This window comes from Spongiibacter thalassae, from assembly GCF_012272835.1.
Classification (GTDB): Bacteria; Pseudomonadota; Gammaproteobacteria; order Pseudomonadales; family Spongiibacteraceae; genus Spongiibacter; species Spongiibacter thalassae.
This window is the reverse complement of record NZ_JAAWWK010000001.1, coordinates 692,058-922,743: the sequence shown is the minus strand read 5'-3', so window position 1 is coordinate 922,743 and position 230,686 is coordinate 692,058. Positions and strand designations below refer to the sequence as shown.

181 protein-coding genes (2 of these 181 only partly in view) are annotated in these 230,686 nt (G+C 54.9%); 49 read left to right on the top strand and 132 right to left on the bottom strand.

All coding sequences use genetic code 11. The features are described 5' to 3' along the window. The 5 genes from HCU74_RS03795 to HCU74_RS03775 form a co-directional block, all read left to right on the top strand. On the top strand, nt 1-1,113 hold the end of the coding sequence (locus HCU74_RS03795; protein WP_168449057.1) for a TonB-dependent receptor. Its footprint begins 1,212 nt before the window's first position; only the last 1,113 of its 2,325 coding nucleotides appear in the window; the start codon falls outside the window, past its left edge; the stop codon is at nt 1,111-1,113. A 50-nt stretch (nt 1,114-1,163) separates the two neighbouring features. Further along, entirely contained in the window at nt 1,164-2,387 is a 1,224-nt protein-coding gene (locus HCU74_RS03790) for a Vgb family protein (protein WP_168449056.1), read from the top strand. 57 nt (nt 2,388-2,444) lie between these two features. Continuing rightward, nucleotides 2,445-4,055: a carboxylesterase/lipase family protein gene (locus HCU74_RS03785; RefSeq protein ID WP_168449055.1), complete on the top strand. Its 1,611-nt coding sequence runs from the start codon at nt 2,445-2,447 to the stop codon at nt 4,053-4,055. Continuing rightward, a complete protein-coding gene (locus HCU74_RS03780) occupies nt 4,052-4,453 on the top strand; it encodes a hypothetical protein (RefSeq protein ID WP_168449054.1) in 402 nt (133 codons plus the stop codon). The genes HCU74_RS03785 and HCU74_RS03780 overlap by 4 nt, the downstream gene beginning before the upstream one ends. Nucleotides 4,454-4,633: 180 nt before the next feature. Further along, on the top strand, nt 4,634-5,020 hold the full coding sequence (locus tag HCU74_RS03775; RefSeq protein WP_168449053.1) for an AP2 domain-containing protein: 387 nt from the start codon (nt 4,634-4,636) through the stop codon (nt 5,018-5,020). 104 nt (nt 5,021-5,124) lie between these two features. Here the strand turns inward: HCU74_RS03775 and HCU74_RS03770 are convergent, their stop codons facing one another. The 11 genes from HCU74_RS03770 to HCU74_RS03720 all read right to left on the bottom strand — a co-directional run bounded on the left by HCU74_RS03770 (nt 5,125) and on the right by HCU74_RS03720 (nt 21,722). Beyond that, entirely contained in the window at nt 5,125-6,048 is a 924-nt protein-coding gene (locus tag HCU74_RS03770; RefSeq protein ID WP_168449052.1) for a LysR family transcriptional regulator, read from the bottom strand. Nucleotides 6,049-6,140: 92 nt separating this feature from the next. Then, a complete protein-coding gene (locus tag HCU74_RS03765) occupies nt 6,141-7,679 on the bottom strand; it encodes an alpha/beta hydrolase domain-containing protein (protein ID WP_345889649.1) in 1,539 nt (512 codons plus the stop codon). Nucleotides 7,680-7,743: 64 nt separating this feature from the next. After that, entirely contained in the window at nt 7,744-9,297 is a 1,554-nt protein-coding gene (locus HCU74_RS03760) for an alpha/beta hydrolase domain-containing protein (protein WP_282596011.1), read from the bottom strand. A gap of 76 nt (nt 9,298-9,373) precedes the next feature. Beyond that, on the bottom strand, nt 9,374-10,702 hold the full coding sequence (locus HCU74_RS03755; RefSeq protein WP_210425090.1) for an aldehyde dehydrogenase family protein: 1,329 nt from the start codon (nt 10,700-10,702) through the stop codon (nt 9,374-9,376). A 77-nt stretch (nt 10,703-10,779) separates the two neighbouring features. Next, the gene (locus tag HCU74_RS03750; RefSeq protein WP_168449048.1) at nt 10,780-11,892 is read right to left on the bottom strand and encodes an NAD(P)-dependent alcohol dehydrogenase; all 1,113 of its coding nucleotides are present in this window, start codon (nt 11,890-11,892) and stop codon (nt 10,780-10,782) included. 63 nt (nt 11,893-11,955) lie between these two features. Beyond that, nucleotides 11,956-14,361 (bottom strand): TonB-dependent receptor, encoded by a 2,406-nt coding sequence (locus tag HCU74_RS03745; RefSeq protein WP_168449047.1) that lies wholly within the window; start codon nt 14,359-14,361, stop codon nt 11,956-11,958. Nucleotides 14,362-14,643: 282 nt separating this feature from the next. Continuing rightward, a complete protein-coding gene (locus tag HCU74_RS03740; protein WP_168449046.1) occupies nt 14,644-15,750 on the bottom strand; it encodes an amidohydrolase family protein in 1,107 nt (368 codons plus the stop codon). 83 nt (nt 15,751-15,833) lie between these two features. After that, nucleotides 15,834-18,257 carry a CaiB/BaiF CoA transferase family protein gene (locus HCU74_RS03735; protein ID WP_168449045.1) on the bottom strand — a complete coding sequence of 808 codons (2,424 nt, stop codon included), beginning with the start codon at nt 18,255-18,257 and terminating at the stop codon, nt 15,834-15,836. Between the two features lie 49 nt (nt 18,258-18,306). After that, the gene (locus HCU74_RS03730) at nt 18,307-19,425 is read right to left on the bottom strand and encodes an acyl-CoA dehydrogenase family protein (protein ID WP_168449044.1); all 1,119 of its coding nucleotides are present in this window, start codon (nt 19,423-19,425) and stop codon (nt 18,307-18,309) included. A 10-nt stretch (nt 19,426-19,435) separates the two neighbouring features. Next, entirely contained in the window at nt 19,436-20,608 is a 1,173-nt protein-coding gene (locus HCU74_RS03725) for an acyl-CoA dehydrogenase family protein (protein WP_168449043.1), read from the bottom strand. 1 nt (nt 20,609) lies between these two features. Beyond that, nucleotides 20,610-21,722, bottom strand: coding sequence for a nitronate monooxygenase (locus HCU74_RS03720; protein ID WP_168449042.1), 1,113 nt, complete (start codon nt 21,720-21,722; stop codon nt 20,610-20,612). Nucleotides 21,723-21,740: 18 nt separating this feature from the next. Here HCU74_RS03720 and HCU74_RS03715 point away from each other — a divergent pair, with 18 nt between their 5' ends. Then, on the top strand, nt 21,741-22,850 hold the full coding sequence (locus tag HCU74_RS03715) for an AraC family transcriptional regulator ligand-binding domain-containing protein (protein WP_168449041.1): 1,110 nt from the start codon (nt 21,741-21,743) through the stop codon (nt 22,848-22,850). Between the two features lie 26 nt (nt 22,851-22,876). Here the strand turns inward: HCU74_RS03715 and HCU74_RS03710 are convergent, their stop codons facing one another. The 3 genes from HCU74_RS03710 to HCU74_RS03700 form a co-directional block, all read right to left on the bottom strand. Beyond that, entirely contained in the window at nt 22,877-25,306 is a 2,430-nt protein-coding gene (locus tag HCU74_RS03710) for a TonB-dependent receptor (protein WP_168449040.1), read from the bottom strand. Nucleotides 25,307-25,402: 96 nt separating this feature from the next. Then, nucleotides 25,403-25,987: a nuclear transport factor 2 family protein gene (locus tag HCU74_RS03705; protein ID WP_168449039.1), complete on the bottom strand. Its 585-nt coding sequence runs from the start codon at nt 25,985-25,987 to the stop codon at nt 25,403-25,405. A gap of 151 nt (nt 25,988-26,138) precedes the next feature. Further along, nucleotides 26,139-26,666 (bottom strand): nuclear transport factor 2 family protein, encoded by a 528-nt coding sequence (locus tag HCU74_RS03700; protein ID WP_168449038.1) that lies wholly within the window; start codon nt 26,664-26,666, stop codon nt 26,139-26,141. A gap of 280 nt (nt 26,667-26,946) precedes the next feature. Here HCU74_RS03700 and HCU74_RS03695 point away from each other — a divergent pair, with 280 nt between their 5' ends. Further along, on the top strand, nt 26,947-27,888 hold the full coding sequence (locus tag HCU74_RS03695; RefSeq protein ID WP_168449037.1) for a LysR family transcriptional regulator: 942 nt from the start codon (nt 26,947-26,949) through the stop codon (nt 27,886-27,888). Between the two features lie 327 nt (nt 27,889-28,215). Here HCU74_RS03695 and HCU74_RS03690 read toward each other — a convergent pair whose 3' ends face one another. Both HCU74_RS03690 and HCU74_RS03685 read right to left on the bottom strand, forming a co-directional pair. Then, the gene (locus HCU74_RS03690) at nt 28,216-29,424 is read right to left on the bottom strand and encodes an acyl-CoA dehydrogenase family protein (RefSeq protein ID WP_168449036.1); all 1,209 of its coding nucleotides are present in this window, start codon (nt 29,422-29,424) and stop codon (nt 28,216-28,218) included. A gap of 39 nt (nt 29,425-29,463) precedes the next feature. Then, entirely contained in the window at nt 29,464-30,534 is a 1,071-nt protein-coding gene (locus HCU74_RS03685) for an acyl-CoA dehydrogenase family protein (protein WP_168449035.1), read from the bottom strand. Nucleotides 30,535-30,705: 171 nt separating this feature from the next. On the opposite strand from HCU74_RS03685, the gene HCU74_RS03680 reads away from it, so the two are divergent. From HCU74_RS03680 to HCU74_RS03660, 5 genes are all read left to right on the top strand, one after another. Beyond that, nucleotides 30,706-31,482, top strand: a complete 777-nt coding sequence (locus HCU74_RS03680; protein WP_168449034.1) for an enoyl-CoA hydratase-related protein — start codon at nt 30,706-30,708, stop codon at nt 31,480-31,482. Nucleotides 31,483-31,538: 56 nt separating this feature from the next. Further along, a complete protein-coding gene (locus tag HCU74_RS03675) occupies nt 31,539-33,128 on the top strand; it encodes an MFS transporter (protein ID WP_168449033.1) in 1,590 nt (529 codons plus the stop codon). A gap of 91 nt (nt 33,129-33,219) precedes the next feature. Then, complete coding sequence (locus HCU74_RS03670) at nt 33,220-33,678, top strand: styrene oxide isomerase (protein WP_168449032.1); 459 nt, start codon at nt 33,220-33,222, stop codon at nt 33,676-33,678. Beyond that, nucleotides 33,675-34,694: an NADP-dependent oxidoreductase gene (locus HCU74_RS03665; protein ID WP_168449031.1), complete on the top strand. Its 1,020-nt coding sequence runs from the start codon at nt 33,675-33,677 to the stop codon at nt 34,692-34,694. The genes HCU74_RS03670 and HCU74_RS03665 overlap by 4 nt, the downstream gene beginning before the upstream one ends. A gap of 248 nt (nt 34,695-34,942) precedes the next feature. Next, nucleotides 34,943-35,878: an alpha/beta hydrolase gene (locus tag HCU74_RS03660; protein WP_168449030.1), complete on the top strand. Its 936-nt coding sequence runs from the start codon at nt 34,943-34,945 to the stop codon at nt 35,876-35,878. 199 nt (nt 35,879-36,077) lie between these two features. Here the strand turns inward: HCU74_RS03660 and HCU74_RS03655 are convergent, their stop codons facing one another. From HCU74_RS03655 to HCU74_RS03595, 14 genes are all read right to left on the bottom strand, one after another. Continuing rightward, nucleotides 36,078-36,383, bottom strand: coding sequence for a hypothetical protein (locus tag HCU74_RS03655; protein ID WP_168449029.1), 306 nt, complete (start codon nt 36,381-36,383; stop codon nt 36,078-36,080). 108 nt (nt 36,384-36,491) lie between these two features. Beyond that, the gene (locus HCU74_RS03650) at nt 36,492-36,893 is read right to left on the bottom strand and encodes a GFA family protein (protein ID WP_168449028.1); all 402 of its coding nucleotides are present in this window, start codon (nt 36,891-36,893) and stop codon (nt 36,492-36,494) included. A gap of 70 nt (nt 36,894-36,963) precedes the next feature. Continuing rightward, entirely contained in the window at nt 36,964-37,626 is a 663-nt protein-coding gene (locus HCU74_RS03645) for a hypothetical protein (protein WP_345889648.1), read from the bottom strand. Between the two features lie 26 nt (nt 37,627-37,652). Next, the gene (locus HCU74_RS20160) at nt 37,653-37,781 is read right to left on the bottom strand and encodes a hypothetical protein (protein ID WP_282595987.1); all 129 of its coding nucleotides are present in this window, start codon (nt 37,779-37,781) and stop codon (nt 37,653-37,655) included. Nucleotides 37,782-37,785: 4 nt separating this feature from the next. Then, nucleotides 37,786-38,394, bottom strand: a complete 609-nt coding sequence (locus tag HCU74_RS03640) for a hypothetical protein (protein WP_168449026.1) — start codon at nt 38,392-38,394, stop codon at nt 37,786-37,788. 149 nt (nt 38,395-38,543) lie between these two features. After that, nucleotides 38,544-38,906 (bottom strand): hypothetical protein, encoded by a 363-nt coding sequence (locus tag HCU74_RS03635; protein WP_168449025.1) that lies wholly within the window; start codon nt 38,904-38,906, stop codon nt 38,544-38,546. Nucleotides 38,907-39,381: 475 nt separating this feature from the next. Further along, nucleotides 39,382-39,873 (bottom strand): hypothetical protein, encoded by a 492-nt coding sequence (locus tag HCU74_RS03630; RefSeq protein WP_168449024.1) that lies wholly within the window; start codon nt 39,871-39,873, stop codon nt 39,382-39,384. 291 nt (nt 39,874-40,164) lie between these two features. After that, entirely contained in the window at nt 40,165-41,742 is a 1,578-nt protein-coding gene (locus HCU74_RS03625; RefSeq protein WP_168449023.1) for an AMP-binding protein, read from the bottom strand. A gap of 89 nt (nt 41,743-41,831) precedes the next feature. Next, nucleotides 41,832-44,138, bottom strand: a complete 2,307-nt coding sequence (locus HCU74_RS03620) for a TonB-dependent receptor (protein WP_168449022.1) — start codon at nt 44,136-44,138, stop codon at nt 41,832-41,834. Between the two features lie 256 nt (nt 44,139-44,394). Further along, nucleotides 44,395-44,634 carry a formate dehydrogenase subunit delta gene (locus HCU74_RS03615; RefSeq protein WP_168449021.1) on the bottom strand — a complete coding sequence of 80 codons (240 nt, stop codon included), beginning with the start codon at nt 44,632-44,634 and terminating at the stop codon, nt 44,395-44,397. 7 nt (nt 44,635-44,641) lie between these two features. Then, nucleotides 44,642-45,469 (bottom strand): formate dehydrogenase accessory sulfurtransferase FdhD, encoded by an 828-nt coding sequence (fdhD, locus tag HCU74_RS03610; RefSeq protein WP_168449020.1) that lies wholly within the window; start codon nt 45,467-45,469, stop codon nt 44,642-44,644. Then, nucleotides 45,456-48,413 (bottom strand): formate dehydrogenase subunit alpha, encoded by a 2,958-nt coding sequence (gene fdhF / locus HCU74_RS03605; protein ID WP_168449019.1) that lies wholly within the window; start codon nt 48,411-48,413, stop codon nt 45,456-45,458. Before fdhF ends, fdhD begins: the two co-directional genes overlap by 14 nt. Nucleotide 48,414: 1 nt before the next feature. Further along, entirely contained in the window at nt 48,415-49,968 is a 1,554-nt protein-coding gene (locus HCU74_RS03600; protein ID WP_168449018.1) for a formate dehydrogenase beta subunit, read from the bottom strand. Beyond that, nucleotides 49,968-50,504, bottom strand: a complete 537-nt coding sequence (locus HCU74_RS03595) for a formate dehydrogenase subunit gamma (protein ID WP_168449017.1) — start codon at nt 50,502-50,504, stop codon at nt 49,968-49,970. Before HCU74_RS03595 ends, HCU74_RS03600 begins: the two co-directional genes overlap by 1 nt. On the opposite strand from HCU74_RS03595, the gene HCU74_RS03590 reads away from it, so the two are divergent. Beyond that, complete coding sequence (locus HCU74_RS03590) at nt 50,495-51,730, top strand: substrate-binding domain-containing protein (RefSeq protein WP_246864400.1); 1,236 nt, start codon at nt 50,495-50,497, stop codon at nt 51,728-51,730. The two genes, HCU74_RS03595 and HCU74_RS03590, sit on opposite strands and share 10 nt — an antisense overlap. On the opposite strand, the gene HCU74_RS03585 is transcribed toward HCU74_RS03590, so the two are convergent. The 13 genes from HCU74_RS03585 to HCU74_RS03525 all read right to left on the bottom strand — a co-directional run bounded on the left by HCU74_RS03585 (nt 51,699) and on the right by HCU74_RS03525 (nt 67,941). Further along, nucleotides 51,699-52,856 (bottom strand): sulfotransferase, encoded by a 1,158-nt coding sequence (locus tag HCU74_RS03585; RefSeq protein WP_168449016.1) that lies wholly within the window; start codon nt 52,854-52,856, stop codon nt 51,699-51,701. The two genes, HCU74_RS03590 and HCU74_RS03585, sit on opposite strands and share 32 nt — an antisense overlap. Then, the gene (locus HCU74_RS03580) at nt 52,849-53,958 is read right to left on the bottom strand and encodes a DUF1214 domain-containing protein (RefSeq protein WP_168449015.1); all 1,110 of its coding nucleotides are present in this window, start codon (nt 53,956-53,958) and stop codon (nt 52,849-52,851) included. Before HCU74_RS03580 ends, HCU74_RS03585 begins: the two co-directional genes overlap by 8 nt. A gap of 30 nt (nt 53,959-53,988) precedes the next feature. Then, on the bottom strand, nt 53,989-56,424 hold the full coding sequence (locus HCU74_RS03575) for a TonB-dependent receptor domain-containing protein (protein ID WP_168449014.1): 2,436 nt from the start codon (nt 56,422-56,424) through the stop codon (nt 53,989-53,991). Between the two features lie 99 nt (nt 56,425-56,523). After that, nucleotides 56,524-57,504 carry a hypothetical protein gene (locus tag HCU74_RS03570; protein ID WP_168449013.1) on the bottom strand — a complete coding sequence of 327 codons (981 nt, stop codon included), beginning with the start codon at nt 57,502-57,504 and terminating at the stop codon, nt 56,524-56,526. Nucleotides 57,505-57,692: 188 nt separating this feature from the next. Beyond that, entirely contained in the window at nt 57,693-59,816 is a 2,124-nt protein-coding gene (locus tag HCU74_RS03565; RefSeq protein ID WP_168449012.1) for a tannase/feruloyl esterase family alpha/beta hydrolase, read from the bottom strand. A gap of 406 nt (nt 59,817-60,222) precedes the next feature. Continuing rightward, the gene (locus HCU74_RS03560) at nt 60,223-61,026 is read right to left on the bottom strand and encodes an enoyl-CoA hydratase/isomerase family protein (RefSeq protein WP_168449011.1); all 804 of its coding nucleotides are present in this window, start codon (nt 61,024-61,026) and stop codon (nt 60,223-60,225) included. 1 nt (nt 61,027) lies between these two features. Further along, entirely contained in the window at nt 61,028-61,990 is a 963-nt protein-coding gene (locus HCU74_RS03555) for a VOC family protein (protein WP_168449010.1), read from the bottom strand. A gap of 18 nt (nt 61,991-62,008) precedes the next feature. Then, nucleotides 62,009-62,851, bottom strand: coding sequence for an SDR family oxidoreductase (locus tag HCU74_RS03550; protein WP_168449009.1), 843 nt, complete (start codon nt 62,849-62,851; stop codon nt 62,009-62,011). Nucleotides 62,852-62,888: 37 nt separating this feature from the next. Beyond that, complete coding sequence (locus HCU74_RS03545) at nt 62,889-64,061, bottom strand: acetyl-CoA C-acyltransferase (protein ID WP_168449008.1); 1,173 nt, start codon at nt 64,059-64,061, stop codon at nt 62,889-62,891. Then, nucleotides 64,058-64,963, bottom strand: a complete 906-nt coding sequence (locus HCU74_RS03540) for a 3-hydroxyacyl-CoA dehydrogenase (RefSeq protein ID WP_168449007.1) — start codon at nt 64,961-64,963, stop codon at nt 64,058-64,060. Before HCU74_RS03540 ends, HCU74_RS03545 begins: the two co-directional genes overlap by 4 nt. Before the next feature lie 33 nt (nt 64,964-64,996). After that, nucleotides 64,997-65,860 carry a fumarylacetoacetate hydrolase family protein gene (locus tag HCU74_RS03535; RefSeq protein WP_168449006.1) on the bottom strand — a complete coding sequence of 288 codons (864 nt, stop codon included), beginning with the start codon at nt 65,858-65,860 and terminating at the stop codon, nt 64,997-64,999. A 2-nt stretch (nt 65,861-65,862) separates the two neighbouring features. After that, nucleotides 65,863-66,945 carry an amidohydrolase family protein gene (locus HCU74_RS03530; protein WP_168449005.1) on the bottom strand — a complete coding sequence of 361 codons (1,083 nt, stop codon included), beginning with the start codon at nt 66,943-66,945 and terminating at the stop codon, nt 65,863-65,865. A gap of 195 nt (nt 66,946-67,140) precedes the next feature. Further along, entirely contained in the window at nt 67,141-67,941 is an 801-nt protein-coding gene (locus tag HCU74_RS03525; protein ID WP_168449004.1) for an SDR family NAD(P)-dependent oxidoreductase, read from the bottom strand. 84 nt (nt 67,942-68,025) lie between these two features. Here HCU74_RS03525 and HCU74_RS03520 point away from each other — a divergent pair, with 84 nt between their 5' ends. Further along, the gene (locus tag HCU74_RS03520) at nt 68,026-68,775 is read left to right on the top strand and encodes a DUF2889 domain-containing protein (protein WP_168449003.1); all 750 of its coding nucleotides are present in this window, start codon (nt 68,026-68,028) and stop codon (nt 68,773-68,775) included. A 268-nt stretch (nt 68,776-69,043) separates the two neighbouring features. Here HCU74_RS03520 and HCU74_RS03515 read toward each other — a convergent pair whose 3' ends face one another. From HCU74_RS03515 to HCU74_RS20275, 3 genes are read right to left on the bottom strand one after another with little or no spacing between them, the layout of a single operon-like run. Further along, nucleotides 69,044-69,604: an aromatic-ring-hydroxylating dioxygenase subunit beta gene (locus HCU74_RS03515; protein ID WP_168449002.1), complete on the bottom strand. Its 561-nt coding sequence runs from the start codon at nt 69,602-69,604 to the stop codon at nt 69,044-69,046. Between the two features lie 41 nt (nt 69,605-69,645). Beyond that, entirely contained in the window at nt 69,646-71,034 is a 1,389-nt protein-coding gene (locus tag HCU74_RS03510; RefSeq protein ID WP_168449001.1) for an aromatic ring-hydroxylating dioxygenase subunit alpha, read from the bottom strand. A gap of 59 nt (nt 71,035-71,093) precedes the next feature. Beyond that, nucleotides 71,094-72,083: a fumarylacetoacetate hydrolase family protein gene (locus HCU74_RS20275; protein WP_168449000.1), complete on the bottom strand. Its 990-nt coding sequence runs from the start codon at nt 72,081-72,083 to the stop codon at nt 71,094-71,096. 239 nt (nt 72,084-72,322) lie between these two features. Here HCU74_RS20275 and HCU74_RS03500 point away from each other — a divergent pair, with 239 nt between their 5' ends. Genes HCU74_RS03500 through HCU74_RS03490 form a run of 3 tightly spaced genes read left to right on the top strand, consistent with a single transcriptional unit; the run spans nt 72,323 to nt 74,778 of the window. Then, nucleotides 72,323-72,721, top strand: coding sequence for a Zn-ribbon domain-containing OB-fold protein (locus tag HCU74_RS03500; protein WP_168448999.1), 399 nt, complete (start codon nt 72,323-72,325; stop codon nt 72,719-72,721). Beyond that, nucleotides 72,718-73,911, top strand: coding sequence for a thiolase family protein (locus tag HCU74_RS03495; protein ID WP_168448998.1), 1,194 nt, complete (start codon nt 72,718-72,720; stop codon nt 73,909-73,911). Before HCU74_RS03500 ends, HCU74_RS03495 begins: the two co-directional genes overlap by 4 nt. 45 nt (nt 73,912-73,956) lie before the next feature. After that, nucleotides 73,957-74,778: an SDR family NAD(P)-dependent oxidoreductase gene (locus HCU74_RS03490; protein ID WP_168448997.1), complete on the top strand. Its 822-nt coding sequence runs from the start codon at nt 73,957-73,959 to the stop codon at nt 74,776-74,778. A 77-nt stretch (nt 74,779-74,855) separates the two neighbouring features. Here the strand turns inward: HCU74_RS03490 and HCU74_RS03485 are convergent, their stop codons facing one another. Then, complete coding sequence (locus HCU74_RS03485) at nt 74,856-76,211, bottom strand: phosphotransferase (RefSeq protein WP_168448996.1); 1,356 nt, start codon at nt 76,209-76,211, stop codon at nt 74,856-74,858. A 132-nt stretch (nt 76,212-76,343) separates the two neighbouring features. Then, entirely contained in the window at nt 76,344-78,809 is a 2,466-nt protein-coding gene (locus tag HCU74_RS03480; RefSeq protein ID WP_168448995.1) for a TonB-dependent receptor, read from the bottom strand. Nucleotides 78,810-79,146: 337 nt separating this feature from the next. On the opposite strand from HCU74_RS03480, the gene HCU74_RS03475 reads away from it, so the two are divergent. From HCU74_RS03475 to HCU74_RS03460, 4 genes are all read left to right on the top strand, one after another. Further along, entirely contained in the window at nt 79,147-79,377 is a 231-nt protein-coding gene (locus HCU74_RS03475) for a ferredoxin (protein ID WP_168448994.1), read from the top strand. Between the two features lie 46 nt (nt 79,378-79,423). Then, a complete protein-coding gene (locus HCU74_RS03470) occupies nt 79,424-80,179 on the top strand; it encodes an SDR family NAD(P)-dependent oxidoreductase (RefSeq protein ID WP_168448993.1) in 756 nt (251 codons plus the stop codon). A gap of 34 nt (nt 80,180-80,213) precedes the next feature. After that, nucleotides 80,214-81,146 carry a VOC family protein gene (locus HCU74_RS03465; protein ID WP_168448992.1) on the top strand — a complete coding sequence of 311 codons (933 nt, stop codon included), beginning with the start codon at nt 80,214-80,216 and terminating at the stop codon, nt 81,144-81,146. A 61-nt stretch (nt 81,147-81,207) separates the two neighbouring features. Then, nucleotides 81,208-82,140, top strand: a complete 933-nt coding sequence (locus tag HCU74_RS03460) for a LysR family transcriptional regulator (RefSeq protein WP_168448991.1) — start codon at nt 81,208-81,210, stop codon at nt 82,138-82,140. Nucleotides 82,141-82,188: 48 nt separating this feature from the next. Here the strand turns inward: HCU74_RS03460 and HCU74_RS20270 are convergent, their stop codons facing one another. From HCU74_RS20270 to HCU74_RS03420, 8 genes are all read right to left on the bottom strand, one after another. Then, a complete protein-coding gene (locus HCU74_RS20270) occupies nt 82,189-83,223 on the bottom strand; it encodes an acyl-CoA dehydrogenase family protein (RefSeq protein ID WP_168448990.1) in 1,035 nt (344 codons plus the stop codon). A gap of 17 nt (nt 83,224-83,240) precedes the next feature. Then, the gene (locus HCU74_RS03450) at nt 83,241-84,386 is read right to left on the bottom strand and encodes an acyl-CoA dehydrogenase family protein (protein WP_168448989.1); all 1,146 of its coding nucleotides are present in this window, start codon (nt 84,384-84,386) and stop codon (nt 83,241-83,243) included. A 96-nt stretch (nt 84,387-84,482) separates the two neighbouring features. Continuing rightward, a complete protein-coding gene (locus tag HCU74_RS03445; protein WP_168448988.1) occupies nt 84,483-85,790 on the bottom strand; it encodes an amidohydrolase family protein in 1,308 nt (435 codons plus the stop codon). Between the two features lie 136 nt (nt 85,791-85,926). Further along, nucleotides 85,927-87,204 (bottom strand): cytochrome P450, encoded by a 1,278-nt coding sequence (locus HCU74_RS20265; RefSeq protein WP_210425088.1) that lies wholly within the window; start codon nt 87,202-87,204, stop codon nt 85,927-85,929. After that, the gene (locus tag HCU74_RS03435) at nt 87,197-88,414 is read right to left on the bottom strand and encodes an MFS transporter (RefSeq protein ID WP_168448987.1); all 1,218 of its coding nucleotides are present in this window, start codon (nt 88,412-88,414) and stop codon (nt 87,197-87,199) included. Before HCU74_RS03435 ends, HCU74_RS20265 begins: the two co-directional genes overlap by 8 nt. A gap of 10 nt (nt 88,415-88,424) precedes the next feature. Beyond that, nucleotides 88,425-88,940, bottom strand: a complete 516-nt coding sequence (locus HCU74_RS03430; protein ID WP_168448986.1) for a carboxymuconolactone decarboxylase family protein — start codon at nt 88,938-88,940, stop codon at nt 88,425-88,427. A gap of 172 nt (nt 88,941-89,112) precedes the next feature. After that, nucleotides 89,113-90,591 (bottom strand): aldehyde dehydrogenase family protein, encoded by a 1,479-nt coding sequence (locus HCU74_RS03425; RefSeq protein WP_168448985.1) that lies wholly within the window; start codon nt 90,589-90,591, stop codon nt 89,113-89,115. Between the two features lie 56 nt (nt 90,592-90,647). Next, nucleotides 90,648-91,460, bottom strand: coding sequence for an SDR family oxidoreductase (locus HCU74_RS03420; RefSeq protein WP_168448984.1), 813 nt, complete (start codon nt 91,458-91,460; stop codon nt 90,648-90,650). A gap of 604 nt (nt 91,461-92,064) precedes the next feature. Between HCU74_RS03420 and HCU74_RS03415 the strand changes: the two genes are divergently transcribed. Next, entirely contained in the window at nt 92,065-94,386 is a 2,322-nt protein-coding gene (locus tag HCU74_RS03415; protein WP_168448983.1) for a TonB-dependent receptor, read from the top strand. 231 nt (nt 94,387-94,617) lie between these two features. On the opposite strand, the gene HCU74_RS03410 is transcribed toward HCU74_RS03415, so the two are convergent. The 3 genes from HCU74_RS03410 to HCU74_RS03400 all read right to left on the bottom strand — a co-directional run bounded on the left by HCU74_RS03410 (nt 94,618) and on the right by HCU74_RS03400 (nt 97,416). Continuing rightward, complete coding sequence (locus HCU74_RS03410; protein ID WP_168448982.1) at nt 94,618-94,983, bottom strand: nuclear transport factor 2 family protein; 366 nt, start codon at nt 94,981-94,983, stop codon at nt 94,618-94,620. Between the two features lie 55 nt (nt 94,984-95,038). Continuing rightward, nucleotides 95,039-96,073, bottom strand: a complete 1,035-nt coding sequence (locus HCU74_RS03405) for a hypothetical protein (protein ID WP_168448981.1) — start codon at nt 96,071-96,073, stop codon at nt 95,039-95,041. 62 nt (nt 96,074-96,135) lie between these two features. Then, on the bottom strand, nt 96,136-97,416 hold the full coding sequence (locus tag HCU74_RS03400; RefSeq protein ID WP_168448980.1) for a cytochrome P450: 1,281 nt from the start codon (nt 97,414-97,416) through the stop codon (nt 96,136-96,138). 185 nt (nt 97,417-97,601) lie between these two features. On the opposite strand from HCU74_RS03400, the gene HCU74_RS03395 reads away from it, so the two are divergent. Beyond that, on the top strand, nt 97,602-98,264 hold the full coding sequence (locus HCU74_RS03395; RefSeq protein WP_168448979.1) for a TetR/AcrR family transcriptional regulator: 663 nt from the start codon (nt 97,602-97,604) through the stop codon (nt 98,262-98,264). On the opposite strand, the gene HCU74_RS03390 is transcribed toward HCU74_RS03395, so the two are convergent. Together HCU74_RS03390 and HCU74_RS03385 are read right to left on the bottom strand one after the other, a co-directional pair. Further along, complete coding sequence (locus tag HCU74_RS03390; RefSeq protein WP_168448978.1) at nt 98,245-99,819, bottom strand: phytoene desaturase family protein; 1,575 nt, start codon at nt 99,817-99,819, stop codon at nt 98,245-98,247. The genes HCU74_RS03395 and HCU74_RS03390 overlap by 20 nt on opposite strands. Before the next feature lie 172 nt (nt 99,820-99,991). Further along, nucleotides 99,992-100,594 (bottom strand): TetR/AcrR family transcriptional regulator, encoded by a 603-nt coding sequence (locus HCU74_RS03385; RefSeq protein WP_210425087.1) that lies wholly within the window; start codon nt 100,592-100,594, stop codon nt 99,992-99,994. Nucleotides 100,595-100,783: 189 nt separating this feature from the next. On the opposite strand from HCU74_RS03385, the gene HCU74_RS03380 reads away from it, so the two are divergent. Then, a complete protein-coding gene (locus HCU74_RS03380) occupies nt 100,784-101,707 on the top strand; it encodes a quinone oxidoreductase family protein (RefSeq protein WP_168448976.1) in 924 nt (307 codons plus the stop codon). 94 nt (nt 101,708-101,801) lie between these two features. Here the strand turns inward: HCU74_RS03380 and HCU74_RS03375 are convergent, their stop codons facing one another. Together HCU74_RS03375 and HCU74_RS03370 are read right to left on the bottom strand one after the other, a co-directional pair. Beyond that, entirely contained in the window at nt 101,802-103,265 is a 1,464-nt protein-coding gene (locus HCU74_RS03375) for a M20 family peptidase (RefSeq protein WP_168448975.1), read from the bottom strand. Between the two features lie 27 nt (nt 103,266-103,292). Then, nucleotides 103,293-105,827 (bottom strand): TonB-dependent receptor, encoded by a 2,535-nt coding sequence (locus tag HCU74_RS03370; RefSeq protein ID WP_168448974.1) that lies wholly within the window; start codon nt 105,825-105,827, stop codon nt 103,293-103,295. An 832-nt stretch (nt 105,828-106,659) separates the two neighbouring features. On the opposite strand from HCU74_RS03370, the gene HCU74_RS03365 reads away from it, so the two are divergent. Together HCU74_RS03365 and HCU74_RS03360 are read left to right on the top strand one after the other, a co-directional pair. Next, nucleotides 106,660-107,886, top strand: coding sequence for an acyl-CoA dehydrogenase family protein (locus HCU74_RS03365; RefSeq protein WP_168448973.1), 1,227 nt, complete (start codon nt 106,660-106,662; stop codon nt 107,884-107,886). A 27-nt stretch (nt 107,887-107,913) separates the two neighbouring features. Further along, nucleotides 107,914-108,261 carry a nuclear transport factor 2 family protein gene (locus HCU74_RS03360; protein WP_168448972.1) on the top strand — a complete coding sequence of 116 codons (348 nt, stop codon included), beginning with the start codon at nt 107,914-107,916 and terminating at the stop codon, nt 108,259-108,261. Between the two features lie 58 nt (nt 108,262-108,319). Here the strand turns inward: HCU74_RS03360 and HCU74_RS03355 are convergent, their stop codons facing one another. The 3 genes from HCU74_RS03355 to HCU74_RS03345 are packed head-to-tail and all read right to left on the bottom strand — an operon-like array spanning nt 108,320 to nt 112,925. Further along, on the bottom strand, nt 108,320-109,921 hold the full coding sequence (locus tag HCU74_RS03355) for a tannase/feruloyl esterase family alpha/beta hydrolase (RefSeq protein ID WP_168448971.1): 1,602 nt from the start codon (nt 109,919-109,921) through the stop codon (nt 108,320-108,322). A gap of 52 nt (nt 109,922-109,973) precedes the next feature. Then, nucleotides 109,974-111,206, bottom strand: coding sequence for an MFS transporter (locus HCU74_RS03350; RefSeq protein ID WP_168448970.1), 1,233 nt, complete (start codon nt 111,204-111,206; stop codon nt 109,974-109,976). A gap of 42 nt (nt 111,207-111,248) precedes the next feature. Beyond that, nucleotides 111,249-112,925 carry an FAD-dependent oxidoreductase gene (locus tag HCU74_RS03345; RefSeq protein ID WP_168448969.1) on the bottom strand — a complete coding sequence of 559 codons (1,677 nt, stop codon included), beginning with the start codon at nt 112,923-112,925 and terminating at the stop codon, nt 111,249-111,251. Between the two features lie 198 nt (nt 112,926-113,123). Here HCU74_RS03345 and HCU74_RS03340 point away from each other — a divergent pair, with 198 nt between their 5' ends. Continuing rightward, nucleotides 113,124-114,212 (top strand): NAD(P)H-dependent amine dehydrogenase family protein, encoded by a 1,089-nt coding sequence (locus tag HCU74_RS03340; protein WP_168448968.1) that lies wholly within the window; start codon nt 113,124-113,126, stop codon nt 114,210-114,212. 54 nt (nt 114,213-114,266) lie between these two features. Here HCU74_RS03340 and HCU74_RS03335 read toward each other — a convergent pair whose 3' ends face one another. The 4 genes from HCU74_RS03335 to HCU74_RS03320 all read right to left on the bottom strand — a co-directional run bounded on the left by HCU74_RS03335 (nt 114,267) and on the right by HCU74_RS03320 (nt 118,707). Next, complete coding sequence (locus tag HCU74_RS03335; RefSeq protein ID WP_168448967.1) at nt 114,267-114,638, bottom strand: hypothetical protein; 372 nt, start codon at nt 114,636-114,638, stop codon at nt 114,267-114,269. A 20-nt stretch (nt 114,639-114,658) separates the two neighbouring features. Next, complete coding sequence (locus tag HCU74_RS03330) at nt 114,659-115,174, bottom strand: hypothetical protein (protein WP_168448966.1); 516 nt, start codon at nt 115,172-115,174, stop codon at nt 114,659-114,661. Nucleotides 115,175-115,205: 31 nt separating this feature from the next. Then, nucleotides 115,206-116,219: a hypothetical protein gene (locus HCU74_RS03325; RefSeq protein WP_168448965.1), complete on the bottom strand. Its 1,014-nt coding sequence runs from the start codon at nt 116,217-116,219 to the stop codon at nt 115,206-115,208. 187 nt (nt 116,220-116,406) lie between these two features. Continuing rightward, entirely contained in the window at nt 116,407-118,707 is a 2,301-nt protein-coding gene (locus HCU74_RS03320) for a TonB-dependent receptor (protein ID WP_210425086.1), read from the bottom strand. A 764-nt stretch (nt 118,708-119,471) separates the two neighbouring features. Between HCU74_RS03320 and HCU74_RS03315 the strand changes: the two genes are divergently transcribed. Continuing rightward, on the top strand, nt 119,472-120,158 hold the full coding sequence (locus HCU74_RS03315; RefSeq protein WP_168448963.1) for a TetR family transcriptional regulator: 687 nt from the start codon (nt 119,472-119,474) through the stop codon (nt 120,156-120,158). 117 nt (nt 120,159-120,275) lie between these two features. On the opposite strand, the gene HCU74_RS03310 is transcribed toward HCU74_RS03315, so the two are convergent. The 10 genes from HCU74_RS03310 to HCU74_RS03265 form a co-directional block, all read right to left on the bottom strand. After that, the gene (locus tag HCU74_RS03310) at nt 120,276-120,701 is read right to left on the bottom strand and encodes a nuclear transport factor 2 family protein (RefSeq protein ID WP_168448962.1); all 426 of its coding nucleotides are present in this window, start codon (nt 120,699-120,701) and stop codon (nt 120,276-120,278) included. 58 nt (nt 120,702-120,759) lie between these two features. After that, the gene (locus HCU74_RS03305) at nt 120,760-121,563 is read right to left on the bottom strand and encodes an SDR family NAD(P)-dependent oxidoreductase (protein ID WP_168448961.1); all 804 of its coding nucleotides are present in this window, start codon (nt 121,561-121,563) and stop codon (nt 120,760-120,762) included. 23 nt (nt 121,564-121,586) lie between these two features. After that, nucleotides 121,587-123,245 (bottom strand): carboxylesterase/lipase family protein, encoded by a 1,659-nt coding sequence (locus HCU74_RS03300; RefSeq protein WP_168448960.1) that lies wholly within the window; start codon nt 123,243-123,245, stop codon nt 121,587-121,589. A gap of 67 nt (nt 123,246-123,312) precedes the next feature. Further along, nucleotides 123,313-125,742: a TonB-dependent receptor domain-containing protein gene (locus tag HCU74_RS03295; protein ID WP_168448959.1), complete on the bottom strand. Its 2,430-nt coding sequence runs from the start codon at nt 125,740-125,742 to the stop codon at nt 123,313-123,315. Nucleotides 125,743-126,055: 313 nt separating this feature from the next. Then, nucleotides 126,056-128,155, bottom strand: a complete 2,100-nt coding sequence (locus HCU74_RS03290) for a tannase/feruloyl esterase family alpha/beta hydrolase (RefSeq protein WP_168448958.1) — start codon at nt 128,153-128,155, stop codon at nt 126,056-126,058. 270 nt (nt 128,156-128,425) lie between these two features. Then, complete coding sequence (locus HCU74_RS03285; protein WP_168448957.1) at nt 128,426-130,288, bottom strand: CocE/NonD family hydrolase; 1,863 nt, start codon at nt 130,286-130,288, stop codon at nt 128,426-128,428. A gap of 536 nt (nt 130,289-130,824) precedes the next feature. After that, nucleotides 130,825-131,466 carry a TetR/AcrR family transcriptional regulator gene (locus tag HCU74_RS03280; protein ID WP_168448956.1) on the bottom strand — a complete coding sequence of 214 codons (642 nt, stop codon included), beginning with the start codon at nt 131,464-131,466 and terminating at the stop codon, nt 130,825-130,827. A 360-nt stretch (nt 131,467-131,826) separates the two neighbouring features. Then, nucleotides 131,827-133,425: a GMC family oxidoreductase gene (locus HCU74_RS03275; protein WP_168448955.1), complete on the bottom strand. Its 1,599-nt coding sequence runs from the start codon at nt 133,423-133,425 to the stop codon at nt 131,827-131,829. 106 nt (nt 133,426-133,531) lie between these two features. Continuing rightward, a complete protein-coding gene (locus tag HCU74_RS03270) occupies nt 133,532-134,890 on the bottom strand; it encodes an alpha/beta hydrolase domain-containing protein (RefSeq protein ID WP_168448954.1) in 1,359 nt (452 codons plus the stop codon). 393 nt (nt 134,891-135,283) lie between these two features. Beyond that, entirely contained in the window at nt 135,284-137,710 is a 2,427-nt protein-coding gene (locus HCU74_RS03265; protein ID WP_168448953.1) for a TonB-dependent receptor, read from the bottom strand. Between the two features lie 445 nt (nt 137,711-138,155). On the opposite strand from HCU74_RS03265, the gene HCU74_RS03260 reads away from it, so the two are divergent. Together HCU74_RS03260 and HCU74_RS03255 are read left to right on the top strand one after the other, a co-directional pair. Then, a complete protein-coding gene (locus HCU74_RS03260) occupies nt 138,156-138,749 on the top strand; it encodes a TetR family transcriptional regulator (RefSeq protein ID WP_168448952.1) in 594 nt (197 codons plus the stop codon). Between the two features lie 367 nt (nt 138,750-139,116). Continuing rightward, on the top strand, nt 139,117-139,533 hold the full coding sequence (locus HCU74_RS03255) for a carboxylesterase family protein (RefSeq protein WP_282595986.1): 417 nt from the start codon (nt 139,117-139,119) through the stop codon (nt 139,531-139,533). 57 nt (nt 139,534-139,590) lie between these two features. Here the strand turns inward: HCU74_RS03255 and HCU74_RS03250 are convergent, their stop codons facing one another. The 15 genes from HCU74_RS03250 to HCU74_RS20400 all read right to left on the bottom strand — a co-directional run bounded on the left by HCU74_RS03250 (nt 139,591) and on the right by HCU74_RS20400 (nt 160,991). Beyond that, nucleotides 139,591-139,992, bottom strand: a complete 402-nt coding sequence (locus tag HCU74_RS03250; RefSeq protein WP_168448950.1) for a MaoC family dehydratase — start codon at nt 139,990-139,992, stop codon at nt 139,591-139,593. Nucleotides 139,993-140,107: 115 nt separating this feature from the next. Next, nucleotides 140,108-140,866: an acetoacetyl-CoA reductase gene (gene phbB / locus HCU74_RS03245; RefSeq protein WP_210425085.1), complete on the bottom strand. Its 759-nt coding sequence runs from the start codon at nt 140,864-140,866 to the stop codon at nt 140,108-140,110. A gap of 72 nt (nt 140,867-140,938) precedes the next feature. Continuing rightward, nucleotides 140,939-142,678: a PHA/PHB synthase family protein gene (locus tag HCU74_RS03240; protein ID WP_210425084.1), complete on the bottom strand. Its 1,740-nt coding sequence runs from the start codon at nt 142,676-142,678 to the stop codon at nt 140,939-140,941. A 410-nt stretch (nt 142,679-143,088) separates the two neighbouring features. Then, entirely contained in the window at nt 143,089-144,297 is a 1,209-nt protein-coding gene (locus HCU74_RS03235) for an oxidoreductase family protein (RefSeq protein ID WP_168448949.1), read from the bottom strand. Nucleotides 144,298-144,425: 128 nt separating this feature from the next. Beyond that, a complete protein-coding gene (locus HCU74_RS03230) occupies nt 144,426-147,947 on the bottom strand; it encodes an indolepyruvate ferredoxin oxidoreductase family protein (protein ID WP_168448948.1) in 3,522 nt (1,173 codons plus the stop codon). 158 nt (nt 147,948-148,105) lie between these two features. Next, nucleotides 148,106-149,470, bottom strand: coding sequence for an MFS transporter (locus tag HCU74_RS03225; protein ID WP_168448947.1), 1,365 nt, complete (start codon nt 149,468-149,470; stop codon nt 148,106-148,108). A gap of 26 nt (nt 149,471-149,496) precedes the next feature. Further along, nucleotides 149,497-150,762: a multidrug effflux MFS transporter gene (locus HCU74_RS03220; protein WP_210425083.1), complete on the bottom strand. Its 1,266-nt coding sequence runs from the start codon at nt 150,760-150,762 to the stop codon at nt 149,497-149,499. After that, entirely contained in the window at nt 150,759-151,892 is a 1,134-nt protein-coding gene (locus HCU74_RS03215) for an acyl-CoA dehydrogenase family protein (RefSeq protein ID WP_168448946.1), read from the bottom strand. The genes HCU74_RS03220 and HCU74_RS03215 overlap by 4 nt, the downstream gene beginning before the upstream one ends. Nucleotides 151,893-151,955: 63 nt before the next feature. Beyond that, nucleotides 151,956-152,756, bottom strand: a complete 801-nt coding sequence (locus tag HCU74_RS03210; RefSeq protein WP_168448945.1) for a crotonase/enoyl-CoA hydratase family protein — start codon at nt 152,754-152,756, stop codon at nt 151,956-151,958. 217 nt (nt 152,757-152,973) lie between these two features. Further along, nucleotides 152,974-154,017: a hypothetical protein gene (locus tag HCU74_RS03205; RefSeq protein ID WP_210425082.1), complete on the bottom strand. Its 1,044-nt coding sequence runs from the start codon at nt 154,015-154,017 to the stop codon at nt 152,974-152,976. Then, the gene (locus HCU74_RS03200) at nt 154,017-155,012 is read right to left on the bottom strand and encodes a Rieske (2Fe-2S) protein (RefSeq protein ID WP_168448944.1); all 996 of its coding nucleotides are present in this window, start codon (nt 155,010-155,012) and stop codon (nt 154,017-154,019) included. Before HCU74_RS03200 ends, HCU74_RS03205 begins: the two co-directional genes overlap by 1 nt. An 80-nt stretch (nt 155,013-155,092) precedes the next feature. Then, nucleotides 155,093-156,727, bottom strand: coding sequence for an ATP-dependent acyl-CoA ligase (locus HCU74_RS03195; RefSeq protein ID WP_168448943.1), 1,635 nt, complete (start codon nt 156,725-156,727; stop codon nt 155,093-155,095). A gap of 272 nt (nt 156,728-156,999) precedes the next feature. After that, nucleotides 157,000-159,333, bottom strand: a complete 2,334-nt coding sequence (locus tag HCU74_RS03190) for a TonB-dependent receptor (RefSeq protein ID WP_168448942.1) — start codon at nt 159,331-159,333, stop codon at nt 157,000-157,002. Between the two features lie 128 nt (nt 159,334-159,461). After that, complete coding sequence (locus tag HCU74_RS03185; RefSeq protein ID WP_168448941.1) at nt 159,462-160,688, bottom strand: cytochrome P450; 1,227 nt, start codon at nt 160,686-160,688, stop codon at nt 159,462-159,464. 93 nt (nt 160,689-160,781) lie between these two features. Beyond that, entirely contained in the window at nt 160,782-160,991 is a 210-nt protein-coding gene (locus HCU74_RS20400) for a ferredoxin (protein ID WP_168448940.1), read from the bottom strand. 360 nt (nt 160,992-161,351) lie between these two features. Here HCU74_RS20400 and HCU74_RS03175 point away from each other — a divergent pair, with 360 nt between their 5' ends. The 3 genes from HCU74_RS03175 to HCU74_RS03165 all read left to right on the top strand — a co-directional run bounded on the left by HCU74_RS03175 (nt 161,352) and on the right by HCU74_RS03165 (nt 165,344). Continuing rightward, on the top strand, nt 161,352-162,794 hold the full coding sequence (locus HCU74_RS03175) for a GntR family transcriptional regulator (RefSeq protein WP_168448939.1): 1,443 nt from the start codon (nt 161,352-161,354) through the stop codon (nt 162,792-162,794). Between the two features lie 308 nt (nt 162,795-163,102). Further along, nucleotides 163,103-163,933: an SDR family NAD(P)-dependent oxidoreductase gene (locus HCU74_RS03170; protein WP_168448938.1), complete on the top strand. Its 831-nt coding sequence runs from the start codon at nt 163,103-163,105 to the stop codon at nt 163,931-163,933. A 337-nt stretch (nt 163,934-164,270) separates the two neighbouring features. After that, on the top strand, nt 164,271-165,344 hold the full coding sequence (locus tag HCU74_RS03165) for a lipocalin family protein (RefSeq protein ID WP_168448937.1): 1,074 nt from the start codon (nt 164,271-164,273) through the stop codon (nt 165,342-165,344). A 161-nt stretch (nt 165,345-165,505) separates the two neighbouring features. Here the strand turns inward: HCU74_RS03165 and HCU74_RS03160 are convergent, their stop codons facing one another. Then, nucleotides 165,506-166,609, bottom strand: a complete 1,104-nt coding sequence (locus tag HCU74_RS03160; RefSeq protein ID WP_168448936.1) for an NAD(P)H-dependent amine dehydrogenase family protein — start codon at nt 166,607-166,609, stop codon at nt 165,506-165,508. Nucleotides 166,610-166,746: 137 nt separating this feature from the next. Here HCU74_RS03160 and HCU74_RS03155 point away from each other — a divergent pair, with 137 nt between their 5' ends. Then, a complete protein-coding gene (locus HCU74_RS03155; protein WP_168448935.1) occupies nt 166,747-167,670 on the top strand; it encodes a LysR family transcriptional regulator in 924 nt (307 codons plus the stop codon). Between the two features lie 4 nt (nt 167,671-167,674). Here HCU74_RS03155 and HCU74_RS03150 read toward each other — a convergent pair whose 3' ends face one another. The 3 genes from HCU74_RS03150 to HCU74_RS03140 form a co-directional block, all read right to left on the bottom strand. Further along, the gene (locus HCU74_RS03150; RefSeq protein ID WP_168448934.1) at nt 167,675-168,973 is read right to left on the bottom strand and encodes an OmpP1/FadL family transporter; all 1,299 of its coding nucleotides are present in this window, start codon (nt 168,971-168,973) and stop codon (nt 167,675-167,677) included. Between the two features lie 147 nt (nt 168,974-169,120). Then, entirely contained in the window at nt 169,121-170,608 is a 1,488-nt protein-coding gene (locus HCU74_RS03145; protein ID WP_168448933.1) for a DUF3336 domain-containing protein, read from the bottom strand. A 27-nt stretch (nt 170,609-170,635) separates the two neighbouring features. Next, the gene (locus HCU74_RS03140; RefSeq protein WP_168448932.1) at nt 170,636-171,865 is read right to left on the bottom strand and encodes an alpha/beta hydrolase; all 1,230 of its coding nucleotides are present in this window, start codon (nt 171,863-171,865) and stop codon (nt 170,636-170,638) included. A gap of 303 nt (nt 171,866-172,168) precedes the next feature. Between HCU74_RS03140 and HCU74_RS03135 the strand changes: the two genes are divergently transcribed. The 7 genes from HCU74_RS03135 to HCU74_RS03105 all read left to right on the top strand — a co-directional run bounded on the left by HCU74_RS03135 (nt 172,169) and on the right by HCU74_RS03105 (nt 181,143). Continuing rightward, nucleotides 172,169-173,476 (top strand): amidohydrolase family protein, encoded by a 1,308-nt coding sequence (locus tag HCU74_RS03135; protein ID WP_168448931.1) that lies wholly within the window; start codon nt 172,169-172,171, stop codon nt 173,474-173,476. Between the two features lie 101 nt (nt 173,477-173,577). Then, a complete protein-coding gene (locus HCU74_RS03130; RefSeq protein ID WP_168448930.1) occupies nt 173,578-174,441 on the top strand; it encodes an SDR family NAD(P)-dependent oxidoreductase in 864 nt (287 codons plus the stop codon). A 78-nt stretch (nt 174,442-174,519) separates the two neighbouring features. After that, nucleotides 174,520-175,701 carry a lipid-transfer protein gene (locus HCU74_RS03125; RefSeq protein ID WP_168448929.1) on the top strand — a complete coding sequence of 394 codons (1,182 nt, stop codon included), beginning with the start codon at nt 174,520-174,522 and terminating at the stop codon, nt 175,699-175,701. Nucleotides 175,702-175,726: 25 nt separating this feature from the next. Continuing rightward, complete coding sequence (locus HCU74_RS03120; protein WP_168448928.1) at nt 175,727-176,413, top strand: SDR family NAD(P)-dependent oxidoreductase; 687 nt, start codon at nt 175,727-175,729, stop codon at nt 176,411-176,413. 34 nt (nt 176,414-176,447) lie between these two features. After that, nucleotides 176,448-178,031 carry a GMC family oxidoreductase gene (locus tag HCU74_RS03115; protein ID WP_168448927.1) on the top strand — a complete coding sequence of 528 codons (1,584 nt, stop codon included), beginning with the start codon at nt 176,448-176,450 and terminating at the stop codon, nt 178,029-178,031. Between the two features lie 30 nt (nt 178,032-178,061). Beyond that, a complete protein-coding gene (locus HCU74_RS03110; RefSeq protein WP_168448926.1) occupies nt 178,062-180,389 on the top strand; it encodes a TonB-dependent receptor in 2,328 nt (775 codons plus the stop codon). Between the two features lie 49 nt (nt 180,390-180,438). Next, nucleotides 180,439-181,143 carry a hypothetical protein gene (locus tag HCU74_RS03105; protein ID WP_168448925.1) on the top strand — a complete coding sequence of 235 codons (705 nt, stop codon included), beginning with the start codon at nt 180,439-180,441 and terminating at the stop codon, nt 181,141-181,143. 72 nt (nt 181,144-181,215) lie between these two features. Here HCU74_RS03105 and HCU74_RS03100 read toward each other — a convergent pair whose 3' ends face one another. The 5 genes from HCU74_RS03100 to HCU74_RS03080 all read right to left on the bottom strand — a co-directional run bounded on the left by HCU74_RS03100 (nt 181,216) and on the right by HCU74_RS03080 (nt 187,259). Continuing rightward, a complete protein-coding gene (locus HCU74_RS03100; protein WP_168448924.1) occupies nt 181,216-182,814 on the bottom strand; it encodes an aldehyde dehydrogenase family protein in 1,599 nt (532 codons plus the stop codon). Between the two features lie 129 nt (nt 182,815-182,943). Next, the gene (locus tag HCU74_RS03095; protein WP_168448923.1) at nt 182,944-184,341 is read right to left on the bottom strand and encodes a WS/DGAT/MGAT family O-acyltransferase; all 1,398 of its coding nucleotides are present in this window, start codon (nt 184,339-184,341) and stop codon (nt 182,944-182,946) included. 51 nt (nt 184,342-184,392) lie between these two features. After that, nucleotides 184,393-185,217: an alpha/beta fold hydrolase gene (locus tag HCU74_RS03090; RefSeq protein ID WP_168448922.1), complete on the bottom strand. Its 825-nt coding sequence runs from the start codon at nt 185,215-185,217 to the stop codon at nt 184,393-184,395. A gap of 50 nt (nt 185,218-185,267) precedes the next feature. Next, nucleotides 185,268-186,059, bottom strand: a complete 792-nt coding sequence (locus HCU74_RS03085; RefSeq protein WP_168448921.1) for an enoyl-CoA hydratase/isomerase family protein — start codon at nt 186,057-186,059, stop codon at nt 185,268-185,270. A gap of 12 nt (nt 186,060-186,071) precedes the next feature. After that, nucleotides 186,072-187,259: an acetyl-CoA C-acyltransferase gene (locus tag HCU74_RS03080; RefSeq protein WP_168448920.1), complete on the bottom strand. Its 1,188-nt coding sequence runs from the start codon at nt 187,257-187,259 to the stop codon at nt 186,072-186,074. Nucleotides 187,260-187,500: 241 nt separating this feature from the next. On the opposite strand from HCU74_RS03080, the gene HCU74_RS03075 reads away from it, so the two are divergent. The 3 genes from HCU74_RS03075 to HCU74_RS03065 all read left to right on the top strand — a co-directional run bounded on the left by HCU74_RS03075 (nt 187,501) and on the right by HCU74_RS03065 (nt 190,200). Next, the gene (locus tag HCU74_RS03075; protein ID WP_168448919.1) at nt 187,501-188,361 is read left to right on the top strand and encodes an alpha/beta fold hydrolase; all 861 of its coding nucleotides are present in this window, start codon (nt 187,501-187,503) and stop codon (nt 188,359-188,361) included. Then, complete coding sequence (locus tag HCU74_RS03070; RefSeq protein ID WP_168448918.1) at nt 188,358-189,110, top strand: alpha/beta fold hydrolase; 753 nt, start codon at nt 188,358-188,360, stop codon at nt 189,108-189,110. The genes HCU74_RS03075 and HCU74_RS03070 overlap by 4 nt, the downstream gene beginning before the upstream one ends. A gap of 199 nt (nt 189,111-189,309) precedes the next feature. Continuing rightward, on the top strand, nt 189,310-190,200 hold the full coding sequence (locus HCU74_RS03065) for an FAS1-like dehydratase domain-containing protein (RefSeq protein ID WP_168448917.1): 891 nt from the start codon (nt 189,310-189,312) through the stop codon (nt 190,198-190,200). A gap of 198 nt (nt 190,201-190,398) precedes the next feature. On the opposite strand, the gene HCU74_RS03060 is transcribed toward HCU74_RS03065, so the two are convergent. The 8 genes from HCU74_RS03060 to HCU74_RS03025 form a co-directional block, all read right to left on the bottom strand. Further along, nucleotides 190,399-191,616, bottom strand: coding sequence for an amidohydrolase family protein (locus tag HCU74_RS03060; RefSeq protein WP_168448916.1), 1,218 nt, complete (start codon nt 191,614-191,616; stop codon nt 190,399-190,401). 62 nt (nt 191,617-191,678) lie between these two features. Continuing rightward, nucleotides 191,679-192,902 carry an acyl-CoA dehydrogenase family protein gene (locus tag HCU74_RS03055; protein ID WP_168448915.1) on the bottom strand — a complete coding sequence of 408 codons (1,224 nt, stop codon included), beginning with the start codon at nt 192,900-192,902 and terminating at the stop codon, nt 191,679-191,681. Then, nucleotides 192,895-194,100, bottom strand: coding sequence for an acyl-CoA dehydrogenase family protein (locus tag HCU74_RS03050; protein ID WP_168448914.1), 1,206 nt, complete (start codon nt 194,098-194,100; stop codon nt 192,895-192,897). Before HCU74_RS03050 ends, HCU74_RS03055 begins: the two co-directional genes overlap by 8 nt. Before the next feature lie 120 nt (nt 194,101-194,220). Further along, a complete protein-coding gene (locus tag HCU74_RS03045; protein WP_168448913.1) occupies nt 194,221-195,081 on the bottom strand; it encodes a MaoC/PaaZ C-terminal domain-containing protein in 861 nt (286 codons plus the stop codon). 49 nt (nt 195,082-195,130) lie between these two features. Continuing rightward, nucleotides 195,131-195,925, bottom strand: a complete 795-nt coding sequence (locus HCU74_RS03040) for an enoyl-CoA hydratase/isomerase family protein (protein WP_168448912.1) — start codon at nt 195,923-195,925, stop codon at nt 195,131-195,133. Nucleotides 195,926-195,990: 65 nt separating this feature from the next. Continuing rightward, nucleotides 195,991-196,788 (bottom strand): enoyl-CoA hydratase/isomerase family protein, encoded by a 798-nt coding sequence (locus HCU74_RS03035; protein ID WP_168448911.1) that lies wholly within the window; start codon nt 196,786-196,788, stop codon nt 195,991-195,993. Nucleotides 196,789-196,812: 24 nt separating this feature from the next. Continuing rightward, nucleotides 196,813-197,970 (bottom strand): thiolase, encoded by a 1,158-nt coding sequence (locus HCU74_RS03030; protein WP_168448910.1) that lies wholly within the window; start codon nt 197,968-197,970, stop codon nt 196,813-196,815. 24 nt (nt 197,971-197,994) lie between these two features. Continuing rightward, entirely contained in the window at nt 197,995-200,220 is a 2,226-nt protein-coding gene (locus HCU74_RS03025) for an acyl-CoA dehydrogenase family protein (RefSeq protein ID WP_168448909.1), read from the bottom strand. A 128-nt stretch (nt 200,221-200,348) separates the two neighbouring features. Between HCU74_RS03025 and HCU74_RS03020 the strand changes: the two genes are divergently transcribed. From HCU74_RS03020 to HCU74_RS03005, 4 genes are all read left to right on the top strand, one after another. Further along, on the top strand, nt 200,349-201,896 hold the full coding sequence (locus HCU74_RS03020) for a long-chain-fatty-acid--CoA ligase (RefSeq protein ID WP_168448908.1): 1,548 nt from the start codon (nt 200,349-200,351) through the stop codon (nt 201,894-201,896). Nucleotides 201,897-201,907: 11 nt separating this feature from the next. Next, nucleotides 201,908-202,519: a cysteine hydrolase family protein gene (locus tag HCU74_RS03015; RefSeq protein ID WP_168448907.1), complete on the top strand. Its 612-nt coding sequence runs from the start codon at nt 201,908-201,910 to the stop codon at nt 202,517-202,519. Nucleotides 202,520-202,643: 124 nt separating this feature from the next. Then, nucleotides 202,644-204,335: a cytochrome P450 gene (locus HCU74_RS20260; protein WP_168448906.1), complete on the top strand. Its 1,692-nt coding sequence runs from the start codon at nt 202,644-202,646 to the stop codon at nt 204,333-204,335. Continuing rightward, nucleotides 204,335-204,964, top strand: coding sequence for a TetR/AcrR family transcriptional regulator (locus HCU74_RS03005; RefSeq protein WP_168448905.1), 630 nt, complete (start codon nt 204,335-204,337; stop codon nt 204,962-204,964). Before HCU74_RS20260 ends, HCU74_RS03005 begins: the two co-directional genes overlap by 1 nt. Before the next feature lie 19 nt (nt 204,965-204,983). On the opposite strand, the gene HCU74_RS03000 is transcribed toward HCU74_RS03005, so the two are convergent. The 14 genes from HCU74_RS03000 to HCU74_RS02935 form a co-directional block, all read right to left on the bottom strand. Then, nucleotides 204,984-207,311 (bottom strand): TonB-dependent receptor, encoded by a 2,328-nt coding sequence (locus HCU74_RS03000; RefSeq protein WP_168448904.1) that lies wholly within the window; start codon nt 207,309-207,311, stop codon nt 204,984-204,986. A 190-nt stretch (nt 207,312-207,501) separates the two neighbouring features. Then, nucleotides 207,502-208,590 (bottom strand): phosphotransferase, encoded by a 1,089-nt coding sequence (locus HCU74_RS02995; RefSeq protein ID WP_168448903.1) that lies wholly within the window; start codon nt 208,588-208,590, stop codon nt 207,502-207,504. 15 nt (nt 208,591-208,605) lie between these two features. Then, nucleotides 208,606-209,730, bottom strand: a complete 1,125-nt coding sequence (locus HCU74_RS02990) for a phosphotransferase (RefSeq protein WP_168448902.1) — start codon at nt 209,728-209,730, stop codon at nt 208,606-208,608. A 57-nt stretch (nt 209,731-209,787) separates the two neighbouring features. Continuing rightward, complete coding sequence (locus HCU74_RS02985; RefSeq protein WP_168448901.1) at nt 209,788-210,813, bottom strand: 6-phosphofructokinase; 1,026 nt, start codon at nt 210,811-210,813, stop codon at nt 209,788-209,790. 63 nt (nt 210,814-210,876) lie between these two features. Further along, nucleotides 210,877-211,842 carry an NAD-dependent epimerase/dehydratase family protein gene (locus HCU74_RS02980; RefSeq protein WP_168448900.1) on the bottom strand — a complete coding sequence of 322 codons (966 nt, stop codon included), beginning with the start codon at nt 211,840-211,842 and terminating at the stop codon, nt 210,877-210,879. Between the two features lie 108 nt (nt 211,843-211,950). Next, on the bottom strand, nt 211,951-213,402 hold the full coding sequence (locus tag HCU74_RS02975; protein WP_168448899.1) for a cytochrome P450: 1,452 nt from the start codon (nt 213,400-213,402) through the stop codon (nt 211,951-211,953). 434 nt (nt 213,403-213,836) lie between these two features. Then, on the bottom strand, nt 213,837-214,625 hold the full coding sequence (locus HCU74_RS02970; protein ID WP_168448898.1) for an SDR family NAD(P)-dependent oxidoreductase: 789 nt from the start codon (nt 214,623-214,625) through the stop codon (nt 213,837-213,839). 73 nt (nt 214,626-214,698) lie between these two features. Further along, nucleotides 214,699-215,892: an amidohydrolase family protein gene (locus tag HCU74_RS02965; RefSeq protein ID WP_168448897.1), complete on the bottom strand. Its 1,194-nt coding sequence runs from the start codon at nt 215,890-215,892 to the stop codon at nt 214,699-214,701. Nucleotides 215,893-215,914: 22 nt separating this feature from the next. Further along, on the bottom strand, nt 215,915-217,021 hold the full coding sequence (locus HCU74_RS02960) for an acyl-CoA dehydrogenase family protein (RefSeq protein ID WP_168448896.1): 1,107 nt from the start codon (nt 217,019-217,021) through the stop codon (nt 215,915-215,917). Between the two features lie 21 nt (nt 217,022-217,042). Beyond that, a complete protein-coding gene (locus tag HCU74_RS02955; RefSeq protein WP_168448895.1) occupies nt 217,043-218,254 on the bottom strand; it encodes an acyl-CoA dehydrogenase family protein in 1,212 nt (403 codons plus the stop codon). 70 nt (nt 218,255-218,324) lie between these two features. Continuing rightward, nucleotides 218,325-219,785 carry an ANL family adenylate-forming protein gene (locus tag HCU74_RS02950; protein ID WP_168448894.1) on the bottom strand — a complete coding sequence of 487 codons (1,461 nt, stop codon included), beginning with the start codon at nt 219,783-219,785 and terminating at the stop codon, nt 218,325-218,327. Nucleotides 219,786-219,871: 86 nt separating this feature from the next. Then, the gene (locus HCU74_RS02945; RefSeq protein ID WP_168448893.1) at nt 219,872-220,108 is read right to left on the bottom strand and encodes a lipoyl domain-containing protein; all 237 of its coding nucleotides are present in this window, start codon (nt 220,106-220,108) and stop codon (nt 219,872-219,874) included. A gap of 47 nt (nt 220,109-220,155) precedes the next feature. Next, complete coding sequence (locus HCU74_RS02940; protein ID WP_168448892.1) at nt 220,156-221,148, bottom strand: alpha-ketoacid dehydrogenase subunit beta; 993 nt, start codon at nt 221,146-221,148, stop codon at nt 220,156-220,158. An 11-nt stretch (nt 221,149-221,159) separates the two neighbouring features. Continuing rightward, nucleotides 221,160-222,140 (bottom strand): thiamine pyrophosphate-dependent dehydrogenase E1 component subunit alpha, encoded by a 981-nt coding sequence (locus HCU74_RS02935; RefSeq protein ID WP_168448891.1) that lies wholly within the window; start codon nt 222,138-222,140, stop codon nt 221,160-221,162. Between the two features lie 31 nt (nt 222,141-222,171). On the opposite strand from HCU74_RS02935, the gene HCU74_RS02930 reads away from it, so the two are divergent. After that, nucleotides 222,172-222,825, top strand: a complete 654-nt coding sequence (locus HCU74_RS02930; RefSeq protein WP_210425081.1) for a TetR family transcriptional regulator — start codon at nt 222,172-222,174, stop codon at nt 222,823-222,825. Here HCU74_RS02930 and HCU74_RS02925 read toward each other — a convergent pair. The 6 genes from HCU74_RS02925 to HCU74_RS02900 all read right to left on the bottom strand — a co-directional run. Continuing rightward, nucleotides 222,805-224,496 carry an FAD-binding protein gene (locus HCU74_RS02925; protein ID WP_246864398.1) on the bottom strand — a complete coding sequence of 564 codons (1,692 nt, stop codon included), beginning with the start codon at nt 224,494-224,496 and terminating at the stop codon, nt 222,805-222,807. The two genes, HCU74_RS02930 and HCU74_RS02925, sit on opposite strands and share 21 nt — an antisense overlap. Before the next feature lie 5 nt (nt 224,497-224,501). Continuing rightward, nucleotides 224,502-225,848 (bottom strand): aromatic ring-hydroxylating oxygenase subunit alpha, encoded by a 1,347-nt coding sequence (locus HCU74_RS02920; protein ID WP_168448888.1) that lies wholly within the window; start codon nt 225,846-225,848, stop codon nt 224,502-224,504. Nucleotides 225,849-226,114: 266 nt separating this feature from the next. Further along, the gene (locus HCU74_RS02915) at nt 226,115-226,375 is read right to left on the bottom strand and encodes a hypothetical protein (RefSeq protein ID WP_168448887.1); all 261 of its coding nucleotides are present in this window, start codon (nt 226,373-226,375) and stop codon (nt 226,115-226,117) included. After that, entirely contained in the window at nt 226,376-228,736 is a 2,361-nt protein-coding gene (locus HCU74_RS02910; RefSeq protein ID WP_168448886.1) for a TonB-dependent receptor domain-containing protein, read from the bottom strand. It abuts the gene before it with no gap. Between the two features lie 210 nt (nt 228,737-228,946). Beyond that, complete coding sequence (locus tag HCU74_RS02905; RefSeq protein ID WP_168448885.1) at nt 228,947-229,711, bottom strand: hypothetical protein; 765 nt, start codon at nt 229,709-229,711, stop codon at nt 228,947-228,949. Between the two features lie 173 nt (nt 229,712-229,884). Next, a protein-coding gene (locus HCU74_RS02900) for a TonB-dependent receptor (RefSeq protein ID WP_168448884.1) crosses the window boundary here: on the bottom strand, nt 229,885-230,686 show its 3' end. 1,637 nt of this gene lie beyond the right edge of the window; only the last 802 of its 2,439 coding nucleotides appear in the window; its start codon lies off the right edge, out of view; its stop codon occupies nt 229,885-229,887.

The following is a 230,686-nucleotide window of genomic DNA, read 5'->3' as shown; positions in this document are numbered from 1 at the left end:
CTGAGAGATTCATACGCGCAATTACTCGCGGCGGAACCAGCACTTGGTGATATTTATCAACCGGAAGTCAACGACCCCATCGACGAGGACAGTGCGGAGATCGTTCACTACATTGCGCCTGATATATCCAAGGCAATTTACGGGCAGATAACCTATCACGCGACTTCGGAACTATCTTTAACCGGTGGTATACGCTATACCCAGGATAAGGCAAAAGGCCGCTTTTCATCATACAGCGGCGGAGATTGCGCCCTGGATGAGTCGGACGAAAGTGTAGACCAGGAAAATTGCGTACAGACAATTTCCGACGAATTTAGCGCGATCACTTACAATTTATCTGCCGACTATTCGTTCAACCCCGATGTGATCGTCTACGCCACTACACGTAAAGGCTACACCAGCGGGGGATTTAACTTCGATGCGGAAGAAGAGTTTCGCTCATACAGGCCTGAGCATCTATACGATATAGAGATGGGCTTAAAAGGCACTTGGGAACCCTTCGGTATACCAGTACGGTCGAATATCGCGACCTTCTACTCCAAGTATGAAGATATTTTACGTGGTGTTACCGTTGAAACGTCAAATGGTCGTCCTCACAAGATCGTACTGAATGCCGCAGAAGCAACGCTGTATGGCGGTCAAATCGAACTGTCGGTACGCCCCACTTCATCACTTTCTTTCACGGCAAACTATGGCTACTTGCAAAGCAAGTACGATGAATTCGTTAACCCTGTTGTGGGAGACGCATCGGGCAACTCTTTTGCGCAAGCGCCAGAACACACCTTCAGCCTGATTACCGGATACGCGGTAAACACTTCGGCAGGCTTCCTATCCGCCAGCGTTAACTACGAGTACGTAAGCTCCACGTATTCGGACGACAACAACGAAGGAATTGAGGAGGCAGAGTTACCCGCCTATGACATCTGGGGGGCTCGTCTTGACTGGAAAGGAATTTTCGGCTCCGGCTTCGACGCTGCTGTCTACGGCAAGAACTTGTCTGACAAATTATACCGCTTGAATACCCAGGTAGCCGCGCCGCTCGGTACGGTAACCAATGTGTATGGTGACCCCAGAACCTATGGTGTTGAACTCAAGTACAATTTTGGCGATTAATTCAGTCGCATTCCGAAACATATCGCTATGAGCGCGTTCGGTTACCAGCAATGGAAATCGAACGCCATAGCAGAATCAGGTATCAACAATATTTCATCTTGCTTAGCCGGATGGATAAAGAGGCGAAAATGACTAACGAATTATACAAACCACGTCGTCGCACCGTTATTACAGCAGGAATAGGTTTGCTCGCTGTAGCATTAGCAGGGTGTAAAAAGGGTATATCCACCTCCTCAGGAACAAGCACTGCAATAGCCGAAGGGGCACCTGGACTCGGTTACAAGATTACGAGAATTCCAGTCCCAGGCGGCAAAATCGGCGATATTCTGGGAAGCGCACCGGTCGGGCTGGGAATCTCGCCAGACGACACTGTCTGGTTTACTACGATAAAAGGTTTCACCGTTGGGCGAGTGACCAACGATGATAAAGTAGAACAATTTGCCGTCGAAGAGCCGTGCTCTCCACATCGATTAGCGGCCGGTCCCGACGGAAATATGTGGTTTACAAACTTCGCAGGAAACAGCGTCGGACGTATCACACCAGCCGGCAAAATTACCGAGTTTGACATTCCCTCAACGCCCAATGTGCCGATAGAAGAAATCAAGAAAAAGGCAGGGCGGTTTGGCTCGTCCTGGTTTAGCGACGATAACCTTCCCCATCCGAGCAACGCGCCGTTTGGAATCTGTGCTGGCCCTGACGGCGCAATGTGGTTTACGGAATTTCTCAGCAACCGTATTGGACGTATCACGATGGACGGGAAAATTACTGATTGGGACGTACCCACTCCGGTAAGTGGACCGAATGGCATCGTTACCGGACCCGATGGAAATTTGTGGTTTTGCGAGAATTTCGGCAACAAGATAGGGCGTATGACCACTGCGGGCGAATTCGCCGAGTTCGTAGTACCGGAGGAAGGCGAGACGCCGTCCCACTTAACCGTAGGTCCAGACAACGCACTTTGGTTCTGTATGCCGATGACCGACAAGATCGGTAGAATTTCTTTGGACGGAAAGATAACGACCTTCTCAATTGCTGAAGGCCCTGACGCAAGGCACCCGCGGGAAATCACCGCAGGACCCGACGGCGCCTTGTGGTTCAGTGAGTTCCGCAATGGCACGATTGGCCGCATCACTACCGACGGTAAAGTCTCTCATTTCGGTGAACGCCACTCGCGCAGAATGCCTTTTGTACTCCAATTCGATAGTAAAGGCGTACTTTGGTGGACCGAAACCGTCGGTTCCAATATCGCAAGAATGGAAATCGTCAAATCCTAGCATGTGGACTTCAGTGAACCCCAACGACCAGTACTTTAGGAAAACTGAGTTCTGACTATGAAATCGATGAGACTAATCCTATCTACATGGCTCAGCGCGGTGACAGTAGCGGCCTTGCCGCTCGTTACCGCTGCGGGCACTTCAACGGTCACCGTTCAACAGGGCACGCTGGAAGGCATTGCCTCCGAACATAGAGAATTTCGCGGTATTCCCTATGGCGCTCCGCCAGTCGGAAACCTGCGTTTCGCTCCACCGAAAGCCGCAAGCAAATGGGCTGGCACACGCGACGCCAGCAAATTCGGCGCGTCTTGCCCCCAGGCCGGTGGCTTTGGCGGCGGCGGCAGTACCGACGAAGACTGCCTCACACTAAACGTCTACACACCACTCACCGGGCGCGATCTACCCGTAATGGTCTGGATACATGGAGGCGGTTTAACAACTGGATCGAGCGAATCCTATGATTTAAGCCAGATAGTTAAAAAAGGTAATGTCGTTGCAGTAAGCCTGAATTATCGCCTTGGATACTTCGGATTTCTGGCTACGCCCTCACTTGCCAAGGAAGGGAAAGGCCGCAGCGGCAACTACGGATTACAAGACCAGCAACTTGCCTTAAAGTGGGTTAAAGAAAATATCGCGCATTTTGGCGGTGACCCGCGCAACGTCACAATTTTCGGCGAATCCGCCGGCGGACGCTCGGTATGCGGCCATCTATTGTCACCTGAGTCGAAAGACCTTTTCCATAAAGCAATAATCCAGAGCGGCCCATGCCTCAGTTCAATACTCACTCCGGACGAGAGCTATCGTCTCGCAAATGATTTCGCGAAACGAGCCGGATGCGACAGTCATAAAGCAGACGAGCAACTTTCATGTTTGCGATCCAAGTCCGTAAAAACCTTAATCAAAGCTCAGGGTTCAGCGAATATTATTAGCAGTCGTAACAGCCCACGGTTTAACGCGGACGGAAAAACGCTACCTCGCTTTCATAATGCAGTGTATGAACCAAAGATTGTTAATAAAGTGCCGGTATTAAAAGGTGCCAACCAGTTCGAGGGGAAATTTCTCGCGTTTATCATGTACGACATCAGAAAGAAGACGCTTACCGAGGAGCTGTACAAAGCGGAGCTCGAAACGAAATTCGGAGCAGATAAAGCTGATGCCGTCTTCTCGCGATACCATCCCGCTAAATATTCTACTCGGACAGAAGCTTTGGCAGCGGTGTATGGCGATTCATCCTACAGCTGCCCTACCTACAGAGATATTCAACAGCTTGCAGAGCAGAATGTACCTGTCTATGCCTATGAATTTCGTGAGCCGAACCCTCCATCTATATTTCCGATGTCCCTGGGGCCAACCCATGCAACAGAACTCACATTCGTTTTCCAATCTTCAAGCGGAAAAGTTCCCGCGGGCCGCTTAACGCCTGAGCAGTTAACACTTTCTGACACGATGATTTCCTACTGGGTAAACTTTGCTCGGAGTAGTGACCCAAACAGTGATTCACTACCGAAATGGCAGCCCTATAACATCCGTTCCCAAAACTACTTTTCTCTTAGCACCGACTCGTCTGGATTGAAGCACTTCAATACATTTAACGAAGACCATATGTGCGATTTTTGGCTGGAGTTGAAGAAAAAAACGACCATTAATACAGCAGGATATAAAAAATGAGACCTACGTTCACCCGCCCGAATTCCCGACCGAAAAAATCCACGGCCACATATGCGCTTTTCGCAGCGTTGATGTGTACAACGATGGATGCGTATACCGACACAATAGAGGGAAAATGGAATCTCGTAAAAAAATCAATAATGGGAAGTTCTGCGATGACGCTTCACGTTCACGCCGACAATACTGGAAAAATATCAACCGAAAGCATGGGAGATGCTGACATTAAAAATCTCGCTACCGACGGAAGCCGCGTAACATTTTCCACAACCTTGTCTGTAATGGGACAGGATATCGATGCAGATTTCGACGGGGTAATTAAAGGCAACTCATTAACTGGAAAGATCAACACGGATTACGGATCGTCAGAGGTGTCGGGGAACCGCGAGACAAATGACTAATGCCAGCGAGTGTTACTCCCAAGGTATTCACAACATCCTCCACGAGCCAGATAACGAGGTGATTTTAAAACGTAAGTTATGAAAAAACGGAACGAAATGTATGGCATTTCACGGATAGATAACGATAGTAGCCGATCACATTCCTGGCGGGTTAGTTTGAAGCGGCGAAATAAGAAAATCGTGAAAAATTTTGCTGACAAGAAGCACGGCGGAATAGAGGAGTCGCTGAACTCTGCGAAAGCCTATCGAGATAACATTATTCGGGAAAATCCCGCTATTTCGAGAAAGGAATTTTGCCGAAAGCTCAGACAGCACAACACGTCTGGAATACCTGGGGTATACAGGTATGCCAAACGCTATACACTCAAAAATGGCGTCGAAAAGGCCCATTGGTATTGGGAGGCCCAGTGGCCTGGCGAAAAGCCCGGCAGCTTTGAAAAGCAAACATTTTCGATACTGCAATACGGCGAAGACAAAGCCAGAGAGCTGGCGATTGACGCTCGAAGGAAAGGCGTCAGTAGGCTAAAAGGCGTGTTTTGGGCGTCAGAGCGCCCTCAATATGCTTAGGTTAGCTTATATACTGAAAGATAATTCAAGCGACGCCCTGCCCTACCACCACGAAGACCGCATTTTTTTGACATAAACTACTGGAGATGAAATGCCGCAACGAGCTACGAAATAAGAGTATCAGACATTTCTTCTAGTAACTTAATCGCTAATTCCGCAGCTGGAGAAAGCTCTCGCGTCGCGAAGCGAATCACGTCAATTTTCACGCGGGCATCGGCCAAACAAGACAAATTTCCCGTCATGTTTAGCGCTATAAAAACTTCACGATCTTCTGCACTTAACGCTAGCTGCGGCGCGATCATAATTGCATTATTGCGCTTGGCTAAGGATTTGAGTAGATGTATATCGTTGCAGGCCACCGCGAAATTGAAATCCGACGTTAGCGGTAACCCCAGGCGTAACTTCAATCCCTTTACCTGCCCGGCCGATGCTACAGTACCGATAATCGGATAATGTAATAGTTCGCGGGCATTACAGATTACCTTGCCTTCCAGCGGATGCCCTCGTCGAATGTAGAAAGATAGCTTAAGATCAAATATCGGGTACGAAATGAATTCCTTTTCCAGCGTTAATCTCTCTGCGTTAGCAAGGAAGAATTCAATTTCTTCCGCTTTCAACTGGCTTAGCAGGTTCTCTGGGCCAGTCACTTCCGCCCTGATTCTAACGCCTTTTTCTTCATCCATAATTTTTTGGATAAGCCGCTCCAGAAGCGCTGCTTCCGGGTACGGCCCCATACCGAATGCAAGCTCCCCCCCCATTCCCTTTTTTGCTAGCGACATGTCATAGTCCATGTCGCTAGCATGTTGCAGAAGGCCATTAGCGCGATCCAAAAACCTTTTACCTAGTGCGGTGATAACCACACCGGTTTGCGCCCGTTCGAAGATCGCGAACTCCATCTCCTCCTCAAGTTTCGCGATACTTCGGCTCAAAGCTGGTTGTGTGATACAGAGTCGCAGGGCTGCTTTCTTATAGTTTCCTTCCTCTGCTAAAACAGCGGCATGTTCAAGCTTACGTAGATTAATTTTCATGTTGAATTCCACGAAATGTTGATAACTCGCCGCGTTGTAGAGTGCCTCGCATAAAGACGGCAATGAACTTCGATGCCCCGGACAATTCGTTGTTAATCGTAGTAAGACTGAGCATTCACCTCAGGACAACTCGTCAATTCCCCACCCACTACCGGGAATGCACAGGCACGTCGCATCATATCCTCTGCGTCTTCCCTTAACAAAACTCCATCCTCAACGGCCTTGTTAACGGCGGCACTAAGTTTGGATATATAATCGTCCTCGCTTTCGTACAGCGTCATATTCTTTGCGAGGGAAAACGGTATTGATTTGCCAAACAAACTACATGTCACACCAATATAAGTAGCGACGGGCACGTCCATAAAGGGCAGGCGCATACCACCCAATGCATTACCGTGTTCATCAAGATTATACGAACCAGGATGCGCTGAGAAAGTATTGCCTACAGTCGCTGTGGGATTAAAATCAATCGGCGGTGCGGTAGGAGGCTTGAGGCCTGTGGTGATCCATTGAGTTAAGGCATGCAATGCCGTATTAAATATATACCGCTTTTGATAGGCATTACCTTCAGGGAGACATGCTGTGCTTCCGGCGCCCTCTACCACCCCCTCTTGCCCCCAGTTGCCTGCCGTTTCCCTCAACTCCTCGGCGCTAACAGAGGGCTCGGCACCAAGGTTGTTTGCACCTGAGAATTCCACTTCGAAAAGGGACTGCCATTTGTCTTCATGGGGAGCGCCTGGCGTCATCCATATTTCCAGATTTTCGGAAGACGTTGATTCTACCGGTCGCGCCGCGTACTCTGACCACAGTTGAATGTTTGGAACACGTGGCAGGCATTGCGTTCCAATTCTTGCGTCGTCATCGCCGATAAAGCCATCGACAACCTGCGCCGCTGTATCCGCTCCATTACATAAATACCCAGACAGTCGTCCAGCAGATTGCGACTGACCTACCGCAATCACATACTCAATATCTGGGTAATTATCCAGCAATTCCACATTGGTAGTTTGCCTAACAGCCTGAATGACCTGCGAAAAAATATCGAAGCTATAGTCATCTCCTGGGTGTTCCAGCGACTCGTAGCGCTCCGCATTCCACGACTTTAATGACGTAGGAGAACACACGCCGGTATCGAATTTTTGGCCACATATGCCAGCCTCCTGAGCGCTCACAGTGATATACATATACCCATGTTTGAATGCAAACGGATGCGCCCAGATTAAATCCAGTGGTATGTCAAACTGCGCACTGACATTCGTCCATTCAACAATAGCAATGCCGTTAAAATCCTCCGGATTTTTAGGGCGGTAGACCATAAATCGGGTACTGTATTTCTGAACTCCAGTATTCGAAGAGGTTTCCGTTGTTGATACGGGCAGTGCTGTAGATTGGAATTCGTATGGAATTGCTTCACCCGATACAAAGAACTCAAATTCCTCGTAGTCGAATTCATCCAACGGCCAAATCCATGAATTAAATGCCCTGCCCGTTATCGGCCCTACTACTGTGGTAGATATTGCGTCACTACCTGCGTTGGTTGCCGATACCTTCCGAGGCGGTGAACTGGACCCTCCACATCCGTAACTAGCGACAACGAATAGAATAAGACATGCATACACGGAGATTTTCATTATTGTACCTCCATTAAAATTTCAAGTGATGTTCAACGCATCATGTTATTCATTACGGTCTGATCTAGTCGTAATAGGAGGCTGCATTCACCTCAGGACAACTCGTTAATTCACCACCCACTACGGGGAATGCACAGGCACGTCGCATCATATCCTCGGCGTCTTCCCGCAGCAGAAATCCATTGCTTACAGCGCTATTAACCGATTCGTTGAATTTTTCAATATAATCGTCTTCGCTGTTGTACAAGGTGCTATTTGTTGCCAACGAAAATGGGAATGATTGCCCGAATAGAAAGCAGGTTGAACCAAGATAAGTCGCTACTGGAACGTCCATAACCGGCAGTCGAAGCCCACCTAGCGCATTGCCATGTTGATCGGTTTGAAATACCGGTGGTGTTACACCAGCGGGAACACTGCCTTCAACTGGCGCGGTGTCATTGTTGAATAGCAGCGGCGGTGCTGTTGGTGCTTTCAACCCTGTCGTCATCCACACCGTTAAGGCGTGAAAAGCCGCGTCTACGACATACCGGCGAGGGTATGCATTCCCCTCGGGTAGACACGCTGCACTTCCCGCGCCCGCCACCGGCCCTTCTTGCCCCCAGTTCCCGGCGGATTCTCGAATCTCCTCTGCACTTACTGACGGTTCTGCACCGAAATTGTTTTTCGCCGTAAACTCGGATTGAAATACTGCCTGCCATTTGTCCTCATGCGGCGCTCCCGCCACCATCCAGATCTCATGATTAGGCTTGGACGTTACTTCAACAGGAATCGCACTGTCTTCCGTCCACATTTGTATAGTGGGCACTCTGGGTCTACAGGTAATTTCCACACCGGTATCGGCGTCGCTAAACACGGCGTCGACGACCCTGGCATCGGCATCTGCGCCATTGCACAGATACTGGTTCATACGCATACCCGATTGTGACTGTCCGGCTGCAATCACTTTACTGACATCTGCGTAGGCGTCGAGCGAGGTGTTACCGTTGTTCTGGCGCAGGGACTGAATAATCTGCGAGAACATATCGAAACTATAGTCGTCACCAGGATGCTCCAGCGAACCGTACCGCTCGGCATTCCACGACTTCAGCGAGGTCGCTGAGCACTGCCCGGTATTAGTCGAGTCACCACAGATACCGGCCTCCTGCGCACTGACCGTCACATACATGTAGCCTTTTTTGAACACGTAGGGGTGTGACCACACCAAATCAAGGGGAATATCAAACTGTGCGGTGACATTTGACCACTCTACGATAGCGATACCGTTGAAGTCAGCGGGATTTTTTGGCCGGTAGACCATAAATCGGGTTTTATAATCCTGACTCTCGCCTTCAGCACCATAGGGCAGCGCACTGCCAGTAATAAAGAACTCAAGTTCCTCGTAATCGTATTCATCCAATGACCAAGGCCAGGCATTGAATGCCACCCCATCAACAGGTCCCTCGATCCGGGTAGTAGCGGGATTATTATCGCCCCCTCCCGGACTAGCAGTGGAAGCTGGCCCGCGAGGACTGGTACTCGAACCGTTGCATCCAACAAGCAGGGATACAACTACCACACACAAGCATTGCACACTCTTCTTTCTACGATTTTTTATCGCATTGCCAAACAGAGCAATCATTTTCATTATTTTTTACTCTTTAATGTACTGGTCTCTCACATGGAGTGCTGAGACTCAGTAGCTGTAACGATTAAGTTCAGGCCTCAAATACCGACCTGGCATTTGACAGTTCCCTGAAGCCGTATACGCCCTTGCAGCGCCCGATTCCGCTCTGGTTAACGCCGCCAAAGGGCAGATTCTTTTCCATGTAGTGGAGCATCATGCTATTGACGGTGACCCCACCGGAGGAGGTGTTTTCCAGTACGTCTTCGACAAATTCTTCGCTGTCGCTGAAGATATACATTGCCAGCGGCTTGCCGGTGGCATCAATTTGCCGATAGATATCTTCGCGATTTTTATAGGTGAGAATCGGCAATAAGGGCCCGAAGATTTCGTCCTGCATAATAGTGCTATCCAGCGGCACATTAATGAGCAGTGTGGGGTGAATGGTCAGGTCTTCCTCGTCGAGCTGTCCGCCCTTGACCACTGAAGCGCCTCGCGCCACGGCGTCGTCGAGATGGCCTTTAACCCGTTGGAAATTACGCGCATCAACCATCCGCGACAGCTCTGACTTGTTCAATTCGCCGTCGACATAAAACATTTTATCGACCACCGCCGAAGCGATCTGAACAAACACTTCCAGCATCTCCTCCGGCACCCAAACATGGTCCACTGACAAGCACAGTTGCCCGGCATTGCGGAATCGCCCACCGACGGCCATACCCGCAACCGTCATTGGGTCGCATCCCTGATCGACGATCATCGGGCATTTGCCGCCCAACTCCAGAGTCACTGTGGTGAGGTTTTTCGCCGCTGCTGCCATAATATGCTTGCCCACAGCGGGACTACCGGTGAAAAAAATATGATCAACGGGCAATTCAAGCAGTGCGTTGGCCAAGGGAACGCCCCCTTCCACTACCGCCACATCCTGCTCGTCGAATACGCTGCGAATAATCTCCGCAGACAGGGCGCTCACCGTCGGCTGCATTTCATTGGGCTTAACAATGCAGGTATTGCCCGCAGCGATTATCTGAACCAGCGGCGCAAACACCAGCGAGAAGGGGAAATTCCACGGCCCAAACAGCAGACATACACCACGGGGTTCGTAGCGAATATAAGTTTTCTTTCCACCCAGTTGCGGACTGGCGGGTACGACTTCCGGCTTCATCCATTCGTGCAGACCGTCAATCGCGGTATCGATCTCGCCCAGAACTGACTGAATTTCGTAGTGATTAATGCCCAGACGCTGTTTGCGCAAATCCTGAAATAGTGCGTCGTCAATTTCGTCAACCCGATCGACAATGACCTGACGCAGCGCCTTGAGTTTGGCAATACGTTGATCCGCATTGGTGTTTTTAACCGCCTGGCGATTGTCCCGCTGGCAGGCGAATATCCGTTGAATACCTTCAATATCGATATGATCCATATGGTCGCCCATGACTATCTTCCCTTAGAGATTATTTTTTGACGCAGTTACGATGCCTGTGCTTTTCTTTCGAGTGATCAAGCCTCAGGTAATTTCAATACCGGCTTGATACAACTGCCATCTTCGGCGTCGTGAATGGCTTGATTGATGTCCTCGAAATCGTAGAACTTGACCATTTTTTCGATAGGGAACTTACCCGCGCGCCAATAGGCAATCAGCTTTGGCACAAAGACCTCCGGCACGCCATTTACCCCGGCCATAATCGAACCGCGGATAGACTGACATCTACTTTGCAGAATGGTCGGGTTAAAAGTCACCGACGCTTCCGCCCCGGCGATACCCACCAGCGCCGCAACACCCTTAAAGCCCAACGCATCAATCGCTTGGGTCATCACTGCAGGAATGCCGCTGGCATCAACAGAGTAGCTCGCGCCGCCACCGGTAATTTGCTGAATCCGTTCGATGACATTTTCTTCGCCGGCATTCACCACGTGGGTAGCTCCGAGTTCCTGTGCAAGTGCCAGCCGCGAGGGAACAACGTCCACGGCGATAATTTGGCTGCAACCGGATATCTTCGCCGCCATCACCGCAGACAGACCAACAGCGCCGGCGCCAAAGATCGCAATCGACGTACCGGCGCGCACTTCCAGGGTGTTAAACACGGCTGCGGCCCCGGTTTGAAATCCGCAACCCAGCGGGGCCATCAGAGCCAACGGCAAATCCGAGTCGATTTTAATAATGCTGCGCTCGGTGGTGAGCGCATAACTGGCAAAGGAAGACTGCCCGAAGAAGCGTCCGAATACCGGCTTGCTATGCTGACTGTGGCTGCAACTACCGTCAGCGCAATAGCCACCAGACATATTGATATCGCGAAAACTTGTGCAGTAAGAGGGCTGTCCTTCAACGCAATTTTCACACACACCGCAGGAGGCGGTGGTCATCAGTACCGAGTCGCCGACCGCGACTTTTTTGATATTGGCACCCACTTTTTCCACAATGCCCGCACCTTCGTGGCCAAGCACCGCAGGCCAGGGTAAGGGCGCGTTATTCAGCACTGTCATATCGGTATGACAAATACCACTGGCCACAACCCGGACTAAAATATCGTTGGGGCCGGGCTCGACCAGATCGATCTCTTCAATCGAGAGGGGGCTCTTGTTGGCGTGGGCCAATGCTGCCTGGATTTTCATAGTAACCTTTCCTTTATTCTTGGTTTTGCTACGGGCAAGCCCCACGCGGGTAGCCCGTGACTGTTAGAAATCGTAGCGAATATCCAGCCCGAAAGTACGGGGCTCGCCGAGTGGCGCGTTGGCCAATGCCACGTTATTTCCGGTGCTGGCGCCCAGGCCCGCTGTCGTACCGGCGTCAACCTGCACCAGCTGAGCCGTGGTAGCGTACTCCTTGTCTTCAAGGTTTCGTCCCCACACCGCTACGTTTACGCCGTAGTCATGCATGGCAAAGGAGACCCGGGCACCCAGCAAAGTCACACTTTGGGCGGTGGCAGCGTCGAATTTATCGATATCGTCCTGACCATTCACTGCGTTAGACAAGGACTTTGAGCGACTGGTGACATTCACATCGAACATCAATTCACCACCTTCCAGTGGCACCAAGTAGTTCAGGCGTGCTGATCCTTCCAGCTCCGGCGCAGATGGCAGGATAAAACTGCCTTCTTCAAACTCCCAGGTGAGATAGGCACCGGTCACGGCCAGCATCAACGAAGGCGAAATGACCCATTCGACATCCATTTCCACGCCGTCGAGATCGGCCTCGGCGGCGTTATACACTTGGGTTGCCAAACGAACATCACTACCCGACACAACCTGGGTAAGAATGGTCTGCTGAATATCCTCATAGAAGGTATGGTAGTAGGCCGCATTCACCCGCAGACTATTATCCAGCCAGGTGGATTTGAGGCCGAGTTCAATGTCGGTCGCGGTTTCAGGATCGAAGGGCTTGGCCGAATCTTCGGTACCGCCCCGTGCGTTCTGTCCACCGGAACGACTGGAGCTGGCGTTTTTCAGATACAGCATTGCATCATCAGTCAAGCGCCAATCTACCGAGGCCGTCCATGAAATGAAGTTGTAGGTGTCGCTGCCCTGCCAGGTACAGTTCTCGAAATTGGCATTGGGTGGTGGGCTGTTTCTATCCATGCCACAGTTGTTACTGGTGCCATCCGGGTTGCTACGATCGGGACCGACATCTCCGGTTGCCAAACGCGCATAATAATTGGTGACCAGCAGGCTTTTTTCATCTTCAGTCGCCCGAACGCCCAAGGTCGCACTCAGCTCTTCGCTAAGCATCAATGTACCCGACACAAAGGCAGACTGGCTTTTGTTAACCGCATCCCCTCGGTTAAGGTTGTACAGGTTGCCGCCTGCGTTGCTGAGAATACCGCCGGCCTTGCTTTCATCGAAGCCGGTTTCTTCAAAGAAATACAGTCCGGCGATCCAGTCCAGCCCACCGTCAAAGGCCAGGCCACCCAGCTGCGCCTCGACAGACTCCTGCTCAGCGAACTGTTCAAACAAACCTTCAAAAGTAGCCAATGGCACACTGGTGCCATCAATATCACTGTTAAACGCGGTGTCTGTTTCGCGGTAGCCGTAGACCAGCTTCGCCTGGATCGAATCGGTAATGTCATATTCGACGGTGAATGCCGACGTAATCGTGTCTGAATAGGAAATATTGATCGCGTTAAGCTCAGCGTCATAGTAGCCCTGATTATCGCGACGCCCCAATGGCAGAAAAGCAGGGGTTGTTGAGGCGTCACCGGCCCAGGGGTCTTCCTGGGAAAGATTGCGCGAAGGCGAAGTCAGAATCGAGGAGTTATCCTCGTAGCTGAACAACAAGCGCAGTGAATCTGTAGCTTCAAGGGTCACACCCAGGCGAATTAAATCATTGTCGCGGGTGCCGACTTCCTCTACGGAATCTACATTCTGGTTATAGTCGTTAAGGATATTCAGCGGCTGCGGCAACGCCGCACTGTCGTCCCGCTTGTATACCACGACCCTGCCATGGCCATCGTTTTTCTGGTCTATCTGTCCAGCCAGGCGAATCGCCAGTTTCTCGCTAATCAGCGGCAAATTGATTGCACCACCATAGCGACGGGTGTCGTAATTGCCATGAGTCGCCGACAGAAAGCCTTCCACCTCGCCGAAGGGATCGGCCTTGGCAGTATTCAGCTTTATCGCGCCACCGGTGGTATTGCGCCCGTATAAGGTGCCCTGCGGCCCCTTCAGCACCTCGACCTGAGTGAGGTCAAACATACTGTTGGTGGTGCCATAGGCCCGCGCCAGATAAACATCGTCGATATACCAGCCCACCGAGGGGTCAAGGGTAATCAAACTGTCGGTCTGTACCTGACCACGCAGGGTCACCTTGGAGGTGCTACCCCCCTGTGCCGGAGTTTGCTCAATATACAAACCCGGCGTGAAGCTGCCCAGCTCACTGGTTTGGCTCAGGTTCAGCGCCACCAGATCATCCGCCGACATACTGGTCACCGCGACCGGCACGTCCTGCAGGGTTTCTTCCTTTTTACGCGCCGTAACTATGACCTCTTCGAGTGCAAATCCGGCAGCACTTGCCTGCGACGTCAGCGTAGATAGCGGTATCAGGGAAGCGATAGCCAAACACAGGGCTTTGGGCTGAAAGGGTTTCATGGTGGCTCCGAGTAATCACTTTATTATGGATTGCAGGCATAAAATCCCCGCACATGATGTCATACGTATTAATTATACATATGATTAATACGTATTCAACACTATTTCACGGTATTCGTTTTGTGCTGCAGGGCTTTCACCACATGCGCTCGGATATCGTGACATCGGCCGGTATCACCCTTTGCCCTTTGCAGTAAACCGGCTCCAATCTCATAAATTAACTGCAGGGGCAAATCACTGTCACCGCCCCACTAGCGCAGGCGGTGCCAGTATTTTGGGCTGCTAGGCTGGCAATGCGTCATTTTTCAAACGGAACAGTTTCGCCGCGTTAAGGCCGAGAATCGCGGCCTTGTCTTCGTCGGAAATATCCACACCGTCAAAAATACTGGCGATCACCTTCTGGGAATGGGGGAAGGTGCCTTCCATATGGGGGTAATCAGAGGCCCATAACAGCGCTTGAACACCGGTGATTTCCCGCGACAGCACACAGGCTTTGTCGTGCTGGAAGGAGCAATAGACCTGATCCCGCACAATTTCAGAGGGACGGCGGCCCAGTTTGGGACGCACAAAGAAACTGTGGGCGTCGAACACTTCGTCCATACGCTCGGAAAGGGCCGCCAACCAGGATGCTCCGGTTTCGATACAAGCCACTTTCGCGTCGGGGTTGCGGTCGAGAATGCCACTGGCCACCAGGTAGTAGATCGCTTCCTGGGCGTCGCACATCAGGCGCGTGTAGTTAATCACTGCACCACCCGCGCCACGTTCGGGGGCAAAGTCTTCCAACCCCGTACCCGCGTGCAGAATAATCACTACGCCACGCTCGCCGGCTTTGGCAAATACCGGTTCCCACACCGGGTCGTTGTACTTGGGCACGCCCTCCGGAGTCACCACAGGCAACATGGCCGCGGTGTAACCGATGTCGGCGATGCGATCAATTTCCTTTACCGCTTCGCTTACATCGCGGCAGGGCAAAATTGCCGACGGTACAAAGCGGTCCAGGTTGTTGCTGAAGTGGCTGTGGCACCAGTTGTTATAGATGCGGCAGCTTTCCGCTTCGATATCGGCTTCTTCGATAAAGTAGATAATCAAACCCAACGACGGAAAGATCAGTTCGGCATCCACACCGTCGCGCTGCATATCTTCAATGCGGCGGTCGATATGGTGCGAGCCGCTGCGCTTTTCACCGGGTTCATGCATACCGGTTTCGTTGGCACGCTCGCCGCCCATCTTGATGCGGTGAACAATTTTGTCACCGACCTTGCTGCACACGAACCCGTCGATTGGCGTCATGGTAATGGCACGGTGCATCATGCTTTCCGGCAGAGCGCTGGTAAAAATATCCAGCGGCTCGGTCACGTGGGCATCAGCGCTAAAAATAAACGGTTTCATAGTAAGTCCTCTCAGTGTTGCGGTACGCCATTCCTGTAGGGGTGGACGCACCTGTTTCATTCACAGTGCGGCAAGGATCGCGCTCATTGTTGAATAAATTCGTTGTCTTTCATCACTTCCAGCACGCCGTCGGCGACCAGTTGTTCGATTTTCTGTGGATCGAAACCGAGCAAACTCGCCGCCAGTTCACGGGTATGCTGCCCCTGAAACGGCGCGGGGCGAATTTCCGGCTCGGGCAGATCGCTGAACCCCACCGGGCCATTTTCGGTTTGCAACTCGGTTGGGAAGCCCGGCTGTTCAAAACGGCGGAAGAAGCGACGGGCATGCAAATGGGGGTTATCGTCGAAGTCGCTGAGACGGTGCATTTTGCCCGCCTTCACCCCTGCCGCTTGCAGGGTTTCCATCACCACCACAGGGTCCAGGGTGGCCGTCCACTCCGCTACGGCAGCTTCAAGGATGTCGCGGGCGGCAATACGGCCTTCGCCGTTGGCATAGCGCGGGTCTTCAGCCAGATCACTACGCCCCATCGCGTCGCACAGCCCTTGCCATGCAGCGTCGTTGTCAACCTCGATCACGCACCACATATCGTCGCCAGCGCAGGGGAAGACACCGCCGGGGCTGCTGAACTCCAGCACATTGCCACGGGCCACCATCGTGCCCGGTTGCAGAGACTCTCGCAGTAGCGGTGTTGCCAATACGTTCAACAGGGTTTCTGCCTGGGACACCGCAATGCGTCCACCCCGGCCGGTACGCTCGCGTCGAATCAGCGCCGCCATAATGGCCACGCCGGCCACTCTCGCGGCGAAGTGATCGGGCACAATGGTGATGCCATCGCTGTAGCTGTTGTCCAGCTCGGGATAGCGCCACAGTCCGGTGAGTCCCGATGAGGCCCGTACCAGCGGCCCATAGCCCATGCTTTTTGCCAACGGGCCGGTATTGCCCAGGGCGCTGCTTTCTACCGTAATGATTCGGGGGTTGATCGCGCTGAGCTCGTCGTAGCCAATGCCCAGAGACTCCATCGTGCCGGGTTTGAAGTTGGACAAAACGATGTCGGCGTCTTTTGCCAGAGTGTGAAAAATGGCAATCCCTTCCGGGCTGCGCAGGTTGAGGCCAAAGGATTTTTTGTTGCGCGAGCCCTGACAGAAGGACTGGCTGATAGCCGTTCCAGCAGCGGAGGTTTGGCGCAAACCATCGGGAAACGCCGTGTTCTCTACTTTGATCACCTCGGCACCCTGATCCGCCAGAATCCGCCCGGTTTCGGCACCGGCAACAATCACCCCGAGATCCAGCACTCGAAGTCCTGCCAGAGGTCGGCGATCCACCGGCGCAGTTGCCTGAGGCGGCTTTTTCGCGGCCAACTCAGACAGCAAGTCATTGTCCTGACCGAGAGCTGGCGCCGCAGATCGCAAGCCAATGCGCTGACCGTCGATCTCGACATAGCCACTCGGGACTTTGCCCTTGTCGCCAGCGACGGTCAGGTCGGTAAACGCGCCCCTGGCATTGAAGTGAGGGTCGTCCAACACCTGCTGGGCGGTGGCGACGGCGGCAATAGGCACACCTCGCTTTTGACCTTCGGCAACCAATTCCTTGCCGGACTTGTCGGCAAACAGCTTGGCGATCAGTCCGTTGATGTCCTTAATCGCCTTGAACCGCTCACCGATATTGGCGTATTTCGGATCGGTAAAGGGGTGGTCGTCACCCAGCCAGCCGCACATGCCCTGCCACTGCCGGGGGTTGAGTACGCAGATACGCACATGGCCGTCGGCACAGGGGAAAATAGGGTATAAAAAGCCCACTGGTGGACGGCCATAGGGCGCCAGCTCATTCGCCGACCGCCCTGCTGCCGCACTCCCGGTCACACCGAGGCCGGGGTCAATAATCTGCGCGGTCGCTTCAAGAATAGAAAAATCCATGGTGTTGCCCGCACCGGTGTGCAGCTTTTGCCAATGCCCAAGCAGGGCGACCCAGGCGGCCTGGATCGCGGTGGTTTCCAGCGCCAGCTCCCCCGGTGGCAACAGCGGCCGATTACCGGCGATGCCGGACCGCGCCAACACGGCCCCCATCGCCAGATGCACCGCGTTGCTGGCCTGGTAATCCCGATAGGGGCCGGTCTGGCCAAAGTCACTGATTGACAGCACCACCAGATCGGGACGGCGTTGACGCAATGTGGCGGCGTCCAAACCCAGATCGGCTAACTCGCCGGGGCGAGTGGTTTCCACCAGAATATCGGCGCTATCGACAAGCTTCAGAAAGTCAGCCTTGCCTGAGTCAGAGCGCAAATCCAGCGCAATGCTTTTCTTGTTGGCATTATGGCTGGTGAAATACAGGCTCTCACCTTCGTGCAGCGGTGCCCTCTGGCGGGAAGCCATGCCCGCCAGAGGCTCGACCAAAATGACCTCAGCGCCCAGGTCGGCCAGCACTCTGCCACACATTTCCGCCTTGCCGTCGGCCAGATCAATGACTCTCAGTCCGGCGAGAGGCAGTTCAGTGGAAGTGAATTCATTCATAGCTAGTTTCTCGCTTACGTCCCGGTTAATCGGAATCTGGTTATCGTAATCAGGCGACGCGCTGGGCAGCGATGCCCTCACCCAGTGCTGCCAACACACTGCTTTGGCCACCCAGGTCCATTTCAATCTGGCGTGCTTGCAAGCAATAACGGTACAAGGGGTAATCCCGATCGACCCCGGTACCACCGTGAACATGCTGACAACGATGACTCACCCGGTGCAGGGCCTCGGTCGTCCAATAGGCCGCCACCAGACTCGCCCCTTCAACGCTGCCCTGACTGTTTTGTCCCAGTTGCGCGGAGACCTGTTCGCTGGCGGTGCGCAGGCACTCTTTGTCGATATAGCAGTCAGCAAGTTGGTGCGCCACCGCCTGAAAGCTGCCCAATGCGCGGCCAAATTGCTTACGCTGACTGCAATGCTCGCTGGCCAGAGCCAACATGCCCTCGCACAGGCCTGTAGCCACCGCCGCCGACGCCGCACGCTGATAGATCGCAGCGGCCGACAACACTTGAGCCACCTGCTCACCCGAGACGATTTTTACCGCTTTGACGCGGTCGAGAGTCATGCTGGCAAGGGCCTCGCCACTAGTGGTCAACTGACGCCGACGCGTTACCCCGGCGTCATCACAGGAGAACAAATAAATGCCCTGTTCCTCTCCCTGTTTGGCAACTGTCCAGCAATGGCTAGCCTGAAGCCCTGCGGGCACCCGGCTTTTTTCGCCACTCAGGTAATAATGGTCGCCTTCAGCCTCGACCACGGCCTGCGCAATGCCATTGCCCGATATTCCCGACTCAGCCAGGGCGCAGGTCAATATTCCCGCGCCCGAACTCAGGGCCGCCAGCGCCTCGTGTACAGCAGGCTGCTCAATATAGGGCAGCAAGGGTAAGCTGGCAGTGGCCAGAGCCGAAATGCCGGGCACCGGGGCCACATGGGCACCGAGCTGTTCCAGCACCACAGCCAGGGTTTCAAGGTCCTGGGCCATGCCCCCCACCGACTCGGGTAAGGCCAGCCCCAGCAAACCAGCCTCGGCAAGCTGCTGCCACAACTCTGCATCAAAATAGTCATTGGCTTCGGCGTTGCGCAAGCGTGGCTGAGTGCAGTAGTCGGCCAGTATCTTTTTGGCGAGTTGTTGAATTTCCTGCTGAAATTCACTCAAACTAAAATCCATGATGTTCTCCTTATGCCCCGCGCGGCAGCCCAAGGCCCGCCGCGGCAACAATGCTGCGCTGCAATTCATTGGCACCACCACCGAAGGTGTGCACCGTACCCTTGCGATACCAAAGCTCCATCAGCCCGTTAAGCACCGCGTCGCCGTCGCGCAAATTAGCCAGCGGCGCGAGGATTTCTGCCATCAAGCGGCCCAATTCGATATACAGCTCTGAGCCGTATACCTTGGTTGCAGAGGCCTCCACCATTCCGGTGCCGCCCTGTTCCATAATCCACGCGCTTTTGAGGCAGAGCATTTTCAACGCTTCAAGGCGAGCGTGCGCCACCGCCAGATTGCGCTGCACCCAGGGTGTGTCGAGCAGCTCGCGATAGTCGTCGTTGCCACGCAACAGCCCCAGGGTTTTGTCGTAAAGCTTGGCAACGTGGCCATAGCCCACCAGCGACAAACGCTCCACATTGAGCTGCCCGGTAATCAGCGGCCAGCCGCCGTTGACCTCACCCACCCGGTAGCAGTCCGGTATACGCACATCCTGATAATAGGTGGTGGTAGTCAACACCCCCATCGTGTGGATCAAGGTGCAGGAGTAGCCTTCACTGTCGGTGGGCACCAGAAAGATTGTCAGCCCCTTGTGGCGTTTGCTTGGGTCGGGGTCTGTGCGCGCCGCCAGCCAGATGTAGTTGGCAAAATTGGCGCAGCTGGTCCAGATTTTTTGTCCGTTAATCACCCAGTCATCACCGTCGCGCTCTGCGCGAGTGCGTAGGGAGGCAAGATCGCTACCAGCGGAAGGCTCTGAATAGCCGATGGCCAGATAGGCTTCGCCGTTAAGAATCTCAGAAACAACCTTATCGCGAATTTCCGGCTGGGCGTATTTGGCGAATACCGGGCCAATGGAATTGGCCGACAGAGCGGGCCAGGGGAAGCCTGCACGCTTGGCTTCATCGACCAGCAAGTACTGCTCCACCGGGTCGGCGCCCTCGCCACCCAGTTCCTTTGGCCAGGAATAGCGAATCCAGCCATCGGCACCCAGCTGACGCATTTTCTGCCAGTACACCGGGCCACCACCGTGGCTGACGTCCGGCTGGGCGAGTTCGGCCTTAAACTCCGGGGTCATCATCTGACTCGCCATATACTCACGAACACGCTGGCGGAAGGCCTCCTGCTCAGCACTCAAATCAATATTCATATTAGTCCTCCATCAATGCCGACAGGCTGTGGGCCGCATCGACAAACTCGTCCAGCATATCCATTACCACCTGGCGCACAGAGGTTTCGTGGGTCATATCCCCAACCACCTGCCCCACCGGGTAACTCATGTAATTTTCGACACCGCCGCGCTCGATGCGCATGCGCATTTCTACCGTGGCGATTGTCTGCAAGGGCATGGGCAGCGGCTTTGGCGCGCCGGGGCGCAGCCACATATCGCTGAATTCACTGCGCAGCATTCGGCAGGGTTTTCCGGTCATCGCCCGCGACTGCACGGCATCGTCGGCCCTGGCGGCAAACAGGCGCTGTTTAAGCACTGGCGAAAGTTCACTTTGTGCCGTACCCAGCCATACCGACCCGGTCCACACACCCGCCGCGCCCATTGCCAGCGCTGCCGCCATCTGCGACCCACGGGCAATGCCCCCCGCTGCTAACACTGGCATCGGCGCTACCGCGTCAATCACCTGGGGCCACAGCACCATCGAACTGATACTGCCGGTGTGACCGCCGGCCTCACTGCCCTGGGCAACGACGAAATCGACTCCCGCCTCCACCTGAGCCAATGCGTGTTCAGCTTTGCCGACCAAACTGGCAACGCGAATGCCCTGTTGTTGAATACGACTGACGGTTTCCCGGGGAGGCGTGCCCAGTGCGTTAACCACCAGCGCGATCGGGTGGCTCAACGCCACCTCCAGCAATTCCGCCGCCTGCTCAGGTGTCATCCGCACCTTGGCGAGCTGCGCCGCGCGCAAGGCATGGGCCTCACTCTCGGGTAATGGCGGGATATTGCCCTCTGTGCATTCCCGGTCGAGAAAGCCCTTGAACTCAGCGGGAATCAAACTATTCAGATCAACGTCGCCGACCGCGCGCTTTTCGTAGGTATTCGGAATCAACAAGTCGACGCCGTAGGGTTTGCCGTCAACATGGGCGTCTATCCAGGCCAACTCTTCTTCAAGCCACTCCGGCGGAAAGCCACTGGCTCCCAGAACGCCCATACCACCGGCCCTGGACACCTCGGCGACCACGTCGCGGCAGTGGGAAAAGGCAAAAATAGGTAGCTCTATACCGAGCATATTGGTGACTGCAGTTCTCATTAAATTATTATTGCCCACGTGGGTTATACTCTTGGCTTACTATCTCGCGACCAAGGCTTTTCAGGAAGGACAACTATTCGCAATCCGAGTCACAAAAAAACGCAGGGCCTCGACCGCGCCCTGCCCCCCCACGACGGCTTCAACTATCGACTGGCGGTGCTCAGGCTGCTTAATGGCCCCAAAAATCGCGGCATGGATGTCGCTGATTTGCTGTGCGCCAATGGCATAAGTGCCCAAATGTTGGCCGAGGGCGGCGAGGTGCCCCGCAGCCACTACATCCACTTGCTGGCCACCCTGCAACGGGAGATGCGCGACGAATTTTTCGGCTTGAGAGCTACCCCGGTGAAACCCGGCGTGACCTCAATGATGGTCGAGATCGCGCTGGGCAGCGAAACCCTTGGCGCCGCCATGGAGCTCAGCCTGCGTTTTATGCGGCTGACCTGCGATGATATGAAAATGTCGCTGCTCGACGAGGGCGACGACATCGCGCTGGTGTTAACAGGCCGGGACGAACAGCTCGACCCGGGCGATTTCCTCGCCGACTACTGGCTGAACTACCTGCACCGCATTTTCAGCTGGATGATCGACCAACTGATTCCCGTCAAAGGGGTAGAACTGGCCTTTGACGCCCCACCAGTGACTGACCGTCTGATCTCCCAGCTGCGCAACGACTGGACCTGCAATGCCCCTCGCAACGCGGTGACATTCAGTCGCAAATATCTGGCCATGCCTATTTTACGCAGTCGCACCGAGTGGTTGGCCCTGCGCCAATTGGCCTCGGAAGACGGCGTCGTCGAGTGGCCAGAGGAACAAGTACAGGTATCGTCAAAGGTGCGCTCGCTGATATTCAACGCGATTCGCCAGGGGGAGCCACCGCCCAGCCTCAGCACCGTTACCCAAAGCCTGCACCTGACCGCCGCCACCCTGCATCGCCACCTGAACAGCGAGGGCACCAGTTTTCAGCGGATTCTCAACGATGTGCGCTGTGACACCGCCATCGACAAGCTGCGCTTTCAGAAACTCCCCGTCGCCGAGGTGGCGGAACAACTGGGCTTTTCCGAGCCCCGCTCCTTCAGCCGAGCGTTTAAGCAATGGACAGGGGCCAGTCCGTCGGACTACCAAAATTAGTCAGCATGACACTGGCCCACTGGCGGCTAAAAGCTGTACATCGCCTTCACCCCCCAGTAGAACCGCCCTTGACGAGGGGTAAAGTCAGCGGACCTACCCAATGTGTTTTCACCGGCGGTTTTACCCGCTGCGAAGTAGGTATCCAGTAGGTTTTTACCAAACATTGACACGCTGTACTTATTCTCAAGTTCGGTAATGCCCACAGACATATCCAGCAGGCCGTAGGCTTCCTGAACGGTTAGCGGGTTGGCATCGACTCGATATTGCACCTCGTCGCGCCAGTTGTAGCTCATCGAAATAAAGCCATTTACGGAATCAGTTAAACGGGGCACGACGTAGCGTGATGAAATCGTGTAGGCGAGGTCCGGGGTACCGATCGACGAGTTGCCATCGGTGCTTTGGGACTCAAACTCACCATCGTCATCTGTGTCGATATTGCAACCCTCGGCCTCGGTTTGTCGGTCGTAACAGCCATCAATCTGATCTCTGGTAGCCGTATCAAGCACAGTCACCGAAGCGTTGAAACTCAGGTTTTCAGTGGCAACAAATGCCATGGTCAGCTCAAGCCCGGTACTATCAATGCTACCAATATTTTGCGGGCGTGCCGCCAGCTCGCCGGGGGGCACCAAAGATACCATCACGTCCTGGTTTTCCTGTCTGAATATCGCGGCATTGGTGGTTAACCGTCCATCCATAAAGCTGGTTTTCAACCCGACTTCCAGTGAAACCGACGTCGTCGGCTCTAAATATTCGCTACCTGCCATTGATGTCGGGCCGGCATCAACCCCTGTTCCAATAAAACCGCGAGACAGCGTGGTATAAATGTTGGTGTCACTATTAGCAAACCAGGACGCCCCTATACGTCCAGCCCATTCGTTTACAACCTCACTGCTATCGATAGAGGTGATCTGATCTACCGCTATAACATTAAAGATAGCCTTGTCAGGCTCTACCGAAAAGAACGGCTCCGACCCGGGAGTTATCGCCTGGCGGGCACTTTGCACGAGACCAACCTTGTCGCGATGCAATCTGAACCCGGCAAATACATCAATATTACTGGCAAGATGATAGGTAAGGTCAGAAAAAACAGAAACCTCCTGTCTAGTCAACTCGGAGTCACCAGCCAGGCCTATCGCAAGGTAACCACTAGCTCCCCCGGTTACCATTGGCAGCACCGATTCAATAACAGCCTCGTCCACTCCCAGACCCATACTCGGCGCATCAACCAAAGAATCTGCGCGTACCAACAAACTCAGGTGAGCGGGAGACAACTGCGTAAAATCACGGTAAAACACCCCTGATATCAAATCAAAACTCTCAGTGGTTTTCTGCAAACGGAATTCCTGCGCCCAGTAATGCGTATCGATTTTACCGGTTTTGTCACCAATGGTACTGATATTGGAATCCGGGATGTAGACAAAGGGCATGTCGAGCTTATTGGTTGCGCTGGCCGGCGAAGCGTCCAGGTCAAGGGTTGTAACGTTACTTAAGTTACGATAACTCGACACGGAGGTTAGCAATAAGCTGTCGGAAAGCTCCCAGTTTGCCTCAAAGGTCAGGCCCCAATTCTTTAAGGTACCGTAAGTATCCTGGTTCTGATTGATGGTATAAGGGTCGTTATAAACCCGGTCGCCCCCTACCGCCGCATCGCGCTGAGGCCCGTCAGAGACCGTGGTCGCAAGCCCCGTAAAGGATTCAAATTCGCGAAAATCTCCAGTCAACAGACCATCAAAACCTTCACCCCCTTCAAAGGCCAGTTTGGCGACAAAGCCGTATTCATCAACGCCACCAACTTTTTCCGAACCTGGGAACAAATTAGTAACGTGGCCTTCACGATCTTTATTGTACGCAAAAATTCTTCCGCCAAAATTATCACCGAGGGGACCGCCAGCTATCACCCGCACAATATATTCGTCGTCGTTGCTGATATCGACGTCTACTCGCGCGATGCTCTCATCGTCCGGACGATTGCGAACGATATTAATCAACCCCCCGACGGCATTACCACCAAACAGAGTGCCTTGGGGGCCTTTTAACACTTCAATACGCTGTATATCAGCAAGTTCCATGGCAAACTCAGAACCCATCGCCAGCGGAACCCCATCGATAACGAGTGACACAGGAGGCTGAATACCCGACCCTAGCACCAGACTGCTAAAACCACGCATACCCAGATCCAGTGATGTCGGACTGAGGCCAGCAGACAGGGTAAGCGAGGGCTCGTTAAGGGCCAGATCGTCCAGCCGCTCGATTTTCATTTCTGCCATTTTCTCGCCGCTGTAGACATTGATCGAGATGGGCACGTCCTGAATTGACTGTGCTCTTTTTTGAGCCGTAACCACAACCTCTTCTACTACCAGCTTCTTTTCTTCACTGGCATTTGTCAGGGTAGTAACGAGAACACAAACAAATGGAAAGATAGTATTTATAATTCGACCGCGCGTAACATCAATCATGACGACTGCCTTTTTATCTTAACTATATTTTTTTAATTATTTTTTATTCGAGCCTCAACGATATTTACATATCTTCAAGACTCGATAATTAAAATTTTACTTATGCTTACTACGTTGCTTTTTGGCCATTTCCATCATCCACGGCGGAATGGGGTTTTCTTTTGTAGGACCTTGAAGACCTAGCTGAACCTGATAAGGAAGCGCGGTATCGTAGTAGCTAAAAACTTCAACAACTTTTGAATTTTTGAACTTTATTCTATGTAAGAATCTAAAGTTCATTTTCTGATCTTTCGCCTGCTTAACAATGGTGCTGCCAAGCTTTTCGCCTCGGAACCAACCTTCAACAAAGGCCGTATCACCAGACACATAGATCTTATCAACTTCTTGACGCAAATTTAAAAAGGCCTCTTCATCAGCCTCCAGTGTGCGTAACAGAAACTCAGCGCCTGCAGAGCGATCTGGCTGTATATAGGCCATTTCCGGATAAACCACGACGACTTCGGGATCAATCATTGCATTGTGGGTTTCAAAATCCTTATTGGAATAGGATTCCATCCACTTTTTGGCCAAGGCCTCTACATCCATTTTACCCCCTGCCATTGCGCTGTGAGAAAACACCACAGAAAGCATCAGGCCCAAAAAGCCACTCTTTAAAAATCGAGCATTGAACAGATTCATCATCAGATATATTCCTCTTATATTATCGATTCCGCCGCGAAGCCATATTACTTAAAGCATAGTTCGTAGCGGGCTTTCTTACCATTTACAGCGTTAATAACACTCAGATCAGGCAAACTTTAACCAAGCTGTTAGATTAAGCACAAGATGTGCCCTACTGGGCGTGTTTGTTCTTCTTCTCGGCCATCGCCATCATCCAGGGTGGAATCGGGCTTTCTTTGCTGGGACCAACAAGTCCCAACTGGATCTGATAGGGCAAGGCGGTATCGTAATAACTGAATACTTCCTTGATCTTTCCATCCTCCACCCGAACGCGGTGCAGGAATCGAAAACGCATGTCCTCAGCCTTGGCCTGGACAACAATGGTGCCGCCTAATTCACTCCCCCTGAACCACCCTTCTACAAACGCGGTGTCACCAACGACATAAACCCTGTCTACGTCTTGCCGAAGGTTGATAAATGCCTCCTCATCGGCTTCAAGTGTTTTAACCAGAAAGTCTTTGCCAGCTGTGTAGTCCGGCGACATAAAGGCCATTTCCGGGTACGACACCACGGCCTCGGGGTGAATCATTGCATTATGCTTTTCAAACTCTTTATCCGAGTAGGACTGAAACCATGAGCGTATCAACGCCTCCATTTCGGTCGAGTTTAGTTCGGGGGCAGAAATTGGCCTATCTGACATAAGGTCACCATTTTATTATTTGCGTTCAAGCACGAGGCCCACCAGATGAGTATCAAGGCTGCCAGTGCTTCCTTATAATGTGCTGATAGTATCCAATCCAACCCGCAAAACAGTCCAATGATTTATATCTTTCCCTGCTATTACTTTAGGTTATACTGAATATATGCACGTTTTTCGTGGCACGCTATGTGGATTTAATCTCGCCACTGCTGGGCAGTAATAATGTGCGGACCGCTGCAACCTCGGCTTATACACCGCTAATTTACGGAGACAATGATCCATGCCCATAGATCTACGTAAACTCCAGCACGTATGCATTCTCGCTAGCGAAAGAAATTTCACCAAAGCGGCGGACAAGCTCTGCATCACCCAACCCGCACTCAGTAGAAGTATTACAAAGCTCGAAGAAGAACTCGGGCTCCAGCTATTCAATCGAAACCCCGGGGATATTGCCCTTACCCCAGCGGGCAAATCCCTGGTCGAGCGAGCGAAATTGCTGCTGGAAAACGCGCAACACCTCCATTCTGACATGGCGCTTATCCGCGACGGTCTATCCGGTAACCTTGCTATTGGCATGGCCCCTTACCCCGCCGTTGTCTTTCTATCCAGCCTAACCAACAATGTTTTGCACGAACAGCCAGGTGTCAAAATTCAAGTGGAAGTCGCGAGCAGGGATCGGCTGTTAGCGCAATTGAATGCAGAAAACATCGAGTTTTTCGTCGCGGGTTCAAGTCTGCTATCGGTTAATGAGCAATATTTGGTAGAACCTCTGATAAAAATGAGGCTTTCACTATTTGTTAGAAAAGGACATCCAATATTAAAGTCGAAGGTGAGCAGCGCTAGAGAACTACTCCATTATCCATTTATCGGTGCCTTAATTAACCGCACCAATGCCAATAATTTTAAAGTCGCCATGGGCCTGCCGGAATCTGCCGATTTCAAACTAACCGTTGCCTGCGATGATTTTTCAGTATTGAAACCCTTAGCACTGTCCAGCGACGCAATTCTGATTGCGCCGCATCGGGCACTAGGCAAGGATCTGGAGAATGGAAATCTCAAAGAAGTCGGAGTATGCGGTGATCTTAGCATTCTCGCCAACGCTGCGATTGAAATATGCTTGGTGAGATTTGCGAATCGCGTACTGTCACCCGCAGCCCAAGCTGCAATAGCCTTTTTGAAGAATTTCGCAACACAATCCTCAACCCAACCCAATCGTATTTAACGCAAGCCGCTCCCCTTCGATCAGAGCGAATAGTCGAGTTAATCAAAGAGGTTCTTCTCGTCGATACCACCAAGCGCTGGTAGCCACCAGTTTGAGCTACTGATTAATGACAAAGACTAAGAAACTTGACCGCGTGTCAGTCGCCCTGCTAAAGGGAGTGATTGTGATCTCTGCGGACACCGGCAACACTATCGCTACTCGCAAAATGAGTAAGTAGACCACCGTGCCCTGAGCAAAGTCGACAAAAGGATTTCTCGTGCCGACTTACTGGCATCGCAGATCCACCAGAGCTAAACGTAGCTGACGCCAAGACCGAAGCTAAACAGCCTACTTACCCGCTGGTAGCTCGGCAAAGGCAACGTTTTTATCCACCCGAATATCTCCGGGCAGCCCCAACACCCGCTCGGCGATCTGGTTGCGCAGAATTTCATCGGTGCCACCGGCAATACGCAGTGCCGAGGCCCAAATGTAGCCGTACTGGAATTTACTGGCGGTGTCGCCACCCTCGCTCCAGAACGCTTGATCCAGACCTTGAATATCCCCGGCCATCGCGGAGATGTCCTGCAGCATATTGGCGTAAACCAACTTGCCCATATTCGACATCGCACTGGGGGTTTCGCCCCTGGATACACTAGTCAGAAGCCGTGCACGGAAGTTTTTCAGTCCCAGATCGGTCGCCACATGGCGCGCCACGTCCAGATGATAGGGTGCCGCGTCGTCGCCGGCGCCGCGCACTACATCGAGCAGTTCCTCGACACTGGGCAGCCCCTTGGATTCACCACCGACATTGAGGCGCTCGTTCATAAGAGTGGTCATGACTACTTTCCAGCCGCCGTTGACCTCTCCCAAACGATAACGGTCGGGAATGCGCACATCAGTAAGAAAGACTTCGTTAAATTCCGATTCACCGGAAATCTGTTTGATCGGGCGAACATCAATTCCCGGCGACTTCATATCCAACAGAAAATAGGTCAAACCCTTGTGTTTGGGTACGGTGGGATCGGTGCGCACCACCAGCACGCCCCAATCAGCGGTATGGGCCCAGGAGGTCCACACCTTCTGACCGTTGACCACCCAGTCGTCGCCGTCGCGAACGGCCTTGGTGCGTAACCCCGCCAGGTCGGAACCCGCCGAAGGTTCGGAAAACATCTGACACCACAGCAGCTCGCCCATCAGGGTTTTATAGGCAAATTGCTCAATTTGCTCAGCGGTGCCGTGGGTATAAATCGTCGGCACAGCCAACTGTGAGCCGATGGTGACAAAGGGCCCTACCGGTACGTGGTAGTGGCCCTCTTCTTCGGCGAAAATCACTTCCTGCATCGCAGTGCCACCCATGCCACCCTGTTCCTTTGGCAGGGAGATGGCCGCATAACCGGCCTTGGCCTTTTTCTTTTGCCAGTCGCGCCCCAGCTCCGCAAAGCGGCTGTCACCGGGGGACAGCCCCAGGGGTTGGCGGTATTCACCCGCATTGTCGTTAAGCCAGTCGCGCACTTCCTGACGGAATACGGCTTCTTCGGGGGTATCGTTAAAATCCATGGTGAACTCCTGATTATTGTCCTGAAGCGCCGGGGCGCGTTACGCCGCCGCCAGTAATTTATTTGACCAGTGGGCGATATTGCCGCCGCGCATGGCCAACAAACGCGCCCGCTTGTAGAAGAAGTGGCAATTGGCTTCCCAGGTGTAGCCAATACCGCCGTGCAGATGGAGGTTTTCTTCCGCCGCGAAATTGTAAGCCTCAATGGCGCTGACCCGCGCCGCAGCCGCCGCCAGCGGCAGCTTGTCGCCGCCCACCGACATCGCCCAGGCGCCGTAGTAGGCATTTGAACGGGCCAACTCGATTTTTATCATCATATCGGCCAGGCGATGTTTCACCGCCTGATACCCCCCCACCTGACGACCAAAGGTGAAGCGTTCCAACACATAATCCCGAGCCATAAAGCAGGCTACTTCTGAGCCACCGACCTGTTCAAAGGCGGTGAGCACCGCCGCTTGGTCGGCAACCACTTGGGCGATTTCCCGAGCTGCACCGCCGTTAGCCAGTACCTGTGCCGGTGCCTCTGTCAACATCACCTTTTGGTAGCTGGCCAGTTCGTCTACGCCCTCGGGCAGGGCCTCGGTTTGCACGCCGTCTGCCGACATGGCCACCAATACCAGGCGCTCATCACCGCCCTGCTCAGCGGCGGCAATCAAATAATTGGCGCTGGAGGCGTAGGCCACCGCAGGCAGTTTTCCGCTCACAGTGCCGTTGTCATTGACGCTCAAGCCCTTGCTGTCGAGGTCTACTGCGATAATCGCCTCGCCCAGCGCGATACTTCCCAGCAATTCCGTCGACTCAGCAACCGCACAGCGCCGTAGCACTTCGGCACCCAGGCATACAGTGCTGAAAAAGGGTGTGGGGGCCAGTACTCGCCCGAGTTCCTCCATCAGAACACACAGCTCCAGTGCGCCCATCCCCAGACCGCCCTGCTCTTCAGGAATACTGATAGCGGGCCAGCCCAGCTCTACCATTTGCGACCAAAGCGCCTTGTCGTAGGCCTCACCGCTCTCAATGTGCCGACGCAGGCGCTCGGCGTCGCAGGCTTCAGAAAGGAACTTTCGCGAGTGCTCGGCAAGCATCCGCTGGTCTTCAGAAAAATCGAAATTCATATTCGCTCCACTCGGCCTCTCTGTGCGGCCCGGACGACCGGGCATTATTGTTAGCGTATCGCGGCTGAATGGCTCGAACTTGCCACGACAAATAAGTACATATAATATCAATCATATATATGTTTGTGAAGACAAGCGAATAACACACAACCATGACCACGAGACAAAAATATGAATGAACCACACCTGTTGTTTGAGCGCCTTACCCCGCATATCGCCAAAATCACTCTCAACCGACCCGACAAGCACAACGCTATCAGCGGAGAAATCGCCAGCGGCCTGCAACAGGCCATTCGCACCGTTGAAGAAGACCCACTACTGAGAGTAGCCATTCTTACCGCCAAGGGAAAAAGTTTTTGCGCAGGTGCTGACCTGGCCGAAGTCAGCGCCGGTCGCGGGCACGCGCTGGTGACAGAAACTGGCGGATTTGCCGGCTTCGTTCACGAGCCACGCACCAAACCCTGGATCGCCGCCGTCGAAGGTCGCGCTCTGGGAGGCGGCTTCGAACTGCTGCTCGCCTGCGATCTCGCGGTAGTGGGAGAAAACGCAGAGCTGGGTCTACCGGAAGTAAAACGGGGGCTGATCGCGGCGGCGGGCGGTGCATTCCGTGTGGCCCGCTCTCTGCCCCGTGCCATTGCCATTGAAGTCGCCGTGACCGGGCGCGCCCTCAGCCCCGAGCGCGCCCTGCACTTTGGCCTGGTTAACGACGTCACCAAGGCCGGGGAAGTAGAACAGCGCGCCCTCGCCCTCGCAGAGGAAATCGCCGGCAACGCGCCCATTTCGGTATTGGAAAGCCTCGCCCTGTGTAAAGCGGCGGCGGAATGCGACGAAGAAGAGCTGTGGGCCAGAACCAAAACTGCCGCCAAAGTGATAACCCAATCCAACGACGCCAAGGAAGGCACTCGCGCCTTTCTCGAAAAGCGCGCACCGAACTGGCAGGGGAAATAGCACTTTCAGCAGAGAGACCGCTTTGCCACACAATACCTGAATATAATGAGTAAACCATGATCAGTACCAGCGACACGAACGATACGACAACCGGGGAAAAGCCAGGCTCTCCGTGGGGAATATTTCTGGTACTGATGGTCGGCAGTTTTATTGCCATCGAAGCCGCCACCTTCCAGGCTCCCGCCATGCCGACTATTGGCAAGCACTTTGGTATTTCAGAAGACGCCACCGCATTACTGGTATTACTCTACTATCTAGGACTCGTGGTATTCAGCCCCATATTTGGCCGAGTGGCCGATAGTTACGGTCGCAAAAAAGTCATCTGCCTCGGCCTTAGTGGCTTTATCATTTCCGAGTGCGCCGCCGCATTAGCGCAGTCGTTTCCATTTTTGGTCGCGGCGCGCTTTATTCAGGGATTGTCCGTCGCCTGCATTTTGCCGGTGGTACTGTCCTATGTTGCCTATCTCTTTCCGCAGGAGAAACGCGGCTTGCCCTTGGGCGTCCTGGTATTTTCCATGTCGCTAGGTGCCACCACGGGCGCCCTGCTGGGCGGTGTACTAATAGACGCCTTTGGGTGGCGTTCCATTTACTGGACCAGCGCGGCGATGGGAGCACTGGGACTGCTACTTATTTTTTGGCGGGTGCCGGAAACTCCTCCGGCCAAGCAACGCTACCACCTTGACTGGCCCGGCGCAGTATTACTATTACTGACAGTCGGCACGCTGCTATCGGTGCCCACATGGATGAGTAATAATGGCATATTCAGTCATCAAGCGATGATGAGCCTGGCCTTGGGACTATGCTTACTCGCTATTCTCTGGCGATTTGAAAAACGTGCTAATAGCCCGGTTTTTGACACACAGATTATGGGGAATAAAGACTTTCTCCTGCCCTGCTTAATCTACCTATTATTTTTGGTGTGTCACGGAGGCGCCGTCTATTCGCTGGTATTTTTTATCAGCGGTCGACCCGACGGCAACGCCTCACAGGCCGGCCTGATGAATATGTGCCTGTTTGCAGCGAGTATGCTGGCAGGGCTTGCCAGTGGAAAACTTGCCGACCGACTTGACGAGCGAAGATTAATTATTGGCGTAGTCATGATGATGCTGGGCAACCTGCTGGTCTACGCCCTGTTCCTGGATCTCAGCACTCCCTTCTGGATCGTTCTGGTACTCGCCATCATGCTAGGCGCATCGCAAGGCATGAAGGGACCGGTAATAATGAAATTGGCTTTAAGCAATGTGCCGCCGGAAAAGATTAGCGCGGGTAGCGGACTACTGACAATGATGCGCGACTTCGGCACCCCCGCAGGCGTGTCGATCGGCCTGGCCATTTTCAGCAGCACCCGCCAAAGCACAACACTATCGTCGCTGGAAGACCAGGCAACAAGCATCGGGCTAAATAGTCCAGAGGCACTTGGCGCGCTGAAAACCGCGTTTGCAAATTCGAGTGCGGCGGACCTCCCCAGCCTGCAAACGGCATTGGCATCACAAAACACCAGCTTCGAGCAGCTATTGTCTGTGGCAAAGTTAGATGGGCTGGCCAGCACCTTACCCGCAGTAGGCGGTATTTTAATAGCGGTGATCAGCCTTGCGCTGATTCTCGCCATATCACTTTCCAAGTCCGTGAAAAGGCCAGCCGTATAGTAGTTGCGACAACGCCTTTGTAGCCAATACTGCGCGAGGACGCTCTGTTTAGCTGACGACACGACTACGACCGACAGCGAGGAATTTTCCAATGTCACCACAACACTACCGACTACTTATTCTGAATGCCGCCTTTATCCTGCTGTTAGCATTGCTGACCGGCTTTGGCTACGGGCAGCACGTGGTCGCCAACATCAGTGGAACAGCGCCCGCCATCCCCGGCGATTTACGCGGCTGGCGCATGGCGCATCTGGAGTGCTTGCTCAATAGCATACTGATTCTTGCTGTTGCCGCCGCGACACGACCATTGGCCTTCGGCCGGGGTGTAAGCGCCATATTGTTTTGGGGTTTGTTAATCTGCGGGTGGACCAACGCCATCGCCTCGACCCTAAGCCCAATCACCGGGGGACGCGGCGCCAGCTTTACCGGTCTGGATTGGAACAGCCTTAACTACCTGTTATTTATCGCGGGCGTCATCGCTATTTTTATCAGTGTTATCGCCCTGATCGCTGGCTGCCTGCGCGCACCGAACAAGGAACCCAATCAATGAACAATCGCGCTGTGCAGGTCAATCGTCTCCCGGAACCCGGCCCGTTGGCCGCCGACACCTTCACCATTGTCGAACAGCCCCTGCCGCCATTGAACGACGGCGACTTGCTGATGCGGGTGATCTACCTGTCCATTGACGCCGGTAGCCGCGGCCAGCTCGATGACCGCGGCGACTATGTCATCAAAACGGCCCCCGGACAGGTTATGTCCGGCTCCGGCGCGGTCGGTCAGGTGCTTGAAAGCCGACACCCGCGGTGGAAGGCCGGCGACTACCTGGCCACAACGGTGTCGCGGTGGAGCAGCGTGGTACGTCTGAAGGGGGACACGCCCTTGCTGACCCGCATCGACCCCAAGGTCGCCCCGCTGGAAGCCTACCTGGGCATTCTAGGCATGGTGGGCTTTACCGCCTGGGTCGGCATGACAAACATCGCCAGGGCTAGTGCCAAGGATTGCGTGCTCGTATCTGCGGCGGCAGGAGCCACTGGCTCGGCGGCGGGACAGTTTGCCAAAGCCAGCGGCGCCCGGGTAATCGGCATTGCAGGCGGCTCAGCGAAATGCCAATGGGTGGAGCAGGAACTGGGGTTTGACCAGTGCATCGACTACAAATCCGAAGACATCGCAGCAGCCATAGCCAAACACTGCCCCACAGGGATAGACGTGTACTACGACAATGTCGGCGGCACCATTCAACAAGCCGCCTTTGACGCTATGAACACCCACGGCAGACTTGTGCTGTGCGGCATGGTCGGCCAGTACAGCGGCGAGGGCGAAGCCCCCGGCCCCAACCTGATGGCTGCCATTATCAAGCGCCTGACCCTGACCGGCTTTTTGGCCAATGACCATATCGCCCTGTTCCCCGAGTTTCAGGCCATCGCTCTGGACTTATACCAGCAAGGTAAACTGAAACACCAAGCCACCGTGACCAAGGGCATAGAGAACATCCACGAGGCGATCAACTCACTGACCAGCGGTAAAAACACCGGCAAGCAACTCTGTCAGATTGGCGAAGTGGACTGACCATTCGCCAATACCTCAACACGACGGCTGTTACCCATGCCCCAAAAAAGGATGGGGCTTATAAGGTGCCTCCAGTGCGGCAATTTCCTCCGGCTGATCTTACCGTCACAGCGAAAGTCTCCTCCGACAGCAAAAACTGATCGATCTTTACTGGTGCAAACCCATCGGCCAAACCACCAAGCCGATCCAGACTGAAATTCTGTATAATATATAGCTAATAAGAACACCGCAGAATAACGAGGATCGCAATGGACCCCAATAAAATACACCCCGACCTTCGCGATGCCGTGGCCAAATTCCCGCCCTTGCCGCTACGCAACCGGTTTATGCTCTATTTGATGAGTATCGCTTCGCCTCTAATGGGTAAAGCGATGACGGTGCCCGGAGTTAAAATCACCACGCGACGGGCCAACGGGGTCAAAGTTCGCGTATACCAACCCGAGAATAACGGCAACGCTAGCGGTGCCGGCTTACTGTGGATACACGGCGGAGGCCTGGTCATCGGCTCGCCCAAACTGAATGATCGCGAATGTACGGATTACGTTAAAAAGTATGGAATGAGCGTTGTGTCTGTGGACTACCGCCTGGCACCCCGCCATCGCTACCCCGCCGCGATCGACGACTGCTTTACCGTCTGGAACTGGTTTCAGGAAAACGCTTCCACACTCAATGTGATCCCTGAGCGGATAATCATTGCGGGACAGAGTGCTGGCGGCGGCTTAACTGCGGCACTCGCTCAACGGGTGCACGACCAGGGCAAAACACCCCCATTAGCCCAGTTGCTGTACTACCCCATGCTGGATGACCGCACTGCCACTCGGCGAGAGCTCGACGCGATAAAACACCCAATCTGGAATAATTCTCTTAACCAGGTGGGCTGGTCAGCCTATTTGGGCGATGACTTTGGTGGGCCAGCTGTACCCAGTTATGGCGCACCCGCACGGCGCGAAGACCTCACTGGCCTGCCGCCCACCTGGATAGGAGTTGGCGGCATCGACCTCTTCCTTGAAGAGAATATCGAATACGCTGAGCGATTGAAGTCCGCGGGCGTGCAATGCCAATTGGACGTGGTGGATATGGCTCCGCATGGGTTTGATGCCCTATTCGCCGACACCTCGCTTCGCCGTGAATTTATCGCCAAAATTGATGAGTTTGTCGCCAGAATACTGTCCGAGAGTAAATAGCGCCTCGGCGCCTCACCTCAGTACATGGTTGCAAAGAACGTCAAAAATACATTAGGCCAAACCATATTTTCAACAGCCTGGCCATACAGCTCCGTCAGTGGCCTTTGCGCTGAGGAAAGGCCAGGGGAGAGATCATGGGCAGCCACATATAAAGGCTCACCACTACCATGGACGCGGCCTTTGTAACCCCCGGATAAATTCAGAGATTTTGAGCAGAAAACACCGTATTGAAGTACAACACACCCCGCTTCACTAAAATCACAACCTCCATCCCCACGCTGCAATCATCCAGTTTGGCGATAATATAATCACCCTTCTCCGAGCGAATCGTCGCATGTAACAGTGAATTGGCGGTTTTTTCACCAAGCACCTCGCACCGTTGCACCTCTCCCGTCATCGTACTGAGTATTTCGCCTTTCCTGGTATAGGAAAGGGAGGCATAAAATACCAACACCACAAAGGCGCCGACGAACCAAAAAACCATAGTACTTTTACTGGACTTCATGCTTTGCTTTGATCTCGGGATATAAGAAAAACAGCGGACGTAAGGTCTCCCAGATAGCACCAGGGACCAGGCTCGCCCACCGCAAGTCTACAAACCCGTGATGATAGCTCAGTCTGGCAGACCATTGAAGCTGGCTATGCTGTCTGCAGACTTCGCCCAGGCGGCGGCACTGGCGGTGAATATATGCGCTGTGGGTAGCGTCGGCACCTCGGTGTCTAAACAGCCTGCCGGAACCACCAACAAACCCGCAAGTTGAGTGCTCGGCAATGCGGAGCCACAAACCTTGCAAAAACATTTATTATGGCGACTGCCTGGCAGCATAAAGCAGCTCACCGAATCCCCCCCGGCAAGCCAGCTCAACGTAGCGGAATGAGAAAACAAATTCGCCGCATAAGCCGACCCGGTATCCTTTTGACAATGACGGCAATGGCAGAGGTAAAAGCTGTCGAAGCTGCCCTCCACCTTGAATTCCACTGCGCCACACAGACACGCCCCCTTGTGAACTGTCAAAGCAGTCTCCTTTATGATCTACAGCGCCTGTAGTATAAGCGCGACAGCCCTTTGCAGGACTACTCCGGTATTATCTGGCACATACGACTCGGCGTCTGAAAGCAATCATAACCAATAGCAGCAAACAGCCAATACTCACCGACAAAGGGAATAACATCGTTGCCGCAGAGTAGGTTTCCAAGGCCAGCAAAGCAAAGATATTCCTCGCGATAAATAATGCGAAAAATACGACGTTTTCATTATGGGGGAAATAATAGGCCTTCCGCATTGTTGGCCCAAAGCCCAGAAGGTCGACCACAGTAAGTACAATTACCGCCCATAAAGGGTCAGAGGTGAAATACCAAAATGGCAATGATGCAAGGGCCGCCAGGAAAAACAACCAATCGATGGTGGTTATCGATAGGTCAGCGTGCTTTACAATAGCCAGTATGGCGATAAATATAGTAACGCCACCGGAAATACCCATCGGCCACGCGCCAAGTCCCCCTTTTGCCTCCAGCTGAGCGAAAAACACGATGAACGTGGTCGTGCCCCATATCATCCAAGAGAAGACATGCGGCTTGGTGACCCCGGCTAGAATAGAACGTATATAAGGAACAAAGGCGATAAAGGTGAGCGCAATGGCCACGCTACTGAAAAATAACTTTACGCTCCAGTCCATAAAATATATTTCCACAAATGGCGACTGATGGGGCGCATCAAGGATTGCGTTCAGCTCTGGCTCTGCACTCACCTATCCACTGCACAACCCGCGGAAATTCACTTGCTGAGCTCGGCGATTTTTTCCTGATCGAGATATTTCTCAAAGCCCGATATGGAGCCGGAAACATTTTTATCGGCCATTAGCCGCCGCCCCTCCTCCGGCGAGAAATTCAATACGACGCGCAAGTATTTAATTCGCTAATGAAAGTGTTTCGACACTGGCATTGAAAAACCCATCGGCTTTCATATCAGCAAGCACTTTTTTGTACATATTTTTCCTAACTTCTGGAATAACAGAGAAATTTTTCACTGGAAAGACGAACATCATAGGCAACCATTGCACTATAGTGGCGGTATCAGAGAGGGTGTATTCCTTCTTAAGGCCATCTTTTCGCTCGACCTTAGCCACCACATTGAATTGATCTGTTGCCCAAGACGGTATGATATAAAAGGTGGCACCGGTAATAGCCGCAGGTATCAAGGCCGCGGGATTCCCTTTATTAATAATGGTTACATCGATATTAATATCGGCAGAATCGTCTTTTTTAGCAATTCTAGAGAAGTAATTTGAAGACTCAAGCACGGAGAAAAGTTCGCCCTCCATAATACTTTGTGCGGCGCCAGGCAGCTCACTTTGCGAAAACACTCCACCTATTGCCGTAGACGAATATGAAAGATTAGGCTTTTTATAGCCATTTTCATCATAGGGGATTAAGTTTGTTTTCGGCACCATTCCCCCATCAAACACAGCACAACCTGAGATTGCCAACACCAACACAACCGCAAGAATTCTAACCATATTACTAACTCCGCATTCCAGCTTAAAATTGCTAAACACTTAATTCCATTTACTACAACAGCATTTAAGCGCACTTATTCATATACGCACGATAAAATTTAATTTTAAAAACGGCCGAAGGGAATGATTTCCACACTTTGTCGAGCACGCTATTTATCCCAAGTAACAGCAAGCCCAGTGCAATGCTTGGAAACCCAACAATTGTTCAAATAAGGTGTCGATTTACAAGAGACATTTATGACAGCATCTGCCTCTAAACTGAATGCTTTGAAAAGAAGACCTTCAATAGCGTTGCTTTCGTCTCCTGTGATTCTCACCCAGCCACCACCCTGACCGGAACAGTCTGCGACTTCCACTTCCCCTACTTTAGTATAGGAACTTGGAACAACTTCATTAGCTCTATAGATTTCTATTTTTTTGGCCTGAACTTGTTCGTCATAACTTAATTTAGGGGGGCTAGCGACACAACCAACCATAAGCACTGCGACCGTTAGTAATACGACTTCCTTCATAAGCAACTTCCTTAAGTTTCGATAACCGCCCACAGTTGAACTTCTGCCCTAGCGCTTGAGTAACCGACAACCTGCGCTTCTTAGGCAATCTTTAAATCAACTTAAAATATCAGGTTTTTTTGAAGGCAACCCCTTCCAACCAAGCCTCCCAAACACAACTGCCTGGCTCTCAGATCCATTTTTCAAATAGCTGTGCGATTTTTTCGGAGAAACCGAGAATATACGATTTACTGCCAGGTAAATATTCCCTATCTCACTCGCCACTATTCTATGTGTTTGAGGCGTCTTCTATACATGTTCGCATGTACATGAAAATCAGGTGAAAAAATAAGCAAGGGGCAAGGCGAAGTTTCTTGCGGCGCTCGCCTACGCGCTTTATCCCTAACTCAATCTTCCCCGTTAGCCACTCTGGCTCGTTGTGATAACTCGCCTGAGTGACTTACGGGCACAACCTAATCGCCCTTACATATTGGCACTACTCTATCGGCACCAAACGCGCCCGCTGCTCGTCGGTAAGTGTGTCGATGGTTGCCAGTGTCAAGTCTTGCGCGGGACCAGTGCTGGCAGTCTTCTGGTCTATGGCGATATCAACGCGGTCTGGCAGGTTAAACATTGCGCCTGTTGCAGGGTCTACAATCAACATTCCCAACACGCCGCCAAAGATAATGTTGCCCCAGTACCAGCCGTCAACGCTGCTGGTTAAAGTAAAGGTTTTGGGAGTAAACCCTTCTTTGTTTAACACGATGGTATAAGTTTCACCCTTAAAGTAGCCCGCGGAGGATTTTAATGTGACCGATGCAGGGGTCATGCCGCTGTGTACCTTCATGCCACTGCGGTTAGTAACCACGAAGTCGGCACCGTCCGGGTTGCTGTTAATTGCCACAGCGTAATCCGATTTACTGATAATACTGGAACAGGCAGATAGCATTGCGGCGGCTAGAATAACGGGTACAACGTGTTTTCTCATGACAACTTCCTTTTAAATGGCTCCTGTGGAGCGTGTGATAGATCAATTATTGAGTAGATGCGCAAATCGAGAATGCGGCTGATTACCTAGTGGCATTGACTAAAACATAGCTCGAACCCCATCGTGCACGATGGACTTCCGCAAGAGTCAAGCTTACTGCGATTGAAGATGAAAGGTAGAGGTACTACTGAGGAATCCCTGACAATAGTCCTTGCCGTCCAGTGGCAATACGCTGTCTACTATGGGGAATATAACGGTTTACACAGGAAAATCCAGTATAAATCGCTGCTGCTAGTCCTCTGCTGATTCCAACAGGGCGACGCACTCCCTCTCTATGGGCTTTTCAGACACGGTCTTTGGAATTTCCTCCAGGAACTGGAATATTTCGGGTACATCATTTTTCTCCAGGTGGCGCTGGCAGTATTCCTGCAGCTGCGCCTCACTGCTACTGTCGAATTTATCCATTACCACGGCGGCGACCAGAGTTTTCTCACCGGAGACGTTTTTGGGCATGACCACGCCGTAGACAAAGGCGTCGGTCACTGCCGGAAACTGGATAAGTACCGACTCCACCAAGGCTGTGTTTACAAAGTCGCCATTGCGACGCACGCCGCCACCGGATCGGCTGTGAAAGTAGAACCAGCCGTCTTCGTCGCGGTGCCCGAGGTCGCCCATATGCAGCCAGCCGCCGGTGACTTTGGCCTGGGCTGCCTGCGCATTTTTGTAGTAATCAACGTGTACTGCCGCGCCGTCTTTTCGGCGAAAACAAATCTCCCCGACTTCTCCGGCCTGGCATATTCGACCTTCGCTGTTGAGGATTTGGGCCTCCCAATCGGGCGATGGTTTACCGATACTGCCAACAGGGCCAGTGCCTGGATTGACCAGACCTCCCCCTTCGGTAGCGCCGTAGACTTCCACCAATTTAACCCCAAACCGTTTTTCAAAATCCTGCCAAATTGCAGCCGGCATTCCCGAGCTAATCACCAGGCGCATGGGGTTGTCGGCATCGCTCGGCTGCTCTGGCACCGCGTATATTTCCGGGATCATGCCGCCCAGCAAGCTGAATACGCTGCAATTGAATTCCCGACAGATGTCCCACAGGCGGCTTTTGCTGAATTTGCGACTGATAACCAGCGGGATTCCCAGTTCAAGGCTGTTGCGCAGGAAGTTTTGTGCATTGATGTGGGTGAGCGACAAGCCGGTGTAGAGCACATCGTCATTCGTCACCCCGAGGTTTTTCAGTGCCCCTGCCTGCGCCATATACTTTGCATGGCTGATCACCACAGCCTTGGGTTTGCCGGTGGTTCCCGAGGTAAACATCATGAACATAGGGGAGTCGGCCGCAACAGGCTGTGCGGCGGGAATGGGTAATAATGCGCTCAGTGCCTGGTGGTAGTCTTCAATCTTTACTCGGCCCCGGGCCCCGGTTTTCAGGGTCTGGCCCGAACTGTTTACACATAGCAGCCACTCGATGCCAGTCTGCGCCAGCACTTCGGTAATCTGATCCAGGGAATAGTCTGCACATAGCAGCCCAGTGCACTCGGTGTGCGTCAGCATGAACTCCAGCTTGACCCCACGCGCTCGGGGATCAATGGGTACAAAGGCGCGGTTGAGTATTCCGCAGGCCAGCATCGCTTCGACAAACTCGGGATGGTTGTTCATCATCAAGGCGATATTGCCTGAGCTGTCGGTGCTGCGCTGGGCTATCGCCGCCGCGAGGGTACTCGCATTACGTAGCAACTCCCGATAGCAGCGCACTTCACTCACCAGCACGCCATTTTCATCGGTGTGCACAAAGCGCAATACTGGCGCGTCCGGGAGTCGTTCAGCTCCGATTCTTACACTGTCGATTAAGGTGTTGCCGCCCATTCCCACGATGACATTTGTCCTTCTTCCAGCCGAAAAAAAGCCAGCGGGAGAGCTGGCTAAGCAAAGTACCTGGCTTACGTCAGTCCAGCTTAAAAACTGTAGGTGACGTCGACACCGAAGGTGCGGGGCTCGCCCATTGGCCGGTTGGCCAGCGCGAGGGAACCCGGGAAGAACAGATTAAGCCCTGACGTAGTGTATTCCTTGTCTTCGAGGTTGCGAGCCCAAAACGAGACGTTAAGGTTGGTGTCTTTCACATCCAATTGGGCGCGAGCACCAAACAGTGTCAGGCTTTCAGACGTCGCCGCCGGGAAGGCGTCGATACCACTCTGGCCACTGGATATATTACCCAGCAATTTTGAACGCGAAGATACATTCAGGTCGAAGGTCCAGTCGCCGTGGTTGGTCGGCAAGAAATAGTTCAGGCGAGCAGTGCCTTCAAACTCAGGCGCTGAGGGCAGAATGGGGGTAGGCCCACTTGCCGGCTTATCGAACTCCCAGTCGAGGTAGCCAGCGGTTACTGTCAGCATCCAATTTGGCGAAATCACCCACTGGGCGTCTGCTTCAATACCATCTATATCCGCATCGCCGGCGTTAACCACTTGGGTGATCAAGCCCGAAGGCGTGGAAACCAGGTTGGTTTGCTGGGTGTCCTGATAAAAGGTGTGGTAGTAAGCGGCGTTCAACTTCAGCGAGTTGTCGAACAGCTGGCTTTTTATACCCAACTCGATGTCGGTGGCGGTCTCTTCAGAGAATGGCTGGCTGGTATCGGCATCCAGACCTCGAGCGTTCTGACCACCGGAGCGACTGGAACTGGCCGCCTTGGCATAGGTCATCACCTCTTCGTTCACCTGCCAATCTACCGATGCCGTCCAGGAGACAAATTCATAGGACTCGCTGTCTGACCAGGTACATTGATCGAAGTCGGCGTTTGGCGGTGGGTTGTTTGAGTCTATTCGGCAGGCCGAAGAAGACGGGCCGGGGTTGGAAGGCACACCAAGGGGCACCGAATAACTCTGTGCGAAGAAGGCTTTTTCATCCTCGGTGTAACGCACACCCAGGGTTGCATTCACGGCGTCGGTTAAAGCAAAAGTGCCCGACACAAAGGCCGATTGGCTCTTGTTTTCCGCTGCGCCGTAACTGTAGTTGTAATCCACACCATTCTGGTAGGTCGACAAACCACCACTGCGAGACAGGTCGAAGCCGTCCTCTTCGAAATAGTAGACACCCGCTATCCAGTCGAGGAAGCCGTCCATCGCCAGGCCGCTGAACTGCCACTCAATTGAGTCCTGGCTCGCCACCTGCTCAAACGGGAAACTGAATTGGGATACCGGCACGCCGGTTCCATCGATGTCGCTCATATACGCGGTATCAACATCGCGGTTACCGTACACCAACTTGGTCTGGACGTTTTCGCTCAGATCATAAACCAGCGCGAGGGCGATGGTGTCTGATTCAGCGTCGGAATAGTTGCCATAGTTTGCCGCCGAGTCGTAGTAGTCGGTAGAGCTACGGGTAAGCGGGAAGTAACGTGGCGGCGTGGGCTCATCGCCGGTAAAGCCCGGTTGTTGCGAGAAGTTACGCGACGCCATGGTCACATAAGATGAGTTGCGCTCCATAGACAGGGTCGCGCTGAGGCGCTCGGTGGGATCGTAGGTCACGCCGATTCGGTAGACGTCGTTGTCACGGGTACCCACTTCTTCTTTTTCACCAGTGGGTGACTGGGTAAAGCGGTCGTAAATCGTTAGCTCGCCGAAGCCGTCCTGACGCTCGTCTTTTTGCGCCGCCAGGCGCACCGCCAGCACATTGGCGACAAGCGGAATATTGATGGCACCGCCCACTTTGTAGCTGTCGTAATTACCCACCCCGGCAGTGGCGTAGCCGCTCAGCTCACCGTTCGGGTCGGCTTTTTCGGTAAGAATTTTGATGGCACCACCGGTGGTATTACGGCCATAAAGGGTACCCTGTGGCCCCTTCAATACTTCTACCCGGCTTACATCAAACAGGCTGTTGGCGGTGCCATAGGCACGGGCCAGGTAAACATCGTCGATATACCAGCCCACTGAGGGGTCCAGGGTAATCAGGTTGTCTGTTTGCACCTGACCACGAATGGTCACCTTGGCGATACTGCCCCCCTGGGCGGGCGCCGGCTCGATATGTACACCCGGCGAAAAGCTGCCCAGATCCTGAGTATCGCTCAGATTAAGGGCTTTCAAGTCATCACTGGACATGCTGGTAACGGCTACCGGCACGTCCTGCAAAGTTTCTTCTTTCTTCCGGGCGGTAACCAGCACCTCTTCGAGGGCAAAACCCTGCGCATAAACCGGCGTCGAAATGGCAACGCTGCCCCCCAGGGCTAAAGCAATTGCGGATGCGATATTTGTTAACTTGGCTTTCATGGCTATCTCCGAGAAGGAAGCGACTCATCGTTATGTTTATGGGTGATACCTTAAACTCTCGATAATTATACTTATCATTGCAATCATTACAATGATTTAACAAAAAAAGCAGGATAAGTATTTTTACCTAGTGCAACAGCGACCCACACAACACGGGAGAGCGGAGACAAGCACAGGAGAATATATAGACGAGGTAACTCAGACCTACCAATGGCAGGCCTGAGTTACGTAAGGGAGAACTGCGGGTGGAAAGGCTCTAGCCGATCAGGTCTATCGCTTGTCGGGCAACGTCGCTTAAGCCCTGGCCACCGGCGAGAACATACTGCTTGAGCTGGGTTTTCATCGACCCAGCCCAGAAACGCCGCAGATGGTGGGCCACCTGTTGCGCCGCGTCGCTGTCGCTACTGGCGCCGTGGCGCAGGTTTTCAGCAATGCTGTTTGCCATACGCACCAGGTGCTCGGCGCTGTCGAGGGTGTTAGTAGTCACATTGGTCATAGCGGTACTACTCTTGTTCGGGCCGATGGTAAACCACATGACGCCCGTTGCGGGCAAAACCAATCAGCAGCTGTCCAGCCGCCCTCGCCTGTTCGATGGCCATAGAGGTCGGCGCCGACACCGCTACCAAAGCACCAATACCCAGTGCGCAGCTTTTATGCACCATTTCATAACTGGCGCGACTGGACACCAGCACAAAGCCACTGTGTAGCGGTTCTGCGGCGGCAATCAAGGCCCCCAGCAACTTATCCAGGGCATTGTGACGACCGACATCCTCCCGGGTCAGACGGATATTACCGTCAAGGTCGCACCAGGCCGCACCGTGGCTGGCACCGGTCTGGGCCTGCAGAGGTTGAAAATGTTGCAGCGCACCCAATGCCCGCTGAACGGCGCGATCGCTAACCGGCGGCGCCTTCACCTCGCGCACGGGCCTAATCGCGGCCTCCAGTGACTCGGTGCCACACAAGCCGCAGCCAGTGCGCCCGGTCAGGTTGCGACGACGCTCCTTCAATGCCGCGAGGCGCGAGGTAGCTATGCGCATTTCCACCGACAAGCCGTGCTCAACCGCCTTTACCTCACAGTCGTACAGTTGCGAAGGCTCACTGAGCACTCCCTCGCTCATACTGAAGCCCAGCGCAAAGTCTTCCAGATTCTCTGGCGTCGCCATCATTACCGCGTGACTGATGCCGTTGTAGACCATTGCTATCGGCATTTCGACCGCCACGTAATCTTCATGCAGCGATGGGTCACCCTGCCCGCTGCGCCGCACATCAACGCGGGTTTGCCAGCTGCCCTTGGCGAAACGCTCGTCTGTCATCAGGTCAACTGCCAGCATGCTCGGTTCCTTTTTGTTTACCGGCCCCGGAACCGGTTCCGGTTTTAGCCTCATCCTGGTTTTCGACAGGGGCATCGTTGTTGCGGCGCGAGGGTTTGCGGTAAAGCTCCCGCTGTTGCCGGTCGAAGCTGCGATACTGACGCTGCCACTCCGAGGGCTGGCTGACTTTTTCAACCTGCACCGCTGTCACCTTGTACTCTGGACAATTTGTTGCCCAGTCGGAGTTGTCGGTGGTAATCACGTTGGCACCACTGCCAGGGTGATGAAAGGTGGTATACACCACCCCCGGCAACATGCGGTCACTGACGCGCGCACGCAGCACCGTTTGGCCAGCGCGGCTGGAAATCCCCAGCCAGTCGCCGTCGCGAATCCCCCGCAATTCGGCGTCGCTTGGGTGAACTTCCAGCACATCTTCTGCGTGCCAGTGCTGGTTTTCCGTACGGCGAGTCTGGGCGCCCACGTTGTACTGGGAAAGTATCCTGCCAGTGGTTAACAACAGCGGAAAACGCCGATTGGTCTTCTCGCTGGTGGCGATATATTCCGTTATCGCGAAGTTGCCCCGACCTATGGGGAAGTCCACGCTGTGCATGGTTGGCGTACCCTCGGGACTGGCGTCGTTGCAGGGCCATTGTATGCTGCCCAGACGATCCAGCTTGTCGTAACTGACGCCGCTGAAGCTGGGTGTCAAGCGGGCGATCTCATCCATAATTTCACTGGGGTGAGCGTAGTCCATGGGGTAACCCAGCGCATTGGACAGGGCCATGGTCACCTCCCAGTCTTCTTTCCCGGCGATGGCGGGCATCACCTTGCGCACCCGATTAATACGGCGCTCGGCGTTGGTGAAGGTGCCGTTTTTCTCCAGAAAGGTCGAACCGGGCAGGAGCACATGGGCGAACTTGGCGGTCTCGTTAAGGAAGATATCCTGAACAATCAGGCATTCCAGCGAGCGCAGTGCCGACTCCACATGCTGGGTATTGGGGTCTGACTGGGCAATATCCTCACCCTGCACATAAAGCGCCTTGAACTGCCCCGCCACCGCAGCGTCGAACATATTGGGAATACGCAGCCCCGGCTCATTGCCAATGCTCACGCCCCACTCACTTTCAAAACGCGCCCGCGCCGCGTCGTCAGCCACGTGCTGATAGCCCGGCAACTCGTGGGGGAAGGAACCCATATCGCAGGAACCCTGCACATTGTTCTGGCCGCGCAAGGGGTTTACCCCAACCCCTTCCCGACCAATGTTACCGGTGGCCATCGCCAGATTGGCAATACCCATTACCATTGTTGAACCCTGGCTGTGCTCGGTCACCCCCAGACCGTAATAAATAGCACCGTTGCCCGCCCGGGCATAGGCCCGCGCCGCCTCGCGAATTGCGCCGGCATCGACTCCGGTTATTTCGGCGATGGCTTCCGGCGCATGGCGGGGGTCGCTGATAAAGTTGCGCCAGCGCTGGTAAGCCTGCTGATCGCAACGCGTGTCAATAAAGCCGCTGTCTTCCAACCCTTCCGTGACCACCACATGGGCCAGCGCATTCACCATTGCCACATTGGTGCCGGGGCGCAGTGGCAGGTGACGGGCCGAGGTGATGTGCGGAGTTTTCAGCAGGTCGATGCGGCGCGGGTCGATCACAATCAGCTCCGCGCCCTGACGCAAACGCCTGCGCAACTGCGAGGCGAAAACCGGGTGGGCGTCAGTCGGGTTTGCCCCGATCACCACAATGCAGTCGGCCTTCATTACCGAATCAAAGGTCTGGGTGCCCGCCGACTCACCCAGGGTGGTTTTCAAACCATAGCCCGTGGGGGAGTGGCAAACTCGAGCGCAGGTGTCGGTATTATTGTTACCAAACCCCGCCCGCACGAGCTTTTGCACCAGATAGGTTTCTTCATTGGTACAGCGTGAGGAGGTAATTCCCCCGATGCTATCGCGACCGTATTGCTGCTGAATGGTTTTCAAACGGCCTGCGGCGAAATTGATGGCCTCGTCCCAACTGACTTCCCGCCAGGGTTGATCGAGGGTTTCGCGAATCATCGGCGCGCGCACCCGGTCTTTATGGGTGGCATAGCCAAAGGCAAAACGTCCCTTCACACAGGAATGGCCGTGGTTGGCATCGCCGCCCTTGTACGGCACCATGCGCACCACTTCACTGCCCTTCATTTCAGCCTTGAAGGAGCAACCCACACCGCAGTAGGCGCAGGTGGTGACCACACTGTGCTCCGGCTGCCCCTGCTCAATCACACTCTTTTCCATCAGGGTAGAGGTAGGACAGGCCTGCACGCAGGCACCGCAGGATACACAGTCGGACTCCATAAAGGTGTCGCCGGCACCCGCCGCCACCTTGGAGTCAAAGCCCCGCCCTTCAATTGTCAGGGCAAAGGTGCCCTGCACTTCTTCACAGGCACGGACACAGCGCGAGCAGACGATGCACTTGCTGGGATCAAAACTGAAATAGGGATTGGAATGATCCTTCTCGCTGTGCAGATGGTTGTCACCGTCGAAGCCATAGCGCACTTCCCGCAGGCCCACAGCCCCAGCCATATCCTGTAATTCACAGTCGCCATTGGCCGGGCAGGTGAGGCAATCCAGCGGATGGTCAGAGATATACAATTCCATGATATTGCGCCGGAGTTTGGCGATGGCCGCGTTCTGGGTTGTCACTGACATCCCCTCGCTTACCGGCGTAGTGCAGGAGGCCGGGTAGCCTTTGCGCCCGTCGATTTGAACCGCGCACAGGCGACAGGAACCGAAGGCCTCCAGGTTGTCCGAGGCGCACAGCTTGGGAATGGCAATGCCCCCCAGCGCCGCCGCACGCAATACCGAGGTACCTTCGGGCACCGTGATCGACTGGCCGTCGATGGACAGGGTGACGCGCGTTTCTGATAACACCGGGGGCGTGCCCAGATCCCGTTCAAAAGCCTCTGCCCGCGGATCAAAATATTGCAACATCTCAACGCTCCCTTTCAGCCGATGACTGAAGATCCTCAGCGAAATAATTCATCACGCTCTGCACCGGAAAGGGGGTCATCCCCCCCATCGCACAGAGCGAGCCATCAACCATTGTGGTGCACAAATCCTCGAGCAAGGCGAGGTTGTCGACCACTGATTGGCCACGACGAATCCTGTCGATAACCTCTACGCCACGGGTTGAACCAATGCGACAGGGGGTACATTTTCCGCAGGACTCAACCGCACAGAACTCCATGGAAAATCGCGCCTGCTGACCCATATCAACGGTGTCGTCAAACATCACTACGCCGCCGTGACCCAGCACCGCACCGATTTCGGCAAAGGCCTCGTAATCCAGCGGAGTATCCCACTGGGACTCTGGAAGGTAGGCCCCCAGCGGACCGCCGACCTGCACCGCCTTCAACGACCTGCCGGTATAGGTGCCGCCGCCAAAGGTCTCCATCAATTCCCTCAGGGTGATACCAAAGGCCAGCTCTACCAGTCCGCCACGGCGAACATTACCGGCCAACTGAATCGGCAAGGTGCCCCGCGAGCGCCCAATGCCCACCTCGGCATAGGCCTTGGCACCGCGATGGAGAATAAATGGCACCGCCGCCAGAGAAAGCACATTGTTTACCACGGTAGGTTGGCCGAACAGGCCCTCAAGGGCTGGCAAGGGAGGCTTGGCACGTACCATTCCACGCTTGCCTTCCAGACTCTCCAGCAGCGCGGTTTCCTCACCGCAAATATAAGCGCCCGCGCCGAGCCGCACTTCCAGCTCAAAGGCCCGACCACTGCCGCAGACATCGCTACCGAGATACCCCGCCGCCCGGGCACGGGCAATCGCTTCGTTCATTGTGTGATGGGCCAAGGGATATTCCGAGCGTAAATAGACATAACCCTGTGTCGCGCCGACGGCCAGGCCCGCGATAATCATCCCCTCGATCAGCATATAGGGATCGCATTCCATCACCAGTCGATCGGCAAAGGTGCCGGAGTCGCCCTCGTCGGCGTTGCAAACAATGTATTTTTGCCTGGCTTCGGCGGCAGCCACCGTTTGCCATTTAATCCCGGTCGGGAAAGCCGCCCCGCCCCGTCCGCGCAGACCAGAGGCGGTCACTTCCTCGACGATCTCGGCGCCCTCCCGGCACAATGCCTGGGCCAGCCCCTTGAAACCATCGAGGAACAGATAGTGCTCCAGCGACAGGGGGTCACCCAGACCAATGCGGGCAAAGGTCAGCCGCTGCTGGGCCTTCAGCCAGGGGATGTCGTCGGTCAACCCCTGGCACAGCGGGTGGCTTGGCTCGCCGTCGAACAGCCCCGCCGCAACCAGCTCGTTTACCGCCTCCGGCGTCACCGGCCCATAGGCAACTCGGCCCTCAGCGGTGTCTACCTCAACCAGAGGCTCCAACCAGAACAGACCACGGCTGCCATTGCGTACCAGCTCAACCTCCACTGCGCAGTCGACCGCGGCATCGGCAATGGCGGCGGCTACCTCATCGGCGCCCAGAGAGCACGCGGTGGTATCGCTGGGAACAAAGATACGCAGCGCCATCACAACACCTCCACCGGTCGGGTTTGCAGTGAGTCCAGCAGAGCGTCAAAGCGCGCCGCTGACACCCGCCCAAGAATTTTGTCACCGACCCGCAGTGACGGCCCACAACTGCAATTACCCAGGCAATAGACCGGTTCCAATGTGACCTGGCCGTCGGCCGTGGTTTGGTGATAGTCCACCCCCAGGCGCTGTTTGATATGCCCCTCCAATGCCCGCGCGCCCAACGCCTGACAAGCCTCGGCGCGGCACACCTGCACCACGTGGTCACCGGGCGCGGTGGTGCGAAAGTGGTGGTAAAAACTGATCACCCCGTGCACCTCGGCCCGGGTTTGGTTGAGGGCATCAGCGATCATCGGCACCGCATCATCAACGGGGATATAGCCCAGCTCGTCCTGTATGGCGTGCAGGATAGGCAGCAGCGCCCCGGGCAGCTGACGGCCTTCGGCGATCACCTTTTCCATGACGGCGATATGGGCAGTGGACTCAACCCCCGCTACAGAACCTGCGGGAGAAGGGGAATGAGAAGATGACGACACTGGACGACTCCAAGCCTGCCCACCAAATATGCAATAAAGTGCATATTAATGAGCTATTCGTTGTTAGAAGTATTGATCTAGACTACCATCTGGCCCTGTTTTTCAAAATATGCAATTATTTGCCTATGAAGCATCTTCACCTATCCCCCGCCTGGTTTTTCACCGACGGCAGTGGCGAGCAACTCGACCCTCGACTGTTCGCCCTGCTACGCGGCATTCACCAACAGAACAAGCTCACCGCCGCCGCCGAGGGCTGCGGCATGTCTTACCGACATGCGTGGAATTTGCTGCAGCACTGGGAAGCCTTTTTCGGCGCGGCGTTGATCGACAAACAACGGGGGCGAGGCTCGCGACTATCGTTACTTGGAGAAAAACTGCTGTGGGCGGAACAGCGGGTGGCTGCGCGGCTGGAGCCGCAACTGGAAAGCCTGAGCTCTGAAATCAACCTGGAAATCGCCCACCTGCTAGAGGGCAACAAACCGGTATTGCGCCTCCATGCCAGCCACGGCTATGCGGTGGCCTTGCTGCCCCGCTTTATGGACGAGCTGCCCCTAGACCTGCAATATTGCAGCCCCGCCGACTCGCTGGCAGCACTGGCGCGCAACGCCTGCGACCTCGCCGGATTCCATCTGCCTATCGGCACCGGCACGGGTCTCTACCGGGAATACCGCAAGCGCCTGCAACCCCGCAACCACCGTATTATTCAGTTTATTACTCGATGCCAGGGCTTGATGCTGCGCCCGGGCAATCCCCTGGGCATCAGTGGGCTCCACGACCTCATCGACAAAGACCTGCGTTTTATCAATCGCCAAACCAGTTCGGGTACACGGGCCCTGCTTGACGCCCTGCTGAAAGAGCAGCAGTTGTCGAATAAAGCCATTAACGGCTATGAGCAGGAAGAATTCACCCATTCAGCGGTGGCGGCTTACATCGCCGCCGACATGGCCGATGTCGGCTTTGGCGTTGAAGCCGCCGCACGGCAGTTCGGCCTGGACTTTATTCCGCTGGCGCAGGAGCGCTACGTCATGGCCTGCCATCGGCAACTGCTTAAAGACCCGAAGTTTCTGCGCTTTCTCGACATTATCGCCGGCCAGCCTTTCCGCAACGCGGTGAGCGGGCTACCGGGCTACACCTCGAACGACAGCGGGCAGATCAATACCATCGACGAGGTGTTCGGTCGCAACTCCCGGGTGACTACAGGTCAAAATACGCACAGTACTCGGTGAACATCTCCCTCACCTGCTCCACCGTCAGACCGAACTTTTCCAGCGAATAGTGGTATTTGCCGTGGCGGTCACCCTTGAAGTCCGGCGACGCCATGCGCTCCTTAAGGCGTTGCTGATAGGCCTGAGAAAAAGGGATGCCATGCTCCTCAAAAATACCCCCAAGGGTATTGATCGGGTCGGCAATCATTTTTCGGAACGGAATATGATGTACCTGGCTGGAATGGAATTCGGGGAGTTTCATATAGCGCTCGACACCGGCTTTCAAGCTGTCCAACCGCGCCTGGGGATCAAACTTATAGCTGCCGTCATTGAAGGGGCCGTATTGCAGCTCCAGCAATTCAAACAGCGACGCCACGTATTGTTCCGGTGGACGGTGCAACCAGAAGCAAATGGCGTCGGGATAGGTTTTCAGCAGGCTGGGCATCAGGTGCTGGTGAAGCACACCTTTGCCCACCCAACGCTCCGTAGGCCTCTGCCACTGTAATTGCTTCAACATATTGCGATGGAAGGCCAGCGCCGCATCAGGGTCTGCGGGTATTCCCGGCTGGGGCAGAGACGGCACTTTTAAATAGTGTAGCGGATAGATCATATTGAAATCGTGGGAGTACAGAAACTCATCCTCGGCCTCGCTATCACCCAGTCGATCAAAATAGGGGTGGGCCTGCAGCAGGCCGGGGGAGCGCCGCAACACGTAATCAACAAACGCCTTCGCCCGCTGGTCCGCGGCGTCCCTGGAATAGGTCGCTGAGCCCCGTGGTGGCGTAGGCGTAATGACATCCCGAAAATCAGGTGTGCGACAGCCGTCGCCAAGGGCCAGCACCGACTGGGTAAAGGTGGTTCCCGCGCGGGCATTACCAATCACGAAAAAAGGCTGCTCAATCGTCTGGTCGAGAATGCCGGGATGTTCCGCCCAGTCGCGGGCAATATTCAGTCGATTGAGCACCAATGCTTTAAACTGCTGCACCGCATCGTCGTAATATATCTCGCGAATACCACCGTAGTTATTAAACTGACTCACCGCCCAGCGCATGCGGCCTTCCAACTCAGGGTCAAGGTATTCGCTCAACCCGGCCTGCCGGGCATTGCGGGTGATAATATCGTCTTCATCAAGGTATTTTTTATCCATTATTGTCGCTCCTGTGGGTGATGATCCCGGTGCCGCTAATCCGCTCTACCGTGGGTTGCAGCGGTGCGTCGTCGCTCCACACCCGCAGCATCATGTGTCCGCGATGGTGTCCGGTGGTATCAAGAATATTGCTGCTGTGGTTGGGGCTTTCCCCCCCGATGAAAAGGGTGGCACTGCCGTCGGGATTCAATGTGCAGATTTCGCTATTGGTGTGGACGACGTAATTTTCATAGTCCAACGACTCCAGCCAGTAGTTGTACAGCGCAAAGTTCCACAGGCGCAGATTGGCATAATGAGGGATATGCACCCGCAACACCTCTCCCGCTTCCAGCTTCCATGCAGCGATAAAGAAATGGGCGCTGGGGTCGCCCCCAACCGACGCCACAAACTCCTTTGAAACCGGCGGCAGCACATTCACCGCGGTGTCGGAAAAGTTTTTCGACCACCCCGCCATCAGCCGCGCGGTTTTTCCGTAGAACTGCTCGGCACTGGCCAGTCGCGCTGACATTTCCCGGTCGCTGGTGCGCGGCGCGGCGGCCGTGCTGTCCAATTTTTCGACCTTCGCCACAAGGGGCTGCTCGGTTTTGCGGTCGCGAAAAGTCTGCCGTAAATGCAGCTGATTGGCGCCGTCACCCAGCGGCAACCAGTTCGTTGCTCTTTCCGGGCCGCCCACATAAAGCACGAAACGCCCTTTTTCATCGACGGCAATATCATCCTGATCGAGGCGCGCCAATAGTACTTTTTCCGACCCCGGCCCGGTGCGAAATACGGTAAAGGCAAACTGCCAGATACTGCCCCGCTCGGCGACCACCCGGTAGCAGGATGTGTCACGAATCAGGCAGGAGGAATACAGATTGTCGGGGTTATCGCCACCAAAACCGCTGCGGTTATCACAAACCGCGAACAACTCCGGTGTTTCAACATCGGCGTATTCCACAAAACGATTGATGCTGACCTTCAGCAGTCGAGTCAGGTAACGCAGCCCCTCCCCCCGTTCGAAACTGTCGGCGGTCTCGGCAGATTCCAGCACCGACACCCCGGTCGCCTTGATCGAGTCGCAAAATACTTCCCAGTTTGTTGTCAGTGTTTTCAGCTCACTCATTTGCCACCCTCTGCCCGATACATTGAAAGCCTAGAATCGCTTGACCAAACGCAGGCCGAGATAGCGCTGCGCTTCACGCCCGCTGCTCACCGCCACACGGCCGGCAATGTTCACCAATTGCTTTTTGTCGGCGGAGAAATAATCGTCAAGCAGGTTTTTACCGAACAACGACAGTTCGAAGGTTTCGTCGGTGTTGGTAATGCCGATTACCCCATCGAGCAGGCCGTAGGCCTCCTGCACGGTGAGCGGATCGCCATCCAACTGAAACTGGATTTCGTCGCGCCAGCTCCAGCCCATCATCCCGAACAGGGAGTAGGACTTCCAAAGGGTGTCGCCGTCGTAACGCAAGGAGAGGCTGTAGGCCAGATCCGGGGTGCCCACCGAGGGATAGCCATCGACATCCTGCATTTCTGCCACGCCGTCTTCATCCTGGTCGATATTGCAGCCCTGCTCGCTGGTCTGCTCGAAATAGCATTTCTCCAGCAGCCCGCCGCGACGGGTATCCAGCGCTGTGAGCGAGGCATTCACCGACAAATAGCGATTGATCTGAAACGCGGTAGACAGTTCTATGCCCTGGCTTTCCAGCTCACCGGCGTTTCGCGCCCTCGCGGTGAGGCCACCGGGTGGAATAACCGCGATCTGGATATTCTTGCTGTCCTGATGAAACAGCGCCGCGTTAACGCTCAAACGGTTGTTCAGCCAACTGGATTTTATTCCGACTTCCATCGAGACAGAGGCAGTGGGGTCAAGGAAGGGGCTCGCGGGGTCAACCGCCGCACTCATATCGGCGCCCACGCCGACAAAGCCCCGCGACAGGGTCGAATACAGATTGACGCTTTCCGTGGGGAACCAGGACATTCCCAATCGCCCCGCCCAGGTCACCGAGGATTTGTCGTCCTCAACCAGAATCGTTTGGTCCACCGCATTCACCAGAAACTCGCCGCTGTCTCCGTTTACCCTGAAGAAAGGCTCTCTTGCCGGGGTCAGAATCTGCCGGGAGTTGTTGTACAGATCGAGGTTCGAGCGGTGATAACGATAGCCACCGAAAACCTCAAATTCCTCGCCAAGCCTTAAAGTGAGATCGCCAAAAGCCGCCGCTTCCGTGCGTTCCACCACGGCGTCAGAAATAATCGCGATTGCGATATATTCTCCGGTCGACGGCACGCCCACGCCCACACCAAGGTCAGGAAGCCCCGCCGCCGAACCGGCGATAAAACTGTCCTTCGCCAGCAGGGAAATATCGTTGGGCGAACGCTGATAAAAGTCCCGGTAATACAGTCCGGCTACCCACTGTGATTTTTCCGACGAGTGGTGGAAGCGCAGCTCGTGGGTGGTGTACTCGCTATCGATCACCGCCGACGGCCCCTCGGCATGGGGGGTATACCCCAGATTGGACATGCGCAGGCTGACCACAGGCAAGGCCATAGGGTCTGCCGCTCGCGCCGGCGACGAGTCCACTTCAATCAGCGTTTGATTGTTCATTTCCCGGTAACTGAGGATGTATGCCAGACTGTTTTGCTCGTTAAGCTGGTAATCAAACTCGGCAGAAATGCCCTTGATTTCAAAGGTTGCGATCGGGTCAGCGTTTTGGTTAATCAGAAACGGATCGGCGAACACATGTTCCCCGCCGACGGCGGCGGCACGCTCGGGAACGTCATTCACCGTGGTAATCAATGCGGTATAGCTGACGAAATCCCGGTAGTCGGCGGTGAGTATAAGACTCAGGTCGTCGGAAAAATCGAAGTTGAATTTACCCACCAGACCCACCGACTCCTCTCCCCCGGCATTCTCGGCACCGGCGTAGAGGTTTTTCACATGGCCGTCGCGGTCTTTGTAATAGGCGGAAATCCGTGCGCCAATGCTGTCACTGAGCGGACCGCTCACCATCGCCCGGTAGAGCTGCTCATCGTCGTCACTGATCTGCAAATCGAGCGATGCCTCAAACTCTTTACTCGCTGATTTGCGCACCACATTGATCAAACCCCCCACAGAGTTACCACCAAACAACGTTCCCTGCGGCCCTTTCAGCACCTCGACCCGTTCGACATCGGCCATTTCCAGGGCGTATTCGGTATCCATGGCCAGTGCTACGCCGTCTACGACCACGGCCACGGCCGACTGTATACCGAGTCCCGACACCAGGCTGCTAAAGCCCCGCATTCCCAAGCGCACCTGATTCGGCCCGCCCCCGGCACGAAAAGACAGTGACGGCTCCTGAATTTGCAAGTCGGTAATGCGATCGAGCTTCATTCGCTCCAGTAATTCGCCGTTGTATACGTTGATCGAAATCGGGACATCCTGCAGTGACTGGGTGCGTTTTTGAGCCGTCACCAGCACTTCTTCCAGCTTTATTTCGGTTGAGGTCGCTTCCTGCGCGATACCCCATTGGCTCCCGACAGCTAACGCGGCAACCAATGCGAACCGGGGGAAATCAGCGACATTTTTTATTGTTATCTTTCTGCTCACAGCACAACTCCATTAGGCATCGACGGCAACTGACCCCAGCCAGCTGCCTGTTCAGTAGTCTGTGCGGAGCATTGCACTCCGCACGGCAGAGCGACATCGCTACAGCGGAGGCAAAGCCACCTTGGCACCGTTCATTGCCATACCCACCACGATCTTCCGGGTATCGCCAACCCGCTGGATATAGCCTTCCCCCTGCTGCATCGGTGAATTCACAATACCCCGGTCGATGCCACAGCGTTCAGCTGCACGCCACTCCCACTGCTGATCCTTAAAGGTAAAGCGCGCAATCCCGGGATAACCGTCTTCGTCGGCCTGCCCCTGAACGGAAAAGTCAGTGCTCATCAACAGCGGGCCATCCTGATTGGCAATCATGGCAAATTTCCAGTTGCCCTCGGCAATACAGATCTGGCCCACTTCCATGGTGCCGTCATCGTATTCATTGCCAAAGAACACCCAGGACAGGGCCTTGGCCGCAAAGGTATGAAAGTAACTGGAGCCGGGTGCAGAGTACGTGGTGTTGATATCGTAGAAGCCCTCGACCTTCTCGCCGAGGATGGTTCCGGAAGCACGCTGCATATGGTAAATGTGCAGATCACTCCCGCTGGGGTTAGGGGTCAGCCACTGTAGTGCACAGTTGCCGACATACTTGCCCTCCAGCGACAGCAGGTCACCCCCCTCGTTCCAGGTGCTGCCTTCTTTGGTCACCGTCGCGCTGAACAGCTTGTCGGTACGCGCCGGGGGAATCGCCCAACTCTGAATGGAAAAGCTATTGTCGGCCTTGTTAAAAAAGGTCATGCCGCTGAAGGCATCGCGAAACTCCAGCACTTCCTCCATTCTGGCTCGACCGCCGCGATTGGAAAACACGGTGATCTCGGTAGCGCCCAGCACACCCACCCGGCGGGTCATCACGGTATACGCTTCGCCTTTTTCGTTGCGGAAGGTACCGTAAAAGCCGTGGTGTACAAACACACAGCCGCCACCATAATTGTTTTCCGGATGGAATGCCTCGGGTGAGATTTCACAAGCCGACACCAGTGGCACAGCGCCAAAATCAGCGCGGGGATACACGGGAATACTCATACTTTTTCTCCTTATTTTTGCACGATGATGTGTGGATATCCGTTTGGGACGGGTAGTAACCACGGGTGGCAGCGTCGGCAATACCAAGGCGAATGGCCTTGGTATTGCTACACATCTTTCGGCGATCAATTTTGTTTGTTATGTCAAACGCCGTAAGCGAAGCGGGAATCAGCCCACTCCGACCGTCTTTAATTCGGGGTGACGACAACCCTCGCCTGAGCCAGATTCGCTGCCCGCGCACGGGTTGCGGAGCAGTCCCCCTTTCGGTGCGAATGCACCAGGGCGGTAACAAACCAGGTGCCAGGTTGTTCAAAGCGATGACGTACTGTCAGGCTCACCGCGGACTGGCTGCCGTCGATATCCTTGTGGCTAAAGGGGTAGCTCCCGGAACCATCAAAGTCCCACTGCACGCTGACAATCTTGCCGGCACCCTCGGCCAGCGCGGCTTTAACCGTCAGCTCCACTTCCTCGCCACAGCGGATTTCGATTCGATCCCCTCCGCCAGCGGTAACCTTCACTACCGGCTGAATGCCGCCCCGCTCCTCGGCGGTGTCCGGCAAAATAATGCGGCCGTCCAGGTGTTCGTATTTCGTGGCCAATGGATAGTGATCGTTCTCCACCCAATCCACCAGATCCGCCAGAGACTGCTCATAAATGCCGGTGAAATCGACCAGTCGCGTGGTACTGGCGCGGCGGGGTTCGGGGGGCACAATGGACGGCGGCCCGTGCTCGGCGTTTTCCGTCCAGCGAATACAGAACTTCTTCCGCGCTGCCTCGGCACCTTGAACACGCTCGACACCCTGTGCGTATAACAGGCCATTCGCCGGCCACAGAGAAGAGTCATGGGTGTGATGAATCCACAGTAATTTGCCCTCGTACTGGGCGGAATAGCAGTTGCCCATGAGGGGTGACATGGTTGGCACAAAATTCTGAGGATAGATCGGTTGGCCATCCACCCGCAGGCTGTCGAACTGCACATCCTCAAGCAGGTGGTGACGGGCGTAGTAGCAAAAGGCGAGAAAGGCGCGGTTATCTACCTGTACCCGGTCACCGACCTGCACACCAGTCAAACGCTTGGTGTTCGCTTCACCGCGTCCATCCAGGGTAAAGACATTGCCAGCAACACCGGAGGCATACATACTCCGCCCCGCTGCATCACCGCTGACAATGCGCACGCCGGTGCCAAGGCGATAGCCGCCATCAATCCCTTCCAGCTCCAGAGCGTAGGGCATGTCGTAGACGGGACCGGCACTGCCAATCATCGCTGCAAAAATGCGCATAGTCTGAAACTCCGCACCGGAGTATTCGGCTTTCTCGTTCAGGTCTCGAGCGGTAATGATGCGCTTTACCATGGCCTCGGTATTAATCAAATCACCGTTGACCAGTTCAGGCTTGTCAAACCCGATATAGCCGGGCTTTGACCAAAAATCGCTGAAGTACTCGGGATCTTCCTCCAGCAGTTGGTCGGCCAGAGAGGTCCACAACCAGATCTGCCCCATAGGCTCGAGAATCATGCTCTCATTGCCACGGGGGAAGCCGATTCGATAAAGCAAGGCGAGTTCTTCCGCCTCGTTTACCGACAGTCCGGCAAAGGGATTGCCGCTGCCGCCGGGCGACATGGCATCCGCCACCGCCATCAACTTTTCCCGGCCCAGCAGGCGCTGCACATTGAACATCTGCCCGAAGCCGATTGGCCCGCCGCTTTTTACCCGCTTGTTATTGCCATGTTCGGCGATTTCACCACCGCTGGTTGAGGGCATACAGCCATCGTACACATCGGGAGCGTTCTCCAGACACATCGGCGATCTGCGGCCACCACCACTTCCGCCGTAGATGTAGGCATAACGGGGCGCCGCACCGTAGACCTGCTCGGCAATAAACTTGGAAAAACGTGCCGACTCTGTGCTGGCCCGCCACCCGTATAGCGAGGGATCATCACCCGCACGGGGGTCGAGGGCATCGCCGATATGGCCTTGGTTGGACTCCACCATATAGCCGCCCAAACTTTCACTCAGCGCAATACGCTGGAACATTTCACCCAGTATGCCGCCGCCGAAAGACACCTCGTTGCCGCCATGACCGCCCTCCAGGGGTTGAAACATACGCCCGCGATAAGATTCGGCGCTGGGAAAGTAAAAGGCAAAACGGGTATCCGTATTTTCGAAGCCGCCGTGTACAAAGCGGTGTGGCGAGGGGCGTTCGCGGATCTCATCCTGATCTATGTAGGGCTTGCCAAAATAGTCATCGACAACAACGTAGCCCTCTGCGCTGATATCGGGGTTGCCATAAATTCTGTCGGTCACCGAAGTCATTGACCTCTCCTTGTTGGAATGGGTTTATTGTTATTGTTGCTGGGCGTCGTCACCGGAAACCCACGCTGTCTTCATAAGCACACTTAGTCCTATTAAGACCTATATGTCACACTATGACATATTCTGCGCGCAGACAAGCACCCCTCAACGGATATTTATTAAATTTAATTAATGTCTTGCGTCAGGGTCTGTTAACACAGATTGAAACATCGTCGTCGGGGCTTGCGGGCGGTATGTCCGATATGTGGCTTGGTGAAAAGCAGCACCAAAACAAGGAGAATTGCCGAAGGTTTTCACTCCAGCACCAGATACGGCGGCAGTAGACTCAGCAAAGCCCTGAGAGCCGTGGTGGGGGGAGCGACAACAGAGCTAAACCGCTACCGGAAAGCCCTGCGCCGCTGAGGAATCAACGCCCGGAGAAGTTCGGCGTGCGCTTTTCCTTAAACGCGACGGCGGCTTCTTTTGCGTCGTCAGATTGTTTAAGAAAGGCGAACAGATCCAGCTCCAGGTCAAAACCCTTGTGCAAATCCATATCTGCCGCGGCTTTAATGGCGCGTTTGGCATAGCGGGTAGCCAGCGGCGGCCGCTTTGCAATGCGCTCTGCCAGCGCAGTTGCTTCTTCCAACAATGATTCAGGGGCGCTCGCGACCCGAGTCACCAGACCGATTGACAGGGCCTCGTCCGCCTTCAGGCGATCGCCGGTCAACACCAGGTCCAGTGCCTTTGCTTCGCCAATCAGCCGTGGCAGGCGCTGTGTGCCGCCGCCGCCGGGAATCAGCCCCAGGGCAGTTTCCGGCAGACTCATCACCACATCCGGCGAGGCGAAGCGAATATCGCAGGCCAATGCCAGCTCCATCCCTCCACCCATACAGTAGCCGTGTATCGCTGCAATCACGGTGGTTTCAATGGTATCGAGCGACTCAATCCAGCGGTTGCGACCCATGCGCTGGCGCAGTTCCACCGCGCTTTCCGGCGGCCGCTGCTCCTTGATATCGGCCCCGGCACAAAAACCACGCTCACCTTCACCACGAATAATAATCGCCTGCACGTCGGGATCGGTATCAAAGTCGCGCAAGGCCTGGGGCACACCAAAGCGAATGTCGTCGTTAATGGCGTTGATCTGCGTCGGGCGGGTCAGCACGATGATGCCAATATTGCCCTGGCGCTCAGTGCGCACCGACGGGTTGATCGTCTGAGCTTCCACCGCCATATTAAGCCTCCTCAAACTCGATCAGCTGGCCACGCAGTTCTGCGGGGTCTACTCGCAGCAACGGTTTGCCACCCACCGACTCGGAGGACTCAATCCAGCTGAAGGTCACATTGCGTGCACGCAGATCCTCGGCCTTGGCTTCGAGGTTATTCACGGAAATGCGAATGTAGTAAAGGCCCGGGCCCCAGTTGTTCAGATACAGCCCTGCTTCACCGTCCCAGCGAGTGGGCTGGATAATATCGAGACTGGCACTGGATACCGCGCGGAAAGGCATACGGGCGCGGCGGTAGCCTTCGTCATTAAACTGCTCGATAGACTCTGGCTCCCAGTCCAAGTTAGTAGACAGGCGCCACAGTACATCGTCCAGGTCACGCACCAGGAAGCCACGGGCAGTGACCCGCACCATATCGGCGGGTTTGGGATCTCTGGGCAGCGTCGGGGTGTCGGCAAAAACCTCTGCAGGCATTTGCAGTGGCTCGGTACCCATCACTTCTATACACAGGCCGCCATCCACCTCCGGTGAGTAGCTGGGGTTTTCCGGTGTCGTACCCAGCCACAGGCGATCAAAGGGCATTTCCGGGGTGCGCTGGGCCATGCGGAAGGGCAATTTGCGGCGCATCAATTTGTCGATAAAGGCGCTGAACTTGTCCTGGGGCAGTGTAATAACCACTGCGTGGGTCATCATCGGGCGATGACGTCCCTGGTAGTCTTTGAGGCTTTCAAGAAAGTCATGGAACATCGGGTCGCCGGGGTTCGGCGCGTCAAGGTGCCACTGGGGCTCGATCCGCGTCGGCGACACTGCCAGCGACTTATGCACCCGTAGGAAATGGGCGATATAGGGATGGTTGTCAAAGGCCTGGCGCCAGTTGTCGTGCTTGTGGATGCCCAGTTTTTCATTTAGCAGTTCCGCCATGCCGTCCGGGTCTTCCAGCATCATGTCGGCGCTCATCAATAGGTCAAACATTGGTAACTCCCTATTCGGTTATTGGGTCTCGGCGCGGGCCTTGACCATGTCGGAAAAGTCTTTTTTCAGTGTGGGGTAATAGGCAATCTGGCCCTGCATTCCCCCGGCAATATCAATCGAGGCGGCGCTGATAAAACCGGCGTAGTCGCTGGCCAGAAACAGAGCCATGCCGGCGACGTCTTCGGGTTTGCCAAAGCGCCCTACGGGCACGACCTTCAACACCATTTCGTCGAATTCCTCGCGACTCACCCCCGGCCCGACTTCGGCAAAATGGCGATCCCACTGACCGGTATCAATCCAGCCCATGTTTAAGCTATTGACCAGAATATTGTCCTTGGCGAGGTTCATTCCGAGGCTTTTCGACAGCGCCACACAGGAGGCACGGTTGATGACCGAGGGAATCCCCTCCGGGGTGGGAATCGTTCCCGCCAGCGCATTGATTTCGATAATGCGGCCCCAGCGCTGACGGCGCATATGGGGCACAACGGCTTTGGTAAAGCGAAAATGCCCCATTTGCAGGATATTGGCGTGCTCGAGAATATCCTCGGGGGTCAGAGTATCGAGGTTGCCACCCTTGCCCTGCCCGGCGTTATTCACCAGCACATCCACGCCGCCCCAGGTGGTGGTGATCTCCGCCACAAATCCATCTACGGCGGTGGTGTCGGTCACGTCAACAGCCCGCGCGATGACCTCGGCGCCGAGGTCGCCAAGCACTTCGCCCGCCCGGGCAATCGCTTCGCAATTGCGTGCGCAAATGGCAACCCGCGCTCCCTCCCGGGCAAAGGCCGAAGCAATTGCCAGACCGATACCCCGTGAGGCACCGGTGACGATCACCCGTTTGTCACTCAGATCAATGTGCATGTTTTTGCCTTGCTGTTATTGTTATGGGTGGCGGCGTTTACAGCCGCTCAATAATGGTTGCTGTACCCATACCGCCGGCACAGCATATGGCCTGCAAGCCATAACGTGCACCGCGCCGTTCAAGTTCGTTCAGCATGGATGTCATAATACGCGCGCCGCTGGCCCCCAGTGGGTGGCCCAGTGCAATCGCACCACCGTTGACATTAAGTCGTTCCAAACCAATATCCATTTCCTGTGACCAAACCAGCGGCACTGAGGCAAAGGCTTCGTTGACCTCGAACAGGTCGATGTCTGACGCCGACAGCCCCGCCTTCGCCAGCGCCTTGCGGGTCGCCGCAATTGGCCCGGTTAACATCAGCGTGGGGTCAGAGCCCACGGTAACGCAGGTAACTATCCGTGCCCGAGGGCGCAGCCCATAGCGCTGGCAGGCCTCGGCTGAGGCCAGTAACAGCAGCGCGGCACCATCGGAAATCTGCGATGAGTTACCCGCCGTCAAACGTCCGTCTTCGCGAAAGCTCGGCTTTAATGTCGCCAGTTTTTCCATATTGCTGCCGGGGCGAATGGTTTCGTCAGCGAGCAATTCTGCTTTGTCTGATTCGGCATCGCAGTCTTTCAGTTCGGCTACGCTTACCGGAAGAATTTCATTGTTAAAGTAACCGGCACTTGCGGCCTGCGCGGCCCGCTGGTGACTGCGCACGGCAAACTCGTCGAGCTGGCCCCGCTCAAGAGACCACTTGTCTGCCAACCGTTCAGCCGCTTCACCTTGTCCGGTTAGCTCAAAGCGCTGCTCGATCTGCCAGCCAAAGGCCTCTCCGTAGATCTCGCGGTTGCCGCCCATGCGCACGCGGCTCATATTTTCCGCGCCGCCGGCGACAATCAGGTCGGCGTCACCGCCCCCGATCAAGCCCTTGGCCAAATGCACGGCGGCCTCACCGGAGCCACACTTGCGGTCGATGGTCAGCCCCGGCACCGACTCCGGCCAACCGGCGCTGAGCAGCGCTGTGCGGGCGATGTTGGCCGACTGTTCACCCACCTGGGTCACACAGCCAAAAATAACATCGTCTACCGATTCTGCGGCAATCGTCGGGTTGCGCTGCAACAGGCCCTTGAGCACGTGACCACCGAGATGATCGGCGCGAATTCCCGCCAAGGTGCCGGTATAGCGCCCCACTGGTGTACGCAGGGCATCGACTATAAAGGTCTCACTCACAGCAGACTGCCCTTCATGCCTGAGCCGGGAACACGTTTGCCCTCGGCGTCGTATTCGTAAACACCATGACCGGTTTTACGGCCATAGCGACCGGCCGCGACCATTTTGATAATTAACGGACAGGGGCGGAATTTTTCGCCGAGTGTCGAATGCAGGTATTTCAATACCGCCAAGCGGGTATCCCAGCCGGTCAGGTCGCCCAGTTCCAGCGGCCCCATCGGGTGGTTAAAACCCATGCGCAGGGCGGTGTCGATGTCCTCTGCACTGGCCGTGCCTTCCTGCAGCATCCACATCGCTTCGTTGCCGAGCATCGCCGACATACGGCTGGTGGTCAGGCCCGGGGATTCGTTCACCAGAATGGAGGTTTTTTTGATGCTGTCACACCAGGAGCGAGTAATAGCGACGGTTTCTTCATCTGTGGCCAAACCCAACACCAGCTCCACCAGCTTCATCTTGTGTACCGGATTGAAGAAGTGCATACCAATAGCGCGATTGGGCTTGTCGAGTACGCTGGCAATCTCGGTCACGCTGAGCGCGGAAGTATTGGTGGCGATAATGGCATCTTCATTGAGCACCGCCTCCGCCTCTTTTAATACCGCCTGCTTGACCGCCAGGTTTTCCGACACGGTTTCGATCAGCAGAGCTGCATCCTTTGGCGCGGCACTGACAGCACTGCCTGTGGTCAGCCTGGCCTTTGCTGCTGCTGCGTCTTCGGCGCTCATTTTGCCGAGCTTTACACCACCGTCGAGAATGCCGCCAATGGTCGCCACCGCCTTGTCCAGCGCCGCCTCATTGGTATCTACCAATAGGCACGGAAAACCATTACTGGCAAAGGCGTGGGCAATACCCGTGCCCATTAATCCCGACCCTACTACTACCACAGAACTGCGTTTACTAATCATTGTTTTCACCCACTGAATCTTTGCTTGTGTCGGTCAGGCTTTTTTCTCTGACACGCGATTGGCCAATGTGCCTATACCTTCAATCGTTGCTTCAACCAGCTCACCGGGGTTAAGGAATTTACCGGTGCCCTGCCCTACACCATCCGGCGAGCCGGTGAACAAAATGTCGCCGGCGGTAAAACTTGAGCGCGCCTGAACGAACTTGATCAGTTCGCCGACATCCCAGGTCATATCGCCGGTCGTGCCGTCCTGACGCAGATCGCCATCCACAGACAGTTTGAGTTGCACCACTGGACTCCCCGCCGGGAACTCATCCCGGGTGACAATCCACGGGCCAACACCGGTGGTTTTGTCCTGGCTCTTTGCAGCGAACAGATCCATACCGATACCCTTGGGGCCGCTATGCTGCAAGTCCCGGGCGCTGACATCGTTGCCCACGGTGTAACCCAACACACTGTCGAGGGGCTTTTCGATATCGATATCGGTGTCGCCGATCACCACCACCAGTTCAACTTCGTGATCCAGCTTGCTGGTCAGCGGCGGGTAACGCAGTTCGTCATTGGCTCCGATAAGGGCACCGTAGGCCTTCAGAAAGGCCACCGGCTGCGGCGGCGAAGACAGGCCGAAATCGGCGGCGAGGTGTTTGGCATAGTTTGCGCCAGCGACCACCACCCGATTCACCGGTTCTACGGGTGGTAACAGCCGTGCCGCAGAGAGCGGCACCGTTTCACCGGACAATGGCAGCAAGCTGTCATCGCAAGGGCCCGCGCTCATAGACCGGGTCAATGCGGGGCCCCATTCGCTGAACGCCCCGACAATCACATGGAGGGTGTCTGACTGGTCGTCGACCTTCGCCCAAAACACCTTGTTTTCTATTTCACAACGGGCCAGCTTCATCGTTAAACACTCCCGGCGGGCTTACCAATTTTAGCCGGGTCGAGGTGCAGCAGTTCGCAGGCATTCTTCCAGCGAATACGATCCAGATCCTCATCGGATAACCGCAGACCCTCGGTCAGGTCATGGCGCACCGCATCACTGCCACCAAAGTTCGAACCGTAGAGCACACGGTCTGCACCGATGATGTCGACCATCGCCTGACGCATGGGCAGTTCGTGCAGCTCAACATCAAAGTAGAAGTTTCTCAGATAGTCCAGGAAGGGCTTTTTGTTGTGGTAGGTATCCAGATTCGGGTTGGTCTGGGCGAATCGACCCAACTGGTATGGCACGAAACCACCACCGTGGGTGATATACACCTTCAATTTAGGGAAGCGATCCAGCACGCCGCCATTGATGAGATACCAGAAACACTTGCTCTCGTCGTAGTTCATACCAACAATCGCAGTGGTTTCGTAGCGATCTTTATTGGCGTCGGCACCCCAGGTCACGGATTGGTTATAGCCGTGTACAAATATTGGCAGGTCGAGGTCGCAAAGCGTCGCCCAGACGCAGTCCAGTTCCGGGGAGTCAAACTCCAGACCGCCAAAGTTGGAACCGCCAGCCACCAGGCCCTTGGCACCCAGTTCGGTGCACGCGCGACGAATTTCCTTGGCCGCTTCCTGGGGAACATTCAATGGCGCGTGAGCCCAGAACATCAGTCGATCCGGTGCGCCGGAACAGTAGTCTGCCAGCACGTCGTTAACCTTGCGCGCAAAGGGAACACTGAATTCAGGCTCGGCCCAGTACATGTAGCAATGGCTCGGCACCGACACCACCTGGGCGTTTTGGCCGGCCGCGTCCATTCCCGCCAAACGGGTTTTGGGATCGCGCCATTTTTCCATGTATTCCTGCACTTCCAGGGTTTTCCCCTCTGCATGGGCCTTGCGCAGTGCGGCTTTGCGCTCGGGCGCACCGAGGGTCAAAATCCATTCACCAACGCGCAATTTAATGTCGCCATCGTTTTGCAACTCAAATGCCGGACCCCAATGAGGGTGCTGGTTGTAATAGTCTGGATGGGGAGCATGGGCGTGAAGATCTATAAGCATTTGAAGAATTCCTCCGGGCGACAGTCACATAACCGTGCTATGGCCGCGCTATCTATCATTGTTATTTAAGACAGGTTGCCACCCGTCATTTCGATACTGCACAACAGAATATAAACACTAATAGCTTTTATGTCTAATATTTTGTTGTTTTTACCGCTTCGCAATACTTACCTTCAGCCCAGAGCCTTACCGGCCCTAGTATTCCCTCACCGGAACATTTTCCGGCCGCGAGTTATAACCCGGCAGGTGCAGGCCACCATCTACATGCAATGTTTCGCCCGTTACGTAACAGGAGAGATCACTGGCAAGGAACAACGCCGCAGGCCCGATATCGTGTTCCGGGTCGCCACAGCGACCCATTGGCCGCATCGCCGCCGCACGCTCGGCAAAACCCGGGTTTTCCTTGGCAAATTTATGGAAGGTCGCGCCCATTGCTGTGGGGGCAATGGCGTTAACGGTGATATTGAACCGGCCCCACTCTGCTGCGGCGCTGCGCGTCAGCCCGACCACCCCAGCTTTGGCGGTGTTGTAGTCCGCATGCAACCAGGCACCGACTTCGACATCGATGGAGCAGAAGTTAATGACCTTGCCGCCGCCGCGTTGTTTCATATGGGGCAACGCCGCTCGCATCGCCCACCAGGAGGCTTTTACCGTAGAGGTGAGTGTGCGCTCCAGCATCTCGTCGGTTTTGTCCTCCAGCAACACGTTAGCCGAGGGCACAAAGGCATTGTTCACCAGAATATCCAGACCGCCGAAGTGCTCAACAGCTGCCTCAACCGCCGCCTCCACCGATGCCTTGTCGGTGACATCCGTGGCGACAAACAAGCCCTTGCCACCGAGTTCGTTGACCTGCTCGGCGGTCGCCCGCCCGGTGGCCTCATCAATTTCCGCTACAATGACGCAGGCGCCTTCGCGGGCAAAACGACGGGCGATGCCCTGACCGATACCACCACCGGCCCCGGTAATCAGAGCCACTTTGTTTTCCAACATCGCCATATTGTTATCTCTCTTGATATATAATTTATAATTAGACACTTTGGATAATAATGTAACTTTTAGCGTTTGCCTACCGGAGTTCGAATGCCCAGTTTTCTACGACGCATTGAAATTGTAGTTCACCGCGACAACACCGCGACCCTCGTCAAGTCAGCGCTCGAGGATGACTACCATCACTTTCGCGTCGCACTGAATCTGCAGCAGAACCAGATACACCAGGTACTGAGCACTGGCCTGCGAACCCCCTATACCCTCTGCGCCCGCGCCGGAGACGAGCTGCAAACAATGCGGGGCCTGAGCGTGGCCCAGGTGATGGATACCCTGCCGCAACATGTCGACGCGCGCCTGCAATGCACCCATCAATTGGACATGGCAGTGCTCGCCATCGCGGCTGTCGCACGCGACGAACAAAAATGCAGCTTCAGGGTTGAAGTGCCCCGGCATATCGACAACTGCACCAGCGCAACACTGTGGCGCAATGGTGAAGAACTGCTGCACTGGCAGGTCGACAACAGTGTCATCACCGCCCCCGACCCATTCAGCGGCGTGTCGCTGCTCAAGGGTATGGCTTCCTGGGCCAGGCAGACCCTGGACAGTCAAACTGCCGAGGCCGCGCTGGTACTTCGCCGGGCAGCGATGATCTCACGGGGACGACTGCGCAACCTCGATGTTGAAACCCATGCCAAGCCACTGGGTAACTGCTTTGTACAACAGCCCGAGCGGGCCAGCTCTGCGCAGAGAAACGTGGGTTCTACAATGGACTTCAGCGAACGGCCTGAGGTGCTCTGCGCTACCGATATGGCTTGGCTGAATTCAGCACAATTCGATATCTGAAAACGGTTGAACGCGGGGCAAATCAGGCTCAGCACACTTACCGGCACGCCTGAGTATAAAAAAGGCGGTGCAGGCTGAGCCTCACCGCCTGGCGTCGCCCGCCGTGGCGGGCAACAGTGCTTTAGAGGAATATCGCCAGGTTGGGCGTACCCAGTAACACCTGGTCGAGAATGACATCGCGCTTGGCCAGCTTCCACACACCATCTTCCAAACGAACAATATCGCGACGCTCGCAGGGAATCAGATCGAAGTGGTCGTCATCAGTGCTTTAGAGGAATATCGCCAGGTTGGGCGTACCCAGTAACACCTGGTCGAGAATGACATCGCGCTTGGCCAGCTTCCACACACCATCTTCCAAACGAACAATATCGCGACGCTCGCAGGGAATCAGATCGAAGTGGTCGTCATCAAAGCGGTTACGGGTAATCAGCAAGTAGCTGACTGCCGCGTACTCCCCCTCGGTGCCGGTTGCAAACACCGCCAGATTGCTGACAAAACGGCGGGTGCGCGAGGCTGGGTCTTCCGCCCATGCACTGTTGCCGCTCAGCCGCATCGCTCGGCCCATCAGCGAGCGATAGTCCTCGTACATATGACGCATGGAATACAGCACCGAGGACTGGGAGTCCTTCACCAAACGGGTTTGGCGAATCGGCACATTGTATTGAATGTCTGTGGCGAGGGTTTCAGCCCACTCCATAAACTTCAGATTGTCCAGCAGCCGGGCTTCCTTGTGATAAAAGCCCAGCACTTTGTTGTAGATTTCGCTGCCAATGGCAAGTTCGTCGCCGCACTGCTCGAAAAAATCTACGGATGCGTTTTCACTAGTCATGATTTCACCTGTTTTCAATTCTTTTTAAAATTAGCGCAATCTCAATCTTCGGCAGTCATCAGGTCGTACCAGTACTTCCACCAGTGCCACTGAGTGTCATCCTTGGTAAAGCCTTCGTTGACGATACCCGGTCCCGGCCAACCCTCGGGCTTGCCGGTTTCGTACATCGCTTGGTATTTCATGGTAGAAAAGCGCCCCTGGGGACCTTTGGCGGTCAGGGTCATATGGGGCCAGGTGTCGGAATCGTCCTGCTCAACCATGCCCGAGGTGCCAAACAGCTGAATCGTCTGCATGACCATTTTTTCGCGAAGCTCTGGTGGCGTGTCTTTTTCGACGAAAATCCAGTTGGTGAATTCCAGCTTGTCCGGGCCTTTGGGCACGTAAGCGTGCAGGGTCATCGAGCCCACTACCGAGCCGTCGGCCTGGGGAATGTAGACATAACCGAACAGCACATTGGGGAACATACCGCCCACCTGCGGCGGCATCCACGCCATCACTTCCAGCTGCTCCGGCGACAGGTTGCGCTTGAGCTGCTCAAAGGCCTCGCCGGTCATTCCCGGTGGCGGCAATACACGCAGCTTCTCTTCTGTCGACAACTCTTCCGGGTCTTTGCCGGTCAGACGGCGGATCTTGCGGTTCAGGTCGATACAACGCAGGGCGTGACCGTGGGGCGAACTGACCTCGGCACCGAACATCTCAGGCGTCAGGTCGCCGCTTTCGCCATCGTCTTTTTTGTAGTTACCCACCTCGCCCAACCAACGGTGCAAGGTCAGGGTGTGGAAGCCATCGGCGGCAGATTGCTCACCCGCGGCCTTCCAGTTAGCCCGCACCACAAAGCGCTGCGGCGGCCCGGCCACTTCCATACCCTTGTCTGAACGGCAAAACAGCATGTCGTAATACCATTTGGCATCGCCCAGGAAGTCTTCAAAGGAGGGACCATCGATATTCCAGGTGGCAAAAATCAAACCACCGTAGAGCGTTACCCGCGCCTGTTTAAGGGCCAGCTCTTCCTTGGTGCTGATGGTGCCGTGCATACACTGGTCAGCAACCGGCGAACCGAGGAAATCGCCGTTTCCACGGAAGGCCCAGCCGTGATAAATGCATTTGTGGATTGACGCAGTACCGGCGTCCTGGGTGGTAATTTTCATCCCCCGGTGAGGGCAGACGTTGAGTGACACAAACACCTCGCCCTTGTGGCGGGCCACAATCACCGAGTCGTCACCCATAAAACGCTGCACAAAATCACCGTCGTTGGGAATCTCCGACTCGTGGCCCAGCAACAGCCAGGTTTTGCCGAAAATTTTCTCCTGCTCCCACTCGTAAATCTCCCGATCAGACAGTGTGCGCAGTTGCACTTCACGGCGATCCAGATCAATGAGGTCTGCAATCGTCGATCCGTCAGCCAATCTTCTATTATTGTTGCCGCTCATTGTTACTCTCCTTTTGAAACCATCAGTCGCTATTCAACATAACGAACGTTATTCTTTATTCATTCAGCCTTGATAATTTGGCTGGCCAATATGCCAATTTGCTCAATTTCCAGCTCAACCACATCGTTGGGCTTGAGGTAGCGAAGGTGCTCAAGACCACAGCCGTTACCGACGGTACCCGAACCCAGTACTTCTCCAGTGTAGAGGGTTTCGTCGCGGGAAATGTGCTCAATCAGATCTTCAAACTGCCAGCGCATATCCGCAGTGCTGCCCCGCCCCCATTCCTCGCCATTGACCCGGGCGACCATGGTCAGGTTATAGGGATCTTCTATTTCGTCAGCGGTGACCAGGCAAGGCCCCATCACGTTACCGGTGTCGAAATCCTTGCCCTTTGCGGGGCCCAGCTTGCCGGGCATTTCCCGCCCCTGGGCGTCCCGGGCACTCATATCGTTGAAGATAGTAAAGCCGGCGATATGGGCGCGGGCCTGATCCCGGCTAATATTCTTGCCACCCTTGCCAATGTAACAGGCCAACTCCAGTTCAAAGTCCATCAACCGGCTGTAGGAGGGCCAGATCACCGGCTCATCGGGGCCGATCACCGCAAAGCGGTTGGCCTTGTAATAGATTGGCTGGCGATTAAAGGTTTCCAGCACGCGATCGTCTTCACTGGTGTCCATGTCGCGCAGCGCGGCCTCCGGATCTGCCGCGCGGGATGCCTTGGCGCGACGGGCCGATTCGTAGCACTGTTGAAGGTGCAGTTCAAAACAGGAGCAATCGCGAATTTGCGGCGGCGGCTGAATCGGCGCCAACAATTTCACGTTGCTGCGCTGCAATACCGCAGCTGACGGCGCCTTGGCCACCAGGGCTTTCGCCTGATTCAGGGCGTCGTCGCCGGCTTCGAGCAAGGCAAGCACACTGGTAAAGGCCATATGCTCTTTCTGCGACACGGCCAGCGATGCGCCTTGCAGATCGACTACTGCCTGGTCATTGTCGATGAAGGCACCGGCACGGGGGCGACCATCGCTGTCGATAAAGGTTACTAAACGCACATAATACTCCTGAGTACAGGTCGGTATTTTCAGCGGTGTGCAATAACGACGGCAAAGGCCGTGAAATCGCGGGTTTTCATTGTTTTAACGCCTTGCTGAAAACGCCAGAAATCAGTTTTTATGAATTTATCTTGGAAAATACTAAACATATTTGTATATTCTGTCTACATACTTGATCCACGGATCATTTGACTATAAGTAAAAAAATCATCGTTAACCGCTGTACAAAGGCAAATCCTATGAGCAGAAAGCTCCCCGCACTCAACGACGACAACTGTCAATTTTGGCAAGGTGGCGAACATCAGCAGCTGCTGATCCACTTCTGCAACGACTGTAGCCAATACTTTCACCCCCCCGCCGCCATCTGCCAGCGTTGCAACGGCAGCCAGGTCGAAGCCAGGGCTGTCTCGGGAAGGGGTCATATTGTCAGCTATACCGTGAACTACCAGCCCTGGGCAAAAGACCTGGAGGTGCCCTACGTCATCGCCATTGTCGAGCTTGAAGAACAATCCGGGTTGCGGTTGGTCAGCAATATTGTGGGGACAGACCCCGACTCAGTCGCCATCGACCAGGCCGTTAAGGTCGGTTTTGTTCAGGTCGAGGACGTGTGGATTCCCCAGTTTGAGGTGGTGGTATGAAAACAACCCATTACGGCGAGAAGAATGTCGCTATTACCGGTGTAGGCCAATCCGAAGTCGGTCGGCCATCAACGAAAACTGCTATGCAGCTGACCTCCGACGCCTGCTTCAAGGCGCTGGCCGATGCCGGCTTGACCAAGGACGATATTGACGGTGTCGCCTGCTGGCCCGGAGACAACAATAACGGCGACGCCTTTTCTCCCATCGGCCCCAACGCGCTGATTTCTACCCTCGGTTTGAAGGTCAACTGGTTTGGCGCGGGCTACGAGGCCCCCGGCCCACTGGCCGGGGTTATTAATGGCGCCATGGCGATTGCCACCGGCCTGTGCGATCACGTGCTGGTGTTTCGCACAATCACCGAATCCAGCCGTCGTCAAACCGATAAAACCGCCTCGGCCTTGAACAATAAAACCGTGGGCCGCGATAGCAGCTTCTTCTGGCAGTGGTATACCCCCTTCAATGTTCGCTCAGCAATTAACCTTGCCGCAATGTACGCCCAGCGCCACTTCCATGAATATGGCACCACCGAAGAGCAATTGGCGCAAATCGCCCTCACCTGCCGCAGCAATGCCGAGCTGAACCCCAATGCCGTGTTCCGCACGCCATTGACGATGGACCAGTATCTGTCCTCACGAATGATTTCCTCGCCACTGCGCCTGTTTGACTGCGATGTCCACTGCGACAACTCAATTGCCATTATTTTGTCCCGCAAGGATATCGCCAAAGATCTGCGCAACCCGCCTATTCGCATAGACGCCATCGGCTCGGCGCTGAAACAGGCCTGGAGCTGGGATCAAATCGACCTGACGGGCATGGCGGCAATCGACGCGGCTGACATGATGTGGCAGCGCACCGACCTGCAACCCAAAGACATCGACAATGCCCAGCTTTACGATGGCTTTTCAATTTTTGCGCTGATTTGGATGGAGGCTCTGGGGCTGTGTCCACGGGGCGAAAGCGGTGCCTTTGTCGATGGCGGCACGCGGATATCCCGCAGCGGTGAAATGCCGATCAATACCAACGGTGGGCAACTCTCCGGGGGCAGAACTCACGGCCTGGGCTATGTGGTTGAAGCCTGCGAACAGCTCTGGGGACGCAGCGGCCCGCGGCAGCTTGCCAACCAGAATGTCGCCGTGACGGCGGCAGGGGGCGGCCCCCTCGCCAGCAGTCTGCTGCTGGTTAAAGACTGAGCCTGAATGCCTCGGTTTACACCACACAATAACAAGGAACAAACCATGCAAACTGACCAGCAATTCAAGGACAAGTACGGCCCTTGGGCATTAATTGTAGGCGCCTCCCACGGCACCGGCGCCGCCTGCGCCCACCAGCTTGCGGCCAAGGGGCTGAACTGCGTACTCATCGCACGCAATGCCAGCGCCATGGCCGAACTCGCTGAGCAACTGGCCGGCCAGTACGGTGTCGAAAGCAAAGTTATTGCCACTGACCTAAGCAGCCCGGACGGCCCTGCCGGAGTTTGCCAACAGCTCGACGGCCTGGATATCGGGCTGCTGGTCTACAACGCAGGCGCACCCGCCTACGCCAGCACCTTCCTCAACGCCCCCTTGCAGGACTGGCAAAACCTGCTGGCGCTGGGGGCATCCAGCCTGATGGAAATAAGCCACCACGTCGGTCAACAACTGGTAAATCGCGGCCGCGGCGGCATCTTGTTAATGGGGTCTCACGCCGCACTGGGTGGCAATAAGAAATACGCAATGTACACCGCCACCAAAGGTTTTATGCTGAACTTCGGTGAATCACTGTGGATGGAGCTGCAGGATAAAAATGTCGATGTGCTGAACTTTCTGATTATGGTGGTGGATACACCGACCCTGCGCAAGCAGATGCAGACATCCAATATCGACGGATGGGATCAGCCGACGATACCCGGTGTCTACCCGGCGGAAACTGTTGTCAGTATCGCTCTGCGCGAGCTACCCAATGGCCCCACCTTCGTCCACCCCGCCGACGAGGAAGAACAGGCGGGCCTCGGCGCCAGGCGACGGGAGGAACTGGTAGAGCGCTGGGCCCACACCGCCCCCTATGTTGGCGAAGACTAATACCTGAACAACGCGCACCTGAACACTGCCCCTGAAGTACGGCGGCGCCCCCTGCGGGTCACCGCCACCCCGGTAAATCAATCCAGAATATCATCCTGAATATGTTGGGCTGAAACACCAATAGCAATGTTTGCAGTGGCCTGCATCCGCCGAGCGAGCTGCCTTGAGAAGTACTGCAGTAAGGGGCCGTAATCCTCTGGTCCCGCCTGCTGCACATAGCCCTCCAGCTTCTCATCCAGCTCCCCGGGTGAGCCACATTCCCCGACAAAGGCTCGCGCCTCCTGTTCAGCCCACATATCCAGTTCGCCGCCACAGCGCTGCATCGCTTCGTTGTATTCCAGCAGGCGCTGATGAGCTGACACCGCAGCCTGTTGCAGGGGAGTATCCGCAGGGAGCTGCCGCCCGCTGTCGAGCAGCATGGTATTAAGTGCACTGGTTTTATTCTCTACCGTCGTGAGGGCTTGCGGCTCGGTTAAGGCCACACCCAGATTTTTTGACAGCGCGTTAATCAGGGTTTTGCGCAGGGCGATATCCCATTCCATATACACATCGTGGGGATCACCCGGTTTGGGGTTTTTGATCGCGCCGGCAAACTGCATACAGGCGACGGTGGCGAACACCGCGTGGTGATAGCGCACCACGGCGGTATCTACCGGCTCCCCGGACACGGCTTCGTAGTGGGCAATCAGCGATGAGATAGCGTCACCGGTTGGCTCATAGGAATGGCGCATCGCCATTGTCGCAATATCGGTCATGGCATCGCCGATCATGGCGAATTCGAAGTCGTAGAGTGCGGTAATCTGCCCCTCGCTGAACAGAAACTGTCCTGCATCAAAGGCGACAAAGCTGGCACGGGTACGCTGCTGAGGAACGTTATCACGCAACCACTTCAGCGAAAATTCGATCAGGGGTTCGGGGCTGACCTTGTTTTTTTGGTAGAGCGGCATATAGGCTTTCACGCCGGCCAATGCGATTTCTTCCGCCCCCTCTGGCGCTTCAATACCAATCTCCTCAAAGGGCGCCAGGGGCAGGCGATGCATTTTCACCAGCGATTCAATATATTGCCGGGCAACGCTGCGGCGTTCCTCGTCCGAGCGTGCGTTGATCACATCCCGCGTACCGGGGGACGCCTCCATAATAATCGCGACGGGATCGTCACACATCCCGTAGATCTCAGGGGCTGGAATCCCCTGCTCGCCGAGCACCCGTAAAATATCTGCCTCGCGCTTCAGTTCGGGAAAAGGCACCACATCGCTCTGGCGATCGCCGCGAACATACACCTTTTTCATACCAGCAGCGGTTTCAACATCGGCAAACCACGACGGACGCCAGCGCACCTGGCGTTCCATGGTCACCACTCGACCATCGAGTAATGCCTCTATTCGCGCGCGCAATTTTTCCTCCATCGCGGCGTAATCAATATCCTGTTCCATAGCAATTCCTTTAAGGCTGTGCGGTTCGCCGCCGTCCACTCGCTTCGCCTTTGTGCGAGTCAACACCGCCAACGAACCAAAAAAAACCGCCGGTTTTCGGCCGGCGGTTAAGCTTGGGGACTACACCATCACTTAAAAGTTGTAGCGCACGTCAACACCGAACAGACGTGGCGGACCAAACACAAAGGAATCCAGACCCAGTGCGCGACTGGAGATCGACGACGAAATCGCGTACTCCTCGTCGAACACATTATTAACAAACACCCCGACATCGACATTTGCCGCGGCGATGTTGTAGAGGTCCGCGCGCACATTCACCAGATCGTAGGCGGGAATATCGGTATCACCCTTGTCCGCCGCAGAAGTCTTGTAGTAATTCATGTTCAACGACAGCTCTTCAGCAGTTTTACCCATCGGGATGCTGTAGTTTACGTTGGCCTGAACCACCGAATTGGTGAAGTACAGGAAGGGAATCGCACTGCTGACCTTGGCGTCAATGTAGGCATTGGGCTGGTCGTAGATTTTGTCGATATCCGCGTCCTGAACGGTAGCGTTCACACTGACCGTCAGACTCTGGGTAAAGCGCGCCGTCACTTCCATATCGACGCCTTTAACACTGGTATCACCAATGTTAAACACAATCGCGCCGCCGGTAGGATCATTGCTGCTTGAGCAGTCACCATCTGGGTCAACCCCGGGCTGCGCCGAACCCGTGGGGGTACAGTTGCGCGCAGTTGTCACACCACCGGCAAGGTCAGCCTGGGCATTTTCGTACTTGCCATAGAAGTAAGACAGATTGGTCCGCACGGGAATCTCATTGATATTCCAGTCAGCTTTAACCCCCAGCTCCAGGTCATCGACCTCTTCCGGCTTAAAGGTCTGGTAGCTGGCCAGATCACCACTGAAGATGGGGCCGTTGGCGCCACCGGCACGGTAGCCGTGACGCAGGACACCATAGGCGAAGACGTCGTCAGTCGCCTGCCAATTCAAGCCCAGCGTCCAGGTCAGCGCTTCCGAGCTTTCAGTCACCACAGCCGAATTCACGATGACGTCGGTATCACCGCGACGACAGGCCGCCTCGTCAAAGTAGGTGGGATCAGAACCCAACCACTGGGGCTTGGTGTCGGAACCCAAACACAGTTCAAACTCGTCTTCGGTGTAGCGCACGCCAACTTCGACAGCAAGGGTTTCAGACAGATCGTATTCAGTACGGGCGAACAGCGCGCGGGATTCGTCGGTGAGGAAGAAATGCTGGGCACCACCGTTGGTATAGCCCACTTCCATTCCGGGAATCGAGGTTTCGTACTGGGTCTGCGCCACAGTTGTACCGTTGATCTGGCCGATTTCATCCGGCTCATTCTTCAAATAAAAGGCGCCCAGCAACCACTCCATGCGGCTGTCAAAGGCGGTGCCGCGCAGCTGCAGCTCGTTGCTCAATTGCTTGGTTTTGTCAATCAAACGCGCCTTCACGATAGAGGTACGCGAATCCTGGTAAGCCGGACCGAAGGCGAGCATCAGCCCCTGCTCCACTGCCGGGCTCTTATATAGCCCGAGACCGTCTATATTCGGCGCGTAATCCAGATCGGTTTCCTGATAACCAAACAGGTTCAACAGGCTGACGTTGTCATTGAAGTCAAACTCAGTGCGATTAACAATCGTGATACGGTCGTTGCGCTCATGCTGATCAAAGGCGGAATCGTTAACGAGGGGCCCAAGCGCTTTCAGGCGCTCCACATCGGCCTTGACCTCCTCCGCGATACCCAGCTGGTTCAGTGCAGATGGCTCATAAACGGTTTGCGGATGAATATTAAAACCGTCGTTGTCGCTGGAGAAGCTGTCGTAGATAAACGTGTTGCGCAGTGCGCCGTAGTCCGCCAGCAGTGAAATACGGAAGGACTCGGTATCAATGGCTTCGAGATCATCCCCCTCGCCGATATTCTTGACGTAGCCATCGCGTTTGTGGAAATCCGCTGCCACCCTTGCGGCAAGCTGATCTTTAATCAGAGGAATGTTCACCGCACCCTGCAAGCGGGTTTGCTTGTGACGTCCCAGCGTGCCATTAATGAAACCGGAAAACTCGTGCTCCGGCGCAGCGGGAGAATAGAGGATAGCGCCGCCAGTAGTATTGCGGCCAAAGAGGGTGCCCTGCGGCCCCTTCAATACCTGAATATTTGCCATATCGTACTGGGGCACCGCACTCCCCCAGGAAGGTTGCGGCACCTCGGCATAATAACTGACCACCGCGGGAGAAGTGGTGCCGATCAAACCCTTGGATTGTCCGCGGATAACATACAGCGGATTCTGCGGGCCGCCGCTACCACCAAGAAAAATACCGGGAACATTTTGTTGCAGGTCTGTGGTGCTGACAATGGTCGCCTCGCGAAGGCCATCGGTGTCAAGAACGTCGACCGTGACCGGTACATTCTGCGCGCCCTCTTCACTGCGACGAGCGCTAACCAACACCTCTTCGAGAGTCAGGCTCTCTTTTTTAGTTGTCTCCGCGGGTGATTGCGCATAGGCCAAGCCGGACGCTGCGAGAATGCCGGCGCTCAGGGCTGACGTATAGAACACCTTGGATCGCTTGGTTACGGATACCATTTTCTATCCTCTCTGGTTATTTTTTTTAGATGCAGTGACGGGACTCATCGCTCTTGTAGCATAGTTGACTGGCAACAATGTGCTAACGTTAGGAGCAACCAGTCGACATAAAACCTGGGGCACGCCGACGCAATTCAGTACGGACAATCCATTTATTATGTTTTCATCACCGAACCATCGAAACTGGCATGGCGCCAGCCTTCGATTGCCATACCCAAACATTCGGGCATGAGCTAATAGTGACATATTTTTAATTTGTGTGTAAAATAATTTCGGTGTTAAACAATAAAAAAGTGGCTGAAAAAGCAGCCAGGACCATTTCGGAGTAGAAAAAATCATGTCAAATGCCGCGAACATCAGTAAAAGTACGTACAAAATTACCGCAGACATTCCCAACTGCTGCGGTTACGGCCTGTGCGCGTCCATGTGCCCGGAAATCTACAAGCTAGACGATAACGGCATCGTTTATCTCGCCACCGATACCGTCTCCGGGGATCTCGTAGAATCTGCTATAGAAGGCGCAGAGTGCTGTCCGGCGGAAGTTCTCAAAGTCACCCTGATCGACTAGAAGAGATAAAATAGCTAAATCTGTTTAACTTAAAGGGCAAACAATAATGAAAAGCCTGCAAGACAAGGTTGTTTTAATCAGTGGCAGTGGCGGTGGCATCGGCTCGGAAGCCGCGCGCCGCTTCGCCGAGCAAGGGGCGGTTGTTTTCGGCTGCGACCTCTCTGCCGAAAATCAACAGGCCACCGTTGATGCCCTTGCCGCCGACGGACTCACCCTCCACGGCAGCGGCAGCGTCGATCTTGGCGATCCCGAACAGGCCGCTCAGTGGATCGACGATGCCGTAGCGAGATTTGGCCGCATAGACATACTGTTTAACAATGCGTCTGCGGCCCGGTTTGGCAACCTCGAAGACTATTCTGTAGACGACTGGTACTTCACCACCCGCAACGAGCTCGACAACGTGTTCTTTTCCACCAAGTTTGCCTGGCCCCATATCCCCCGCGGGGGAGTGATAATCAACATGGGTTCGACGGCGGCATGGCGGGGTACCACTGCGACAGGCAAAGTCGCCCACAGCGCCACCAAAGGTGCGATCGTGGCCATGACCAGACAGCTGGCCGCCGAGGGCGCTAAAAGGGGGATCAGGGCTGTGAGTATCAGCCCCGGTTTTATCAAGACTCCCGGCACAGCACCTTTTATTGCCAACACGGCGGTAAAGGAACAATTGCTCAGCGGCGTATTGCTCGATCGCCTCGGCGAGCCCTCGGACGTTATTTCGATGGCTCTCTATTTGGCCTCGGATCAGGCGTCATTTCTTACCGGCTCAGACTTTGTTGTTGACGGCGGCATGCTGGCGACCTGAGCGCATCTCACAATAATATCGTCAGGAGAGAATCATGGATTTAATTGGCATTGGCTACCTGGGCTTTGAAACCGCCAAAATGGACGAGTGGCGCCATTACGGTCCCGAGGTGATGGGTTTTCAGCTTGGCAAAAACCCGGAGTCCGACCCCGAGTCACTGTATTTCAAACTGGACGACCGTCGTCACCGCATCGCCCTTCACCCCGGCAAGATCGACCGCATCAGCTACATCGGCTGGGAAGCGCGGAATCGTCTGGCGTATCTCGACGCATTGAAACACCTGGAAAGCCACGGTATAGAATTTACCATTGGCGACGCCACCCTTTGTGAAACCCGCGGAGTGAAGGAATTGATTCGCTTCCGCGACCCGGTCGGCTATCAGTACGAAATCTTTTATGCCCAGAAGTGGAGCCCGCGCTCCTTCAACCCGGGTCGTCCCCACGGCGGTTTCGTCTGTGGCGATCGCGGTGCGGGCCACGTGGTATTGATGGCCCCCCAGGAAAGTCCGGAACTGGATCATTTCCTGCGCGAAGTGATGCAGTTCCAGTGGTACGGCTGGGGTGCGGGCAAGGGCAAAACCAGCTTCTGGCGCACGAAAAGCAACCACCAGACCAGTCATGACATTGCCTATGGCATCGCCCCTGGACGCATGGGGGTGCAGCACGTTGGCCTATTCGTAGAGAGCGTACGTGATGTTGGCGAAACCTACGACCTGGTAAAAAAGCATGAGATGCCAATGATGATGACCCTGGGTCAGCACACCCAGGATCCCCACATGTCGTTCTACCACTTTAACCCCTCCGGCTTTGCCTTCGAGACCATCACCGAGCTGGAGCCCTGGGAAGGCGACCCCTTTGAACTCAACCCTGAGTCGATGAGTACCTGGGGACATGAAATTGTCGGCCCTATAGTCGGCCCCAGCGTACAGGCCCCCGACGTGGTCTACCCGGAACTGTTCGGCAAGTAAGCCGCTACGGCGCTGCCGACTCGCGGCAGCGCCGATCACTCCTTCTCCGGGCGACTGAGCTATGATCGGTCTTCAGAATATATCGCTAAAACAACTGCGCTATTTTGCCGCCGCAGCGGAGAGCGGCCGGTTGTCGGTCGCCGCCACCCGCCTGCACGTGTCTCAATCGACCATTACCACCGCGATTCTCAATCTCGAGGAAACCCTGCAAACCCGCCTGTTTCTTCGCCAGGCCCAGGGCGTGACCCTCACCGCAGAGGGAAACCGTTTTTTCCTTCGTATTCGCCATATTCTCGACGCACTTGAAGATGCGGTTGCCGACCCGGTGAGCAATGCACAGGATCTGCGTGGCAGGATTCGTCTCGCGGCCTCCTATACGCTGCTCGGCTATTTTCTACCGTCGTTGATGGGGCGGTTCCGCACCCGCCACCCAATGGTGGAATTTGATCTGCTTGATCTTGATCGCGAGCAAATCGAGTCGTCGCTGGAACAGGGCAGCATCGACCTTGGATTGGTAATTCTGTCCAATAGCCAGCTGCGCGAGCACTTTCAGCACAGCGTGTTGATCCGCTCCCGTCGCCAACTGTGGGCCGCTGCAGGCCACCCGCTGCTCAATCAGGGCAGTGCCTCCCTTGCCGATATTCGCGAGCACCCCTATATCCAGATCACCGTCGATGAGGGCGAAGTTTCCACTGCGCGCTACTGGAAAACCGCCGCAGGACTGTCACCGGACATCGCATTTCGCACCAGTTCGATGGAGGCCCTGCGCGGGCTGATTGGTCATGGGTTTGGTGTCACCATACTTTCCGACATGGTATTTCGCCCCTGGTCACTGGAAGGTCGGCGCATCGACTGCGTCCCGGTACTCGATCCGGTGCCGCCAATGGAGGTTGGACTGATCTGGAAGGACGGGGGTCAGGACGAATGTATAGAAGTGTTCAAGCAGTTTTTGATCGACACCAGCGACAGCAACGAGCTGTCTCCACCGAACTGAAGCCTGTCAGTAACAGACCCGGCGGGCCTGTTACTGAATAGCGCGGCACTACACCGGCGACGGGAAGCCCCCTTCGACAACACCCGGCCAGAACTGCTCCGCCCCACTCTTGCATACCTTGTCGCCAAGGCGGCGGCACCAATACGTCGCCGAACCGAACTCACTGCGCCAGGACCACAAACGGCGAGTGGAAATATGCAGGGTGTACTCATGGGTGAAACCAATGGCACCGTGAACGCCATGGCTGACACTCGCCGCAACACCGGCGGCGTCCGCTGCGCAGATTTTCGCGGCAGTGATACTGTCTTCATGGAATTCCATCGCCGACCGCGCAAAAGCCACTTCGCAGGAAGCCTTGGCCATCGCCGCCTGTTCTGCCAACAAGGCCATTTGATGCTGCACCGCCTGAAACCGGCCAATGGGCTTGCCAAATTGCACCCGCTCGTTGGCGTAATCCTTGGCCAGTGTCAGCACCCGCATAATCGCGCCGGTAGTTTGCGCTGAGCGTATCAGCGCGCCGGTCAGTAACAACAGTTCGCTGGCCAGACCATCCAGAACAATCGTCTGCTCCGGCGTTGCACCGTCGAAAAACAGGGTGTCCCGTGCTTCGCCTGCGGTATTGGTCATTTCCTCACAACGACTTGCTGAGCCTGTCGCCAACACCACCAGGGACTGCCCCGCCGGAGCCAGTATCAGGTCAGCATGACGCCCCCAGGGGACATTGGCGACACTGCCACTGACGCCACCCGCATTCACCACCAGCTCATCACCCGCCGCAAAGCTGACGACGCCATTCAGCGGAGGCAAGCCCTTGCGGGCGAGTAGATAGTTGGCCAGCATGGTCTCCACTATGGGGAGGGGTGCGCTGAATTCACCACAGGTAATAATCAAACCGCAGACATCGGTAAGGCTGGCAGCGACGCCACCGTGGTCTTCCGCCACCAGCGCCAACGGCACACCGTTTTCTTCAAGGCTGTTCCACAGCGCTCGGGAAAACTCCCCACCTTCCGCTGCAATCACCTGTTCCGGCGACAATTGATCGGCCAATATGGCGCGAATGGTATTATCAAAAAGTTCTCTCACGGTGCTCTCTCCTTCCGCTATCGCAGCCCAAGACCACGGGCGATAATACCCCGCAGGATTTCACGCGTGCCGCCTCGCAATGAAAACGACGGCGCCTGTTGGGTGAGATAGGCCATCACCTGCGCCAAGTCGCTCCCCCCGGATTGAGTCGGCTCAACGTCGCAGAGCAACTGGGCAATTTCCGGCAGTTCCTGTTCAAATACCGCGCCAAGATCCTTGACGCAGGAGGCCGCAACAGACGGGTTTTCACCCTGATCCAGCAAATGCGTTACGGCGAGAGACATCTGTCGCAGGGTCATCAGCCGTGCGGTCAGCCGACCGACTTCTCGCTGTTGCAAGGCGTCAGCATTGGCACCGATTTCAGCAATCATGGCTTGCATCAAAATCAGACAGCTGAGAAAGCGCTCCGGGCCGCTGCGCTCCATCGCCAACTCTCCGGTCACCTGCGACCAGCCTTCGCCCTCTTTACCGAGCAGGGCTTCCGGCGGCAGTTGCACATTGTCGAAAAAGACTTCGTTGAAGTGCTCGCTGCCGGTGAGGTCCTTGATCGGCCTGACGGTGATACCAGGCAAGGTGAGATCGACGATAAATTGCGACATATCACCGTGGCGACTTTCCGACTCGCCCGAGCGAACCAGCGCGATCATATAGTGGGAGCGATGGGCGTTGGTGGTCCAGACTTTCTGGCCGTTAAGCAGCCAACCCTGGTCGTTTTTTTCCGCCTTGGACTTGATTGACGCCAGGTCTGAACCCGATCCCGGCTCGCTCATTCCAATACAGAAATAACACTCGCCGCGACAGATCGCCGGCAGAAATTGTTCACGCTGGGCTTCACTGCCGTGATGGAGAATCTGCAAACCGCTCTGCCGGTCGGAAAACCAGTGGGCAGATACCGGCGCTCCGGCGGCCAGCAATTCTTCGATAACAACGTAGCGGGAAAAGGCACTGGCCTCGGCCCCGCCATAGCGGCGCGGCAGGGCCATGCCCAACCAGCCGCGCTCACCGAGTTTGCGGCTGAAGTCTGCGTCGAAGCCCATCCATGAATCCGCGCGTTGGCGCAGCGACATATGGGCGGTGTGCTCGGCAACAAAGGCGCGTACCTCTGCGCGGAGCGCCTCGGCTTCAGCAGGAATGGGATGATAGCGAAATTGCTCGATAAACATGTTGATGACCACACAAGCTGTATAGAAACCCAAATACACGAAGGCCGGGTTTCACCCCGGCCCACGCAGCCTTTCAACGTTTTGTAGCAGGCAACCTTACAGGGCTGACTGCGCGTCAGCCGACGCGAACATGCTGTTGATATCGCCTGAGGTGACCGGCTTGTTCGGGTCACGTTTCGGCGCAGCGCCACCCATACCCAGCTCCGGTGCGGTGCTGACGTGGGTCGCTTGAGCGCGCAGCGCGCCTACTGTGCAATTCTCTTTGCCCAGAATTTCAAAGGGGTTGTAGGAGAATTCACGCATGGCGTTCAAATGCGAGATCTTGTTAATGGTTTCGTCTGGCAGGTGTTTCGCCTGCTCCCAGAAGATATCGGCGGAACGCGGCCAGGTGCAATCCGAGTGGGGGTAGTCACACTCCCAGGTCACCATATCGACGTTAATCTTGTCGAGGTTTTGCAGGCCGAAGGCATCTTCGATGTAACAGCAGATAATATGCTTGTTAAAGAAGTCGCTGGGATCCATTCCATTGAAGTTGGAATTGGTCCACGCCTGATGGTGGTGGTGGGTAAAGTTAGCGCGCTCAAGGAAGTAAGGAATCCAGCCGATACCACCTTCCGACAAGGCCATTTTCAGGTTGGGATATTTTTTCCACATCGGTGCCCACAGCCAATCCGCAGCGGAGTTGGCAATAGAAATCGGCATGGAGGTAATCCAGGCGTCAATGGGCGACTCGTCAGAGGCGTGAACCGCCTTGGCGCCGGTGCCGATGTGACAGCAGATCACCACATTGTTGTCTGAGCAGGCTTTCCAGATGGGGTCCCAGTGATCGTTGTGAATCGAGGGATAGCCGTGAACCGTCGGGTTGTCCGACAGGGTCAGCGCATGAACACCGCGCTTGGCCATGCGGTTGATTTCCACCGCAGCCGCCTGGGGATCCCACCAGGGAATAACCATCAACGGAATAAACCGCCCCGGCGCGGCATTACACCACTCCTCAACATGCCAGTCGTTGTAGGCCTGAATCGCCGCAAGGCTCACACCCTTGTCGGCCACATTCTGGAAACGCTGCCCGGCAAAACCGGGAAAGGTTGGGAAGCACAGTGAGCCGAGTACCCCATTGGCGTTCATATCATCAACGCGGGACTTGATGTCCCAGGTGCCCTTGCGCATATGGTCGTAGCCCAGCGGCTCCATACCGAATTCTTCCTTGGGGCGACCGACGACCGAATTCAGTCCCATGTATCCGGTCGCCTGCTCTTCGAATACCCATACATCACGACCGCTGCGCTGCTCTACGCGGGGCTCGCGGCCCTTGTATTTCTCCGGCATATGACGGCCGAAGCAGTTGGGGGGTTCGATAGTGTGATCGTCTACGCTAACCAGAATTACATCTTCAAATTTCATTATTGAAATCTCCTTGGACTATTCGTCTGCAGTGACGACGGAAGCGTCACTGCGACATCGGTGTTTATTGTCATTGTCTGGCAGTTATATTAAACACTTTTCTATTTTATGTCTAATAAATATTTTTTATTACGGCCTATTTATCCCATACCACATGCAAGCTGTCCGGCCCCCTCAACTGCGCACCGCGGATAACCGGTGCGGGGTAATCGGGGTCAAAGCGAATTCCCGGCATGTAGTCCAGCACCCCGTTAATAGCCACCGACAATTCGATTTTGGCGATAAACTGGCCGATACAAACATGGGGACCAAAGCCGAAACCGAAAGAGGGCTTGGACTTGCGGTCGATATCAAATTCGTCGGCCCGCTCAAACACCTCTTCGTCGCGATTGGCCGACGACACAATGCACTGCACCATCGATCCTTTGGGAATCGATACGCCGCGAATTTCCACATCTCTAGCCGCCTGACGCACCTTGAAGGTGGCCACCGGTTCGTAACGAACCGCCTCGTCGATCAGCGACGACACCAGGTTGCGGTCTTCACGCACCCGGGCCAGCAGCTCAGGCCGCTCCAGCAGCAGCGTCATTGCTGTGCCAAAGGTACGGGTGGTGGTCTCCCCGGCAGCGGGTAGCAAGGAGCGCACAAAGGTGGCAATTTCGTGGTCATCGAGAAGTTTGCCCTCGTACTCTGCCTCGATCAGGCGGCTGATCAGGTCACCGCCCAGCTCGCCCTTGGCTCGCACCTGGGCCACTCGTTCACGCACGGCTTTATACAGCGATTCAGATGCACTCAATGCCCGGGCCTTGGCCTCAGCGGCATCCTCTGGCTTGACCTGCGGCCCCGCCAGAATATCCAGTGCCCAGGAAGCGTACTGCTGAATGCTTTCGGGTTCATCATCGGGAAAGCCGATCAGCGAATAGATCAAGCGAACGGGAAAATGCAGCGCGAAGTCCATCAGATTGGCCTTGCCCTCAGGGGCCAGGGGCTTCATATACTCCTCGCGCACAATCGGCTCCATTTTGCTGCCGCGCCAGGTGTTGACGACCTTGGGCATAAACACCGGGTGTAACAAGGTGCGCATTTTCTTGTGCTGCTCGCCATCCATACCGGTCAGGATCAAACCGTCCATAAACGCGCCAAGTCCCGCTGCAATAAAGCCGCTGGTATAGGTGTCGGCGTCCCGCAGCACCGCCATCACGTCGTTATATTTAAACAGGGTGTAGGTCTTGCGCCCCGCTTCGTGGCCGGCGATGTTTGGCACTCCGAGATTGCCCATGAAATCCCCCTCAACTACCGGGGTTTGCGCACGCATCTGTTTATATATTTCGAACAGATCGACATCCTGGCCTTTGTAGTTGGCCGCCACTCCGCTAAAGGAGGTTTCCAGTTGACTCGATGATTTCTTATCCACGCGCTAAGCTCTCCACAGTAATCGTCTTACGACTCGATAATCGAATAGCGGTGATAACCCCGCCAAATAACAGTATGGCCATTAGCCAAAACATCGTGTTCACCCCGGCGTAGACCCCGAATAGTCCGTACATCAGTGGCAACACGGCAATCGCGGTTTGATTGAACATTGACCTCAAGGCCAGTGCCTGGCCGTGGCGCTCGGACGGCACCGCGTCGTGCAGCAGCACCATAATTGTAGGCTGTATTATGCCGACCACCATGCCAAAGGCCGCCGAGGCAAGCATCATTAACCAGGACAAGGGCAACAGCGGGTAACTGGCAAAGATCAGTGCCAGCACCAGCATTGCGATAACCGGCAAAAACGGGTGGGTAAAAAACCGGGTGACAAAGGGAAGCACCAGCCGGACTGCCAGGGTAGCAGCGCCGTAGGCCGCGAAGATGCTACCGATCTCCGTCGCGCTAAAGGCCTTCTCGTGGCCCAATATAGGCAGGGCAAATCCGTGCAGGTCCCAGCTCGCCACCACCAGCAAGTTCAGCACCATTACCTGACGCAGCGCTCCGCTTTTTAAAAGCGACAGCGATGACAGCGCGCCGTTCGGCTTCGCCCCCTCCTTGCCCACGGAACTAACTGCGCTGGCGCCAGAGGTCGCCAGCCACGCCAGCACAATCGACGCCAGCGGAAACAGCATCAGCGTGAAGTAGGCATTGCCATAACCCCAGCCATCAATTACCCGCCCCATCACTATCGGGCCAATCAAGCTGCCCAACGCGGGGGCCAGTGCCACGGTACTGAAAACTTTCAGCCGCTCTTCGCGGCTCATGGTTTCGCGGCTGGCAGCGCGCTGAACGGCGATCATTCCCAGCCCCGACCCCGTGCCACACAGGCCCGCCGCCAAACACATCAACTCTATCGACGACGATGACCACCACGCGCAAATCACTCCGGCCAGGGACAGCCCCGCCGCCAATAACGCGGGGCCACGAGGTCCCACCCTGTCGGTGTATGCACCAAAACGCAGGGCTGCCAGAGCGGGGAAAATCGCGAAACACGACACCAGAATCCCCAGGCTCAGCTTGCTCGCCCCCACACTCAGTGCGTTCAGTGGCAGCGCCAGCCGCATGCCGGCCATACATGCGTGCAAGCCGCACTGGCACACCACCAGTGCAAGTATTAAATGGGATATGCGGCGCTGCGGGGATGTCATCATTTCCACCGATTCACGCGCTTTTGGGGTAGGCATTCAGCGCGTAGGTGAGCTTGCCTCCGGCCAGCATCACCCCGCAATACATATGCAGCTCGGCAATTTCCGCCGCAGTAAAACAGCGCTGTAGAGCGATATAAAAAGTGTCGTCCAACTCCCGGTGGTCAACGGCCAATTTTTCTGCAAACTCTACGGCCAGCCGTTCCCGTTCGGTAAATGACGCCACATCTCCTTGCAAACAGGCGATGTCGGCTTCACTCACGGTGTCGGATTTGCGGGCCAGTTGGCAGGGTTGGCACTGGTTGATCGACGCAATCTTGAGCCGCGCCAGTTCCCGTTCCCGGGCGCTCAGCTGTGCGGTGTCCTGCAGGACCTGGAGCAACTTCAGCCACGCTGCAGCGGCTTCAGGACAATGGGCCCATACGCGAATCGGCAATGTGGTGCTTAACACTCCCGTGCTCAGCCCGCGCTCCAGAGCGTCCACAAACGCTGGAGATAAATCGGCATTGTCGATAGCAGTTAATCGGGGCATGTCGTCACCACTGTTATGTTTATATGGTGTAGATTATAGCGACAAACTACTATTATTGAACATTTATAGCAATAGTGTTTAGTAATATCACTGGTTTACCGTATCAGCGCCCGCGACCAAGCGCGGCAGCTTACGCCACCGCGCGCGAGCTGACAGGCCTTACCTTAGCCAGTTAGCCAGCGTGGAAACTGATCGAACGGGCCTCGGCGAACTCCAACAGACTATCGACGCCGTATTCGCGGCCAATGCCAGAGCGTTTGATACCGCCAAAGGGGGCGGCAGACAGCATGGTGTACGCCCCGCCATTAATGGCCACTGTGCCCGTACGTATCTGCCGGGCCATTTCATAGGCGCGACCGGCGTCCGCAGAAAATATTCCGCCGCCCAGGCCAAAACGGGAGTCGTTAGCCAGTGCGATAGCCTCTTCGTCGGTGTCGTAGCCAATGACGACCCCCACCGGACCAAAGATTTCTTCCTGCGCCAGGCGAGAGCGATTGTCTACGTCATCAAACAGTGTGGCTTCGTAGAAGAAGCCCTTTTCCAGTCCCGCCGGGCGCTTGCCACCCGCAACCAAACGCGCCCCTTCCGACACGCCGATATCAACGTATTTTTCTACCCGCTGACGGGCCTGCTCGCGGATCAGCGGCCCCATTGCCACGGTGGGATCACTGGTGTCGCCCACCTTCAGTCCTGCGGTCATCGCAGCCAACTGAGTGACAAATTCCTTGCGAATCCGGTTGTCCACCAAAATACGCGTTGTCAGCGCACAGCCCTGTCCACAGTGAGTGGTGAAATTACCCAGCGCGGTATACAGGGCCATCGGCATATCGGCATCGGCTCTCACAATCAGCGCAGACTTGCCCCCCAACTCGAGGTGCATTTTCTTCAAGCCCGGTGCACCCTGAGCCATAATCAGCGAGCCGACATTGTCGGAACCGGTAAAACTCACCATATCGATGCGCTCGTCACGGGTCAGGCTCTCGCCCGTCGCAACATCGCCGGTAATAATATTGAGCACCCCGGCGGGAAGGCCACAGGCCAGCGCCGCTTCGCCAAAAATCAACGCCTGGAACGGGGTAAAGGGCGACGGCTTAAGCACACAACTGTTGCCCATTAACAGCGCGTGAAAGACTTTGACCAAATTGAGGAAAAACGGAAAGTTATAGGGGGTAATCGCTGCCACAACCCCCATCGGCATATAGCTGGTTTCCGAGGTCGCCAGTATCTTTCCCTGAGGCATGGGCACAATCTCAATGGGCGTGAGCGAGGGCTCCACCCGCATCGCATCGACCATTAAGCGGCGCGCGTGTTTCATCGGAATATCGAATTGCATGGCATCGGCCAGCATTTGCGTGGAACCGGCCTCCTTCACAATCAGTTCAACCACCCGGGCCTTGTTATCCTGAAAGAAGTCATGCATTTTCTGCATCACGGCGACCCGTTCAGCCATGCTCATCTGCGGCCACGGCCCGCTATCAAAGGCCTGCCTGGCGCTGCTGATCGCGTCTTCAAGATTTTCGGTACTGCCCACCGGCGCAAGGGCGAGCACCTCCTCGGTAGCGGGGTTAATCACTTCGTCGGTAGCATTATTTGTCGGCGCCACCCATTCATTGTTGATAAACAACTTCGCCGGCACATTACATATCGTCATGGTCACACTCCTTATTGTTGTCGCGACCACAGGACAGGCCGCAAAAATCGCTAAAACTACAGTAAGCCGCTTAAGGCCGGGTCGTGGAAAGCGCCGCTGGCAACGGCACTAAGATGACCGCCATCAACCAGAATGCTAATACCATTAATACCACTCGCCGCATCGCTGGCCAGAAACATCATCGGCCCGGCGATTTGCTCAGGCGTCAGCGCATCGATACCCGCCGCTCGACGAAAATCGGTACCGAAACCCAGCCACTCGTCTGCGTTTGCCCGGGCCAGAGGCGTATCGGTTGGCCCCGGCATCACCGCATTAATCCGCACACCCTGCTTCATCAAGCGCAGCGAATGATTCGCCACATAGGCGTTTACGGCCTGTTTGCTGAACATATAGTTATTGTGGCTATCCTCCCGGCCCTCCATCCACTCCGCCGCGCTCTCCCAGGTGTCACAGGCAAGGAAATCCAGTAGCTCCGGCAGATTCTCCATCCACCCCATACCCGCCACCGAGGAGATCATCACCACCGAGCCACCGGCAGCAATGCCGTCATTGGCTACAAGAGTGTCAACAATGTGGCGCTGGCCAATAAAATTCACATAGATGATCGGTGGCCCACCGGCGATTCCGGCACAGGCAAACACCGTGTCCACCGGCCCATCGATCTCCGCCAGTGCCGCATCGACGCTTTCTCTTTCCGCCAGGTTAACCTTGATGCTCTGGTCCGCATCAAAATTGATCTCGGCAATATCCATCACAATAGTGTGGCCACCAAGGGCACGAAAGGCTCTGGCTACTGCCGCACCCATGCCGCTGGCCCCTCCAATAATCAAGGCCTTCTTACCTGCGCAGCTAAACGGATTTACAGTCATTACGTCATTCCCTTCTATTTATTCTAGTTACTGGTAACACGGCCTTAACGGCAAAGCTTCTCCAAAGTACTTGTTCTATACATTTAATTCAATAGTGTTGAATTAATTTTCATTTTCCCGCCTCACCGACCTAAAAAATTGTGGATACCCACATCTTACTGGGCGACGCCTTGCTACCGGAAGTCGTCCGACGCCTTGCTTTACCGGGCCGAAAAACGGCGCTGAATACCTTATATCACGACAGTTAGAGGCGAGCCGACCAAAAACGGCATGTACTCACATGCTGGAACACCAGGTCGAACTAATTTCGGTTTACACAAATATGAACAATATGTATATTAATGTCTATTATAGGTGGTAGCGGCCCGCCATGTTCCCCGGCTACGCAGTCACATTTTGCGGCGCCCCGTAGCAAAGGCCTGCATCCAATAACGATAATTAAAAGAGTCATTGCTCAAGGTAATCAGATCAACCGAAAAACTCGAAAAATGCAGCGACAAACACCATAATTCCACACCGTATATTAGTGTCTCCAGCAGCCAATTTCGGTCCGAAATACTGTTTTTAAGCTGTCGTTTCACCAACACCTTGCACGAGGTACATCATGCTAATAAGAAAAGCTCTCCGCCGCAGTCTGGTATTGGCCGCCGCTCTTGGTGGTCTGGCGTCAGGGGTCGCCGCGCAAACCCTATCCAGCGGTACATCCCCCGACTCCGGCACGCAGACCCGCTCTCGCGTTATCGAAGAGGTGCTGGTCACTGCTCGAAAAGAAGAGGAAAGCATTCAGGATGTCCCCGTTGCAGTCACCGCCCTGTCTGAGCAAAACCTGAAGAACACTTCTACTTTCAGCACCGTCGACCTGCAGTACCAGGTACCCAACATCACCACTCGAGAGCAAGGCGGCCAATCGACAGCGGCGGTGTTTCAAATCCGTGGCCAGGTGCAGAACGAGGTGATTGCCACCCTCGATACCTCGGTGGCCTTCTACGACGACGGCGTCTATATCGCCCGTCCCCACGGGGTGAACATCGCCTTTGTCGATATTGGCAGTGTGCAGGTCTTGCGTGGCCCTCAAGGCACGCTCTTCGGCCACAACACCACTGGCGGCGCGATTGTAGTCACCTCCAACGCTCCGGACGCCAGCGAATTCTCCGGGTCACTAAGCGCCTCTGCGGCATCCTTCGGCAGCGAGCAATATACCGCCGTACTCAACCTGCCGTTGATAAGCGACACACTGGCGCTGCGGCTGGCTGCGCAAACCCAGTCGACCAAGGGATATAGTGAAGACCTCACCGACGGCTACCAGCACGCCACCAAGAACCATGACTTTTTCCGTGCACGTCTGCGCTGGGACGCCACTGACAACCTGTCCTTTGACCTGAACGGCCAACACATAAAAATCGATCAACGCCAGAACGCTATTCTGCCACTGTTTACACTGCGCCCCAGCGATGCGAGTTTTATCGATGCGCTGGCCAACGGTGACGGCCTTCGCGCCGAGGCCTGCTGCCTGACCTTTGCGCTGGCCCCCGACTATTACGACTACGTACGCGGCAATAGCTACGACACAACCTACGACCCCGGGTTTCTGCCTGAAACCGGCATCGCCATCACCAGTCTGACTTTGACCAACGACTGGCAAACGCCCTGGTTCGATACCCAGTTTATCGCCAGCGTTCGTTCTTACGATGACCTGATAAACCGGCTCGATATCGACGGCACCCCCAACAAAATTGTCGACACCAAGCAAACCGGCCACGGAGAGCAAATCAGCTACGAGCTGCAATTTACCGGCCTGTCGCTGGATGACCGCCTGCAATGGGCCGCTGGGATCTATCACTTTGAAGAAGATGTGCTCGATCTCGGCGAGACCGACGCCTTTCTTTCAGTGCACGTGGTAAGCCGGGGTTATATCGAAAATCTCAGCCAGGGTATCTACGGCCAGGCCAGCTATAGCCTCGGCGAACATTGGGGTATCACGGCGGGCCTGCGCTACTCCACCGACGACAAGGATTTGCGCGTCGCCGCCGAGACTGCCGGCAATTGCTCCATTCCCGAGGAATATCGCGACCCCGGAGAAAGTTGCCTGGGCACCTTCGAGAAGAGCTTTTCCAAGGTGAATTACACCCTGGGAATCGATTACACCCCTAACGACAATGTGATGGTTTACGCCTCCCTCACCACCGGCTATCGGGCAGGCGGCCAGAACCTGCGAGGTACGACTCCCGAAACCCTGGCCCCCTTCGACCCGGAGAACGTCACTCAGGTGGAGTTGGGCATGAAGTCAGACTGGTTTGATCGTTTGCTTCGCGCCAATATCGCGGTTTTCCTTGCGGATTACACCGATATTCAGCGCACTCAATTTATTGCTGTCAACGGCGTTCCCGCCACAGTCACCAGTAACGCCGCTTCGGCAACCATCAGCGGCCTTGAAGCGGAACTGACAGCATTGCCTACCGATCGCCTGGAACTTGGCGCCTCGCTGGGCTTGCTGAGCGCGGAATACGACGAATTTCTGGGCTTTGATGGCACCGACAAAAGCGATGAAAAGTTCGATGACGTACCCGAAATGACCTACTCCCTGTCGGCGACCTACACAGTGGAATTTGTTGCCGGTGCACTCTGGATGTCGCGGCTGGACTACTCCTGGGCAGACGACATTCCCAGCCAACAGGGCAACCTGAAGTACTTCCGCGACCGGGGCTACGACCCGGAACCGATAACCACCTTTCCCGCCACCGGCAACCTGAATGCGAGAACCAGTTTGTCGCTGCCCTCCGGGCTGGAATTGTCGTTGTACGGACGCAACTTGACCGACGAGTTTCGCTATACCTCAGTAGTGCTTGGCCAAGGGCCTGACTTTGTATCGCGGATTGTGAGTGGCCCGGGGCGCAATTATGGCGTGGAACTGAGCTACGAATTCTAGTGACTGTTGATGATCCAGGGGCCGCGCCACGGTGCCCTGAGTCACGAAACTCGACAGCTTGCCGGGGAGCGAAAAACGCTTGGGAATGTATGAGGAAATAGCGGAATATTAGAGATAATGTACCCCGCCGAGGCGGGGTTTCCTGTCAGTCCGGCCTTGATCGGCGACGGCCTGTTTCAGCGCTGCTACGGGCAGGACTTCTGTTGACCCCGCTCCGTAGATGCAGGCCGTCTATCCCTGCGGTTTTTTAATAAAGTAACGCACGCTGACCGTTCCGTTATCCGCAAAGTGATATTGCTCAATCGTTTCTATCACGAGGTCGCTGCCCTTTACCTTGTTGCGGTTGTGGGCGACGGCCTCGTCACCAATAACAATCAGCGCCACCTCTTCGATGTCGATAGCAGCGCGTTGTTGCTCCCACATGCCCTCAAGAATCTGCATACCGTCACCACTGTGGGCGCCGACATACTCGATATGGAGGCCATTGGGCGCTATGCTTCGGTACGCGTTAAAGAAGCCTTCTCTGTCTCCCGCATTCCAGCACGCCACCTGAGTGTGCATAAATTTTTCAACCGTCTCTGGCGTCAAAGCTGCCATTGCGCTCTCCTGTGTGTTGGTCAAGTAAACCACCGCCGCCAAGGGCTGGCGGTGTTTATTTAAGGTCGCTGCCCCGTACATTCCGCGCCGAGCCGTTGCGTCGATCAGACTCACCCCAGGCGATCCAGTGATCCGGCTCGCGCTTGTCGCCCACGCGTCGCCAGCGTCCTTCCTGCTGGGCGGTAATAGGGAAGCCGCCCACGAAATCGATCATATCGCCACGGGGGTCGGGCAAGAATTCCCACTCCACCTTGCCGTCGATAACAATTTTAGCGGTGTCCAGAAAGTAGCTGCCGTCCTTGTGTACCGCCAGGCCTTCAATATCGGTGCTGCAATGCAGCTCGCCCTTATCGTTCTGGAAAATCGCATAACCCAGATTGTCGTGGCCCAGCATAAAGGACCCCATGTCCCAGCTGCCGTCTTTATAAATCGTGGCAAAGGTCCACCACAGTACGTGCATTTTGTTGTCGACAACAATGTCTTTGGAATAGTGAATGGCACCGCCCTCTGGCAACCAGACCTGATCCAGACAGATCACCCCTTTTACCGGACGCCCATTCAGGGTGCCGTGTACATCGTAGAGCTGCGACACATAGAAGGTGCCTAGTTCTTCACCGGGAATATAGAACTGGGTGCCGTTACCCAGCAACCGCCCCTCAAGATTCAGCAGGCCCTCTTCAAACCAGGAAAAGGCATCGCCAGAGGCGCTCAGATGCCAGGGCGCACCGTCCTCACCCTCAAGACTGGACCAGGTCACGGTGTCACCTTCCAGGCGGCGATCCGGAAACATGGTAGTGGCGCGAGTGGCCATCGTGTCCTGGTCAATGCGCAGGGTTTCGCCGTCAACCCGAGTGGACAAGAACAGAAACTTGGTGGGATTGGGCGTGCTACCCGGCGAATTCAGCGCGCGGGCAAGGGAGTACATATGGCCTTCGTCATCACGCAGAGTACCAAAGGGCATATGCTTGGTAAATTTCAAACCATAATGGTCGCGGGTGTCGGCGATTTTTTCACCGCTCACCTTTTGCGGTGCGACAAGGCACTGGTAAGCAAAGTCACCGCGATTGGGGATGTGCGAAAATTTGGGCATTGTTTGCTCCTGTCGTTATTGTTATGGAGCGGGCGCCGCAACAGGCCGCCCGCTCGGCATGATTAATCCCAGATAACGTGAACTTCCTTGGCTTCGCGCAACTGTGCGCCCTGAATCACCGGCGCAGGCTTATCGGGGTCGAGGCGAATGTTCGGCAGCAGATCCAATATCGCGTTCACCGCACAATTCAGCTCCAGCTTGGCCACAAATTGGCCGATACACATATGCGGGCCAAAGCCAAAGCCGAAGGACGGCTTCTGCCGGCGGTCGATATTGAATTCATCCGGGTTTTCAAACACCGACTCGTCGCGGTTGGCCGAGGTGACCATGCACTGCACAAAGGAGCCCTTTTCGATTTTCACCCCGTGCAATTCCACATCTTTGGCCACTTCGCGCACCTTAAAGGTCGCAACCGGCTCATAGCGGGTGGTTTCGTTTATCAACGGACTGACCAGCGAGCGGTCGTCGCGGACACGGTCGAGCAGCCCCGGGGTGTTAAACATCATCGCCAGCACAGTACTCAGGGTGCGGGTTGTGGTTTCCCCGGCGGCGGGTAACAACATGCGACAAAAGGTCACCACCTCGTGGTCGTTCAGCATCCTGCCTTCATGTTCGGCACGCAGCAGGCGGCCAATCAGATCGTCCCCTTCGCTGCCCCCGGCGCGGCGTTCAACAACGATTTCATTGATCGCGTCGTAGAGCGCCTTGCCAGCCTGATGAGCGGTCGCCCGGGCATCCTGCAATTTATCCGGGTCAATCTGATTGCCACCGACCATTGCCAGCGCCCATGCGGCATACTTGCGGTATTTTTCGGGATCATCCTCGGGGAAACCCATCAGGGCGTACATAATCCGGATCGGGAAGCCCAAACCGAACTCCATCAGATTGCCTTTTTTCTTGTCCACCAAGGGCCGAATAAAGTCGCGACGAATTACTTCGTCGATACGCTCACGCCACTTGTTGACGGTGGCGGGCATAAAAGTGGGTTGTAAGAGGGTACGCACATTGCGATGCTGCTCGCCGTCCATCGCCAGAATGGTCAAGCCGTCGAAGGCTTCACCAAAGCCCCGCGCGATAAAGCCGCTGGTGTAGGTATCGGCATCCCGCAGAATACTCATCACATCGTTGTAGCGAAACACCGCGTAGTTGGGGCGGCTGTCCTGATGGATACCTGCGTTGGTCGGCACCCCGAACTGGGCGATAAAATTACCCTCGTACACCGGAGCCTTGTCGCGCATTTGCTTACAGGCCTCGTGGATATCCACGTCGGTGCCTTTATAGAGGTCGGAAACCGCCGAATAGGCTGTTTCCAGGTTCATATCTTGAACGGAAGAGTCAGACATAACTTGAATCCAATTATTATTTAAAGCTCAGCCAGGACAATACCCCGGCACGAACACTGGCGGGTGCAAATCACCTTGGCCAATCAAACACCTATGAGTGTAGATAAAGTGGTAAACTTTTTCCGAAAATGTGTTTGACGCGCGGTCTAACCAGCGGCGCGTAGCGGTAAATCAGGAAGGAAGGCATGACCAACGCAAGGCAACAAAGCAAGGCAGCGACCATTGAGTTGATATTACGGGCGGCAAAGGCAGAGTTTGCCGAACACGGCCTGGAAAAGGCCAATGTGAAGAAAATCGCCGAGCGTGCCGGAGTTACCAAACAACTGGTCTACCATTACTACAACAGCAAGGAGCAGCTGTTCGCCTGTGTTCTGGATGTCAGTTCAGACAATACCATGACCGCCCTCACCGCCCTGGAATTCGATCACCTGCCGCCGGTGGAGGGGCTGCGAGTGTTGATAGAACACTTATTCGATGCCTACCAGCGAGACCCGGAAATGGCACAGCTTGCCACCGAAGGCATTCGCTTCCATGACAGCCACACTACCCCGGCCAACCGCTTTATTGACCTCGGCCCGCAGCTCACTGAAAAAATGACAAAACTGATTGATCGCGGCTGCGCCAGCGGTGAGTTTCGTTCAGACCTGAATCCGGAGCTGGTGTTTGTGACCACCTGCCTGATGGTGGCAGGAGCCTATACCAACCGCTATCTGATTGACTCACTGAGCACCATCAGCACACGCAATTGCGAAGACTTGCAGGTCTGGCGCCGCTTTACTGCCGATTTTGTGCTGGCGGCACTGATCGCACCGCCATCACCCGCAGACGTTAAGGCAGGTAACGCTTAACCCGCGCGGCTGCCAAACGGCCTGGCATACCATTCACTCCGCCGCCGGGATGGATTCCCGCCCCACCCAGAAACAAGCCTTCCACCGGTAGCCGGTCGCCACCAAGGCCGGCCGCAGGGCGCATGCCCCCTGAACGGGTGGTGCAGGTGTCGATATGAATCACACAGCCATTATGCAGATTCAGTCGTTTCTCCCAGTCCCGTGCGACCTCCATGCAGCGACCAATTTCCAGCTCCTTGAGCCCTTTCATATATACCGCCGCCCAATCAATAACCTGGTTGGCAACCTGCTCGCGGATAGCATCCCAGCCTTCTACAGGATCAAGCGGCATCGCTACCGGGTAGAGATAGGCCACATCCTGGCCTTTGGGGGCCTGACTGGGGTCCATCGCCGTGGGGGCGGTGATCCACATATACGGATGCTTCGACACCTGACCACGGCCAACGCATTTAAAGTTGTCGAGCACAGCCTCTTCGGTGCCAATCAGCAAGACACTTTTGCGCAAACTGAGACCGTCGCCCCGCTTTTCCTCCAGCTCGTGATAATTGACCTGACCACTGAGCGCCAGATCAATCTTGATGGGCGAACCACCATGGGCGTTCGCCGGCGCCAGCTGTACCTTGGTCAGGGCACCGCGGTCCATTTCTCCCTCGGTCACCATTTCAAAGGCTTGCTTGGGGTGGATAGATGCAACGACCGCAGCGGCGCTAATGGTTTTGCCACTCTTCAGGCGTATGCCACTGACTTTTTTGTTTTTCGATACGATTTCTGCAACTGGCTCATTCACCAGAATATCGCCCCCCAGCTCACGCAACCGTGAAGCCAGCGCGTCGCTGATGGTCTGCATACCACCCATAGCACGGCCCAGGCCGAACTTCTGGATAAAGCCCAACAGCACAAAGTAGATTCCGGTCGCCTCGTTGGTAATTGGCCCAGCAGCCCCCAGCAAGCAGCACAGTGCGGAGCGCACCACCGGATGTTCAAAGCGTTCCATAATTGTGGTGTAGGCAGGGCTGCTGACCAGCGCCATGATCTCATCTTTGCGGCCGCTGTTTTTCATCAACGCCAACAGTGAGGCCAATTTTGCCTTGAAGTTAAAGCTCGCAGGGTCAACGCGCATTTGCGGCAAAGCCATATCGACAAAGGCAAACACCACTGGCATCAGTTTTCGGTAAGCCTCGGCGTCCTTGGTGGAGTAACGCGCAATTTCATCGGCGGTTTTTTCGTAGTCACGGAAGAACACCAGGGTGTCCTTGTTGGGGTGCACGTAGACATAGCCGGGGTTCATTTCCTTTTGAACAAAGCCGTGACGCTCCAGCTCGAGTTCCTCAATCATCATCGGGTGCACCCGCAGAGACATCAGGTCGAGGGCACAGGGATTGATCGTGTGATTGGGGGCCTCGGGTATCAGTGGGCCCGAGGTGCACATGCCGCCAACCTGGGGCAATGCTTCGACTACCACAACTTTTTTACCCGCTTTGGCTAAATAACAGGCCGATGCCAGGCCATTGTGTCCGCCACCAACAATGGCAACGTCGTACGATGATTGATCCATGATATTTCCCTGGTTGCACAGCACCGCTGTCCACAGGGCCTGCTCAGCCCAGGTTGCGGTGCCAGATTTTGTTAAAATTATTCAAGGCAACGATTTAACCACGACAAGCGTCAATTAATTTAGTGGGAAGGTTTTACTCACAGTCAAACCAAAACCTTTACCATCCTGGAAGCTATGCTCGAAAGGCCAACACCAGGCGCTTGATTCTGTTCGGCAAGGCCTTGCGTGCCTGCTTGCTCGAAGGCACCAGTTGTTCGCTGAGGATGTAGCGAATGATGAGTTCACAGACCAACTCCCGATCAATCACCACCCCTGAGCGCTCCTCCCAGGCATCGAACACAATCGTCAAATCCGACTGAAAACGGGAAATCGAGTCATGGAATATGCGCAAGAACCAGCCCATTGCGTAGTCGGGGGCCACCATCAGCAGCTTTCGCGAGCGCCCCACCTGCAGATAGTTATCTAGATAGCGAATAAACGCGTCAAACCGCTCATCAGGGTCGTCATAGGGGCCAACTGCGTCGGCGAGAGCCTGGTGAAAACGGCTACGCTTATGGCGGGAAAACGCCTCAAGAAGTTCATCCTGGGAAGAGAAGTAGCGGTAAAATGTGCCTCTGGAGATACCGGCCTCATTGCACACATCCAGTATGGATACCCGCTCGACACCCGACTCAAGAATCACAACCTCTGCCGCCGCCAGAATTGCCTCAATGGTATTTTCAGACCGCTTGTTCCGCCTGCGGGCCACCGTTGTCGTTAAACTGCTCGCTGCCACACCTGCCTCTCGATTAGAACTATTGAACATCGACACAATATACACCAGCACAGAGGCAAAGTGTCTCGAAAGTGAATATATTGTAACACTTAATTGAACATTTTGATGTATTTTGTTTAACTATTGCCATATTTAAGAGCTCTTATCGGGCAATATATTTCGCCAAACAATAAAACTACGAGGTATTCCATGAAAGCGGCTGTTATTACCGAACGCGGCGCAACCCCACAAATACAGGAGTTTGCACCACCCCAGCCACAAGCGGGGGCGGTTCTGATTAATGTAGACACCGCCGGGCTCGGCGGCTGGGACGTATTGGGCGCCTATCGCCTTGGTGTTGAATATCCCTGTGTAATCCGTGGCGAAGGGGTCGGCCATACCACTGACGGCAAGCGAGTCTACTTTGGCGAGCGCTCCGTTCTGCCCTGGGGGGCCTGGGCAGAACAAACTCTGGTGCCGGAAGAAGAGGTATGGGAAGTTCCCGACGGCGTCGACGATCGCACAGCAATTGCTATGGGTATCGCGGCGACTGGCGCATTGGTGCCCCTGGAAGCTGCCAATATTCAAGCAGGTGAAAAAGTATTGATTCTCGGTGCCACCGGCACCCTTGGACAGATCGCCCTGCAACTGGCCCGCTATCTCGGCGCTGGCCACGTCAGTGCCGCGGCCAGGGACAAGTCCTCACTGGACAAGCTATTGGCCCGAGGCATCTGCGACAGTGTTGTCGCCCTCGGCACCGAGGATGACGCCGCAGCACTGAAAGCCGACGCGGGGGAAGGTTACGACGTGGTACTGGATCTGGTCTGCGGACAGCCGATGCTCAATGCCCTCAAGGCTACACGCTGGGGCGCACGGATTATGACAATTGGCACCGGAGCCGGGCGGGAAGTTCAACTGGACATGGCCCACCTGCTCTTCCGCACGCTTTCGGTCGTAGGCACCGGCCAGCGCCCCCCTGCGGATCGCGAACAAATCTGGCGCCGCCTGCTGACAATTTCGGCGGAGCAGAATATTGAAATCGACTACCTCGATTTTGACTTCGACGACGCAGCTACAGCTTGGGAAACTCAGGTAAACGGCCCCCACGCCAAAATTACCGCACGACTTCGTTAATCCCGCAAGGACCGCTCTGGACCAGCGCGACTCCTGCATGTACGGTGGCGACGCCGACATGACAGGAAGATGCGAGACGCTTACGCCGGTATGCCTAAAGCTCCCGGCTGCGCCTTATCAGCTGGTAATACACCTGCACCGCATCGCGGTAACTGTCTACGGCCACCCGCTCATTGGTGCCGTGAATGCCCGCGATTTCCTCCGGCCCCAGCTCTATACCAATAAAGCGGTAACTGTTCTCGGCAACACCCTCGAAATGACGGGCATCGGTGGCCGCGACAACCAAACGCGGCGTTACCACAACATTCGGGTTTACCTGACGAACAATGTCACTCAGTACGTTAAAGCCGGCGGAGTCCGGCGCGGCGACCGAGGAGGGATTGCTGCCAAAGCCACCGTAGGGACTCACACTGACTCGAGGGTCGTCGATAATGTCGATCACCCGCTGGGTGACCAGCTCAACAGTTTCACCGGGAATGATTCGAAAATTCACCACGGCACTGGCGGTGATCGGCAGCACGTTGTCCTGCACACTGCCCTCCAGCATCGTTACCGCTGTAGTGGTGCGAATGCCGGCGTTCAATGTGGGGGTCGCGCGAAGAATTCTGTCGAGCAGCGGCGCGAACAGCCATTCATTGGCAAACAGCACCCGTTGATACCAGGGAATTTCATCGCCGAGATAGCGGATCAGGTCAGCCATCATATCCAGCCTGGCCGGCATGGGATTGTTTTCAAGACGACTCACCGCCGCAGCGATAATACCTGCAGCGGTCTGCTGAGGCGGCATGGAGGAGTGCCCCCCGGTGCCTCTAGCGGTGAGCTTCAAGCTGACATAGCCCTTTTCTCCTGGCCCGATAAGCGCAATGGGGCGGCTCACTCCCGCCATCATCCCTCGGGCAATCACGCCGCCTTCATCCAGTAAGAAGGCGAGTTTTTCCCCACTGTCGGCAATATGCTGCGCCATCGCGACAGCGCCACGCCCCCCCACTTCTTCATCGTGGCCGAAAGCGAGGTAGATATCACGCGGTGGTGTAAACCCCTCCTTGAGCAGTCGCTCCACCGCCTCCAGAATCCCCATCACGCTGGCTTTGTCGTCTACCGCGCCCCGACCCCAAATATGGCCTTCGGCGATAACGCCGGCAAAGGGGGGATACGCCCACTCCTGCTCCGTACCTGGAATGACCGGCACCACATCCTGATGGGCGAGCAGCAGTATCGGAGCAGCATCGCGATTATCTCCCGCCCAGCGAAACAGCAGGCTGTCGCCGGCCATAACTTGATGAGGGATACGCTGGAATACCAGCGGAAAACGCTCCGTCAGAAAAGCGCGAAAATCCGCAAAGGCCTGCCGATCGACCTGCTGCGAATCCTTGTTGGATACTGTCGGATAACGAATAGCCTCCGCCAGTCCTTCGGCCAGATAGGCGCTGTCCCAACTCTCTTTGCTCAGGGGTTCAACCGCCCCCTGCTCCGGCGGCGTGAACTGGTAAGTGCGCCAGGCCAGCACCCCCAGCAATATCACCAGGGAGAGAGAAATCGTGCGTAAAAAAACCTTCATGGTATGGCCTGCCAACGTCACTGCGGTTTACTGGAATTTATAGCTGAATTCGACACCCATCTCTCTGGGTGTACCGGGTACCCGGTTGGCTACTCCGATAACACTCGTTACCGCGATCCCCCCGACAAAATAGGGGTCGTTTTTCAGATTATCGACATAGGCCGCCACACCCATGCGGTCGTTAATTTCCCAGCGCAGGCGCGCGTTATAAAGCTCGTACTGGCCAATGGTTGAGTTGTCGTATTCACCGCTGAGATAGTCAGTGCCAATAAAGATCCGGTCGGAGTAGTAGTATTGCAGCTGGGGCACAATCAGCCCGACAGGGGAATGCCAGTCATAGGCCAGCACCACACCGCGAACGTTCTGGGGAACCTGCGGGAAGGCCTCGTTGCTGCGATCGACAATGGCAAAGCCATCGGCGGTATTGGTGCCCAGGTCATACTCCACGAAGTCGCCGTCGGTATAGCCTGCATTGGCCGTAACGGAGAAATCCCCGAGCAGCGCGGTGAGTTCAAATTCGAAACCATCAACCACCGCTTCACCGGCATTACCGGTAAACTGGACCACCTCTGTTTGCGTCGAGCCCCGTTCATACAGCGCGACCTGCAGGTTGGTGTAATCCATCTGAAACACCGCCACATTGAAGCGCAGTCGCTGATCGAGGGCATCCAACTTAAAGCCCAGCTCCTTGTTAAGTACCACTTCTGGCTCAAACTGCTGAATATTTGACTCAGTCTGGGTCGAACGCACATCCAGACCGCCGGATTTAAAGCCCTTGCTTACCGTGGCATAGGCCATAAAGCTGTCCAGATTCAGCGCCTCTAACATCTCCTCCTGAGCAACGTAATTCACTGTGATATTCGGGGTGAATTCGGCGAAGGTCGTATCGCCTTTAAGGGCTGGAGCGTAGGTCAAGGGCACCTCGGGTGCCCGATAAGCGTAGTACTGCTGCAAGCTGACCGGAGAATAAATGCCGTCCATAGCGTGGGTAACCGGCTGGACGATTGCAGGGTTGCTACCAATCTGGGCATTCAGGCGATTGGCGTATTCCTCGTAGTCCGGCGTGCCCTGAATTTGCACCGTGCTGCGTTGTTCTTCGGTATAGCGTAATCCCAGTGTCAGCTGGGTGGACTCCGACATATCCCAGCTACCCTGGGCAAAAACGGCTGCGGTCTGGTTTTCGTAATCTGCCAGCGCTATCGCGTTAGCCTGCACTGGCAGCACCATCGCATCGGGCGGAGTCACTGGCAGGTTCACCGCAGCGTCAGAGCCGACAGCGACCAGACCATTATCACCCACCTCGGTGCCGTCGATGCTGTTATCGAGATTTTCCTGGGCAAAGAACACACCGAAGGTATAGGTCAGGTTGTCATTCCACGCCATGCCATTAAATTTGAATTCCTGGGTAAACTGATCCCGGGTCGCCCCGGCAATCGATTCCCCGGCCCCGCGAAGCACCTGATAGCCCGCATCAGGCCCCACTGCAACACCGCGAATTGCGGTGCCATCGGAGTCGCCGCTGATGCGGATATTGTCCTGCAAGGCGTAACTGGTGATACTTTCCACATCCAGTCCCCACAGGGCACCACGCAGGGTCAACGCGAGCATATGGTTGTCGATGGCATACACCGCATCTTCAGCGGTCTGGCTGACCTTGAAGTCCTCAGCCAGTGCCGAACTTTCGTTACACGCGGCCTCCAGATCCGGGCCGCCCTGCCCTCGGTAGTAGCCCTTGGTTAATATGGCGTCGCCGTTCTGGAAGGCACAGTTATAAGGCGAACCCCGCTCATCAATACGACTTAGAAAGCCAAATATATCGACTTCCCAATCATTGTCCGCATACCAGATCACCCTCGACGACAGGGCCATACGATCCTGATCAAACAGGGACTGGTCGGCGCTCACATTCTCGATTGAACCATCACTGCGTTTGACATTCAGTGCCAGGCGCATCGCCAGGGCGTCTGTCAGTGGAACATTGGCATCGAGTTTGAGGCTCTTGTCACCAAAATCCCCCGCACCAACTCTGGCACCAAATTCAAAGGTGTCGGTGAAGGGCTTTTTCGAATCCACTAATATCGCGCCACCGATATTATTCTTGCCAAACAATGTGCCCTGAGGCCCACGCAACACCTGAATACTGGCCACATCCACCGCGTCCAGCAGCTGAGCGTCAGAACGGGGTACGTATACCCCATTCAGGTACATTCCAACACCGGGGTCGAGCACCGGGTTGCCCGATCGCTGGCCGATGCCCCGAATAAATACCGCCGGAGCCTTGTAGTTGGTCTGGGAGAATTGCAAACTCGGCGCCAGCCGTTCGACATCCTCAATATCACTGATACCGAGATTGTCCAACATATCCGAACCAATCGCCGACACCGCGATCGGCGTATCCTGCAAACTTTCCTCCCGGCGCCGGGCCGTGACCACGACCTCCTCGAGCATGGCACTGCTGCTGCTCTGCGCAAAGACAGGCATCGTCGCCATGGACAAAAGGCTCAATGATGCAGCGGGAACCAACGCTGCGGCACGGACCGCTGCAAATGCAGGATTTTTCATATTGGGTTTCTCTCATAGCTATAGTTATCAAGGCCGCTGTTTATCGGCTTCGCGACATGCACTCACCCGAAAATCGGGGAAATACCCCTGCGGCGCCCCCCCCCCTTCACCAATACCCTCGAAGACGGCCGTCATGTTATCACCGAAAACACTATAACATAGGACAAAAACCCTGCGGGAGCGAGGCCCCCTCGCGAACTCCTCCCTGCGCCAACACCTTCGCGAGCAGGGCTCGCTCCCACCATTCACCCCCCCCCAACCCGGTGGGAGCGAGGCTCCCTCGCGCATTTCGCCCTGCGCCAACACCCTCGCGAGCAGGGCTCGCTCCTACCATTGAAACCACCCCCAACCCTGTGGGAGCGAGACTCCCTCGCGAATTCCACCCTGCGCCAACACCTTCGCGAGCAGGGCTCGCTCCTACCATTCAAACCACCCCCAACCCGATGGGAGCGAGGCTCCCTCGCGAATCCCACCCTGCTCAAACCCTTCGCGAGCAGGGCTCGCTCCTACCATTCAAACCACCCCCAACCCTGTGGGAGCGAGGCTCCCTCGTGAATCCCACCCTGCGCAAACCCTTCGCAAGCAGGGCTCGCTCCCACCACTCAAACCACCCCCAACCCTGTGGGAGCGAGGCTCCCTCGCGAATTCCACCCTGCGCCAACACCTTGGCGAGCAGGACTCGCTCCTACAACACGAGCAAACCGCCAGTGAGAGCGAGGCCCCTCGCGAAAGCCCCTGAATTGGTTTGGCCTCGGGTCAAACACCCTTTGTGAAATATTCCGCTATCAGTGCCATGATTATTCTCAATAACGCCAATAACGGAGTAGATAGCATGAATGACACCGAACTTAACGCCTGCAATAAGCCGCAAACACTGAATCCTATCGCCACAGCTGCCGCTCTAAAGCCCCTTCTTCTCGAAGAAGCCGGACACGCCGAGTCACAGGGCAAAATGTCCGCCAGAGTGTTTACCGCAATACAGGAAAGCGGCCTGTTCACAATGATGTTCCCAAAGCGTTTCGGCGGTGTCGGCAATACTCTGCTGACCCATCTGAAAACCGTCGCAGAGTTGGCCAAGGCCGATCCCGCCACAGCCTGGTCATTTGGTCTATTGTCCAGTGTATCGGCATCGGCGGCGTCGCTTCCCGTCCCGACCCGCGACCGAATATTTCAGCGTGGAAATGAATTGGTGTGCAGCGTAGCGGCCCGCACCGGCACCGCGACACCCTGTTCCGAAGGGTACGAAATTACCGGTAGCTGGCCCTATGCCTCTGGATGCATGCACGCTGACTGGGCGATGAACGGCATTAACATTCTCGACAATAACGGCAATGTGGTAGACGCCGGCTTTGCCATTATGCCGCTGAAAGACAGCGCGCAGGTGAACATCAAAAACACCTGGCAGGTCGCCGGTGTTTGTGCATCTGGAAGCAACACTGTTGTGGCCGAGAAGCTGGTTCTTCCACCCGAACTAATCCTTTCTTTCAGTAAATTGCGCAGCGGCACCAGCGATGACCCGGCTGTACGCGCCGCGCTGGAACCCCGCGACCTGTGGCCTGTTGAGCCCCTGTTTCCGCTTACGGTGCTCGCGCCGATGCTCGGCGGCGCACAGGGCTTGCAGGAGGCGGTAAATTCAACGATGGCCAAACGCAAAATCATCGGTTGGAAATACGACAGCCAGGCCGACGCCGAAATTCTTGCCGGTATTCTCGGTGAAGCAACAATGGAAATTGAGTCGGCATGGCTGCATATCGAGCGCACTGTCGCCCTTGTTGACGAGGTTTCTCCCCAACGCGCCCTAACGGGTTTTGAGAAGGCAAAAATGCAAGCTGACTGCGGGTATGCAATGAAACTGGTGCGCAGTGCCACAGAAAAACTGATGGATATCGCCGGCCCCGGCAGCTTCGCCCAAAGCAGTGCCATGCAGCGGCTGTGGCGGGACATCAATGTGGGCAGCCGCCACAACGCCTTGAACAGCCGCCTGTCGATGGCCTTGTACGGTCGCGCCCTACTCGGCGCCGAATCCAACCTTGAGCTGCTGCAGGACATCAGCCAATAGCCCGACAAATAATAGAGAGGTAGCACCATGTCCGACGACGATAAACTTGCGCATTTTCTCCACCACCAGATCGATTGCTGGAACAAGGGAGACAAGGAAGGCTTCCTGGCCAGCTATCGTGAAATTGCCCCCAAGGGCTTGTCAATCGAATATGTAGGTATGGCGGCGGGCGACCCGTGGCAGATGCTGGAGGGGATGTGGCAGGCCCAGGCGAGCGTAAAAATCGAAGTGCTTGAATGTATTCAGATCGGCAACCAATCCGCCAGCCACCACCGCAATGTGCTGGCAGATGGCAGCATCAGCAGTGAAACCATCGAGCTATACACCCTGAGCGAGGGACGGCTGGAGTCGAGAATTTTTATCCAGCGGCCCTGAGCATAGTATTCGACCCGCCAAAACACCGAGCGCCACCCACATGGCGGCGCTCGGTGGTTTATTGACACTGCCAGTTTTCAGCTTTGTAGATCGCCTTGGAAGCATTTTCCTGCCCGACATAAGTTGCTTGCTGGGGGTAGGGACACAACAAAAACTCTCTGGGCGGCGTACCCTTTGGCGGGTTATCGAGATAGCTGTAGGGATTCGGAAGCAATTTCGCAATTCCCTCAGCCTGGAAGACCTGCTCTTTGTCGCCACGGTGGGTGACCACAGCAGCCGGCGCGATGCCCTTTTCTACCCAATCGATCAGTGACTCCAACAACCTGTCCGGAACATCGACGGGGCCAGGACCACCAAAGCAGTGGTACAAACCAGGGGCAATATATAGTCGGGCGAATTGGTTCAGCGCCTCATCGCTGCCAGTCTGCGCACGTATCGCTTCGTAATAGTCGATTTGATCCCGAAAGGAGATTGCCGAGTCACCGGTGCCGTGCCAAAACACCACCTTGGCCCCGGCGTTCGCCACTTTACTGTAGTCTGCAGAGGCGCGAACACCGTAGCCGGTTCGAGCTACAGCGTTACGCCACGCTTTGATGTCCTCGGGGTCGCTAAAATCAAACTCGGCCATAAAGTCATAGTCCTCACCGAAATAGGCCTGGGAAAATGATTTGGCAATAGTGCCTGCACCAAACTCGAGAAAGCTTACCCAGCCGGTGGGGTGGGTCGCCACCAGCCCCGGGTAAAGTACTTCACCGCTCGGCAAGCGCGGCCCTTCCAGAATACTGTTAAGCACCTCAAGCTCCAGTCCAGTGAAACAGCTCTCTGCAGCTTGCCCCGGTTTGCACACCAATTGCGCCGGGTCGTAGTCACACTTGCGTGGGTCCCAGACCATTTGGTCTTCAACACCATCGGTGGCATCGCATTGCGCCTGTATAGACTTCTCCATTGTCAGCAGCTTTTCTTCGTCGAGCTCCTTCTCAGGTAGTTTGTCCAGCTGCTTGGCAATCCACATAAAATTAAGAATATTGGCGGTGTCGATTCCCGGCGCGCCGATCAACAGACCATCGTAGTCCTCAGGGTGGTAATTTGCCGCCATCACGCCCATGCGACCACCGCCGGAGCAACCGGAATGATAGCGGTACACTGAATCGGTGTTGTAATAGGCCTTGGTCATCGCCTGAGTTTGCACAGCCGACACATGGCCTCCGCGGTGAATATGGTCAATCGCCTGGGCTTCGTTGGCGAGAAAGCTCCAGTTGAGCATAAAAGCCTCATGCCCGGTGTCTGTGCCTGCAACGGCAAAACCAGCGGCCAACGGGTAGCCATAGGGAGACTCGGAAAGTATTGGCGTTCGGCCTGCACCTCCGCCCAGACCGATAAAGTAGTAACGACCGTTCCACACCTCCGGCTGCGGGAGTTGCAACCGGAAGTTAACGCGATTGGGGGTAGGCTCATTGGTGGTGACATAGCCTTTAACGTGGCAGTGCTGCACAGGGAACCAGTTCGCCTCAACTTTGGTGAGGGTCGTGTCTTCGGAAACTACTGCCGATAATTCATCCATACTGCAGCCGGGCTGCTCTTCCGTTAAGGAGTAGTCAAGCACGACAAAAGCCGCCACCACGCCAACAATACTGCGAAGAAATACTTTCTTTTTATTCATGATGTTACCGAAACCCTGTTATCCATAGTTTTAGCGCGCCAGTACACGCCGGTTAAGCGGGAACTTTCTCACCGCCGAATACCGGTGGCCGACCAAGACTGAGAAGCATGGCACCGCCCACAGAGGTCGCAAAGACACAATAAACAAGAATGTCGTCATAGCCGCCAGTGAGCTTGTACATGGTGGCAAATAACAGCGGCGCTCCCGCCGAAGCGATAGTAATCAACCCCTGATGAAACCCCATAAGCCGGCCGTATTCCTTCATGCCAAAGAACTTGGCCACCAGAAAGGCCGCGATATCAAATTCAGCGCCAGCGCCCACACCCACCAGCGCCACAGCCAGCATCATCAAGGGAATGCTGTCACTGCCCATGAGAAAGAGCATGCAGCCAACCGCCGGTAACATCAGGCTGGCCGCCGCAACGCCGGGAGGCCAGAAGCGATCGAGAAAAAAGCCGACTGTTAGCCGCCCTCCCACCAGTGATATTCCGAAAACACTGAATATCGCACCGGCCTCTGTCGCGGAGAACCCCATGTTCTGCAGCATGGGGATACTGTTGGTAATCATCCCCATCACCGCCGATACCACCAGCGCGATGGCGATGTTACATGTCCAGTATTTGCGGGCCACGATCCCCTCTTTGAACTCCACTCCCGATAGGGGTACAACATCGCCCTCAGCGCCGGCCTCGGGTTCAGTAGCCGTGGGAACTCGAAACCAGAACAGCGTCAGCGGAATCAGCAGAAAATTCAGTGCGGCCAACAGCCCGAACACCCCCTGCCAGCCCCACCGCTCAACACAAATTGCAATTGCCGAGGGAATGACCGCGGCTGTCAGACCCGTTCCTGACAGCCCAATTGCCAGAGCCAGGCCACGGTTCTCCACGTACCAGAGATTGATTAGCTGGGTCCAGGTGATAGCCAGCGCGCCCATACCGACAATGGGCAGCAAGCCAAACATGATATACAAGCTCCAGATCGAGCCACCCAATACCGGAATACAGGCGAGATAGCCCAGCCCCATCAAGGCCAGGGAGATCATCGTGGTGCGACGCACACCAAGCGCGAGGTTCACCCAGCCTACCGCCTGTAAACCAATTACCGCACCACCATAAAGAAAGGAGATGGCAATTTGCTGGCTGCCTCGATCCCAACCGAAGGCCTGCTCAAAGGGTATGACCAGCGCACCGAAGCCATACAGCAGCACAGCGTTAATGCTCACAGCAATACCGAACACGGCGAGAATCAAAATTTTCCAGCCCGAGCGGAATTCAGTCAAATTCATGGTTTTCTCTCTATTTTTATGCTGATACAGCGATATTAATGCTTACGTTTTCTGTGCCGCCGCACTGCGCGCCGCAATATAGCCGAAGGTCATCCCTAGCGTATTATTGGCGCCGTTGCCCGGGGCCCGCCCCCTCCATAGGGAATTCATATCCAGCCCCACCGCATATAAACCGGAAATCGGCCTGTCCCCTTTAGCCAACACCCTCGCCTCCGCGTCGACCCGCAGACCAACAGTGGTAGTGGAATCACCGGGAAACACCTTCACCGCATAAAACGGGGGCTGCAGAATCTTACCAAGACAGGGGTTAGGCCCGTGGGCAAGGTCGCCAAAGCCAAAATCAGACGGATTGTCACCGCGCTGAAAGTCCTCATCGTGCCCCTGCTCTGCAAAGTGATTAAAGCGTGTCACTGTTTGTACAAGCCCCTCACTGTTAACACTAATCGCCTCAGCCAATTGAGCCAAGGTATCAGCGGTTTGCAGATAACCCTCTTCCGTCATTTTTTTCAGGCCGATGCCACCCGGTCTTACCAGGCCAAGACCATACTTTTTTATAAACCGGTGATCGCAAATCAGATAGGCGGGGACAGACCCCGAGCGGTGCATCGCGTCGACAAAGTTGGTCACCGATTCGTTGCCGAAGCGCTCTCCGGCCTTGTTAATGGTGATGCATCCGGGCTTTCCCCGATCCAGAAACAGGTGAGGAAACTTTCGCAAATTTCCCGAGGGCTCACGGTGAACGGAGACTACCACCCACCCGGCGTTGCTGAGGTTTTCGCCATCGAAGTCTGCACCCAATTCCAGCGAACGGGTGATACCATCGCCGGTATTACCCTCAGGCACTATCGACACATGTTGGTCGGCAAAGGGTATATACCGCTTTCTCATTTCCGGGTTGGCTGAAAACCCACCGCTGGCGAGTATCACTCCGTGCCGGGCCACCACTTCTAACTGTGCGCCGTCCCGCTGCACGGTCACCCCTTTCACCGCCACGGCGTCGCTTTCCGTTTCGGTGAGCAATTCATGCATAGGCGCATTCGACCACATCTCGACACCGGCATCGACACAGGACTTAAGCAGACTCGCGGCCAGGGCATTGCCCATTGTCAGCCTTGTGCCTCTGGCATAGCGCAGCCGATCGAGGCCGAAGCGAAGCAGCAGTTGCACAATATGGGCGAAGGAACGCAGCGAACGTCGCGCATTGGCGATATGGGGCATATCGCTGATACCCACCATACAGCCACCCGGCGCATTGAATTCGGTCAATGGCGGACGCAGGCGCTGGAACCACGGCCCCAGCGTTCGGCCGTCAAAAACCAGCGGAGAGAGTAAGCGGCCACTGTCTTTAAAACCTCTGACGCCGGGGTGCCAGTCGGCGAATCCCGGTTGCAGGGTGAACTTCACCTCGCTGTTATCATCGAGAAAGCGCACCATTTCCGGCGCGTTATGCAAAAAGCTGTCGAGTAAATCCCGCCGCAACGCGCTGCCGACGACGTCGGTTACATAGCTCTCGGCCTCGGCAATGCTGTCTTCTATCCCCGCCGCCTTGGCCTGAGGACTGCAAGGCACCCAGATACCCCCGCCAGACAAGGCTGTTGTACCCCCAAAATATTCGGTTTTTTCCAGTAGCAACACGTCCAGCCCGCTGCGGGCCGCGACTAATGCCGCTGTCATGCCGGCTCCACCCGAGCCGACAACGATTACATCTTTCACCATCATCGTGTTGTGATCTCTATATTATTGTTGTGAGCGCGCGGCCTCACGTTATCACGAATGCAGGGCACCTTGGGCAGCCAGAGAAGATTGCATTTGACTCGCGGTACAACGAAATATTCACGATATTCCCCCCAACCGATCCCATCGCTATCAATACTTTCTACACTAGCCCGACGCCAATAATTTGAATAAGGAAATAACATGCGCGATCCCTATAAAGTCATTATCTGGGGCCCAGGCAGAATGGGCAGTATTTGTATTTGGGAGATGTCGCAATCCCCCGCCTTTGAGGTTGTCGGCGTCAAGGCCTATTCCCCCGCCAAGGAAGGCATCGATGCCGGAAAGCTGATCGGCATTGACCCCCTCGGCGTTATCGCAACCTGTGACGGCGACGCGCTGCTGCAGCTCGACTGCGACTGTGTGGTCTACACCGCCCACGACGAAGGCACCTTCCATACCGACGACGAAATACTCGCCATATTGCGCGCAGGTAAAAACGTGGTCACTCCCCTGCCCTATCAAAACGCCCAGCTATTCCGCGAGGAAAGTTTTATTCAACAGCTCAACGCCGCTTGTGAGGAAGGCCAGTCGACCTTCTATTCCGGTGGCATCGACCCCGACCTGATCCCCAATCGCGTGTTGCTGGCTCTGACGGGCGGCTGCGCTGACGTCAAAAGTATTCACCTCCATGAGAATTGGGACTGCAGTGAAGCCGCCCCCGGCCCTCTGCAATATATCGGCTTTGGCCAGCCCCCTGAACAGGCCCGAAAAATTGAAGTATCGCAAAACATGGCTGCCAACTTTATGCGTTCGATTGTCAAAACCGCAGAAAAGGTGCTGGGGGTACGCTATGACAGAATCGAGCAAAGCCATGATTATGTGCCGACGCCTGCCGATATTGACAAACCTTTTCCCATCAAAGCCGGCACCGTGGCACGTATCACCCACCGTATGCAGGGCTTCTGCGACAATATCGGCTCCGACCCCCTGTTCACTATTGAATACCATTGGTTGATCGGCGATACCATGCTACCCAAGGGAACCGCACCCGGTCAGTACTACGTGGCCACTATTGAAGGCCGCCCTTCAATGCGTATGACCCTCGACTTCTGTGTGTCCAACAATAGCGACGAGCGCTTTTTCAATATGGGCAATATGGAAGTTGAACCCAGCTATATCGCGACCATTATCCCCTGTGTGCAAGCAATTCCTCACGTCGTTAGTGCACCGCCCGGGCCGATGGACTCCTTCGACCCCAGCCTGAATTGGCGTCAGGATCCGCGCCGATAGCACTCGCAGGCAGGCAGGTACGATCAGACCGCGCCCACCTGCCAGTCATTACCCTTACACCGGATGATTCGCTCGGTAAAAATAGCGTATTTCCAGATTCCCCTTGTCGAAGCGATAGAACTCGATGCTCGGTGACGGTGGAATACCGGAGGCCTTATCCCGATGATTCAACACGTGTACTGCGGCCTCGTTGCCATTAATCAGCAGCTCCTGCACGTCGGTACGGGTTTTACCACCGTAGGCTTCACACATTTCGTCCAGCGCCTTCCATCCATCCAGCGGTGGAAGACCAACATACTCAATCGTGAGTTTGCCTGGCGCCACCGAGCGAAACAGCTCGATCATTTCGTCAAACTTCTGTTCGTTCCACAGGCGGTATTGGGCGCGTAAAAATCGCTCGATGCCTTCGGCTTGCAGGGTTTCCATACTCTCACTCCTCATCGTTATTATGAACCGGCGCTCACCGGTGCTGCGGCGTCTACCGTCGCCATACCAAAAATCACCGACGGAGGAATCACAATGCAAGCAAGCACTCCAGCCCAGGCACCTTTAAAAATACTGAAGGCCAGCAAATCTATATTGCTTAGACCGAACACCCACAACACTCCGACTGTAATAGGGAAGACAGTCAACAGTGCGACTATGCCAAGCAACAGGCCAAACAACAGGGCATTTCGCGGCAACCAGGCCGGCACCGTTATCGCCAGGGGCGCAAATTTGCCCTTGCGCACTTTACTGCGGTGCATCGCCACAAAAATGGCACCGATAATCCAGCACAGAAAAAAGGCGGTAATGGCGAGGTCGGCACCGTAGCCGTGCTCACCCCACATCGGTACGCGCTGGCTGGCGCCAAAGGCAAACCAAGCAATCGCGCCATTAATCACCAAATTTATCGCAAAATTAGTCACCATCTCCTTGCGCAGGTGGCGATTTAAATCGACTGGTAACGAAATACCCATCATTGTTCTATCCTTCTAATTATTAATAAAAAACCTAACCACGTGCGGGAAGACTGCCTTCGACATTCAGCATCCCCAACAGCCAACCGGTCGCCATACCGGCATACATGGCATTGCCCATTACCGCACGCCGCGCCAGATCTGCGTCCTTGTTTATCAACGCCGCGAAACAGGCCAAACTTACCGCCTCAAGGCCAAAATTCACCACGGTGCTCCAATGCAGGGTGTCGTCGAAATATTCGTCCGTCCACGCATCATTGGCGCCATCTCCCCAGGAAGTGTTACCAAACCCAACGCCGCCGGCCCAGATTTCCCGAAGGTCTTTCTGTCCGTCTTTACCCACGATAATTTGCTCGTAGGTTTCTGGCTGCGAGGTGACCGCAACCTCAAAGGCCGAGCGGAGTACACGCAGGTATTCCGGCGCAGGCAGCTCGTAGTCAACACGCATAAAGTCACGGGTGTTGATACGCACCATCGATGGCTGTGGGCGACGATGGGGACGCCGCTGGCCTATTGGCGCGTCCTCGGTTTTAATTACCTGACACCCTGCGTTATAGGCCGTGTTCCACAGTGCCCCGGCGTTCAGGTCTTCGTGGAGTAGATCATCGACATAGTCGAGGCATTTGTCATTGCCCTGGGCCATCACCGATAATCTCGAATTAAAGGTCGCCGCAAGGTTATCGAGAGTCTCCAGATACGGAGGCTCCAGTGCGATCCCGAGTCTCTCCATCGCCGGCGGCATTCCCCAGTTTTCCCGCAATTCCATACCACCCCAATATGACGAGGCATAGGCAGCCCATAAAAACCCGCCAAACTCACTATCACTGACCTCGGTTTTCATGATGCGGCGCGAAAGTTCATTGGTTATCCACGCGTTAAAGGCAATCCAATAAGACTGCGGCGAATTCAGCGCCGCTGATTCGGGCGCGAAGCCTTTAGTAAGTTCGTCGTAGAGCTTTGCAGAAGCTGGCGCCAAGCTAACCAGCGAATCTACGGCTGGCACACCCATGCCGTCCAAATAATTGTTCTGCTCTAAAATTGCATTCATCTTGCTGCCTCGTATTAGTCTTATCGTTAACAACGTTTTAGTCGTCACAATGACGACGGTAATAAATGACTATTGGGCAATCGCCCTATAATTTAGACACTATCTTCCTTTTTGTCACACTAAATTTGTATTGAATGAGCTTAAGTCGCGGTAAAACACCACCGGAATGCCTCTACCAGCTCCCCTCCTAAAACATGACTTTGAATCTTGCTCCCCAAAACAAACGGGCCTGGCGAGGCGTATTCACGGTGGACACACGGCCAAATTGATACCTGCGGTCAGATAAAAAAGGGGTATCAAACAGGTTTTTTGCGAACAAACTGGCTTCGTACCGACCCTGGGTATCCTCTATGCCCAGGACGGCATCCGCCAAGCCAAAAGCCCTCTGAATCGTCAACGGATCACCTTCAAGGGTGTACTGGACTTCATCCCGCCAATTCCAGTTAAGCAACAAGTATCCCCTGAGCGCGTTACTCACTAGCCGCTCGTAGCGGGCGGAAACGGTGTAGGACAGATCTGGTGTACCCACTGATTTACTGCCGGATACATCCTGATGATCGGGATTACCATTACCATCGCGGTCAATGTTGCAGCCCTGCTCGGGGCTCTGCTCAAAATAGCACTTCTCTAGTTGGCCACCGCCGCGCTCCGTATCCAGCGCCGTCAGCGAAGCATTTAGCGATAGCGCCTCCGTGGCTTGCAATGCTGCCGTCAACTCCAACCCCTGACTAACCAGGTCGCCGGCGTTTCGAGCTTGAGCCGTCGCACCAACTTCACCGGGTGGCCTTACCGCTACCTGAACGTCTTTATTCTGTTGGCGAAACACCGCCGCGTTCACCATTAGACGTTTATCAAACAGATAGGACTTCAAGCCAAACTCTGCTGACAGAGCCGTGGTAGGAAAGGCAAAGGGCTGTACCGAATCCGCCTGAGGCGCAACATCTGCTCCAATACCGATAAACCCCCTCGACAAGGTCGCATAGACGTTAAGCGCTTCCTTGGGAAACCAGGATGTACCGAGGCGCCCAGCCCATTCGTTTATTTCAATATCACGGGTAAAGTTACGCACTGAATCAGTAAGCGGAATGTTAAACTGTCCGTTATTGTTTTCCGAAGTAAAGTAGGGCTCCTCTGCGATAGTTAGCACGCGACGATCAAAGTGCTCTAGCTCCCCTTCCTCGTTATGTAAACGCAAGCCCGCAAACACATCGAAGTGATTACTAACATGCCAGGTAATATCGCTGTATAGCGCCAGCTCCTGACGGAACAGTTCAACATCCGACACTATAGCCAGAGCATAATAAGGTGCCTGTCCATTGGGGCCAGCAACTATCGCTGGAAAGGTAGTATCTGCAGAGCGGCTGGCCAGAAAATCGCCCCGTATCAATAATGCGATATCGTTCGGTATTCTCTGAGAAAAATCCCGGTAATGGCCACCAATCACCCAGTCATAGTCCTTATCGCTGAACGTCAGTCGTGACTCGTGGGTAAAATAAGAGACCGCAATATGGGCAGTGTGACCGTCGGCACTTGGTTCCTGGTTAAAATTGGACATAGTCAAGCCAACTAAATCCATATTCAGACGATTATTGGCCTGAGCCGGCGACGCGTCTATATCGAAAAGTGTGTCGTTAATGGTGTCCCGGTAACTGGTAATAGAAGTCAATAAACGACCTTCATCTATTTCCCAATTGAGCTCTGCGGTGACACCCCAGCTTTCGACACTGCCAAAAGACTCTTCGTTCTGGTTAATTTTGAATATATCGTCGATGACTTCCTGACCCACAGCCGCAGTACGTTCCGCACTGTCGCTGATGATCGTTACCGGCGCGGTATAGGTGATCAGTTCCCGGAAGTCACCGGTAAGAAGCAGGTCTACATTATCTACAGGTTTGAATAGTAATTTTGCAACGAAACCCTGTTCATCGTTACCACCGATATTTTTTCCACCGGGAAAGACGTTGACAATATGCCCCTCGCGTTTGCGACTGTAAGCGTACAAACGGCCATCAACATGGTCCGACAAGGGACCGTTAGCCATCGCGGTCAGCGACAACTCCTCATCGTCAGTGAGTTGCAGCTCCACAGATCCCTCAAATACATCCGTAGGCTGTCGCCTCACCAGATTAATCAAACCGCCTACAGCACTACCGCCGAAAAGCGTTCCCTGAGGGCCTTTCAACACCTCGACTCGCGATATATCTGACATATCCATCGTAAATTCGGTGTCCATCGCCAGGGGCACACCGTCAACAGCAAGAGCAACCGCAGGTTGTACGCCGGCACCCTCGACCAAACTGCTAAACCCGCGCATACCAAACAGCACCTGGTTCGGCCCGTTACCCTCACGAAGGGTCAGGGAGGGCTCCTGAAGCACAAGATCCGATACGGCATCGATCTTTAACTGAACCAATAGCTCACCATCAAAGACATTAATTGATATGGGCACATCCTGAATAGACTGCTCTCGCCTCTGCGCAGTGACCACTATTTCTTCTACTTTAGCACCTGTGGCTTTCTCCGCAGCCGACACATTGCAACAACAGAGAGTCAATGCTAAAACCTTAGCGGAATAAGCAAAGCGGAAAACTGCTTTTTGGGAAAACGTCATACTAATTATCTCTGTATTATTATTTTATTATTGCCCGAATAGCCTTACTTCTACCCACCCTGAACTCGATACCTACCCCGCCAGACTCCTTCACCATGTCTTCTCGCGCTTCAAGCTTATTAAAAAAGACGACCCACGCGGGGTAACACGTCTGGCCGTCAAGCGCGATCAAATCAGCTAAAAGGCAAAAAACTGGCTATTTCTCTTGAGCCGGCTTACATAAAATACTTATTAATCACATCGGAGCTTTTACACATTAGTTCGATCTTCGAACTACCCACCAACGCAAATTTACTTCCCTGACGCCTGTTTTAAGAAGCGAGCGATGATATTCCAACCCATATAATAAAAATCGTTTTATGTTCAATCTACATGGGCTTGGTCTTCACGCTTTTTGTAATAGTGAAAAATTATTCTTTTAAAAAAAGAGAACTCTAATACCTATATAAAACTATATTTACACATATGTAAATTATATTTTAATCATTTCCTTTGAGTTTGTTCAATTTTATAGATAGTCGTCATTGTTCAAAGGACACAAAGCCTTTAGCCATTGGCATAAGAAAATGCTATATTGTCAGGCTACGGGAACTGATAATTCCTTAATACAAACATTGCAGTAAGTGGAGTTTCAGAACTTGGTGGAAAGCGCAAAAATGGCAAGGAGCACAGGCGAAGCAAAAGCGGATTCAGGCTCTTCTCGCGGAAAAGGTCGCCCTTTTCAGCAGGACAGTGAGGACACACTGAGAGGGTTGTATCGCGTTGCTTACAAGCATTTTTTGATGCATGGAATTGAAGGCGCAAGTATTCAGGCGATTGCGAAGGAAGCCGGCGTCACCCGCCAGACTATTTATAATCGCTTCGGTTCAAAAGAGCAGCTTTTTCAAGCGGTGATTCGCGAGGGCGATTCACGTAAAACCGAAAGCTTTGTCAAGGATCCTCACCTTCAAAGCGATGATCCTGTTTTTCTATTTAACTATCTCGGCAATCTGCTGTACGAATTCTATACCGCCGAAGATAAACTACAGATATTTCAGGTACTGGATTCAGCACTGGCCAGGCACCCTGAAATCGCTTCGCGTCATACTCGTTCGGTGAACCAGGCTTACAAAATCGTCAAGAAGTATATCCAGCGCTGCAGCGCAGAGATCCCAAATGATATTGACGATAGTAACGGTGCCGTCCGCGATTTCTTCTCAATAATCTACGGCGCGGCCTTACCTGTTATTCAGGGCCGTGAAAAGGTACTGAAGGGCAGCAAAAGAAAGAATGAAATCAACGCCATTGTACTTCGCTATCTACGTGGCATTGGATTTACTGACCTTTAGCACGAGCGCGCCCGCATGATTCGCTGCAACAATAAACGTCAATAAAAAAGGCCACTGGGGAGTCGGTGGCCAGAGGGCATGTCACACCGCAAAATTTGAATTCGACATCGCTGAGACTTAGCTGTCTGCGACACCTACCGCTTTACGCCCGGACTTTTTCATCAGGTCAGCGGTATCCAGATATTCGCGCCATGAACAAATCAGTCCATCTTCGTCGAGTTCATAGACCGCTACCATGGAGTGTGGTTGTGGACGACCATTCACCATTGCATCATCAGCACGCTCTGTCATTACAATGCGCTCTGATGACACCATTTCGATAATATTGCACTTATTGTGGGTGACGTAGGTCATTTGCCGCAGGATTTCCGCACGCAGATTCTCGCGACCCTTGATAATCGGGCCACCCGGAACCCAGAGCTGCCACTCTGCGTCTTCTGACATCATTGATACAATTTTATCTACCTGTGGCCGTGACTCTGCGCTACCGTCGCCCCATAGATCACAAAATTCCTGAATAAATTCTTCCTGTTTTTTACCCATTTTTCACCTCTATTGTTATCGTTGACATTGGATTTTTAATCGCCAGTGAAGGCTAACCCTATACCAGATACTTGCGCACGACCGGCACCATCGGCGTGCCACAGGTCATACCTCCGTTTACCTGATAGAGCTGACCATTGACATAGGCGGACTCGTCAGATGCCAGAAACAACGCCATCTCCGCGATGTCTTCTGGCTTGCCCAATCTGGGCACATTCTGAATATCCATGAAAGCCGCTTTCATATCGTCGTTGGCCCACATTTCCATCGACTCAGTTTGAATAACACCCGGGAGAATCGCGTTGCAGCGTATTCCATCTTTACCGTAGGTCACCGCCAGCGATTGTACAAAATAGTTCACCGCTGCTTTTGAAGCACCATAAGTAAACTGTGATACTTCACCCGCTACTGAACTGGTAGATGACGTAAACAGAATTGATCCTTTACCCCGCTCCAGCATATACGGCAGGGCGTACTTACTTGCGAGCACACCTGAGAGTGCGTTAAATCGCATTTTTGTAAAGAATACTTCCGGGTCGAAGCTAAGGAAGTCGCGGTCACGAACCGACATTTCCCGACTGTTTATCACAGCATTATTAAATAACACATCGATACTGCCGTATTCCTTTACGGCGAGCTCAACCATCCCCTTGAGTTGCTCTTCCTCGCCAACGTCTACTTTCAACGGTGTGGCGCGACCGCCCTTTGCGACAATCTCTTCTGCGACCTTTGTCGCAGCATCTATATTGATATCGGTCACCAAAACTGCGGCGCCTTCATCTGCGAATCGCAGTGCCGATGCTCTGCCGATCCCGGCGCCAGCGCCGGTAATAACAGCGACTTTTTCCGCTAATCTACTCATAGCTATTTCCATCCCTGATTAATTTAATCGAATTTTTTATTGTTAAACGCATCGGTTATCGCAGCAGTACCTGCAGACTTTTCTGCAAGGATTTCCTGCCAGAATTTGCGAACGTCGCTATCGGGGTCTTTCTCTATACGTATTTCATTATCGTAGATCAAAACAGCGCGCTCTTTCAGGTTATATGCCGGCCACTCAGGTAGACCGAGGGTATTCGGGTGGCCGTTGCGGGCAAAGGCCGCAAAGGACTGGCTCATAGCCTTGGCCATATTTTCCTGGCTTTCGCCAACCCCCACCAGCCCTTCTGCGCTGTATACCGTATCAAACACAAAGGGTAACTCTACCGCGTGGGGGGAACGTAATTTCCCGCCAAGTACCGGGGTTTCCCAGTCAATTTTGTACATGTAGACAGGTGCCTTTCCAGCGCGCGCCTTACTCTCGGCGGCGAGAATGGTGTTGGTCGCAAACATTTGGTCGGTGACAATACTGCTCCACAGATGCATGGGCTTGTCATCTGGCCGCCGCTTACGATATAAGGAAATCGCCTGCTCGACTTTATCCTTGGGTACTACCATCGAAACCCGCGCTCGCAACTGCTCATCGGTCATGGTTTCCCATGTAGGGTCACTCAGGAAGACATTGGTGGCCTCATCCTTGGTGTAGCCCAGAAGTATTGGCACATCGCTCTGGTAGGACGAGGGTGTCGGTGCGAACGGGTTTTCAGTGACGTGTTTGCGGTCCATGTACGGGCCGAAGGGAAGCAGACCCATTTTCGCCGCTGCCTTCACCAGCGTATCCATTGGCAACTTTTGCAGCGTTTTCACGTCACCGGGTTTTACCCCGAGAATGGCGTATAGCTTTTCACCCACTCCCTTGGAGACCTCTTCACCGCGGCTTACCGGATTTGCGCCACTCTGCAAAATCGCCTTGTGGAACAGCCCCTTTGCTTCAGGCATCGCCAACAGCGTACTAACCTTACCTGCACCGCCAGATTGCCCAAAGATGGTTACATTATCGGGGTCACCACCAAACTCGGCAATATTGTCTTTCACCCATTCAAGGGCGCGAACAATGTCCAGCATTCCGGCATTACCTGAGCCCGCATATTGACTACCGGCCTTATCGCCCAGGTCAAAGAAGCCAAAAGCATTCAGACGGTGATTAAGACTCACCACCACGACATCGTTTCCACGAGCAAGGTTCGCGCCGTGATAATAGGCATCGCCGCCGCTACCGACAAAGAACCCTCCACCATGCAACCACACCATTACCGGATTACGCTGCTTTTTACCGATAGCGGGCGTCCACAAATCCAGAACCAGACAATCTTCGCTGATAGGCAATTCGGAAAAAGACAATACACTTGCCATTTCACCTGGCATTTTTACTTCCGGCTGTGGGCAACGGTCACCCTTTGCGTTTGCCTTACGCACACCCTTCCACTTTTCAGGCTTTTGGGGAGGAAGAAATCTCGCCTTTCCCGCTGTCGAAGCGCCGTAGTGAACACCCAGGAACTCATAGGCTCCTTTACTGACCTGCCCCTGCAACATTCCTTCGGTGGTTCTTACTATTGGTGCAGCATCCACGGCAGATTTCCCGACACCCGCGATTGACGCTACGGCCGTTGCTGACAACAGCAAAGCTCCCAGAATTTTCGATGTGTGGTGGTTGATAAATTTCATTACTAAACTCTCTTGATTCTTATGTATTGCTCCGCACTACCCTGACGGATAGCGCGAACGATTCTGCCTAGAAGTTATACATGGCCTGCATGCCCCAATAGAACTGCGCCTGGGCGGGCGTGTTTATCGCTACGCGCCCGAGAATGTTTACGCCCGAGGTCTTTGAGCCAGCAAAGAAGGTGTCCATTACGTTTTTGCCGAACAGTGACAGCTTGTATTTGCCATCGACTTCTTCGATACCCATAGCAACATCCAATAGGCCGTATGACTCCTGAACCGTCAACGGATCGCCGTCAAGATCAAACTGCACGTCGTCAGTCCAGGTCCAGCTGGTGGCCATAAAGCCACGTGTTGAGTTGGTTATTTGCGGAATCTCGTAACGCGCCGAGATGGTATAGGCCAGATCCGGCGTGCCGATTGAAGGATCGCCATCCACATCCTGACTTTCGGGTGTGCCGTCATCGTCAATATCCAGATTACAGCCCTCTTCTTCAGTCTGCTCGTGGTAACACGCCTCAGTAATATTGCGTCGCGCGGTGTCCAACGCGGTCAAAGAGGCGTTAAGACTCAGATTCTGCGTCGCCTGAAGACCCAGAGTAAGCTCGATACCCATGCTTTCAAGGTTACCGATATTTCTGGCTCGTGCCTGGAATTCACCGGGCGGAATAGTAGAGATCTGCACGTCCTGACTTTCCTGATGGAAAACAGCACCATTCAGCACAACCCGGTTGTCCATAAAGCTGGATTTAAAACCCAATTCAAACGACAACGCGGTAGTTGGATCGAGGTATTCCTTGCCCTCCACCGCGACAGCACTCGCGTCTACACCGGTGCCGATAAACCCGCGGGAAACGGTTGCGTAAATATTGGAACTGCTATTGATAAACCACGAACCGCCCAGCCGCGCAGCCCATTCCTCGGTCAAGCGCGAGCTGTCAAACGCGCCCACCTGATCCACCAGAATTTGGTTGAAAATACCCGTATCCGGCTCGGAGCTGAAAAAGGGCTCTGCAGCAGGTGTTATGGCAATTCGGGAGGTATGTCCCAAACTGGTTTTATCCCGGTGATAGCGTAAGCCACCGAATACGTCGAAATTGCTTGCCAGATGCCAGGTAACGTCACCGTAAATTGCCGCCTCTTCACGCTGCAAGTCAGCATCGGAGACAATCCCCAAGGCTAAATGGGCCGAGGTTGTCGGTAACGGTGGCGCAAACCCCACGCCGAGAATATCTTCCTCTGCGGCGGTATCCCCTCTCACCAACAGACCTACATTGGTCGGCGAAACCTGGCGGAAGTCGCGGTAGTAAAGCCCCACCACGGTGTCGAAGTCCTCGGTAAGGTTCTGGAACTTCAGCTCGTGGGTCCAGTAATCCGTGTCAATAACCGCGGTTTGTGCGCCGGCATCATCATCGATATTACTGATATTGGAGTCGGGGAAAAACACAAATGGCATATCGAGACGGTTGGTCACACTGGCCGGAGAGGAATCCAGATCAAAGGTCGTCAGGTTCAACAAATCACGATAGCTGCTGGTGGCCGTCAAGCTGAGGGTTTCCGACAGCTCCCAGGACATTTCCAGAGTGATGCCCCAGTTTTCCACCGCCCCGAAAGCATCCTGATTCTGGTTAATCAAGAAGGGATCAGCAATAACGTGAGCACCTACTGCTGCCTCCCGCTCAGGAACGTCATTAATTGTCGTTACAAGGCCGGTGTAGCTGATAAAGTCGCGATATTCGCCGGTAAGCAGCACATCAAAGGTATCGCTGACTGCAAAGGACAGCTTTGCAACTACACCGTTTTCGTCAATAGACCCCGCCCGCTTTGCACCGGGAAAGATGTTCTTGATATGGCCTTCCTTGTCCTTTTTATAGGCAAAAATACGGCCTGCGACATTATCACTGATCGGCCCGCCGGCAATAATTCGATAGATACGCTCATCGTCGCTGGAGACATCCAGCTCAACGCGGGCATCATAGACATCCTGTGGGCGTTTGCGCACGAGATTAATCAGGCCACCGACGGCATTACCGCCGAACAGAGTCCCCTGCGGGCCTTTCAGTATTTCGATTCGCTCAATGTCGGCAAACTCCATAACGAACTCGGAGTCCATCGCCAGCGGCACACCGTCAACCACCAGCGACACGGCTGGCTGAATACCCTGACCAAGGATGAGGCTACTGAAGCCGCGCATACCAAACTGCAGGGCATTAGGACTCATTCCGGCCTTCAGTGTTAGCGATGGCTCCTGCAAAACCAGGTCTTCAAAACGGTCAATTTTCATTTCGACCAATTTTTCGCCACTGAAAACGTTGATAGAGATAGGCACATCCTGCAGCGACTGTTCGCGTCTTTGCGCCGTAACAGTTACCTCTTCCAGCCTAATAACGTCTTTTTCCTTGGGTTCTGCGGTCTGGCCAGCGGCGTTAAAGGCGCAGGCCGACGCGACCACTCCAAGTGTCAAAGTGTTAATAAAGGAGTTGCTTATGCTTTTTTTCACTGATTAAGCCTCTTTATTATAATTATCAACAATGCGCATCAAGTACGCTTGGAAGACATGCTATTTTATATTTACATTCATGTCTAATTAATTATTTTAATACCTTTGGAAAAATGGGTCGGCAGCGTTGCAAACAACTCACTGCCGACCCGGCTGTTATTAGCCTATTGTTATAATGGGACGGGTGGCTAATTAACTCGTACTGCCCTGTATGACTGACAGCGACACTTTCGTCACTAGAACGAAGATGCGCTGGAAGATTCGCTTACCGTCAAATTAACCAGATACCCAAACACTCTTTCGCTCGCCGAGATCAATTTACAACAACTCGCACCGACACAAGGTTACTGACACGCCGACTCACTGCGGAAAAATCACCATCGCGATGGGAAGTCACCTTCGCGGTAACAAAATAGGATCCCACGGTATCAAATACCCGCTGCCGGGTAACATCAGCCCTTTCATCGGCGCGAGTCAGGTCTTCAGCATCGGTGAACTCGCCTTTACCCAACCAATCCCATTCAATGGCAATAATGCCGCCTGCGCCGGTGGGCACTTCAGCGTTCAGTACAAATTCAACCGACGTACCTGCGGCCACATCTGCCCGCGCGCCACCATTGGCTAGCAATGATAAAACCGGTTGAATACCCTTTCGTTTCGCCGCCGTATCTGGCAACACCACTCGGCCATCAGCGAAAGTATAATGCGTTTCCGCCGGCTTCTTACCCTGTTCTACCCACTCTGTTAAATCAACCAGCCCTTGCTCGATATGTGGCATATAATCCACCAGCCAGGTGGTGGTTGCCCTGTCAGGTGCGCTGGGCAGAAACGCAGGAGGAACGTGCTCAGCATTTTCTGTCCAGCGTAGACAGAAGTTCTCCTCCAGTCCCTTTTCCCCCTGAGCCATCTCTACAGCGCGGCGGTATATCACCCCCTGGGGAGGCCACAGCGACGCGTCATGGGTGTGATGTATCCACATCAGCTTCCCTTCATACTTGCCGCTATAGGCGACACCCATGTGGGGAGACTGCAAGGGCATATCGTGTTGCGGATAAATCGGCACGCCATCCAGACAAAGAAAATCATTCGCCGGGTCATCTGATACATGGTGGCGATAGTAGTAACAGAAGGCGAGAAAGGCGCGATTATCCACCTGCACCTCGTCTCCGGGTTGGACACCGGTAAAGCGAAGAATATTGGCATCGTCGCGACCGTCGCAGAACAACACTTCCGAGGCGAAGCTCGTACAGTATAGCTGGCGTCCCGCCGCAGCGCCGGTCAATACCTTAACCCCGGTGCCCAGCAAATAGCCGTTATCCATTCCCTCCAGCTGCACAGCCAGCGGAAAGTCTGGTCCCTTCGCCGCCATCATCATAGCCATCGGCTTGGCCCGTGCGTATTCCGGTCCAGCAAACTCAGGGCTTTGCAACAGTTCGCTGGCAGTCACTACCTTTTTCACTTTGGCGCGACAGTTGATCAAGTCGCCATTGACGTACTCGGGATTATCGAAGCCCACATAGCCAGGCTTCGACCAGAAGCTGCTGAAATAGTCCGCACCTTCCTCTTGCAACATATCGGCAATGGAACTCCACAGCCAAATTTGCCCCATGGGCTCTGCAATCATAAATTCGTCGCCGCGGGGGTAGCCCAGTCGATAAAGGCTGTCCAGCTCCTCCCGCTGGTGACTGGTCAAGCCAGCAAAGGGATTACCGCTGCCACCGGGGCGCATCGCATCGACCACTGAATGAATTTTATCGCCCAATAGCCGCTGCACATTAAACATACAACCAAAGTGCACGGGTTGTTCACTGCGTATACGGTCGCTCGTGCCATGTTCTGCGATCGCGCCGCCACCCATGAACGGCAGTGCACCATCGTAAACGTCCCCACCGTACTCCAGACAAAGCGGCGACCGGCGACCGCCACCGCTGCCACCCCACACATAGGAATAGCGCGGTGCCTCACCATAGACCTGAGCGGCGAGGTACTTGGACAATCTCGCCGACTCTACACTCGCGCGATGACCGTAAACGGTGGGATCTACCCCCACTGCCGGGTCAATGGTGTCGCCGATATGGCCCGAGTTCGATTCAACCATATACCCGCCCAGGCGAGCGATCATCGCTAGGCCACCCAGCATCTGCCCCATGAGGCCATCAAAGGCATCCTCGTGGCCGGCATGGGCGCCCTCGATGGGGTGAAACATTCTCGATTGGTAATCTTTTTCGTCGGGGAAGTAACAGGTAAAGCGCGTATCACATCCACTGAAACCGCCGTGGACATTGCGATGAGGGTAAGGCGTTTCACGCCACTCATCACGATCGATATAGGGCTGTCCGAAAACGCTGTCGGTGACCTTGTAGCCGTCAACCTCAAGTGTCGTATCAATGCGGGGAGATTCGCTGACTTCCATTTTCAATTCCTTTGTTTATTGGTTTTATTAGTGCACTCGAAATCATCATGACCGAACGCATATATTTACACTCGCGTAAATTTAATATCTTGTCAACACCGGAAGGCTGATAAAACGAAAATCTTCTCGCGAGTTCATCACTGACTCGCCAAAAGTCCGGCATTGGGGCGAGTAAAACAGAGGGCTCCGCGCGAGGCGAGTGAAGGTATATAACAAAGGAAAAGCACCGCCAGAGTACTGACGGTGCAAAAGCAAGCACTGGGCTCGGTGTTAGTTTCCGGCGGGAATTACCGGTAGCACAATATGGCTCGGATGTTCCGCCGAGTAATGGACGGTGATGTCCGCCGGATTTTCATTTGGAAACACGTAGGGGAAATCGCTTGAGCTGATCGCGACCGCAATCCGGTGTCCCTTTTTAATCAGCCAGGATGCGGGAAACAGCGCCACCTCGTACTTTACGATTTCACCGGCGGGTATCGCGTCCTGCCGACGATAGTCTGATTTATAACTGCGAAAGGTTCCCTTCAGGTAGCCTGGCTGTATCATCAGCCATGCGCCTGGCTGGGGTTCTGCTGTGGGGTCTTCGGCCACTTCATCGGGAAATACGTCGATTAACTTCACCACGAAATCGGTATCCGATGCGGTGGTAGACGCATACAGTGTCATGGTAATTGGCCCGGTAACTTCCATATCTTCCGCCAGCGGTTCCGACATGTAAACCACCCGCGACAGCGGATTTTCCAGGCGCTGGTCACCGCGATCACCGGGATCGTTATACCCGACAATATTGCGGTTTTCAGGATTGGTTTCATTATACGCCTGGGAAAAGCCGGTATAACCATTGCGCAGGCCATCGACCGGCGAATAGGTATAGGGGTGGGCGCCCGCTTCTTCGGGCAGGGTCGGCGTCAAGCTACCCTCAACCAATTGTTCTTCGAGTGGTAACGTCGTGGCCAACCCCTTGTTCAGATAGAGCGTTTGGTATTCGGTATTTGGCAGCGGCCAGTCGTCCGCCTGCTTCGGCACCCACTCCTGATAGGTCATATACCGAAAGCGCCCGTCATTCAGGTCAGCGGCAATACCATTGTCGACGTCTTTCAACCAGTAATCGAACCAGCGCAAGGCCTCCGCGGTAAAATCAAAACCGGGGGCGTTACCCGAGTGACTCATAAAGCCAAAAGCCATCATATTGTTGCTACCGCCAAAGGTCTCGTAGTCATCGACCGAACCAGCGACAAACAGGTCGTCCCAGGAACTCCATACCCATGCCGGAATATCAGTGCTCTCCCGATCTGCGATACCGAAAAAGTCCCAAAACTCATCCTTTTGCGGATGATCCCAGAATCCGTATACCGCGGGGCAATAGGGCGTTTGGGCCTGATAGACCTTATCGCTCCAGATCTTAACCATACGCTCCCACTGACTTTCATCCTGTGGTGGCGTATACGTGCCGTTCTGGGAGTACGCCAGACCACCGGGAATACTGCACACCAACGACGCGGTAGCCAGCGAGCGAATACCACCCGGATAGAGCAGCATGTAGCCATTACCACTGGTTACCTGCGGGATCATCGCCTTCCACGACGGCGGCGCAAAGGGGGCCGTTTGCACCTGACTTACGCCGTTACCGGAGCCGCCGATAGTACCAACGTTACCGGTAGACCACTCCTGTGCACCGAGCCACTCAATGGCATCGTAATTACGCAAGGCCCAGGCCGGATCACCGTAGTTCCAGGGGCCACCTTCGCTCTCGCCGGTGCCTGGTACATTCACATAGCCTGCAACATAGCCATTGCGAACAAATTCCCGAAAACTTACACCGAGGCCGGTGTCGGCGTCACAGCCGTCGGAGGAACCCGCACCAGTGGTATAGGAAAGCTCAACAATGACCGGGAACTTACCGGCGGCCTTTTCAGTGCTGTCTTCCGCTTCTGCGGGAAAACACAGATCGATATTCATCGTATCGCCGTACCGCGTCGTCAGGTAGGCCTCTTCGGTCACCATCCCCTCATAGGTACGCGCTGCCGGCGTGATTGGCGTACTGGCGGTCGGTGTTGAACCGCCGCCACAAGACGCCGTAAGAGATATCGTGCAGACAGCCAGGGCAGCTGAAAGACTTTGATGAATATTCATTTTATTATTCTCCGTAATACATTGAAACATCGGATCAAAAGCGGGCGTAATGCACCGCATTATTATTTTCTTCAGATTTACAGGGCCACAACATTGGTGCACTGGCGTAGCGAAAAATATAACGAATCTGGTCGGCTTATCGTTTTCTTTGAAAAAAGCTCAAGCAAGCGTGAGTCGGCGGCACACGTTCAATTGTTATCGTTGTTTTAATCGCTGAACCGGTAAACAAACAGTATGACTATTGCACACATATTACAATACTGTTCATTATTAAATTTATTTATATTCCCCCGCTATTATTTATTTCGGAAATCAGCATATTTAGCGATTAATTCACCAACACAACGATAATATCGGAAACGACAGGAAACTAATTAACGACCTAAAAGCGCTTAATCGCCATATAGTTACACAGATAATTAAATATTGTTTTTATATAATCCCCATCATCACAACATGGGCACGCAACGGCATAGCCAGCGGAAACGAAGCCCTGATGCGTTACCCGTGTGCGATGACTCATTCGGCCGCAACTTTCAGCCGTTTCTCACTTCCACACCCGACGCAATCAAATCGACGATAAAAGGCCGCCACAGCCTTTCACCATCTTCGGTCGTGGGGTCGATCTTTCCCAATACATTTACGACATAGCGATTGGTAAAGGTACTTCCCGCTATCAAGCCGATTGTTGCGAAAAGCAAATCCGGGTCGATGTCCTGTCGGAACACCCCCTCCTCCTTACCACGCCGCAGAATTTCCCTCAGCATCTCCGTCAACTCAGGCCCGAGCCGTGCAAACTGATTTCGCGGGGTATCATTATTGCAGTGATAGCGAATTCCGTCGTCGGCGAGTGACGCCATTAACGGGTTCTTGTAGTAAATTTCGAGGGTTTTATCAATCAGTTTGCGCAGCGCCAAAACAGGAGGTTGTCCGGTGATATTGGCTTGGTTTAATTCGTCGATTAAACCGGGCATGGCATCGTCTGACGAACGATCGATGACACAGGCAAACAGTTGATTCTTATTCTGAAAATAATGGTACACCAGCTGCTTGGTGACCCCGGCGTGATCTGCGATTTCCTGAATATTGGCATCCGCCAGGCCCCGCTCGGCAAATACGGCACTGGCTGCGGTAATAATATTGCTGATGGTGTCGGTCTTGTTGGTTTTTTTAGTCATTGCATCCGACCGTTGAGACTTCTACTACCGCAGCGCGGGATATACCGTACGCGGCAAATCAACACAGTCAGGCTGTGGCCTGTTAGCGATGCTGAATGCTCTTTTACAAACACTCAACACCCACACTGAACTACCGCCGTGGGAAGCGCAAATGAAAATTCGACCTCCCCGAATTAAAATAGCAATATTCGCCAACTTCGTCACAGACTGCCAAAAGTTTAACTATCGGCCACTCTGCCGCATATAAACAAGAGGAAACTCGTCAGTGCGTTCGCACTGACGAGTCAGGGAATGAATGGAGGACAGGGAAGAGAGAAAAGGTAGCGTGGACAACGGATGACCACAGCACAATGGAATGTATTACGCTTCGGTCATTATTTCCGCCGCTCGCATGGCCATGGCCATCATTGGTGCATTCGTATTGCCTGAAACCAGGGTCGGCATAATCGATGTGTCAACCACTCGCAGGCCTTCAACCCCACGGACTCGACACTTGGGGTCAACCACCGACGAGTCATCACTGCCCATACGACAGGTGCCCGCTACGTGATACGCCGTTTGGCCCATTTCGTGGAAGGCTGCAAGAATGTCGTCGTCGGAGGCGTAGTGGTAACCGGGCTTCACTTCATCAACGATAAATGGCCGTAAGGGCGCCTGAGCCACACAGTCACGCACCCACTTCACCAACGACACCGCATGATCGCGATCAACCTCACTACTCAAATAGTTTGCGCAGATATAGGGCTTTTGCCGATAATCCGCCGAGGTAATGCGTATTTCACCCTGGCTTTCCGGACGCAAAAAATAGCCGCCCATGGTCAACCCTGGTTCTTTCTCCAGCCTCACCCGCTGGCCATCGCCCACCAATGAATGCAGGCTAATGCCGATCTGCGCGTCGGGCAAATCGAGATCCGGCTGTGTTTTTACCACGCCTCCGGCCTCGTGGGCAGCGTGGCTCATGGGGCCTGTTTTCGACGCTATATATTGAACAACGGAACGCAGTAGCCCCGCTCCCTGAAACGCACTGTTAAGGCTGCCTCGGCGAACGCGATACTGCATTGCAAAATAACAATGTTCCCGCAGGTTTTTGCCAACCCCGGGGGCATTGTGCACTACAGGAATTCCCAATGACTGCAGCAACTCGGCATCACCTACCCCGGAAAGCTGCAGCAACTTGGGCGTTTCAATGGCGCCTGCGCACAGAATGACTTCCTTGTTAGCACTATAGCGCGTCGCCCCCTTCTTGCTTACCACATTCACCCCAACCACCCGACGCCCATCAAAGTCGATGCTCGATACCGTTGATTCCACCGCTACATGCAGATTTTTTCTGGACCGCACCGGTTTGAGGAAAACATCTGCTGCACTGCACCTCTGACCCTGCCAGATATTTCGGGTTTGGTAGCCAAGTCCTCCCTTCCAGGTCGTTTCCAGGTTGTTAATATCTTCGACCGTTGGGCTACCGATGGCCTCTCCGGCCGCAAGAATCGCCGCCACCAGTTCGTTGTCTTTTGGCTGCACCGTGACGCCAAGGGGGCCGCCCTGACCACGGGAAGCTGACGCTCCCAAAACATGGTTTTCCAGGGCGAGGTACTGACGGTGAATATTTTCCCAGCCCCACCCTTCGCAGCCAGCGGCCTGCCAGGCGTCATAATCCTGAGGAAAACCACGCATATACACCATGCCGTTGACCGAACTCGATCCGCCCAGTGTTCGCCCCTTCATCCACATTTCGCTGCGGGCGCCTTCTCGCGCTGCTGCCTGGTAATCCCACACATGGGCATTGCCCGGTTCCAGCAGCTTGCCAATACCACGAGGCATTCGAATAAAATAGCTTTTGTCGGCGGGACCACTTTCTATCAATAGCACCGATACACTGGGGTCTGCCGACAGCCGATTCGCCATCACGCAGCCCGCGGAACCCGCTCCCACAACAATGTAATCAAAATCCGAACGCATTGAGCCTCTACTCCTTACCCTTTACAACGATAGCCCTGAATTAAAAAAGGGGACACCAGGCGCCCCCCTCTCGGCGGTCAAGCATCACCCTACAGCCCGGTATCGGCTACTGTGGCAGCCAATAGGTTTGCAACGCCTGTGCTTCCTCTATATATAGCAGCGCTTCCTCGGGCAACAGGCTACCCTGGTTAACATTGCGCATCGCAGACGCTGTTACCGCCGCCACATAATCACTGTGCGTCGGATAACGCGCCTGAATATCAGCGATAGAAAACTCCTGAAAGCTGCCCCAGAACGTGCACTCGTCGCCTCGATTTATACCAATTGGAGCCTCTAGCGAAGGCAGACGGATACCGCCCCGTGCCAGGCCGTCATCGTCACGGACAATGCGATAATTGTCGTTCAATTCAATTCTGGGCATCGACTCTGGCACCACGCCCGTGGTCACCCAACGGTTCAGATGATGTAATGCCGCGGCGGTTGCCCGACCCTGTCCCAATTGATTCATCGGCAAGCCACAAAATGCCGGCTGCTCAACATAAACCGGAATATCAGCCGGTGCAGAGGCCTCCCGCGCCGCAAAGGCCGTCGCGTATGCCCAAAGCTGCTTGTCGAAATGGGAGGACCCCGCCACCTCCCAAACCCGGATCATCCCCCGGTCGGGGCCATAGGGTGGTGGCAATGGCTCAACAACACTATCGACCACCGGCGTGGTGTAATCGACTACCGCCCCCCCTTGCTCCGTTGCCAGAATTCCGTCTATCTCGGTCTCGGAAATAAAATGCATCACCGGCACACCAACATCGTCTACACCCTTTCCTTGCACTGGGCCAGTATGAAGAAAAAAGCCGTCGAACAACTGGTGTTCACGCTGAATAACGTCGCTGTAGGCCACCAGGCGAAACGACGACTGGGACTCTCCGCCAGCGATAATACGCTGCGGAGACAGCTCACCCATCGGCCCCGGCTGCAGGGCTTTATCGAACAAAACACGTCCGGCCTGGGCGTAGATGTCCCAGGAATAGGCGTCGCCGGGGTGCAACAATGGCCCGTAGCGAACCGGGTCCCAATTTTTAAGTGCGAGGGGGCTATTCCCGCTCACGCCGGTCTGCTGGGCGGAGACACCAACGTGAACAAAGCCCTCGCGCATTAGCATGTCATGGGCAGCATTCCACAGCACATCGGTATCGGACTGGCCGGTCACGTTGTACCATTCCAGAAATATCGTTCCATTAAAGGCTGCGGGGTCAATAGGTCGGCGTACCAATATTCGACTGACAAACTCCGCCTCAGGGCCACCTGTCAACGCGCCATCTTCATCCCGCTCCTGCGCGACCCCACTGAAAAAATACTCCTCTTCAACATAACCATAAGGCTCCAGTGGTGCCAGTTCGGCAACAGTCGCGCCGAAATACCGGCCCTTGGGTCCAGCGTCATCGGCAATCGGCCCGTTTAATTCCGGCACCTCGACACTGCTGGATTCGGCTCGCGGCGAATCAGGCGGCGGATTCGTCGTACCGGCGCCGCTTCCTCCTCCCGACGCAGTAGGCGACCCGCTTCCTCCTCCGCACCCACTGATAGCAATAACGGCTGTTGTCAGCATCACGACGACCATCCTTCGGACAAAGTTTATGGTCGACACGGGTTCCTTCATTTGGCGCAGTATAATTATTTTCAACACCGTGGATCTCCGAATAAAAAATTAGCTATCGTGGGTGATAGCTAATAGGACCAACTCCAGAAACCGGCACGTTCAACCACGGATGAACACTTCCACGAGCACCCGGGTCAAACGGCTCCGCCTCCTCAACTATTATTGTTATTAACTACAGTCTCTATCGTTACGCTGTGCGTCGATCTAGAAAAACGAATAACGCGCCTTGATACCCCAGTAGCGCTGCGCATCTCTGGGCGTGCGCACGTAAACCCGGCCAATCACGCCGTCGGTTTCGCCCGCTTGCGCAACATATTCCTGATCAAATACGTTTTTGCCGAAGAGGATAATCTGGTAGCGATCGCTGCGCTCGGTAATCCCCAGGCTGACATCCAGCAGGCCATAGGCTTCCTGAGTACTCAGGGGATCGTGACTGAGCTGGAAGAAGGTATCGTCCTGCCAGCTGTAACTCGCCGTTGCAAAAATATCGAAATCCTGACTTTCCAGCGGAAACTCGTAACGACCGGAAATGCTGTAGCTTACATCCGGCGTATCCACCGCCTGAGTGCCGGCAATGTCCTGCGCGTTTGGCGTACCATCACCATTATTGTCAATATTACAGCCGTCTTCTTCGGTTTGACCCACATAGCAGGTCTGAACCAGCGTACCGAATTCGGTGTTTAACCAGGTCGCCGCGCCGTCTATGCGCAGGTTGTTACTTACCTGCCACGCGAAGTCCAGCTCCAGGCCATAGCTTTCAATCAAGCCAGCGTTAAACGCTTCCGTTTCAATGGTGCCGGGAATTAAACGCGATACCTGAAGATTGTCCGTTTCCTGGTGAAAGACATCCGCATTCAAACGCAGGCGGTTGCCCAGCAACTCGGTTTTAATACCGACTTCGATCGCTTCAGAGGTACTGGGATCAAGTATTGCCCGCTCCTGGGTTGTAGTACGACCGGGATCAAAGGAAATACCGACAAAGCTGCGCGCCCAAGTCGCGTATACATTGGTGGTATCGCTGGCAAACCACGAGGCACCCGCGCGGGCTGACCACTCACCAATAGAGCTGTCGGCACTGAACTCGGTGGTATCATTAACCACCGGAGCACAACCCGGAGCATCGGGGGTAAAGGTCGCCTTCTGTGCGGTAGTGCTGAAACAGGTCGGCACGTCAGGCACTACGACATCGCGGCGGTAATGGTCAATGGCACCGTCTTCCTGGGTGTAGCGGAACCCGGCAAACAGGTCGAGATTGCTCAAGGTATGCCAGGTAATGTCGGTATAGGCCGACTTGGTCTCCAGCGTCATATACGCCTCAGGTGTAGTGGTATAACCGAAGTATTCGCCGGTACTGATCGGCAGCGCCACACCCGCTTCCTGTGCAAAAAACGAGTCTTTCAAATACAGCGCCACCTCGGCGAGCTGGTCCTCTTCGTAATCCTGATAAAACACACCGAAGGTCCAATCGACACTGTCCGTGCTTACGTCAAAGCGAAACTCCTGACTTACGTAATGCAGCTTATCGACGATGGGTTCTTCACTGTCGCTGTTGGGATTCAGATTGGATCGCGGAATATGAATTGCAGGCACATTCAGCGTGTTTTCAGCCGTCGCCGGTGACGCATCGATATCCTGATCGATATCCGAAAACCAGTCGCGGTAGCTGGTTATCGACTTGAACAGCAGTGAATCGTTGAGCTGCCAGCTCAAATCGGCGATGAACCCGGCGTTTTCAATATTCGCCTGGGTCTGCCGATCCTGATTGATTTTGAAAATATCCGACAGGGCTTCTTCACCAATCGCCGCGCGCCGATCCGGGTCGCTGACGATAGTGGGAATCTGCGGCTGACCACCATTGTAGGAATCGCGATACTCCGCGGTCAGCATCAGGTCCACTGACTCGGAAAAATCGAATTGCAGTTTGCCCATGGCCCCCCACACTTCTTCAAAGCTATCGTTGTCGATTCCCGGGGCGACGTTTTCAATATGCCCTTCCCGATCTTTATAAAATGCCGAAATTCGCGCTCTGACGTTGTCGGAAAGAGGCGCATTGACCATAAAGCGCGTCAGCGCCTCTTCGTCGGTGGTATAGCTCCCTTCAATAGAGGCCTCAAAGGTATCGCCGGGGGTTTTGCGCACCAGATTGATCAGACCGCCGGTGGCATTTTTCCCGTACAACGTTCCCTGCGGGCCCCGTAGCACTTCTACGCGCTGAATATCGCCCAGCTCAGTGGCAAATTCCCCCGCACGGGACAGGGGCGTACCATCAATAATCAGTGCCACACTGGGTTGAATACCACCCTGGCTGGAGAACGAGGTCACGCCGCGCATGGAGAAATTGGCGGTAAAAGCGAAACTCGCCGTGGTAAAGCGCAATGAAGGTTCAATACGCGCAATTTCGGACACCGAGTTGATATTCATCTCGCCCAGTTTCTGGTCAGAATAGGCGTTCACTGAAATGGGAACGTCCTGCAAACTCTGCTGACGCTTCTGTGCCACCACGATAACCTCTTCAAGAGATTTGGTCGCTGCTTTCTCTGCTGAATAGGCTGGAGAAGCTACCCCGGTAATCATTGTTAGCGCGGCCAACAGCCGTGCCGACGGAACACTCGCGCAATCAAACTTTTTCATTATTGTTTACCCTTGGCTCTTGCTAATGAGAACTCTCGATTTATATTTATATTTTTAAATGGCACGCAACACTGTTGCCGCATCTCAATCCTAGCTTACCCACTGGTGAGACACACCAAATATAAACACAAATATACATTCTGTTCAATTAAGTGTAAATAACAAATGATCAGAAATGAGACGGGCAACAGCTTTCGCTCCTGCATATCTAGGCGGAAATTTTTTCCTCATGGCATTTTGCTGTATCGAAACCTCCTGGGTATCAAAAAATATTGCGTAAAAACAATAACTAACAACAGACAGGGTCAGGTGATCACATCTTGCAATCGGCCGCACAAGGTCGCACTCCTTTCCCGATGACGGCATCTGAAAAAGAAACTTTGACACTGGCACAGGACAAACAGTAATCTACGCCAATATTGTCACATAAAGTCAAGGTTGACCGATGAAAACTGAAGGCCCCTGGGAACGCAAACGACGGCTGATGAGCCGTGAAATTGAAAATGTCGCACTTACCCTGTTCGAGGAAAAAGGCTTTGACCACGTTACTGTTGAGGAGATTTCCCAGGCAGTAGGCATGTCTACCCGTACATTTTTTCGTTATTTTACCAACAAGAATGACATTCTTGTGGCGTCCCCCAAACGGGCTCTGGAAGCACTGAGCGCAGCCATTCTTGCCCGGCCTGCCGACGAACCATTGCTCGAATCCTGGAAAGCCGTTGCCCTGGCACCGAACACCTGGAGCAAAGACGATATCGGCATGACCGACCAACTGCGCAATATCGTTACCCACTCCAAAGAGGCCATGGATTGTATTAACCACTTCCCTTCACTGAAAGAGCAATTACTCGATTGCATGGCAACCAAACTGCACTGCAAGCCCCACGACCTCAAGGCACAAATCGCCGCGTCGGTCATCCACGGAGCCATGTCCTCAGCCATCAGCAGCTGGCCCCGGGTAAGAGACACCAAAACCCTGGGTGACGTATTCGCCGAAACCTTCGACATACTTTGCGACCTGGGCTCGCTTAAATACTGACAACCGCCCCGGGGTCTGTCCCCGGGGACAGACCCCTCAAACGAATAACGATAAGAAAAGCTCTGTCTATAACTAAATCGTATTTCCCACTCGAACTACTTCGTCATACAGCGACATAGTAGTCTCAAAAAGACACAAACCTCGCCCGCTCTGAATAATTAATAATAGAGGAAATGAGCTTCATGCGCAGGAATCATCTGAGTGTACCGTCAGTTTCACTGCTATTGCTTACCCAATTTACGCTAGTTAGCCCCGCCGTGGGTGCGACTGGAGACACTGTAGATAAGCAAAAATCCACTTCCAACAGCCTTGAAGAAGTTGTGGTTACTGCCCAACGACGCGAGCAATCGCTACAAACCCCACTGAATTGGCTTGTCAGTTTGTCACCGATCGGGTGATGTGGTCCGGTAGTATCGACTGGGCGGAGCGACGGCTCAAGGCCGAAGGCGCGCCGGTTTATTTCTACCGATTCGATTACGAAACACCGGTTATGGACGGACTACTCGGCGCCACCCACGGCGGCGATATTCCCTTTGCCATGAACAATTACGCCTGCACAAAAATCGCCGGGCAACGGCCGGAACACGCGGTAATGGGTCAACAAATGAGCGATGCCTTTGTCGCCTTTGCCCACACGGGAATCCCTCAGACTACGGCGATTGGCGATTGGCCTGCCTACACCCTGAACGACCGCGCAACCATGCTCCTTGATGTAGAGTGCCGTGTCACCGCCGACCCGATGAAGCGCCTGCGGGAGCTGTACGCCAGGGCGAGAGGGAGTTAAACCCACGCAACACACGGGGACAGGTATCCCCGTGTATTCCAGCGACTCCAATGCTGCTCAGGCGTATTTGACCGTCGCCACTCCGTCGATCACCACGGTATCCTTCTGGTTAACACAGTAGGTGCGCAGCGTCGCGATGGGTTTATCGCGGCGGATCGCCGTTACTTCAACAATGGCGGTAATCTCGTCGCCAATAAAGACAGGGGCCTTGAACTTCAGGTCCTGTCCCAGGTAAATGGTACCGGGGCCAGGCAGGTGCAAGCCAAGCAATCCGGAGATCAGACTAGCCACCAACATGCCATGCACCACCTGGGCACCGAACACGCTGGCGCCCCCCGCCTCGGGGTCGATATGAATAGGATTGCGATCCTCCGACAGACTGGCGAACTGTAAAACGTCACCCTCGGTAAATGTCTTTGCCAATGTGGCGGTATTGCCAATTTCAAACTGAATATCCATATGCCCGCTCCAACATGCCTGTTTATAAATTATCTATGTCTTTGGGTGAGACACTCCCACAGGGTAACCAGGCTCCGGTCAAAATTAAGAGCCTGGCGTGTCCCTATTTACAGGATCAGTGCCCCATGTAGTACCCACCGTTCACCGGTATCTGTGCGCCGGTGATGAACGAGGCCTGTGGAGAGCATAAAAAGGTCACCGCCGCCGCAATATCCCGCGGCTGCCCAAAACGGCCCACAGGAATATTACCCAGAATGTCTGTGCGGATATTTTCCGGTACCGCCTGAATCATCGGACTGTCGATGTATCCCGGGGCCACGGTATTTACGGTCACACCCTTGCGCGCAACTTCCTGCGCCAATGCCATGGTAAAACCATGCACACCCGCCTTTGAGGCTGAATAATTCGTCTGACCGAACTGGCCGCGCTGACCGTTCACCGACGAGATATTGATAATGCGCCCCCAACCGCGCTCGGCCATCGCCTCAATCACATGGCGACTGCTGTTAAACATACTGTTCAAATTCACCCCCATTACCTGCTGCCATTGGCTATCGGTCATTTTGCGCAGGGGGGCGTCCCGAGTAATACCGGCGCAATTCACCAGAATGTCGATCGCACCATACTGTTTGGTCACCTCAGCGATCGCCCTGCCGGCGTCATCAAAATCCGCCGCATCAAAGGCAACCACATCGATTTCGATACCAACCGCTATAGCCTGCTTGCGCAGTACCTGCGCCGTTTCCAGATCAAAGCGCGAGGTCGCACCCACAACCTTGACCCCGGCGCGATTAAGATACAGGCAGACCTGCTGGCCGATCGCACCCGACCCGCCGGTGACCAACGCTACCTTGCCTTCCAGTGATAGTTTCATAACGTCCTCGTTAAATTCGAATGAATTTCCATAGGTCTGCGTCGTGCCGAGCGGCAACGACGCAGTTCAGATTTAGCGTTGAAAGACATAGGTTCCCGGCGCGTCGCCCAAAACCACATGGCCTTTATCCGGGGCGCCCATCGGCGGTGGGCTTGTACGCTCAGGCGAAGAACGTCCCACCAGCCACTCCTGCCAGTGAATCCACCAGGAGCCCTCGTGAGGTTCGGCGCTGGCCTGCCACACCTCGGGAGACTGATAGGCGCTGGTCTCATCCCAGCCACCCGCAACAAAGCTGCGCCGAGGCCGACCCGGCTCGGAAACGATACCCGCGTTGTGTCCGCCCTTGGTCAGGCAGAACATGGTTTCGCCCAACTTTTTAAGATTTCGGGTTTTATACACCGACTCCCAGGGCGCAATGTGATCCGCCGTCGTACCGACGATGTAAAGCGGCGCGCTAATATCGCCAATAGATATGGCCGCACCACCGGCAACATACTTGCCCTGGGCGAGTTCATTTTTCAGGTAGAGTTGACGCAAATAGTCGCTGTGCATGCGACAGGGCATTCGCGTGCCATCGGCATTCCACGCCATAATATCGAAGCCCGAGTTATCTTCACCCAGACAGTAGCGGCGCAGCATCGGTTGCCAGAGCAAGTCCGGCGCTCGCAGCGCAGCGAACGCTCCGCCCATCTGCTTGGTCGCAAGAAAGCCATTGCGCTTCATCTGCTGTTCCAGCCAATAGAGAGTCATTTCATCGATAAACAGCCGCAGCTCGCCGGCATCGGTGAAATCAGTTTGCGCCGCGAACAGGGTAATACTTTGCAGCCGGTTGTCGCCGCCGCGGGCCATCACTGCGGCGGCGATCATCAGTAGCGTCCCCCCCACGCAATAGCCTACGGCGTGCACCTTCCGTTCCGGCATAATGTCGCCGATCACCTCCATCGCCGACGCCACACCGAGTGTGCGGTAGTCCTCCATGCTGAGGTCGCTGTCCTCTTTGCCGGGGTTCTTCCACGAGATCGCAAACACGGTGTGCCCTTGCTCTACCAACCAGCGGATCATCGAATTAGATGGCGATAGATCGAGGATGTAGTACTTCATGATCCACGCGGGCACATAGAGGATAGGCTCGGCATGAACGTCTTCGGTGCTCGGCGAGTACTGGATCAACTCCATCAAGGCGTTGCGATAGACCACCTTGCCGGGGGTCGTGGCGAGGGTTTCTCCCACTTTGAATTGCTCCGCCGTCTCGGGATCAGTACCGGTAATTGTGCGCACCGCGTCGCCTATGGCAAAGCGGGCACCGCGCAGCAAATTTTTACCGCGCTGGGCGATGGTCGCCTGCACAAACTCCGGGTTGGTCAGCGCGAAGTTGGCAGGCGACAACGCGTCTACCAGTTGTTGGGTGTAAAATCTGACCAGCTCGGCATTGTGGGCATCCATACCGGGAAGTGGCTCGGTCGCTATACGCGCCAGTTCATCGCGATGCAGAGCTGCCTGCACCAGCCAGGCATAGGGTCTTTTCTGCCACCCCTCTCCGCGAAACCGCCGATCATCCGTCGGCTCGCTGCCAAGCAATGCTGCTTTGACAAGATCGGCACTGCGACGAATCAATGCCTCGAGAATTTCCAGTTGGCGCCCGGGCGCGACGCTAAGGTTTATCAGCCAATCGATATAGGCCTGGACGATACGCGGCCCCGGCAAGCCGCCGGATGTCCGCCCAACCCAGGTGACCATCGCATCGTTGAGATCGTTTGCCGTAGCACGACTGATAAATGGCGTTTTTGGTACAGGGGGAGTTTCTGCTTGCATAACAACATCTTCCTTTAGTTGTTGGATCAGTAAAGTCGCCGTTAGATCAGTAAAATCCTGCTGACTAACGCCGCGAAATTTTCGAAATCGAATGCGATGCTGTGGGCGCCGAGGCACCGCTTCGCTCGATTGTATATCGTCAACCGCGCCATTAGCCGCGCCGGTTCAGCCAATCGTTTTAATGTGAGTCAAAATACCTTGCTCATTCTCACGCCACGCGCCATCTGCAAGTAGCAACAATACTCGGCTATATCAGTACCGAAACATAACCCTTCCGGCGCACACAACTGACGATCAATAAGTTATTGTAACTGCAACTTCGATCACTATAAGTGACTGCGCCGGAATGTTTCTCAGCCGCAACGTGCTAACAAAAATATATTGACATTACTCGGTGAGCGGCGAAGCTCTCAGAGCTCTCCCCGCGCCAGCATCTCTTTAATTGCTGGCGAGACCTCGCGGGCACCTTCGCCCAGACGAATTTCCCGTCGCGGTGACTTACCCGCCGTCAGGCGCTCCACCGTTTCGTAATCCGCTGCAGCGGTCCAAAAGCGGCGTATCATGTCGCCACCACTCTGCCCCCACACATCCATATTGGACATCCATGCCTGCATTCCGTAGGCAGGCCACAGCTGGCACAGTTCAAGGGCGCGCTCCGCCGACTCAAGCCCGCTGACCCCTTTCGCCTTGAGATAGTCGTAGTAATGCTTAACCAGTGCCCGGTCATTGCCCCGCCGTTCTTCCACGGTCAGTGCACCCAACATGAAATAAACCACATCGCGCCAGGGTTTGCCCTTACGCACCAGTTGCCAATCCATCCACACTCGCTCGCCGTTTTCGCGCAGAAAACTATTGCCCTGATGGGAGTCGCCATGCACCAGACAGAGCGGGCCACCAGCCTGGCGATCCAATTCTGCCAGTTCGTCAAAGGCGTGGGCGAATCGCTCCGGTGTCTCGTACAGCCAGTCGGGCAAAAACTCCCGATAGGCCGGACGATCCATATTGATTCTGGAATAGTTATACATGCGCAGCACCTGCTCGGTGTCTACCGGGGTATCCATCGAGCGATGCAACCAGCGCTGGTCCAGCGTCGGGCTGTCCCACAGCGCGGCATGCAAATCTGCCAATGACTCCAGACCTTTGGCGACACCATCAACCCCCAGGTGGTCGAGGCTATTGCCGAACTCGCCCGGCGCACAACCCAGATCCTCCAACATTACCACGCCGCGACCGCTGCCATCGCCGTCCCAATCTGCAAAATAAGACGCCGGCACCGGTGCAGTCAGCGCGTCCTGCATCATAAAATAGAACCGCGCTTCCAACTCGCAAATTTCGCCGCTTTCAAAACCCTCTGACCAATTGGACTTGAGGCAGGCATTTTCCGGAAGGCCGAGTTCCCGGCCCCGCGTGTTGTACGTCAGTTTCACTCGAAGCTTGGTGGTATGGCTGTTGATCAACTGTACCCGCTGCATCTGCTCCACGACCACACCGGGATATTTACGCGCCAGCATCGCGCTCAGCCACTCGGCGTTGATATCCTCAAGTTCACGAGGAAGTGGTCCCTGTCTGTCAGGAAAAGGCCGATCATCCTTCACACTATTTGTTCCGACTGTGGTCATTGCTATCTCCTTGTTATTATTGCCGCTGTCTTATCCACTCGAGAGATCACCACCAGGACGATCATCCCTTAACCTGATTACCTTGCCCAGTCACCACTGGCTGGGCAGATGTGTATTCAGGTTCTGACTCACGCCTTGCCGTCATAGTCCTGTTTCAGTACCTGCCAGCGAGTACGGGCGGCAACCATATTGCGCTCTTTGACATGACCGAAACCGCGTATATTCTGCGGTACTTCCGCTCTAGCAATGGCAATTTCCAAACGTTCACGGGTCAATGAGTGACTCACTTCGTCGACAAAGGCGAGATAGTCATTGATCCACTGCCTTTCCTGACGACGCTCGTCGGTGTGAGAAAAGACATCCAGCACCGAGCCGCGCAAAAACTTCATTTTGGCCAGCAACTTGAACATCGGCAGCATCCACGGGCCGAAACGGCGTTTAATCAAGTGTCCGTTAGCATCTTTTTTGGAAATCAGCGGCGGCGCCATGTGGAAATGCACCTGGTAGTCCTTGCCCGGCTTACCCGCAAATTGTTGTTCCAACTGCTGCTGGAAAACCGGTGATGCATGCAGGCGCGCCACCTCATATTCGTCTTTGTAGGCCATCAACTTCATCAGGTTTCGGGCGACGGCGATACTAAGGGGCGCACCGCGATTGGGTGCCACCTTGTCCTCGGCACAGCGCACTTTTTCCACCGCGTCGGTATAGCGCTTCGCATAGCCTTCGTCCTGATACTCGGTCAGCAGTGCCACTCCCCGGGCAACCACATCGTCGAGGGTTTCCGGCTCGACCCACTGCACCGCACGGGTATCAGACTCCACCTCAGGTAGCAGACCACGGTCGTGGGCGGCAACACGTCCCCATTCAAAGGCATCAATATTTTTGTCCACCGCCACACCGTTCAGCTCAATGGCGCGGATCAATGCTTGATAGGACAGCGGTACCCAGCCCTTCTGCCAGGCGTAGCCCAGCATTAACGGGTTGGCGAAAATACTGTCGCCCATCACCGTTTCGGCAAGTGAGGTTGCGTCGATATAGTCGCAATCATCGCCCAGCGCTTGCTGGATATTGCCCTCGGCGGTTGTCTTGGGAAACTTCCAGTCCGGATTGGACAGAAACTCCGCCGCCGGCGTCAGTGCTGTGTTGATAACTGCCTTGGTCAGACCACCCTTCACCCGCGACAGTACGTCGTTGGAGGCGGCAACAATTTCGTCACAGCCGATCAGGGTTGCGGTTTCGGCAACGGCGATGCGGGTAGCGTGAATGTCTTCAGGGCGGGCAGCGATCTGAATATGGCTCATTACCGCACCGCCCTTCTGGGCGAGACCGGTCTGGTCGAGTACGGTAATTCCCTTCGACTCGAGATGGGCGGCCATACCCATCAATGCCCCTATCGTCACCACACCGGTGCCGCCGATTCCGGCCACCACAACACCGAAGGGCTGCTCAAGTGAAGGCAATACCGGGTCGGGAATATCCCCAAGAATATCCCGCGCTCCCGCTTTCCCTTCGGGGCGACGCAGCTCGCCACCTTCGATGGTAACAAAGCTCGGGCAAAAGCCCTTCAAGCAGGAAAAGTCCTTGTTACAACTATTCTGGTTAATTTGCCGTTTGGTGCCCAGAGGCGTTTCCAGAGGTTCTACAGACACACAACCCGACGCCACCGAGCAATCGCCACAACCTTCGCACACTGCCGGGTTGATGTAGGCCCTGCGCTTTACATCCACCATCAAGCCGCGCTTGCGGCGGCGGCGTTTTTCCGTGGCACAGGTTTGGTCGTAGACAATAACAGTGACACCCGCAGTGTCGCGCAAGCGCAGCTGGATCGCCTCGAGTTCATCGCGATGATGCACCGGAACAGAGACGGCGTAGCTTCCACGATACTTTTCGGGCTCGTCGGACACCACCAGAATTTCGGCGACGGCTTCGGCCTTGAGCTGCTCGACAATCTGGGGCACGGTCAGCACCCCGTCTACCGGCTGGCCACCGGTCATTGCCACCGCGTCGTTAAACAGTATTTTGTAGGTCATATTGGCCGAGGCCGCCACGGCAGCGCGAATCGCCAGCAAACCGGAGTGGAAATAGGTACCGTCGCCAAGGTTAACAAACACATGCTTGTCGCTGGTGAAATGCATCTGGCCCAACCAGCTGACACCCTCCCCTCCCATCTGACTGAAGGTTTCAGTGTTGCGGTCCATCCACATTGCCATGTAGTGGCAACCGATGCCCGCCAGCGCACGGGAGCCTTCCGGGACTTTTGTCGACGTGTTATGAGGGCAACCCGAGCAAAACCAGGGTTTGCGTTCCACTGGCATACCGGTTTGTTCCGCTGCCCGCTCCTTGCCCTCAATAATGTCAATGCGGGATAGAATACGCGCCCTGACCTCGTCACTGAGGGGCATTCGAGTCAATCGTGAGGCAATGGCCTTGGCGATAATCGCCGGGGAAAGTTCATAGCGCGCAGGCAGCAACCAGTTGCCCCGTGGCTGGGACCATTCACCACCGGCGTTGTCGCGCTCATCGAATTTGCCGTAAACCCGAGGGCGTACGTCCTCCCGCCAGTTGTACAGTTCTTCTTTCAGGGCGTACTCCAGAATCTGCCGTTTTTCCTCGACGACCAGAATTTCCTCCAAGCCCTCGGCGAAGGCCCGTGAGTCACGAGCGTCCAGCGGCCATACGCAGCCGACCTTCATTATGCGAATGCCGAGCTGGCGACAGGTGTCATCATCCAGGCCGAGATCCACCAAAGCCTGGCGTAAATCGAGATAGGCCTTGCCCGCCGCCATAATGCCAAAACGCGCCTTGGGTGAATCCAGCACCACGCGGTTCAGCTTATTGGCGCGAATATACTCCAGCGCCGCATACCATTTGTAATTGAGCATACGCACCTCCTGATCGAGGGGCGTATCGGGCCAGCGAATATTCAAGCCGCCTTCCGGCATCTGGAAATCATCCGGCAATAGAATATTGACCCGATCAGGATCGACCTCCAACGAGGCTGAAGACTCCACCACATCGGTCACGCATTTCATCCCCACCCACAGGCCGGAATAGCGGCTCATCGCCCAACCGTGCAGGCCGAAATCCAGATACTCCTGCACATTGGCGGGGTACAACACCGGAATACCACAGGCAATAAGAATATGCTCTGACTGGTGGGCGATCGACGAGGACTTGGCGGCGTGATCATCCCCGGCCAACATCAGCACGCCGCCGTGGCGTGAAGTCCCCGCGGAATTGGCGTGCTTGAGTACGTCAGCGGAGCGATCCACCCCCGGCCCCTTGCCGTACCACATTCCAAATACACCGTCGTAGCGCGCACCGTCATAGAGGTTGGTTTGCTGAGTACCCCAGACCGCCGTCGCCGCGAGGTCTTCGTTCAAGCCTGGCTGAAAGACAATATTCTTTTGCGCCATTTCCTTTTTCGCCGCCCACAGTGCCATATCCACACCGCCAAGGGGCGAGCCGCGATAGCCGGAAATATACCCCGCTGTATTCAGCCCCGCGCGCTGGTCGCGCAACTGCTGCATCATCGGCAGTCGTACCAATGCCTGGGTGCCACTGGCGTAAATGTGGCCCTGCTCAAGGGTATATTTGTCGTGTAACTCAACGTCCCGCAAGGACGGTGTAACGATGAACTCAGAACTCATTGTGCTACCTATTCTTGTCAGCCAGCGCCGCTTTGACGGCACAGGATTTTTATTTATTGAACAGATTCTAGAAAAACATTCACTTATCGTATATTTAAAGATTTTCCGGCCTGGTATTAATATTTTTAATGGCCATCACAGCAACCCAACAACAGGGCCTAGGCCGCTCCCCACAGCCGCTGGCGACTCAGGGCGTAACGGGACTGTCCGCTCCAGCACAACCACAGGCCCAGCAATGACACCGGCAGCGCGGTGGACGACACCGCGAGATGCAGCGCCTCACCGACAAACACCTGATCGCTGACCACCGCCACCAGTGTAGGCCCCAACCCGATACCCAATAGCCCACCCAGCAGCAGGTAAATGGCAATCACCTGACCGCGCATGGGGTTGGGTGTGACTTCCTGAATTGCCGCCGGGGCCGCCGTTTGCGCAATTGACAGGCCAAGAATCGCGACAAATAACACCGCAAGAGCGAGCTGGGGGCTTGGCATCAGCGACCAACTGCTGACACAGGGCAGCAGAATGACCTGACCCAAAAGGGCCACGCGAAAACGCGCCGAGGGCAGCCCCCGAGCACGCCAGTAATCACTCAGGTGGCCGCTGATCAAGCCACCCATCACCCCGGCCAAGGCAATCAGTCCACCGAGTAAAATACCGGAGTGGGAGATATCCATTTCAAAACGGCGGATAAATACCGTGGGTGCCCAGGCCAAACTGCCGTAACCAATAATCGCCAGAATCGACGGATACACCAGTAGCCGGGAAAAGGTGGCACGCTCCTCCCGCAGAAAGGCAAGCAATTCCGCCACCGGCACATTGAGCCGCTGCCCGACCTCGCGGCGCACCGGCTCTCGAATCGTAAACATCAGCCCGGACAGCAGCAGTCCGGGAATGCCGGCAAAAATAAATACCCAGCGCCATGCCAACAGGTGGCCAAAGAAAGGCAGCGTCATGCCCTCCTCCGGGATCAGGTCGAGGAGCAGCCCCCCCAGAAGGAGCGACGCACCGGATCCTATGGCGATGGAGATATAGTAGATACCCAGCGCCCGTCCCCGCCGCGACGGCGCAAAGTAATCCGCAATAATTGAGTATGCTGCCGGGGCCAATACTGCCTCACCGACACCCACTCCCATGCGCGCTACAAACAAACCGGTGTAACTCTGGGCAAAACCTGCATAGACGGTCATCAGGCTCCAGAACACCAGCCCGAAAAAAATCAACAAACGGCGGCTGCGCTGATCGACCAGGCGACCTAATGGCAGCCCTGCAAAGGTGTACACCAGCGCAAAGGCGTAACCCTGTAAAAAGCTGAACGCGGTATCACTGATCGCAAACTCTTGGCGAATCGGCTCTACCAGCAGAGTCGGCAATTGACGGTCCAGCTGAGACAGCACCGTGACGACGAACAATACGAAGATAACGTAGCAGGCGTAGAGGTGATTGGGGTACGGCACATCGTTGTTGACACTCGCAGCCCCGGCGTTGTTTTTATCACCAGCGGAAAGGATTGTTGCACTCATACGCGATTCGTCCGGAACTCAGAAAATCAGTTTATTATTGGCGCAGCGCTGATACGCCCGGAAAGGGTCAACCAGCGCAGCAGAAAAATGCCCGACAACGACAGTGTCAGCATCAACGCCGATGCCACTGCAAGGTGCAGTGGAGCACCCCAAACAAAGGGCGCCACAACACTTGCCAGCATGGCGTTAAAGGATGTTTGGGTGAACAGTTGGATCGACGACGCGGTGCCCCGGCGATCGGGCAAACAATCCAGCCCCAGCAGGGTGATGCTTGGCTGAACCAGTGACATGCCCAGGGTGTAGACAAAAAGAAAGGGTAAATACAGGTAGAAGTATTGCGGCTCAAGCCAACTCACCACCAGATTGTAGACCGTCGCCACCGCCATGATAGCGAAGCCGGTTCGCATCAAGCTGCGCAGTGGCCACCGCGGGGCCAGGCGCCCCGACAGAAAAGAACCCAGCATCATGCCCGCCGTAGCCGGGCCGAACAGCCACAGAAACTCGGTTGGCCCCAGATGCAGGTGCTCCAGCAGAAATACCGGTGCCGACAACACATAGACAAAAAACCCGCCAAACATCAGCGCAAACGACACCGCCCAACTCATAAACCGGAAATGTAAAAACACTTCTTTATAGGTGCGAAGCAGCGGTCGGAACGACAATGAGCGGCGCGCGCTCCGAGCCAGGGTTTCCGGCAACACCCACAACACCAGCAATAGCAATACAGTGCTGATTCCGCCCAAAAACCCGAAGCTGGCTCGCCACCCGAAAGCGCTGTGCAACCACCCGCCAATGACCGGACCAACCGCCGGCGCCAGGGAGAACACCATCACTACCGTGGCATAGGCTCGTTGCGCCGCAGGTCCCTCATACACATCGCGAATCACCGCTCGGCCAATTACAATACCCGCCCCCGCCGACAGCCCCTGGAGAACACGTAGCAGGTAGATAACGTGGATGTCGCGACTGAGGGCGATGCCAAAGGACGCTACCGAGAAGGTGAACAAGCCTGCAACTATCGGCCAGCGGCGACCGAAGCGGTCGGACAGCGTGCCGTGCCACAAGGACATAAACGCAAAGGCGGTGAAATAAAGTGACAGGGTGATTTGCAACTGTACATCGTCGACACCCAGCTCGGTGCGCATGGCGGCAAACGACGGCATGTACATATTAATGGTGAAGGGGCCGAGCATCGCCAGCCCGGCGAGCAACAGTGGCAGGGTACGGGCTTTCAGCGGCGACAGCAGTGTCATGCCGTGACTGTCAGTTCCCATACCCGGCCGGTCGGTCATTGTGGTTTCAACGAGCGGGAAATGATTTCCTTCATTATTTCGGAGGTGCCACCGTAAATCCGTGCCACCCGTGCATCAACCCACGCGCGACTGATACGGTATTCGGTCATGAAGCCATAGCCGCCGTGCAGCTGCAGCAATTCGTCGAGCAACTGCCCCTGCATTTCCGAGCCCATCAACTTGGCCATCGCTGCTTCGTCGGCACTCAGCTCGCCCTGCAATACCTTGTGCAAACAGCTGTCAATAAAGGCCCGCAGCATGGTGGCCTTGGCCTTCACCTCGGCGAGCTTGAAACGGGTGTTCTGGAAATCGAACACCGTCTTGCCAAACACCTTGCGGTCGACAGTGTACTGAATCGTGTCGGCCAACAGGCTGTCCACCGAGGCAGCGGCGCGAATACCGATTATCAATCTCTCCCAGGCAAGCTGGTGGGTCAGATAATTAAAGCCCTTGTTTTCTTCACCCAAACGGTTGCTGACCGGCACTCGAACATCGTCAAAAAACAGTTCGGAGGTGTCCTGGCCCTTCAATCCGATTTTGTCCAGCAGTCGCCCCTTGCTAAAGCCGGGGCGATCGGTCTCCACACAGATCAGGGTCAGGTCGCGGGACGCCGGATCCAGTTTACAGGCCAGCACAACCAGATCGGCATTGCCACCGTTGGTGATAAAGGTTTTCTGACCGCTGATAACATACTCGTCACCCTCGCGGCGAGCCAGGGTGCGCATGGAGCGCAAGTCGCTGCCGATACCGGGTTCACTCATGGCGATCACGCCGATGGTGTCTCCCGACACCATACCGGGCAGCCACTTCGCGTTCTGTTCCTTGTTGCCGTAGGCCACAAAGTAATTGGCAACGATTTCCGAGTGGGTGGTAAAGCCAATGGCCGTGGCGTTTACCCGCGCCAACTCTTCAATCATTACCGCTGAATGGCCATAGTCGCCACCGGGGCCACCGAATTCTTCGCTGACACAGGAGCACAGCAGGCCCGCCTGTCCCGCCTTTTGCCAGATTTCCTTGGGCACGATGCCCTGCTTTTCCCACTCGTCGAGATGGGGAACAATTTCCTTGTCGATAAACCGACGCGCCATGTCGCGGAACATTTCGTGGTCTTCGCGGAATACTGCTCTCATACCTTCACCTGTCTGTTGATGTACATCTCTGTGCCGCTAACCCGCACAGCTGGTAGGGTGGATTTAATTGCCGGTGTACCGGGGTTCGCGGCGTTCCAGAAAGGCGTTTACCGCCTCGCTGTGATCTTCTGTATGGTGGGCCAGAGCCTGATAGGCCGCCGACATTTCCAGCAACGATGGCAGGCTAAGGTGCTCGGCTTCACGCAACAGGCGCTTGGTCATGCGCAGTGCATGGGCAGGGTTTGCCGCCATGCTGCGGGCAATACCCATGGCGCAGTCCATCAGTTCGTCCGCGGGAACCGACTCGGTAATCAGTCCCCACTCAAGCGCCTGTTCGCTGTTGATGGTGTCTCCGGTCAATGACATCAGCGTGGCCCGTGGTTTTCCCACCACCCGCTGTAACAACCATGCACCGCCGTCACCGGGCACCAGACCCAGTTTGATAAAACTTTCAGCGAACTTGGCGGAGTCCGCGGCCACCCGCACATCGCACATACAGGCCAGGTCCAGGCCCGCGCCAATAGCCGGGCCATTAATGGCCGCGATCACCGGGATATCCAGCTCGTAGACACACAGGGGAATACGTTGGATTCCATCGCGGTACTGATTGCGCAGCTCTGCAGGGCCGCCTTCAAAGATGCCCGTGCGATCGCGCATGTCCTTCACATTGCCCCCGGCGCAAAATGCCGGCCCATTGCCGGTTAATACCAGCACTTTAATACTGCGGTTGCGGCGAATGTCCGCACAAAGATCAACAAACTCCTGCATATACTCTGGCTTGGTCAGGGCGTTGCGGGATTCAGGGCGATTCATACGCGCAACCAGAATATGGCCCTCGCGCTCCTGTTCCAAAAATGCTTGCATGGTGGTCTCCTGGAGATATTGTCACCCGATTCGACTCGCACACAGAGCAGCACCCGCTGGTGTGTGCATTGCCAGGATGTTATGGCGGGCAAAGGGTCGTCGGTGACAGTTGGTCTTATTTTCAGGATTAAATATTAAACATTATTTGATTATTTGTCTAACTTAATCCTGTCGCAGCCAAGCCGCGAGCGGTCTTAGCTTCGCCATCGGCGTGGCCTCAGCCATCCATACCGAGCAGGCTGCGAACATCGCTGGCGTCTTTGGCGTCCGGTAAATATCGGTAGTCGCCCGTTTGCTGTCGTTGCCACAGCTTTTTCATCAGGTAGCGATAGCGCACCCCCGGGGCATCAAAGCGTGAATGCTGATCTGGCCGCAACGGGGCCGCGCGATAGCGTGGGTTCTGGGGCCTGACCACCGCGTTGTCCTGGGGGCCAACTACATAGGCCATTCGCGGCATCAGTTGCCGGAAGGGTGTCGGCGCGTCGCCCAAACTGAAAATCTGATCCACTCGGGAGCGATAAGGGCCGCTCGGCACGAAGGTCTGAATATTGGGTATATCAAAACCCGGCCGAAAGCGCGGATAGGAAATACACACATTGCTGCGCAGGTGAACATGCAGTGTCGAGCGGAACTCCTGATATTTCGCTCGCACCCCACCGAGCCAGCGCATCACCGGTGATACGGGCTTGCCAACAACATGGCGCACTCGGGTCAGGGTCTCTGAGGTGTGGTCGAAACTGATTTCATCGGACTCCGCCTCACCCTCGCCGCCAATGACCTCACCGTGGAGAAAATCGGCGTGGGTCAGATCCAGCAGGTTCTCTACCGAGAGCAGGGCATTGCCGTCGAAACGCACCGAAGTGCGCATATAATTGGGAATCCCCACGCCGTCACGGGGCAAAAAGGGTATGTCGGGAATCAGCGCTTCGTCGGCGTGTTCAGGATTGCCGTACCACACCCAGAGATAGCCGAAATACTCGCAGCAGGGATAATAGCCTGTACCTGCGGTGAAGGGGCTGAATGCCTTGCTGCGCTGCCCAGGAAGAAACTCTGTCGCCATCGCCTGGCCGCGATCGCGCCATAGGTAGGCGGTTTGGCGGTGCATCGCCCTGCGCACTGGCGTTTCGCCAACATGATTCGAATGAGCAAGCGGAAACCAGGTGTCACGAAGCTCTATCTCCATGGGTAACCAGGCGTCCTGAGCATGGGCTTTCCGCTGGGGGCGGTCAACGGCCGGTTCCAATATAAGCTGGCGTTGCATCAGAGATTCTCCTCTGTGGTCGGGCTCGTCTCCACTTCGGAGACATCGCTCAGTACAATTCGCTCCGCCGGGGCCGAGTCAGCCTCGGTACTGCCGGAAACAGTCAGTTCCACCGATGGGCCTGCCATCAAGTCAGCCAGTCGCTGCCCATTCACAGCGGCGAAAACGTCAAAGGGCGCTCCCCTGGCCGCGCGCAGTCGAACCCCCCGGGGTGCCGAGCGCAGATAATTCGGCGAGTAGTAACAACGCCAGTGGAGTTGACTGGTGCCCCGCTTGCCGGGCACCACCGCGATGACCGCCGCGAGTAGAATTTCCTCGCCCGCATCCAGTAACTGCAGACGCACTACCGACTGATCCGGGCATACCTGGGTACGCAATGCCAGCGTGGACAAGCCCCATAATTTTTCGTGGGGCTTGGCTTTTAACGTCCAGATAGCGGTTCGATCGACAGAGAGACAGCCACCTTCACGGGTGACATCGCCGATGTAAAAATCGCTGATATTGATCCCCCGAATCGCTAACAGAATATGGGGGCCATCGAGCATGGCCGCGAGATATTCCTGTGACGACACACTAACCACGGCGCAACCGCTATCGATTTTCTCGTAATGGAAGCCTGCGGGGGGATAGCAGGGAAATTCTTCGTCGCCAGCACCTTCACCGGCCACAGCAACGTAAATAAAACCGGCGAATTCAGCGGTGCGGAATGCGGTCGCACACAGACTGGCAGGAATATGCTCGGCGTCATCCAGATTGGGAATCGCCACACAGTGGCCGTCTTTACCGTCGAAGGTCCAGCCGTGGTAGGCGCAGCGCAACTGCCCGTCGATGACCTTACCCAGCGACAGCGGCACCCGTCGATGGGGACAGCGATCCTCCAGTACACAGATATCGCCGCCACCATTGCGAAATAGCACCAGCTCCTGATCACCCACCTGAGCGGCATACACCTCGCCCGCCTTGACCTGCTCTGACCCCGCTACAGGAAACCACATCGGCACTGCTCCTTGCGTTGTTTTTGGCAATGTTTTTATTAGCTACGTTTTTAGGCGAATCGCCTGTGCGACGAACGGGATCAGCGCTTTTTCACCTGAATATCGGTGTCTTCCAGGTCCCAGGTCGTTGCGGTTTTTCCCTCGTCCCTGAGCAGGTACTTGAGCACCCGGCCCTGGGGGTTTTTCGGTAGGGAATCGCGGAACTCGATATAACGCGGCAAGGCATAGTACGGCACCACGTCAGTAGACCAGTGGAACAAGTCCTCAGCAGTAAGCGTCGCCCCGCCGTGCAGCACGGCGGTGACCTTCACATCGTCCTCGCCCTTGTCAGAGGGGACGGCGTGTACTGCGACCTCGGCAAGAGCCTCGTGTTTGAGGAAGGCCGCTTCCATTTCAAAACTGGAAATATTCTCGCCGCGACGTCGAAGATAATCTTTTTTACGGTCGACAAAATAGAAGAAGCCTTCATCGTCGAACTTGCCGATGTCGCCGGTGTGGAACCACATATTGCGCATCAGCTTCAGGGTTTCCTCCGGGCGGCGCCAGTAGCCCATAAACATCACGTCGGGATGCAGGGGACGCACTACGACTTCGCCGGGGGTGTTTGCAGGCAGCTCCCGATCGAGGTCATCGACAATGCGCACATCGTATTCCGGAATACGCTTGCCCGATGAGCCGGGAGCGGCGTACTCCCCGCCAGGTAGCGAAGTCACTACACAGGCTTCGGTGAGCCCATAGCCATTCCCGCCCACCTGACGCGCGCCGAAGCGATCCCGCCAGATCGTCTTGGCAGCCTCGGTGAAGGGGTTACCGCGCACGGTGTGAATTTGCCCATGGCATTTTTTCATCGACGGATTATCTTCAGCCTGAGCGAGAAGCCAGCCCATACTGCCCAGAATCGAGGCGATGGTCGCCCCCGAGCGTTCGACTTCCGGCCAGAAACCCGACACCGAAAAGCGCGGCACAATGGCCACCCGCGCGCCGACCAGAATATTGGAGATCACCCCCACGCAAATCGCATTCATATGGAAGAGTGGCAGCGGCGTAATCGTAATATCGTCCGCCGTCGCCGGCCCGGCACGCAGCTGTTGGCGGGCCAAGCTACACATGAAGTTGTAGCTCAGCATACAGCCCTTGGATGGCCCAGTGGTGCCCGATGTGTAGATAATACAAGCGAGTTCAGCGGGGTCCGGTTTGTCACTAAAGGCGCTGACATCACTACCGCGATAATCGTCCAGCGGGGCAAACTCAGTGCTTCCCTCCAGCGCAGCGGCATCCACCTTGTCCCGGTGCAACACCAGTCGAACGCTATCCAGCTCCCCTGACACCTGAGCGATGCGTTCGGCGTATTCCGCCTCGCATATCACAATACCCGCACCTGAGTCGGCAATCTGGTGCTGCAAAAACATACCACGAAGGGCTGTGTTGATCGGCACGCTGACTGCGCGCAGCTTGTTAACCGCGAGCCAGCTGATAATCGCATCGATATTGTTATCCAGCATACTGACGACCGTATCGCCGCGTTTTACACCCAGGTCGGCCAGAGAGTGCGCCATGGCATTTGATAGCCTATCGACCTCCCCGTAGGTGTACAGATCGCCGGAAAAATCCAATAACACCCGATCCGGGTGGGCCGCAACGGCCCGATCCAGTGCATCTATTACTGTGTCGCGGGTGCCAACACTCCAGGTTTCCTGATTGCCCATTCCCAACATTATCGACGTCTCTTGTCTTTATCATTATGAAAACTGTTCGCAGCGACAGAACCATCGCTCACCTACATAGGGCTTAATCTAGACACTTTTTGAATATGTGTCAATATTAAATAAATCCCTGAGCGTAACGGCGGGCTCCCCTGTCACCGCCGGGGCCGCGCGACTCAAGCCCCATGCGGCTGCATGGCGGAGCGAACGCCTACGCGGTTTCCCCGGAGCGGTTCGCGGCAGGTTTTCTTAAAATACGTAGGAAAGGAGGGGCTAACCGGTCGCTACAGCTCCCAATTTACCTTAAGGCCGTAGGTCACTGGCTTGGCCAGATGACTCAGCACCCCAAAGTCCGTCTGAAACAGACCATCAGTATATTTCTTGTCTTCCAGGTTATTACCAAAGCCGGTGAGGCGTAGATTCCACGGTTCATACAGGTAGCTTATTCGTGCGCTAACGACGTGGTATTCGTCCTGATAGCTGGCGTCGGTATTCTGGGGAAGGTAGTAAAAGCCGGAGTTGTAATAAACGTCTGCGCCAATCTCGATCACGCTCCGCTCAAAGAAAAACGACTTATTCAAACCTAATGTGGCAGACCATTCAGGGGTTCGCGGTATCACGTTTCCCGAGTAGTCCCCTTCCTCACCGCCTTCAAACACCAGCCCGGTATCTTCGTTATAGCCACGGGCACCGGTATAATCGGTAAACTGTCCGTTCAGGTAGGCGCCACTGACTGTCATGATCAAGTCATTAACCAGGGAGGGAAAGACCTGCAGGGTAGCATCAAAGTCAAAGCCGTCGACTTCGCTTCCGCCGGCATTTTCAAAGCTGACGGCCCCGCCCTGAAGCGCTGACACAAACTGAACCTGTTGATTCTCCTGCTCATATTGAAAGGCCGCAACATTCAACCGCAGCTGTCCATCGAGCCACTCGCTTTTAACACCGATTTCGTAGGCCTTAAGCTCCTCAGGCAACACGTAATCAGGCTCATCATAAAGGGTTACCACATTATAGGTTGCGCTCTTCAGGGCCTCCTGGTAGCTCAGATAAAGCAAAAATTCCCTATCCGCAAAGGGCCTGAAATCGAAGGAGACTTTAGGCTTGAAACTATAGGTTGTTTCATTGCGGCCATCAGAGTAATTCACAATATATGCCGCCTCGCCATTGGGGTTCTCAAACTCGGAACTGGATTTGATCACCTCACGGAACTCTTCTTGGTAACGACCACCTACCGTGAAGGTAAACCAATCGGTCACATCAACGGTTCCCTGAAAAAAAGCGGCAATGGATTCTGTACCGACAAGGGCTCTTAGTGCCATGTAGCCAGTGGGAAGCACACCCGCTGAATTTATCGCATCGACAAACAAGGGCGGCAGTGGAATACCGGCTACGGTACCCCCGGAAAGATCCAAATCGGCCATCTGCAGTGAGGTAGGGTCAAAGCCCTGGGTACTTTCAAAATAATACGCGCCAAGTATCCAGGACAGCCAATCACTCCCCCAGCTGGATTCATTCGATAGAATCTGCAATTCGGCGGTGTCCACATCTGCGTGTTGATCTCGCGCCTCAAAAGTCACAAGACTGGATGACGTACCGTCGTAGTCATAGGAGTAACTGGTTTCGATAAATTGCGTGCTTGCCAACAACTTTACACTAAACGGCGATAGGTCCCATTCGACACTGGCGTAATACACTTCGTTGTCCAGCGTCTGGTCTACCGGCGCATCAAATTCAGCGGTATAGCCATCCTCTCCTTCAAGAAATGTACTGAATGCCTGCCCCGGTTCTGTATTCGGCGTCAATAATGACCCGGGGCCCGAACTGTTGTAGGTAAACCCGGCCAGGTTAAAAGCTAGATCGTCGGTAAGCTGCCACCTGAATTTAGCCCTGACCCCATCGGATTCGTCGTCAGATATGGCTTTACCACCATCTACGTAACCATCGTAATAGGGCTCGCTACCCGATTTAAACGCCGACAGGCTGACCGCTATTGCATCACTAAGTGGGTAGCTGCCATGCACGCGGATACTTTTCGTGCCGTAGTTGCCGTAACTCAGCTGCACTGATGCCTCGGGCTCATGTGACGGATTTTTGGAATGAATATTAATCGCTCCGCCCACGGCGTTTCGACCAAACAGCGTACCCTGAGGCCCCTTCAACACCTCTATACGTTCTACTGCGCCAAAATTTTGAGCCAATCCCTGGGCGAAGGGGAAGTACACGCCGTCAATGTATAAGGCGACACTGGGATCCGCCATCAGGAAGGCATCTGAACCGATGCCTCGCATATAAATAATGGAAAAGCCAACCGCTGTGTTGTATGTCAAACCCGGCGTAACTCGCTGAAGGTCCTGGGGATCGCTAATCCCCAGAGCGTCGAGCGTTTCATCACTGAATGCCGTCACTGAAATCGGCACATCCTGATTATTTTCCGCGCGCTTCTGCGCCGTAACGACCACCTCCTCCAGCATTCTACTCTGACGCACCTTTGGCGAATTCTCCTCGGTGGAATTTGCATGGGCACCGGAAATTGAGAAAGGAAGTAGCATTGACAACGCAAGCAGTGGTCGCAACCTCACCGCGCTATTCACATGCCCATTCGCATTAGAATCGACCATAATCCTGCAGACTCCAACTATCCAAAACTATTATTAATTTTATTATTGCCGCCCATTCGACGAAGCCAAAAGGCTTGCTTATCGTCGAACGTCACCGGAGGTAGTGTCCCCTCCACTATCCCCGCAAACTATTTCCAACGCAAGTGCAGGCCATCCAGTCCGAATACCCCCGCAGCTCGCATAATAATTTTATCTTCATCTTTTAAAGAAAAAGGTGGCACACGAGCGAGCCAGGTTTCAATTGCTATAGCGAGTTCCCGTCGTGCCAAATGCGATCCGGCACAGCGGTGAGGCCCCAGGGAAAAGGCCATGTGTCGCTTATCTTCCCGATCGAAGTCGATCGTTTCAGGGTTTGAAAATGCCTCGGAGTCCAGATTGGCCGACGGCGTAGCCATCATTACAAAATCGCCCTTTTTCATCAGAACATCACCTATCTGAACGTCCCGGGTCACCTGTCGCCGCATTGTAACGATAGAGTAAGCGCGCAATAATTCTTCCACTGCATCCGGTATCCGGTCGGGGTTGGCGCGAAGAAATTCCTGCTGTTCAGGATGCTGGGCAAGGTGCATTAATTGAAAGCCAAGGGCTGAGGTCACTGTGTCGAGGCCAGCGATAAACACCAGAAAACACATACCCAGTGCTTCCTCCTCCGTCAGGCTCCGCCCTTCAACTTTGGCGTTTACAACATAGCTACAGAAATCGTCACCGGGGTTTTCCCTGGCCCCAGCGAGGCGCGCCCTCAAGTACGTTGCAATTTCCATAGCCGCGCCAGCGGTCTTGGCAATGTCGTCACCTTTAACCAGGGTTTGAGTCCAGCTGACAAACCTGGGGGCCTCGTCCAATGGCCAGCCCATTAATTTCAGAAAGATCAAAATCGGGAACTGCTCGGCAAAGGCGGCATTGAAGTCGCAATGCCCCTGAGGCGCGACATCATCGACCAGAGATTGCGCCATAGCCCGAATATCAGCTTCCAGCGCATTGACCTTTTTTGGCGTGAACAGAGGGTTCAACAGGGCCCGATATTGCATGTGCCGCGGCGGGTCTACCTCGAGTGGTAACAAGGGCCATGTCTCTCCCAGTAGTGCAGAAAAACCCGTCAGCCCCTCATTGGAAAAGGTTTCCGGGTCCTGCAAAATACGGCGCAGGTCTTCCGCACTTTGAGGCACCCAACATCCACCAAGATAGCTGAGACGTGCAGCCCAGAACACTCTGGGGAATTCCCGGTGGAAGGCCGCCACGCGCTCATGCGCCCGTTTGCCGGTTTGAGCCAGTACTTCCCACGGATCGCCGTCAAATACCAGATGCTCAGGAACGTGACTTGGTATCGCTTGAGGGGTCGTCGTATTTGTTGTCATTATTTACATTCTCCTCGTGATAAATAGTGAAGATTCAGGCGTGACAGATCGCGAGCTGCTATATGCGCCAACAAGCGGCCTTATTAACGAAATTCAACCGTCTGTTTTTTTCGGATCAGCTACAGAAAGTGCCCGCTCGGGGCATGCGCGAGCGCCCCGTTGAGCAAGCTGCTCTTGACCTTCGAGCACGGTGAAAGAATCCGTAGCGATGTAACCATCATCATCGAGAGGAAAAATCTCAGGCGCTACTGCTGCGCATCGAGCGTGTCCAACACAGGAGGAGCGGTTAACTATTATTTTCATATGAACTCCAGGTCGTCTGAATACAAAACTGTATTGACCGCTGAAAAATATACTACCACTTTACCGGATTAACAATACACTTTTTAATTATATGTCTATATTAACACCAAATAGACTACCACTATTATGATTGAGCGCATTTAGCGGCATTTTTCAGGGGGCGGGGGGTCAATCCCCGCATACACTATGGGACGCTTGCACATCGGCAGCGCAGAAAAGCGAATACACAACAAGGTGTACAATTGCTTCGGCATACAATTTCACAGATATATAAACACAGCCTTTAATAACAGGCCGCTGATTCTCGATGACCTCATTAGACTTAGGCCACTTCTATCACTAGCCAACCAGGACGCGCCATTGAACCCCGAAAACCTTCAGCAACCACCCACAGCCGGACATCAACTCGCCGACCAAATTGCGCGGGATATTGCCGAGGCAGAGCTTTCGCCAGGCGCGGTGATGGACTCCCTGGAGGCATTATCCAAACGCTATCGCACCGGCCACCCGGTGCTAATGCAGGCCCTGAGAATACTGGAAAGTCGCGGCGTCGCTAAAGTACGCCGAGGTGTTAACGGGGGATTAGTGGTAAAGGAAAGGTCGCCCGGTTTTGCCAGCCGCGGGCTATCGATACTGATCGAGCACGATATGAGGGATATGATGGAGATCGGCGTATTGCCCGTGTCAATCGACCATCAGCTCTATCTCGAGGAAGTCCCTTCGCTATCATTGGAGGCCTGCAATGAGCTTTTACAATTGGCTCACCGTCTCGATCGCCTGAATGATGACGAGTTCATGCGCCTGGGTGCTCATCGCCAGCTTTTCAACGCTATTCGACTGGTTTCCGCTGAGCCAACCCTGAATCTGGCACAGCTCACCTCATTTGAATGCGCGGTGGACATGATTCCCTACAGCGTAGCTGTTTTAGGTGAATCGAAAGCCCACCCATCCTGGCAACTGAGCCTGGCGGTAGTGGAGGCGATTGTCGGAGCGGATATTGGCCGTCTTTTTGAATATCTCCCGCGCCAGATCAACTTTTTCAAAGAAAGCTGGGATACATGGGAGGAAATTAATAGAACACCAATTCTCAATCCGAAAATGGGCGACTTGAGCAGGCCTGAGTTCAAAGAGTCGACCAGCCGTGCCGACCGACTTACCAGGGAGATCCTTCGCGAGGTCCGCCACCATAATTGGGAATATGGTGCGCGAATAGGCTCCGGTGTCGAGCTGATGGAGCGCTATCAAACAAGTCCGAACATCCTCCGTCAGGCGGTATTAATGCTTCAGGATCACGGAGTTGTCACAGCGACAAAAGGCCGGTCCGGGGGCATTGTAATCACAGAGCCCAACCGCGAAGCCACAATACTCGAAGCGCAGTCGTATTTAAAATATGCCGGCGCAACGACAACACGTATGACTCGATTTTTACAAAACCTCGTACTGCAGGCATTTGACGGCTTCCCCCAAACCAGCCCACAACGGCTGGCGCGCAACGCCATCGCCGCGCGAGAATATCTGAAATACTGCGATGCAACCGGTGCTCCAATAGATTATTGGCGCTTTACAGAACTTGTTTGCCAAAACCCGGTATTGTCGATTATGCAGGCTGTCATCCTACCTCTCCTAACCGATACCGAAAGCGAGTATTTCCCAACCAAGAAGAACAAAGGGCCTTGTCGCAACTCAGCTGGGTACTGGCAGTTCATAAACGCTATTGACACTTGCAACCTCGCTGGTGCTCGACGACTATTGCGCCAATTAGCAAACAACAATCTGGATTCGAAAGGTCCCGGTGCAACCTAGGATAGGCAACCAATCAGGCACCGAAAATCCAAATCAACGCCGCGGCAGTGGGCATCATTTAAGTCCGACGATATCAAGAGGGACCCGATTGTCACAAATGACCGAACAGGAATTCCCACAGAAAGCGCTTTACCTAAAGTAAAACGAATTTTGACTTGATATCGATACCCATAAATCTCTTTCGCACCGTCACTTTGGAGACACCTCAAACTTCCCCACAGTCGTTACCACCGCCGACAATATTTGAACATTTATACGGAATGTGTATATTTACACCATTAACACACTAACAATAACGGATGCACATCATGAGCAATGGAAAACTGGAAGGCCGCGTAGCTATTATCACCGGGGCGGGCGGCGGCCTCGGCGCGGAATGTGCGCGGGTCTTTTCATCACACGGCGCAAAGATTGTCGTAGCAGATATAAATGCCGAAGCGGGTCAGCGGGTCGCAGACGAAATCACTGAGCAAGGCGGTACTGCCATCGCAGTCGCGACCGACGTTTCGCAGGAAGCATCGGTGAGCGCCATGGTTGAGCAGACCGTCGCGGCATTTGGCCGCATAGATATTTTGTACAACAACGCTGCCATACTCAGCGAGGCTCAGCGCGCCGGCGACCTGGATGTGGTCAACATGGACGTCGATGCCTGGGATCGCGCCATGGCGGTGAATCTCAGAGGCGCAATGCTGTGCAGCAAACACAGCATTCCTCATATGATCAAGCAAGGCAAAGGTTCGGTTATCAATGTTACCTCCGGCCTCGGCACTATGGGGGATCTCACCCTGTCGGCCTATGCCTCATCCAAAGCCGCACTGATTATGCTCGCGCGCTCAATGGCCGCCCAATACGGTAAACAGGGGGTGCGCTCGAACGCCCTGCTGATTGGACTTGCACCGGCAGAAAACGCCCATGCGACCATGCCTCAGCAATTGCTCGACATCATTCGCGACAACCACCTGACGCCGGAATTGGGTACACCGCGACAGATCGCCGACGCTGCGGCATTCCTCGCCAGCGACGAATCTTCCTTCGTCACCGGGTCAGTACTTAGTGCAGACGGCGGCTTCTGTAGCCATACGCCCAGCATGGCGCCAATGCGTGAGCTGTTTGCGCAAATGGGCAGCAACAAAATGTAATCTTTGTCGCGCCCAGCCCCTGTGGGAGCGAGGCCTCCTCGCGAACATCCGCACCAACCCATTCGCGAGCAGGGCTCGCTCCTACAGACAAATTACAGAAACACAACACGAACTCTGTGGGAGCGAGGCTTCCTCGCGAACCTCCGCACTAACCCATTCGCGAGCTGGGCTCGCTCCTACAGACAAATGACAAACAAACAGCCCAGACCTGGGGAGCGAGACCACCTCGCGAATCTCCAGGTTGAAGGTCGAACAAATAACTGATAGATTGTCAGCTAGTAAGCAGAGCGTCGCCGAAAACCGCAATTCAAGATTGGACTAACGGAGAACTACCTCAATGACGGAAATAAAAGCACAGACTAACGTCACCCTGGATGACCAGAAAAGCTATGTAGACAAGCTGCCAGCGGGTATGCCCTACATGGAAAACAACGGCTTTATGATTATGGGTGAAACTGACGAAGGTGAAGAATTCTCCTTTGTCTCCTGCATCTTCCGTGTCGGCGGTGGTAAAGACGGCCCATGGCAGGTTGACGATGTGTACAAGGGTCAAACCACCTTTATGGTTGTCCCCAAGGGGCACACCGGCGGCATGCAGGACAACGAATTTATCGGCAACCGCACCTGGGCCACCGACCATTGGGAATCCGGCAGCGTTGAGGAAGTCGGCGATGCCGTGATCTGGACCCTCGGTAACCGTCAGCACATCTGTCGCCCCCCTTACTGGGAAATCAAGGGCGAGCACATGGGCATCGAATTCGACCTGAAACTGACTGGTATCGGCGACGCCCCCTACCACAAAGGACCCTTTGCTGATCTGGAAAAGAACAATATTGCGGGTTTTGAGCACCCCGTATGTGCAGAGGGCACCATCAAGGCCAAAGGCAAAACCTACCACGTCAGCAATCAAAATACCTTCGGTTGCCAGGAGAAGTTCACTCAGCCGGCATGGGATCTCGCCGACATTCTGCGCGGCGAAACCTACTATTGGAACTGGTGGGCGAGCGAAAACATTCGGGTATTCATTTATTACTACCCCTCTGTAGGCAAGACTTTCAGCCACGTCACCGTAGACGGCGAGGAAATTCAATTCTCTGAAAATGGTCACAGCAACATTTCCATGGAGGAGAAAGAATTCTGGATCGACCCCAAAACCCGCATGCGTGTGCCGGTTAAGTGGCATTTCAACCTGGAGTCCAAGAACGGCGTGATCGATCTGGATATCGAGGCCGCACACCGCACCTACTACAGCTACCTGACCACCTCAGGCGCAACCATGCACTACGGCCTGCACTCCCACGCTGAAGGTAGCATGAAGCTGACCGATGGACGCCATTTTGAACTCAAGGATATGCGTACCTATATCGAGCACGGCTGGACCGCTATTCCGCTGAGATCACACGCCGAGTAAGCGCGACGTCACAGTGAAAAACTCCGGGAGCGATTGGCCCGGAGTTTTTTTATGTCTGTAGACTAGCGGCGCGTTTACAGCAGCGCCCTGGCCGAACGTTAGGCACAAAAAAGCCGCTGCCCAATGCTGGGCAGCGGCTTTACCAAACCGACCGGGGTCGTCTAACGAACGATCAAGGGGCTTTTAAAATTACGCAGGTCAGGGCTGTAGTTGGCAAAGTTAAAGGGCAGCACTATCCCCGGCTCAGCCCCACAAACTATGGGAATAGCCTGAATCATCGGTATTGCAGTAGCGTAATAGGCGGGCAGCGTATTATCACCCTCACGGTGTTCCAGGTTCTCCTCTACCGAGGCCATCAGCTGGAATTGCCCTCGCACTGACACTGGCTCGGCCTCAATTTTAATATTGTAGTAATCCCCCCGGTGCAGGCCCTCCGGTAAGTCCCGTTCATCGACGTACCAGATCTCTTCCAGAGTGATAAATTTTTTGCCATCAACGATCGCGTGGTAGAGGAAATTCACCCCATTGCGTTTGCCCTTGGGCACAGTAAAGGGAATCAGCTTGGTGTCTTCCCGAGCGACAAAATACTTTTTCTCTGACTCAATGCGGTCCAGCTCGACACCCATAACGTGGCAGGTTAGCGCGAGAGTTTCTTCGTAACCCCGGTCGCCCACATTTTCGATCCACGGCGTTTCAGACATCTCAGAGCCGTAGCCCAGGCCGCCCATCATATCGGCACTTTCAATATGGCTGTTATCCGACAGCTCCTGCACATGGATGTGCTTGATGGTGGTCGAGGCGCCGGTAAAAGTCGAAATAATTCGCTCATACAGCCAACCAGGGTTCACCCCGGTGCCGTGAAGGCAGCTGCCTCCCTTCTTGCACGCGGCTTCAAGTTTGTCGTGCAGAGCCTGCGAGTGGTACGAGGGATACCACCAGCCCGCAGAGGTAACGAGACTTTTACCGGACTCCAGCAGGCGGCAGGCGATGTTTGTCGCTTCAGAATCGAGATTCAGCTCAGCGCTCATGTTGACCGAAAACAGGACTACATCGGCTTCCATGGCAATAACTGCCTCCTGGTCGGTGGTCATCTTAACCCCGACAGGATCCATGCCCAGATATTCACCCACATCAACGCCGTTCTTGCTATCGCTGTAGGCCAACACGGCAACCAATTCGAGTTCCGGTTTTTTAATCACCTCTTTAAGGCAGGCATTGCCGACAATACCCGGCCCCCAAACAATCACTTTATAGGGTGCGCGCATAACTGACTCCTTATCATTTATTGAAATATCGTTTGATTATAGACGCCGCCAGATATAATCCAATTGCAAATAATGCTATGTTGCTATGCAATAATTGAATAGCCAAAATCCACCCGACAACCGTTGTGGTCTGTGCGATGAAAACCCTCAATCTGCAAAAGCTGTTTCACGCTCTGGTGGTCGCTGAAGAAAGCTCGCTGGTGGCGGCAAGCCGTAAACTCCACCTGACCCAGTCGGCCCTCACCCGCAGTATCAAATCCCTTGAAGACGAACTGGACATTGCGATATTTCATCGAAAATCCACCGGAGTAAGCCTTACCAGCGAAGGCGAGGTTATCATCGCTCGTGCTCGGGCCTTGCTGGAACAGGCGGGGGAGCTGCGCGCCGAAGCGCGCTCTCTCAGCAGCGGGAGCCAAAGCGTGGCCTCCTTTGGACTGGATCCGATGATTGCTGGCCCTCTTCTCGCCAGCCAATTACCGGGGATGATTACCCAGTCGCGGCTGATGCAGATTCAGGTCAAGGTGGAATCCAGAGGCAGTCTGTTGGGTATGCTGCTGGACAAGGCCATCGATTTTTTTATTGCGGATACGACCGAATTCAAACCAGCGGAAATTCAAAATATTCATATCGACCCGCTGCGCCAGTTGCGGGGCAGTTTCTTCGTACGCCCCGGACACCCTCTGGCCACGGTGTTAAACGTAACCAGAAAGGCGATATACGCCTACCCCATTGTCACACCGTCAAATGTTCACGAGGCTATTTGGGAGGAGCTGCGCTGGCATCATATGGACGCCAACGAACCCGAGCGGCGGCAGCAGGTGATATGCCCGGATATTCCCCTGCTGAAAACCGTGACCGCTCAGTCAGACGCGGTGTTTGCCTGTCCGGATTTCGCCGTCAGCGAAGACTGCACATCCGGCCGTTTGGTACGCATCGATCATCGGGTCGCCAACAATGAAGACATTCGCACCCTCGGGCTGGTTACCCATAAGGACACCAATCTGAGCGTGCATAGCAAGGACATCATGGCGGCCTTCAGCACCGCCGTACACGCCCTGTAGGGGTTTACCAATCGCGCTCAAGAGTAAAGGTGAAATCCCAGCCCTCGACTTTTTCCCTGGCGCGATTTCCCAGCGGCAAACCCTTGTTCTGATAATTGACTTCGTTCTCAGGGATATAAAATGTGGTCGCCACCATTGTCCATTTGTCATCCAGCCGCCGACTATAGCCCGCAGTAAGATGCACCTCGGTCATAATGGCAAACAGCGGAGCGGCATTTTCCGGGGGCAACGGGCTTTTCGCGTAGCTAATACCGCCCATCAGGTGGCTTTTATCGTCAAGCTGATAGCGCGCGGCAATGGCCACAGGGTAATGATCCTTCAGCTTCATTGGCGTCACCGCGACGATATTGGCCGCAAAGTCCTGAACATTCTGGTTGTCCGTCTGCGGGTCGGACACCCGCAATTCTGACTCCGCCATTGCCTTTGACCAATCCAGCCAGACAATTTCCGCAGCCAGCTCCCAGCGTTCAGAAACCTGCCAGCTCGCACCCACGACCAGCTCCTGAGGTAATGCCAAGCCCTTCAGTTCGGCGTTTCGGTAACGCACCCGCTGATTCCCAAAGGCATCGAAGGCTTCGTAATTCACCACCGCATCGCCGCCGTCGAGATGGATCTTCGTCTTGCTGCCATAGGCAAGCCCCAGGGTCACCGCTTGATTGAGTTCATAAAGCATTCCCAGCCGATAGGACAGCGTCCAGCTTTCCATACCGTCGAGTTTCATTCCGGGAAAGCCCGGTTGCTGCTGATCCGGCGCGATGGACGTATTGGGGAATATCTTCTGCGTGGCAGAGGAATAGTTCAGACCCATTGATGCACCCAGCGACAATGCCGGCGAATACTGCCAGGCAATGGAAGGCGATATCCGAAACACGCCCACCATGGTCGAAAGCTCGTCGCGGTTACCGGCACTGGTCAGCAAGTCCTTGTGCTCCAGGCCGATACCGCCCTGCCCCATCATCACCACACCCGCCACAAGATTGTCGCTGAGGCGCTGGCCGTAACCAAAGCCAAAGGCCGTGGCCGTGAGCTGCGTCACCCGCTGGTCGTTCCCCAGATCGTCCTGGTGCTCCCAACCGGTAAAATGAAATACCTCGCCATACATGCCGAGATTGCCCTGTTCGATTCGGCTCAGCCCCGCAGGATTAACGCTGGCACCAAGGCCGCTGTCGGCACGGGCGACATCGGCCCCCGCCATGGCATAGCTTTCACCGCCGTAGCCAATTCCGATGGTGCCATAGCCGGCATAAACCGCCGGCGACAACAGCGCAACTGCCGCCGTGGTCGCTAGTTTATAGTTATTCAATGTCTTCCCCCTGAGTCATCAGCTCGGTCAGCCGCGATGCAAGCCCGGTAGATGAGTGCCATCGGCCAACCAATAACTGACATATAGTTACTTATAATGTTAGAACAAAATCCTCCGCGATACGACATCGTTCACGGAGTGATTGTGTTACAAAATCGGGTGATTAAACGCCAGCGCCGCGCCATCTCGGCTGATCGCGTCAACTTCAAGCTTCTCCAGACAGGCGTCAATTTCCTTACTGATCAGGCTCGCCATGCGAATCTGCTCCAGTTTCGGCCAGCTGGCGGTTTGCCCGGCACGGTAGACTTCCTGAATCTCCTCATCGTTTTTATACTGATAAAGCAGTTTGCGCACGCGCAGATGCTTGAGATCCAGGGAAATGTTGATATCCCCCACATAGCTTTGATCCAGCACCTGATACAAGCCGCCCAGGGCGAAATCCACCGGCCCCAACAGCGATTGATCTCCCGACCAACGTCGCAGGTTGCGCACCGATTCCTTCAGCGCAGTGAAATAAAGGCGCTTCATCGAACGAAATACGTTCTCCTCGTTCCTGGGGTTCAACTCCAGGGTGTATAGCAGCCCCGCCGGATTTATCATACTGACAATAAAATGATTCACGCCGTACAGGCGCGCGAGGCGCTTGAACGGCAAGTCCTCCGCGGTGGAGCCATCCACCCAGAGCCTACCGGGTAAATAGGCCTTAAGCCGCCCTCGCGAGTCCTTGGCTTCCAGCTGCACCGGCGGCGCCAGGCCGCTCGGCGACGAAGAGGCCTTGACCGCCGAACGAATGGTCACGTTCGGCGAGGTCATCGCATTCATCAGTCGGGATTTTTGGTGTTTCTCGTGGGGGGCCACGGAAATATTGATATGTCGTCCGGTGTGTTCATAGGCTTCTTCAAAGGTCATATCGCCGACAAAGGAGTCGATCATATCGTCCCGAGCCGATGCCACAACCCCGCTGGAGCGGGCCTTGAGCAGCTCTCCCGCACGGAAAAAGCGGCCATCATAGCGCTTGTCGCGAAAATACCCTTTTAACTCCTCATCGGTGAGCGTGCCGATCTGGGCACTTACCCACGAGCCCGCACTGGCACCGGAAATCACCCGCGGCATCAGGTCGGCCTCCAGCAAGCTGTCAACCACACCGTGGTGAAAATAGATCAACCCCGCCCCGCCGCTTAAACTCAGCGCCGAGCGCCCGTAACAGTGGCTTGCCCGGCGAAAGAAATTCAGCTTGCGTTCGCGGCTGATAATTGACTCCGGGGCGTCAACCAGCCGGTGCAGTGCTCGGGCAATCAGCTCGACAAAATCGACTATCAGCGTCTTGGTGCCGAAGCGCGCTCGAGTATACAAACGGGCGCTGCCCATCCCCGCCATATTGCCGTGTATCCCCTCGTTAAGGGTAAACAGTAGCTCTTCGTAATCTTCCTTGTCCATGCAGTCTTTCAAGCGGCGGTAGCGGGCGGCGATTTGACTGGAGTCAAACATTTCATTGTCTACCCTCGCCTTCCAGTGCTCCGCCCGAGACAAGGCATCGTGTTCCAGCGCCAACCCCCGCCATTCCTGGTAGTTGCGCGCTTTCAGCATGGCCTGCTCGATTCGAGACAGCTTTTTGACTACACGTCCATTAAACATTGTGGCTCCTATGTGAACGCCGTGGGCTTAGGGTGCGATGGATTCGCGGTCGCCAGCGGCGGAGAATTCCTGCAGCCGGGACTCAGAGAACCGGGCATGACAACGATTCAAAAACAGCTGGATCAGCCTGTTAATAGCATCTGCCTGAATACAGTGACCCAGGTCGAAGGCGTGCTGAACGCCCGGAGCAAGGAAAAACTCAAAGTCGTTGGCGGCAACGGCAGCCTGAGCTTCAGCAAACACCCGCGCTTCGTCCCGGTCTATCATGCAGTCTCCGCCGCCGTGTACCAAAAGACATGCTGGCAGATGGGGGCCTACCTGGTCGATTGGAGACGCCTCGCGCCAGATCGCCTCACCAACATCTTCCACCGCGCCGGGCATCACCTTGTCGCGGGTAAAGTTGGCAATGATGGGATCATTGATAATGTCAAAGCGATCAAGGAAATCGTAACGCCCATAACACGGCGCTACCGCCTGCACGTCGGTGCTTGCCCCCGCCGCATAATCACGTCGCAGAGCCTCCGGCAACAGGGTGCTCAGCGCGGTAAGATGCCCACCCGCAGATCCACCGCTGACCGCAACAAATTCGCCATTGCCACCATAGCGACCGGCGTTTGCCTTGATCCAGGCAATGGCACACAGCACATCGACCACCATGGCGGGATAGCGGTGCTCCGGCCCCAGACGGTATTCAATATCGCACACCAACCAACCCCGCTGGGCCATATCGTGTATCAGTGGGCGGCCCATCTGCCCTTTTTTCCCTGTCACCCAGGCGCCGCCGTGAATATGAATCAATACGGGGCGTGTCTCACCGGGTCTGTCATCGCGATAAATATCCATTTTTTGCGCAACAAACTGACCGTAAGCGACATCCCGCTTAATCACCAAGCCTCGGCGCCGACAAAAAAAGACCCCCAACCAACGCGCGACATCCATTGGACCAACAGCGAAATCCTTTGCGCCCCCCAGACCAAGCCGTTCGGCGGTTTTGATTGCCTGTCGGCGCACCCGCCATTGCCGCACTATGCCCGCGAGACCGGCAAGACCGGCCAATATCGCCAGTGGAAATACCCGGGAATCATGGCCCGCCACCGCCAAAACAAGCGCCAGCACGGTGAGGGGCAAAACCATCAGCTGCCCCCCCACACTGAGTAGCCAGTACAGCGGTGCAGCCACTTTAAGCTGGCGGTAGCGCAGCGGCGTGATCCCCGCCATGCACAGCATTAAAACCAGAACGCTCAACGAGATGATCATCCAACCCAATCCCTTTTAGTAAGTTAACCTGCTGGTATTCATACGATTTTCGAGAAATAACGGCATCGACCTATAGACCGGACAGCCGTTCGGGGTCACAACATAGCGCTGTGCTGCTACGTTAGAGCGCGGATTGATTTTAACCTCAATAACTGACAATATGTCAACTATTAGGCCGTAACGCAGAAAATACTTTGACAAATTTAAGCGGCGCGCCCAAACTATAACTGACTACTAGTTATTTTTAACCACTAACTGATAACAAGCTCGCCAGCCAAGCTGGCCTGTCAAGGAGAAGCCAGTATGAAGATGGACGATATGGTCCTGATCAGCGTCGACGACCACCTCATTGAGCCGCCGAACATGTTTGATCGCCACACTCCCGCCAAATTCAAAGGCCAGATGCCACGCGTCGTCCAGGGAGAGCAGGGCGAAGACATGTGGTTGATTGGCGAAATGCCAGTGCCTAATATTGCCCTGAACGCCGTTGCCGGGCGCCGTCCGGAAGAATACGGCTTTGAGCCAACAGGCTTCGCTCAGTTGCGCAAAGGCACTTACGACGTCGATGCTCGTATTGGCGACATGAACGTCAATGGCCAGCTGGCTGGCCTGAACTTCCCCTCCTTTGTCGGCGTTGGCGGACAAACACTGGAAAAGGTAAAAGACCGCGAACTGGGTCTGGCTATTGTGCGTGCCTGGAACGACTGGCACATCGACGAATGGTGTGGCGCTCACCCCGGCCGTTTCATTCCCGTTGGCATCGTCAGCAACTGGGACCCGGTTGCCGCCGCGGAAGAAGTTCGCCGTATCGCCAAGAAAGGCTGCTACGCGATTTCCTTTCCGCCGAACCCCTGCCTGACTGGCCTGCCCAGCCTGCACAATCCGGTATGGGATCCCCTGTGGAAGGCCTGTAGCGATACCGGCGTGGTTATCTGCCTGCACATCGCCGATGCGTCCAACGCAGTACCCTCTATCGAGTCACCGGTTGACGTGATGATCGCCAACATGCCTGTGTCCCTCTATGCCACAGCCACCGATTTGACCTTCTCGCCAATTCTGCGCAAATTCCCGGACATTCGCTTTGCACTGTCTGAAGGCGGTGTCGGCTGGATTCCTCACTTCCTGGAGCGTATCGACTACGTTCACGAGCGTCACGTGTGGACCAACCAGGACTTTGGTGGCATGAAGCCCAGCGAGCTGTTCCTCAAGCACGTTTACACCTGCTTCATTGATGACAAAGTGGGCATCAAGGTACGCCACGATGCCGGCCTGTCAAAAATGACCTGGGAATGTGACTACCCCCACTCTGACTCCACTTGGCCGAAAGCTCCGGAAACCCTGTGGCCCAGCATCAAGGACATCCCGGATGAAGAGATCGACATGATCACTCACCTGAATGCCATGAAAGCCTTCCAGTTTGATCCGTTCAAACATTTGAAGAAGGAAGAGTGCACTGTTGGTGCTCTGCGTGCCCAGGCGAAAGATGTAGATCTGAGCTTCACCAACACCGAAGGCAAGGGCGTTCCCCCTGCACAACACAAAGGTCCCGTCACCTTTGGCGATGTAACCGGCCAGCTGAGCAAAATGCTGGACGTCGGCGCAAAAAGCTAAGCGCGTCGTCGTAACCTCTCTACTGCAAAAGCCCGTACGCCCGCGCGACGGGCTTTTGCACGAACCAACAGCTGACACATAGTCATTTAACTGGAGTAGACATGGCTCTTCTTGAGAACAAAGTTGCAATTATCACCGGCGCCGGTCGTGGTCTGGGAGAAGCCTATGCCCGCCGCCTCGCCGAGCACGGTGCAGCCGTGGTGGTCAACGATCTGGGCAAGGACGAGAATGGCGCTCTTATCGCTGAAACTGTTGCCCAAAGCATTGTGGCCGCTGGCGGCAAAGCGGCAGCAAACACCGCCGACATTTCCACAATGGAAGGCGGCGCATCGCTGTTGAAAACCGCTCTGGACAACTTCGGTTCCGCCGACATTCTGATTAACAACGCCGGCATTCTGCGCGACAAGAGCTTCCTGAAGTTGACTGAAAACGACTGGGACAGCGTGCTCGGCGTTAACCTCAAGGGCATGTTCACCGTTACCCAACCGGTGTTTGCCTGGATGAAGGAAAACGGTGGCGGCGTCATCGTTAATACCAGCTCCACCTCAGGTCTCGTCGGTAACTTTGGCCAGCTGAACTATGCCGCCGCCAAGGCCGGTGTATTTGGCATGTCCAATGTCCTCACCATCGAAGGCGCCAAGGCCGGTATTCGCGTATGGACACTCGCCCCCGCCGCAACCTCTGCCCTCACTGCACCGCTGATGAACGACGAGCAGAAGCAGCTCCTCGACCCCAGCCACGTTGCTGAAGCCATGTTGTACATGGTCAGCGATCTGTCGGGCAACAAAACCGGCCACTGCCTGTTTGCCTCAGGCCAAAGCATCCGTGAACTGAAGCTGGTATCTGCCGAAGGTATTCGCGGCCGTGGTGAAAATGCCGACCTGACCGCCGAAGGCATTGCTGCCGCCGCAGACGCAATTTTCGTTGACGCGCCAACCCTGACCATTCAGGACTTCGCCAAGTAGGCGTAAACACATGGCGGGGCGTGACGACATCACCGCCCTTAACACCCAACACAACAGCTAGTTATATAGGCAGATATTATGAGCAAAGCATTAATCGCCGGTGTCGGCATGGTGAAATTTACAAAACCCGGCAAGAGTGACGAGTACGATGTACTCGGCGCACAGGCGGCACAATCTGCCCTTGCCGACGCCAAAATCGACTATCGCGATGTTCAGCAAGCCTATGCCGGCTTTGTCTTTGGTGACACCTGCTCCGGTCAGACCGCACTCTACTCCGTGGGTCTGACCGGAATTCCGGTTATTAATGTCAACAACGCCTGCGCCACCGGCTCCACTGCCCTGTTCCTAGCGAAGCAAGCGGTTGAATCCGGCGCCGTTGACGTTGCCTTGGCAGTAGGCTTTGAGCAGATGCCCAGCGGTGCTCTGGCCAGCAACACCAGCGACCGCAAGGCCACCACGGCCCGTCTGGATCAGACCGTTGCCAGCATTCAGGGCTGGGATGACAAGGCCATGCAAGCCGCCCAGTACTTTGGCGGTGCCGGACGTGAATACATGGAAAAATACGGCGCCTCAGCCGAGCTGTTTGGCCGCGTGTCGGTCAAGGCCCGCAGCCACGCCGCGCGCAATCCTTATTCCCTGTTCACTGACCCTTTGAGCCTTGAGCAGGTGATGTCGTCCCCCGCTATATTCGGCCCCTTGACCCGCCTGATGTGCTGCCCTCCTACCTGCGGCGGCGCGGCGGTTGTTGTGGTGTCAGAAAACTATGCCAAAAAGAACGGTCTCGACAATTTGATTGAAATTGCCGGTATGGCCCTGACCACCGACACCGATGCCAGTTTCAGCAGTGGCAGCATGATCAATGCGATTGGCGCCGATGCCAGCCGCCGCGCCTCTGCAACCGCTTACGAACAGGCAGGCGTCGGGCCGGAAGATGTCGATCTGGTCGAATTACACGACTGCTTTTCCACTAACGAAGTAGTCAGCTACGAAGCCCTGGGACTGTGTCCCGAAGGTGGCGCGGAAAAATTCGTGCTCGACGGCGACAACACCTACGGTGGCCGTGTCGTCACCAACCCCTCTGGCGGACTGCTGTCAAAGGGCCACCCCCTCGGCGCGACCGGTCTGGCGCAGATTACAGAACTCAGCTGGCACCTGCGTGGCAGTGCCGGCGAACGTCAGGTAGAGGGCGCAAAAATCGGCCTCCAGCACAATATCGGTCTCGGCGGCGCCTGTGTCGTATCGGTATTGAAACGCGCCTGAAACGCCGCCAACAGAGGACAGCAACATGGCACTACTTGAGAACAAAATCATCGTTGTCACCGGCGCGCAAGGCAATGTTGGCTCAACGATGGTACGCACTGCACTGGCCGAAGGGGCCACTGTTATCGGTCTGGACTACGCCACCATTACCCTTGAAGCGGAAGGCTTTGAGGGCTTTAGCGGCGTCGATCTGTGCGATGCCGCCGCGAGCCGCGATGTGTTCATCTCCATAGAAAAGCAATACGGCCGCATCGATGGTCTGGCCAATATCGCCGGCGGCTTTTGCTGGGAAACCCTGGCCGATGGCGACGCCGGCAGCTGGGAAAAAATGTTCCGCATTAATGTGCTGACCGCCAGTAACGCCTGCCGCGGAGCACTGCCGGCTATGATTCGCAGCCGTGGCAAGATCGTCAATATCGGCGCCGCCGGCGCAACCAAAGCCGGTGCGGGCTTCGGCCCCTACGCGGCGGCCAAGGCCGGCGTGGCCAAGCTCACAGAATCACTGGCCGAGGAGTGCAAGGCCGACAACGTGTGTGTAAACGCCGTGTTGCCCAGCGTCATTGATACTGAGCTGAATCGCAAGGACATGCCCGACGCCGACTATTCAGCCTGGGTGACCCCTGCGCAACTCTCCGGGGTTTTGTGTTTCCTGTTATCCGCACAGGCTGACGCCATTACCGGCGCGCTGCTGCCGGTGACCGGTCGCGTGTAACGCACCAACTTACCGATGAGGCCATAAACAAATAATGAATCGCTTCGACTATATCATTGTGGGCGCCGGCTCTGCCGGCTGTGCCCTTGCTTATAGATTGAGTGCCAGGCCCGACTGCCAGGTACTGCTGCTGGAGTGCGGTGGCCTCGATCTTAATCCCTTTATTCATATTCCCCGCGGATTCGCCAAAATTCTCGAAGGCGACAGCCTCCTCCACCGCTACGCCATCGATCACACCGGCTATGAGGGCAAGCAGGAAGAGTGGGTACGGGGCAAGGTATTGGGCGGTTCAAGCTCGGTCAATGGACAGGTCTATATGCGCGGCTTTGCCGCCGACTATGACGCCCTCGGCATCCCCGGCTGGGGCTGGAAAGAGGTCGGCGCTGCGATGCGTGAATTCGAAAACCACGAACTCGGCGCAGCGGAATATCGCGGCGATAGCGGGCCACTCAGAGTCAGCCAGCACCCCACTCGCTCGGCCATTTGTGACGCATTTATCCACAGTGCTGAATTAATCGGTGCACCGTATTGCGAAGATCTCAACGATGTCGATGAACAGGGCGCAGGCTACCAGCCTCGCACCATCTACAAAGGCTTTCGCCAAAGTGCCGCCCGCGCCTTTCTCCATCCTATTCGTCATCGCAAAAACCTCACCATTAAAACCCACTGCGATGTGCAGCAGCTGATACTGGAAAACCAAACAGCCACCGGTGTACGGACAAACACCCGCAACGGCGCTCAAGTGGATTTTTACGCCAATCGTGAAGTTATTCTCAGCGCCGGTGCCATTGCCTCACCCCTGATTCTGCAACGCTCCGGCATCGGCGACGCTGCGGCTCTGCAAAGCCTGGGCATCCCGGTGCAGGCGCATTCACCACTGGTCGGCAAGAATCTGATTGAACATCGCTGTGTTATGCCAACCTATCGCGTCTCCCACGGCAGTCTCAATAGCGCCCTGCGGCCACTGGGGCTGACCAGAACCCTGTTGACCTACCTGCTCCGTCGGGACGGCCCAATGGCCTATAGCGCCTTTGAAGCCAGCGCACTGGTCAAGACCTCGGCAAACCTTCCCCGAGCCAACGCACAAATCGGCTTTACCCCGGTTTCAGTAGACCGCCACGGCACAAAGGTCACCCCGGATCGAGAGCCTGGAGTACTTGCCTGTAGCTACCTCATTAAGCCCAAAAGCCGTGGCTATTTGCGCATTCAATCTGCGGACGCAAGACAAGCACCCTATATTCAGCCTAACTACCTCGCCCACGAGGATGACCAGCGAGATGCCGTGGATTTATTTCGGCTGACCCGCCAATTGTTTGCATCCTCGGCGATGGCACCCTATCAACCACGGGAAATGTCACCTGGCGCGGATGTCGTCAGCGACAGCGACATCATCGACTACTATCTACAAAAAGGGTCCACCGCCCTGCACGCCACGGGCACCTGTCAAATGGGCCTCGGCGACGATGCGGTGCTGGACGAAAAATTGCGAGTAAAAGGTATCGCACAACTTCGCGTCGCCGACCTGTCGGTATTCCCCGACATGGTTTCCGGCAATACCAACGCACCTGCAATGGCGGTGGGATGGCGCGCGGCCGATTTCATTCTCGAAAATAGTTAAAAAATTCTATATAACAGGAAGGCTATAACCATGACTTATCAAACCGCTACCCCCCCTCGGGTTTCAGCCCGGCACAGCAAAAGCGCACTGACCCTGGCGATTCTTGCCAGTCTGGCTGCGACGCAGGTTTCGGCGCAGGATTCCGCCGACGAACCCAGAAAGAGTCGCAGCCGACTGATCGAGGAGGTCGTGGTTACAGCCACCAAACGGGCGGAAAATGTGCAGGATATCCCGGTCTCGGTGTCGGCCTTCAGCGGCGATATGCTCTCGGCAATGGGCGTGGATGACCCAACAGACTTACAGGCAGTGACCCCCGGTCTGACCTACAATTCCGCCACCGGCTTCTCAATTATCTATCTGCGCGGCGTGGGCTCCGATGCCTTCCTGATGGCCGACCCCAGTGTGGCCACCTATATCGACGGCATCTACTACCCCTTCGCCAGTGGCCTCGCTCAGTCTTTCGGCAAAGTGGAACGTATCGAAGTACTTAAAGGGCCACAGGGCACGCTGTTTGGCCGTAACACTACCGGTGGCGCGATCAGCATCACTTCTGAGACACCGGACTTTGAAGAGGTCTACGGTTCGGTGGACGCTAGCTACGGCAGTTTCAACAGCAAGAAAGTGGCCGGACTGATAAACACCCCTGTTACCGACTGGTTCGCCACAAGTCTGGCGCTGTTCTACAACGAGTCTGGCCAGTATTACACCTTCGATCCTGAATCCACCCAGCAAAATATGGATGTGGAACGCGCGGCTGGCGGCCGCCTGAAACTGAAATTTGCCTACGAGGATTACGACCTGCTCCTCGCCGCGGTCAAAATCCGGCAATCCGGTTACAACACCACCCTTGCCGGAAACACTCGCGCTTCAGATCAGACAATAGCTGCAGGGGGGGAATCCCAGCCCCGTGACTACACGATTTCAGTCGACTCACCGCTGAATTTCGACATTGATAGCGAAGTGGTATTCGGTGAGGTGAATGCCTACTTTGACTCTCTGGATGTCAAGCTGCTCGCCAGCCACCAAACCCTCGAGAATTTCGGACAGAGTGACTTTGATGGCACCAATGCATCCATCGTCGCCTTTGAGGCGCCACTGTTCGCCGATGTTAAAACCGCAGAGCTGCAGTTTATTTCCAACGAAGGCAGCTGGGGCAGCGACTGGCTGGAATGGATAGGCGGTTTCTATTTTATCGACAGCACCGCCGGCCTGCTTCCACGCTTTGGCGCAGCCGGTGGCGGACAGGGTAACGTTGGCCCGGTACCGATCGGCGACCTGTTGGGTGAACCGGGACAACAACTCCCTGTTCCGGCATTGACCGGCGTCGCGCTTAATCTTCAGGGTATTCTCGACACCGACTCATGGGCGGCATTTTTCCAAACGACGTTTACTATCAACGATTGGACAGAGCTGACCGTGGGTGGACGCTACCAGTACGAAGAGCGCTATGTGGTAGCCTCGTCGACCGGCATCGAGAATGCCGACGGCAGCACCACGCCGTTATTCGACTGGGCCAACGACGGAGAGGGCATTCGCGACGTCGAAAGCGAAAACTTCTCCCCCAAGGTCGCGGTTAACCTGAGGCCTCTTGATGATTTGTTGGTGTTCTTTTCCTGGCAGAAGGGTTTCAAAAGCGGCACCTTTAACACCATCAATATCACTGACGATATTGACTACGCCGAAGAAGAAAACGTCGAATCCTATGAACTCGGCGCAAAATATACCTCGCCGTCGGGCAATCTGGTGTTGAACACCGCCGTTTTCTACACCGAACTCGAGAATATTCAGGTTCAGTTTTCATCATTGGAAGCCGGTGGCACGGTCACCTTTGACAACGCCGGTGCCGGGCGCATACAGGGGATAGACTTCGACTCCCGCTTAATACTGCTGCCCTCCCTGACCGATGATCTCGTGCTGACCCTGAGTGGCGCCTACCTCGACGCCGTGTACACCGACTACCGGGATGGCCTTGGTTTTGACGAGGACACCGGCGCCTATCAGGACGGCCAGGACTTTACCGGAAATCGCATGGTGCGCACCCCGGAATACACCGCCACCCTCGCCCTGAGCAAGACCCTTATGTTCGACCCAGGCCCGCTGGAACTCACGGTGGATGGCTACTACAACTCCGGCTACGCCTATCTTCCACAAAACACAGTATTCCTTGAAGAGGAATACCATTTGATCAATGCACGGGCGAGTTTCTGGATTGAAGAGTGGGACTTTCGCATGACTGCCTCAGTGAAAAACCTTGGCGATACCACCTACGCGTACTCCCAGTTCCCCAACGACTATGGCCGACTCGAAGCGCTGGCGCCACCGCGAAACTACTCCTTTGCAGTGCAGTGGAACTTCTAAGTCACCAAAGAGGCGCGGCTAAGCCCGCGCCTGTCCTTGGAGAATTATCATGTCTACCGCCGCTTTTGAAATATTCTGGATTGTCAGTGCACTGGCTTTGCTCGGCTTCGCCGTGGCACATTCAATAAAAACACAACAACTCAGCCGACACTTGCTCTACTTTATTTGCGGAGCCAGTATATTCTGGCAAGAGTTTTATGCCGACTGGGGCGCTTTTCTTGAATGGAACCCCGGCTTTCATATGATGCCCTGGAGTAAAACCCTGTGGTCTATAGAGCACAAACCCTGGTTTAATATCGCGGCTTATCCGGTGTTTATGTGGGCGGCATTCACCGCAATACACGTTTTACTGGCACGGTTGCCGAAATCGATTCCCCCGGGGAAACTGTTTCTCACATGTACCGTGGTTGCCGGCCCGGTGTTATATGGCTTCAACGTGATCACCGAGTATCTGGCCGTCGCCCAGGCTGGGCTGTGGACTTACACCGAAACCATAGGCCCGGCCCTGCGCACTGACGCCGGTACCATGCCACTGCTATATCCCGGCATTCCCTTCGCCAGCTTTGCGGTGTTGTTGTCATTCTTTTTGCACTGGCATGACAGCAGCGGCAAGCTGCGGATAGAGGCGCTGGCAGGCCCTTCACTGCAGGCCTCTCCAGTCAAACGTATTCTGTTCTGGGTCGTCATATGGAACGCCTGCTACTGGCTGGCACTTTGCACACCGCTTATTGCCATTCGCAGCTTGTTTGGCTAGGTCTGCTTAACAAGGGCTCAACGCCATAACACTCAAGGGCTGCATGGCGCAGCCCTTGAGTTACCACCTCGCTTAATCCCCCGAACGCGCCGCCATCAGGTCACGCAGCCCCCGCCACTTATCCCGCAAACGCGGGCTGTACATCATACGAATTCCCGCATTCGCCGAGGCGTAGGTCTTCTCTGACGTAGGCAACATACTCATCGCAAAGGGCAGTCGTACCCGCTCGTCCAGTACCGCCTTGGCATGACACAGGGAACGCAGTCCATCGCGGCCGCCAATACGGCCAAAGCCGGATTGTTTCACCCCACCAAAGGGCAAATCACCGGCAAAATAGGTCATACCACCGAGCTCGTTGATCGAACACATTCCTGACTCGACCCGCCGTGCAATATTATTCGCCCGGGCATTATTGGCTGAAAAGACGCTATTGGATAAGCCAAAGTCCGTGCTATTGGCAATTTCCACCGCCTCGTCGTCATCGCGGAATCGGCACAGCACCAGCACAGGACCAAAGGTTTCCTCACGCATTATCGGCATACTGGCATCTACATCTGCAAGAATCGTTGGCGCGTAGAACTCACCCTGTTCTGTCAGCACCCGCTTTCCTCCAGTCACCAGCCTGGCCCCGGCTGCGACGGATTCATTCACCAGGCGCTCCACTAACGCCAGCTGTATCGGGGTATTCATCGCGCCCATATCAACACAGCCGCCGCCCATTGGATTGCCCTGCTTGAACTCCGCCACAACCGCCGCCGCTCGCCGCTCAAACTCGTCGTAAACCCGGTCATGGACCAAAATACGCTCCGACGCAATACAGTTCTGTCCACTATTAAGAAACGTGCCGGTAATGGCTGCTGACACCGCCTGTTCGATATTGGCATCGTCGCAGACGATGAAGGCGTCTTTCCCCCCCAACTCCATGGTCACCGGAATGATCCTTTCGGCGCTGGCTTGAATAACTCGACGACCATTGCCACAGGAGCCGATAAAAATAACCCCATCCACTGAACGTACCAGTGCATTGCCGGTTTCACCGTAGCCCTGAACAACCTGCACCAGATCCACCGGTGCACCTGCGGCTGTCAACGCTTGGTGAAATATGTCAAGAAACTGCTGACTGGACCAGGCCACCCACTCACTGGGCTTTAGAACTACCGCGTTACCGGCGAACAGAGCGGGAATCACCGGCATCATCATATTCTGAAAGGGATAATTCCAGGGGATAATGCCACCGATCACCCCCCGTGGATGGTATTCAATGCGCGCCTTCTTATGCAGCAACAAGCCCGACGATACCTTTTCATCACGCAAATAGCGCTCACCATTTTTCATCGTCCAGCGCAGCTTCTCGCAAGCGGGTAACACCTCCCCCATCAGCGCATTCTCACGGGTTTTACCCGCGTCACGCACGATCATTTCGCAGATGTCATCGGAGTGGGCGAGAATATAATCGAGCATATTCCCCAGCACTTCTCGGCGCTGGGCAAAGGTCGATTGACGCCACTCCAGCTGCGCCGTGCGCGCCCGAGCGACCACTTCTGCCACCTTTTCCGCCGAGTCCACCGGCAAACTGCCAAGCGGCTCCCGCGTCGCCGGTGAATAGCAATCGATCACGTTGCTTGCCGGATTCGGCCCCCGTACTTCAGGGGCATCAATTTGTGTATTCATAGTCATGGTTTCTGCTCTCATTTTGATTTCAGGTAAGCCGAAATTCCCAGGCCGCCCAATTTATCTACAATGTGGATTTAATATTAAATTATAGGGGGTCTGTCCCCGGGGACAGACCCCCTATCAAGGTCAAAGGCTTGCTTGTAGTAACTCGTCGAAGGAGCGCTGCAGGCACTCGCGGTAAAACGCCGGGTCTGGCATCAGGTTGCGGCACGCGGTGATATTGATGGCCATTTCACCGCAGTAGCTGCTGATCACATGGGTGAGCGACATGTTGAGCAAAATCGGGCCGCCGCCAAACATTTTGATCGCTTTGGCACCGGTGAAGTACAACGGCACCTGAGCCCCCGGCACATTGGTGACCACGGTATTCGCCAACAGGTCACGCCCCATCTTGCCCGACAGGCTCAAGGCTGTTTTTGCCATGTACGCCAGCATCTGCCCCGGCATAATGGTTGACAGCCCGGCCAGCTCTTTGGCGCCCACTGCGTTGAGGTAGGCCTTGTTTTCCTGCATGGCGGCACATATCGCAGCAAGCCGCTGCTGGGGGTCGGCGATTTCGGTGAACAGCTTTGTGGTTTGCGCACTGATTTCGTTGCCACCACCACTGGCGTCACTCCGAGTTGAAACTGGCACCGCAGCCACCAATGAATCGTCCGGCAGCTCTTCCTTGGCCTGTAAATAGTGGCGAAGACCACCTGCAACAATCGCTAGCGCGACATCATTTACCGTCGAGTGCGGGGCCAGCGCGCGTATTTTTTTCACCTCAGACAAGGGGAAAAAACAGGCTTCAAAGGCGCGGTGGGGGCTCGGCGTGCTGTTAAACCGCGTGTGTGGCACGCGCAATCCGGCACTGTTTTTCTTTTCGACGGTCTTTCCTGCTCGCAATATCGGCAGGATTTTTTTCGCCACACCCAGGGTGTGAGTAGGCCTGCTTAGCAGTTTTTTACCGGCGCGGAACAGCAACTGGTATTGACCAGGCGCGGGCTCCGGCTGCCAATCGGGCGCCGGGCGGTAGCCACTGCCATCGGGACTCAAGTCCTGCAGCACAGACAATAATTCCGCGCCAGAGACACCATCCATACAGGCATGATGGATTTTATAGAGCACCGCAAAGCAGCCCGGCGGCAGCCCTTCGATATTGTCCAAACCCTCTACCACAATAATTTCCCACGGGGGCCGGCTAAGGTCTACCCGTTGAGCGATCAGCCGCGACACAAGAATGCAAAACTGTCGCCAATCGCCGGGTTTGGGCAGAGCGATATGGCGAACATGAAATTCGAGATCGAAATTCTCGTCGTCGACCCAGTAGGGATCATCGAGATGCAACGGGGGAAAAGCCAATTTGCGACGAAAGCTAGGCGCCAGGTGCAGGCGGGATTCGATGTTTTGCAGAATGGACTTGAAGCGAACAACGCCGCCGTTGTCGGTATCCGGCTCGTAGATAATAATCGGATTTAGCTGATTGGGCGCATTTGCCGATTCTATATACAGCATCAGCGCATCAATCGGACTCAGTTGTTGCATACCCTCTTCTCCGTCGTCGGCAATTTCATTGTTATTTAAAGTAGCCCCGAATTATAGCGGAAAGTTGTCCAGGCCTTTTAACGTTGCCAGTAATTTATCCGGTGCATCAAGCATCACATGATGGTGCCCGCCAGCAATCGTTATCAGCGCCTTGCTGCCGGCGAGGGCGGCGATACGCTCTGCTCGAGCCGGGCCCACAACCGGGCTGCTGCCCGCCAGTATGTAGTAGCTTGTTACTGGCAAGTCCTTCAACAGGACTTCGTCTTCATATTGAGGCTCAAGCATGGGCAATGCTGAGTCGTAGCTCCACACCCAGCCCTCCGGAGTCTTGCGCAGGGAATTTGCCGCCAGAGATTGGCGTACCGATTCGGGTATCGGCTGGGGCGGTGAAGTGCGAAAACGCGCTACTGCGGTATCTTTATCTTCGTATACACGGGTATTTCCAATCGGGGGACCGTCCGGAAGCTCCTCATCGATATCCACCATTAAGAAGCTGTCGATCCACACCAGCCGTCCGATGCGCTCGGGCATTTTACGCACTACATGCGCCATCTGGTGCCCACCCCAGCTGTGGGCAAGCACCCAATCAGGGCACAGGTCCAAGTGTTCAATTACTGCGCATAGATCCTCCGCGCCCTGATTACGCGCGTACTCAGATCTCGCTTCACTGCCGCCCATACCGGAAAACTCCGGCAGAATCATACGGCATTTGCCGAGTAGTTCCGGCACGATGCAGTCCCACCAGTGAGCGTTGGCGCGATAGCCGTGCACCAATAATACTGTTGGCGCATCGGCCGACAGTGCCGGCCACTCAATCACCCGCAGTTGCGCGCCATCAGCGCAAACAAAGTGTTCTTTTTGCTCTATAGCGGTCATATATTTTTATTGCCTGTCAGCTGGCAGGTGGGCGGCGTAACGCCGCCAAACTAACTGCCGGTAAATTCGGGTTTACGGCGTTCAAAGAAGGCGTCCAATGCCTCGCTGAAATCGCGGGTGCACGCCGTATCGGCAAAGGCCTTGGCCTCGGCGTCAAGCTGGTCTTCGAGGCTGGTGTCAAGGCTGCGGCGCATCAGCGATTTGATATTGGCCATCGCGGCCGGTGACATGGCCGCGATTCTTTCGGCCATTTCACGGGCTACAAGCCCCCCGTTGCCCTTGTCGGCCACGCGATTAATCAAGTCCAATCGCAGGGCCTCTTCGGCGGAAAGATCATCAGACAACAGGGCGATTTCCAGGGCCTTGCGCAGCCCCACAATTCTCGGCAGCGACCAGGAGCCAGAGCAATCCGGGCTGTTTCCGACTTTGGCATAGGCCATATTAAACACCGTGCCCTGCTCCGCCACCGCGAGATCGGCAATCATCGCCAGGCTCATGCCCGCCCCGGCCACCGCACCGTGCAAACTCGCAACAACAATTTGCGGCAATGCGGAGAGGGCCGCGACAGCATCGTGAATCGGCTGAATCAGAGCGTCAGATGCCGCTCGCTTATCTTCCGCGGCGCGGAAGTAGTTGAGGTCACCGCCGGCCATAAACACGCGGCCAGCGCCCTGTAACAACACTACCCGCACATCCTTTCGCTCGCCAAGCTCCGCCACCACATCACGCAGGGCCACCGCCATTTCGACATTGACCGCATTCAGTGAATCAGGGCGATTCAGGGTAATTTCGGCAATCGGGCCATCGATGCTCAATAACACCGGACGACTTGTTTCACTCATCGCAATACCGCCTCAGGAAAGCACTTCAAACAGACCGGCCGCACCCATGCCACCACCGATGCACATGGACACCACCACGTATTTCACTCCGCGGCGACGGCCTTCAATAAGGGCGTGGCCTACCATGCGCGAACCACTCATACCGTAGGGGTGGCCCATTGCAATCGCACCGCCGTTTACGTTGTAACGTTCGGGGTCGATACCCAGGTAATCACGGCAGTAGAGACACTGAACAGCAAAGGCTTCATTCAGTTCCCACAGGCCGATATCGTCCACGGTAAGGCCGTGTTGCTTAAGTAATTTGGGAATGGCGTAGATGGGGCCAATACCCATCTCTTCCGGCGCGTTACCCATTACCGCCATACCAACGTACCGACCCAGCGGAGCCAGACCTCGACGATTCGCCTCTGCGGCTTCCATTACCACACAGGCCGATGCGCCATCCGACAACTGGCTGGCATTGCCGGCTGTCACACAACCACCCTCAACCACAGGCTGGAGCGACGACAGTCCTTCCAAAGTGGTGCCTGGGCGACAGCCCTCGTCCTTGGCAACGGTGACATCGCGGTAGCTGACTTCGCCACTCTCCTTGTCCTTAAACATTTGATTGGCCGTTACTGCAATAATCTCATCGTCGAAACAGCCCTGCTCCTGAGCCCGCGCCATGCGCAGCTGAGATTCCAGCGCGTAGGCGTCCTGCTGCTCTCGACTGACCTTGTATTTGTTCGCAACAAACTCAGCCGTTTCCAGCATCGGCATATAAGCATGCTCGTGATACTTCAACACCGAGGGGTCGCGCTCGTCCCGCGCCCATTTGAAATAGGGCGCATTCATCGCGGTGATATTTTCCACCCCACCCGCGACCACGATATTCATGCCTTCAACCATCACCTGCCGCGAGGCAATAGCAATCGCCATCAATCCGGAGGAGCACTGGCGGTCAATGGTCTGCGACGGCACTGTGACCGGCAAGCCAGCGGCCAGCGTCGATGCCCGGGCAACATTCAGGCCCTGGGTACCCGCGGTCAGTACGCAACCCATAACAAGGTCTTCTACTTCTTCGCCAGTGAGCTTTGCCCGCTCAACCGCTGCGCGAATGGCCGCTGCCGCAATACTGGGGGATTTTGTGTTGTTGAACGCGCCTTTATAGGCCTTTGTAATGGGGGTTCTGGCTGTTGCCACTATCACCGCTTCGCGCACATTGCCTCCTGAGCATTACCGCAAACTATGTTTGTATACAAAACCACAAACTAACACATAGTCATTTTTAGTTAAAGCACATCGTTGCGATGTTGCACTATTCCCGTCGCCAGCTGACAACCACCACTGCAATACCAAACTAACATCCCGTGTATTTCCTCAGAGCAATGCAGTGCCTCCCCAGCAAAGTAATGATATGTTATTTTGCTACACGCTTTGTAAAAACATAAGGACCGACGCCATGACCGGCAGTAGTGCCGCTTGCGAACTGGAACTTCGCGGCAAAAATGACATTAAACTGAAAGCCGACGCCATCGGCCCTCAGGATGGCCCCAGCGTTATTCTGCTCCACGGCGGCGGCCAGACTCGCCAATCCTGGCAGAGCACCAACAGGATTCTGGCCGACAATGGTTACCGGGCGATCAGCATCGACTTGCGCGGCCACGGCGAATCCGACTGGGACCCCAGTGGCGACTACGATTTCACCACCCTCCTCGCCGACGTTGAGCGTTGCTGCGAACAGCTCCCTCAGCCAGCCATACTTGTCGGTGCCTCTGTCGGCGGCGCTCTGTCGCTGCTATTGGCCGCGCGGCGGCCAGAACTGTGTCGCGCACTGGTACTGGTAGACGTCAGCCCCACCATAGAAATCGCTGGCGCCGAAGGTATCGTTAAATTTATGAGTGCAAATCCCGATGGTTTTGCCGATCTGGAAGAAGCCCAGCAGAATATTGCCCGGCACAGCCCGAATCGCAAACGGGCTGCCAGCCTGTCGGGGCTTAAACGGGTTTTGCGCAAACGCGACGACGGCCGCTGGGGATGGCACTGGGACCCGAACTTTATCGCCGGAGACTGGCAGCAAAAAGTTCACGAACTCAGCAGCCTGATGCAACAGGCCGCGCCACTTATCAGCCAACCCTGCCTGTTAATTCGCGGGCAACTCAGCACCATTGTTAGTATGGACAGCGTAGACGAGCTTAAACGGGACATTCCCCACCTGAAGTTTGTCGATATTGCCGGGGCTGGCCACATGGTTGCCGGTGACCGCAATGATATGGCCAGCGAGGCATTAATCACATTTCTTGATGAGCAGCCTTTGCCATGACGACTGACGGATTTGTATTTGTCCACGGCGGCCAGCACGATGCTCGCTGCTGGCAGCCCACCCTCGACGCTCTGCAACGGCTGACCGACCTCCCCGCCCTGGCAGTGAATTTACCCGGACGCAATGGCGAACCCGGCAATCTGGGCACCTTGACCATCGCACAATGTGCCGAGAGTGTGTGTCGGCAAATTGCCGACCACCAACTCAGTGGCAGGCTCACACTGGTGGGTCACTCCATGGCCGGCATCAGCCTGCCTGCCATTGCCGCGTTACTTGGCGAACAACGACTGCACAGCCTGGTTTTCATGAGCTGCTGCATTCCCGAAGAGGGCCGCAGTATTATCGACTCCCTCGATCCGCCCATGTCGATCATCTCCCGTCTGGCGGCCCGTCATCTCGCCACCATGCGCCCGATGCCCGGCCTTTTCGCCAAATGGGTGTTCGGCAACGGCATGACCGCTGCACAAAAACGCTACCTAGTACAAACCCTGTGCCGCGAGGCAACCTCCATCACCAGCGAAGCGGTTTCCCGGCGGAACATGCCGGCCTGCCCCCGCCACTGGATAATGCTTGAGCAGGACCGCGCCCTGAGTCCGGCCAGACAAAAAAGCTACATCGACAATCTGGGCGGCGTGGACAGTATTGAATCCCTGAACTGCTGCCACGATGCCATGATCGCCGAGCCGGAACTGGTCGCCGCAACACTGGTGAAATTAACCGCCGCCCCAGCCACAAACACTCCCGGTTAAATCGCCGGGAACACCCCCAAAAACAGAAATACCGTTATTCATACAAGCACGATCCCATAACGAAAAACCACGCACATTATCCGCTCTTATTCAGGCTACTCGCCAAGTTCGATATTTAAAACTGACGATTTATAAGTTATAGTTACGGCATATTCAGAAAACCCAGCGCACCGCTATGCGCCCAAATGGAATGCCGAACATGACAGCCACAGCCACGCCAGCCGCGGATCAACCGCTAAACTACGACACCGTTAAGAATTGGGTCTTTTCCCCATTGACGGAGTCATATAGCGCCGACGACTGCCGCGCCTATGCGCTGGGCATCGGCGCAGGCACCGACAGTACAGTTGCTGAAGCGGAGGCCAGGTACCTTGCCGAGGGAAATGGCGTCGCGGCTATACCGACCATGGCCATCGTGCTGAATGAAGGCACTATGTGGACAATGGACCCAGCCACCGGGATCAACTGGCGCAAAACGCTCCACGCCGAAGAATCCATCACCCTGCATCGACCGCTTCCCGCTGCGGCAACCCTGACCGCCACCTATCAGGTAGATGAAATCTACGATCGGGGTGCAGGCAAGGGTGCGTTTATGTATGAAAGCCGGGTACTGAGCGACGACGAAGGCCCGGTAGCAACAATACGTATCGGCACCTTTCTCACCGCCAATGGTGGTTTTGGCGGCACGGAAACAACCACCCCAGCGCCGGTAAAAGTCCCCAGCGATCGCGCGCCGGATGTGACGCTGACGCTATCAACGCCGAGCCGAGACAACACCCGTTATCATCTGGGCGAACAGTTTGTCGGCGCGCTGAAAAACATTCCCGGCGCCGAAGGCAAGCCGCCCTTGCGCGGTGTCTGCGCCTTTGGTGTGGCGGGCCGTGCGCTGCTCAACATGGCCTGCGGCGATCAGGCTGCGCGGATGAAGCATATGGGACTTCGCTACAAAGCACCGGTATTTGCCGACGAGACCCTGCGCACGGAACTGTGGTTCGACACCACGCCCGGAAAGGCCTATTTCAGAGTGATCTGCGTCGAACGCGAGGCAGTGGTTATGGACAACGGTCTACTGGAATTTGAACCCGCCTGAGCGGATGATCCAACATGATACGCTTTTGGGGTGAGGCTTCGCGCTGCCCCTTTTTTGTTTGCCGTTTGGTATGATTCCCCGCAGCGTCGCGCCCAACTGAAATCATCACGATTAGACGCTGCTTTATTGATCTTTAATTCTGCTTTTTTCGAACAGCGGTGAGGCCCGGGCCGTGTTCATCCCGGGCCAAGCAGAGCCTTAGTCCCGCGCGCCGCGCAACAGTCCTTGCAGATTTTCACTCATCACCTTGCGAATATCCGCCTGCGGCAATACTGCAAACTCACGCACATAATCCAGTGGATGAGGCAGCCCCTCGGGGTGGGGGAAGTCGCTGCCGAACAGAATTCGTTCGACCGGAATCAACGTACTCAACTCGGCGATGTTGTCCTCGTAAAAGGGGACAACAAAGATGTGTTTGCGGAACTGCTCTACCGGATGCACTTTGAAATGCCCTGGCATTTGTCCGTAGACTCGTCCAAGCCGCTGCAATAGCGACGGCAGCCAGTGAGCACCGTTTTCCACCGACACCACCCGCACGTTGGGGAAGCGCTCGAACACACCGTGACAAATCAGTGCCGATAAACTGTCACTGATCGCCCGGCCCAGTGCATCAAGGCAGGCTTTAAAGGGAGTTGGCTCAAAGGGAATCCACTCTTTCGCGCCACCTTCCCACCGCCGACTGAGGTCATCGTAGCCGGAGTCGGAGGCGTGCAGGCACACAAAAATACCCGCTTCATTAACCCTCGCCCAGAAGGGGTCAAACTCGCGATCGCCGGGGGAGCGGCCGCCCAGCGGACCGGGCACCGGCGCGGGACGTACCCCCACCACTCGCGCACCCCTTTGCAAAGCGATTTCCAACTCCTTTACCGCAAGTTCAACATTCGATAGGTTTATCATCGCCACGGGGTACAGACGCTCGCTGCGAGAGAAGCCCCACTCGTCTTCTACCCAGCTGTTCAGGGAAGAAAACAGGGCGGCAATGGATTCGGGCTTGTGCCCCAGACGAGCTTCGACCACAGAAGCCAGGGTAGGAAATACCATCGACGCGTGAATGCCCTGGTCATCCAGTTCCGCCAGCTTGCCCTGACCCGTGCGCCAAGGCTCCGGCGGCGCCAGCGGCTTACCGCTGAGTTCACGCATCGACAAGCCTTCGGTATTGGTGCCGCGATACCATTTCTCGTGGGCGCCGGGCGAGGCAACCACCGCAAAATCCGGGTTGGGAATATAATCGGTTATCACCCCGTCAATCGCCAGTTTCTTGCGCCCGTTAATTTCGATGAACTGAAAATCACGGGAAAACTTTTTTGGCAAGTGGCGCAGAAACGCCTCTTCACTTTCATACAGATGGCTGTCGGCGTCCCATACCTGGAAGTCGATATCGTCGCGGGTGAAAGTCGCACTTTTATCGGTGGACATAGCATTTACTCCTGAGTTGTTATCATTGTGCCGGCGTGTGGATGCGAGGCCAGCGGGTGGTATTACAAGATTGCATGTTGGTTTGTCACCGTGTCGCGCAGCGCATTTCGACAGAAGGTCAAGGCGGCTTGCAGCCCCCTGCGCTCCTGTATAAAGACCACCAGGCTGCGATAGTAATGGGCAATGTGGTGCTCCTCGCTCAGGGCAATCGCCCCGTGTAACTGAATTGCGCCACGACCGATCAGCGAGGCACTTTTGGCTGTCTGCACCCGGCAGGCACGCTCCGCCCGCAGAAAATTCAGCGGTGACTGCCTGCTGACACTCAACCCGCGATGCAGATGGGCACGGGCCATTTCACGGGCGACGGCCATATCCGCCAGCCGGTGTTGCAGGGCCTGAAATTCAGCAAGCGGTCGCCCGAACTGACGTCGCAGCAGAAGGTAGTCGCGGCTATCATCGACCATTCGCGTCATGGCACCGAGAGCCATAGCGCAGTCAACAAGCCCTGTTGCGGCCTCCGCATCGGTCAATGCTGCCGCCGCTGCAGCGGCGCTTACCCGCACGCCAGCGCATACATCGATATCGTGACCGGACACCGTCATCGCCCAGCTGTCATCCAGCAGGCGGTAATGGTGTCGGCTCAGCCGAGGATCATCGAGGGGCAACGATATCAACTGGCAACTCTCGCCATCGGGCACCAGTAACAACAATGAACCGCTGAGGCCGTGGCTATCACTTCCCGAAGGCGAAGCCGTCATTGTTACCAGCGACTCCACGCTAAAACTGATCGCTTCGCCGCCGAGAGTTTCACTACGGGATAGCGCTGCGGCAAACTCCACCGCGCCATTGCCTACGTGTACGCCATTCTCCTGGGTGGCAACAACGGGGCAGACATAGATGGGCCCACCGCCGGACAGCAGGGGTTCGATCAGCCCCTCGCAGACTGACTGACTGACCCCGGCCTCCACCAACCCGGATAACAAACGCGCCGGGTAAATCGCCCCATTGGCCATAGGCAGCGCCATCAATGCCGTGCCCATCACCTCGGCGGTGAGCGCGAGGTTTTCCAGCGCCGCGTCGGCCTGCGCCAGCCCTCCCAAAGCCTCAGACACGGCAAGATGGAAATACCCCTGCTCGGCCAATTTTTGCCATAGCTCCACGGCGTTAGCCGGATGTTCCAGTGACTCTGCGCGCTGCGCCAGGGAATATTCCGCTTGTACAAATCCTTCGCAGCTATCCCGCAGCAAACGCTGCTCGTCACTCAGGGCGAAATTCAGCTCAGCCATGCTGTCCCTCCTTGAGCAGTGCACCGGCGATAATATTGCGCTGAATTTCGTTACTGCCGCCGTAGATTGTGGTGGCATGTCGATAAAGGAAGTCAAAGGCGACACCGTCTGCACCTTTCGGCCCCGGGGGGCGTGGCGCTCCTCTCTGCTCGGCATCAGGATAGTAATTGGCCGCATAAGAACCCAGGGCATCCATCATTAATTGCCCCAGCGCCTGCTGTAGCTCCGAGCCCTTGATGTGCAGCATGGCTCCTGGCTGCCAGGGGCTGTCATCGCCGTTGACCTCTTCCGCCATTGCCCGCAGGGTGAGAAACTCCAGCGCCTGTAACTCAATTTCCAGCTCGGTCAGGCGTTGCAGGAACACCGGGTCGTCAATACGCGGCGGCCCATCCAATGCTTGTTTCGCCAGGCTTACCACCCGTTGAAAAAGGGCCTTGTTGCGAGGTATTTCGGCGCTCCAGGCGCGCTCCCGATGTAACAGGTATTTGGCATATCGCCAGCCCTCGCCCTCTTCGCCGACTCGATTTTCCAGGGGCACAAGCACATTGTCGAAATGGAACTCATTCAGTGTGTGACCCTTTTCAAGGGAGATGATCGGGCGACAGGTCACTCCCGGCGATGACAGGTCAACCAGAAAAAACGAAATGCCTTTTTGCGGCTTGCACCGAGTGTCAGTTTTCGCCAGTACCACTGCCCAGTCGGCATACTGCCCGAGGGTCGTCCAGATTTTGCTGCCATTGAGCCTGTATCCGTCGCCTTCGCGCACGGCGCGGGTGGCCATCGACGCCAGGTCAGAGCCGGCCTCGGATTCCGAGAAACACTGCCCCCACCAACATTCACCACTGCGAATTTTTGGCAGGTGTTGATCCCGTTGCGCCTGACTGCCAAAGGCCATCAATACCGGTGCCACCAGAGACAAACCCACAATGGGTCGCTGGGGCGCTCCCGCCAGCATACTTTCTTCATCGAATATCAATTGCTGTCGCGGCGACCAACCGGTGCCACCATATTCCACAGGCCAGTTTGGCGCAGACCAGCCGCGCGCGCTGAGCTGGCTCATCCACCACTGCACCTCGTCCTTGCGCTCGTGGTAGGCCTGCAAACCGCGCTTGGCGATGTGGTCAGGCAGCGCATGTTGAAGAAACTCTCTGACCTCGCGACGAAAGTCGTCGAGCCTGCCATCGTCTGCAAACTGCATAGTCATGGCCCCTGTGTTTGCGGTTTACCGCGTTAACCAATCGTTATTATCTTGTGTTGCTCTGGAGGACATCTTTATCGTCCAGCACTAACCGTCCCAATTGTGAAGCGAACCCTGGGATCAGGCGCGAATTGCCATAAACCCGTTGTCGATGGCCTTCGCATCCCGTCCCTCGACCAAAACGCGGAAATAGACACCTTCGTTCTCACGCCACATTTGCGTACGCAGGGTCTCACCGGGATAAACCGGCGCGCTGAATCGGCACTCCATACTCAACAGCCGTGTCGCGTCATTCTCGCAACACTGTTGAATCAGGCTGGCACAGGCCACACCGAAACTGGCCAGGCCCTGAAGTATCGGCTGTTTGAAACCGGCCTTTTGGGCAATATCCGGATCCGCATGGAGGGGGTTCATGTCGCCGTTGAGTCGGTATAACAACGCCATTTGCGGCGATGTTGCCCAACTGAACTCTGTATCGGGAGAGCGCTCCGGTATTCGATGTACCACCGGTTGCAATTCGGGATTGCCGCCCATACCGCCATCACCGCGGCAGAACATGGTTTGCACCATCGTGCAGTACAGGGTGTCGGTTTGGCGATCAATCAATTGACGCTCGAAATACACCAGCGCGCCCTTGCCCTCACCCTTGTCGAGCACATCCACCACACGGCTGCGGGCAACAATATCCGCCTCAGCCGGCAGCGGTTGATGCACAACCATAGACTGCCCTGCGTGGAGAATTTTTACCCAGTCCAGACCGGTGTCGAGATCCCTGGCCCAGAATCCCGGGTGCGCCAAAGTCATGGACAGGCTGGGCAGTACCTGCAGTGATTTTTCGTAGACAAAGGCCAATTGCGCCGGGTCGAGGGGGTCTGTCCCCAGGCCCAGGCTCAAGGCATACAGCTGGCAATCCCGTGCGGTGTAGTGCACGGTTTTTTCCGGTATTTCAAGTGCCAACAAGTCTTTGTAGCGTGATGCCATTATGTGTTCTTTCCTGTCAGTGAGGCTCGACCCAATTATCCAGGGCAGCTCATTTGCCCTTGAATTCGGGCTTTCTTTTTTCAAAGAAGGCGTTAACACCCTCCTGGTGGTCAGCGCTGAGATACAGCGCTGGCTGGTAGTCCACTTCAGCGCGCAGGGCGTCTTCCAGTGAGCCGAAGCCCTTGGCATAGGCCGCCTTGACCAGAGCAATGGGCATCGGCGCCGACCGGGTAAAGGCCGCCGCGCGGTCGAGGGCTACCGCCACAGCCGCCCCCTTATCCGCGCGGTGGTCTACCAGACCAAGGCCCAGCGCCGACTCAAGATCAATCGCCTCGGCGCTGAAGCACAGCTGTTTGGATCGCGCCACCCCGACCCGCTGGGCAAGGGTCCACATCAAACCCATGTCCGGGACCAGACCGACCTTGTTAAACACCGCACACATTGAGCTTCCTTCAGCGGCCACCACAATGTCGCAGGCCAGTGCCAGAGACATACCCAGCCCGTAGGCAACGCCCTCAATAGCGCACACCACCGGTTTTGGCCCGGCTGCTAACAGGCGCACAATGTGATGGGCGTGTTCGATGCGCAGACGAGAGCCCAGAATCGGTCGCTCCGCCTGCATCGCCGAAACATCGCCACCGGCACAGAAATGTTCGCCTGCACCGCTGAGCACAATGGCGCGACACTCCTCATCTGCATGGGCTTCGCGCAGGGCATCGGCCAACAGCGTGGTCATTTCCCGACTGAGCGCATTGCGCCGCTTGGGGTTGTTCAGTTGAATGAGGCTGATCGCCCCCTGTTTGTTCAGGGTGATCGGGCTACCGGAATCTGTCAGGTCACTCATGCTTTTTCGCCTTATGACTATTGTCAGGGGCGGGTGTTATCCGCCCCGACACGACCAGCTGCGGTTTATTTTCCAGTGAAAACCGGCTTGCGACGCTCGCGGAAGGCATTGATCGCTTCCTGGTGGTCTTCTGTCTGACCAGCGATATGCTCGTAGGCCATACCCGCATCCATCATGCTGTGGGCCAGTTGCTTCAGGGGAATATTCACTACTTGCTTGGTCCAGCGCACTGACTGGATGGGCATTGCCAACAGGCGGTCGCAGTAGGCATCCACTGCAGCATCCAGCTCTTCGGCGGGCAGCGCCTTGTGAATAAGGCCCATTTCCTGAGCTTCTTTACCCTTTAAGACTTCACCGGTGAACAGGTAGTGCTTGGCACGGGCATAGCCCATCAGTTGGGGCCAGATCACGCTGCCGCCATCGCCGGCAATCAGCGCAACGTTGTTGTGCGGGTCGCCGAACTTGGCGTCTTCGGTAGAAAAGGTGATGTCGGCCAGGAATGAGAGCGTAGTGCCCAAGCCAATCGCATCGCCATTGACCTTACAGATTACCGGCTTTTCGCAGTCCAGCAGGGTGTAAACAAAACGCTTGGCTTCGCGAATTGTGCGATGCATCAGCTCGGGGTTGTCCCGCAGCTTTTGCATATATTCCAGATCGCCACCGGCGGTAAAGGCACGACCTGCGCCACTCACCACGATGATTTCGCTTTCCAGATCTTCCGCCGCGTCGAAGAACACCCGCGACAACTCCTTATGGCCGGTTTCGCTGAAGGCGTTCAGCTTTTCCGGATTATTGAGAATGATGTTAAGCACCTTGCCGCGACGCTCAAACTTGAAGAATTCATAACGATCAAAAAAAGACATGGTAATGACTCCGTATAGAAATTGTTATAGCGTCGCCTCGGTGCCAAGCACCAGGGTAGCTTCGCTGGACAGGGTGCCGCCATTGCCGTGAGACACCGCAAGGTTGGCATTGGCGACTTGCCGCTGCCCGGCTTCGCCACGCAGTTGCAGACAGTTTTCGATTATCGTAAACAGACCGTACATCCCAGGATGGCAGCAGGACAAACCACCCCCGTTGGTATTCACCGGCAGGCTGCCTCCGGGTGCGATGGCGCCACCGGAAACAAAGTTGCCGCCCTCGCCCTTGGGACAAAAGCCCAGATCCTCGAGGAACAGAATGGTGTTGATGGAAAAGGCGTCATAGACATTGACCACATCCATATCAGCGGGCTTGTAGCCCGACAGGGCAAAGGCCCGCTGACCGGACTCCGCGGCTGGAGTGACAGTCAGATTTTCCATTTGATCGACATTGGAATGCCACACTGCGGCGGCACCGCCGAGCAAATAAATCGGCTTTTTCACCAGGTCTTTGGCACGATCAGCGCGGGTCATAACGATCGCCGCCCCGCCGTCGGTGATCAGACAGCAATCGGTTTTACGCAGAGGGTCCGAGACCATCCGCGAACTCAAACAGTCGTCGATGCTCAGCTCACCCTTGCCGTGCATAAAGGCTTCGGGATTGAGGTTAGCCCAGGCCCGGGCAGCAACCGCCACCTCGGCCAGGTGGGTTTCGGTAGTGCCGTATTCATGCATATGCCGCGCAGCAGCCAGGGCATAGGACGACAAGGGGTTCATCGGGCGGTAGGGCTTTTCATAGGGAGAAGCCTGGCGCATTGACACCAGTCCGCCGGCACCGGTGCGCTGGTTGCTGCCATAGCAGATCAGTGCGGTATCGATATAGCCCATTTCCAGCAAAATTGCCGCATTGATGGCATGGGAGAAAAACGCCGAGCCACCGGTGCGGTTATTGTCGGTGAACCGTGGCCGAATCCCCAGATACTCCGCCGCCGCGAGTCCGGAGAGCGCATCGTCTCCAGTACACACAAACAGGCCGTCAACGTCACTAAGGGACAGATTGGCGTCGGCAAGCGCCAGGTGGGCAGAGCGTGCCACCAGATCCATCGGCTTGTAGCCGTGGGCTTCGCCCATACCGAAGGTCGCGGCGCCAACAATGGCAGATTTTCCTCGTGGGAACTTTTCCATACTACTTCTCCTGAATTCTGTGTATCAGCCCCGCGAGCGAGCCAGGCCCAGGGCCTGTTCGGCAACCAGACTACGCTGCACCTCACTGGTGCCACCATAAATCGTGGTGCCAATCGACTGTCTGTAGCCGACTTCAAGATGCCCAAGCCCATCGCGCTGCTGAATAATGCTGTGCGGTGCGCACAGATCCATCAGGTCGTCAGCGTCACGCTGGTAATACTCGGTGGCAAACAGCTTGGCCATTGGCCCCCAGTACCGGTTGTGAATTTTTTCCGACATACACCAGATAGCGCGATAGCAAAGCATCGTAGACACTTCCAGATGCACTCTGGAGCGGGCCAAACGACTGGCAGTCTGATTGTCGGCCAACACCGGCTGGCCGTCGCGCTGGGCATTCAGCGCCCAGGACTCAGCTGCGTGGAAGGCCGTAACGTGGCCGTGGCGATATTGATCCGCCGAACCGTGTTCCATTTCCAGCGTAGAGGCCATCACTTTCAAACCGCCATCGACCTCGCCAACCAAATATTTGGCGGGCAGCTGAACATCACTGAAATACACAATATTGGTGCGCTCGTCCTGCAGGGTGTGCACCGCATGCACTTCGATACCCGGCAGATCCATGGGCACCAGAAATACACTCAAACCGGCATGTTTGGGCTTGTCAGTATTGGTACGGGCCAGCAGGAAGCAATAATCTGCCAGGTTGGCCGCAGTGGTGAAAATCTTCTGGCCGTTAATCAGCCAGTCGCCACTCTCGGTGGGTTCCGCTAGTGTTTTTGCTGCAAAGACATCACAGCCACAGGAGGGCTCGGTAAAGCCCATACAGGCCAGTGCATCACCCGAGGCAAAGCGGTTCAGTGATTCCGCCTTCGCTTCATCGGTGCCAAAGCGCATGACTATCTGCGCGACCTGATTGGTAATCGGTGCAGTAACGTGCTCCCAGCCTTCGGCCTCGTATACCGCAGTCATTGCCGCCAGCTCGTAGGCGCTCTTTTCCAGCCCCCCGTACTCCTTGGGCCAATGGGGGAACAACATACCCTCCTGCGCCGCCAGGCGGTTGAATTCGGGGTGAAATCCATCTACAGAGTGATGCGCGTGGGCGCGCAGCTCCGGGGTCATATGCTTGGCAAAAAAGGCGCGGGTTTGCTCGGCAAAAGCCTCGGCATCGGCGCCCAAGCTGTAATCCTGTTGGTTTTCTCCCGCGTCGGGAAGCACGGCCGGACGCCGAGCGTTGCGCGGTTCCGGCCACAGCCGATCAGCGGCATCAAGCAGACTGCGCTGTGCGTCACCGGCAAAGGCCGGCCAGGCCTTGGCTCGGCGATAATACATTTGAATATCGTATTCCAGCGACACGCCATAGCCGCCAAAGGTGTGCAGCGCCCTGGCCATTGCCTTGGAGCTGATGTCCGCCGCCCACCAGAACGCCATTGCCACGCTGGCCGCCGCGTCCGCGCGCGCGGTGGCAAGCGCCCAAACCGCCTTGCGGGTCAGCAGCTGCGCACCTTCAACCTGGGAAATGGCATCGGCCAACGGGTGGGAAATACCCTGAAAACTGGAGATCGGCGTGCCAAAGGCTTTGCGTTCGTTGGCGTACTCTGCGGCCATGCGCAAACCCTGCTCAGCCAGCCCGCCCAGCGCCGCCGCACACAGCAGGCGCCATTCATCACAGGCCGCCGCGAACAACGCCAGAGCGTCGTCGCCGCTGGCGATAGCAAACTCGGACAATGCCACCGACTCTTTCAGCACACCCACTGCGCCGCTGCCGAGGTTATCGACTCGATCAAAGTGCCGGGCGTCAAGTAAATAGACTGCCTCGGCATCTGCCAACAGGGTGTACTGTGCCGCCGTTGCACCATTCACTGGCGCTTGCTTATCGGACAACACCTGCGGCAACAGGGTAATCAAACTGCCCTCTGCAAGCTGAGCAAGTGCTGCACCAGCGCGCTCTTGCTGTGCCAGCCCGGCCAGCAAACGAGAGGCTGCCAGATGCTCCACCAGAGGCACTGACGCAATATGGCGCCCCGCCTGCTCCGCCACGATAACGGCATCAAGCAGACTGCTGCCCAATCCGCCGGCCTCTTCGGGCAGGCGCATCAAATTCAGACCCATTTCCTGCAGTTGCTGCCACAGCTCAGGGTCGAAGCCAGTGGCCTCAACGGAGCGAACCCGCTCCCCGGTAGACTCAGCGGCAAACAGGCGCGCCGCCGTCTCCTGCAACATGTTCTGTTCGTCAGTCAAATACAAATTCATTGGCGTTATCGGTCTCTGTGCAAGCGTTGCAATGAATCATAAACTAACATATATTCAGTTTTCAAGAAACAGTTTCCCAACGCGGCGAAAACACCCACACCCGAAACGGATAACAAAGAGAGAGAACTGTGAGAGACCACGTGCCCTTTACGCTAGCCGACACACTGGAAGACAACGCCCAACGCTTTTCCGACCAGCCCGCCTATATTATGGGTGACCAGCAGATCAGCCACCGTCAGCTGCTGGAGCGCGCACTGCGCATCGCCTCCGCCGCAGAGAAAAGCGGACTGCAACGGCAGGATCGGGTTGGCGTGCTGTCTATGAACAACCTTCCCTACGGCGAATTGATGGCCGCCTGCCAGTGGAGCGGACTAATCCTTTCAACGGTCAACTTCCGCCTGGCCGGCCCGGAAATCGCCCATATCGTTAACGACTCCAGTCCGCGCATCCTCTTTTTTGAAGCCCAGTACGCGGAATTGCTCGACGGTCTGCGCGAGCAACTGACCAGTGTCGAGCGCTATATCTGCATCGACGGCGAGGTCGATTGGGCTACTTCCTACGAAGACTTCATCGCCAGCGGCGACGCCACAGGCCCTAGCTATCGCGCTCGGGAAGAAGATATCGCCGCACTGATCTACACCAGCGGCACCACCGGCAAGCCCAAGGGCTGTATTCTCGGCCAGCGGGAAATGCGCCTCGGCGCCCAGACCATGGCGGTAGAAACCCGCTCTGGCCCTGAGGATCGCATTTTGCTGGTCATGCCCCTGTTCCATATCGGCGCGATGGCCATGGGCATGGGGGTACATTTTCGCGGCGGCACGGTAGTACTGCACCGTCAGTTCGACCCCGCGGCACTGCTGCAGGCGGTTAACGACGACGGCGTAACCATACTCCACCTCGCGCCAACACTGGTGCAAATGGTGCTCGACCAGCCCAATATCGGCGAGATCGACGTCAGCAAACTGCACACCATTGTTTACTCCGCCGCCGCCATGCCACTGCCCTTGCTCAAACGCGGCATGGAACTGCTCGGCCCGATATTTATGAATCTCTACGGCCAGACCGAAGTGTTCAGCTCGGGACTGTTGCGCGAACAGCATCGTCCCGACGGCAGCGACCGCGAAAAGCGCTGGCTCACCTCTGTAGGTCAACCCTTCCCAAGCACCCGCATTCGCATTGAAGATGACAACGGCCAACCCTGCCCGCCTGAGGTGGCCGGCGAGATCGTGGTGCAGTCAACCGCCATGGCCCGTGGCTACTGGAACAATCATAAAGCCACCCTTGAAACCTTCCGCGACGGCTGGTGCTACACCGGCGACGTGGGCATGTTTGACGAAGATGGCATGCTGTATTTAGTGGACCGGAAAAAAGACGTAATTATCTCCGGCGGCGAGAACATTTACTCACGGGAAGTTGAGGACGCCATTCTGAGCCACGCAGCGATCAGCGAGTGCGCCGTCATCGGTATGCCCGACGACAAGTGGGGCGAATCCGTGTGCGCAGTAGTGGTGATGCGCGACGGCGAGACCCTGACCGAGGCAGAGGTGATCGGCCATTGCCAAACAATGATTGCCAGCTACAAAAAGCCGCGCTCGGTAATCTTTGCCGAGGCGATACCCAAGCTGCCCACAGGGAAAATCGACAAGGTCACCCTGCGCAAAACCTACTGCCAGTGAGCCGCGCAAGCATGACGGCACCACTGCAACTGGAGGGCCGCAGCGCCCTCCTGATTAACGAATGCCAGCGCGGCCTGCTGGAGCCCGAGCACAGCGTGCTGCCGGCCATCACCCGGCACGCTGCACAGCGGCAAATTGTGCCGCGCATCGCGGCCTTGGCCGACGCCTTTCGCCGACACCATATGCCGGTGATCTATATCAATGTGGAACACCGCCCGGACTTTGCCGGAGTGAGCCTCAACAATCCCGCAGTCGCCTATATTCGCAAACGCGGAGGATTGGTAGAGGGCAGCCCTCAGGTGGAGATTGTTGGCGCGCTGCGCCCCCAGGACAGCGACCACATTGTTCGCCGCTACTCGGGCATGACCGCCTTCTATGGCAATCACCTGGAATCCCTGTTGCACAATCTCGGCTGCACCAATCTGGTACTGGCGGGGGTGTCTACCAACGCCGCCGTACCGGGAATGATGCTGGGCGGCCTTGACCGAGGCTACCGCATTGTCATCCCCGAAGACGCTATTGCCGGTTCCGACCAGGCCACCCACGATGCCATCGTAACCTATATGCTGTCACCGCTGGCGGCAATGACCACCGCCGACACTGTTATAGACTCTCTTCAATAACACCACACGCACCAGCAATTGACAGAGGCTCAGTTTTGATCAACACTATATCCACATCGTGGAATTAAATACGTACACATCGACAGACACGATCTCACAACATAAAAATACAGAGGATGCCATTGTGAACACCCGTGAACTTATTGAACAACTCCCCAAGGGTTTTTTACCCGAGGTGGCCGGCGATGCCCACGCTATTTTTCAATTCGACATCAGCGAACCCTGCTACCTGAGCATCAGCAATGGTCGCTGTGAGTTCAGTCTGGGGCAGTCGCCCCAGCCGAGTCTGACCCTCAGCGCCAACGACGAGGTGATGCGCCAGGTGCTGACCGGTGAGATCAACGGCATGGTAGCCGTCATGACCGGCCGCATGAAAACTCGAGGCAACTTGAAACTCGGCCAAAGCATGACCAGCTATTTTGATATGACGGCGCTCTCATCTACCCCGACAGCAAACAATACGAAGCCAAGCTTGCTTAAGCGCAGCATAGCGACACTTAAGCAGATTATTGGGGCTCACCCTGCACAGGCGACACCCTCGCCCGCCACTGACACCGCCACTCTCGCACCCACTCCAACTGCCGAGCAAGATTCCGACAGCGAAGGCTTTGTCGATCGGCTCTTGTATATGGAAACCCCCGTCGATCCCCCCGGCGACCCCCGCGCCCCCCATACCGAATGGGCCCGGCGGCGCAGCCAAAACAGAGTCGAACTGGAAACCGATCGCTTCGGTGAAAACGCGGGGACGCTGGTCTACCTGTATGGTCACACCGAGGTCAATGCCTGCCTGCGCAACAACGAAGACTTTTCCAGTGTGGTGCTGCAAAACATGTATAGCAGCGTAATGGGCGACCATATTCTGGTCGGCATGGACGAACCAGCCCACGCCGGGTATCGCAATCTCGTCGCCCCGGCACTGCGACCGAAACTGCTTAAAAAATGGGAAGAAAGCCTTATCCACCAAGTGGTGGACGAGCTGATTGCCAATATGAAGGCAAAAGGCAACAAGGCCGACCTGGTCGCAGATTTCACCTTCGCCTACCCCGCCCGCGTTGTAGGCAAGATTATCGGCCTGCCCCAGGAGAATTTTGCACAGTTTCAACTTTGGGCAGTGGGCATTCTTGAAGGGGTCGCCGACCCGGACCGCGCAGCCGAGTGCGCCCAGGAAGTACGCGCCTACCTCGCTCCGTTTCTGGAAGCCCGTCGCGCTGCCCCCGAAGAGGATATGATCAGCGAACTGGTACACGCGGAAATCGACGGCAAAAAACTCAGCGACGAGGAAATTTACTCCTTTTTGTTGCTGCTACTTCCCGCCGGTATCGAAACCACCTATCGCGCTCTGGGCAACCTGCTCTTCCACTTGCTCGACAACCCCAGTCAACTTGAAGATGTGCGTAATGATCGCGGTTTGGTCGGCCGCGCCATCGAAGAAACCCTGCGCATGGACCCTCCGGTACAACTGACTCCGCGACTAGCCCTGCGCGAAATGCGCCTTGGCGACACCATCGTTCCCGAAAACGCCATCGTTTTGCCACTGCTGGGCGCAGCGAATCGCGACCCCGAGTTTGTCGAAGACGGTGAGCGCTTCAACATTCACCGTGCAAATCTTCGCCACATCACCTTCGGCACCGGCGTACACACCTGTATTGGCTTGCATTTAGCGCGCTTAGAAATCAAAATTGCGGTCAACAAATTGCTGGACGCCCTGCCGGGTCTACGTTTTGACAGCGACGAAGTTGTCAAACAGGACGCGCATATTCGCGGCAAAAGTTTCCGCAGCCCAACTGCGATACCTGTTATCTGGAATCCTGACTAATGCCAAAAAACACGGCGGCCGCGCCCAAAGACGCCGCCACCAAACCACCCGCCAAACGAGGTCGTCGCAGCCGCGACGACGCCCCCACCCCCAATCGGGCTGATCTGATAAGAGCCGTGCTTGTGATGGAGAAACGCGACGGCCCCGGCAGCCTGTCGATGCGCAAGCTCGCATCAGAAGTCGGCGTATCACCGCGGCTGCTGTATACCATGGTAAAAAACAAGGAGGAGCTCTACGAGTTGGCTGCCGCCTCCATGCTTGACCGCTGGACCCTCCCGGACACTAATCAGAGCTGGAAAGAGCGCTTTGCCACCATCATCAAAAAAGGCCTTGAGCTCTCCTCGGAATACCCCGAATTGGCTCGACATGGTTTACTCAACAGCTTGGACCACAATTATCCCGAGAGCGCCTCACGCATCGTCAACGCACTGAGAGACTGCATGCTGGAAGCCGGCTTGAGTATTGAGGAGACTCGTCAAATCCAGTTGCTTTACAACACTGTTTTGCTCGGCGCACTGGATCTGGCGCGAAATTACAGCGGCAACGACCAACCCTACCTGCTAAAGGAATTAAAGGGCGCCCTCGATGTCGCCTTTAGCCGTATACTCGCCGGCGCCGAACCCAAGTAATCTCGACTACCGCGGAAACTCAAAAATTCCACTGTATAGCGACACTATAGTTTTTAGGTGCCGCGAGGGCCTCCAGACGGCCGAAGTCGTTTGGAAATTGAGAGAGTGCGTAGACCTCGTCAGTCAGGTTTTTAATCGAACCAACGACTCGCACGTCCGGGTCTGCCAGCAAAAAGCTCCCCCTGGCGTTAATCACGTGGTATTCCTCTTCGATAAACACCGTATTCTGAGCCAGGTAGGGATACCCCGAGTTATAGTAGCCATCCACCGTGAGCTCCAGCAGGCCCAAATCAAAGCTGAAGGTTTTGCTCATCGCTACTGAGGCACTGTACTCCGGTGTTCTCACCATACGATTGCCAGTAAAATCCTGCCCTCCTTCGAACATTCCCGTTTCTTCATTAAAACCCGATCCATCCTTGTAGTCGGTGTAAATTCCATCCAGATAGGCGCCACTGAGAGTCAATGCAAGGTCATCGACATAGGGTTCCAGTATCAGCGTACGCAGGTCAAAATCGATACCCTGTATTCGAGCCGCGCCGGCATTTTCAAAAGACACTGCACCGCCGGTAAACAGCGAGGTAAACTGTACCTGCAGATCTTCGATTTCTGTTTGAAACAACGCGGCATTGATGGCGAAACCACCCGAGCTTGAGTATTTAACACCAAGTTCGTAGGCAACGACTTCCTCGGGACGAGCGTAGTCAATATCATCGGTAATATTGATCGTATTAAATGTGCCACTCTTGTAACCCTCCTGCCAACTGAGATAGATCAGCGTTTCATCCCTTGGCGTAAAATTGAGGGAAATTTTTGGCGAAAAATTCGTCGTTTCAACATAATGCTCTCCCGCACCGTCATTTCGCCAATCGAACAGCTGCTCAGTGCTTCCATCGGCAGAGCGCGTTGATACCGTAGATTCCAGTACCTCTCGCTCCTCCTCTTGATAGCGGCCACCCAAAGTCAGCTCGAACCAATCCGTAAATTGCAGCGACGTCTGCAGAAACACTGCGTAGGATTCCGTCGCGAGGAAGCCCTCCAGAGCAAAGTTAAGACCATTAACCAGAGGCAGTGCGTCCAGCTCATTGCGCAGTGGATCGGGCAACATTTTGATTAATTCTCCAAGCGGAACGGCCGACACCTGCCCCTGCTCGCCCCCCACCAACGCCAATTGCGGATCGAGTCCCGCCACACTATCAATGTAGTACAACCCCCCGATCCAGCTTAACCAACCCGCACCCCAGCTGTCGTCATTGGAAAGAAACTGTAGCTCAGCGGTTTTTACATCGGAAAATACTGGCGACCCAAAAGATATAATCGGCTCATTGGTGCCGTCGAAGTCTGTCAGCCCCAGATTCTCGATGCTCTGACTACTCAAAATCAATTTGCTGTCCGCACCGGGGAAATAGGCATTTATCTCCGCATAAAAAACTTCACTGTCAATGTCAAAATTAATGGGCGCATCCACCGATGCAGTATGGTTGCGTGGTTGCGCCTCTCCCCCAAAAGTCTCAACCAACGATGAGGGCTGTGTATTCGGCGATAGCGCCGTGTTAAACCCCGCCTGATCGACCCTGACTGCGGCAAGCATGAGATCGAGATGTTTGAAAAAAAACTTCGTTTTTATTCGGTAGCCTTTCGCGACTTCCTCGGGAACGTGTTGCTGCGTGGACTCAGGATCAAAGGTGTAGTAGTTGTCCGAGACATCGTGGAATACCGCAACCGTTGCCGCAAAGACATCGCCCGCGGGGACATTAATCAAGGCTCGAGCCTTCTTCGTCTCGAAGCTGCCATAGCTGAAGTCCAGCGACCCGTACAATTCTTCCAGACTAGGCGTTTCCGTCGTAATACTGATCGCGCCACCCGTGGTATTGCGACCAAACAAGGTGCCTTGTGGCCCTTTCAATACTTCGATGCGTTCAACTTTTCCGAAAGACTGAGCAAGTCCGCTGGAAAATGGATAGTAAACACCGTCAATGTAAGTCGCCACGCTGGGATCTGCCATCAAAAAGGCGTCGGAGCCAACGCCGCGCAAATAGACTATCGCAAAGCCCGTAGCGGAGTTATAGGTGAGTCCAGGCGTGATGGCTTGCAGATCGGTGGGGTCATCCACCCCCATCGCCGACAATAGCTCGCCACTGAATGCCGACACCGACACTGGAACATCCTGTAGATTTTCTTCCCGCTTTTGAGCCGTCACCAGAACCTCTTCTATCAAGCGGTTTTTACTCTTTCTCACTTTGGCTTCTTCCTGCGCCCACGAGCCTGACGCCAATAGAATGGATAAAACCAACAGACTAAATACCCTGAACCATTCTGACCTGAAATCAGCTTCTACGAGTTTTTTCATAATCACCACACTCATTTTTATTAGTTATATGGATTAATCTACAACGCGCTCAGGCTTTTTTTACGTTATTGCACACCTCCCTGTGCAATCGAAAACACTCAGTCGTTAAGCGACCGAAATCAACAAGACAATCAATGGCTGAACTGACGGCAGCCAGTTCAGCCCGCTTCGATATCAATAGTCACACCGACTAACACCCATCGAACAGGGAGTACGTTTCAAGATCATCAATTGCTGCACCGAATCTGGCCATGGTTTCCAAAATCACCTCTTTGGGTTGCCAGCCATCCTGCGTTACTGCCCAACAGATAAATCCCCACACGGGCCAATGCCGATACTCCAGCCACGCGTCATCCACGCTCATACCGTGATCCACACCCTGCCCACGCAGACAATCAAGGTAATGACTCAGCAAATCGCGCTCATGCCGGCGTCGGTCATCAATGCCCAGACTACAGCCAATAACATAGGCTACCTCTCGTATTGGACGACCCCGCCTCACCAGCTGCCAGTCCAGCCACCCCAAGCGATCGCCCAGCCAGTAGCTGTTGCCGAGATGGGTGTCGCCGTGAATGAGGCAGCGCGGCGCCGTGGACTTAGCTTCGCGTACCACGAGAGCATCGACTACCTTCGCCATTTTCGCAGGGTTATTACCGTAGGCCGACAGCGTCGCCGCCCGTTCCGGTGGCGCCAGCAAGGCCTCCATTCCCGGCACACCTCCCTGGAAATTGATAAATTCCGCGTCGATGGTGCCCGTCCCCTGAGCGAGTGGCAGCCAGCTCATTTTTTCAAGATCACTACTCCCCCACCAGCGAGCATGCAGGGAGGCAAACTCTGCCAATACCGACGCCAATTGATCGACACTCAGCGTGGCCACATTGCTGCCAAAGCGGGCCTGCTTCTGCACCAGGTCTTCCATCAGAATAATGCCCTGCCCGTTAGCGGCGTCATAATCTGAATAGTAGGAAGCGGGTGCCAACATATCGATGCCTGGCCTGATGTGCTGATAAAACTGTGCTTCCACCGCCCACAGACCGGCGGCAAGCGTAAAGTCAGCATGGCTTGTCCAGTTAGCCTTCACACACAGGAACTCCGGGAGCCCTGCTTCAATCGCTGCGTGATTACGATCGACACGCACCCTTATCCGGCTGGAGGTCCCCTCAAAGATGTCAACCACTTCGACATCGTTAATTTCTACAGCGGCGCCATAAGAGGACAGTGCTCTTGTCAGCCACTCCGGCGTCAGTTCTTTAATATTTTTCGGAATTTCAACATTCATTGCACGCTTCTCCTATCAATCCATACCAGGCCACGGTTGGGTAATTTCACCCGCTGGCTCCAAATCCAGCATGGTCGCGAGATATTGCATACCGGTATTGTTGTGCAACATCCACTCTGACTCTGCAGGGAGGCGTCCCGCATTTTTCAGCATGCGCGATAACCTCAGCACGATTACCGCGAGTCGATAGGCATTAAACGCCAGATAAAAACGCATATTTTCAGCTTTTCGCCCGATAACGTCCTCCCAACCAGCGACCAGCTCTGCCGGTGAACCGACCCCCTCCAGACGAGGAATTCCAAGGCTCACCGTTGTCGCTCGATCCATACACGCCCACCACGCCAGGTCGAGCTCAGCTCCGCCCAACGACACCATCTCCCAATCCAGCACCGCGTTGCAGCGAAGATCCTGGAAAGACATATTTCCCAGTCGCGCATCCCCCCACGACAATCCCGTGGGAGTCGAATCGGGATAATTGGCTTTTAGCCAGTCAATCGCGCGCTGTACCACCACTGGCAAGCCTTCAGGGGCCGCCCATAAACCGTAATCAAGGTAATAGCTAAACTCCTGATCAAAGCCGCTAACCCCCCTTTCCGGCCGCTGCAAAAATGCCAGCGAATCAACATTCGTTCGATGTACCGCCACCAGACTTTCGATAGCGCTGCTAAACATGGCGCGGCGTTCACTGATCGTTAAATCCACGACCCAGCCGTTCAAGTGGAAGGGTGGATTATCAGCGGGCACTTTGCCGTCGATACACTCCATTACGTAAAAGGATTGCCCCAACAATGAGTCGTCGTTTTCAAAGCCGTAGACGGCAGGAACCGGCACGTCTGACTTTACTTTAAGGACATCAACGACATTGTATTGCTGCCGCAGATCGGCATTCATGTATAAGCCGTTGGGAGTGTCGCACTTTATGACATAGCTTTTTGGCGCGCCGTTTAGCATTGCCTTAACAATTAACGTCTCGCTGGAAACGCCGCTCCCTCCGGGCACATCTATGCTCGTAATACGAAACTCTCCGGTTAATCCCAATGCTGAGCTCAGCCAATGAGTAAGAATTTCACTAGTCGACTCCGGGTCGCGCTTAAGCGATTGCGTGGGCACACCAATATTTTGCCTTTGAACCTTGCTCACATAGCACTCCTTGTAAAGTTATTATCCTGGGCCTGTTAACAGGCCCCAAGTACCTGATTAAAAGCGATTGGATTTTTCTGCCAGTCCTGTGGTCTCTTCTCCATTTACACGCCAGCGTGCAAATGACGGTGCAAGGATCAAATTTTCCTCCCGGGTGTCTGCGCCAAAGGCCATGCCCCAATCGTCAGACGCCGTCGCATACACAGTACGCTCAACCACACCGGTAAATACATGCTCGCCGATGGCGCTGCGTAACACGACTTCCAGTGGCTCTCCGCTCAAGGTAATGCGATCTATCTTCACGGGCGCATTCAATATATCGGCATGGTAAAGCTGCCCCTTGTCAACGACATAAGCGACAGACAAAGTGGTAGCGCCGTCGGGCGTCCACATCGACATCAAGCCGAAACCTGCGCCGCTGGGAAAAGCTGCAGTGAACAGATTGTGGCCACCGTAATGCTGCATCGCATGTCCCCTCTGCCCACGGGAGTGATCGCGAACCCCCATCGCGTCCAACACCACGGTGCGACCATTGAGTTCAAGCTCTCCCCGACAACGAATCAATTGCTGATAGTGCTGATTTGCCCAGGATTGATCCTCCATACTGCCCCGCCCAGACGATGCCATCGCACTTTCTCGGGTGTCCCACACCGGCGCAACACAGGCCACGTCAAGCTCGAAATTCAGTAGGCGTTTTACTCCATCGCGAACTCGCCCGGACATCATTTCGGCATTGGAGGAATGCACAACGACACCGTCAAACACTACCCGCCAGCGTTGAAAAGGGGAGACACACTGGAAACTCAACGAACCACCGCCGGGGCGGCATTCCGGTGGAGTGCGGTGATAGGATGTCATCCACAGCAAGCCCTGATTTTCCGGCAAGGAAATAAGCACCTGATCTTCCCACAAGCCGAAATCGTCAGGGCAGGTGCCCAAATGTAGCCACATGCCAATATCAGCAGACGCGTCATAGCAGGACAGCATGTAATTTTCAGCGTAGCGGTATTCACCCGAGGGCTCTGCCAAGGCGAACTCTCTCTCGGGGTCAAGCGATCCGCCATAGTTAACATCGATTTCCATAACCACTTCCTTTTATCTACCAACCGATAATGCAATCAGCGCGAGACACTACGGCGCCGAACTCTATGTCACGCATTCCTGGTCCGTCAGGGCGTCATTCAGGGTCTCTCTCAAGCTGTAGCGGGGCGCAAAGCCCGTCGCCCGCAATTTGCTATCGTCAAACAACGCATGGGTACTCATTGTTTCAACCATAAATCGAGTTAACGGTGGCGAACTGCCGTAGGGAAATACGAACTCAAGGAAGCGTCCCAGTGCCAAGGCCACTTTCTTCGGGATGTTCAATAACCGGCTCGAACGACCCAGATAATGGTCCAACTGCTGTTTCAGCTCGATCCAGCTCATTTCATAGCCCTGCACAAGGAAGACCTCAGGGGATGAACACTGCAGGTCAAGAAGATGCACAAATGCCCTTCCCACATCTCTTGCGTCAGTATTTGAGTATCGCCAATTGCCGCCGTCGATCACCGGAAAGAAGCCCTTCTCCAGCGAACCCATCAACGCGGGTAGCGCCGAAGAGTCCCGCTTACCCAAGGTATTGGATGGCCTGACTATAATAAGATTCGTGCGTGCAGACTCAGCCAGCGCAATCAGCACTTCTTCCCGTTGCCTGGCAATGCGGCTATAGCTATATTTCGGTCTAAGGGGGTAGCTTTCGTCAATTGGATGCGCCGGTCGATCCGCGCCGTAAACCATGACAGTACTGAGTTGCAGAAACTTGCTCGCCCCGGCGCGCTCTGCGCAGGTAAAGATACGGGAAGTGAGTTCAACCTCAACCTTCGCGCGTTGACGATCACTTAGATGCATTCTGGTATCGGCGATACAATTTACAACGCAGGCTCCTTCGGAAATAACTTTTTCGATCGCGGATTCCGTGAAATCCAACTCTTTCACGAAACAGGAAATTGAATGGAGAAATCGTGCATCACTTCCCCGTCGTACCACACCTGTTACCGAATGACCCGCGAGAATAAGCTGCTCGACCACGTGGCTACCCAGGTATCCTGTAGCGCCAAACACAACAACTTCCATACATAAAACCTTTCAAGCGTCCAGCCTTCCCTACACCCAATATGGAAAAGAAAGCTGATGATGTTGGCGGCACCGGACAAGAAAGCACCGCTGCCCCGTATTCGGAATTTAATGCGGTGACGACCAACTAAGCGGTAATTTTTCAATGCCATTTACCTGCCCCGCCACGGTAATCGCGGACTGTCCGGGCTCAATCTGAAAATTCGGAATACGCGACAGCCACTCTTCAAGGAATACCGTAATTTCCATCCTCGCCAATGTGGAGCCGACACAACGGTGAATTCCCATGCCAAAAGCGGCGTGACTGGCGGCGCTGTTGGGTCGGTTAAAATCAACAGTTAATGGATCACTGATAAAGCGATCGTCTACTCCATAAAGCCCATTCGGCACCTGAATCATGTCACCTTTTTTCATCAAAACACCGCCTAGCTCAGTGTCTTCGGCGACGTACCTAGACAGATTTACAATACCGTGTAGACGAAGAATTTCATCGATAGCTTTGGGAATGAGCGACGGATTATCGATCAACTGTTGACGGTGCTCCGGGTTTTCGGCAAGAAATTTGGCGGTAAAGCCCAGAATAGCCGCGACGGTATCCAGACCTCCGAACAACACCACCGTCAACATGCTTTGAATATCATTATGGCTTAACGGCTTTCCGTCTATTTTAGCGTTGACGATATCACTGATCAGGTCGTCGCCCGGTTCACGTCGTCGCTCACGTATCCAGTACTCCAGATAGTTCATCACATGGAGAAAGGAGGTCAGAATATGAGTAGGACGCTTCGATCTAACGGCAGCTTCGGTCCAACGCAATAATTTTTCTCTATCGCTCTGAGGCAGGTCAACAAGCTGGAGAAATACTGCAATAGGAAACCTCTTTGCAAAATCCTCGACAAACTCACATTCCCCACGAGCGTAAAATCCGTCGATGATTTCTATGGCGATTGAGCGCACGCCTTCGCGCATTCCCATAACGGCTTTAGGCGTTAGCCGTTTGGCAATGATTGCGCGATACGGCCCGTGCTCGTCCGGCCTCGCTTCCAACGGCAGCAACTTGATGGGTTTGGCACCCTTCGGCAATATGATTTGGTCGCTGGAAAATATCTCTGGCGTTTTCATCACTTTGGCGATGTGCTCTGCCCGCGTTACCACCCAATGACCGCCATTCTGCGGCGTCCAGAATATATCCGGCTTATTAAACATTTCCCGCCAGGCGGAGTGAATATCGCTGTTACTACAATCAATAGCGGAAAAATTAAAATCGATCTCAAGCTCTGCGGGAACATGAGAAGGCCGCGCTGCTCGCCGGCCACTGCCAAGCGTACTCACTGTTTGTGCTGCGCCTTTTACAACGACACCGAAAATCCAACCCCACGACTCAGCGAGTTGGATATAGCGGTTATTCTGAATTTTGCTTACGCGATGCGCCATGTCCATAGGGATACCTGTCACTATTGCTTTTTTATGTATACCAAGCCGAGCTAATAAATAACGGCCACTACTCTCACTGCAAAACTGTACAGTTGTATAACCAAGTGAACACTTAAGACGATTCAAAATGCGGTTCTCAACGAGCCCGAAAAACGCCTACACCACTAATGAGCAATCACTACTGTACAGTTGTACCACTTTAATCGCACTTTCCCAACGGCAGATAACTTACTTCAATGTACTCAGGATTAGTGTTCTAGTGGACGAGCAATCCTGCTCAGACAATACCAATCAATATTTATTATTCATTTTAATATGTAAGCCACCAATAACTTACTACTCGTTATTTATAATGTCAACGTCGTAGAATTAATACTCTCGAATGATCACTGCTAGCCAATATCATGCACTACTCAGCACAGTACATGACCTCACTTTTAATGTGATATACCCATGTTTACTATGCTAAATCAGCAACTGACTTTGGCCGGGCACCGAGGCCCCCCGCCCCTTACGACAACGAAGATACATAATTTGATAAATAACAGTTAATCAGTAAGCTACGCCGTCCACCCTCCGTCGACATTCAGGGTTTGCCCGGTAATAAACCTGGCGCGCTGAGATGCCAGAAACAACACCGCTTCAGCGACATCGCCGGCTTCACCTAATCGACCCAACGGTGTCGTCTTAATGGCTCCAGTGATAAAGCTCTCGGGAATATCACCGGACTCTCGCCCACTACGCGTTATGCCGGCATCCATCACGCCGGTTCCCACCACGTTGGCTCTCACGCCAAGGTGCCCCTCTTCACGAGCAACACCTTTCACCAGCGCAGCAATCCCGGACTTGGGCACTACCGATAAGGCGTCCTTGATGGGCCACTTATCCAAACCACAGCTACAGCAAGCAATATAAGACCCCCGCGCTGCCCGAACATGGGGCAGACTTGTTTGAAGTATATGAAAGAAGCCCATTACGTCAGACTGCATGTGAAACAGCATATCTTCCGCTGCTATTTTGCTGATATAGCTAAGATAAAGGGGTACGCCCGCGGCATATACCACTGTGTGAAGCCCCCCAAAGGCTTCGGCCACGGATTCTACAGCCGTCTTGATAGAACCTTGATCCATCAAGTCCAGTTGGTAGGCAGAAACCTTCGCACCCTGTTCCACAAGCTCAGCTTGCAACACAACGGCGGCATCGCGATTGCTATTGTAGGTAAAGGCTACGTGAACCCCATTGTGTGCCAGGCGGCGCACAATCTCCCGTCCGAGCCCACCAGTGCCACCCACAACCAGCGCGCCACCCACTTGAGGAAAATCGCTTTCCCCTGAAGCTGCTCTATTCATAATTTCTCCCGAGAGATCCGGCGGAAGCCAGACCCCATAAAATACAAATCTTTACCACTCGTGCACGCCGTCGTCAGTTTCTGTCGCCGTTGAGAAGACCGCGCAAGTTGTGCGACATCACCTTTTCACGTGCATCGGCACCCAGACAAGAAAATTCATTCAAGTAATCCAGCGGCGCCTTCAAGCCCTCCGGGTGAGGAAAATCACTGCCAAAAACGATACGCTCTACGGGCATAAGCTGCGACAGCTCAGCCACGTTGTCCTCATAGAAAGGAACGACGAACACATTGCGATGGAACGTATCAACAGGGTTACGCTTGAATGCCCCAGGCATTTGTCCGTACACCTTTTGCCATTGTTTAAGGGCAGGAGCAACCCAGTGGGCACCGTTTTCTACTGACATGACTCTTACGTTGGGATGGCGGTCGAATACGCCGTGGCAAATCAACGCTGAAAGGCTATCGGCAATAGCGCGCCCCAGAGCATCGAGACATTGCTTGAAGGGATCCATATCAAAGGCGATCCACTCATTGGCGCCACCTATCCAGCGACGACTCATTATATCGTATCCAGAATCAGAGGCGTGCAGGCAAACAAAAATGCGAGCTTCAGCAACCTTCGCCCAGAACGGGTCAAACTCCTTGTCACCAGGGGAACGACCACCGCGAATTCCCGGCACTGGGGCCGGACGTATTCCCACAACTTTCGCGCCTCGGCGCAACGCCCTATCGAGCTCAGCCACCGCCAGATCGACGTTTGACAGATTAATCATAGCCACGGGGTTTAATCTTTCATCGCGACTAAAGCCCCATTCGTCTTCTATCCAGGTATTCAATGACTGGAACAGCGCCGCTATTGTCTCCGGTTTGTTGCCAAGGCGCTCCTCGATTATTGATGCCAACGTGGGAAATACCAGCGTCGAATATATCCCCTGCTGATCCAGCTCGGCCACTCGCCCGGTCCTGGTTCGCCACGAATCGCGCGGCGTAATTGGCGTCCCGGAAAGCTCACGGATCGACAGGCCCTCATGGTTTTGCCCGCGATACCACTTCTCGTGGGCACCCGGCTCGGCAACCACGCTAAAGGTCGGATTGGGAATGTAGTCCGATATTACGCCATCCAATGCGATCTTTTTTCGCGTTCCAATCTCTACAAACTGAAAATCTCTGGAAAACTTTTTGGGTAGATGGCGCAGAAAAGCATCCTCCGGCTCATAAAAATGGCTGTCGGCATCATACACAGGAAAATCTATAGCGGGGTTAGTCATGAGGTATTCTCCCTTTATAATATTAGTCAGAAATGGTATTTCCGAGGCTCTGCAAAAGATCGGAACAAGTACCAAAGGATTGACAGAACACAGTCAGTGCACGGAAGTAGTGGCTGATGAGAAATTCGTCCGTCAGGCCGATGGCGCCGTGAAGCTGAACGCCTTGAGCGGCTACAAAAGACGCGCTCTTACCCACGAGATACTTCGCCTCGGCAACCGCCACCTTGAATTTTTCCGGAGACTGATCGACAAAACACAACGACCGATGTGTGATAGCCCGAGCTTCCTCAAGGGCATTCTTCATATCAGCCAGACGATGCTGCAAACTTTGAAAGCGCCCGATAGGCACACCAAACTGAGTGCGCACCTGCAGATAGTCGGTTGTGTGCGACAGTACCGCCTCCATCATGCCCAACGCTGTCGCGCAGTACCCCATAAGGGCGACGCTTTCAGCCCGCCCGTATCGTTCCACCAAATCAGCGGATTCGCTGATAAGGCAATCTTTCGCCAATTGCAGGCCGTTAAGCTCAAGGAAGCCAACCCGTGAGCCATCGAGCTGTTCCCACTGTTTTAACTCATTCGAAAGTTGCTCCACTGGAAGGGAAAACAGTCCGCAACGGGCGCTGTTGTTATCCATCGCCGCGATCACAAGGACATGGCTTGCTACCGAACTGCCATACACCCTCAACGGCCCCCCGGACAAACTAAATAGTTCAGGGGAAATAGACTCCGCCCTTACCCCGGGTTGAGGCTCTCCTTTGAAGCCCAATGCCGCAAACGAGCGTCCTTCAGCAATACCCTGCAACGTGCTCTGAGCTGATGGTTCCGACAACCCTTCCAACAATGCCGTCGGCGCCATCGACAATGCCCAGAACGGTTCCACAACCAGTCCGCGACCAAACTCTTCAGCAATCAAACAGGCTTCCGAGAATCCGGCACCCACACCACCAAGCTCGTCGCAAATCGCCACGCCAATCCACGACCCGGCCACCAACTGTTCGACTATTGCCGGGCAAGGTTCTCCGCTGCGTCCATATTCGGTTCTGACATCGAAGGGATAGTTACCGCTCAAAAAGCGTCGAACACTGTCCCTGATTTGCTTCTGCTCGTCATCCAGTAAAAAATTCATTTCTGTTGCTCCAATGCCAGTTCAGACGTTCCCAAGCAGGGCCCTGGCGATTATATTTCGCTGAATTTCGTTACTACCGCCGTAAATTGTCGTCGCCCGTCTATACAGAAAGTCTGCCGCAACGCCGTGGGCCTCCGCAGGCCCCGGCGGATACTCTTCGCCCGGGCGCTGTGTATAACTCGGGTAGTAGAGCGCTCCGCTGGAGCCCAATAGCTCCATCATTAGCGCACCTATCTCCTGCTGCATTTCAGAGCCCTTGATATGCAGCATCGAGCCAGACTCCCAGTTCGACAGCCTCTCCCCCTTGCAGGACTCGTGTTCATTCATCGCCCTAAGAGTCAGCATCTCCAGGGCATGCAATCTGGCGGTAATGTCTGCAATTTTTTCTCGAAAGACGGGCCGGCTTATCGCTGGCTCTGCGCCATCTATCTGCAGCCTGGCAATCTGCAATAGCCGTTGCAGCAGTGCCTTGTTCCGTGGTATTTCGGCACTCCATGAACGCTCGTTCTCCAGAAGAAACTTCGCATAAGACCAGCCCTTCCCTTCTTCACCCACCAGACCATCAGCGGGAATAACAACATCTTCAAAATAAAATTCATTTAATGTGTGACCACGTTCCATTGAGTAGATCGGCTTCATGGTGATACCAGGGCTATGGGCGTCTACCAGAAAAAATGAAATTCCCCGCTGGGGCTTCACGGTTTTATCGGTGACAGCCAGCACAATCAACCAGTCTGCATACTGACCGAAAGTCGTCCAGATTTTATGGCCATTCAGACGGTAGCTATCGCCTTCCTTCGTCGCTGTGGACGTCATCGAGGCGAGGTCTGAACCCGCATTGGGTTCTGAGAAGCACTGTCCCCACCAGGTTTCCCCATTTTTAATCAATGGTAGATGGCGCTGGATTTGCTCAGCGCTGCCGAAGGTGTATATCACTGGCCCGGTCAGAGACAATCCCACCACTGGCCGCTGGGGCGCACCGGCGGCTAAACATTCTTCCTCAAACACCAACTGCTTTGCCGCTCCCCACCCGGTGCCGCCAAACTCCACCGGCCAGTTGCTCGCCGACCAGCCTTTTTTGCAGAGTATTTTCATCCACGCAAGCACATCAGACTTATCTTCGTGGTAGCAACGGTGGCCTCGCTCAGCCATATCTTTCGGCAATGCTGACGATAGAAACTCACGGACCTCAGCCCGAAAGGCGTCCAACGATTGATCCAATACAAAATCCATAGGTCTTCCTCAATAGTTTCGCAGTACGGCGGTAACGTAAAGCGGCGATACCACGCCATCACCTCCCGTCCTACGGAAACAACCTCGCTATTTCCGTCAACTTGACCTTTAGCGTCGACGTTCTTGGCAGGCTTTCAACTATCTTCCATTGCGCCGGCACCTGATAAGCGAGCAGTTTACCTCGAACAAATTGATCGAGTTCATCCACACTTACCTGCGCATCCCGGGCGAGTTCAATGGCCGCTACCGGTACCTGACCAAGTGTTTTATCGTCAATGCCGACTACCGCCGCGTCCAGCACCGCAGGATGCGTCCGCAGGCAGTCTACGACTTGCTCGGGAAGAACTTTAAACCCACCCCGATTTATCGAGCCGTCACCACGCCCCTTGATAAACACAAAGCCGTCTTCATCCACCGCCGCCAGATCCGTTGTTCGCACCCAGTCGGCGCCCAGTCCGTTTACTTTGGCTTCCAGCCAACCGGTGTCACCCGGGGGCAAGGGTTGCTCCGTGGTGACATCAACCACTCGCACCTCCACCCCGGATATAGGTTTGCCAGCACTTCCGGCTTTGCTCAAACCAAACTGTTTACGTAGCTCAAAGGTCCAGCTAATGATCGTTCCGCAAAATTCTGTCGCGCCGTAAGCCCAAAGCAGCGGAATGCCATAGCGCTCCTCAAAACGCCGCTGCAATTCCGGCTCAAGCGGACCTGCCCCGCCGGAAATAACCTGGAGACACGACAAACGTTCCTTGGGTACTGCAGCATCGAGCACGATGCGCAATACCGCAGGTTGCACAAACAGGATCATCGGCTGATAGCGATCTATCGCTTCCAGCCACTCATCGAGATTGAATTTTTCCAATAGGGCAAAGGGACGGGTCAAGACACTCGCAGTGACCACCTGGCACAGACCGCCAATGGTGCCGAAGGGCCAACTGACAATCTCCGCCGACCGAGCGACTTCAGGCCCAACGGCCAGAATACTATCCAGCGCGCGCTGAACCACGGTAAACGGCATGATTGTCCTCGACGGAGTACCGGTTGTACCGCTGCTAAGCACTTCAAATCCGTTGGATTCCGTACGGCGGTGATCATCACTATGCCGATAATCACCGACCGCCGAGCAACTGCTACCGCGTTCGGAGGGGAGCACGATGCCCAATACCCCCTCACGCTCTACCATTTCACTCAGGTTGCTCGCCCAGTCATCGCTGTCTCCAACAACAACACCAAGCTGTAACTGTTTAACGTCTTGCGCCAGAGCCTCAGGAGATTGATACACATGCACCATCGTAAGACGCCGATCAAGGGCTATCATGCCAAGGATAACCGCCGCATGCGGTGGTCTGTTCCTGGCAATCAAGCCCACATTGACTGACGACTCGATCCCAGCGCGGGAAAGAAGTTGGTCAATCGACGCCACAATCGTGGCACAGTGGGACCACAACCACTCGTCACCCCGGTAGGACAGTAGCGTTTGGTGATTATCCTCCCTCAATAGACCTTTCAGTTTCTCTCTGATATCACTCATAGACCTAATCTCACAAACTTGGACGATACGAACCACAATCTGAATCAATCACACTCAAATCCAGAGAACGGCGCAACAACCATCCCTCAACTCGGCACCAATTCACCCAACACCGCGCCCACCTCGTAGACTTCGCCTTCCGCCGCGCTGATCCTGAGCGTCCCAGTGCCGGGGGATGGAATGTCCTGCACTGACTTGTCACTTTCAAGCGCGAACAGCAAGTCTCCCTCGGCGACTGCTGTACCGTCACTGACCAACCATTGAGCAAGCTTGCCTTCACTCATGGAAAAGCCAATTTTCGGCATCAGTATCTTTACGGTCATAGGTACTACCTCTTATCAAATTGTTGTCGACTATCTATTGATGAAAGCTATTTAAGGAGCAAACGTGCTTCAGTTTCGAGATCCTCGACCGACGTCATGAAGGCGAGTTCGAGAGGACGGGAATACGGCACTGGACAGGTTGGCGCCCCTGCGCGACGCACCGGAGCTTTAAGGCTTGACCAAAGTTCCTGTTGCACCACCGCAGCAATCTCGGCGCCCACCCCGAAGGCCTTCAACGCTTCATGACTGACGACTAGACGCCCGGTCTTGGCGACTGATGTAAACACTGTTTCCTGGTCCCAGGGGCTAATGGTTCGCAAATCCACAACCTCAACGCTTACACCTTCTGCTGCGAATTTTTCGGCGACAGACAGGGCGATACTAACCTGCGCGCCGTAGCAGACAATAGTCAGGTCGCTGCCCTCTCGTACCACTTTGGCCTTGCCCAACGGAACGCGACTACCTTTTTCCGGCGCACCACCTTTCACCGAATAGGAGAGAAAGTTCTCGATAAAAATGCAGGGGTCATTGTCGAAAATGCACGACTGTAACAAGCCATACGCATCCGCCGGATTGGAATACGTCACAACTTTCAAGCCCGCTGTATGAGCAAACCAGGCTTCCAGGTAATCGGCATGCTGGCCGGCCGTAGACAGACCCGCACCGGTCGCCATGCGTATAGTCAACGGCACCTGCGTTTGCCCGCCTGACATAAAACGCAATTTCGCCGCATGATTAACAATCATATCCATGGCGACCGTCGCAAAATTCATCATCATGATTTCCAGCACCGGACGCATACCATTCAAGGCTGCACCGATACCGGCACCCACAATAGCCTGCTCAGAGATCGGTGTGGAACGTACCCGACTATCGCCAAAACGGGTAGACAGACCAGCAGTTACTCCTGCCACGCCTCCTTCCTCTGGGTCGGCGATGTCTTCTCCCAACAGAAATATCGAATCATCCTGCTCCATTGCGTCAGCCATAGCTGCATTCAACGCCTGAATTACTGTGGTTTGCTCTTCAGTATTTACCATGTTCATTCTCCCTATACCGCGCTGGCGACGACGTCTTTACCAAGTTCATCCACATCTGGCCACGGCGCCGACAGGGCAGCCTCTATGGCCTGTTTGATTTCACTATCAATTGCTGCTTCCATCTCTGTAAGTTCTGCGTCACTGGCAATTCCTCTGGAAATCACCAAATCCCTCAGCTTGGGAACAGGGTCATTCTCCATGGCGCGTTTTTTCTCTGCTTGATCCATGTATCCGTCCTGATCACCAAATACATGGCCGTAGAAGCGAAATGTCATGGCCTCTATCAACACAGGCCCTTTTCCGCTTCTTGCGTGATCGATGGCTTCTTTGGCGGCGTTATACATTGCTATTGCATCGTTCCCATCGACGTGAATACCCGGCATTCCATAGGATGCCGCGCGATCAGAGACTTTATTAACCGATGTCGCTTTAGCGAAGGTTGTGTGCTCGCCATAGCGATTGTTTTGGCAGACGAAAACAACCGGCAATTTCCATATCGAAGCCATATTAAGAGCCTCGTGAAACGCGCCAATATTTGAGGCGGCATCGCCAAAGTAAGCCACACTGACATTATCGAGATTTCTGAGTTGGTACGACAGCGCGAGACCGTTGGCGATGGGAAGGCTGGAGCCTACGATTCCTGTGGTAAGCATACATCCGCTTTCCGGATGAGTTATGTGCATAGGCCCGCCCTTGCCCTTACAGGTGCCGGTTGCCTTACCCGCATACTCTGCCCACAGGGCATCAACGGGAACACCCTTGCACACCATATCGTGCATACCTCTGTAGATCGTACAAATCGTATCGTCATCCCTGAGGTTCACCGACATCGCAGCCGGAATAACCTCCTGCCCCCGGGGTGAATAATAGATCATTGGCAGCGTGCCATTCATAATTACCCGGCGGGCATTTTCATCGTTGATTTTTGCCAGAGCACATTTTTTGTACAGCTCTAGCAACACCTCATTGGTCGGGCCTTGCTGATTATCCATGATACAATCCTCTTACTTGTGTAATTTCAACGTGGACCAACTGCGCTCTATGGTTAACAAAACAGAACTGTCAGACACACAGACGAAAATAATCGACGAAGCCGAAAAGCTCTTTGCAAGTCGCGGCTACTACGGTGTTTCATTACGCGATATTTCCGGCAACTGCGGTATATCGCTGAATCTTATTCGCTACCATTTTGGCTCCAAGGACGATCTCTTCCGCTTTGCTATTCAACGCCGAACCAAAACAATAAACCGGGTTCTGCTCTCATCATTGAACAAGGTTCTTCAACATTCATCACATCCGTCAATACAGGACGTCGTGTCGGCCTACGTTACTGCCTTTGATGTGATGAGCTCCAGGAAAAACAAGTGGCGCACCTACCTCAAACTACTGATTCACTGCGACAGCCTTATTGATAAGCCTGAACTTATTATCGGTCTGCGCGAAGCCTATCAGTCTGTGTATGAACGCTACGTCGCCGCCTTTGAGAGCTGCGGTTTAAACAATAAAAATGCCATTTGGGCGGTGTACTTCATGCACACCGTCGTCGGCCAGTCAGCTGTCGAGGTCTACTCTATTTCCCATCTTTCCAACAACGTCTGCGACCCCAACAATGATCCCAGTCACACACAGCGAAAAATACAATTCATTGCCAATGGCCTAAGTACACTTGTCAACTGACAGTTGACTCACCCCACGGTTAACAATACTTCGCGCGGCGCGTCGCCCGGAATAGATACAGTCAGCCAATGATGTTCCGCTAACATAAAAGCCTGATGGTATACCCGCTGCACAGCGCCCGGCGGCATACAGACCATCGATGCAGCTACCATCATCCCGCATAACACTTCCCGTAGAAGGCAATACCTTCAAACCACCCATAGGTATCGAAGGACACGGGAAATATCGGCTTTTCGTCGATATATCCAGCGCGTAAAAAGGCCCTTTGGAAAGCGGCTTCAAGTACTTTTCCGACTTACCAAAGGGCTCTTCGCCTTGCTCAGAATATTGATTGTACTGTTCTACAGTATTCACGAGGCAGTCGGCGTCGATGTCACACACATTCGCCAGTTTGACCAAGGTTGAAGCCCTTTTTGCACCCAGCAGCAAATTGACTAACAGCGGTGCACCGAAGGTTCCCCAGCTCTGATTCGGGCGAGGCAGGGCCTCCCACAGCGCATTCTTATATCCCTGACTATCAACTACCACCCAAGCGCTATCCTCTTGATCCTCTACAATCGCCCGGCCCAGATGGCCAAGATAAATATCTTCTGCGATAAACCGCCGCCCCGACCGATTTACCACAATGCCCTCAACAAAGCTGACAGGCGGAGAAATTGACCGCCAGGCAGACACGCGACCCATTAACGTCAAAGCGCCACCGACACTACGGCCTAGCTGCATACCGCTGCCGTCACATCCGGCCGCACCCAATGGCAAGGCATCTCGGTAGACGGGGGCGTATTCTTCGATCATCTCGCGATTGAAGGAAAAACTACCGGTAGCCAGTATTACCCCGTCGCGCGCCCGTATTCTGCGGACGACACCAAACTGATTTTCGATTTCGCGCAGTCTACGGAGCGTCTTGAAAGTCAGCGCTGGTATGAACCTCTGATAGCGATTAATTTTCCGCACCAGTGACATATGTCGTCGCCAACCCTTGCTCCCGCGCGGGATTGAGCGTACCTCGACCCCGATCACCGCCCCTTGCTCATCCACCACCAGGCTTTCGACTCGTGTATGGCGATAAATATCTACTCCCTTACGGGTTGCGTTATCGATCAAGGTCTCTGCCAACACCCGCCCCGTAAAGCCTTTGCCTTTTACGCGGTGCCCACGGGGCGCAGGACGTGCGAATCTCTTGCTGCTATTCGCCCGTTCATTGCCAGAAAAATAAAGGTCATAGTTACAGCGTGGATAAGAACGCTTTTCCATATCCACATGACTACCAAACTGAATTCCCAAATTTTCTAGCCAGCCGATAAGGTCACTGCTGTTTTTACAGAAATCCATCAACAGGCTATCATCTACAGCGTCGCCGACCTCGCTTTTCAGATAGGCGAACATGTCTTCAACAGTATCGGTGTAGCCAGCATTAGCGAGATGTTCTGTAGCTCCCGCGTAAACAATTCCACCACTTAGCGCCGTTGCACCACCACCTTCAAATCGTTCCACGACTGCAACACTTTTCCCGGCATCACGTAACGCTATCGCCGCGCTGGCACCCGCTGCACCCAGGCCAACAACCACGACATCGGCCTGCTCATGCCATTCAGCGCTATCCAGCCCGTCGCAAATGCTAGCCCCCCTCACGTAGCTAAGTAGTGGCGATCCTGTCTCGACACTATTCATTTTTCTCAAGATTCCTGACCTATGAACTTATCGAGAACCTGGTGGAAATGAATAATTTGGTGCTCCTGCACCGGATTAGGACGTAACCTGGTGATGCTATCGGATTGCAGCCCCTTCTGGACTTCCTCCATATTTTTTACATCTTGCATCAACAGGAATGGAATATTGTCAGAGTCCTTACGCCAGTTTTCGTAATACTCTGTCTCTACTTTCGGCGCCTTTCCTTCTCCCCATGCAATAATGGCATACAGGTCGAGAGTACATTGGTTCGGGTTGTCATTGTGGGGGCGCGCACGCATAATCAAAGTGCCATCGTAGCCCAACACCAAGCTCATGTTTGGGAATATATTCCAGTCAACACCGATTTTTGCAGCGGTTTCTTCGTCAACAAGTGGGAAAAACGCCTTGTCATTTTGGGCTGCCATATACATGGCCCCTACCGCCGCCTCCATAATTTCCTGTGGCCCCACACCCGCTTCCAGCGATTCTACTGCGGCAATACCAGCGTCCATGGAGCGCTTCGATTGCTGGCCATTACGGGATTTATCTGCGGTTTGATCAAAGGTCTTGAAAAACTTCACCACTGCTGGCCGAAAGTCTTCGGGAAATTCCTTGCCAGTGCGATGAGAAGGAGCCCCTGGCGGCCGCTCCCAGGTGTAAATATGATGTCCATGCAGACCCTGAGCCTGACTGTAATTGCTTTCGTCAATCACCGGAAGGAATTGAGGGTGCACACCCATAACATGGTAGCTCTCCATAAATGCTTCCTGAGCTACTTTCCAGTTGCAATTCATCAACAGCGTTTTCTTCCAGCAATACTGCATATTCTCGAATCCCAGCACACTGAGACAGTCTGGAACAGGACTTATAAATTCATCAAAGTCCATGGGGTTCTTGTCGAGATTGATAAATATAAAGCCGCCCCATTGCGCTGTGCTTACTTCATTCAACTTTAAATTTTCATCACTCATATGCTCGCAACCGTCCCAATTGTCGCGATCAAGAACCCGCTTGAGCGACCCGTCTATCTCCCATTGCCATGAGTGAAACGGACAGGTGATATGGGCAACGTTTGCCGGCTTGTCAACGAGCACTCTTCCACGGTGAGGACAGACATTGTGAAACGCCTTAACGGTGTTGTCTTTTTGCCTAACGATAAGCACCGACTGGCCGGCAATATCAAACACCGTAACACTTCCCGGTCTGGGAATATCTTCGTTGCGACAGGCCCACAACCACGTCCGCTTCCAAACCGATTCCATTTCCCGCTTCGCAAATTTATCTGATGTATAGCGATCGGTAGCAATGTAATTTTCATTCAGTTCGCTGTTTGTCTTTTGATGACTTGTCATTATTAGCTCCGGATTTTATCAAGCACGTCTGTTCGTAGCTTTCGCAAATATTGCGCTCGCGTTTATCGCCACTACGCCAGCGGGAAAAAGGCTGCTGCACCGGTTATCGTCTCGGTGTATTCACATAAGGCATGTCACAAAGAACCAACCCAAAACTATACAGTCGTACAACGTAATTTCATCCTATCGGCTCTGTTAACTTTGTGTCAATACCTGGTAGGCTTAGCGTTGAAAATATCGGAAAATAAAATCAATCGATTGATTTATTACTTTCCTAAATGCTTACCGGACAGGGGCAACCAATGCAAAAACCCGAATAAAATGGTCAGCACGACGCTCTTGTACATCGCTCCCTCATATAGCTTCACGCGGTTATAAAATATTATAACTTCGGCGACATGAGCGATTAGAACTGCTCCGACAAAATACACACAATAGCGCGCAAGTACGTGCTCATTGAAATAATATGTCGCCGGAATAGCCAACAAATAAATTCCTGACAAAAGGTATTTAAGTATTTTTATCATTCAAAAATTCCAGTTTATCGATAGACTGTAACTTTTCGGCGGCGCCAGAGCTTCAATACTGCCGAAGTCATTCGGGAACTGGGAATAGGCGTGGATCGTTTCGCTGAGGTTACTTCCGGACAGCGTAAACCGAATGTCTTCTTCTTCGAGAAAATAGCTTATCCGCGCATTAAGTAGATAGTACTCTTCTTCATTGTAGGGATCGCCCTGAGCAAGGTAGGAATAGCCAGAGTTATAGTAGGCATCTGCCGTGATTTCGAGAGGTCCTTTCCAAATATCAAACAGTTTACTGATCGCCACTGTGCCGGAAAATTCGGGAGTACGAACAACTGGCACACCGGTGTAATCCTGCCCCTCTTCGTAGGCTCCGGTCTCTTCATTAAAGCCTGTTCCGTTTTGATAGTCGGTATAGATTCCGTCGATATACGCCGCGCTCAAGGTCGCGATAAAGTTGTCAACGCTACTCGGTATCAGTGCAACTTTGGCGTCAAATTCTGCACCGCGGATTCGAGCCGACCCCGCGTTTTCAAAACGCACGGTACCGCCGGCCATCAACGAGACAATTTGCACCTGTATATCATCAATAGTGGTTTCAAACACTGCAGAGTTAATTCGGTAGTTACCTGAAGCGCTTGTGTACTTAACCCCTATTTCGTATGCGGTGACATCCTCCGGTCCAGCGTAATCAATATCGCTATTTATATTGAAGGTGTTGAAGGTACCGCTTTTGTATCCTTTTTGCGCAGACACATAAACCATCGTGTCTTCCATCGGGTAAAAGTTAAACGATACCTTTGGCGAGAAGTTCGACGACTCCGCTGACGTCGGCGCTTCACCATCATTTTTCCAGTCCATTACCTCCGTGTAACTACCGTCGGTATTTGTCAGGCCAAAGCTCGACGCTATAACATCACGCTTTTCCTGCTGGTAGCGACCGCCGACAGCGACCTCTGACCATTCGTTAATTGTAAGCGTGGTCTGCGCGAAAGCGGCAACCGACTCGGTGGCTATCGACCCCTCCAGGTGAACATTTACCCCGGATGTCAAGGGAACAGGCCCGAGAAAGCCAGACAGCCCGGGCACGGTGCCCACCAGGTCGCCGATCGGCACGCCCTGGGGGCCGAATACTGCCACCTGACCTGTCTCGCCACCAAACAATGATAACTCAGCCGACACACCCGCCAGACTGTCGATATAGTACAATCCGGCGACCCACTCCAACCAGCTGCTCCCCCAGCTATTTTCATTTGACAACAGCTGAAGTTCCGCGGTTTTAACGTCTGAAAAAACCGGCGCACCAAAATACGCAATTGGGGCATTGGTGCCATCGAAATCTGTTTTACCTAAATTTTCGATACTTTGGTCGCTAACGAGCAGCTTGACATCGAAGGCGTCGAAGTAGCCATTTGCCTCTATAAAGTAAACGTCGCTATCGATGTCGAAATTGATCGGCGCGTTGACCGAAGCGGAGTAGTCACGGGGCTGCTGCTCAGCCCCGAGTGCTATCGCCAGATCCGAGGGGTCAGTATTCGGTGCAAGTGCCGTGTTGAACCCACTTTGGTCCACCGCGACCTTGGCGAGCAAGATATCGAAATTCTCTGACAGGTTCGCCTTGAACTTAACGCGATACCCCTTGGCGACTTCATCGGGCGATCGCTGCTGAGCGGATTCCTCATCGAATCGCATATACTGCTGCGCGCGGTCTGTGAACGCCGCCAGTGTTACTGCGATATCATCTGAGACCGGAACATTTATATTGCCCCGAATTTTATTGTAGCTTGCGCTATTTTCCTCGTACCTGCCGTAGGTATAAGCCACCCCACCGTAAACGCTGTCGAAAATAGGCGTTTCAGTAGTAATACTTATCGCACCGCCAGTGGTATTGCGGCCAAACAAGGTACCCTGGGGGCCCTTCAGCACTTCGACCCGTTCAACTTTACCAAACGATTGCGCTAATCCACTGGCAAAGGGGTAGTAGATATTGTCGATATAGGTGGCCACACTCGGATCAGCCATCAAAAAAGCATCAGACCCGACTCCGCGCAAATAAACGATAGCAAAGCCCGTGGCCGAGCTATAGGTCAACCCAGGGGTAACGGCTTGCAGGTCAGTCGGATCATCCACACCCATCGCCTCCAGCATTTCACCACTGAAGGCCTGAACCGAGACAGGTACTTCCTGTACATTTTCTTCTCGCTTTTGAGCGGTAACCACAACCTCTTCAAGCAATCTATTGGCTCTTTTCGGAACTTCTCCGGATTCCGCAAGTACTCCTACACTGACCGACGACAGTACCAGCATTGAAATAACGTCTATGCGCTTGATTCGCATCAAGTGATTGTTGATCCACGAGAAGACCACTACAACTTCCTCTTTTTATTATCATGAGAGAAGAGTCCACCTGTTGAATTTCCAGGCATCCACTTGCACGAGCATTTATACAGTCGTACAACTCAATGCCATCCTATACACTTGTCCAATTCACTGTCAACCACTAAGTGACGACCCGTAAGTTTTAATATGCTTGCCAAGTAAATCGGGCCAACGCCAATCCGCCAGCCCTACAAATATTCAGCTGATAGCGCAGCGGAATAGCACGAGTGACAATGCAAATAAGCCAAAAATCGTATTCATTGTGATTATCCACGCGAGTATTCGGCGCAACTCCCTGCCACTGCCCTTCGGCGCACGGTGGGCTCCCGTCAGGTGCTCCAGCATGTGTCGCCCCTGACTGTCTTTCCAGGTAAGCACCAGCGCCTCAATCACGCCGTACAAGGCAAAGGGCACCACCGGAAAAATCAACGGGTAGCTGCCGCGATCTGAATGTATCGCCGGTCCGAATACTTCGTAGTAGGTCCACCAACCTACCACCGCAGAAAAGCCCTCCACCAGCAGATTCCAGATATAGAAAAACGGCGCGGCAATTACGATAACCACCAATACCCGACTCCAGCCGGGCTTTGCCGCGCGCAAACGGTCGACCAGAAACCAGATCAAGGAATAGATCGCCAGGAAATACCAGCCGTAGGCGGCGGGCATAAACAGGGGTTTGTTGGGTGTGGTGTAGGGCAACTCGATAGGAAACAGGGCGAAGGACGGCGAGTAGACCAGAAACGCCCCCCAGTCTGCGGGAAACTCCAACCAGAACATCGACGTCGCACCGATAAAAATCAACGCATAGCGACTCAACTGACCGTTTTGAAGGTAACTGCGGTAAAAATACACTGCCAGCGCCAACCAAACGATGACAGAGCCTATCTCAAACACCCAGGGCGCCAGCGGCTGCCCCACCGCCCCGTCGGCATCGTGCCCGATAGAAAGCCATAGCGAACTCATAAAATATCCTCTTTATTATTGATCAACCCGGACTCGCGCGAATAACTTACACAATGTAATTTATTATATCAACATTGTGGAATTTAATACTAAAAAAAACCGACGAGGGGAGTCGCCGGTAAAGATACCACTTTGAAATCTGATCGCGCGCCACTTTTGCAGCGCGCCTGAACTTAGAACATCAACTTGCCGTTGATGCCCCAGTAAGCCTGCGCACCGCGAACGGTGTACTGGAAGTAGCCGGTCACCGGATCAGAATGACCCTTACGCAGCGCATAAAACTCGTCGGTTACGTTGCGACCAAACAGGCTGATCTCATACACGCCACTGTGGGCACGCAGGCCGGCACTGACGTTAAGCAGGCCATAGGCTTCCTGGAAAAGCTTGGGGTGACGCTTCAGGTCAGTTGCGGTTTCTTCCTGCCAAACGTAGTTGGCACCAAGCGTAACATCCAGGGGCAGATCCATCAGCTGACGCTCATAGTTACCCGACAGGGTGTACTTGAAACGCGGTGCCTGGGGCGGCTGACGCCCTTCCATATCCTGAATACCGGTATCGGTATTACAACCGTCGGCGGCAGTCTGGCCCACATAGCAGTCCAGCTCGAAGTTGCGGAACTCGGCATCGGTAAACGCCGCGCCGAATTGAATTTCCAACGACTCGGTCGCCAGCCAGGTGCTGTTCAACTCAAAGCCCTGGGTATAAAGGTCGCCGGCGTTGATCGGCGCGGTCTGGGTAGTACCCGGCACACGCTTGGTCGTTTGCAGTTCTTCAACAATCTGATAGAACATCGCGCCGTGAAGCTGCAAGCGGCGGTCAAACATCATCGTTTTCAAGCCGATTTCGTAGGCATCTGACACCGATGGGTTCAGGTAAGCGTTTTCAGGGGTTGATGAACGGGTGTAGTTCACACCGATACCGATAAAGCCACGGGCATAGCTGGCGTATACGTTAGTATCCTCAGACAGTGTCCAG

Bases quoted from the DNA above. Each gene is read 5' to 3' on its own strand.
- HCU74_RS03790 (WP_168449056.1), top strand. From the start codon at position 1,164: ATGGAAATCGAACGCCATAGCAGAATCAGGTATCAACAATATTTCATC.
- HCU74_RS03785 (WP_168449055.1), top strand. From the start codon at position 2,445: ATGAAATCGATGAGACTAATCCTATCTACATGGCTCAGCGCGGTGACA.
- HCU74_RS03780 (WP_168449054.1), top strand. From the start codon at position 4,052: ATGAGACCTACGTTCACCCGCCCGAATTCCCGACCGAAAAAATCCACG.
- HCU74_RS03770 (WP_168449052.1), bottom strand. From the start codon at position 6,048: ATGAAAATTAATCTACGTAAGCTTGAACATGCCGCTGTTTTAGCAGAG.
- HCU74_RS03765 (WP_345889649.1), bottom strand. From the start codon at position 7,679: ATGAAAATCTCCGTGTATGCATGTCTTATTCTATTCGTTGTCGCTAGT.
- HCU74_RS03760 (WP_282596011.1), bottom strand. From the start codon at position 9,297: ATGATTGCTCTGTTTGGCAATGCGATAAAAAATCGTAGAAAGAAGAGT.
- HCU74_RS03755 (WP_210425090.1), bottom strand. From the start codon at position 10,702: ATGGATCATATCGATATTGAAGGTATTCAACGGATATTCGCCTGCCAG.
- HCU74_RS03750 (WP_168449048.1), bottom strand. From the start codon at position 11,892: ATGAAAATCCAGGCAGCATTGGCCCACGCCAACAAGAGCCCCCTCTCG.
- HCU74_RS03745 (WP_168449047.1), bottom strand. From the start codon at position 14,361: ATGAAACCCTTTCAGCCCAAAGCCCTGTGTTTGGCTATCGCTTCCCTG.
- HCU74_RS03740 (WP_168449046.1), bottom strand. From the start codon at position 15,750: ATGAAACCGTTTATTTTTAGCGCTGATGCCCACGTGACCGAGCCGCTG.
- HCU74_RS03735 (WP_168449045.1), bottom strand. From the start codon at position 18,257: ATGAATGAATTCACTTCCACTGAACTGCCTCTCGCCGGACTGAGAGTC.
- HCU74_RS03730 (WP_168449044.1), bottom strand. From the start codon at position 19,425: ATGGATTTTAGTTTGAGTGAATTTCAGCAGGAAATTCAACAACTCGCC.
- HCU74_RS03725 (WP_168449043.1), bottom strand. From the start codon at position 20,608: ATGAATATTGATTTGAGTGCTGAGCAGGAGGCCTTCCGCCAGCGTGTT.
- HCU74_RS03720 (WP_168449042.1), bottom strand. From the start codon at position 21,722: ATGAGAACTGCAGTCACCAATATGCTCGGTATAGAGCTACCTATTTTT.
- HCU74_RS03710 (WP_168449040.1), bottom strand. From the start codon at position 25,306: ATGATTGATGTTACGCGCGGTCGAATTATAAATACTATCTTTCCATTT.
- HCU74_RS03705 (WP_168449039.1), bottom strand. From the start codon at position 25,987: ATGATGAATCTGTTCAATGCTCGATTTTTAAAGAGTGGCTTTTTGGGC.
- HCU74_RS03700 (WP_168449038.1), bottom strand. From the start codon at position 26,666: ATGTCAGATAGGCCAATTTCTGCCCCCGAACTAAACTCGACCGAAATG.
- HCU74_RS03695 (WP_168449037.1), top strand. From the start codon at position 26,947: ATGCCCATAGATCTACGTAAACTCCAGCACGTATGCATTCTCGCTAGC.
- HCU74_RS03690 (WP_168449036.1), bottom strand. From the start codon at position 29,424: ATGGATTTTAACGATACCCCCGAAGAAGCCGTATTCCGTCAGGAAGTG.
- HCU74_RS03685 (WP_168449035.1), bottom strand. From the start codon at position 30,534: ATGAATTTCGATTTTTCTGAAGACCAGCGGATGCTTGCCGAGCACTCG.
- HCU74_RS03680 (WP_168449034.1), top strand. From the start codon at position 30,706: ATGAATGAACCACACCTGTTGTTTGAGCGCCTTACCCCGCATATCGCC.
- HCU74_RS03675 (WP_168449033.1), top strand. From the start codon at position 31,539: ATGATCAGTACCAGCGACACGAACGATACGACAACCGGGGAAAAGCCA.
- HCU74_RS03670 (WP_168449032.1), top strand. From the start codon at position 33,220: ATGTCACCACAACACTACCGACTACTTATTCTGAATGCCGCCTTTATC.
- HCU74_RS03665 (WP_168449031.1), top strand. From the start codon at position 33,675: ATGAACAATCGCGCTGTGCAGGTCAATCGTCTCCCGGAACCCGGCCCG.
- HCU74_RS03660 (WP_168449030.1), top strand. From the start codon at position 34,943: ATGGACCCCAATAAAATACACCCCGACCTTCGCGATGCCGTGGCCAAA.
- HCU74_RS03655 (WP_168449029.1), bottom strand. From the start codon at position 36,383: ATGAAGTCCAGTAAAAGTACTATGGTTTTTTGGTTCGTCGGCGCCTTT.
- HCU74_RS03640 (WP_168449026.1), bottom strand. From the start codon at position 38,394: ATGGTTAGAATTCTTGCGGTTGTGTTGGTGTTGGCAATCTCAGGTTGT.
- HCU74_RS03635 (WP_168449025.1), bottom strand. From the start codon at position 38,906: ATGAAGGAAGTCGTATTACTAACGGTCGCAGTGCTTATGGTTGGTTGT.
- HCU74_RS03630 (WP_168449024.1), bottom strand. From the start codon at position 39,873: ATGAGAAAACACGTTGTACCCGTTATTCTAGCCGCCGCAATGCTATCT.
- HCU74_RS03625 (WP_168449023.1), bottom strand. From the start codon at position 41,742: ATGGGCGGCAACACCTTAATCGACAGTGTAAGAATCGGAGCTGAACGA.
- HCU74_RS03620 (WP_168449022.1), bottom strand. From the start codon at position 44,138: ATGAAAGCCAAGTTAACAAATATCGCATCCGCAATTGCTTTAGCCCTG.
- HCU74_RS03615 (WP_168449021.1), bottom strand. From the start codon at position 44,634: ATGACCAATGTGACTACTAACACCCTCGACAGCGCCGAGCACCTGGTG.
- fdhD (WP_168449020.1), bottom strand. From the start codon at position 45,469: ATGCTGGCAGTTGACCTGATGACAGACGAGCGTTTCGCCAAGGGCAGC.
- fdhF (WP_168449019.1), bottom strand. From the start codon at position 48,413: ATGTTGCAATATTTTGATCCGCGGGCAGAGGCTTTTGAACGGGATCTG.
- HCU74_RS03600 (WP_168449018.1), bottom strand. From the start codon at position 49,968: ATGGCGCTGCGTATCTTTGTTCCCAGCGATACCACCGCGTGCTCTCTG.
- HCU74_RS03590 (WP_246864400.1), top strand. From the start codon at position 50,495: ATGACGACACTGGACGACTCCAAGCCTGCCCACCAAATATGCAATAAA.
- HCU74_RS03585 (WP_168449016.1), bottom strand. From the start codon at position 52,856: ATGGATAAAAAATACCTTGATGAAGACGATATTATCACCCGCAATGCC.
- HCU74_RS03580 (WP_168449015.1), bottom strand. From the start codon at position 53,958: ATGAGTGAGCTGAAAACACTGACAACAAACTGGGAAGTATTTTGCGAC.
- HCU74_RS03570 (WP_168449013.1), bottom strand. From the start codon at position 57,504: ATGAGTATTCCCGTGTATCCCCGCGCTGATTTTGGCGCTGTGCCACTG.
- HCU74_RS03565 (WP_168449012.1), bottom strand. From the start codon at position 59,816: ATGACTTCGGTGACCGACAGAATTTATGGCAACCCCGATATCAGCGCA.
- HCU74_RS03560 (WP_168449011.1), bottom strand. From the start codon at position 61,026: ATGGCGGTGGAAGCTCAGACGATCAACCCGTCGGTGCGCACTGAGCGC.
- HCU74_RS03555 (WP_168449010.1), bottom strand. From the start codon at position 61,990: ATGTTTGACCTATTGATGAGCGCCGACATGATGCTGGAAGACCCGGAC.
- HCU74_RS03550 (WP_168449009.1), bottom strand. From the start codon at position 62,851: ATGCACATTGATCTGAGTGACAAACGGGTGATCGTCACCGGTGCCTCA.
- HCU74_RS03540 (WP_168449007.1), bottom strand. From the start codon at position 64,963: ATGATTAGTAAACGCAGTTCTGTGGTAGTAGTAGGGTCGGGATTAATG.
- HCU74_RS03535 (WP_168449006.1), bottom strand. From the start codon at position 65,860: ATGAAGCTGGCCCGTTGTGAAATAGAAAACAAGGTGTTTTGGGCGAAG.
- HCU74_RS03530 (WP_168449005.1), bottom strand. From the start codon at position 66,945: ATGCTTATAGATCTTCACGCCCATGCTCCCCATCCAGACTATTACAAC.
- HCU74_RS03525 (WP_168449004.1), bottom strand. From the start codon at position 67,941: ATGGCGATGTTGGAAAACAAAGTGGCTCTGATTACCGGGGCCGGTGGT.
- HCU74_RS03520 (WP_168449003.1), top strand. From the start codon at position 68,026: ATGCCCAGTTTTCTACGACGCATTGAAATTGTAGTTCACCGCGACAAC.
- HCU74_RS03515 (WP_168449002.1), bottom strand. From the start codon at position 69,604: ATGACTAGTGAAAACGCATCCGTAGATTTTTTCGAGCAGTGCGGCGAC.
- HCU74_RS03510 (WP_168449001.1), bottom strand. From the start codon at position 71,034: ATGAGCGGCAACAATAATAGAAGATTGGCTGACGGATCGACGATTGCA.
- HCU74_RS03500 (WP_168448999.1), top strand. From the start codon at position 72,323: ATGAGCAGAAAGCTCCCCGCACTCAACGACGACAACTGTCAATTTTGG.
- HCU74_RS03495 (WP_168448998.1), top strand. From the start codon at position 72,718: ATGAAAACAACCCATTACGGCGAGAAGAATGTCGCTATTACCGGTGTA.
- HCU74_RS03490 (WP_168448997.1), top strand. From the start codon at position 73,957: ATGCAAACTGACCAGCAATTCAAGGACAAGTACGGCCCTTGGGCATTA.
- HCU74_RS03485 (WP_168448996.1), bottom strand. From the start codon at position 76,211: ATGGAACAGGATATTGATTACGCCGCGATGGAGGAAAAATTGCGCGCG.
- HCU74_RS03480 (WP_168448995.1), bottom strand. From the start codon at position 78,809: ATGGTATCCGTAACCAAGCGATCCAAGGTGTTCTATACGTCAGCCCTG.
- HCU74_RS03475 (WP_168448994.1), top strand. From the start codon at position 79,147: ATGTCAAATGCCGCGAACATCAGTAAAAGTACGTACAAAATTACCGCA.
- HCU74_RS03470 (WP_168448993.1), top strand. From the start codon at position 79,424: ATGAAAAGCCTGCAAGACAAGGTTGTTTTAATCAGTGGCAGTGGCGGT.
- HCU74_RS03465 (WP_168448992.1), top strand. From the start codon at position 80,214: ATGGATTTAATTGGCATTGGCTACCTGGGCTTTGAAACCGCCAAAATG.
- HCU74_RS03460 (WP_168448991.1), top strand. From the start codon at position 81,208: ATGATCGGTCTTCAGAATATATCGCTAAAACAACTGCGCTATTTTGCC.
- HCU74_RS03450 (WP_168448989.1), bottom strand. From the start codon at position 84,386: ATGTTTATCGAGCAATTTCGCTATCATCCCATTCCTGCTGAAGCCGAG.
- HCU74_RS03445 (WP_168448988.1), bottom strand. From the start codon at position 85,790: ATGAAATTTGAAGATGTAATTCTGGTTAGCGTAGACGATCACACTATC.
- HCU74_RS03435 (WP_168448987.1), bottom strand. From the start codon at position 88,414: ATGATGACATCCCCGCAGCGCCGCATATCCCATTTAATACTTGCACTG.
- HCU74_RS03430 (WP_168448986.1), bottom strand. From the start codon at position 88,940: ATGCCCCGATTAACTGCTATCGACAATGCCGATTTATCTCCAGCGTTT.
- HCU74_RS03425 (WP_168448985.1), bottom strand. From the start codon at position 90,591: ATGACGATATGTAATGTGCCGGCGAAGTTGTTTATCAACAATGAATGG.
- HCU74_RS03420 (WP_168448984.1), bottom strand. From the start codon at position 91,460: ATGACTGTAAATCCGTTTAGCTGCGCAGGTAAGAAGGCCTTGATTATT.
- HCU74_RS03415 (WP_168448983.1), top strand. From the start codon at position 92,065: ATGCTAATAAGAAAAGCTCTCCGCCGCAGTCTGGTATTGGCCGCCGCT.
- HCU74_RS03410 (WP_168448982.1), bottom strand. From the start codon at position 94,983: ATGGCAGCTTTGACGCCAGAGACGGTTGAAAAATTTATGCACACTCAG.
- HCU74_RS03405 (WP_168448981.1), bottom strand. From the start codon at position 96,073: ATGCCCAAATTTTCGCACATCCCCAATCGCGGTGACTTTGCTTACCAG.
- HCU74_RS03400 (WP_168448980.1), bottom strand. From the start codon at position 97,416: ATGTCTGACTCTTCCGTTCAAGATATGAACCTGGAAACAGCCTATTCG.
- HCU74_RS03395 (WP_168448979.1), top strand. From the start codon at position 97,602: ATGACCAACGCAAGGCAACAAAGCAAGGCAGCGACCATTGAGTTGATA.
- HCU74_RS03390 (WP_168448978.1), bottom strand. From the start codon at position 99,819: ATGGATCAATCATCGTACGACGTTGCCATTGTTGGTGGCGGACACAAT.
- HCU74_RS03380 (WP_168448976.1), top strand. From the start codon at position 100,784: ATGAAAGCGGCTGTTATTACCGAACGCGGCGCAACCCCACAAATACAG.
- HCU74_RS03375 (WP_168448975.1), bottom strand. From the start codon at position 103,265: ATGAAGGTTTTTTTACGCACGATTTCTCTCTCCCTGGTGATATTGCTG.
- HCU74_RS03370 (WP_168448974.1), bottom strand. From the start codon at position 105,827: ATGAAAAATCCTGCATTTGCAGCGGTCCGTGCCGCAGCGTTGGTTCCC.
- HCU74_RS03365 (WP_168448973.1), top strand. From the start codon at position 106,660: ATGAATGACACCGAACTTAACGCCTGCAATAAGCCGCAAACACTGAAT.
- HCU74_RS03360 (WP_168448972.1), top strand. From the start codon at position 107,914: ATGTCCGACGACGATAAACTTGCGCATTTTCTCCACCACCAGATCGAT.
- HCU74_RS03355 (WP_168448971.1), bottom strand. From the start codon at position 109,921: ATGAATAAAAAGAAAGTATTTCTTCGCAGTATTGTTGGCGTGGTGGCG.
- HCU74_RS03350 (WP_168448970.1), bottom strand. From the start codon at position 111,206: ATGAATTTGACTGAATTCCGCTCGGGCTGGAAAATTTTGATTCTCGCC.
- HCU74_RS03345 (WP_168448969.1), bottom strand. From the start codon at position 112,925: ATGATGGTGAAAGATGTAATCGTTGTCGGCTCGGGTGGAGCCGGCATG.
- HCU74_RS03340 (WP_168448968.1), top strand. From the start codon at position 113,124: ATGCGCGATCCCTATAAAGTCATTATCTGGGGCCCAGGCAGAATGGGC.
- HCU74_RS03335 (WP_168448967.1), bottom strand. From the start codon at position 114,638: ATGGAAACCCTGCAAGCCGAAGGCATCGAGCGATTTTTACGCGCCCAA.
- HCU74_RS03330 (WP_168448966.1), bottom strand. From the start codon at position 115,174: ATGATGGGTATTTCGTTACCAGTCGATTTAAATCGCCACCTGCGCAAG.
- HCU74_RS03325 (WP_168448965.1), bottom strand. From the start codon at position 116,219: ATGAATGCAATTTTAGAGCAGAACAATTATTTGGACGGCATGGGTGTG.
- HCU74_RS03310 (WP_168448962.1), bottom strand. From the start codon at position 120,701: ATGGGTAAAAAACAGGAAGAATTTATTCAGGAATTTTGTGATCTATGG.
- HCU74_RS03305 (WP_168448961.1), bottom strand. From the start codon at position 121,563: ATGAGTAGATTAGCGGAAAAAGTCGCTGTTATTACCGGCGCTGGCGCC.
- HCU74_RS03300 (WP_168448960.1), bottom strand. From the start codon at position 123,245: ATGAAATTTATCAACCACCACACATCGAAAATTCTGGGAGCTTTGCTG.
- HCU74_RS03290 (WP_168448958.1), bottom strand. From the start codon at position 128,155: ATGGAAGTCAGCGAATCTCCCCGCATTGATACGACACTTGAGGTTGAC.
- HCU74_RS03285 (WP_168448957.1), bottom strand. From the start codon at position 130,288: ATGAATATTCATCAAAGTCTTTCAGCTGCCCTGGCTGTCTGCACGATA.
- HCU74_RS03280 (WP_168448956.1), bottom strand. From the start codon at position 131,466: ATGACTAAAAAAACCAACAAGACCGACACCATCAGCAATATTATTACC.
- HCU74_RS03275 (WP_168448955.1), bottom strand. From the start codon at position 133,425: ATGCGTTCGGATTTTGATTACATTGTTGTGGGAGCGGGTTCCGCGGGC.
- HCU74_RS03265 (WP_168448953.1), bottom strand. From the start codon at position 137,710: ATGAAAAAGTTTGATTGCGCGAGTGTTCCGTCGGCACGGCTGTTGGCC.
- HCU74_RS03260 (WP_168448952.1), top strand. From the start codon at position 138,156: ATGAAAACTGAAGGCCCCTGGGAACGCAAACGACGGCTGATGAGCCGT.
- HCU74_RS03250 (WP_168448950.1), bottom strand. From the start codon at position 139,992: ATGGATATTCAGTTTGAAATTGGCAATACCGCCACATTGGCAAAGACA.
- phbB (WP_210425085.1), bottom strand. From the start codon at position 140,866: ATGAAACTATCACTGGAAGGCAAGGTAGCGTTGGTCACCGGCGGGTCG.
- HCU74_RS03240 (WP_210425084.1), bottom strand. From the start codon at position 142,678: ATGCAAGCAGAAACTCCCCCTGTACCAAAAACGCCATTTATCAGTCGT.
- HCU74_RS03235 (WP_168448949.1), bottom strand. From the start codon at position 144,297: ATGACCACAGTCGGAACAAATAGTGTGAAGGATGATCGGCCTTTTCCT.
- HCU74_RS03230 (WP_168448948.1), bottom strand. From the start codon at position 147,947: ATGAGTTCTGAGTTCATCGTTACACCGTCCTTGCGGGACGTTGAGTTA.
- HCU74_RS03225 (WP_168448947.1), bottom strand. From the start codon at position 149,470: ATGAGTGCAACAATCCTTTCCGCTGGTGATAAAAACAACGCCGGGGCT.
- HCU74_RS03220 (WP_210425083.1), bottom strand. From the start codon at position 150,762: ATGACCGACCGGCCGGGTATGGGAACTGACAGTCACGGCATGACACTG.
- HCU74_RS03215 (WP_168448946.1), bottom strand. From the start codon at position 151,892: ATGAGAGCAGTATTCCGCGAAGACCACGAAATGTTCCGCGACATGGCG.
- HCU74_RS03210 (WP_168448945.1), bottom strand. From the start codon at position 152,756: ATGCAAGCATTTTTGGAACAGGAGCGCGAGGGCCATATTCTGGTTGCG.
- HCU74_RS03205 (WP_210425082.1), bottom strand. From the start codon at position 154,017: ATGCAACGCCAGCTTATATTGGAACCGGCCGTTGACCGCCCCCAGCGG.
- HCU74_RS03200 (WP_168448944.1), bottom strand. From the start codon at position 155,012: ATGTGGTTTCCTGTAGCGGGGTCAGAGCAGGTCAAGGCGGGCGAGGTG.
- HCU74_RS03195 (WP_168448943.1), bottom strand. From the start codon at position 156,727: ATGTTGGGAATGGGCAATCAGGAAACCTGGAGTGTTGGCACCCGCGAC.
- HCU74_RS03190 (WP_168448942.1), bottom strand. From the start codon at position 159,333: ATGGTCGATTCTAATGCGAATGGGCATGTGAATAGCGCGGTGAGGTTG.
- HCU74_RS03185 (WP_168448941.1), bottom strand. From the start codon at position 160,688: ATGACAACAAATACGACGACCCCTCAAGCGATACCAAGTCACGTTCCT.
- HCU74_RS20400 (WP_168448940.1), bottom strand. From the start codon at position 160,991: ATGAAAATAATAGTTAACCGCTCCTCCTGTGTTGGACACGCTCGATGC.
- HCU74_RS03170 (WP_168448938.1), top strand. From the start codon at position 163,103: ATGAGCAATGGAAAACTGGAAGGCCGCGTAGCTATTATCACCGGGGCG.
- HCU74_RS03165 (WP_168448937.1), top strand. From the start codon at position 164,271: ATGACGGAAATAAAAGCACAGACTAACGTCACCCTGGATGACCAGAAA.
- HCU74_RS03160 (WP_168448936.1), bottom strand. From the start codon at position 166,609: ATGCGCGCACCCTATAAAGTGATTGTTTGGGGGCCGGGTATTGTCGGC.
- HCU74_RS03155 (WP_168448935.1), top strand. From the start codon at position 166,747: ATGAAAACCCTCAATCTGCAAAAGCTGTTTCACGCTCTGGTGGTCGCT.
- HCU74_RS03145 (WP_168448933.1), bottom strand. From the start codon at position 170,608: ATGTTTAATGGACGTGTAGTCAAAAAGCTGTCTCGAATCGAGCAGGCC.
- HCU74_RS03140 (WP_168448932.1), bottom strand. From the start codon at position 171,865: ATGATCATCTCGTTGAGCGTTCTGGTTTTAATGCTGTGCATGGCGGGG.
- HCU74_RS03135 (WP_168448931.1), top strand. From the start codon at position 172,169: ATGAAGATGGACGATATGGTCCTGATCAGCGTCGACGACCACCTCATT.
- HCU74_RS03130 (WP_168448930.1), top strand. From the start codon at position 173,578: ATGGCTCTTCTTGAGAACAAAGTTGCAATTATCACCGGCGCCGGTCGT.
- HCU74_RS03125 (WP_168448929.1), top strand. From the start codon at position 174,520: ATGAGCAAAGCATTAATCGCCGGTGTCGGCATGGTGAAATTTACAAAA.
- HCU74_RS03120 (WP_168448928.1), top strand. From the start codon at position 175,727: ATGGCACTACTTGAGAACAAAATCATCGTTGTCACCGGCGCGCAAGGC.
- HCU74_RS03115 (WP_168448927.1), top strand. From the start codon at position 176,448: ATGAATCGCTTCGACTATATCATTGTGGGCGCCGGCTCTGCCGGCTGT.
- HCU74_RS03110 (WP_168448926.1), top strand. From the start codon at position 178,062: ATGACTTATCAAACCGCTACCCCCCCTCGGGTTTCAGCCCGGCACAGC.
- HCU74_RS03105 (WP_168448925.1), top strand. From the start codon at position 180,439: ATGTCTACCGCCGCTTTTGAAATATTCTGGATTGTCAGTGCACTGGCT.
- HCU74_RS03100 (WP_168448924.1), bottom strand. From the start codon at position 182,814: ATGAATACACAAATTGATGCCCCTGAAGTACGGGGGCCGAATCCGGCA.
- HCU74_RS03095 (WP_168448923.1), bottom strand. From the start codon at position 184,341: ATGCAACAACTGAGTCCGATTGATGCGCTGATGCTGTATATAGAATCG.
- HCU74_RS03090 (WP_168448922.1), bottom strand. From the start codon at position 185,217: ATGACCGCTATAGAGCAAAAAGAACACTTTGTTTGCGCTGATGGCGCG.
- HCU74_RS03085 (WP_168448921.1), bottom strand. From the start codon at position 186,059: ATGAGTGAAACAAGTCGTCCGGTGTTATTGAGCATCGATGGCCCGATT.
- HCU74_RS03075 (WP_168448919.1), top strand. From the start codon at position 187,501: ATGACCGGCAGTAGTGCCGCTTGCGAACTGGAACTTCGCGGCAAAAAT.
- HCU74_RS03070 (WP_168448918.1), top strand. From the start codon at position 188,358: ATGACGACTGACGGATTTGTATTTGTCCACGGCGGCCAGCACGATGCT.
- HCU74_RS03065 (WP_168448917.1), top strand. From the start codon at position 189,310: ATGACAGCCACAGCCACGCCAGCCGCGGATCAACCGCTAAACTACGAC.
- HCU74_RS03060 (WP_168448916.1), bottom strand. From the start codon at position 191,616: ATGTCCACCGATAAAAGTGCGACTTTCACCCGCGACGATATCGACTTC.
- HCU74_RS03055 (WP_168448915.1), bottom strand. From the start codon at position 192,902: ATGGCTGAGCTGAATTTCGCCCTGAGTGACGAGCAGCGTTTGCTGCGG.
- HCU74_RS03050 (WP_168448914.1), bottom strand. From the start codon at position 194,100: ATGCAGTTTGCAGACGATGGCAGGCTCGACGACTTTCGTCGCGAGGTC.
- HCU74_RS03045 (WP_168448913.1), bottom strand. From the start codon at position 195,081: ATGGCATCACGCTACAAAGACTTGTTGGCACTTGAAATACCGGAAAAA.
- HCU74_RS03040 (WP_168448912.1), bottom strand. From the start codon at position 195,925: ATGAGTGACCTGACAGATTCCGGTAGCCCGATCACCCTGAACAAACAG.
- HCU74_RS03035 (WP_168448911.1), bottom strand. From the start codon at position 196,788: ATGTCTTTTTTTGATCGTTATGAATTCTTCAAGTTTGAGCGTCGCGGC.
- HCU74_RS03030 (WP_168448910.1), bottom strand. From the start codon at position 197,970: ATGGAAAAGTTCCCACGAGGAAAATCTGCCATTGTTGGCGCCGCGACC.
- HCU74_RS03025 (WP_168448909.1), bottom strand. From the start codon at position 200,220: ATGAATTTGTATTTGACTGACGAACAGAACATGTTGCAGGAGACGGCG.
- HCU74_RS03015 (WP_168448907.1), top strand. From the start codon at position 201,908: ATGACGGCACCACTGCAACTGGAGGGCCGCAGCGCCCTCCTGATTAAC.
- HCU74_RS03005 (WP_168448905.1), top strand. From the start codon at position 204,335: ATGCCAAAAAACACGGCGGCCGCGCCCAAAGACGCCGCCACCAAACCA.
- HCU74_RS03000 (WP_168448904.1), bottom strand. From the start codon at position 207,311: ATGAAAAAACTCGTAGAAGCTGATTTCAGGTCAGAATGGTTCAGGGTA.
- HCU74_RS02995 (WP_168448903.1), bottom strand. From the start codon at position 208,590: ATGAATGTTGAAATTCCGAAAAATATTAAAGAACTGACGCCGGAGTGG.
- HCU74_RS02985 (WP_168448901.1), bottom strand. From the start codon at position 210,813: ATGGAAATCGATGTTAACTATGGCGGATCGCTTGACCCCGAGAGAGAG.
- HCU74_RS02980 (WP_168448900.1), bottom strand. From the start codon at position 211,842: ATGGAAGTTGTTGTGTTTGGCGCTACAGGATACCTGGGTAGCCACGTG.
- HCU74_RS02970 (WP_168448898.1), bottom strand. From the start codon at position 214,625: ATGAATAGAGCAGCTTCAGGGGAAAGCGATTTTCCTCAAGTGGGTGGC.
- HCU74_RS02965 (WP_168448897.1), bottom strand. From the start codon at position 215,892: ATGACTAACCCCGCTATAGATTTTCCTGTGTATGATGCCGACAGCCAT.
- HCU74_RS02960 (WP_168448896.1), bottom strand. From the start codon at position 217,021: ATGAATTTTTTACTGGATGACGAGCAGAAGCAAATCAGGGACAGTGTT.
- HCU74_RS02955 (WP_168448895.1), bottom strand. From the start codon at position 218,254: ATGGATTTTGTATTGGATCAATCGTTGGACGCCTTTCGGGCTGAGGTC.
- HCU74_RS02950 (WP_168448894.1), bottom strand. From the start codon at position 219,785: ATGAGTGATATCAGAGAGAAACTGAAAGGTCTATTGAGGGAGGATAAT.
- HCU74_RS02945 (WP_168448893.1), bottom strand. From the start codon at position 220,108: ATGACCGTAAAGATACTGATGCCGAAAATTGGCTTTTCCATGAGTGAA.
- HCU74_RS02940 (WP_168448892.1), bottom strand. From the start codon at position 221,148: ATGGTAAATACTGAAGAGCAAACCACAGTAATTCAGGCGTTGAATGCA.
- HCU74_RS02935 (WP_168448891.1), bottom strand. From the start codon at position 222,140: ATGGATAATCAGCAAGGCCCGACCAATGAGGTGTTGCTAGAGCTGTAC.
- HCU74_RS02925 (WP_246864398.1), bottom strand. From the start codon at position 224,496: ATGAATAGTGTCGAGACAGGATCGCCACTACTTAGCTACGTGAGGGGG.
- HCU74_RS02920 (WP_168448888.1), bottom strand. From the start codon at position 225,848: ATGACAAGTCATCAAAAGACAAACAGCGAACTGAATGAAAATTACATT.
- HCU74_RS02915 (WP_168448887.1), bottom strand. From the start codon at position 226,375: ATGATAAAAATACTTAAATACCTTTTGTCAGGAATTTATTTGTTGGCT.
- HCU74_RS02905 (WP_168448885.1), bottom strand. From the start codon at position 229,711: ATGAGTTCGCTATGGCTTTCTATCGGGCACGATGCCGACGGGGCGGTG.